The sequence below is a fragment of the Amycolatopsis solani genome, assembly GCF_033441515.1.
Taxonomy (GTDB): domain Bacteria; phylum Actinomycetota; class Actinomycetes; order Mycobacteriales; family Pseudonocardiaceae; genus Amycolatopsis; species Amycolatopsis solani.
Genome location: NZ_JAWQJT010000004.1, coordinates 225,208 through 451,649, shown reverse-complemented (window position 1 = coordinate 451,649; position 226,442 = coordinate 225,208). Strand labels below are relative to the sequence as shown.

214 protein-coding genes, 1 tRNA gene and 6 pseudogenes (2 of these 221 only partly in view) are annotated in these 226,442 nt (G+C 70.2%); 108 read left to right on the top strand and 113 right to left on the bottom strand.

The window, feature by feature from the left end; translation table 11 throughout:
• Window positions 1–890, top strand: the 3' portion of a protein-coding gene (locus tag SD460_RS46235; protein WP_318307780.1) for a DUF917 domain-containing protein. It extends 181 nt beyond the left edge of the window; 890 of the gene's 1,071 nt are visible here — the last part of the coding sequence; its start codon lies beyond the left edge, outside the window; its stop codon occupies window positions 888–890.
• 145 nt (window positions 891–1,035) lie between these two features.
• Window positions 1,036–2,517, top strand: coding sequence for a helix-turn-helix domain-containing protein (locus SD460_RS46230; protein ID WP_318307779.1), 1,482 nt, complete (start codon window positions 1,036–1,038; stop codon window positions 2,515–2,517).
• On the opposite strand, the gene SD460_RS46225 is transcribed toward SD460_RS46230, so the two are convergent.
• The 3 genes from SD460_RS46225 to SD460_RS46215 are packed head-to-tail and all read right to left on the bottom strand — an operon-like array spanning window position 2,518 to window position 5,017.
• Window positions 2,518–4,179 carry a hypothetical protein gene (locus tag SD460_RS46225; RefSeq protein WP_318307778.1) on the bottom strand — a complete coding sequence of 554 codons (1,662 nt, stop codon included), beginning with the start codon at window positions 4,177–4,179 and terminating at the stop codon, window positions 2,518–2,520.
• Entirely contained in the window at window positions 4,179–4,493 is a 315-nt protein-coding gene (locus SD460_RS46220; RefSeq protein WP_318307777.1) for a hypothetical protein, read from the bottom strand. Before SD460_RS46220 ends, SD460_RS46225 begins: the two co-directional genes overlap by 1 nt.
• On the bottom strand, window positions 4,490–5,017 hold the full coding sequence (locus SD460_RS46215) for a YbaB/EbfC family nucleoid-associated protein (protein WP_318307776.1): 528 nt from the start codon (window positions 5,015–5,017) through the stop codon (window positions 4,490–4,492). The genes SD460_RS46220 and SD460_RS46215 overlap by 4 nt, the downstream gene beginning before the upstream one ends.
• A gap of 176 nt (window positions 5,018–5,193) precedes the next feature.
• Between SD460_RS46215 and SD460_RS46210 the strand changes: the two genes are divergently transcribed.
• Entirely contained in the window at window positions 5,194–6,204 is a 1,011-nt protein-coding gene (locus SD460_RS46210) for an aldo/keto reductase (protein WP_290063176.1), read from the top strand.
• 147 nt (window positions 6,205–6,351) lie between these two features.
• On the opposite strand, the gene SD460_RS46205 is transcribed toward SD460_RS46210, so the two are convergent.
• The gene (locus SD460_RS46205) at window positions 6,352–6,813 is read right to left on the bottom strand and encodes a hypothetical protein (protein ID WP_290062812.1); all 462 of its coding nucleotides are present in this window, start codon (window positions 6,811–6,813) and stop codon (window positions 6,352–6,354) included.
• 101 nt (window positions 6,814–6,914) lie between these two features.
• On the opposite strand from SD460_RS46205, the gene SD460_RS46200 reads away from it, so the two are divergent.
• The 3 genes from SD460_RS46200 to SD460_RS46190 all read left to right on the top strand — a co-directional run bounded on the left by SD460_RS46200 (window position 6,915) and on the right by SD460_RS46190 (window position 9,286).
• Entirely contained in the window at window positions 6,915–7,604 is a 690-nt protein-coding gene (locus tag SD460_RS46200; RefSeq protein WP_290062813.1) for a response regulator transcription factor, read from the top strand.
• Window positions 7,601–8,872, top strand: coding sequence for a HAMP domain-containing sensor histidine kinase (locus SD460_RS46195; RefSeq protein WP_318307775.1), 1,272 nt, complete (start codon window positions 7,601–7,603; stop codon window positions 8,870–8,872). The genes SD460_RS46200 and SD460_RS46195 overlap by 4 nt, the downstream gene beginning before the upstream one ends.
• Before the next feature lie 72 nt (window positions 8,873–8,944).
• Window positions 8,945–9,286: a hypothetical protein gene (locus SD460_RS46190; RefSeq protein ID WP_290062815.1), complete on the top strand. Its 342-nt coding sequence runs from the start codon at window positions 8,945–8,947 to the stop codon at window positions 9,284–9,286.
• A gap of 98 nt (window positions 9,287–9,384) precedes the next feature.
• Here the strand turns inward: SD460_RS46190 and SD460_RS46185 are convergent, their stop codons facing one another.
• Window positions 9,385–12,651 carry a glucodextranase DOMON-like domain-containing protein gene (locus tag SD460_RS46185; protein WP_318307774.1) on the bottom strand — a complete coding sequence of 1,089 codons (3,267 nt, stop codon included), beginning with the start codon at window positions 12,649–12,651 and terminating at the stop codon, window positions 9,385–9,387.
• Between the two features lie 123 nt (window positions 12,652–12,774).
• Between SD460_RS46185 and SD460_RS46180 the strand changes: the two genes are divergently transcribed.
• Window positions 12,775–13,185, top strand: coding sequence for an ATP-binding protein (locus SD460_RS46180; protein ID WP_290055458.1), 411 nt, complete (start codon window positions 12,775–12,777; stop codon window positions 13,183–13,185).
• A 6-nt stretch (window positions 13,186–13,191) separates the two neighbouring features.
• Here SD460_RS46180 and SD460_RS46175 read toward each other — a convergent pair whose 3' ends face one another.
• The 6 genes from SD460_RS46175 to SD460_RS46150 form a co-directional block, all read right to left on the bottom strand.
• Window positions 13,192–13,914, bottom strand: coding sequence for a GAF and ANTAR domain-containing protein (locus SD460_RS46175; protein WP_290055457.1), 723 nt, complete (start codon window positions 13,912–13,914; stop codon window positions 13,192–13,194).
• A gap of 622 nt (window positions 13,915–14,536) precedes the next feature.
• Window positions 14,537–14,839 carry an STAS domain-containing protein gene (locus SD460_RS46170; RefSeq protein WP_290055456.1) on the bottom strand — a complete coding sequence of 101 codons (303 nt, stop codon included), beginning with the start codon at window positions 14,837–14,839 and terminating at the stop codon, window positions 14,537–14,539.
• Window positions 14,836–18,912: a SpoIIE family protein phosphatase gene (locus tag SD460_RS46165; protein ID WP_318307773.1), complete on the bottom strand. Its 4,077-nt coding sequence runs from the start codon at window positions 18,910–18,912 to the stop codon at window positions 14,836–14,838. The genes SD460_RS46170 and SD460_RS46165 overlap by 4 nt, the downstream gene beginning before the upstream one ends.
• A 270-nt stretch (window positions 18,913–19,182) precedes the next feature.
• A complete protein-coding gene (locus tag SD460_RS46160) occupies window positions 19,183–19,605 on the bottom strand; it encodes an ATP-binding protein (protein WP_290055454.1) in 423 nt (140 codons plus the stop codon).
• A complete protein-coding gene (locus SD460_RS46155) occupies window positions 19,602–21,164 on the bottom strand; it encodes a PP2C family protein-serine/threonine phosphatase (RefSeq protein ID WP_318307772.1) in 1,563 nt (520 codons plus the stop codon). The genes SD460_RS46160 and SD460_RS46155 overlap by 4 nt, the downstream gene beginning before the upstream one ends.
• A complete protein-coding gene (locus SD460_RS46150; protein ID WP_290055452.1) occupies window positions 21,164–21,544 on the bottom strand; it encodes an STAS domain-containing protein in 381 nt (126 codons plus the stop codon). Before SD460_RS46150 ends, SD460_RS46155 begins: the two co-directional genes overlap by 1 nt.
• Window positions 21,545–21,712: 168 nt before the next feature.
• On the opposite strand from SD460_RS46150, the gene SD460_RS46145 reads away from it, so the two are divergent.
• The gene (locus SD460_RS46145) at window positions 21,713–22,096 is read left to right on the top strand and encodes an STAS domain-containing protein (RefSeq protein ID WP_290055451.1); all 384 of its coding nucleotides are present in this window, start codon (window positions 21,713–21,715) and stop codon (window positions 22,094–22,096) included.
• A gap of 21 nt (window positions 22,097–22,117) precedes the next feature.
• Here the strand turns inward: SD460_RS46145 and SD460_RS46140 are convergent, their stop codons facing one another.
• The gene (locus SD460_RS46140) at window positions 22,118–23,338 is read right to left on the bottom strand and encodes a PP2C family protein-serine/threonine phosphatase (protein WP_290055450.1); all 1,221 of its coding nucleotides are present in this window, start codon (window positions 23,336–23,338) and stop codon (window positions 22,118–22,120) included.
• Between the two features lie 82 nt (window positions 23,339–23,420).
• On the opposite strand from SD460_RS46140, the gene SD460_RS46135 reads away from it, so the two are divergent.
• Both SD460_RS46135 and SD460_RS46130 read left to right on the top strand, forming a co-directional pair.
• Window positions 23,421–24,140: a histidine phosphatase family protein gene (locus tag SD460_RS46135; RefSeq protein ID WP_290055449.1), complete on the top strand. Its 720-nt coding sequence runs from the start codon at window positions 23,421–23,423 to the stop codon at window positions 24,138–24,140.
• Window positions 24,118–24,987: an NAD(P)H-hydrate dehydratase gene (locus SD460_RS46130; protein ID WP_318307771.1), complete on the top strand. Its 870-nt coding sequence runs from the start codon at window positions 24,118–24,120 to the stop codon at window positions 24,985–24,987. The genes SD460_RS46135 and SD460_RS46130 overlap by 23 nt, the downstream gene beginning before the upstream one ends.
• Window position 24,988: 1 nt before the next feature.
• Here the strand turns inward: SD460_RS46130 and SD460_RS46125 are convergent, their stop codons facing one another.
• Genes SD460_RS46125 through SD460_RS46110 form a run of 4 tightly spaced genes read right to left on the bottom strand, consistent with a single transcriptional unit; the run spans window position 24,989 to window position 29,031 of the window.
• Complete coding sequence (locus SD460_RS46125) at window positions 24,989–25,708, bottom strand: SDR family oxidoreductase (RefSeq protein WP_290055447.1); 720 nt, start codon at window positions 25,706–25,708, stop codon at window positions 24,989–24,991.
• Entirely contained in the window at window positions 25,705–26,556 is an 852-nt protein-coding gene (locus SD460_RS46120; protein ID WP_318307770.1) for an oxidoreductase, read from the bottom strand. The genes SD460_RS46125 and SD460_RS46120 overlap by 4 nt, the downstream gene beginning before the upstream one ends.
• Before the next feature lie 39 nt (window positions 26,557–26,595).
• Entirely contained in the window at window positions 26,596–27,414 is an 819-nt protein-coding gene (locus SD460_RS46115; RefSeq protein WP_290055445.1) for a helix-turn-helix transcriptional regulator, read from the bottom strand.
• A 54-nt stretch (window positions 27,415–27,468) separates the two neighbouring features.
• The gene (locus SD460_RS46110) at window positions 27,469–29,031 is read right to left on the bottom strand and encodes an alkaline phosphatase D family protein (RefSeq protein ID WP_290055444.1); all 1,563 of its coding nucleotides are present in this window, start codon (window positions 29,029–29,031) and stop codon (window positions 27,469–27,471) included.
• A 135-nt stretch (window positions 29,032–29,166) separates the two neighbouring features.
• Here SD460_RS46110 and SD460_RS46105 point away from each other — a divergent pair, with 135 nt between their 5' ends.
• Window positions 29,167–31,398 (top strand): extracellular catalytic domain type 1 short-chain-length polyhydroxyalkanoate depolymerase, encoded by a 2,232-nt coding sequence (locus SD460_RS46105; protein ID WP_290055443.1) that lies wholly within the window; start codon window positions 29,167–29,169, stop codon window positions 31,396–31,398.
• Here SD460_RS46105 and SD460_RS46100 read toward each other — a convergent pair.
• Both SD460_RS46100 and SD460_RS46095 read right to left on the bottom strand, forming a co-directional pair.
• Window positions 31,395–31,889 (bottom strand): methylated-DNA--[protein]-cysteine S-methyltransferase, encoded by a 495-nt coding sequence (locus SD460_RS46100; protein ID WP_318307769.1) that lies wholly within the window; start codon window positions 31,887–31,889, stop codon window positions 31,395–31,397. The two genes, SD460_RS46105 and SD460_RS46100, sit on opposite strands and share 4 nt — an antisense overlap.
• A 17-nt stretch (window positions 31,890–31,906) precedes the next feature.
• A complete protein-coding gene (locus SD460_RS46095; RefSeq protein WP_290055441.1) occupies window positions 31,907–32,803 on the bottom strand; it encodes a glycoside hydrolase family 16 protein in 897 nt (298 codons plus the stop codon).
• 325 nt (window positions 32,804–33,128) lie between these two features.
• Here SD460_RS46095 and SD460_RS46090 point away from each other — a divergent pair, with 325 nt between their 5' ends.
• Together SD460_RS46090 and SD460_RS46085 are read left to right on the top strand one after the other, a co-directional pair.
• Window positions 33,129–34,301 carry a glycoside hydrolase family 64 protein gene (locus SD460_RS46090; protein WP_290055440.1) on the top strand — a complete coding sequence of 391 codons (1,173 nt, stop codon included), beginning with the start codon at window positions 33,129–33,131 and terminating at the stop codon, window positions 34,299–34,301.
• Between the two features lie 42 nt (window positions 34,302–34,343).
• Window positions 34,344–34,556 carry a hypothetical protein gene (locus tag SD460_RS46085; protein WP_290055439.1) on the top strand — a complete coding sequence of 71 codons (213 nt, stop codon included), beginning with the start codon at window positions 34,344–34,346 and terminating at the stop codon, window positions 34,554–34,556.
• A 306-nt stretch (window positions 34,557–34,862) separates the two neighbouring features.
• Here SD460_RS46085 and SD460_RS46080 read toward each other — a convergent pair whose 3' ends face one another.
• Window positions 34,863–35,285: an ATP-binding protein gene (locus SD460_RS46080; RefSeq protein WP_290055438.1), complete on the bottom strand. Its 423-nt coding sequence runs from the start codon at window positions 35,283–35,285 to the stop codon at window positions 34,863–34,865.
• A gap of 344 nt (window positions 35,286–35,629) precedes the next feature.
• On the opposite strand from SD460_RS46080, the gene rho reads away from it, so the two are divergent.
• Window positions 35,630–36,691, top strand: a complete 1,062-nt coding sequence (rho, locus tag SD460_RS46075) for a transcription termination factor Rho (RefSeq protein WP_290055436.1) — start codon at window positions 35,630–35,632, stop codon at window positions 36,689–36,691.
• Between the two features lie 299 nt (window positions 36,692–36,990).
• On the opposite strand, the gene SD460_RS46070 is transcribed toward rho, so the two are convergent.
• From SD460_RS46070 to SD460_RS46060, 3 genes are all read right to left on the bottom strand, one after another.
• Complete coding sequence (locus tag SD460_RS46070) at window positions 36,991–37,191, bottom strand: DUF3072 domain-containing protein (RefSeq protein WP_290055434.1); 201 nt, start codon at window positions 37,189–37,191, stop codon at window positions 36,991–36,993.
• A complete protein-coding gene (locus SD460_RS46065) occupies window positions 37,188–37,670 on the bottom strand; it encodes a hypothetical protein (protein ID WP_438860597.1) in 483 nt (160 codons plus the stop codon). The genes SD460_RS46070 and SD460_RS46065 overlap by 4 nt, the downstream gene beginning before the upstream one ends.
• A gap of 62 nt (window positions 37,671–37,732) precedes the next feature.
• Window positions 37,733–38,785 (bottom strand): C40 family peptidase, encoded by a 1,053-nt coding sequence (locus SD460_RS46060; protein WP_290055431.1) that lies wholly within the window; start codon window positions 38,783–38,785, stop codon window positions 37,733–37,735.
• 419 nt (window positions 38,786–39,204) lie between these two features.
• Here SD460_RS46060 and SD460_RS46055 point away from each other — a divergent pair, with 419 nt between their 5' ends.
• Entirely contained in the window at window positions 39,205–40,035 is an 831-nt protein-coding gene (locus SD460_RS46055) for a peptidoglycan-binding domain-containing protein (RefSeq protein ID WP_318307768.1), read from the top strand.
• Window positions 40,036–40,112: 77 nt separating this feature from the next.
• Window positions 40,113–40,931 (top strand): LLM class flavin-dependent oxidoreductase, encoded by an 819-nt coding sequence (locus SD460_RS46050; RefSeq protein WP_290055427.1) that lies wholly within the window; start codon window positions 40,113–40,115, stop codon window positions 40,929–40,931.
• Here the strand turns inward: SD460_RS46050 and SD460_RS46045 are convergent.
• Window positions 40,885–41,829 carry a threonine/serine dehydratase gene (locus tag SD460_RS46045; protein WP_290055425.1) on the bottom strand — a complete coding sequence of 315 codons (945 nt, stop codon included), beginning with the start codon at window positions 41,827–41,829 and terminating at the stop codon, window positions 40,885–40,887. The genes SD460_RS46050 and SD460_RS46045 overlap by 47 nt on opposite strands.
• Before the next feature lie 87 nt (window positions 41,830–41,916).
• Here SD460_RS46045 and SD460_RS46040 point away from each other — a divergent pair, with 87 nt between their 5' ends.
• The gene (locus SD460_RS46040) at window positions 41,917–42,801 is read left to right on the top strand and encodes a LysR family transcriptional regulator (protein WP_290055424.1); all 885 of its coding nucleotides are present in this window, start codon (window positions 41,917–41,919) and stop codon (window positions 42,799–42,801) included.
• Between the two features lie 62 nt (window positions 42,802–42,863).
• On the opposite strand, the gene SD460_RS46035 is transcribed toward SD460_RS46040, so the two are convergent.
• Window positions 42,864–43,778 (bottom strand): LysR family transcriptional regulator, encoded by a 915-nt coding sequence (locus SD460_RS46035; protein WP_290055422.1) that lies wholly within the window; start codon window positions 43,776–43,778, stop codon window positions 42,864–42,866.
• 73 nt (window positions 43,779–43,851) lie between these two features.
• Here SD460_RS46035 and SD460_RS46030 point away from each other — a divergent pair, with 73 nt between their 5' ends.
• The 5 genes from SD460_RS46030 to SD460_RS46010 all read left to right on the top strand — a co-directional run bounded on the left by SD460_RS46030 (window position 43,852) and on the right by SD460_RS46010 (window position 48,777).
• Window positions 43,852–44,781 carry a DMT family transporter gene (locus tag SD460_RS46030; protein WP_290055420.1) on the top strand — a complete coding sequence of 310 codons (930 nt, stop codon included), beginning with the start codon at window positions 43,852–43,854 and terminating at the stop codon, window positions 44,779–44,781.
• 10 nt (window positions 44,782–44,791) lie between these two features.
• On the top strand, window positions 44,792–45,688 hold the full coding sequence (locus SD460_RS46025) for an NAD(P)H-binding protein (protein ID WP_290055418.1): 897 nt from the start codon (window positions 44,792–44,794) through the stop codon (window positions 45,686–45,688).
• Window positions 45,685–46,266 (top strand): CPBP family intramembrane glutamic endopeptidase, encoded by a 582-nt coding sequence (locus tag SD460_RS46020; RefSeq protein ID WP_318307767.1) that lies wholly within the window; start codon window positions 45,685–45,687, stop codon window positions 46,264–46,266. The genes SD460_RS46025 and SD460_RS46020 overlap by 4 nt, the downstream gene beginning before the upstream one ends.
• Window positions 46,267–46,369: 103 nt before the next feature.
• The gene (locus SD460_RS46015) at window positions 46,370–48,151 is read left to right on the top strand and encodes a glycoside hydrolase family 76 protein (protein ID WP_318307766.1); all 1,782 of its coding nucleotides are present in this window, start codon (window positions 46,370–46,372) and stop codon (window positions 48,149–48,151) included.
• 23 nt (window positions 48,152–48,174) lie between these two features.
• Entirely contained in the window at window positions 48,175–48,777 is a 603-nt protein-coding gene (locus SD460_RS46010; RefSeq protein WP_290055412.1) for a SecDF P1 head subdomain-containing protein, read from the top strand.
• A 4-nt stretch (window positions 48,778–48,781) separates the two neighbouring features.
• Here the strand turns inward: SD460_RS46010 and SD460_RS46005 are convergent, their stop codons facing one another.
• Complete coding sequence (locus tag SD460_RS46005) at window positions 48,782–49,255, bottom strand: MarR family winged helix-turn-helix transcriptional regulator (protein WP_290055410.1); 474 nt, start codon at window positions 49,253–49,255, stop codon at window positions 48,782–48,784.
• 82 nt (window positions 49,256–49,337) lie between these two features.
• Here SD460_RS46005 and SD460_RS46000 point away from each other — a divergent pair, with 82 nt between their 5' ends.
• The 3 genes from SD460_RS46000 to SD460_RS45990 all read left to right on the top strand — a co-directional run bounded on the left by SD460_RS46000 (window position 49,338) and on the right by SD460_RS45990 (window position 51,519).
• The gene (locus tag SD460_RS46000; protein WP_290055408.1) at window positions 49,338–49,979 is read left to right on the top strand and encodes an FMN-dependent NADH-azoreductase; all 642 of its coding nucleotides are present in this window, start codon (window positions 49,338–49,340) and stop codon (window positions 49,977–49,979) included.
• A 175-nt stretch (window positions 49,980–50,154) separates the two neighbouring features.
• The gene (locus SD460_RS45995) at window positions 50,155–50,661 is read left to right on the top strand and encodes an ATP-binding protein (protein ID WP_290055406.1); all 507 of its coding nucleotides are present in this window, start codon (window positions 50,155–50,157) and stop codon (window positions 50,659–50,661) included.
• A gap of 231 nt (window positions 50,662–50,892) precedes the next feature.
• A complete protein-coding gene (locus tag SD460_RS45990) occupies window positions 50,893–51,519 on the top strand; it encodes a response regulator (protein ID WP_318307765.1) in 627 nt (208 codons plus the stop codon).
• On the opposite strand, the gene SD460_RS45985 is transcribed toward SD460_RS45990, so the two are convergent.
• Window positions 51,500–54,892: an indolepyruvate ferredoxin oxidoreductase family protein gene (locus SD460_RS45985; RefSeq protein ID WP_318307764.1), complete on the bottom strand. Its 3,393-nt coding sequence runs from the start codon at window positions 54,890–54,892 to the stop codon at window positions 51,500–51,502. The genes SD460_RS45990 and SD460_RS45985 overlap by 20 nt on opposite strands.
• Before the next feature lie 151 nt (window positions 54,893–55,043).
• Between SD460_RS45985 and SD460_RS45980 the strand changes: the two genes are divergently transcribed.
• Together SD460_RS45980 and SD460_RS45975 are read left to right on the top strand one after the other, a co-directional pair.
• On the top strand, window positions 55,044–55,490 hold the full coding sequence (locus SD460_RS45980) for an Lrp/AsnC family transcriptional regulator (RefSeq protein ID WP_247021884.1): 447 nt from the start codon (window positions 55,044–55,046) through the stop codon (window positions 55,488–55,490).
• Window positions 55,480–56,229, top strand: a complete 750-nt coding sequence (locus tag SD460_RS45975; protein WP_318307763.1) for a GNAT family N-acetyltransferase — start codon at window positions 55,480–55,482, stop codon at window positions 56,227–56,229. The genes SD460_RS45980 and SD460_RS45975 overlap by 11 nt, the downstream gene beginning before the upstream one ends.
• Window positions 56,230–56,272: 43 nt before the next feature.
• Here the strand turns inward: SD460_RS45975 and SD460_RS45970 are convergent, their stop codons facing one another.
• From SD460_RS45970 to SD460_RS45960, 3 genes are all read right to left on the bottom strand, one after another.
• Window positions 56,273–57,262 carry a hypothetical protein gene (locus tag SD460_RS45970; protein WP_290050145.1) on the bottom strand — a complete coding sequence of 330 codons (990 nt, stop codon included), beginning with the start codon at window positions 57,260–57,262 and terminating at the stop codon, window positions 56,273–56,275.
• Between the two features lie 92 nt (window positions 57,263–57,354).
• Entirely contained in the window at window positions 57,355–58,974 is a 1,620-nt protein-coding gene (locus SD460_RS45965) for a thiamine pyrophosphate-binding protein (protein WP_318307762.1), read from the bottom strand.
• The gene (locus SD460_RS45960) at window positions 58,971–59,744 is read right to left on the bottom strand and encodes a cyclase family protein (protein WP_290050139.1); all 774 of its coding nucleotides are present in this window, start codon (window positions 59,742–59,744) and stop codon (window positions 58,971–58,973) included. The genes SD460_RS45965 and SD460_RS45960 overlap by 4 nt, the downstream gene beginning before the upstream one ends.
• Before the next feature lie 117 nt (window positions 59,745–59,861).
• On the opposite strand from SD460_RS45960, the gene SD460_RS45955 reads away from it, so the two are divergent.
• From SD460_RS45955 to SD460_RS45940, 4 genes are all read left to right on the top strand, one after another.
• Window positions 59,862–60,251 carry a GntR family transcriptional regulator gene (locus SD460_RS45955; RefSeq protein WP_290050138.1) on the top strand — a complete coding sequence of 130 codons (390 nt, stop codon included), beginning with the start codon at window positions 59,862–59,864 and terminating at the stop codon, window positions 60,249–60,251.
• A 196-nt stretch (window positions 60,252–60,447) separates the two neighbouring features.
• Entirely contained in the window at window positions 60,448–61,293 is an 846-nt protein-coding gene (locus SD460_RS45950) for an ABC transporter ATP-binding protein (protein WP_290050136.1), read from the top strand.
• Window positions 61,290–62,249, top strand: coding sequence for an ABC transporter permease (locus tag SD460_RS45945; RefSeq protein WP_290050134.1), 960 nt, complete (start codon window positions 61,290–61,292; stop codon window positions 62,247–62,249). The genes SD460_RS45950 and SD460_RS45945 overlap by 4 nt, the downstream gene beginning before the upstream one ends.
• A 94-nt stretch (window positions 62,250–62,343) precedes the next feature.
• On the top strand, window positions 62,344–65,196 hold the full coding sequence (locus SD460_RS45940; protein ID WP_318307761.1) for an RICIN domain-containing protein: 2,853 nt from the start codon (window positions 62,344–62,346) through the stop codon (window positions 65,194–65,196).
• Here the strand turns inward: SD460_RS45940 and SD460_RS45935 are convergent.
• Together SD460_RS45935 and SD460_RS45930 are read right to left on the bottom strand one after the other, a co-directional pair.
• Complete coding sequence (locus SD460_RS45935; RefSeq protein WP_290050129.1) at window positions 65,193–66,038, bottom strand: SAM-dependent methyltransferase; 846 nt, start codon at window positions 66,036–66,038, stop codon at window positions 65,193–65,195. The two genes, SD460_RS45940 and SD460_RS45935, sit on opposite strands and share 4 nt — an antisense overlap.
• A gap of 77 nt (window positions 66,039–66,115) precedes the next feature.
• The gene (locus SD460_RS45930) at window positions 66,116–66,310 is read right to left on the bottom strand and encodes a hypothetical protein (protein ID WP_290050128.1); all 195 of its coding nucleotides are present in this window, start codon (window positions 66,308–66,310) and stop codon (window positions 66,116–66,118) included.
• A gap of 198 nt (window positions 66,311–66,508) precedes the next feature.
• Between SD460_RS45930 and SD460_RS45925 the strand changes: the two genes are divergently transcribed.
• Window positions 66,509–67,237, top strand: a complete 729-nt coding sequence (locus SD460_RS45925; protein ID WP_290050127.1) for a sugar phosphate isomerase/epimerase family protein — start codon at window positions 66,509–66,511, stop codon at window positions 67,235–67,237.
• Window positions 67,234–68,334, top strand: coding sequence for a Gfo/Idh/MocA family protein (locus SD460_RS45920; protein ID WP_318307760.1), 1,101 nt, complete (start codon window positions 67,234–67,236; stop codon window positions 68,332–68,334). Before SD460_RS45925 ends, SD460_RS45920 begins: the two co-directional genes overlap by 4 nt.
• Here the strand turns inward: SD460_RS45920 and SD460_RS45915 are convergent.
• Window positions 68,331–68,918 (bottom strand): TetR/AcrR family transcriptional regulator, encoded by a 588-nt coding sequence (locus SD460_RS45915; protein WP_290050124.1) that lies wholly within the window; start codon window positions 68,916–68,918, stop codon window positions 68,331–68,333. The two genes, SD460_RS45920 and SD460_RS45915, sit on opposite strands and share 4 nt — an antisense overlap.
• A gap of 123 nt (window positions 68,919–69,041) precedes the next feature.
• On the opposite strand from SD460_RS45915, the gene SD460_RS45910 reads away from it, so the two are divergent.
• Together SD460_RS45910 and SD460_RS45905 are read left to right on the top strand one after the other, a co-directional pair.
• Window positions 69,042–69,824, top strand: a complete 783-nt coding sequence (locus tag SD460_RS45910) for a DeoR/GlpR family DNA-binding transcription regulator (RefSeq protein ID WP_290050122.1) — start codon at window positions 69,042–69,044, stop codon at window positions 69,822–69,824.
• Entirely contained in the window at window positions 69,821–71,014 is a 1,194-nt protein-coding gene (locus SD460_RS45905) for an MFS transporter (protein ID WP_290050121.1), read from the top strand. The genes SD460_RS45910 and SD460_RS45905 overlap by 4 nt, the downstream gene beginning before the upstream one ends.
• On the opposite strand, the gene SD460_RS45900 is transcribed toward SD460_RS45905, so the two are convergent.
• The gene (locus SD460_RS45900; RefSeq protein WP_318307759.1) at window positions 71,011–71,985 is read right to left on the bottom strand and encodes a cation diffusion facilitator family transporter; all 975 of its coding nucleotides are present in this window, start codon (window positions 71,983–71,985) and stop codon (window positions 71,011–71,013) included. The genes SD460_RS45905 and SD460_RS45900 overlap by 4 nt on opposite strands.
• A 54-nt stretch (window positions 71,986–72,039) precedes the next feature.
• Between SD460_RS45900 and SD460_RS45895 the strand changes: the two genes are divergently transcribed.
• The gene (locus SD460_RS45895) at window positions 72,040–72,396 is read left to right on the top strand and encodes an ArsR/SmtB family transcription factor (RefSeq protein ID WP_125313833.1); all 357 of its coding nucleotides are present in this window, start codon (window positions 72,040–72,042) and stop codon (window positions 72,394–72,396) included.
• On the opposite strand, the gene SD460_RS45890 is transcribed toward SD460_RS45895, so the two are convergent.
• Both SD460_RS45890 and SD460_RS45885 read right to left on the bottom strand, forming a co-directional pair.
• Window positions 72,393–73,184, bottom strand: a complete 792-nt coding sequence (locus SD460_RS45890; RefSeq protein ID WP_290050116.1) for a MerR family transcriptional regulator — start codon at window positions 73,182–73,184, stop codon at window positions 72,393–72,395. The two genes, SD460_RS45895 and SD460_RS45890, sit on opposite strands and share 4 nt — an antisense overlap.
• Window positions 73,185–73,191: 7 nt before the next feature.
• On the bottom strand, window positions 73,192–74,439 hold the full coding sequence (locus tag SD460_RS45885) for an amidase family protein (protein WP_290050115.1): 1,248 nt from the start codon (window positions 74,437–74,439) through the stop codon (window positions 73,192–73,194).
• A 104-nt stretch (window positions 74,440–74,543) separates the two neighbouring features.
• Here SD460_RS45885 and SD460_RS45880 point away from each other — a divergent pair, with 104 nt between their 5' ends.
• From SD460_RS45880 to SD460_RS45870, 3 genes are read left to right on the top strand one after another with little or no spacing between them, the layout of a single operon-like run.
• The gene (locus SD460_RS45880; protein ID WP_290050113.1) at window positions 74,544–74,696 is read left to right on the top strand and encodes a hypothetical protein; all 153 of its coding nucleotides are present in this window, start codon (window positions 74,544–74,546) and stop codon (window positions 74,694–74,696) included.
• Between the two features lie 46 nt (window positions 74,697–74,742).
• Window positions 74,743–75,189, top strand: a complete 447-nt coding sequence (locus SD460_RS45875; protein WP_290050112.1) for a nitroreductase family deazaflavin-dependent oxidoreductase — start codon at window positions 74,743–74,745, stop codon at window positions 75,187–75,189.
• A gap of 54 nt (window positions 75,190–75,243) precedes the next feature.
• Entirely contained in the window at window positions 75,244–75,414 is a 171-nt protein-coding gene (locus SD460_RS45870; protein WP_290050111.1) for a hypothetical protein, read from the top strand.
• Here SD460_RS45870 and SD460_RS45865 read toward each other — a convergent pair.
• The 3 genes from SD460_RS45865 to mdlC are packed head-to-tail and all read right to left on the bottom strand — an operon-like array spanning window position 75,411 to window position 79,635.
• A complete protein-coding gene (locus SD460_RS45865) occupies window positions 75,411–76,619 on the bottom strand; it encodes an MFS transporter (protein WP_290050109.1) in 1,209 nt (402 codons plus the stop codon). The two genes, SD460_RS45870 and SD460_RS45865, sit on opposite strands and share 4 nt — an antisense overlap.
• 11 nt (window positions 76,620–76,630) lie before the next feature.
• Window positions 76,631–78,058 carry a benzaldehyde dehydrogenase gene (locus tag SD460_RS45860; RefSeq protein ID WP_318307758.1) on the bottom strand — a complete coding sequence of 476 codons (1,428 nt, stop codon included), beginning with the start codon at window positions 78,056–78,058 and terminating at the stop codon, window positions 76,631–76,633.
• A gap of 2 nt (window positions 78,059–78,060) precedes the next feature.
• Complete coding sequence (gene mdlC, locus SD460_RS45855) at window positions 78,061–79,635, bottom strand: benzoylformate decarboxylase (protein WP_290050107.1); 1,575 nt, start codon at window positions 79,633–79,635, stop codon at window positions 78,061–78,063.
• 100 nt (window positions 79,636–79,735) lie between these two features.
• Between mdlC and SD460_RS45850 the strand changes: the two genes are divergently transcribed.
• The 3 genes from SD460_RS45850 to SD460_RS45845 all read left to right on the top strand — a co-directional run bounded on the left by SD460_RS45850 (window position 79,736) and on the right by SD460_RS45845 (window position 81,947).
• Window positions 79,736–80,626 (top strand): LysR family transcriptional regulator, encoded by an 891-nt coding sequence (locus SD460_RS45850; RefSeq protein WP_318307757.1) that lies wholly within the window; start codon window positions 79,736–79,738, stop codon window positions 80,624–80,626.
• A 133-nt stretch (window positions 80,627–80,759) separates the two neighbouring features.
• A complete protein-coding gene (locus SD460_RS46960; RefSeq protein WP_225440239.1) occupies window positions 80,760–80,837 on the top strand; it encodes a tryptorubin family RiPP precursor in 78 nt (25 codons plus the stop codon).
• A gap of 57 nt (window positions 80,838–80,894) precedes the next feature.
• Window positions 80,895–81,947, top strand: coding sequence for a cytochrome P450 (locus tag SD460_RS45845; RefSeq protein ID WP_290050149.1), 1,053 nt, complete (start codon window positions 80,895–80,897; stop codon window positions 81,945–81,947).
• On the opposite strand, the gene SD460_RS45840 is transcribed toward SD460_RS45845, so the two are convergent.
• Window positions 81,919–82,680, bottom strand: coding sequence for a cellulose-binding domain-containing protein (locus tag SD460_RS45840; RefSeq protein ID WP_290050105.1), 762 nt, complete (start codon window positions 82,678–82,680; stop codon window positions 81,919–81,921). The genes SD460_RS45845 and SD460_RS45840 overlap by 29 nt on opposite strands.
• A 157-nt stretch (window positions 82,681–82,837) precedes the next feature.
• Here SD460_RS45840 and SD460_RS45835 point away from each other — a divergent pair, with 157 nt between their 5' ends.
• The 4 genes from SD460_RS45835 to SD460_RS45820 all read left to right on the top strand — a co-directional run bounded on the left by SD460_RS45835 (window position 82,838) and on the right by SD460_RS45820 (window position 86,692).
• Window positions 82,838–83,782, top strand: coding sequence for an NmrA/HSCARG family protein (locus tag SD460_RS45835; protein WP_290050103.1), 945 nt, complete (start codon window positions 82,838–82,840; stop codon window positions 83,780–83,782).
• Window positions 83,782–84,798, top strand: coding sequence for a CE1758 family FMN-dependent luciferase-like monooxygenase (locus tag SD460_RS45830; protein ID WP_290050102.1), 1,017 nt, complete (start codon window positions 83,782–83,784; stop codon window positions 84,796–84,798). Before SD460_RS45835 ends, SD460_RS45830 begins: the two co-directional genes overlap by 1 nt.
• A gap of 39 nt (window positions 84,799–84,837) precedes the next feature.
• The gene (locus tag SD460_RS45825; RefSeq protein ID WP_290050101.1) at window positions 84,838–86,517 is read left to right on the top strand and encodes an AfsR/SARP family transcriptional regulator; all 1,680 of its coding nucleotides are present in this window, start codon (window positions 84,838–84,840) and stop codon (window positions 86,515–86,517) included.
• A gap of 91 nt (window positions 86,518–86,608) precedes the next feature.
• A tRNA-Leu gene (locus tag SD460_RS45820) sits at window positions 86,609–86,692 on the top strand.
• Here SD460_RS45820 and SD460_RS45815 read toward each other — a convergent pair.
• Genes SD460_RS45815 through SD460_RS45785 form a run of 7 tightly spaced genes read right to left on the bottom strand, consistent with a single transcriptional unit; the run spans window position 86,674 to window position 92,302 of the window.
• On the bottom strand, window positions 86,674–88,422 hold the full coding sequence (locus SD460_RS45815) for a recombinase family protein (RefSeq protein ID WP_290050100.1): 1,749 nt from the start codon (window positions 88,420–88,422) through the stop codon (window positions 86,674–86,676). The genes SD460_RS45820 and SD460_RS45815 overlap by 19 nt on opposite strands.
• Complete coding sequence (locus tag SD460_RS45810; RefSeq protein ID WP_290050098.1) at window positions 88,412–88,573, bottom strand: hypothetical protein; 162 nt, start codon at window positions 88,571–88,573, stop codon at window positions 88,412–88,414. Before SD460_RS45810 ends, SD460_RS45815 begins: the two co-directional genes overlap by 11 nt.
• On the bottom strand, window positions 88,570–90,741 hold the full coding sequence (locus SD460_RS45805; RefSeq protein WP_290050097.1) for an FtsK/SpoIIIE domain-containing protein: 2,172 nt from the start codon (window positions 90,739–90,741) through the stop codon (window positions 88,570–88,572). Before SD460_RS45805 ends, SD460_RS45810 begins: the two co-directional genes overlap by 4 nt.
• A complete protein-coding gene (locus SD460_RS45800; protein WP_290050096.1) occupies window positions 90,731–91,456 on the bottom strand; it encodes a hypothetical protein in 726 nt (241 codons plus the stop codon). Before SD460_RS45800 ends, SD460_RS45805 begins: the two co-directional genes overlap by 11 nt.
• Window positions 91,453–91,782, bottom strand: a complete 330-nt coding sequence (locus tag SD460_RS45795; protein ID WP_290050095.1) for a hypothetical protein — start codon at window positions 91,780–91,782, stop codon at window positions 91,453–91,455. The genes SD460_RS45800 and SD460_RS45795 overlap by 4 nt, the downstream gene beginning before the upstream one ends.
• The gene (locus SD460_RS45790; protein WP_290050093.1) at window positions 91,779–92,111 is read right to left on the bottom strand and encodes a WhiB family transcriptional regulator; all 333 of its coding nucleotides are present in this window, start codon (window positions 92,109–92,111) and stop codon (window positions 91,779–91,781) included. The genes SD460_RS45795 and SD460_RS45790 overlap by 4 nt, the downstream gene beginning before the upstream one ends.
• Complete coding sequence (locus tag SD460_RS45785) at window positions 92,108–92,302, bottom strand: helix-turn-helix domain-containing protein (RefSeq protein ID WP_290050092.1); 195 nt, start codon at window positions 92,300–92,302, stop codon at window positions 92,108–92,110. The genes SD460_RS45790 and SD460_RS45785 overlap by 4 nt, the downstream gene beginning before the upstream one ends.
• A gap of 165 nt (window positions 92,303–92,467) precedes the next feature.
• On the opposite strand from SD460_RS45785, the gene SD460_RS45780 reads away from it, so the two are divergent.
• Window positions 92,468–92,842, top strand: coding sequence for a helix-turn-helix domain-containing protein (locus tag SD460_RS45780; RefSeq protein ID WP_290050091.1), 375 nt, complete (start codon window positions 92,468–92,470; stop codon window positions 92,840–92,842).
• A 174-nt stretch (window positions 92,843–93,016) separates the two neighbouring features.
• Window positions 93,017–94,150 (top strand): NsdA family TPR-like regulatory protein, encoded by a 1,134-nt coding sequence (locus SD460_RS45775; RefSeq protein WP_290050090.1) that lies wholly within the window; start codon window positions 93,017–93,019, stop codon window positions 94,148–94,150.
• Here SD460_RS45775 and SD460_RS45770 read toward each other — a convergent pair.
• Window positions 94,136–94,684, bottom strand: a complete 549-nt coding sequence (locus tag SD460_RS45770; RefSeq protein WP_290050088.1) for an NUDIX hydrolase — start codon at window positions 94,682–94,684, stop codon at window positions 94,136–94,138. The genes SD460_RS45775 and SD460_RS45770 overlap by 15 nt on opposite strands.
• A 42-nt stretch (window positions 94,685–94,726) precedes the next feature.
• Entirely contained in the window at window positions 94,727–95,896 is a 1,170-nt protein-coding gene (locus tag SD460_RS45765) for an NsdA family TPR-like regulatory protein (protein ID WP_290050087.1), read from the bottom strand.
• Between the two features lie 144 nt (window positions 95,897–96,040).
• On the opposite strand from SD460_RS45765, the gene SD460_RS45760 reads away from it, so the two are divergent.
• The 3 genes from SD460_RS45760 to SD460_RS45750 are packed head-to-tail and all read left to right on the top strand — an operon-like array spanning window position 96,041 to window position 97,088.
• Entirely contained in the window at window positions 96,041–96,496 is a 456-nt protein-coding gene (locus tag SD460_RS45760; protein ID WP_290050085.1) for a hypothetical protein, read from the top strand.
• On the top strand, window positions 96,493–96,735 hold the full coding sequence (locus SD460_RS45755; RefSeq protein ID WP_290050083.1) for a hypothetical protein: 243 nt from the start codon (window positions 96,493–96,495) through the stop codon (window positions 96,733–96,735). Before SD460_RS45760 ends, SD460_RS45755 begins: the two co-directional genes overlap by 4 nt.
• Window positions 96,732–97,088 (top strand): transcriptional regulator, encoded by a 357-nt coding sequence (locus tag SD460_RS45750; RefSeq protein WP_290050082.1) that lies wholly within the window; start codon window positions 96,732–96,734, stop codon window positions 97,086–97,088. Before SD460_RS45755 ends, SD460_RS45750 begins: the two co-directional genes overlap by 4 nt.
• Before the next feature lie 559 nt (window positions 97,089–97,647).
• Here SD460_RS45750 and SD460_RS45745 read toward each other — a convergent pair.
• The 7 genes from SD460_RS45745 to SD460_RS45710 form a co-directional block, all read right to left on the bottom strand.
• Complete coding sequence (locus SD460_RS45745) at window positions 97,648–99,822, bottom strand: hypothetical protein (RefSeq protein WP_290050080.1); 2,175 nt, start codon at window positions 99,820–99,822, stop codon at window positions 97,648–97,650.
• 44 nt (window positions 99,823–99,866) lie between these two features.
• Window positions 99,867–100,388, bottom strand: a complete 522-nt coding sequence (locus tag SD460_RS46955) for a restriction endonuclease (protein ID WP_354670593.1) — start codon at window positions 100,386–100,388, stop codon at window positions 99,867–99,869.
• A gap of 43 nt (window positions 100,389–100,431) precedes the next feature.
• Window positions 100,432–101,379, bottom strand: coding sequence for a hypothetical protein (locus tag SD460_RS45740; RefSeq protein WP_290050079.1), 948 nt, complete (start codon window positions 101,377–101,379; stop codon window positions 100,432–100,434).
• Window positions 101,380–101,904: 525 nt separating this feature from the next.
• On the bottom strand, window positions 101,905–102,561 hold the full coding sequence (locus SD460_RS45735; RefSeq protein ID WP_290050077.1) for a hypothetical protein: 657 nt from the start codon (window positions 102,559–102,561) through the stop codon (window positions 101,905–101,907).
• 392 nt (window positions 102,562–102,953) lie between these two features.
• Window positions 102,954–104,054 carry a tetratricopeptide repeat protein gene (locus SD460_RS46950; protein ID WP_369077418.1) on the bottom strand — a complete coding sequence of 367 codons (1,101 nt, stop codon included), beginning with the start codon at window positions 104,052–104,054 and terminating at the stop codon, window positions 102,954–102,956.
• 535 nt (window positions 104,055–104,589) lie between these two features.
• Window positions 104,590–105,183, bottom strand: a complete 594-nt coding sequence (locus SD460_RS45715) for a hypothetical protein (RefSeq protein ID WP_290050073.1) — start codon at window positions 105,181–105,183, stop codon at window positions 104,590–104,592.
• A 257-nt stretch (window positions 105,184–105,440) separates the two neighbouring features.
• Window positions 105,441–105,806 carry a hypothetical protein gene (locus SD460_RS45710; protein ID WP_290050071.1) on the bottom strand — a complete coding sequence of 122 codons (366 nt, stop codon included), beginning with the start codon at window positions 105,804–105,806 and terminating at the stop codon, window positions 105,441–105,443.
• Between the two features lie 631 nt (window positions 105,807–106,437).
• Between SD460_RS45710 and SD460_RS45705 the strand changes: the two genes are divergently transcribed.
• From SD460_RS45705 to SD460_RS45695, 3 genes are all read left to right on the top strand, one after another.
• Entirely contained in the window at window positions 106,438–106,905 is a 468-nt protein-coding gene (locus SD460_RS45705; protein ID WP_290050070.1) for a hypothetical protein, read from the top strand.
• Between the two features lie 229 nt (window positions 106,906–107,134).
• Window positions 107,135–107,521, top strand: a complete 387-nt coding sequence (locus tag SD460_RS45700; RefSeq protein WP_290050069.1) for a site-specific integrase — start codon at window positions 107,135–107,137, stop codon at window positions 107,519–107,521.
• Window positions 107,522–107,694: 173 nt separating this feature from the next.
• Window positions 107,695–107,892: a hypothetical protein gene (locus tag SD460_RS45695; protein ID WP_290050068.1), complete on the top strand. Its 198-nt coding sequence runs from the start codon at window positions 107,695–107,697 to the stop codon at window positions 107,890–107,892.
• 79 nt (window positions 107,893–107,971) lie between these two features.
• Here SD460_RS45695 and SD460_RS45690 read toward each other — a convergent pair whose 3' ends face one another.
• From SD460_RS45690 to SD460_RS45675, 4 genes are all read right to left on the bottom strand, one after another.
• Window positions 107,972–108,526, bottom strand: coding sequence for a hypothetical protein (locus tag SD460_RS45690; RefSeq protein WP_290050067.1), 555 nt, complete (start codon window positions 108,524–108,526; stop codon window positions 107,972–107,974).
• Between the two features lie 795 nt (window positions 108,527–109,321).
• Window positions 109,322–109,672: a hypothetical protein gene (locus SD460_RS45685; protein WP_318307753.1), complete on the bottom strand. Its 351-nt coding sequence runs from the start codon at window positions 109,670–109,672 to the stop codon at window positions 109,322–109,324.
• A gap of 63 nt (window positions 109,673–109,735) precedes the next feature.
• A complete protein-coding gene (locus SD460_RS45680; protein ID WP_290050066.1) occupies window positions 109,736–110,464 on the bottom strand; it encodes a hypothetical protein in 729 nt (242 codons plus the stop codon).
• Window positions 110,465–111,488: 1,024 nt separating this feature from the next.
• Window positions 111,489–111,929, bottom strand: coding sequence for a hypothetical protein (locus SD460_RS45675; RefSeq protein WP_290050065.1), 441 nt, complete (start codon window positions 111,927–111,929; stop codon window positions 111,489–111,491).
• 1,341 nt (window positions 111,930–113,270) lie between these two features.
• On the opposite strand from SD460_RS45675, the gene SD460_RS45670 reads away from it, so the two are divergent.
• Together SD460_RS45670 and SD460_RS45665 are read left to right on the top strand one after the other, a co-directional pair.
• Window positions 113,271–113,843: a DUF4328 domain-containing protein gene (locus SD460_RS45670; RefSeq protein WP_290050064.1), complete on the top strand. Its 573-nt coding sequence runs from the start codon at window positions 113,271–113,273 to the stop codon at window positions 113,841–113,843.
• Window positions 113,844–113,895: 52 nt separating this feature from the next.
• Complete coding sequence (locus tag SD460_RS45665) at window positions 113,896–114,312, top strand: hypothetical protein (RefSeq protein ID WP_290050063.1); 417 nt, start codon at window positions 113,896–113,898, stop codon at window positions 114,310–114,312.
• Window positions 114,313–114,417: 105 nt separating this feature from the next.
• On the opposite strand, the gene SD460_RS45660 is transcribed toward SD460_RS45665, so the two are convergent.
• Window positions 114,418–116,367 carry an FG-GAP-like repeat-containing protein gene (locus SD460_RS45660; protein WP_318307752.1) on the bottom strand — a complete coding sequence of 650 codons (1,950 nt, stop codon included), beginning with the start codon at window positions 116,365–116,367 and terminating at the stop codon, window positions 114,418–114,420.
• 66 nt (window positions 116,368–116,433) lie between these two features.
• The gene (locus SD460_RS45655; RefSeq protein ID WP_290050061.1) at window positions 116,434–116,964 is read right to left on the bottom strand and encodes a hypothetical protein; all 531 of its coding nucleotides are present in this window, start codon (window positions 116,962–116,964) and stop codon (window positions 116,434–116,436) included.
• A gap of 270 nt (window positions 116,965–117,234) precedes the next feature.
• Between SD460_RS45655 and SD460_RS45650 the strand changes: the two genes are divergently transcribed.
• Together SD460_RS45650 and SD460_RS45645 are read left to right on the top strand one after the other, a co-directional pair.
• A complete protein-coding gene (locus SD460_RS45650) occupies window positions 117,235–121,476 on the top strand; it encodes a polymorphic toxin-type HINT domain-containing protein (RefSeq protein WP_290050060.1) in 4,242 nt (1,413 codons plus the stop codon).
• A 57-nt stretch (window positions 121,477–121,533) separates the two neighbouring features.
• Window positions 121,534–121,878, top strand: coding sequence for a hypothetical protein (locus SD460_RS45645; RefSeq protein ID WP_290050059.1), 345 nt, complete (start codon window positions 121,534–121,536; stop codon window positions 121,876–121,878).
• Between the two features lie 508 nt (window positions 121,879–122,386).
• Here SD460_RS45645 and SD460_RS46945 read toward each other — a convergent pair.
• Window positions 122,387–124,495: pseudogene (locus SD460_RS46945) on the bottom strand (Scr1 family TA system antitoxin-like transcriptional regulator).
• Here SD460_RS46945 and SD460_RS45630 point away from each other — a divergent pair.
• Window positions 124,473–124,865 (top strand): annotated as a pseudogene (locus SD460_RS45630) (transposase); the annotation flags it as partial. The pseudogenes SD460_RS46945 and SD460_RS45630 overlap by 23 nt on opposite strands.
• Before the next feature lie 407 nt (window positions 124,866–125,272).
• Here the strand turns inward: SD460_RS45630 and SD460_RS45625 are convergent.
• From SD460_RS45625 to SD460_RS45615, 3 genes are read right to left on the bottom strand one after another with little or no spacing between them, the layout of a single operon-like run.
• Window positions 125,273–126,382 (bottom strand): alpha/beta hydrolase, encoded by a 1,110-nt coding sequence (locus SD460_RS45625; protein ID WP_290050056.1) that lies wholly within the window; start codon window positions 126,380–126,382, stop codon window positions 125,273–125,275.
• A gap of 12 nt (window positions 126,383–126,394) precedes the next feature.
• A complete protein-coding gene (locus tag SD460_RS45620) occupies window positions 126,395–126,856 on the bottom strand; it encodes a DUF3237 domain-containing protein (protein ID WP_318307751.1) in 462 nt (153 codons plus the stop codon).
• Window positions 126,856–128,121: an MFS transporter gene (locus SD460_RS45615; protein WP_290050053.1), complete on the bottom strand. Its 1,266-nt coding sequence runs from the start codon at window positions 128,119–128,121 to the stop codon at window positions 126,856–126,858. Before SD460_RS45615 ends, SD460_RS45620 begins: the two co-directional genes overlap by 1 nt.
• A gap of 66 nt (window positions 128,122–128,187) precedes the next feature.
• Here SD460_RS45615 and SD460_RS45610 point away from each other — a divergent pair, with 66 nt between their 5' ends.
• From SD460_RS45610 to SD460_RS45600, 3 genes are read left to right on the top strand one after another with little or no spacing between them, the layout of a single operon-like run.
• A complete protein-coding gene (locus SD460_RS45610; protein ID WP_290050052.1) occupies window positions 128,188–128,964 on the top strand; it encodes an IclR family transcriptional regulator in 777 nt (258 codons plus the stop codon).
• Between the two features lie 60 nt (window positions 128,965–129,024).
• Window positions 129,025–130,785 carry a glycoside hydrolase family 3 protein gene (locus SD460_RS45605; RefSeq protein WP_290050051.1) on the top strand — a complete coding sequence of 587 codons (1,761 nt, stop codon included), beginning with the start codon at window positions 129,025–129,027 and terminating at the stop codon, window positions 130,783–130,785.
• Window positions 130,785–131,720, top strand: coding sequence for an alpha/beta hydrolase (locus SD460_RS45600; RefSeq protein ID WP_290050049.1), 936 nt, complete (start codon window positions 130,785–130,787; stop codon window positions 131,718–131,720). The genes SD460_RS45605 and SD460_RS45600 overlap by 1 nt, the downstream gene beginning before the upstream one ends.
• Here SD460_RS45600 and SD460_RS45595 read toward each other — a convergent pair.
• Genes SD460_RS45595 through SD460_RS45580 form a run of 4 tightly spaced genes read right to left on the bottom strand, consistent with a single transcriptional unit; the run spans window position 131,689 to window position 135,132 of the window.
• Complete coding sequence (locus tag SD460_RS45595; RefSeq protein WP_318307750.1) at window positions 131,689–132,387, bottom strand: alpha/beta hydrolase fold domain-containing protein; 699 nt, start codon at window positions 132,385–132,387, stop codon at window positions 131,689–131,691. The two genes, SD460_RS45600 and SD460_RS45595, sit on opposite strands and share 32 nt — an antisense overlap.
• A complete protein-coding gene (locus tag SD460_RS45590) occupies window positions 132,384–133,631 on the bottom strand; it encodes an amidohydrolase family protein (protein ID WP_290050046.1) in 1,248 nt (415 codons plus the stop codon). The genes SD460_RS45595 and SD460_RS45590 overlap by 4 nt, the downstream gene beginning before the upstream one ends.
• A complete protein-coding gene (locus SD460_RS45585) occupies window positions 133,628–134,392 on the bottom strand; it encodes an SDR family NAD(P)-dependent oxidoreductase (protein ID WP_318307749.1) in 765 nt (254 codons plus the stop codon). Before SD460_RS45585 ends, SD460_RS45590 begins: the two co-directional genes overlap by 4 nt.
• An 11-nt stretch (window positions 134,393–134,403) precedes the next feature.
• Complete coding sequence (locus SD460_RS45580) at window positions 134,404–135,132, bottom strand: SDR family NAD(P)-dependent oxidoreductase (RefSeq protein WP_290050044.1); 729 nt, start codon at window positions 135,130–135,132, stop codon at window positions 134,404–134,406.
• Window positions 135,133–135,253: 121 nt separating this feature from the next.
• On the opposite strand from SD460_RS45580, the gene SD460_RS45575 reads away from it, so the two are divergent.
• From SD460_RS45575 to SD460_RS45565, 3 genes are read left to right on the top strand one after another with little or no spacing between them, the layout of a single operon-like run.
• Entirely contained in the window at window positions 135,254–135,802 is a 549-nt protein-coding gene (locus SD460_RS45575) for a carboxymuconolactone decarboxylase family protein (protein WP_290050043.1), read from the top strand.
• The gene (locus SD460_RS45570; protein ID WP_290050042.1) at window positions 135,799–136,656 is read left to right on the top strand and encodes a fumarylacetoacetate hydrolase family protein; all 858 of its coding nucleotides are present in this window, start codon (window positions 135,799–135,801) and stop codon (window positions 136,654–136,656) included. Before SD460_RS45575 ends, SD460_RS45570 begins: the two co-directional genes overlap by 4 nt.
• Entirely contained in the window at window positions 136,620–137,519 is a 900-nt protein-coding gene (locus tag SD460_RS45565) for a fumarylacetoacetate hydrolase family protein (RefSeq protein ID WP_290050040.1), read from the top strand. The genes SD460_RS45570 and SD460_RS45565 overlap by 37 nt, the downstream gene beginning before the upstream one ends.
• Window positions 137,520–138,130: 611 nt before the next feature.
• On the opposite strand, the gene SD460_RS45555 is transcribed toward SD460_RS45565, so the two are convergent.
• Window positions 138,131–139,228 carry an alpha/beta hydrolase gene (locus tag SD460_RS45555; protein WP_290050038.1) on the bottom strand — a complete coding sequence of 366 codons (1,098 nt, stop codon included), beginning with the start codon at window positions 139,226–139,228 and terminating at the stop codon, window positions 138,131–138,133.
• 183 nt (window positions 139,229–139,411) lie between these two features.
• Here SD460_RS45555 and SD460_RS45550 point away from each other — a divergent pair, with 183 nt between their 5' ends.
• Window positions 139,412–139,918, top strand: coding sequence for a MarR family winged helix-turn-helix transcriptional regulator (locus SD460_RS45550; RefSeq protein ID WP_290050036.1), 507 nt, complete (start codon window positions 139,412–139,414; stop codon window positions 139,916–139,918).
• Window positions 139,919–140,483: 565 nt separating this feature from the next.
• On the opposite strand, the gene SD460_RS45545 is transcribed toward SD460_RS45550, so the two are convergent.
• The 4 genes from SD460_RS45545 to SD460_RS45530 all read right to left on the bottom strand — a co-directional run bounded on the left by SD460_RS45545 (window position 140,484) and on the right by SD460_RS45530 (window position 146,342).
• Window positions 140,484–141,359, bottom strand: coding sequence for an NADP-dependent oxidoreductase (locus tag SD460_RS45545; RefSeq protein ID WP_290050034.1), 876 nt, complete (start codon window positions 141,357–141,359; stop codon window positions 140,484–140,486).
• A 640-nt stretch (window positions 141,360–141,999) separates the two neighbouring features.
• Entirely contained in the window at window positions 142,000–145,659 is a 3,660-nt protein-coding gene (locus SD460_RS45540; protein WP_290050033.1) for a S1 family peptidase, read from the bottom strand.
• Between the two features lie 2 nt (window positions 145,660–145,661).
• Window positions 145,662–146,009: a CU044_2847 family protein gene (locus SD460_RS45535; protein WP_290050031.1), complete on the bottom strand. Its 348-nt coding sequence runs from the start codon at window positions 146,007–146,009 to the stop codon at window positions 145,662–145,664.
• 138 nt (window positions 146,010–146,147) lie between these two features.
• Window positions 146,148–146,342: a hypothetical protein gene (locus tag SD460_RS45530; protein WP_290050029.1), complete on the bottom strand. Its 195-nt coding sequence runs from the start codon at window positions 146,340–146,342 to the stop codon at window positions 146,148–146,150.
• 57 nt (window positions 146,343–146,399) lie between these two features.
• On the opposite strand from SD460_RS45530, the gene SD460_RS45525 reads away from it, so the two are divergent.
• The gene (locus SD460_RS45525; RefSeq protein ID WP_290050028.1) at window positions 146,400–146,966 is read left to right on the top strand and encodes a TetR/AcrR family transcriptional regulator; all 567 of its coding nucleotides are present in this window, start codon (window positions 146,400–146,402) and stop codon (window positions 146,964–146,966) included.
• Window positions 146,967–147,407: 441 nt separating this feature from the next.
• On the opposite strand, the gene SD460_RS45520 is transcribed toward SD460_RS45525, so the two are convergent.
• Window positions 147,408–147,893 carry a hypothetical protein gene (locus tag SD460_RS45520; protein ID WP_290050027.1) on the bottom strand — a complete coding sequence of 162 codons (486 nt, stop codon included), beginning with the start codon at window positions 147,891–147,893 and terminating at the stop codon, window positions 147,408–147,410.
• 112 nt (window positions 147,894–148,005) lie between these two features.
• Between SD460_RS45520 and SD460_RS45515 the strand changes: the two genes are divergently transcribed.
• Window positions 148,006–148,245 (top strand): hypothetical protein, encoded by a 240-nt coding sequence (locus SD460_RS45515; protein WP_290050026.1) that lies wholly within the window; start codon window positions 148,006–148,008, stop codon window positions 148,243–148,245.
• A gap of 185 nt (window positions 148,246–148,430) precedes the next feature.
• Entirely contained in the window at window positions 148,431–149,423 is a 993-nt protein-coding gene (locus SD460_RS45510) for a glycoside hydrolase family 26 protein (protein WP_290050024.1), read from the top strand.
• Between the two features lie 51 nt (window positions 149,424–149,474).
• Here the strand turns inward: SD460_RS45510 and SD460_RS45505 are convergent, their stop codons facing one another.
• From SD460_RS45505 to SD460_RS45480, 6 genes are read right to left on the bottom strand one after another with little or no spacing between them, the layout of a single operon-like run.
• A complete protein-coding gene (locus SD460_RS45505) occupies window positions 149,475–151,865 on the bottom strand; it encodes a glycoside hydrolase family 2 protein (RefSeq protein ID WP_290050022.1) in 2,391 nt (796 codons plus the stop codon).
• Window positions 151,866–151,891: 26 nt separating this feature from the next.
• A complete protein-coding gene (locus SD460_RS45500; protein WP_318307748.1) occupies window positions 151,892–152,644 on the bottom strand; it encodes an ABC transporter ATP-binding protein in 753 nt (250 codons plus the stop codon).
• Complete coding sequence (locus SD460_RS45495) at window positions 152,641–153,624, bottom strand: ABC transporter ATP-binding protein (protein WP_290050019.1); 984 nt, start codon at window positions 153,622–153,624, stop codon at window positions 152,641–152,643. The genes SD460_RS45500 and SD460_RS45495 overlap by 4 nt, the downstream gene beginning before the upstream one ends.
• Window positions 153,621–154,508: an ABC transporter permease gene (locus SD460_RS45490; RefSeq protein ID WP_290050017.1), complete on the bottom strand. Its 888-nt coding sequence runs from the start codon at window positions 154,506–154,508 to the stop codon at window positions 153,621–153,623. The genes SD460_RS45495 and SD460_RS45490 overlap by 4 nt, the downstream gene beginning before the upstream one ends.
• Window positions 154,505–155,503 carry an ABC transporter permease gene (locus SD460_RS45485; RefSeq protein ID WP_290050147.1) on the bottom strand — a complete coding sequence of 333 codons (999 nt, stop codon included), beginning with the start codon at window positions 155,501–155,503 and terminating at the stop codon, window positions 154,505–154,507. Before SD460_RS45485 ends, SD460_RS45490 begins: the two co-directional genes overlap by 4 nt.
• Window positions 155,503–157,143, bottom strand: a complete 1,641-nt coding sequence (locus SD460_RS45480) for an ABC transporter substrate-binding protein (RefSeq protein WP_290050015.1) — start codon at window positions 157,141–157,143, stop codon at window positions 155,503–155,505. Before SD460_RS45480 ends, SD460_RS45485 begins: the two co-directional genes overlap by 1 nt.
• 178 nt (window positions 157,144–157,321) lie before the next feature.
• Between SD460_RS45480 and SD460_RS45475 the strand changes: the two genes are divergently transcribed.
• Window positions 157,322–158,338 (top strand): LacI family DNA-binding transcriptional regulator, encoded by a 1,017-nt coding sequence (locus SD460_RS45475; RefSeq protein WP_290050014.1) that lies wholly within the window; start codon window positions 157,322–157,324, stop codon window positions 158,336–158,338.
• Window positions 158,339–158,342: 4 nt separating this feature from the next.
• Here SD460_RS45475 and SD460_RS45470 read toward each other — a convergent pair whose 3' ends face one another.
• Entirely contained in the window at window positions 158,343–158,465 is a 123-nt protein-coding gene (locus tag SD460_RS45470) for a hypothetical protein (protein ID WP_290050013.1), read from the bottom strand.
• A gap of 32 nt (window positions 158,466–158,497) precedes the next feature.
• Here SD460_RS45470 and SD460_RS45465 point away from each other — a divergent pair.
• Window positions 158,498–159,303 (top strand): annotated as a pseudogene (locus SD460_RS45465) (IS5 family transposase).
• Window positions 159,304–160,222: 919 nt separating this feature from the next.
• Window positions 160,223–162,787, top strand: a complete 2,565-nt coding sequence (locus tag SD460_RS45460; RefSeq protein WP_318307747.1) for a tetratricopeptide repeat protein — start codon at window positions 160,223–160,225, stop codon at window positions 162,785–162,787.
• A gap of 400 nt (window positions 162,788–163,187) precedes the next feature.
• Here SD460_RS45460 and SD460_RS45455 read toward each other — a convergent pair whose 3' ends face one another.
• Together SD460_RS45455 and SD460_RS45450 are read right to left on the bottom strand one after the other, a co-directional pair.
• Window positions 163,188–163,496, bottom strand: a complete 309-nt coding sequence (locus tag SD460_RS45455; RefSeq protein WP_290052612.1) for a MafI2 family immunity protein — start codon at window positions 163,494–163,496, stop codon at window positions 163,188–163,190.
• Window positions 163,497–163,498: 2 nt separating this feature from the next.
• Entirely contained in the window at window positions 163,499–165,547 is a 2,049-nt protein-coding gene (locus SD460_RS45450; RefSeq protein ID WP_290052610.1) for a polymorphic toxin-type HINT domain-containing protein, read from the bottom strand.
• A 332-nt stretch (window positions 165,548–165,879) separates the two neighbouring features.
• On the opposite strand from SD460_RS45450, the gene SD460_RS45445 reads away from it, so the two are divergent.
• Window positions 165,880–166,215 (top strand): FG-GAP repeat domain-containing protein, encoded by a 336-nt coding sequence (locus SD460_RS45445; protein ID WP_290052608.1) that lies wholly within the window; start codon window positions 165,880–165,882, stop codon window positions 166,213–166,215.
• Window positions 166,216–166,443: 228 nt separating this feature from the next.
• Complete coding sequence (locus SD460_RS45440) at window positions 166,444–167,184, top strand: zinc-binding dehydrogenase (RefSeq protein WP_290052607.1); 741 nt, start codon at window positions 166,444–166,446, stop codon at window positions 167,182–167,184.
• 184 nt (window positions 167,185–167,368) lie between these two features.
• On the opposite strand, the gene SD460_RS45435 is transcribed toward SD460_RS45440, so the two are convergent.
• Together SD460_RS45435 and SD460_RS45430 are read right to left on the bottom strand one after the other, a co-directional pair.
• Window positions 167,369–168,001, bottom strand: coding sequence for an RNA polymerase sigma factor (locus tag SD460_RS45435; protein ID WP_290052605.1), 633 nt, complete (start codon window positions 167,999–168,001; stop codon window positions 167,369–167,371).
• 6 nt (window positions 168,002–168,007) lie between these two features.
• Window positions 168,008–168,793, bottom strand: coding sequence for a Crp/Fnr family transcriptional regulator (locus tag SD460_RS45430; RefSeq protein ID WP_290052603.1), 786 nt, complete (start codon window positions 168,791–168,793; stop codon window positions 168,008–168,010).
• 916 nt (window positions 168,794–169,709) lie between these two features.
• On the opposite strand from SD460_RS45430, the gene SD460_RS45425 reads away from it, so the two are divergent.
• The gene (locus SD460_RS45425; protein WP_290052601.1) at window positions 169,710–170,597 is read left to right on the top strand and encodes an MEDS domain-containing protein; all 888 of its coding nucleotides are present in this window, start codon (window positions 169,710–169,712) and stop codon (window positions 170,595–170,597) included.
• A 5-nt stretch (window positions 170,598–170,602) separates the two neighbouring features.
• Here SD460_RS45425 and SD460_RS45420 read toward each other — a convergent pair whose 3' ends face one another.
• From SD460_RS45420 to SD460_RS46940, 3 genes are all read right to left on the bottom strand, one after another.
• Complete coding sequence (locus SD460_RS45420; protein ID WP_290052598.1) at window positions 170,603–171,307, bottom strand: Crp/Fnr family transcriptional regulator; 705 nt, start codon at window positions 171,305–171,307, stop codon at window positions 170,603–170,605.
• Between the two features lie 356 nt (window positions 171,308–171,663).
• Window positions 171,664–171,864, bottom strand: coding sequence for a hypothetical protein (locus SD460_RS45415; protein WP_290052596.1), 201 nt, complete (start codon window positions 171,862–171,864; stop codon window positions 171,664–171,666).
• A gap of 178 nt (window positions 171,865–172,042) precedes the next feature.
• Window positions 172,043–172,234: a hypothetical protein gene (locus tag SD460_RS46940; protein WP_369077416.1), complete on the bottom strand. Its 192-nt coding sequence runs from the start codon at window positions 172,232–172,234 to the stop codon at window positions 172,043–172,045.
• A 76-nt stretch (window positions 172,235–172,310) separates the two neighbouring features.
• On the opposite strand from SD460_RS46940, the pseudogene SD460_RS46935 reads away from it, so the two are divergent.
• The 3 genes and pseudogenes from SD460_RS46935 to SD460_RS45405 all read left to right on the top strand — a co-directional run.
• A pseudogene (locus tag SD460_RS46935) lies at window positions 172,311–172,406 on the top strand (hypothetical protein); the annotation flags it as partial.
• Window positions 172,407–172,410: 4 nt separating this feature from the next.
• The gene (locus tag SD460_RS46930; RefSeq protein WP_354670605.1) at window positions 172,411–172,683 is read left to right on the top strand and encodes a winged helix-turn-helix domain-containing protein; all 273 of its coding nucleotides are present in this window, start codon (window positions 172,411–172,413) and stop codon (window positions 172,681–172,683) included.
• A 197-nt stretch (window positions 172,684–172,880) separates the two neighbouring features.
• Window positions 172,881–173,162 (top strand): hypothetical protein, encoded by a 282-nt coding sequence (locus SD460_RS45405; protein ID WP_290052591.1) that lies wholly within the window; start codon window positions 172,881–172,883, stop codon window positions 173,160–173,162.
• Between the two features lie 175 nt (window positions 173,163–173,337).
• Here SD460_RS45405 and SD460_RS45400 read toward each other — a convergent pair whose 3' ends face one another.
• Complete coding sequence (locus tag SD460_RS45400) at window positions 173,338–173,925, bottom strand: hypothetical protein (protein WP_290052589.1); 588 nt, start codon at window positions 173,923–173,925, stop codon at window positions 173,338–173,340.
• A 395-nt stretch (window positions 173,926–174,320) separates the two neighbouring features.
• Here SD460_RS45400 and SD460_RS45395 point away from each other — a divergent pair, with 395 nt between their 5' ends.
• Entirely contained in the window at window positions 174,321–177,254 is a 2,934-nt protein-coding gene (locus SD460_RS45395) for an ATP-binding protein (RefSeq protein ID WP_290052587.1), read from the top strand.
• A 16-nt stretch (window positions 177,255–177,270) separates the two neighbouring features.
• Here the strand turns inward: SD460_RS45395 and SD460_RS45390 are convergent, their stop codons facing one another.
• Entirely contained in the window at window positions 177,271–177,579 is a 309-nt protein-coding gene (locus tag SD460_RS45390) for a hypothetical protein (protein ID WP_290052585.1), read from the bottom strand.
• Window positions 177,580–178,000: 421 nt separating this feature from the next.
• On the opposite strand from SD460_RS45390, the gene SD460_RS45385 reads away from it, so the two are divergent.
• The 3 genes from SD460_RS45385 (at window position 178,001) to SD460_RS45375 (ending at window position 180,662) form a co-directional block, all read left to right on the top strand.
• Window positions 178,001–178,459, top strand: coding sequence for a PAS domain-containing protein (locus tag SD460_RS45385; protein ID WP_290052583.1), 459 nt, complete (start codon window positions 178,001–178,003; stop codon window positions 178,457–178,459).
• 181 nt (window positions 178,460–178,640) lie between these two features.
• Window positions 178,641–179,471, top strand: a complete 831-nt coding sequence (locus SD460_RS45380; protein WP_318307745.1) for an MEDS domain-containing protein — start codon at window positions 178,641–178,643, stop codon at window positions 179,469–179,471.
• Between the two features lie 198 nt (window positions 179,472–179,669).
• Window positions 179,670–180,662: a helix-turn-helix transcriptional regulator gene (locus SD460_RS45375; protein ID WP_290052581.1), complete on the top strand. Its 993-nt coding sequence runs from the start codon at window positions 179,670–179,672 to the stop codon at window positions 180,660–180,662.
• An 82-nt stretch (window positions 180,663–180,744) separates the two neighbouring features.
• On the opposite strand, the gene SD460_RS45370 is transcribed toward SD460_RS45375, so the two are convergent.
• The gene (locus SD460_RS45370; RefSeq protein WP_290052580.1) at window positions 180,745–181,125 is read right to left on the bottom strand and encodes an STAS domain-containing protein; all 381 of its coding nucleotides are present in this window, start codon (window positions 181,123–181,125) and stop codon (window positions 180,745–180,747) included.
• Between the two features lie 495 nt (window positions 181,126–181,620).
• Here SD460_RS45370 and SD460_RS45365 point away from each other — a divergent pair, with 495 nt between their 5' ends.
• The 3 genes from SD460_RS45365 (at window position 181,621) to SD460_RS45355 (ending at window position 184,398) form a co-directional block, all read left to right on the top strand.
• Entirely contained in the window at window positions 181,621–182,076 is a 456-nt protein-coding gene (locus tag SD460_RS45365) for a DUF4383 domain-containing protein (RefSeq protein ID WP_318307744.1), read from the top strand.
• Between the two features lie 105 nt (window positions 182,077–182,181).
• The gene (locus SD460_RS45360) at window positions 182,182–182,868 is read left to right on the top strand and encodes an alpha/beta hydrolase (RefSeq protein ID WP_290052578.1); all 687 of its coding nucleotides are present in this window, start codon (window positions 182,182–182,184) and stop codon (window positions 182,866–182,868) included.
• A 72-nt stretch (window positions 182,869–182,940) separates the two neighbouring features.
• The gene (locus SD460_RS45355) at window positions 182,941–184,398 is read left to right on the top strand and encodes an aminotransferase class I/II-fold pyridoxal phosphate-dependent enzyme (protein ID WP_290052576.1); all 1,458 of its coding nucleotides are present in this window, start codon (window positions 182,941–182,943) and stop codon (window positions 184,396–184,398) included.
• 95 nt (window positions 184,399–184,493) lie between these two features.
• On the opposite strand, the gene SD460_RS45350 is transcribed toward SD460_RS45355, so the two are convergent.
• Window positions 184,494–185,612 (bottom strand): alpha/beta hydrolase, encoded by a 1,119-nt coding sequence (locus SD460_RS45350; RefSeq protein WP_290052575.1) that lies wholly within the window; start codon window positions 185,610–185,612, stop codon window positions 184,494–184,496.
• 239 nt (window positions 185,613–185,851) lie between these two features.
• Between SD460_RS45350 and SD460_RS45345 the strand changes: the two genes are divergently transcribed.
• On the top strand, window positions 185,852–186,643 hold the full coding sequence (locus SD460_RS45345) for an SDR family oxidoreductase (RefSeq protein WP_290052616.1): 792 nt from the start codon (window positions 185,852–185,854) through the stop codon (window positions 186,641–186,643).
• A 172-nt stretch (window positions 186,644–186,815) separates the two neighbouring features.
• Here SD460_RS45345 and SD460_RS45340 read toward each other — a convergent pair whose 3' ends face one another.
• Window positions 186,816–187,607: an MBL fold metallo-hydrolase gene (locus SD460_RS45340; protein WP_290052573.1), complete on the bottom strand. Its 792-nt coding sequence runs from the start codon at window positions 187,605–187,607 to the stop codon at window positions 186,816–186,818.
• Between the two features lie 229 nt (window positions 187,608–187,836).
• Between SD460_RS45340 and SD460_RS46925 the strand changes: the two are divergent.
• Both SD460_RS46925 and SD460_RS45335 read left to right on the top strand, forming a co-directional pair.
• Window positions 187,837–187,926: pseudogene (locus SD460_RS46925) on the top strand (DUF4383 domain-containing protein); the annotation flags it as partial.
• A gap of 267 nt (window positions 187,927–188,193) precedes the next feature.
• Entirely contained in the window at window positions 188,194–190,143 is a 1,950-nt protein-coding gene (locus SD460_RS45335; protein WP_290052571.1) for a SpoIIE family protein phosphatase, read from the top strand.
• Window positions 190,144–190,397: 254 nt separating this feature from the next.
• Here SD460_RS45335 and SD460_RS45330 read toward each other — a convergent pair whose 3' ends face one another.
• From SD460_RS45330 to SD460_RS45305, 6 genes are all read right to left on the bottom strand, one after another.
• Complete coding sequence (locus tag SD460_RS45330) at window positions 190,398–190,808, bottom strand: STAS domain-containing protein (protein WP_290052569.1); 411 nt, start codon at window positions 190,806–190,808, stop codon at window positions 190,398–190,400.
• An 84-nt stretch (window positions 190,809–190,892) separates the two neighbouring features.
• A complete protein-coding gene (locus tag SD460_RS45325) occupies window positions 190,893–191,987 on the bottom strand; it encodes an ANTAR domain-containing protein (protein WP_290052567.1) in 1,095 nt (364 codons plus the stop codon).
• The gene (locus SD460_RS45320) at window positions 191,977–192,735 is read right to left on the bottom strand and encodes an ATP-binding protein (RefSeq protein ID WP_290052565.1); all 759 of its coding nucleotides are present in this window, start codon (window positions 192,733–192,735) and stop codon (window positions 191,977–191,979) included. Before SD460_RS45320 ends, SD460_RS45325 begins: the two co-directional genes overlap by 11 nt.
• 29 nt (window positions 192,736–192,764) lie before the next feature.
• Window positions 192,765–193,052 (bottom strand): hypothetical protein, encoded by a 288-nt coding sequence (locus SD460_RS45315; RefSeq protein ID WP_290052564.1) that lies wholly within the window; start codon window positions 193,050–193,052, stop codon window positions 192,765–192,767.
• 561 nt (window positions 193,053–193,613) lie between these two features.
• Window positions 193,614–195,251: a hybrid sensor histidine kinase/response regulator gene (locus SD460_RS45310; RefSeq protein ID WP_290052562.1), complete on the bottom strand. Its 1,638-nt coding sequence runs from the start codon at window positions 195,249–195,251 to the stop codon at window positions 193,614–193,616.
• Window positions 195,248–195,967 carry a response regulator transcription factor gene (locus SD460_RS45305; protein ID WP_290052559.1) on the bottom strand — a complete coding sequence of 240 codons (720 nt, stop codon included), beginning with the start codon at window positions 195,965–195,967 and terminating at the stop codon, window positions 195,248–195,250. Before SD460_RS45305 ends, SD460_RS45310 begins: the two co-directional genes overlap by 4 nt.
• Before the next feature lie 86 nt (window positions 195,968–196,053).
• Between SD460_RS45305 and SD460_RS45300 the strand changes: the two genes are divergently transcribed.
• A complete protein-coding gene (locus SD460_RS45300) occupies window positions 196,054–196,236 on the top strand; it encodes a hypothetical protein (protein ID WP_290052557.1) in 183 nt (60 codons plus the stop codon).
• A 166-nt stretch (window positions 196,237–196,402) separates the two neighbouring features.
• Here the strand turns inward: SD460_RS45300 and SD460_RS45295 are convergent, their stop codons facing one another.
• The 8 genes and pseudogenes from SD460_RS45295 to SD460_RS45260 all read right to left on the bottom strand — a co-directional run bounded on the left by SD460_RS45295 (window position 196,403) and on the right by SD460_RS45260 (window position 201,875).
• Complete coding sequence (locus tag SD460_RS45295; RefSeq protein WP_290052555.1) at window positions 196,403–196,633, bottom strand: hypothetical protein; 231 nt, start codon at window positions 196,631–196,633, stop codon at window positions 196,403–196,405.
• Window positions 196,634–196,865: 232 nt separating this feature from the next.
• Window positions 196,866–198,032 (bottom strand): acyl-CoA dehydrogenase family protein, encoded by a 1,167-nt coding sequence (locus tag SD460_RS45290; RefSeq protein WP_290052552.1) that lies wholly within the window; start codon window positions 198,030–198,032, stop codon window positions 196,866–196,868.
• Between the two features lie 454 nt (window positions 198,033–198,486).
• Entirely contained in the window at window positions 198,487–198,741 is a 255-nt protein-coding gene (locus SD460_RS45285; RefSeq protein WP_290052550.1) for a hypothetical protein, read from the bottom strand.
• Window positions 198,742–199,086: 345 nt separating this feature from the next.
• Window positions 199,087–199,336 (bottom strand): annotated as a pseudogene (locus tag SD460_RS45280) (IS701 family transposase); the annotation flags it as partial.
• A gap of 123 nt (window positions 199,337–199,459) precedes the next feature.
• On the bottom strand, window positions 199,460–200,062 hold the full coding sequence (locus SD460_RS45275; RefSeq protein WP_290052548.1) for a hypothetical protein: 603 nt from the start codon (window positions 200,060–200,062) through the stop codon (window positions 199,460–199,462).
• Window positions 200,059–200,829, bottom strand: a complete 771-nt coding sequence (locus SD460_RS45270) for a hypothetical protein (protein WP_290052545.1) — start codon at window positions 200,827–200,829, stop codon at window positions 200,059–200,061. The genes SD460_RS45275 and SD460_RS45270 overlap by 4 nt, the downstream gene beginning before the upstream one ends.
• A 4-nt stretch (window positions 200,830–200,833) precedes the next feature.
• Entirely contained in the window at window positions 200,834–201,184 is a 351-nt protein-coding gene (locus SD460_RS45265; protein ID WP_290052543.1) for a hypothetical protein, read from the bottom strand.
• A gap of 16 nt (window positions 201,185–201,200) precedes the next feature.
• A complete protein-coding gene (locus SD460_RS45260; protein ID WP_290052541.1) occupies window positions 201,201–201,875 on the bottom strand; it encodes a hypothetical protein in 675 nt (224 codons plus the stop codon).
• Between the two features lie 257 nt (window positions 201,876–202,132).
• Between SD460_RS45260 and SD460_RS45255 the strand changes: the two genes are divergently transcribed.
• Complete coding sequence (locus SD460_RS45255; RefSeq protein ID WP_290052540.1) at window positions 202,133–202,507, top strand: hypothetical protein; 375 nt, start codon at window positions 202,133–202,135, stop codon at window positions 202,505–202,507.
• 88 nt (window positions 202,508–202,595) lie between these two features.
• On the opposite strand, the gene SD460_RS45250 is transcribed toward SD460_RS45255, so the two are convergent.
• Entirely contained in the window at window positions 202,596–203,021 is a 426-nt protein-coding gene (locus SD460_RS45250) for an NUDIX domain-containing protein (protein ID WP_290052615.1), read from the bottom strand.
• Window positions 203,022–203,211: 190 nt separating this feature from the next.
• Between SD460_RS45250 and SD460_RS45245 the strand changes: the two genes are divergently transcribed.
• Window positions 203,212–206,046 (top strand): type 1 periplasmic-binding domain-containing protein, encoded by a 2,835-nt coding sequence (locus SD460_RS45245; protein WP_290052539.1) that lies wholly within the window; start codon window positions 203,212–203,214, stop codon window positions 206,044–206,046.
• Between the two features lie 26 nt (window positions 206,047–206,072).
• Here the strand turns inward: SD460_RS45245 and SD460_RS45240 are convergent, their stop codons facing one another.
• Together SD460_RS45240 and SD460_RS45235 are read right to left on the bottom strand one after the other, a co-directional pair.
• The gene (locus SD460_RS45240) at window positions 206,073–207,491 is read right to left on the bottom strand and encodes an MFS transporter (protein ID WP_290052537.1); all 1,419 of its coding nucleotides are present in this window, start codon (window positions 207,489–207,491) and stop codon (window positions 206,073–206,075) included.
• A complete protein-coding gene (locus SD460_RS45235) occupies window positions 207,488–207,982 on the bottom strand; it encodes a MarR family winged helix-turn-helix transcriptional regulator (RefSeq protein ID WP_290052535.1) in 495 nt (164 codons plus the stop codon). The genes SD460_RS45240 and SD460_RS45235 overlap by 4 nt, the downstream gene beginning before the upstream one ends.
• A gap of 142 nt (window positions 207,983–208,124) precedes the next feature.
• Between SD460_RS45235 and SD460_RS45230 the strand changes: the two genes are divergently transcribed.
• Window positions 208,125–208,925, top strand: a complete 801-nt coding sequence (locus SD460_RS45230; RefSeq protein ID WP_318307743.1) for an SDR family NAD(P)-dependent oxidoreductase — start codon at window positions 208,125–208,127, stop codon at window positions 208,923–208,925.
• A 36-nt stretch (window positions 208,926–208,961) separates the two neighbouring features.
• On the opposite strand, the gene SD460_RS45225 is transcribed toward SD460_RS45230, so the two are convergent.
• Window positions 208,962–209,258, bottom strand: coding sequence for an enoyl-CoA hydratase/isomerase family protein (locus SD460_RS45225; protein WP_290052531.1), 297 nt, complete (start codon window positions 209,256–209,258; stop codon window positions 208,962–208,964).
• 265 nt (window positions 209,259–209,523) lie between these two features.
• Between SD460_RS45225 and SD460_RS45220 the strand changes: the two genes are divergently transcribed.
• The 13 genes from SD460_RS45220 (at window position 209,524) to SD460_RS45160 (ending at window position 222,173) form a co-directional block, all read left to right on the top strand.
• Entirely contained in the window at window positions 209,524–210,798 is a 1,275-nt protein-coding gene (locus tag SD460_RS45220; RefSeq protein ID WP_290052529.1) for an aromatic ring-hydroxylating dioxygenase subunit alpha, read from the top strand.
• A 19-nt stretch (window positions 210,799–210,817) separates the two neighbouring features.
• Entirely contained in the window at window positions 210,818–211,039 is a 222-nt protein-coding gene (locus SD460_RS45215) for a hypothetical protein (protein ID WP_290052527.1), read from the top strand.
• 48 nt (window positions 211,040–211,087) lie between these two features.
• Window positions 211,088–212,152: an amidohydrolase family protein gene (locus SD460_RS45210; protein WP_290052526.1), complete on the top strand. Its 1,065-nt coding sequence runs from the start codon at window positions 211,088–211,090 to the stop codon at window positions 212,150–212,152.
• A gap of 1 nt (window position 212,153) precedes the next feature.
• Window positions 212,154–213,323 (top strand): acyl-CoA dehydrogenase family protein, encoded by a 1,170-nt coding sequence (locus SD460_RS45205; protein ID WP_290052524.1) that lies wholly within the window; start codon window positions 212,154–212,156, stop codon window positions 213,321–213,323.
• The gene (locus tag SD460_RS45200) at window positions 213,320–215,431 is read left to right on the top strand and encodes an acetate--CoA ligase family protein (RefSeq protein ID WP_290052523.1); all 2,112 of its coding nucleotides are present in this window, start codon (window positions 213,320–213,322) and stop codon (window positions 215,429–215,431) included. The genes SD460_RS45205 and SD460_RS45200 overlap by 4 nt, the downstream gene beginning before the upstream one ends.
• A complete protein-coding gene (gene phtC / locus SD460_RS45195) occupies window positions 215,424–216,191 on the top strand; it encodes a 3,4-dihydroxyphthalate decarboxylase (protein ID WP_290052520.1) in 768 nt (255 codons plus the stop codon). Before SD460_RS45200 ends, phtC begins: the two co-directional genes overlap by 8 nt.
• A gap of 23 nt (window positions 216,192–216,214) precedes the next feature.
• Window positions 216,215–217,183, top strand: coding sequence for a DODA-type extradiol aromatic ring-opening family dioxygenase (locus tag SD460_RS45190; RefSeq protein WP_290052517.1), 969 nt, complete (start codon window positions 216,215–216,217; stop codon window positions 217,181–217,183).
• Complete coding sequence (locus SD460_RS45185) at window positions 217,180–217,836, top strand: RraA family protein (RefSeq protein WP_318307742.1); 657 nt, start codon at window positions 217,180–217,182, stop codon at window positions 217,834–217,836. Before SD460_RS45190 ends, SD460_RS45185 begins: the two co-directional genes overlap by 4 nt.
• Complete coding sequence (locus SD460_RS45180) at window positions 217,829–218,488, top strand: RraA family protein (protein ID WP_290052514.1); 660 nt, start codon at window positions 217,829–217,831, stop codon at window positions 218,486–218,488. Before SD460_RS45185 ends, SD460_RS45180 begins: the two co-directional genes overlap by 8 nt.
• A complete protein-coding gene (locus SD460_RS45175) occupies window positions 218,485–219,084 on the top strand; it encodes an RraA family protein (protein ID WP_290052513.1) in 600 nt (199 codons plus the stop codon). Before SD460_RS45180 ends, SD460_RS45175 begins: the two co-directional genes overlap by 4 nt.
• Entirely contained in the window at window positions 219,084–220,190 is a 1,107-nt protein-coding gene (locus SD460_RS45170; RefSeq protein ID WP_290052511.1) for a Gfo/Idh/MocA family protein, read from the top strand. The genes SD460_RS45175 and SD460_RS45170 overlap by 1 nt, the downstream gene beginning before the upstream one ends.
• Complete coding sequence (locus SD460_RS45165; RefSeq protein ID WP_290052509.1) at window positions 220,187–221,209, top strand: amidohydrolase family protein; 1,023 nt, start codon at window positions 220,187–220,189, stop codon at window positions 221,207–221,209. The genes SD460_RS45170 and SD460_RS45165 overlap by 4 nt, the downstream gene beginning before the upstream one ends.
• A 181-nt stretch (window positions 221,210–221,390) precedes the next feature.
• On the top strand, window positions 221,391–222,173 hold the full coding sequence (locus SD460_RS45160) for a FadR/GntR family transcriptional regulator (protein WP_318307741.1): 783 nt from the start codon (window positions 221,391–221,393) through the stop codon (window positions 222,171–222,173).
• A gap of 15 nt (window positions 222,174–222,188) precedes the next feature.
• On the opposite strand, the gene SD460_RS45155 is transcribed toward SD460_RS45160, so the two are convergent.
• The gene (locus SD460_RS45155) at window positions 222,189–222,974 is read right to left on the bottom strand and encodes a FadR/GntR family transcriptional regulator (RefSeq protein ID WP_290052504.1); all 786 of its coding nucleotides are present in this window, start codon (window positions 222,972–222,974) and stop codon (window positions 222,189–222,191) included.
• A gap of 140 nt (window positions 222,975–223,114) precedes the next feature.
• On the opposite strand from SD460_RS45155, the gene SD460_RS45150 reads away from it, so the two are divergent.
• The 3 genes from SD460_RS45150 to SD460_RS45140 form a co-directional block, all read left to right on the top strand.
• Entirely contained in the window at window positions 223,115–224,317 is a 1,203-nt protein-coding gene (locus tag SD460_RS45150) for a cytochrome P450 (protein ID WP_318307740.1), read from the top strand.
• A gap of 11 nt (window positions 224,318–224,328) precedes the next feature.
• A complete protein-coding gene (locus SD460_RS45145; RefSeq protein ID WP_290052501.1) occupies window positions 224,329–225,432 on the top strand; it encodes a zinc-dependent alcohol dehydrogenase in 1,104 nt (367 codons plus the stop codon).
• Window positions 225,433–225,612: 180 nt separating this feature from the next.
• Window positions 225,613–226,442: the 5' portion of an ABC transporter substrate-binding protein gene (locus tag SD460_RS45140; protein ID WP_290052499.1), read on the top strand. Its footprint extends 382 nt past the window's final position; only the first 830 of its 1,212 coding nucleotides appear in the window; its start codon is at window positions 225,613–225,615; its stop codon lies off the right edge, out of view.

Sequence of the window (226,442 nt, the reverse complement as noted above, 5' to 3'; positions counted from 1 at the left end):
GCGTGGTCGGCGCGACGGCGGCGTTCACCGAGAAGCTGCCGGGCGGGGACGAATTCGCGGCCGCGGTGGCCGCCGTCGAACGCTGGACCGGCGAGCGCGCCGACGCGCTGATGTCCATCGAGATCGGCGGCCTCAACGGGTTGCTGCCGCTGGTCGTGGCCGAGCAGCTCGGGCTGGGGTACGCCGACGCCGACCTCTCCGGCCGCGGGCTGCCGCGGCTCGACCAGTTCTCCGTCGCCGCGACCGGCCGCGGGGTGGCGCCGGCGGCACTGGCGGAGCCGGGTGGCCAGGTCGTCGTGCTGGCGGCCGGGTCCGACGCCGTCGTCGAGCGGGGCACGCGAGCGTTCCTGGCCGGCTCCGGCGGCTGGGCGGCGTTCGCGCTCGCGCCCATCCCGGCCGGGGAGCTGGCCGCGTGCGCGGTACCGGGGACGACGAGCGGCGCGCTGGCGCTCGGCCGCCGCGTGCTGGCCGCTGGGGAGAGCCCGGCGCGTGAGGCTCTCGAAGCGGCGCTGGACGGCTCGGTGCTGGCCCGCGGCCGGGTCCTCGAAGTGGCGCGGCACGTCGGGCCCGGGCAGCACGGCAGCCCGGGCTTCGGCCGCGGCAGCGTCACGCTGGCCGACCACCGCGACGGTGCGCTCCTGCGGCTGGAGATGGAGAACGAATACCTGCTCGCGCTGCGCGACGGGACCCCGGTGGCGTCCACCCCGGACGTGCTGTCGGTGCTCGACCACCGCACCGGCGTGCCGGTGTCGTGCGACGCGATCCGCGCGGGCGTGGAGGTCGACGTGGTCCGCCTGGCGGCGGCCCCGTTCTGGACCGACCCGCGGTGGCTCCCGGTGGTGCGCCCCCGCGCGTACGGCATCGACTGCGACCCGGTGGGCCTCCCGTGACCGCCCGGCCGACAACGCCCCAACGCCACATTGGGTGCGTTCAACGCACCCAATGTGGCGTTCGGTGCGTCCAGCGCACCCAATGTGGCGTTGGTTGCGTCCAGCGCACCGAACGCCACATTGGGGCGCTTGGGGGGAGGGGGTCGTGAGCCTGCGGCGGGTGCTCGCGTTGCCGGGCTGGGCGGCGCACGTCCGGCTGCTGGCCGGCGGGGCCGGGCTCGACCGTCCACTCGCGACGGTTCAGGCCACTTTGGACGCTTCGCGCACGCCGGTGGCGGGTGAACTGACCGTCGTCGTCCGGCCGGTCGCCGGGACGGACTGGCAGATCGACGCACTCCTGCGCCGCTGCGCCGACGCCGGGGCGACCGCGGTGTTGCTGCCCGGCGCCGAGCCGCTCGCCGCGTCGCGCCTGCTCGCCGACCGCCTGGCCGTGCCGCTGCTGGGCACCGGTGCGTCGCCGCTGGACCTGCTCGTCGAGGCCCGGCTGCTGCTCGCCGCTCCCGAAGTGGACCGCGCCGACCTGCTGCTGGCCACGCACCGCGCGCTCGGCGACCGGCTGCGCCCGCCCGAAGAGGTCGTCGCGGTGCTGCGGCGGCTGCTGCGCTCACCGGTCGCCGTGCTCGACGACCGCGGTGCGCCGCTGGCCGGTGAGGTCACCGGGCGCGTCCGGCTCGACGAGCCGGTCCCGCAGCGGACCGAGCTCGGCGACGGCGTGCTGGTGGCCCACCCCGTGCTGCTGCAGCGGCCGGCGCTGTGGGTGGCGGCCGAGCTGCGGGGGACGGAAGCCGCGCGCGCCGACGTCGTCCCGCCCGCGCTCGCGGTGGCTGCCGGGGTGCTCCAGCGCTGGCTGCTGGCCAACCGGCTGGAACTGGAACGGGACGCGCGCTCGCGCACGGCGTTGCTCGGCGACCTGCTGCGCCTGGACACCGAGCCCGGCGCGGACCTGCGCCGCCGCGTCGCGGACGCGGGCTGGCGGCTCGGCGGCTGGCACGTCGGGCTGCACATCGGCGTCCCGGCGGCGGTCGACACGGTGGCCCGCACCCAGGACGTGGTGCGGGCACTGCGCGCGGAGGACGTCGAGGCGGTGGTCGTCGAGCACGGCGACGGCTGGACCGGCTGGGTCACCTTCGACCACGAGCCGACCGCGGCCCGGGTGCGCTCGCTGGCGACCCGGCTGCAGGCGGCGCACCGCACGTTCCGCCTGGGCGCGCACATGGGCGTCGGACGGCCGCACGCGCGCCCGGAAGGCCTCGCGGCGACGGTCGCGGAAGCCCGCGACGCGGCCCGGCTCGCCGCGACCCGGCCGGAAACCGGGCACTTCCTGCACGTCGACCAGCTCGGCATGGCCCAGCTGCTGCTGGAGTGGACCCGCACGGACACGTTCGAGCCGGCCGCGCGGGCGCTGATCGCCCCGCTCCTGGACGCGCCCGGCGACCTGGTCCGCACCCTGGCGGCCTACCTGGACGCGGAGTCCTCGCTCGCCGAGACGGCCACGGTGCTGGGCGTGCACCGCAACACCGTGGCCGCGCGAGTGGCGCGGATTTCGCAGCTGCTCGGCGTGGACCTGTCCCGCCCGGACGAGAGGCTGGCCCTGCACCTCGCGTCCCGGGCGGTGACCCTCGAGTGACTACTTGTCGTCGTCCCCGCCGCCGGTGACGTTGCCGATGCTGGCGGGCACACCCTTGATCATGTCGACGACGGTCTTGCCGGCCAGGCCCGACTTGCCGAACCACGGGTCGGTCATGACCTTGATCGCCGACTCGAACTTTTCGGCGCCTTCCTTGCCGAAGACCTTGCCGAGCTCGTGCACGGAGAAGTTCGAGATCTTGTCGAACTTCTGCATGATTTCCGGCGTCACACCGTCCATTTGGGACAGCTTGTTCTTGATGACGTCGGTCATCTGATCGGTGAACGGCTTGTGCGGCTTGGGATCCGGAGTCGGCGCCGGAGTGGAGTCCGGCTTGGGCTCGGGAGTGGCGTCCGGCTTGGGTTCCGGGGTGGCCGACGATGATGAGGGCGCGGGTTCCGGCTTCGGTTCCGGGGTGGTGTCGGGCTTGGGCTCCGGCTTGGGTTCCGGGGTCGCCGACGACGAGGACGGCGCGGGCTCCGGTTTCGGCTCGGGCTTGGGCTCTGGTTTCGGGTCGGGCTTGGGCTCCGGCTTGGGTTCCGGCGTGGCCGAGGACGAAGACGGCGCGGGTTCCGGCTTGGGCTCTGGCTTCGGCTCGGGAGTGGTGTCGGGCTTCGGTTCCGGTTTGGGTTCCGGGGTCGTCGAGGAGGAGGACGGGGTGGTGTCAGGCTTCGGTTCCGGTTTGGGTTCCGGGGTCGCCGAGGACGACGACGGCGTCGTGTCCGGCTTCGGTTCCGGCTTGGGCTCGGGCGTAGTGTCCGGCTTGGGTTCCGGCTTCGGCTCCGGCGTCGCCGACGACGGCTTCGGCTCGGGCTTCGGGGCCGGGGCCGGGTCGGGCTTCGGGGTCGGTTTCGGTGTGGGCGTGGACGTGAGGCCGCCGGCCGGGGGCTTGACCGCCGCCAGGTCGTCGCCCGCCTTGCCCATCTTCGTCAGGGCCTGGAGCAGGTCGCCGAGCTTCTTCGCCAGCTGGGCCAGCTTCGCGCCGATCTTGCCCAGCGCGGTGGCCACCGTGCCGATCGTCGTGCCGATGAAGATGGCGATCGACGCGCCGAACGTCACCGGGGCCAGCGCTGCCGCGATCAGGGCGCCCTTGATGATCGTCGCGAGGAGCATCGCGATCAGGTCGCGGAGGATGCCGCGGAAGGCGCCGACGATGCCGCCCGCGATCTTCATGTTCTTGCCGGCCTGGTCGAGGTACCAGCCGAGCGAGCCCAGCTGCGCGGTGACCGCGTCCATGTCCTTCTTGAACTGGTCCGCGGCGTTGCCGCTCCACTCCTTCAGCAGCTTGTCGAGCGCCTGCTGGTGCTGCGTCGACCACTCCTCGAGCTTCTTCTTCTCCGCCGTCAGCGCTTCGCTGGCCGCCGCGATGCCGATCGGGTCGCCCATCAGGATGTCCAGCGGCCACCGCAGGATCGTGATGTGCTCGATGAGCCAGCCGATCCCGGCCGTGAGCAGGCTGCCGATCGGGTCGAGCACGAGACCGATCGTCTCCAGCGCCATGCCCGCCGAGCCGATGCCGATCGCGACCTTGTCGTTTTCCTTGACGGCTTTGTCGAGGCCGATCGCCGCTTCGAAGAAGCCCGCGCCGGCCGACGCGTTGTCGCTGTTGAACAGCTCCGAGCCGTGGAGGCTGACGTCCTTGCTCTTGTAGTCGTCGGCCACTAGTCGAACCTCACGATCGAGTTCACCGCATCCTGTTCACCCGACTGGTAGCGCTTCGCGGCCTCGGTGACCTTGTCGGCGAACTCGCCGATGGTCTTCGAGTAGGCGTCGAACTGGTGCCGTGCCTTGTCCGTCCAGGTGCTCGCGCCCGCGGCCATCAGCTGGCACGCCGGGTTGATCCCGAACATGCCCGGGTCGCAGACCATGCCGCCGACGAGGTCGGAGGTGCTCTTGAGGTTGCTCTGCAGCTCGTCGAGGTGCTTGCCGAAGGTGGCCAGGGGCTCCGAAGAGACCGTGAAGCCGCCGCCGCTCACCAGGGGTTCGATTCGTCGTCGAAGTGGTCGTCGGCCGGGGGACGGCGACGCGGGGCGGACGGCGGCGCGGCCGGCGGTCCGGCCGGGCGCGGCGGCGCGGGCGGGGCCGGCGGCGGGGTCCGCTCGGGCTCGGCGGCGGTCTCCGGCGACGCGAAGTCGCCGTCCGGCGGCGGATCCGGCGGGAGGAAGGACCGGACCATGTCGGTCGACTCGCCGTCGCCGTTGATGGTCGCGAAGGAGTCGGCGACGGCACGGGCGGTCTGGCGCTGGGCGTCGCGCACCGCACCCATGATCGTCGCGGTCAGCCGCGCCGGACCCAGTTCGCACGCGCGGTGGCCGAGCTCGAGGTTCGTCAGGGCGCCGTTCGGGGCGAGCGTCACGGTGACCGCGCCGTCGCGGGTGCGGACCGTGGCCCCGGCCGCGGAAATCGCTTCGTTCAGCGCCGCGGCCTTGGTCTGCATTTCCCGGACCTGCCGTTCGAGCAGCAGCTGGAAGTCTTCACCTGGCCCCAAGTTGGGTTGCACGAATTCGACTCCTCGTGACGGGGATCGGGCCGGCGCCCGTGATCCGGACAGGCTAGCGCACACCGGACGTTCATCCACTGCTATCCGGGGATATGCCTGGATGACTCCCCGAAGTTGCCCGCTAATGCCCTCGATCGGGTTGACCCGGACCGCGCTCCGGGTTGCACGATCGAGTCATGACCGAACTCGACGACTACCGGCCGCTGGGCCGATCCGGACTGCGCGTCTCGCCGCTGGCGCTCGGCGCGATGACCTTCGGAACCGGCCCCCTCTGCGCCGACGACGACACCGCCCGCAAGGTCTTCCGTGCCTACACCGAGCGCGGCGGCAACTTCGTCGACACCGCCGACAACTACAGCGCCGGCCGCAGCGAGGAGCTGGTCGGCGAATTCCTCCGCGACGTCGGCCGCGACGACGTCGTGCTCGCCACCAAGTACTCCGGGCCCGACTTCAGCGGCGGGAAACCGCTTTCGGACCCCCGCCACCGCAGCAACGGGCGCAAGAACATGGTCGCGTCGCTGGAAGCGTCGCTGCGCCGGCTGGGCGTCGACCACGTCGACCTGTACTGGCTGCACATCTGGGACGGCTTCACCCCGGCCGAGGAGGTGATGGCGGCGTTCGGCGACCTCGTGCGCGCGGGCAAGATCCGCGCGGTCGGCCTCAGCGACGTCCCGGCGTGGTACGCGACGAAGGCCGCGATGCTCGGCGGGCCGCCGGTGACGGCGCTGCAGCTGGAGTACTCCCTGATCGAGCGCGCGATCGAGGCCGAGTTCGTGCCGCTGGCGCGGGAGTTCGGCATCGCGGTCCAGCCGTGGGGCGCGATCGGCGGCGGCTTCCTCTCCGGCAAGTACACCCGCGACGGCGGCGGGGAAGGCCGGCTCGCCGGCGGCGCGCCCTACCGGTCCCTGCCGGAAACCCGCTGGGCCGTGCTGGACGCGGTCCGCGAGCTCGCGGCCGAGGTGGGCGCGACCCCGGCCCAGGTGGCACTGCACTGGGTGACGCGCCGCCCGTCGATGCCGGCCCCGCTGATCGGCGCGCGGTCACCCGAGCAGCTCGCCGAAACCCTGGGCGCGCTGACGCTCGAGGTGACCGACGCCCAGCTGGACCGGCTGACGGAGGTGAGTGCGCCGGAACTCCCGTTCCCGCACGGCATCCTGGCCCACCTCAACGCCGACCTGCCGGGCTAGCGGCCGCGCGTCGCAAGCCGGCTGACGTCCCGGGGCGAGCGCCCCAATGTGGCGTTCGGTGCGTCCAGCGCACCCAATGTGGCGTTCGGTGCGTCTGACGCACCCAATGCCACATTGGGGCGCTCGCCCGGGCTCGGACGCGCGACGCTAGCCGCGGCCGTGGTGGCCCTCGTCGGCCACGGTCTCCGCGTGTGGCTCGCCGTCGCGGCACGTCACGACCGACACGTTCTCGGTCCCGTCGTTCTTGAACTTCACCGACGCGGACGTGGCCGGGCCGCGGTCGACGTCGTCGGTGCGGAAGCCGGGGTCCGGGCTCCACGACACGAGCTCGACCCGGTCGCCGGTGCACTTCGCGACGAGGCTGCCGCCGGGGACGGTCAGGCCTCGCGGCGCCGGGGCGCTCGCCGAGGACGTCGTGGGCGAGGTCGGCGCGGGGGTGCTCGCGGGCAGCGTTTCCAGAGCGCGGGCCACGTCGCCGGCCGACAGCGGACGGCTCTGCGGGCCGAGGATGCCGGCGCCGACGACGTCGAGGGCCACCGTGCCGGCGCCCGCGGTCACGGCGGCGGCCAGCAGCCAGCCGCCTGCCATCAGCACCACGCGTCCGTTCACCCGTCCACTGTGCCATCCGGGCGGGTTAAAGCGCGGCTAAGGCGCTCCTAGCGTTCGGCAGGAGCCGGGCGAAGCGCATTCGCGTGTGTAGCCTCCCGGACATGGCGACCGTGCTGCTCGTCGAGGACGACCCGACCATCCGCACGGCCGTGCTGCGCGCGCTGACCGAGCGCGGGCACGCGGTGACGTCCGTGCCGACCGCGATGGCCGGGCTCCAGGCCGCCGTCACCGACCGGCCCGACGTCGTGCTGCTCGACCTCGGTCTGCCCGACCTCGACGGCCGCGAGGTGCTGCGGATGGTCCGTGCGGTCAGCGCCGTGCCGATCATCGTGGTCACCGCCCGCGACGCGGAGGAGGAGATCGTGCGGCTGCTCGACGCGGGCGCCGACGACTACGTGGTGAAGCCCTTCGGCGGCGCCCAGCTCGATGCCCGGATCCGCGCCGTGCTGCGGCGCAGCGAGCTGGAGGAGACGGTGGCGCCGGTGGTGGTCGGCGGCCTGACCGTGGACGCGCGGACTCGCCAGGCCTCGCTCGAAGGCGCGCCGCTGGACCTCACCCCGCGCGAGTTCGACCTCCTGCACTACCTGGCGAGCCGGGCGGGGACCGTGGTGAGCAAGCGCGAGCTGCTCGCCGACGTCTGGAAGCTGCCCTACGCCGGTGCCGACAAGACCGTCGACGTGCACCTGTCGTGGCTGCGGCGCAAGCTCGGCGAGACCGCGCAGGAGCCGCGTTACCTGCACACCGTGCGGCGGGTCGGCGTCCGGCTGGCCGAGCCGGGGGCCGGCGCGTGAGGAAGCGGCTCGCCGTCCTCGTCGCCGCCGCGATGAGCCTGGTGCTGGTGGCTTTCCTGGTGCCGCTGGCGATCCTGCTGAAGTCGGTCACGGCGGACCGCGCGGTCACCGCCGCCACGGCGAAGGCGCAGTCCCTCACGTCCTTGGTGGCGACGGCGGGCGCCGCGGCGCTGCGGCCGGCGGTCGACCAGCTCAACACCACCGCCGGCCACCCGGTGACCGTGTTCCTGCCGGACGGCACCGTGCTCGGCGCACCCGGTCCGCGCACCCCGGGGGTCACGCTGGCCGCGGCGCAGGGCAGCAGCCTGACCGTCGAGGACGACGACGGCCGGGAAATCCTCGTCGCCGTCCAAGGGCTGCCGGGCGGGACCGCCGTCGTGCGGGCCTTCGTCGACCGGGCGGAGCTGACCCGCGGGCTGGGTGCGGCCTGGCTGGTCCTGGCCGGGCTCGGGGTGCTGCTGCTGGCGCTCGGGGTGTTCGTCGCCGACCGGCTGGCCCGCTCGATCGTGCGGCCGGTCCACGAGCTTGCGGCCGTGTCGCGCCGGCTCGCCGACGGGGACCTCGACGCCCGGGCGCGTCCCGGCGGGCCCGCGGAGGTGCGGTCGGTCGCGTCCGCGCTCAACCTCCTGGCCGCGCGGATCCGCGACTTGGTCCGGCAGGAACGCGAGGCCGTGGCCGACATCTCGCACCGCCTGCGGACGCCGTTGACCGTGCTGCGCCTCGACGCCGAGGCACTGCGCGATCCCGCCGAGGCGGAGCGGATCACCGGCCACGCCGAAAGCCTGGAGCGCCAGGTCACCGCGCTCATCGACCAGGCACGGGCCCGGGACGCGGCGCCGGGCTCGTGCGACGCGGCCGTGGTCGCCGGTGAGCGGGCGGAGTTCTGGTCGGTGCTGGCCCAGGACCAGGACCGCGCGGTGACGCTGGCGATCGACCCGGGTCCGCTGCCGGTCGCGGTCGGTGAACCCGAGCTGGCGGCTTGCCTGGACGCTTTGCTGGGCAACGTCTTCGCGCACACACCCGAGGGAACGGCGTACGCGATCCGGCTGTCGGCGACGCCCGGCGGCGCCTGCCTGGAGGTCTCGGACGAGGGACCGGGCTTCGACGAGGTTCCGCGCGGCGAGAGCGGCGCCGGCTCGACCGGGCTCGGGCTCGACATCGCCCGCCAGACGGCGCGCGCGTCCGGCGGGACGTTCACCGTGACCCGCGCGCGGCCGCACGGCGCCCGGATCGTGCTGGAGCTCGGCGCGGCTTTAGGGATGCCTTAAGGTGCGGGCAGCGCGCCGCTAGCGTCGGGTGCGTGAAGCTCTTTTCGTTGACAGGAAACGAAAGGAACGCACATGCGCAAGATCCTGGTGATCGCCGCGGCCGGTGCCGCACTCGCGGTGGGCGGCACGACGGCGGCCCTCGCCCAGTCCGGCGCCGATGACGGCCGCCCGGCTCCCTCCTCGACGGCTCCGGTGACCTCGGCCGCCACCTGGCCCGCACCGAGCACGTACCCGACCCGCACCCACGACCTGGGCGACGACCACGGCGGCCGGACCGCGGAGCCGGGCGACGACCGCGGCGGCCGGACGTCGTCGAGCACGTACCCGACCCGCACGCACGACCTGGGCGACGATCACGGCGGCCGAGGCGCCGAGCCCGGCGATGACCACGGGCGCCACGGCCGGGACCACTGACCGCCCCTCGCCGAACGCCGTGAATGACTCATTCATGTCGTCAGACGACATGAATGAGTCATTCACGGCATCGTGGCCGCGACGCTCCACAGTGGACGTCAGCCCACTGGCACCCCGCGCACCTGGATCGGCCCGCGGGTCGGGTCCAGCTCCACCGCCTGCTCCACCCCGGCCGGCGTGAGCACGTCGAACGCCTTCGGCGCCGTCGCCGGGTCCACCGCGCACACCGGGGACGTGCCGCCCGCCGCGCACAGGCCGAACGTGTACTGCCCGGCCGTCGGCGTGAACGGCCGCGCCTGGTCCGGCGAGTTGCCGTCCTGGCCGGTGAGCACCACCGCGAACGTCCAGCCCGCGCCCGGCGTCCCGAACGCGGACTTCGCCACGCTGACCGTGATGTACCGCGTCGCCTGCGAAGCCTGCACCGACGGCGAAGCGAGCGAAGCACCCGAAGCGTCGACGAGCGCCGGTTCCGCGAAGCCCTGGACCTCGATGCGCCGGCTCCAGGCATCCGAAGCCGCGATCGCGTACGCCCGGCTCGGGAACGGCGCCGCGGTGGACGTCGCCGTCGCGGCCGGGTCGTGCGCGTAGATCGTCAGCAGCTGGGCGCCCAGCGGCGAGCCGAACGTCGGCGACAGGTCACGGAGCTGGGCGCGGAACACCAGGTTCGTCCCCGAGTCGATGACCTGGAAGCGCTGCAGGTCGAACGCGCCGGCGTGGAAGTCGCCCGCCGTCGGGTAGGTGTACGTGCCGGGGCCGTTGTCGTCGCCGTCCGGGTCGGTCGTGTCGAGCAGGACCGTGCCCGTGACGAAGTCCGAGCTGATCGTCTTCTGCGCGTACCCGGTGCCCGCGCCGGTCGCGGTGGCCGTGACGACGTTCGCGCCGAGCGGCGTCGGCACGGTCGCGGTGAACGTCCCCGCCGCCGAAGCCCGGGTCGACAGCACAGACGTCGTCCCGGCGTCGGTCGCCGACACGGCGAGGTCGACTCGGCTGCCCGCCGGCGCGGTGCCGGTGACCTGGGCCGTCGCGGTCGATACCGACGTGGGCGCGTCCAGCGTCACCGCCAGCGCCGCGGGTGGCGCGTGCGTGACGTACCGGGCGCGGACTTCGGCGGGCTGCTCGGGCAGCCGCCCGTCGTCGAGGGCCCTGGCCAGCCGCACGGACTGCGACTGTGCCCAGCTCAGCGGCGCCACCGAGCCGACGGACTGCCCCGGTGTGAAGCCGATCGACGCCGTCCGCGGGTCTGCGCCGTACGGGGACGCGGGCAGCGCCGGGTTCTCCCAGATCTGCTCGGGGATCAGCCCGGTGCCGCCGGTCTGCGCCCGCATCGCGCGCAGCAGCGCCGCCGCGCCCGCCCGGTCGCCGGTCTGCACGGCGTGCTCGCCGCGTTCGCCGGCGAGCACCGGCCACAGGTGCCCGGACCCGGTGTTCGTCGAGGGCCACGGCGCCCCGGTCGGGCCGCAGTTCGTCGGGTCCGGCTCGTAGCAGTCGCCGTAGCCGTCTTCGCTGCCCGCCGCCGAAGTGCCGTAGCGGTACCAGCCCGGCCCGGCCGGGGTGTCCCGCTTGATCACGCGGTCGACGACGGCGAGCGACGCGGCGACGTCCGGGTCGTTCGCGGGCAGCACGCCCAGGCGCGGCAGTTCGAGGAACCCCGCGTCGACGACCGCGCGCTGGTCGGCGTCGACCGAGCCGTTGCCGAGGTTGTAGATCCACTCCGAGTTCGGATCGCCGTTCTTGGTCAGCCGCAGGAAGTACCGGCCGCCGTACGGGCCGTTCGAGGTGACGGTCCAGCCCTTGATACTGCGCTGGAAGTGGTCGGCGGTGGCCCGGTAGACGTTCGCGCGCGCCGGGTCGCCGTTGTGGTCGGCGATCACGCCCGCGGCGACGAGCCCGGCGATCTCGGCGGCGATGGTCGAGGGGGAGTACCCGCCCTGTTCTTCCCAGCGTTCGGAACCGAACGCCGGCCCGTGCGCGACGACGAAGTCCGCCGCCGCGCGGATGTGTCCGGTGTAGAGGGTGCGGTCGCGGTCGAGCCCGGCCTGCAGCGCCATCAGGATCGGGTACGCGCTCTCGTCGAGCTGGTCGCCGCCGGAGTCCGGCGCTTTCTTGCCGTTGAGCATGGAGTTGCGCGGGAACCGGCCGTCCGGCTGCTGCTGGCGGGTGAACAACCAGCGCACGCTGGCCCGCGCCGTCTCGCGGTCGCCGGCCGCGAGCAGGCCGGAGAAGCTTTCGTAGAGGTCGCGGGCGAAGATCTCGCGGTAGGACCCGAAGTACACCGGTTTGCCGCCGGGCGCGTCGCCCGCGGAGACCGCCTGCCCCCACGGGCTGCCGAGCGACGCGACCACAGCGCCGGGGAACGTCTTGTCCTCACTGGCTTTCAGCACGTTGACCGACTGGAAGTACGCGTCGGAATCCCTGCCGCGCACCGGGATCAGCCCGTTGTCGTAGTCGCGCCATTCGCGCGCGTACTGGCGGAGGCTCTGGTCGAAGGGCGTGCGCAGGCTCGCCCCGGCCGTGGCGACGGCGGCGCGCGCGTCCGCGCCGAACCCGAGCGCGAGCACGGCGGGCCGGTGGGGCCGCAGGTCCAGCCGCGCGGTCTGCACCACGTTCCCGTCGACCGCGGACGGCGTCGTGTCCGTGAGCCGGTGGTCGCGATCCAGCTGCGCGAGCCCGTCACCCGCGGTGCCGGCGAAGCCGCTCGACGTCGCCAGGAACCGGCGGTCGGCGCGCAGCGCGGCGGCCAGCGGCGTGCCGTAGTCGCGGGCCGGCGCGCTGGAGACCGTGTTCGCGTCGGCGCTGACCAGCGCGCTCGTCGCCGCGTCGACGGTGGCGGTGTCCCCGCCGCCGTTGGCCGGGCCGCCCCCGCCGTTGCCGTTGATGCTCGCGTCGTACCGGACGTAGACCGCGAGGTCGTCGCCAGACCCCCGCAGCGGTTCCAGGCGGGTGCGGATCAGGAGGCCGGTGCGGGCCGGGTCGGCCAGGTACTCGGTGACCAGCCGGTACTTGCCGCTGCGCGGGGTCGACGTCACCTCGCAGGCCATCCCGCCCGCGCTCGTGCGGACCGTGTAGGTCATGTCGCGCGCCTGCAGGTCGGTGAAGCTGCGCCCGTCGGTGACGGCGAACTGCAGCGACTCGACGTTCGTGTTGTCGATCACCGGCGCGTAGACATCGGACAGCACGCCGCCCGCCACCGTGAACCACGCCTTGCTCGTCGTGTTCCGCGCGGTGCCGAGGCAGTCCTTGCGGGCCAGGCCGAAGTGCGAAACCGCACCCGGCCCGGGCGCCGGCGCCGCGGCGGCCACCGGAGCGGAGAGGAGGGGCGCGGCGAGCACCGCGCACAGCACCACGGACCACATCGACCGAGTCATCCGCCCATCCGATCACGCCGGGCGCACCACGCACCAGGGCCGAACGCAGCAGGAAAGTCGTTGCCGGCGATTGAGATACCGGACCGGTGGGTAGCAAACGAACAGTCCCCCGGGGAGGTGAACGTGGAAGAGCTGGGATCGGACGGCTGGCGGTACCGCGGCACGATTTCGCCGCGGACGTTGCCGAGCCTGCGCCGTCACCTGATTTCGTGGCTGCGGCGGCGGGCCGGCGACGAGGTCGGCAGGCAAGCCGACGACGTCGTGCTGGCGTGCTGGGAAGCCATGGCGAACGTGCTCGGCCACGCGTACGGCGGCCGGGCGGGGTTGATCGACGTCCGCGCCCGGATCGACGACGACGTGCTGATCATCACCGTCGCCGACCAGGGCCGCTGGGAGTCGGTCACCGAGCGCGCGGACGGCGGCCGCGGCCTGCGCCTGATCCAGGCGCTCGTCGACGGGCTCGACCTGCGCTCCACCGACGACGGGACGGTGATCACGCTGACCTGGCCGTTCCCGGTGCGCCGCACCGCCTGAGCGGGCTCAGCCGGCGGACAGGTCTTCCACGAACCGGGCGGCGACGTCCCGCAGCTTCACGTTGGTGCGCTGGGACTCCGCGATGAGCCGCTTCATGGCATCTTCGGCGCTGACCCGGTGCACGGCCATCAGGATGCCCTTGGCCTGCTCGATCACCGCCCGCGTGCGCATCGCCGCTTCGAGTTCGGTGGCCTGCCGCCGGGCCTGGCGGTACCGCCGGGTCGTGCGCAGCCCGAACGAGACGATCGTGGTGTAGAGGTGCAGCAACCGCGAGTCCGTCTCGGCGAACCCGTGATCGCCGTAGCCGAAGAGGTTGAGCGCGCCGGAGAGCGTCTCGTCCACGCGCAGCGGCGCGGCGAGGTAGCTGCCGACCCCGAGCCCGCGGGCGTGCGCGGTGAAGGAGGGCCACACGAGATCCGCGGCGGCCGTCGGCAGCCGCACGATCTCCCCGGTCGCCGCGGCCCGCAGGCACGGCCCCTCACCGGCGGCGTACTGGAACCGGTCGATCTCGACGGCCCGCTCGTCGGTGGACGCCGCGGTTTCCGCTTCCCCGTCCCGGATCGCGGTGATGCTGGCCATGTCGGCCCCGGGCACGGCGCGGACGGCTTCCGCGCACACGGCTTCGAGGATTTCCGCCTCGGCGGGTTCGGACTCCAGGACGTCGGTGAGCCCCGCCATCGCGGCGGTCAGCTCGTCGAGGTGCTCCGGCGGGATCGGTTCTCCGCTCACGCGATCATCTCCGTCCCGGATGGCGGTGGTCCAGCGCACCGCTGCTGCTTCAACGGAACGGCGAAACCTTACCCGCGGGTGGTGCGTCTTCCGCAACACCCCGCGCGGGACGGCGCCGGCCGGGGTCGCGAATGAGTCATTGGCGACTGTGCTCGGCCGGCTGGACTCTCATGCCGGGCGCCGGGAGGTCGCGAATGAGTCATTGGCGGCCTCGGTGGTCCCGAATGAGTCATTCGCGACCACGCTCGGTCGGCTGGACGCGAGCGGTCGGGCCTGGTGGCGGGCACCGGGTTCGGGTTCACCGGCCGGCGGTGGGTCGGCGGGCTGGGTGGGTTCCGGTTGGTTCGGCTGCAGTTGGCGGATGCCGGGCGCCGGGAGGTCGCGAATGAGTCATCGGCGGCCCCAGCGGTCCCGAATGAGTCATTCGCGACCACGCGCACCGACCGACCGCGAGACCGAGACCACGAGACCGGGACCGGGGGAGTAACGGTGGTTCCGGCCCGGCGCTCGCTGCTGAACGTCGTGGGTTGGCGCCGGGAACCACCTCGCGACGGCCGGCGGTACAACCCACCCCGCGACCGTCGCTTCGAGTGACGTACCCCGTGCGCAGCGAGTCAACCCTTCAACGGACGGTAACCTTCGCGACTTGGGCGAGACCGGACACCCGCAGCACGCGTTCGAGCAGCCGCGGGGCGATCAGTTGCAGGTCGTGCTCGCCGGCCCGGTCGAACAGCACCGCGATGCCCGCGCTGTCGAGGTAGGCCACGCCGGTGAGGTCCACGGTGACCGCGGTCCCCGCCGCCAGCTCGTGGTCCAGGGCCGCGCCGAATTCGCTGGCGTTGCTCATGTCGATCTCGCCGGTGACGCTCAAGGTCCGGTCGCCGTCGTCGCCCCGCCCGGCGACCAGTGTGAGAGGCGTTCTCACGAACCGATTCTCCATTCCAGCGTGACGGTGGTCCCGTGGGAATCGTGCCGGATGGTGACCGCGTCGGCCAGTGCTTCCATCATCGGCATGCCGCGGCCGCGCAGCACGTGGTTGTCCGGTGGGGGTTGCCGCCAGCGGCCGCCGTCGGTGACCACGACGACGATGTGGGAGCCGGTGAAGCGGGCGGACAGGTGCGCACTGCCGCCGGCCCCGCCGGGATAGGCGTGCTCGACGGCGTTGGCGCAGGCCTCGCCGGTCGCGACCAGGACGTCCTGCGCCAGGTCGGACTCGAGCTCCGCGTTGGCCAGCCACGCGCGCAGCCAGGTGCGGGTCGAGGCCAGACTGTTCGGGTGCGCCTCGAAGTCGAGCACCAGCGGGGGTACCGAACGGCGGTAGAGCAGCAGGGCGACGTCGTCCTCGTAGCCGTCGGCGGGCCGGAGCCGGCCCATCAGCGCGGCCGCGAGGTCGGTCAGCTCGGCCTCCCGGACGTCGTGCGCCACGGCGGTGGCGCGGGTGATGCCGTCGTCGAGCGACTCGCGGCGGCGTTCGACGAGCCCGTCGGTGTAGAGCATCAGCAGCGAGCCGACCGGCACGACCGTCGTCGCCTCCGGCCGGTCCACCTCGACGCGCACCGCGAGCGGCACACTGCCGCCCGCGTCGAGGAACTCCGAGGAGCCGTCGCTGTGCACGAGGGTGGCGGGCGGGTGCCCGGCGCTGCTGTAGGTCAGCGTGCCGGTGGCCGGGTCGAGGACCCCGCAGAAAACGGTGGTGCACAAGGCACCCGGCAGCCGGTCGGCGAAGCGGTCGAGGGTCTTCAGGGTGTGGGCCGGGCCGTTGGCCTCCAGCAGCAGCGCGCGGCAGGCACTGCGCAGCTGGCCCATCACCGCGGCCGCGTCGAGGCCCCGGCCGACGCAGTCACCGACGACGATGCCGATCCGGTCGCCCAGCACGATGACGTCGTACCAGTCGCCGCCGACCTCCAGGGGCGGGGTCGCCGGTTCGTAGCGCACCTCGAAGCCGTCGGGAAGCCGGGCCGGGCCGAGGATCGACCGCTGCAGCGCGAGCGCGACCTCCCGCTGGCGGTCCTCGCGGTGGGCGCGGAGCAGGGCGTGCGCGATCGTCCCGGCCTGCAGGGCCAGCAGCGTCCGGTCTTCGGTGCCCAGCGACCGGCCCGTCGCGGGCTCGACCCAGAGCGTCAGCCGGCCACCGGGGTGGTCGACGGAGGCGCCCGCCCCGCCGTCCGCCGCCGTGGTGTGCAGGGCCGGGAGCGAGCGGAGCCGGTCGAGGATCGCGCGCAGCGGTGCGGCCAGGCTGGTCCAGCCGTGGTCGCCGGGGTCGGTGGAGGTGAGCTCCGGCTCGCCGTCCGGCGGCCAGGTCACCGCGAGGACGCGCTCGGCTTCCCAGAGCTCGCGCAGCAGGTCGAGTGCGGTGTGGAGCACGTCCGGCACCCCGCTGACCCCGGCGAGGCGCTGGTTCATCGCGGCGAGCGCGGTCTCGCGCTGCCCGGCGTAGCGCTCGGCCGTGACGTCGCGGACCGTGCCGACCAGCCGGCGGCGGCCCTCCTCGTCGTGCAGCGCGTTGTAAGCGATCGCGGCCCACACCCGGTGCCCGTCCCGGTGCCGCAGCGGCACCACGAAGCTGCCGGCCGGCTCGTCCCGGATTCGGCCGAAGGCCTCGGCGACCTGCCGGTGGGCCACCGGATCCGCGTCGCGGTCCGGCCACCACGGGAACGGCTCGGCGTAGGGCAGCCCGTCCGGGCCGGCGCCCAGCACTTCGGTGAACGCCGCGTTGATCTCGACGACCCGGCCCTCGGTGTCGCTGACGAAGAAACCTTCCTGCAGCGACTCGATCAGGGCCGCGCGCCACCGGGAGTGCTGCGACCGCAGCCGGGCGAGCTGGATGGTCGTGCGGACCCGCGCGACCAGCTCCCGCGCCGAGAACGGCTTCACGAGGTAGTCGTCGGCCCCGGCGGCCAGCCCGTCGACGGCGGCCTCCTGCCCGGCCCTGGCCGAGAGCAGCAGCACGGGCACGGCGGCGGTGCGCGGGTCGCGGCGGAGCTCGGCGAGCAGCCCCAAGCCGTCCAGCCGGGGCATCATCACGTCGCTGATGATCAGCTCGGGTGGGTCGGCGGCCGCCGCGTCGAACGCCTCGACGCCGTCTCGCACCGTCGTGACCGCGTAGTCGTCTCGCAGCAACCGCACGAGGTAGTCGCGCATGTCGGCGTTGTCGTCGGCGACCAGCACGCGGGCCCCGGCGGCCGACGCGGGCGCGGGCGGCACCGGGTCGCCCTCCTCGGCAGGCAGCCAGCGCAGGGCTTCCTGCAGGTACGGCTCGGCGGTGTCCGTGGCGAACCCGCCCGGGGACGGCTCCGCGATGAGGTCGGCGGGCAGGTGCCGGGTGCCCAGCGGCAGCCGGATCCGGAACGTCGTCCCGGCGCCGGGCGTGCTCTCCGCGGCGATGGTCCCGCCGTGCATGCCGACGAGTTCGCGCACCAGCGCCAGCCCGATCCCGCTGCCCTCGTTCGAGCGGGCCCGCGCCGACGGGATCCGGTGGAACCGCTCGAACAGCCGCGGCAGCTCGGCGGCGTCGATGCCGATCCCGGTGTCGGACAGGGTGACCACCGCGTCCGGGCCGTCCCGGGCGGTCGTCACGTGGATCGCGCCGTCGAAGGTGAACTTGACCGCGTTGGACAGCAGGTTGAAGACGACCTTCTCCCACATCCCGCGGTCGACGTGCACCGGCTCGCCCAGCGGCGGGCAGTCGACCTCGAACGCCAGCCCGGCCCGTTCGACGGCGGCGCGGAAGACGCTGGCCAGCTCCGCGGTGAACGCGGCCAGGTCCACCGGCTCGAAGCGGGCCTGCATCCGGCCGGCCTCGATGCGGGAGAAGTCGAGCAGGTTGTTCACCAGCCGTCCCAGCCGCAGCGCGTTGCGGTGGATGACGGCGATCTCCTCGCGCACGCGCTCGTCGACGTCGCCGAGCGTCTGGTCCAGCTCGGCGACGGGGCCCAGGATCAGGGTGAGCGGGGTCCGGAACTCGTGGCTGATGTTCGCGAAGAACGTCGTCTTGGCCACGTCCAGCGCGGTCAGCTCCTCGGCGCGCTGCTGCTGGACCCGGTAGGCGATCGCGCCGTTGACCAGCGCCGTCGTCTGCTGGGCGACGAGGCCGAGGAACGTCCGGTACGACTCGTCGAGCGCGCGCCCGGCGCTCGCCGCGAGCACGATCACGCCGGTCGCGGCGGTCCCGGCGTCGCCGGGCAGCGGCAGCACCATGGCTTCGGTGGGCGGCGTGGACCAGCCACCCGGCGGCAGCTCGCCGAACGCCTGGCCCGACACCGTCCGCGGCAGGCCGTCGGCGAGCACTTCCGCCAGCGGCCAAGCGGCCGGTTCGCCCGCGCCCTCGCCGCCGGGGGTGACGGCGGCCGGCGTCAGCTCGCCGTCGTCGCCGCGGAGGTGGATCGCGCCGTACGGGACGTCGGACCCGGCGTTCGCCAGCACTTCGGCGACCAGCTCACAGGCCTCGCCGACGGTCCGGGCGACCCCGGCCTGGGCCCCGAGGTCGCGCAGCGTCGCCATCCGGCGCTCGCCGATCACGCGCTCGGTGGTGTCGGTGACCGCGGTGAAGACCGCGCGGACCGCGCCCGCGTCGTCGTGCACCGGGCTGTAGGAGTACGTCCAGTAGGTCTCTTCCCAGTAGCCGTGCCGGTTCATCGGCAGCAGCAGGTCTTCGGACCAGGTGGCCTCGCCGCTGGTCATCACGCTGTCGAGCATCGGGCCGATGATGTGCCAGATCTCGTCCCAGACCAGCGCACCCGGTTTGTCGAGCGCGGGGTGCTTGGTGCCGAGCAGCGGCAGGTAGGCGTCGTTGTAGAGGAAGCGCAGCTCCGGCCCCCACCAGACGATCATGGGGAAGCGGGAGGTGAGGCAGATGCGCACGGCCGTCGTCAGGCTCGCCGGCCAGCCCGCCGGGTCGCCCAGCGGGGAGGAAGCCCAGTCGAAGTCCCGCATCCGGGCGGCCATCCGGCTGGTCCCGGGAAACACGGCGCGGTGGCCGGACTCTTCCCCGACGCTCATCACACTCCCGGTTCGCGCGGCCCGGGGTGAGCCTACTCGACCCGGCAGGCTCCCGCCGCGTACGAGCGGTCGCGCGCGGATGCGGCCACCCGGGTGCTGCGGCGCTGGTGCGATGGTCGCGAATGAGTCATTGGCGGCGTCGGCGGTCGCGAATGGGTCATTGGCGGCGCCGGGCGTCCCGAATGAGTCATTGGCGACCTCAGCGGTCCCGAATGAGTCATTCGCGACCACGGCCGCCCGCCACCCGGAGTGCGGCGGGACCCGCGCCCGTCAGTTCCCGCTGAGCAGCCAGGTCATCGTGATCGTCGTACCGTCCTCGCGGTGCACCTTGGCGCTGTGGTCGGCGAGGGTGTCGATGAGCAGCAGGCCGCGGCCGCGCAGGCCGTTCGTCGACGCCGGTGGCAGCCAGGTGCCGAAGTCGGTGACCGTCACCGTGAGCCGGCCGCCCAGTGCTTCGGCGCGGACGTCGATCGAGCCCGGTTCGCGGTCGTGGTAGGCGTGTTCGGCCGAGTTGGCCATCGCTTCGTAGCCGGCCAGGACGATGTCCTCCTGCCGTTCCTCGCTCAGGCCGAGCGGGCGCAGCCAGTCGGCCAGTGCCTCGCGCAGGCGCGGCAGAAGGCCCGCGATCGCGGGGCTGCGCCGGTGGAACGACGCCGCGGGAGCGGGTGCTCCCGGGGGGAGGGGGTCCGTCATGGGGCGTCCTCTCCGCGGTGGCGCACGTGGATGACCGCGATGTCGTCGTCGTGCCGTCCGCGCGTCAGTTCCTGGACGAGCTTGTCCCACGCCGTCTCGAGGTCGGTCGCGGTCAGCAGCGCGGGGATACCCGCGAGCAGCCATTCGATGCCCAGCGTCAGGTCGCGGGTGCGGCTCTCGACCAGCCCGTCGGTGTAGAGCACCAGGTCCGAGCCGGGCGGGAACCCGGCGGAGCGCTGCGGGAAGGCCGAGCCGACGCCGAGGGGCTGCGCCAGCGCCTCGCCGATCTGCTCGGGCGGCTCGCCCGGGCGGACCAGGATCGCGGGCAGGTGGCCGGCGTTGGCGTAGGTCAGCGTGCCCTCGTCGGGCCGGTGGACCGCGTAGAAACAGGTGACGAAGCTCTCGCCGAACAGCCCGCCGGCCAGCTCGGAGACGTGGCGCAGGACCTCCGACGGCGGCAGGTCGAGCCGGGCGTAGCAGCGGATGGCCGTCCGGACCTGGCCCATCACCGTCGCGGCCGTGACGCCGTGGCCGACGACGTCGCCGATGACGAACGCCGTCCCGCCCGACGGCAGCCGGAGCACGTCGAACCAGTCGCCGCCGACCTTGCTGCCGGTGGCCGCCGGCAGGTACCGGGTGAAGACGTCGAGCCCCGGCGTGGCCGGGGCGACCGGCAGCATGCTGCGGGTCAGCTCCGTGGCGAGGGTGCGCTCGCGTTCGTAGAGGCGGGCGTTGTCGAGGGCGATGGCCGTGTACGCGGCGATGCCTTCGGCGAGGTACTCGTGCCGCGCGGTGAACCGGTCCGGCTCGGGGTGACCGAAGAAGAACCCGCCCAGCACCTCGCCGGTGGTCGGGCTGAGCACCGAAACGGCCAGGTAGCTGCACACGGGCAGGTGCCCGTCCGGCATCCCGTGGTACGGCGCGTTCTTCCCGAACCGCGCGTCCTTCGTGATGTCGGGGCTGCGCACGGTGCCCGCGCCGTCGAAGGTCGGCGCGAAGACTTCGGTGTTGCGCGGCATCGGGAACCGGGCGAACGCCTCCCGCGGCACGCCCGAGATCGTGTACAGCGTGTAGGACTCGCCGAATTCGTCGACCAGGTTGTAGAAGAACGCGCCGAAGCCGGCGCCGGTCGCCTTGGTGGCGGCGTCGGTCGCGTCCTGCACGATGCGGTCGATGTCGAGCTGGGCGGTCAGCTCGCGGCCGGTGGAGTGCAGCGCGTCGAGCACCACGGCTTCGCCCCGCAGGCGCCCGACGGTGGTGGCCAGGTCCGCGGTGGCGGCTTCGACGACGGCGGCGACGAGCGAGGGCAGCTCGCCCACGTCCTCTGTGGTGTAGACCACGCTGGCGTCGTCGCCGGAGGTGATCGCGATCGCGCCGGTGATCCGCTCGCCCGGCAGCAGCTCGGCCAGCACCGCGCGGTCGGTCACGGCCGCCGCGGCGCGCTCGCCCAGCACCGCGTCCGCTTCGGCGGGGGAGAGGGGCCGGATCCCGGTGGTGGCCGGGGAGAACGCCCGGCGCACGGCGTCGAGCACTTCGTCGGATCGCGGATCGGGCGGCATCAGGGCGCCAGTGCTTCGGACAGCGAAGGGTAGATGGCGAATTCGTCGGTCAGCCGGGTCAGTTCCAGCGGGCGCAAGGTGATCCGGCCGCTGGCGACCACCCGCAGCTGAGCGGGCGAGGTGAGCCCGCGGTGGGCCCGGACGAGTTCGGCCATGCCCGCCGACGCCAGGAAGGTGACGGCGGTGAGGTCGATGACGAGCAGCGCGGCCTCCGACCGGGCCGCGCGTTCGGCCAATCGGCGCAGTTTCGGTGCCAGCGCGAGGTCGAGCGCGCCGTCGACCCGGAGCACGGCCGCGCCGTCGCGGTCCTCCAAGGCGACCGATCCCGCCGGACCGGCTGTGCCGCCGAGTGCGTCCCCGGTCACGTCTCTTTCGGCCATGGCGCACATCCTGCCTGTTCGCGGGCGTCCCCGAAAGCCGAGTGGGTGCTGACGCGGCGGCGCGGCGTGCGGGCGGGCATGATTGACACCGGTTGAGCAGACAGCCTTCGTGATCAAGCACGCCCTCCGGAATCCGGTCGGCAGTGCCGAAGGCAGGAGCAGATGTCTATGACCGACCCCACCCATACTGAAAGCGCACCGGCCGCTGTGCCGTTCGGGGAGTTCCGGATCGCCCGTACGGAGGAGGGCGGCGCCGTCGTCGTCGAGGTCGCCGGGGACGTGGACACGACCACCGCGCCCACGCTCGTGCGGGCCGCCGACGAGGAGCTGGCGGCGCAGCCGCCGGTGCTCGTGGTCGACCTGACCCGCGTCGAATTCCTCGCCTCGCCGGGGCTGACCGCGCTGCTGACGATCCACCGCAACGCCGCCGCGGGCACCTCCGTGCGGATCGTCGCGAGCGGCCGGGCCACGCTGCGCCCGATCCAGCTGACCGGCCTCGAGGACAGCCTCTCGCTCTTCCCGACCCGGGAAGCGGCGCTGGCCGGGTCCTGACCCGCGTCGTCCCGGCCGTGCTCAGCCGGCCGGGACGGCCAGGCGTTCGATGGCCAGCAGCGCGACGTCGTCCTGGGCCGGCCGGCTGCCGATCAGCGCGGTCATGATCTGCGCGCAGAGCCGCTCGGGCTCGCCGGCGCGCAGGGTGTCCGCCAGGAGCCGCATGCCGACGTCCACCGGCCGGTCGCGCCGCTCGACCAGGCCGTCGGTGTAGAACGCCAGCACGCCGCCCGGCGGCAGGCCGACCACGGTCGTGCGGCGTTCCGGCGTGCCGATGGTCAGCCCGATCGGGGGATCCGGCGGCACGTCCACCAGCCGGCCCGCTTCACCCGGCACGGCCAGCGCCGGCGGCAGGTGCCCGGCCAGGGACAGCGTCACCGCTTCGCGGTCGGGGCCGATGATCCCGTAGGCCACCGTCGCCATCGCGCCGTGCTCGAAGTGGTTGGCCTTGCGGTCGAGCTTGGCGAGCACCTCGGCCGGGCTTTCGCTGTCGAGGGCGTAGGCGCGCAGGGCGCTGCGCAGCCGCCCCATGATCACGGCCGCGTCCAGGCCGTGGCCCGAGACGTCACCCATCACGACGCCGAGCCGGTCACCCGGCAAGGTGAACAGGTCGTACCAGTCGCCGCCGAGCCCGGTTTCCGCGCCGGGCACGTACCGGGCGCCGAACGCCAGGCCGGGCACCTCGGGCAGGCTGCTCGGCAGCAGGCTGCGCTGCAGCGCCATGGTGGCGGTGCGGTTCTCTTCCCTGGCCTCCACCTGGATCAGCGTCGCGAGGTGGTCGGCGAGCAGCTGCATCGTGGCGATTTCGGGCTCGCCGAACTTCCGGTGCTCGACCGAACCGACGTGCAGCACCCCGACGAGCTCGCTGCCGGCGAGCATCGGCACGCCGAGCATCGAGTGCAGTCCCCGCTCCCACAGCAGGGAGTTCACGACGGTGGTTTCGTCGACGTGGTCGAGGATCACCGGCACCCGTTCCAAGGCGACCCGGCCGGCGAACCCGCTGCCCACCGGCACCCGCACGCCCTGGTGGACCTCCTCCTCGATGCCGGCCGCCGCGAACGCCACGAGCTGGCGGCCGCTGGGCTGGTACCGCAGCACGGTCGCGGTGTCGACCGCCATGACCTCACGCAAGCGCTGCAACGTCTCGACGAGCGTCTCGGCCAGTCCGAGGTGACCGGCGGGGGCGCCGACGATCGTTTCCAGCTTCGGCAGCCGGTCGTGGGCGTCGAGACTTCGCGACATGTTCCGACCCTAGCCGCAAGCCGTTCGCCGCCCTAACCATCCCGGGTTTCGGCGGCGGGTTTCGCGGGGTAGTCATCCGGTCGTGAGCGTCGACTTGGACTGGGTGGCCGTATTGCGCCACGGGCAGAGCACCGGGAACGTGGCGCGCGAAGAAGCGGAGTCGGCCGGGGCGGATGTGATCGACATCGCGGAGCGCGACGCCGATGTCCCGCTGACGGAACTCGGACGAGAACAGGCCGGGGCCGCCGGTCAGCTCTTCGCCGAGCACCCGCCCGACCTCGTGGTCACGTCCACCTACCGCCGTGCCTGGGACACCGCCCGGCTGGCCGCGCCCAGCGGTGTCCCGATCGTTCCGGACGAACGGCTGCGCGACCGCGAGCTCGGCGTCCTGGACCTGCTGACCTCCCACGGCGTGAGTGAGCGGTGGCCCGACGAGCTGCGGCGCAAGCGGCGGCTGGGCAAGTTCTACTACCGCCCGCCGGGCGGCGAGTCCTGGGCGGATGTCGTGCTGCGGCTGCGTTCCCTGCTGAACGAGCTGAGCGCCGAGCACGCCGGGAAGCGCATTCTGCTGGCGGCCCACGAGATGACCGTCTTCGCGCTGCGCTACCTGCTCGAAGGCCTGCCGGAGCCCGACCTGCTCCGCGCCGCCGACGCGACCGAGGTGCCCAACGGCTCGGTGACGTCGTGGGAGCGCGACCGCGACGGCGGGTTCACCATGGTGCTCGCCCAGGAAGTCGGCCACCTGCGGGCCACCGGCACCCCACCGACGGCGGACGACGATGCCGCGCGCCAGCTCTCCTGAGCCGGCGCCGATCAGCCCGGCCCTGTTGCGGGACTGGCGGATCGGCACCGGTGACCGCGGCACCGTGCTCGTCATCGGCGGCGCCCGGACCGTGCCCGGCGCGCCCGCGTTGTCCGGCACCGCCGCCCTGCGCGCCGGTGCGGGCACGCTCCAGCTCGCCGTGGCCGACCGGCACGCCACGGCGATCGGGGTCTCGGTGCCCGAGTCGCTGGTCACCGGGCTGCCGGAAACCACGTCCGGCGCGATCGCCCCGGACGCCGTCGACCGGCTGGCCGACGTGCTGCCCGGGGCCGGCACCGTCGTGGTCGGGCCCGGCCTGACCGGCGCCGAAGAAACCGAAGACCTGCTGCGGCGGCTCGTGCCCGCCATCGCCCCGGACGCGAATGTCCTGCTCGACGCGTTCGCGCTCGGCGCGCTGAGCCGGGCGCCGGAGCTGGCCGAACCGCTGGCCGGCCGGCTCCTGCTCACCCCGAACCGGGTCGAAGCGGCTTTCCTCGACGGTTGTGAGGAGGAGGACGTCGACGACCTGGAGACGGCGGTGCGGATCGCCGGGCGCTACGGCGGCGTGGTGCAGCTCATGGGCGTGGTCGCCGAGCCGGGCGGCCGCACCTGGCGGGACGGCAGCGGCCACGTCGGGCTCGCGACGTCCGGCAGCGGTGACGTGCTGGCCGGGCTCACCGGTGGCTTCCTCGCCCGCGGCGCCCGGGCCGAGCAGGCCGCCTGCTGGGCCACGCACGTCCACGCCGTCGCGGGGCAGCGGCTGATCCCGGACACCGGCAGTACCGGGCTGCTGGCGCGCGAGCTCGTCGCGGAGATCCCGCGGGTCATCGCCGAACTGGAGCGCTGAGTCACCGCTGGGTGGTCGGCCGCACGACGATCTCGTTGACGTCGACGCCGTCCGGCTGCCCGATCGCGTAGGAGATCGCGCCGGCGATGGTGTCCGGCCCCAGCGTCACCGCGCGGTAGGCGCGCATCGCCTCCTGCGCGCCGGGGTCGGTGATGGTGTCGGCCAGTTCGGACTCGACGACGCCGGGCGAGACCGTCGTGACGCGGATGCCCGGGTCGGCTTCGAGGCGCAGGCCTTCGGTGATCGCCCGTGCGGCGTACTTGGTGCCGCAGTAGACCGCGGCCGTCGGCAGCACCTCGTGCGAGCCGGTGGAGGCGATCGTCACGAAGTGCCCGCCGCCCTGGCGCCGGAAGTGCGGCAGAGCCGCCGCGATCCCGTGCAGCAGGCCGCGGACGTTCACGTCGATCATCCGGTCCCACTCGTCGACGTGCAGGGAGTCCAACCGGGACAACGGCATCACGCCCGCGTTGGCGACGAAGACGTCGAGCCGCCCGTGCGCTTCGACGGCGGCGTCGGCGAAGGCGGCGACATCGGCGCGGTCGGTGACGTCCAGCCGGTGCACGTCGGCGGTGCCGCCGGCGTCGTGGATCTCCTTCGCCAGCGCGGTCAGCCGGTCTTCGCGCCGGGCGCCGAGCACGACGTGGTGGCCTTCGCGGGCCAGGCGCAGGGCGGTGGCGTGCCCGATGCCGCTGCTGGCGCCGGTGATGAGGACGGTCTTCACGGGGTTTCCTTTCCGGGGAAGTCGGCGCCGAGGGTGGTCTCGCGCCAGGTGTCGAAAGTGGACTTGAGGGTTTCGAGCCGGGCCGTCGCGATGGTGTAGGCGGCCTGGCCGAGCAGCAGCCGCAGCGGGGGTTCGGCGGCGCCGACGGCGGCGATGATCGCTTCCGCCGCGCGCACCGGGTCGCCGGGCTGGTGGCCGTAGGTCGCCGTGGTCGCTTCGCGGCGGGCGCCGGCCGTTTCGGCGTAGTCGTCGATGCGGATCGCCGAATGCCGCATCGAGGGGCCGGACCAGCCGGTGCGGAACGCGGCGGGTTCCACGATGGTCACCTTGATGCCCAGGGGCGCCACCTCCGCGGCCAGCGACTCCGAAAGCCCCTCCACGGCGAACTTCGTCGCGTGGTAGTAGCCGGTGGCGCCGAAGGCGGCGAGCCCGCCGAGCGACGACACGGTCACGACGTGCCCGCGGCGGCGGGCCCGCATGCCGGGCAGCACCGCGCGGGTGACGTCGGCGAGGCCGAACACGTTGGTGTCGAACAGTTTCCGGATCTCCTCGTCCTCGCCTTCTTCGATCGCGGCGAGGTAGCCGTAGCCGGCGTTGCCGACCAGGACGTCGATCCGGCCGAAGGCCGCTTCGGCCCGCTCGACGGCGGCGGTGACCTGGGCGTGGTCGGTGACGTCGAGCGGCAGCGCCAGCGCGCGGTCACCGTGCGGGGCGACGAGATCGGCGACCCGCGCCGGGTCGCGGGCGGTGACGGCGGCCGACCAGCCGCGGTCGAGCACGGCGGCGGCCAGTGCGCGGCCGAGGCCGCTGGAGCAGCCGGTGATGAACCAGACCGGTTTTTCGGGCACGACGAAGTACTCCGTCCATTGTGGATTGCGGAAAGGTGTTCAGGAAGCGGCGAGGCTGCCCAAGAGGGCGAGCGCCGCTTCCGACGGGCTGCCCGGCTCGGCCTGGTACACGACCAGCTGCTGGCCGGGCGCGCTGTTCACGGTCAGCGCCTCGTAGCTCAGCACGAGTTCGCCGACGAGCCGGTGGTGGAACCGCTTCGTTTCGCGTGTCTTCTGCCGGATGTCGTGGCGCGCCCACAAGCGGCGGAAGTCCGCGCTCTTGACCGACAGTTCGCCGACCGTCTCGATCAGCGCCGGGTCGTCCGGGTCGATCCCGGCGGCGACCCGCAGGCCGCCGACGGTGTTGACGGCGACGCGCTCCCAGTCCGGGTAGAACTCGCGCGCGTCCGGGTCGAGGAACACCAGCCGGACGAGGTCGTCGCTGTGCGCGTGCCCGCCGAACAACGCCTGGCCCAGCGCGTTGTGCGCGAGGACGTCGAGGCAGCGGCCGAGCACCAGCGCGGGCGTGTCCGGCCAGCCGTCCAGCAGGCGCAGCAGGTTCGGGCTGACCTGTTCCCGCCGCCGGGCTCGGCGCCGCCGTGGTGCCGGGCTGGCCAGCCGGTGCAGGTGGGCGGTGGCGTCCTCGTCGAGGGCGAGCCCCTGCGCGAGCGCGTCGACGACCTGGGCCGAGGGGTTCCGCTCCCGCCCCTGCTCGAGCCGGATGTAGTAGTCGGTGCTGACGCCGGCCAGCACCGCCACCTCCTCGCGGCGCAGCCCCGAGACGCGCCTCGGCCCGCCCGCGGGCAGGCCGAGTTCCTCCGGGCCCACCTGTTCGCGGCGGGCCCGGAGGAACTCACCAAGAGCGTTCTCCGAGACCATGATCCGAGGCTAACCCGGACACACGACACTTGGGTGGCCGCGCCGCACCCACCCTCAGGTGAGCCGGATCGGCTTCTCGTCCTGCTCGGGCTGCAGCAGCGTCGCGGTGGCTTCGCGGCCGTCGACGTCCAGCGTCATCACGGCGTTGCCGAAGTGCGGTCCGGAAACGCAGCTCCACGTCAGCGGCGCGGGCGGCACGCCGACCCGGCGGGCCAGCCCCTCGCTCAGCCGCGTGAGCCCCCGCGCCCAGCCGGCGCGGAACAGCCGGTTCATGTACCAGGGCACGGTGTTGTGCACCGGCGAGCAGGTGAGCTGGTGCACCGGCGCACCCGGGACGTCGGCCCGCGCGACGTACGCGTGGTGGACGTCGCCCGAGAGCACGTTCACCGACGCGACACCCCGGTCCGCGACGCCGGTGATGAGCTTCGCCAGCCGGTCGAAGGACTCGCGGAACGCCGGCCAGTGCTCCAGGTCGGCGAGCTGCCGGAACCACTCGCTGACCCGCCCGACCACCCCCGGCCGGGCGCAGAGCCGCTCGTTGACCGACTGCGCGGCCGACAGCGCGGTCGGCATCAGCCACGGCAGCGACGTGCCGATCAGCAGGTGGTCGAAGTCGCCGCCGGCCTGCTCCTCGATCCAGCGGAACTCGTCGTCACCGACCATCGAGCGGGTGCCGCCGGCGAGGATCCGGCCGGCCCGCGAGTCGATGACCAGCAGCCGGACCGGGCCGAAGTCACGCCGGTAGGACCACCGCGTGCCCTTGGCGCCGTCGGCTTCGGAGTCGGCGCGGTCGGCGAACTCGCGCAGCAGTTCGGCGTTGTCCACGCCCGACTTGATCACCTGCTGGTAGAGGTCGTCGCGGGCGAGCTCGTCGGGGCCGAGGTTGCCCAGGTGCTGGTAGACCCAGTACGAGACCAGCGCGCCCCGGATCCGCTCCGGCCACCACGACGTCCCGGCCATCTCCTCACGCCACGCCTGCGAGGTGTTCCAGTCGTCGCGGACGTCGTGGTCGTCGAAGATCATCGACGTCGGCACGGTCGACATCAGCCAGCGCACCGCCGGGTCGCACCAGGCTTCGGAGTACAGGTGGCAGTACTCCTCGAAGTCGGCGACCTCGACGCCCGGCGGCTGGCTCGTGTCCCGCCGCGTGGCCAGCCACTCCTGCGTCGCGTCGGTGGTCTCGTCGGCGTAGACCTGATCACCCAGCAGGAGCAGCGATTCCGGCCATTCGGCCTCGTCGAGCCCGGCGATCCGATGGGCGTACGCGGCGAGCGCGTCCGGGCCCAGCGCGTCCTGCTCCCGCGGTTTGCGGCACGAGCCGAACACCAGGCGGAACCGCGGGTCGCCGGGTCTCAGCGTCCGGATCCGGCTGGGCGGCAGGGCGCTGTCCGGTTCGGGCCAGACGACGTCGCCGTCGAGCCGCACCTCGTACGGCGTGCTCCGCCCCGGTTCCAGCCCGGTCAGCACGACGAGGGCGTAGTGGTGCCCGGCGACTTCGAAGGTCCGGGCGGTCGCGCCGGCGACGCCGACTTCGCACGGGCCGTCCGTCTCCACCCAGATCGTCGCCGAGTCGGCGTTCACGTGCCGCAGCAGCGGTCCCAGGAGCAACTCGGTCATGCCCGGAATCCTCGCAGCAGTCCGGCGCGTCGGCAGTTCGAAAGGTCGCGAAACTCTCCGAAAATCGTTGACGGGTCCCGGGTGGCGAACGAACGATCGGCACAGCTGCGCCCTCCCCTGGAAAGGACTGGTCGAGTGCGAAGACTCATCACCGCCCTCCTCGCCGCCGCGCTGTCGATCGCGGCCACCATCGTGCTGGTGATTTCGGCGCAGCCGGCCTCGGCGGCCACCTTGACGCGCGTGACCGATTTCGGCAGCAATCCCAGCAACCTGAACATGTACACCTACGTCCCGGACAAGGTGGCCGCGCGACCGGCGCTGCTGGTCGCGGTCCACTACTGCACCGGCTCGGCGTCCGCGGTGTTCAACGGCTACGCCCGCGACTACGTGACCGCGGCCGACCAGTACGGGTACGTCATCGTCTTCCCGGAGGCCACCCGCAGCGGCCAGTGCTTCGACGTCTCGTCGCCGCAGGCCCTGACCCGCGGCGGCGGCAGCGACCCGGTCGGCATCCTGTCGATGGTCAACTGGGCCAAGCAGCGCTACAACGTCGACCCGGCCCGCGTGTTCGTCACGGGGTTCTCCTCCGGCGCGATGATGACGAACGTGCTCGCCGCGGAGTACCCGGACGTGTTCGCGGCCGGCTCGGCGTTCATGGGTGTGCCCGCCGGCTGCTTCGCCACCACCGACGGGTCGAGCTGGAACAGCCAGTGCTCCGGCGGCCAGCTGATCAAGACCGCCCAGCAGTGGGGCGACCAGGCCCGCCAGATGAGCGGCGGGCGCAGCGGCCCGTACCCGCGGATGCAGCTGTGGCACGGCACCGCCGACGACACCCTGCGCTACCCGAACTTCGGCGAAGAGGTCAAGCAGTGGACCAATCTGCAGGGCGTGAGCCAGACGCCGTCGTCGAGTGACACCCCGCAGTCCGGGTGGACGCGCTCGCGCTACGGCGGCACCGGCGTCCAGGCGCCGGTCGAGGGCATCAGCGTCCAGGGTGCCGGGCATTCGCTGCCGCAGAACGGGATGGTGGGGTACGCGATCGCTTTCCTCGGCCTGGACACGGTCAGCCAGACCACGTCGCCGGCGCCGTCCGCCGGCACCACGCTCGGCAGCGCGGCGAGTGGGACCGGCCGCTACTTCGGCACCGCGGTCGCGGCGAGCAAGCTCTCGGACAGCGTCTACACCGGCATCCTGAGCCGCGAGTTCTCCATGATCACGCCGGAGAACGAGATGAAGATCGACGCGACCGAGCCGTCGCAGGGCCAGTTCTCCTACGGCAACGCCGACCGGATCGTCAGCCAGGCGACGAGCCAGGGCGCGCGGATGCGCGGGCACACACTGGCGTGGCACGGGCAGCAGCCCGGCTGGATGCAGGGCATGGAGGGCTCCGCGTTGCGGTCGGCGATCCTGAACCACATCACCCAGGTCGCCACCCACTACCGCGGGAAGATCTACGCCTGGGACGTCGTCAACGAGGCCTTCGCGGACGGCGGTTCGGGTGCCCGGCGGGATTCGAACCTGCAGCGCACCGGGAACGACTGGATCGAGGCGGCGTTCCGCGCCGCGCGGGCGGCCGATCCGGGCGCGAAGCTCTGCTACAACGACTACAACACCGACGACTGGAACCAGGCGAAGACCCAGGGCGTGTACCGGATGGTGCAGGACTTCAAGTCCCGCGGCGTCCCGATCGACTGCGTCGGCTTCCAGGCGCACTTCAACCCCAACAGCCCGGTGCCGTCGAACTACCAGACGACGCTGCAGAACTTCGCCAACCTCGGCGTGGACGTGCAGCTCACCGAGCTGGACATCGAAGGGTCGGGTACCGCGCAGGCGAACAACTTCCGCACGGTCACGAACGCCTGCCTCGCGGTGGCCCGCTGCACCGGCATCACGGTGTGGGGCATCCGCGACACGGATTCGTGGCGGGCGTCCGGCACGCCGCTGCTGTTCGACGGCAACGGCCAGAAGAAGGCCGCCTACACCGCGGTGCTCGACGCGCTGAACGGCGGCACCACCCCGACGCCGACCACCACGCCCACGACCCCGACCACACCCACGACACCGACCACGCCGACCACGACCACGACGCCGGCGCCGGGTGGCTGCACGGGGACGTACCTCAAGACGGCGGAGTGGAACGTCGGCTTCAACGGGCAAATCACGGTGACCGGGTCGAACAACTGGGTGCTCACGATCACCTTCCACGCGCCGCAGAAGGTGATCGGCAGCTGGAACTACACCGGGACGTACGACAGCACCGGGTACGTGCTGACCGCGCGGCCCAACGGGAGCGGCAACGTCATCGGGTTCACCGTGCAGCACGGCGGGAACCTGACCGACCCGACGGTGACCTGCTCAGGGGGCTAGAAGAGCCGGCCGACTTCGTCCGCGGGCGGTTCCTCCAGGCTGAGGAGGAACCGCTTGCGGGTGAGGCCGCCGGCGTACCCGGTCAGGCCGCCGCTGGTGCCGACCACACGGTGGCAGGGCACGACGACGCTGATCGGGTTCCAGCCGTTGGCGTTCCCGACGGCCTGCGCGGCGCCCGGGTCGCCCAGTTCGGCGGCCAGCTGCCCGTACGTGCGCGTTTCGCCGTACGGGATCTTCGTCAGGAGCGCCCAGACCTGCTTCTCGAAGGCGGAGCCGCGCGGCGCGAGTTCGAGGTCGAACTCGCGCCGCGTGCCCGCGAAGTACTCGCCCAGCTGCCGCCGGGCCGCTTCGAAGCCGTCGTCGTCCCGGGGCCCGAGGTCGGTGATCCGGGGTGTCCGCAGGTGGCCGTCGAAGTAGAGCCCGGCCAGTGCCTCGCCGTCACCGACGAGGGTCAGCGGTCCGATCGGGGACGCGACGACGGCGTGCTTCATGGCGCCCAGCCTACTGGTCAGCCCTGGCTGGTCCGGACCGACAGGGAGTCGACGCTCATCTCGGCGCCGGGCGTGATGTCGGCGGACGGGCTCGTGCAGCCGCAGACCTTGTTCGGGTAGGAGCCGCCGATGGCGACGTCGAAGATGACGAAGAACCCGTGGTCGACCGCGGCCTTCCAGGTCGCGTCGGACACCTGGTTCTGCTTCACCGCGAACGTCTGGTTGCCGTCGAGGTAGAAGCGGAGCTCTTCGGCGGCGGCGTTCCGGCGGTCGACGATCACGGAGTAGCTGTGGTAGCCCTCCTGGCAGCCGGCGCAGTCCTGCAGGTCGCTGGTGATGCCGTCGGGGTCGTGGCACTCGCCCTGCCATTGTCCACAGTGGAACGTGGTGGAGTGCTTGCTCAGCGCGTTGACGTCTTCCATGATGTCGAGCTCGCCGATGCTCGGCCAGTTCGTCGCGCCGACCGGGCGGGCGTCCGCGCCCATCGCCCAGAACGCCGGCCAGTAGCCGAGACCACTGGCGGGGGAGGGCTGCTTGAGCGTCGCGCTGATCTCCAGCTGGCCGCCTTCGGGGGCGGCGAAGTCGGTGCGCTGGGTTTCGATCCGGCCGGAGGTCCAGTTCCCGGCGGCGTCGCGCAGGGGCCTGATCGCCAGGTGGCCCTGGCCGTCGTGGTAGACGTTTTCGGTCGAGTCGGTGGCGGTCTCGATTTCGCCGGTGCCCCAGGCGGCCGCGCCACCGGGGTAGCCGGTTCCCTTGTCGTAGAGCCAGTCCTGGGTGTTCAGCCCGGTGCCCGAGGCGCCGTCGAAGTCGTCCTGGAAGACGGTGGTCCAGGTCTCGGCGGCGTGCGCCGGGGCGGCGGTCAGGACGAACGACACGGAGGCCAGCACGGCGGTGAGCCGCTTGACGGTGCGCATGGGGGGTCTCGCTTCCTGAGGGGAACGGGTCGTCCACGACCTGCGAGGCCGTCCACTGTCACCGCCGGTCCGCGTCGGCGTCAAGGGGTGTGCCCGGAAGTACCCGGCACCCGGTACCCGTGGGCACACCGGGCGGCGTCGCGTTTGGAAATCGCGGGGGCGGGGCATCGCGCGGGCCTGGTGAGACGGTGGTCTGGACCTTCTTTCGCAGGGTTGCCAGGTAACGAAACCGGAGTCATAGTTTGTTTACGTCCACAACGAATCCTGCGAACCGCCCTCGGTAGTCCTTTATGGACTCCGCCGTCTCCTCAACGTGGAGGACACCATGATCTCCCGGCGCTCGTTCCTCAGCCTGTCGGCGGCGACGCTCGCCACGGCCACGGTGCTGCCCCTCGCGCGGCCGGCCTACGCCGCGACGCCCGACACCTTCGGTCTCAAGCTCGTCAACAACTTCGGCTCCGGCACGGTGTACGCCTACGTCACGGGCACCACCCCGGACGGCAAACTGGTGCTGCTGCGCGCCGACGGCACACCGTACTACCCGGCTTCCCCGGGTGCGCCGACCACACCGCTGCCGGAAGACTGCGCGATCCCGATCGGCTCGGGCGCCCAGGTTTCGGTGCCCAAGATGGGCGGCGCGCGCATCTACGTCGTCACGGACGCGAAGCTGGACTTCTTCCTCGACCCGGGCCCGAACCTGGTCCACCCGAGCTTCCTCAACTCCGGGGATGCGAACTACGGCAAGAACTGGTCGTTCAGCGAGTTCACCTTCAACGACACGCAGCTGTTCGCCAACATCAGCTACGTCGACTTCGTGGGCATCCCGATCGGACTCTCGCTGACCACGTCGGGCTCCGGGACCTCGACGGTCCAGGGCCTGCCGGCGGGTTCGGTGGACCAGATCGCCTCGGCGCTGACGGCACTGGGCGGCGAGTGGCCGGGCCTGGTCCAGACCGGCGGCGGCGGCAACCTGCGCGTGCTGTCACCGCACCACCACGCGGCCCAGTTCGGCGGTTACCTCGACGGGTACATCGACCAAGTGTGGGCGAAGTACGAGGGCACGGACCTGATCGTGGACTCGCAGAACCCGGGCGTCGGCAAGTTCACCGGCCGCGTCTCGGGCGGCCAGCTGGTCTTCGGCACGGAGTCCTTCGCCAAACCGGCGACGGCGGACGTGTGGAGCTGCGACAGCGGCCCGTTCGCCTTGGCCGCGGGCGCGAGCGACGCACGCAAGGCCATCGTCCCCCGCCTGGCGGCGGCCCTGAACCGCACGACGTTGCTGGCCAACCCGAACCAGCCGACCGACGAGGACCCGGCCCGCTTCTACCAGGGCGAGACGACCAACCACTACGCGCGGATCGTCCACTCGAAACTGCCGGACAACCGGGGCTACGCGTTCCCGTACGACGACGTGAGCCCAGGCCCGGACTTCAGCGGAGCGGTCTTCGCGGGCGACCCGGACGTGCTGACGGTCACAGTGGGTGCCACGCACGGCTGAGGCAGTGCGAAAACTGTCGGTGGTGGCGGCTAGCCTCACTGCATGAACACGGACGACGCGACAGTCCCGGCGTACCAGCTCACCAAGGGCCAGTGGTTCTGGCACGAGCCGGCGCCGGGACTGCCCGCGTGGCAACTGCAGGTGACGTCGGCGGAGCTGGTGGAGGATTCCGTCGAGATCTTCACGACGGACGAAGAGCGAGAACTGGTGTCGTACCCGATGAACCGCCTGGTCCGGCTGGCCGGGGCGGCTTGAGGGGGATAGGGGGTTTGGGGGTCCGCTGTCAGGGGTGAGGGCGGGTTTCGGGGGAGTAGTACCTTCGCGCTGAGCTGTTCCGCGGCCAGGTGCTGGCGGGTCCGGTAGGCGAAGCCGTTGCGCTGCGCCGCGCCTTTGCGCTGAGCTGCGACGCCCTCCAGTCGGCTGCCGTGCGAGTTCGGCTGTCGGCTGAGTGTTCGCCGGCCAAGTCGTCGTGCTGAGCCGCTCGCCGGACGTGCGCTCGCCGGCCCGCTTCGGTGCTCGGGGTGTTCCCGCACCTCGGCGAGCCGGCGATGAGCGCTGGATCTAGTCCTGGCTCGCGTCGCGCAGGGAAACCGGGCGCCACGTCATCCGAACCGTGGTTCCGGTGTCGCTCGTCTCGACGTCCGCCTGGTCCGTCACCTTGTCGATCAGCACCAGCCCGCGGCCGCCCGAGGTGCGCAGGCCCGCTGTGCGCGGGCGGGTCGCCGCGATGCCGCAACCCGTGTCGGTGACCGTCACCGTCACCGTGTCGCCGGTGCGGGTGGCCTGGAGGCGGGCCCAGCCGTGGCCGTCCGGGTAGGCGTGGGCCGCCACGTTCGCCAGCGCTTCGTACGTGGCCAGCGTGATGTCGTGCGTGCTTTCCGGGTCGAGCGGGAGCTCGCCCAGCCAGCGGGTCAGCTGCCGGCGCAGGTCGGCCATCTCGTTCGGCTGCGCAGGCGCCAGTTCCTCGAAGGTCGAAGCGACCACGGCTTCGGTCCTGTCACGCGCCGGGGCCGTGGTCCCGGTTTGGTCGGCGTCGGTGCTCTCGCCCGTATCGACGCCAGTTTCCGGGGTATGTCGATACACGATCTGCTCCCATCGTCAGCCGCTGTTCCCCCGTTTCGGCGGGCTTCCCCTCTGAGCTACCCACCACGACGGTGTCCTACCCGTTGTGCTTTGTGAAATGTCTCGCTAGAGTGGAATCGCTCCTCGCGGATGTCGGCCCGAAGGCCGCCCGGAGGAAGCTCCCGGATCTTGGCCGCTCGGCCTCTTTCCGCATTCCCGGCCCGCGCCGTTCCGCGCGTGGCCCAGCACCTCATCAGGAGACACCCATGCCTTTTCACGGAATCCTCGACCTGTCCGGAAAAACCCCGTTCGTCCGGCACGGCTTCGGCCGTTCACCCGACGACGTCGCGGTCCCGATTTCGTTGGTGCGCAAGCACAAACTGCGCGCCGGCGACGAGATCACCGGTACCGCCGAAGAGATCATCAGCGTCGACGGCGCCGGCCCGGACGAGCCGCGCCCGCACTTCGCCGACCTCGTCCCGCTGCACCCGGATCAGCGGCTGCTGCTCGAAACCACGCCGTCACGGCTGCTGCCGCGCGTGATCGACCTCGTCACCCCGCTCGGCAAGGGGCAGCGCGCGCTCGTCGTTTCGCCGCCGAAAGCCGGGAAAACCACTGTGCTGCAAGAAATCGCGCACGGCATCGCGACCAACCACCCGGACTGCCGGCTGCTCGTCCTGCTCGCCGACGAACGCCCGGAGGAGGTCACCGAGCTGACCCGGACGGTGCGCGGCGAGGTGATCGCGTCCACTTTCGACCGTCCGCCCGCCGAACACGTCGCGGTGGCCGAACTCACCATCGAGCGCGCGAAACGCCTGGTGGAGCGCGGCGAAGACGTCGTGCTGCTGCTCGACTCCCTCACCCGCCTCGGCCGCGCGTACAACCTCTCGGCCCGCCCCTCCGGCCGCACGCTGTCCGGCGGCGTCGACGCGGCCGCGTTGCAGCCGATGAAGCGCCTCCTCGGCTCGGCCCGCAACATCGAAGGCGGCGGCTCCCTCACGATCGTCGCGACAGCCTTGGTGGAAACCGGTTCCCTGGCCGACACGGTCTTCTTCGAGGAGCTGAAGAGCACCGGCAACGCCGAACTCAAGCTCGACCGCAAGGCCGCCGAGCGCCGCGTCTTCCCGGCGGTCGACATCCCGGGCTCCAGCACCCGCCGCGAGGAACTCTTGGTCACCCCGGGCGAACTCGCCGCAATGCACGAAGTCCGGCGCGCATTGACGGGCCCGCACGCGATCGAGCAACTGCTGGACCAGCTCCGCAAGACGGGCTCCAACGCCGAGTTCCTGCTCCGCGTAATGGGCGCGGCAACGCCGAAAGCGGCCTGACAGCGCAAATCGCGCCGCCCGCCGGTCACCCGGACCGCCGCCCGCCTACCACCGCGCCGACCTGCCGCGCTAGCCGCGAGCAGTCCGCTGGCTCACGACCGCGCTGATCGCCGCCAGCCGTCGCGCCGGTCACAGCCCCGCAGCCCTGCAGGCCAGCCGCCGCGCTGACCGCCGCGCGCTCGCCGCGAGCAGTCTGCTGGCTCACGACCGCGCTGATCGCCGCCAGCTGCCGCGCCGGTCGCAACCCGCAGCCGAGCAGCCGAGCGGCCGCGCCGCCCGCCGCTGGCCGCGCCCCGCACTCAGTTGCCGCGGCCCGTGGCCTCCTGCAGCGCGTCGATCCGCTCCGAAGCCTCCGCCTTCGTCAGGCCCTCCGGTACCTCTTCCCCCGCCTCCTGCGCCAGCGTCTGCAGGTACGACTTCTGCGGCCCGGTCATCGGCTCGTCACCCGTCGTCCACTCGCTCGGGTCCTTCTCCGGGTTGGGCTCGACCTGATCCGTCATGACTCCTCCGATTCGAACACCTGTTCGCCTTGACTCGACTCTAGCGCAGGTGTCCGACGAGTGCCGCCCGGTGGGGTGCTCGGCCGGCCGGCCTCGTGGCCAGCTCGGCCTGGGGTGCGGCGGTCGGCCTTCATCTGCTGTTCCTGCAGGTGGCGGCGCCCGCCGGTCAGCGATTCCAGGAGGGAACGCACGAGGTCGCGGCACTCCCGGTAATACCCGTCGTCGTACTCCTCGACGACCTGGAATGTCCACCGATCGGGTAGCACGTTGAGCCCGATCAGCTCCTCGGAGATCCGCTCCGCCCAGTCCGCGTGACCCGCCGCCCTGAGCTGGGCCACGGCGTCGCCGAAGGCCAGGTCCGCGCTGCCCGTCAGCTGGTGGAACGAATACAGGTGCCCGCGGGCGCGCTCGACCGTCTCCAGTGCCTCGGTGACCTTACCGACGGCGTCGACCGTGGCGGCGTCAGGGTTTTCGACCATGACGCGAAAGTGCCCCGTTCCGGGATTTCTACACTTCCCGGAACGGGGCACCCCCCGAAAACTCACGCCGTCGGGCGCGTGGCTCCCGCGTACTGGCTCATCAGCGGCGAAATCTTCACGACGTCGCCGCTCGTCGGGGCGTGGACCATCTTGCCGTCGCCGATGTACATCCCGATGTGGGACACCGGGGAGTAGTACGCGACCAGGTCGCCCGGCTGCAGCTGGCTGCGCGACACCGAGGTGCCGAAGCCCGCCTGGGCCGACGACGTCCGGGGCAGGTTGATGCCGGCCTGCTTGTACGCCCACTGCATCAGGCCCGAGCAGTCGAACGTGCCCGGTCCGGTGGCGCCCCACACGTACGAGCTGCCGAGCTTGCTCAGCGCCGCGTTGACGGCCGTCTGCGCCGCCGCGGTGGGCGCCTTGACGTTCGGCGCCACGCCGCCGGTGTCCTTCTGGGCGGCCTTGTCGGCGCTGCTGAGGGACCGGCTCTGCGCCTCGATCTGGTCGAGCTGCGCCTGGAGGTTCTTCTTCTTGCCCTCGATGTCCGACGCCAGCTTGGCGGCGGCGTCACGGGCGTCCTGGGCGCGCTTCGCCGCGTCGGTCGCCGCCTTCTCGGCCGCCGTGGCCTTGTCCGCCGCGACGCTGAGGTTGTCCATCGCCGCGTTCTTGTCGGTCGCGATGACCTCGAGCGCCGCCGAGCGGTCCAGGAAGTCCTGGGTGGACGTGCCGGCCAGCAGCGCCGACAGCTTGTTCATCTGGGCGCCACTGGTGAACGACGCGCCGGCGAACTTGTCCACCTGGGTCTGGTACTTCTGCTTCGCCTCGATCGCCTGGGCGCCGGAGTTCTTCGCGGCGGTGACGTCGGCGTTGGCCTTGTCGAGCTGGCCCTGCTTGGCGGTCAGGTCGTCCTGGGCCTTGAGCAGGTCTTCGTTGAGCTTCTCGGCCTGTCCCGCGAGTTCGCGGTACTTGGCCAGCGCGTCCGAGCCCGCGGGCGGGGCCTGGAGGACGGGGATCGGGGCGGCGGTGGCCGCGGGCTGGGCCATGGTGACGAGGGTGATCACCGAGGCCGCGGCCAGGGCACCTGACACCACGCGCTTCACGGGATGCGAACGCATTCTCGCGCGGGTCTCCTTTGCTGTTCGGCCGCCGGCGGGTGCCGGACGGGCGAGTCGGGGGCCTCGCCCGGGGCGCGCTCCGCCGCAACAGGAAGAGCGCGCTGGGGGTGTCCGGTACCCGGCAGGGGGGTATCGGCGGCGATCTCGCGTCGCCGTCCATCGACGACCGGGGGCCGCGAGATCTCGAACAGGTTACGAAACGAACACGACGCCGTCCATAGGGACCCCCTCGAAACTCTCAGTGACCGCGAGAAACACGGCTGGACCAGTGGCAACGAGATCGGGTGTGACGGGGATTACGTACCGTCGCCGGCGAAAAGTACCCTACCCCCCAAGGGTATGAGGGTGGTTTGTACGTCCCTTGTACCGGCTGGGGTGATCCTCCTGGACGAAGAGATTCCGACCAGTGGAGGACAGGGATGTTCACGAAGGCCGCCGTGTTGACGGCGCTCACCGCCGCGGCGTTCGCCGTGGCCGCACCGGCTCAGGCCGAAACCGCGGTCACGGCGGCGCTGCCCACGGCGAACATGGAGGCCGTGCTCAAGGCGGCCCAGATCGACCCGCGCCGGGCCGACGACACCCAGACGCCGGGCGCGCACGACAGCGTCCTGCTCGTCGAACAGGCGCTGCAGGCGAAGGGGCTCCTGGCGAGCACCTACGTCGACGGCTACTTCGGCACCACCACGATCACGGCGTACTCGCAGTACCAGAAGTCGCTGGGCTACACCGGGATCGACGCCTCCGGCCTGCCGGGCAAGACGTCGCTGGAAAAGCTGGGCGAAGGCCGCTACACGGTCACCAGCCCGGTGTCCGCGGGCAGCCACGTGACCTACCACGGCGAAACGCTCAACACCCGCACCAAGGCGATGCTCGTGGCCGCCGAAGGCATCTTCGGTTCGTCGGTCAGCCTGACGCAGGGCTCGTACAACCCGGGCGGCGTCGACGCGTCGGCCGGGACCCACGACGGCGGTGGCGCGATGGACATCTCGGTGTCCAACCTGTCGTCGGCCAGCCGGACGAACCTGCTGAAGGCACTGCGCAAGGTCGGGTTCGCGGCCTGGCTGCGCACGCCGGCGCAGGGTTTCGCCTACCACATCCACGCGATGGCGATCTCCGACCCGGACCTGTCGTCGGGTGCCCAGCACCAGACCGGCGACTACTACCTGGGCATGAACGGCCTCGCCGGCCGCGGCGCCGACGACGGCCCGTCGGTCACCAAGGTGACGTGGGAGGAGTACCAGCGCGGCTGACGCCGAGCGCCCGGTCGTGGTGGCACGGCCGGGCGCAGCGGTGGTTTGATCGAAGGACCGACTCAGGGGGAGGTCCGATGGCGGGCAAGGCGTTCCGGTTCGGCGTGGTCGCGGCGGCCGGGGAGGGCGGCGCGAAGTGGCGCGAGACCGCTTTGCGCGCCGAAGCGCTCGGGTACTCGACGCTGCTTTCGCCGGACAACCTGAACCTGCCGACGCCGACCGCGGCGCTCGCGGCCGCCGCGGCGGTGACCACCGAGCTGCGCGTCGGCTCCTTCGTCCTGGCCAGCCCGCTGCGCACCGCGCGGGCGGCGGCCTGGGAAGCGCACAGCCTGACCGCCGTCACCGAAGGCCGGTTCGAGCTCGGCCTCGGCACCGGGCTGCCGTCGATGCGGCAGCAGGCCGGCGAACTCGGCCTGCCCTACGGCTCGGGCCAGGAGCGGCTCGACTCGATCTCCGAGACCGTCGACCACGTCCGGCGGCTCGACGGCGACGCGCACACGCCGGTGATGATCGCCGCGGGCGGCCCCAAGGCGCGGGCGCTCGCCGCGAAGAAGGCCGACATCGTCACGCTCGCCGGCGGCCCGCTGACCACCCGCGAAGAAACCGCGGGCCACCTGAGCGAAATCCGCGCCGAAGCCGGGTCGCGCGACCTCGAGTTCGCGATGAACATCTGGGTCGTCGGCGAGCGGGTGCCGCCGTGGATCCGCGGGTTCCTCGGGGTCGACGCCGAAACGCTGATCGAGCACGACTCGCTCGCCATGCTCCGCGGCGGCGCCGACGCCATGGCCGACGAACTCGAACGGCGCCGCGACGAGCTCGGCATCTCCTACTTCAGCGTCAACGGCGCCTTCATCGAGGAGTTCGCGCCGCTGGTGGCGCGGCTGACGGGGAAGTGAGCGTCGCGGGGTCGGTGTTGGCCCCGCAGAGCAGGACGGCGACCCGCTCGCCCGGCGCCGGCCGGTAGGCCCCGGTGCGCAGGGCGGCGAACGCTGTCGCCCCGCCGGGTTCGACGGCGAGGCGGTAGCGGTCCCACAACGCCGCGCGGGCGTCCAGGATGGCGGCGTCGTCGACCAGCACCGAGCCCACGTCCGCGCGGGTGGCGACCGCGAAGGCGATCTCGCCCAGCCGCGAAGCGCCCAAAGAATCGGCGGCGACCCCGGACACCTCGACCGGGACCGGTTCGCCCGCGGCCAGCGCCGAGTGAAGCGTCGGGGCCGTGCGCGGTTCGACGCCGACCACCCGCGCGCGGCCCTCGACCGCGGCGGCGATGCCCGCCAGCAGCCCGCCGCCGCCGACCGCGACCAGGATCGTGTCCAGGCCGTCGACCTGCTCCAGCAGCTCCAGGCCGATCGTGCCCTGCCCGGCGCAGATCTCCGGCTGGTCGTAGGCGTGGCAGAAGAGCGCGCCGGAATCCGCCGCGTGCTTCACGGCGGCGTCGTAGGCGTCGGCGTACTTGTCGCCGACCAGCTCGACGCCCGCGTCCAGCGCACGCAGTTTCGCGACCTTCACGGCGGGCGCGTTCGCGGGGACGAAAACCCGGGCGGCCAGCCCGAATTCGCGAGCGGCGTGGGCGACGGCGAGCCCGGCGTTGCCGCCCGAGGCGGCCACCACCCCGGCCGCCGAGAGCTCGCCCGCCGCGATGATCCGGTTGAAGGCGCCCCGGGCCTTGAACGACCCGGTGTGCTGCAACTGCTCCAGCTTGAACCACACGCCGTCGTCGGCGAGGACCGGCGTCCGGCGGACCCGGCCCCGGATCCGTTCGGCCGCCCGTTCGACATCCGCTGTGCTGATCATGCGGTCCAGCATGCGCGCCGTCCGGCCGTAAGCACCAGCGAGGTCTCCTATGCTGGCGTTAGCGGAGCTGATGGCCGGAGGTAGCCCGTGCTCGACGCCCACCGCCTCGCCGTGCTGGCCGAGGTCGCGCACGCCGGCTCGATCGCCCGGGCCGCCGAGCGGCTCTCCTTCACGCCCTCGGCCGTCTCGCAGCAATTGGCCAAGCTCGAGCGGGACGTCGGGGCCCGCCTGCTGCACCGGCACGCCCGCGGCGTCACGCTGACGCCGGTCGGGGTGGCGCTGCTCGGCCACGCGGAGACGGTCGTCGGCGAGCTGCGCACCGCCGAGCGGACGGTCCGCGCCCTGCTCGGCGCGGAACCCGCGCAGCTAACCGTGGGCACGTTCGCGAGCGCGGGCATGACGCTCGTGCCCGCCGCGCTGGCGGACTTCCGCCGCGACCACCCCGCGGTGGCGCTGCGGCTGCTGGACCTGGAGCCACCCGACGGCTACGGCCTGGTCAGCTCCCGCGACCTCGACCTGCTGATCACGCACCGCTACCCAGGGGCGCCGCTGCCCGACCCCCGTGGGCTCACGCGGACGCTGCTGCGCTCGGAGCGCTTCCGCCTGATCCTCCCGGCGGGTCACCCGAAGGCGCGCGTCCGCCGGCTCACCCTGCGCGCGCTCGCCGATGAGGACTGGATTTCCGGCAGCCCGGGCGTGCCCAACCGCGGCTGCCTCGACGAGCTGGCCGACGCTGCCGGGGTCGCGCTGCGGGTGGCCTACGAAACCCGGGACTACCAGGTGGTCCTGGCGCTGGTGGAGGCCGGGCTCGGGATCGCGTTCGTGCCGGAGGGCGTGCTCGGCCGGGTGGGCCCGGCACGGATCGAGGTCCGCGACGCGGCCGACGCCCGGCCGGCCCGCGAGATCTTCGTGGTCCACCACCGGCGGCCCGGCCCGCTGGTGACCGAGATGGTGGCGCTGCTCGGCCGTTAGAACTACGTTCGGGACAGGTCCTGGTCCGTTGCTGAGCGAGGTGGTCGCGCTGCGTGGCGCCGTCAGCGGCCGGCGGGCTCGAAGCGCGACGACGCCGCCCGGAGTGCGTCCAGGCACGCGCGTACCGCGCCGCGGTCCTCCTCGCCCGCCCGGCAGACGGCGAAGATCGTCCGGTCCAGCGCCGGGCGCGTGGTCAGGATGCGGACGCCGTCGGGCAGCCGGTCGCGGGCCAGCCGGGGCACCAGTGCCGCGCCGATGTTGCCCGCCACCAGGGCCAGCTGCGTCGGGTAACTGCCGACCGTGCAGCTGATCCGGGGCTCCAGCCGCTGCTCGCGCAGCACCTGCGTCAGCCACTCGTAGCAGCCGGACCCGGCGCTCCAGGCGATCCACGGCACGTCGTCCAGCTCGGCCAGGTCGACGGCCTTGCGGTGGGCCAGCCGGTGCCCGGCGGGCAGCGCGAGGTCGGCGACGTCGGCGAACAGCGGCAGCGCCGTCGCCGACGGCGGGATCTCCGTCGGGCGGTCCGCCCAGCTCTCCACCACGGCGACGTCGAGCTCACCCGACACCACCCGGGGGATCGTGTGCTCGGCCTCGCCTTCGTGCAGCGTCACCACCAGCCCTGGGTGCTGGGCGGACAGCGTGGTCAGCGCGGGCGGCAGCAGCGCGTGCACCGTCGTGGGGATCGCGCCGATCCGCAGCGGCCCGAAGACGTCCTCGCGCAGCAGCTCCAGATCCGCTTTCGCCTCCGCCACCTGCGCGAGGATCCGTTCGGCGTGCCCGGCCAGCACCTGGCCCGCCTTCGTCAGCCGGACGCCCCGGCCGTGGGGTTCCAGCAGGGTCTGGCCCGCCTCCCGCTCCAGCTTCGCCAGCTGCTGGGACACGCCGGAGGGCGTGACGTGCAACGTGGCGGCCGCGGCGGCGACCGAGCCCTGATTCGCGACCGCGTGCAGCGCCCGCATCCGCTCGAGTCCGAACACGGTAGCGATGCTACCGGGTTCCGCGAAGGAACATTCGCTTGTCCTTGACAGTTGCGACCCGCACGCTGGAGGGGTGACCACGACCGCGTCCCGCCCCACGACCACCGCACCGGCGTTCACCAGCCGGTTCGACCCGCGGCTGCTGGCCGCGCTCGGCAGCTTCTGCATCTCGCTGTCGTCGGTCTTCATCAAGGTCTCGCACACCAGCGGCAGCACGAGCGCGTTCTGGCGCTGCCTGCTCGCCCTGCCCGTGCTGCTGGTGCTCGCCGCGCGGGAACGGCGGACGGCCGGGCCGGTGCACCGCCGCGTGCTCTTCCCCCTGCTGGCCGGTGCCGGCCTCGGTGTCGACTTCGTGCTGTGGGGCGAGGCGATCCCACGGGTCGGCGCCGGGGTCGCCACCGTGCTGCTCGCCGTCCAGGTGGTCATCGTGCCGGTGCTGGCGTTCGCGTTCCTGCGCGAGCGGCCGTCGAAGCTCTTCCTGGTCGTCGCGCCCGTGCTGCTCGGCGGCATCGTGCTGGCCGGTGGCTTCGCCGGCACCGGCTCGTTCGGCCCGGACCCGGTGACGGGCGCGGTCGCCGCGTTGCTGGCCGGCGCCGGCTACGCGGTCTACCTGTTCCTGATCCGGCTCAGCGGTGGCCAGGGCACCCAGGCGCACTCGCTCGCACTGGCGACGATCTCGGCGGGCGTGGTGGCCTTCGTGGCCGGCGTCCCGACCGGCACGCTCGACCTGACCCCGCCCCCGGCGGCGTTCGGCTGGCTGGTCGCGCTCGCCCTCGTCGGTCAGCTGACCGGGTGGATCCTGATCTCGGCCGCGCTGCCCCGGATGTCGGCCACCACCGGCGCGACGCTGATGCTGCTGCAACCGGTCGGCGCGGTGCTCCTGGGCATCGTCCTGCTGGGGGAGGCTCCGAGCGTGCCGCAGCTGATCGGCTGCGCGGGCGTGGTCGCGGCGGTGTGCTTCGCCGGGGGCGGACGATCTGCGCGCGAACGACGTCCCGGCTAACGTCGCGGGCATGCGGGTACTGGTCGCCGGCGCGTCCGGCTTCGTCGGCAGCCGGTTGTGCCCGGCGTTGGAAGGGGCCGGGCACGACGTGCTCGCGATGACCCGCCACCCCGCGAAGTACCGCGGCGCCGGGAAAGCCGTGCGGGGCGACGTCGCCGACGCCGGTTCCCTGCGGGACGCGCTCGAGGGCGTCGAAGCCGCCTACTACCTGGTGCATTCACTCGACAGCGCGGACTTCAAGCGCCGGGACGCCGACGCCGCGCGCGAGTTCGCCCGCGCCGCGGCCGACGCGGGTGTGCGCCGGATCGTCTACCTCGGCGGGCTCGGCGATGACGACGACTCGCTGTCGGAGCACCTGGCCAGCCGCCGCGAGGTCGAACGGCTGCTGGGGGAGACCGGCGTGCCGGTCACCGTGCTGCGCGCCGGGATCGTGATCGGCCACGGCGGGACGTCGTGGGAGCTGACCCGCCAGCTGGTCGAGCACCTGCCGGCGATGGTCACCCCGCGCTGGGTCCGCACCCGCACCCAGCCGATCGCGATCGCCGACGTCGTGCGCTACCTGGCCGGCGTGCTCGACCACCCGGAGGCCGAGGGGAAGACGTTCGAGATCGGCGGCCCGGAAGTGCTGGCCTACCGGGACATGCTGCAGCGCGTCGCCGCGATCGAGGGCAGGCCGCTGCTGATCCTGCCGGTGCCGCTGCTGTCCCCGCGCCTGTCGTCGTACTGGCTTTCGCTGGTCACCGACATCGACGTCACGACCGGGCGGGCGCTGATCGACTCGATGACCAACGAGGTCGTCGTCCGCGACGACGCGATCCGCCGGATCGTCGAGTTCGAGCCGCTGGGCTACGACGACGCCGTGCTGCAGGCGCTGGGCGAACGCGCGAAGAGCAGGCGGACCGCGTGAGACGACGGGCGTACCTGGCCGCCGTCACGGCCGCCGGGTCCGGGCTGCTGGGCGCGTCCCTGGCCAGCCGTTCCGGGTCACGCCGGTTCCACACGCTCACGGCGTCGGTCGCCGCGACCTGGTTCGCCGGGGCGGGCCGGGTGCCGCGCGGTCGCCCCGACGTCGTCCAGCCGCTGGTGGTGGGCGCGGGCGCGTTCGGCGCGTTCTACGGCTGCGCGCTGGTGGCCCGGCACATCCCGCTGCTGCGGCGCGCTATCACCGGTGTGCTCGACCACGCCCACCGCGGTTCGACGGCGTCGGTGGCGGTGACGACGCTGGTCACCGGCGCGGCGGAGGAGGTCTTCTTCCGCGGTGCGCTCTACGACGCCTTCGGGCCGCGCGGCGCCACCGCGGCGTACGTCCTGTCGACCGCGGCGACGCGCAATCCCGCGCTGGTACTGGCCTCCGCGGTGATGGGGACGCTCTTCGCCGTGCAACGCCACCGCTCGGGCGGCGTGCAAGCCCCGGTGCTGACCCACGTCGCCTGGTCGGCGCTGATGCTCGCGGTCATGCCGCGGTTGTTCCCGCCGGAGGACTAGACCACCGTTGTCCGGAACGCGGCCCGACCGGACAGAATCCTTCGCTTATCCCGCCCGGTGTTCTTATGCTGGAAGGAACTCCGGTGCGTGGAGAGGGATGTCGATGCGGACATTGCTCGTGCTGCTGCTCGTGTTCGGTTCCCTGACCCCGATCCCCGCGACCGCGGCGACGACCGCCGCCGCGGTGTGCGTCACGTCGTGCGACACCCTCGACCCGTCGCGGGCCGCGCGCGAGAGCTTTCCCTTGCCCGACAAGGTGATCAACGGGCGCGTGCTGCGGCTGCACGCGTCCGACCCGGACGGCATGGCCTGGGCGAGCATCGACAACGGCGTCGCCGGCGACGCCGTCTGGCTCGACCGCTCCTGGGACGGCGGCGCCTCCTGGGAAGGCTTGCTGGGCAAGGCGAGCGTCCCCGGCTCGTGGACCGGCACCCGCACCCTGATGTACAACCTCACCGACCCGGCCCACCACCGCCGCGGCCTGGTCCGCGCCTGCGGGGACGCGCAAGGCGTCGGCTGCACCGCCTGGATCTACCCGGACGTCTGCGACAGCGCGTGCGACCGGAGCGCCCCGGGAGCCGGGGACAGCCAGCCGGTCGCGGCGACGACGTTGTTCGGCCGCACGATCCGGCTGCACTTCGACGGCCGCGGGATGGCGTGGGCCGGGATCGAAGCCGGCGGCGCCGGCGACGAGATCTGGCTCGACCGCTCGTGGGACGCCGGCGCGAGCTGGCCGGACGGTTCGTCGCTGGGCCGCACGAGCACCCCCGCGGGCGCGGTGGGCACGCGCACGACGGCGTTCGCCACGCGTGATCCCCGCGGCCGGCTCTACGGCGGCGCGGTCCGCGCGTGCGGCCGGGAAGCCACGCACGCCCAGGGCAGCTGCACGGCGTGGGCGCGCCCGGCGACGACCCGCGCGGCCGGCGCGCTCGACGCGCTGATGTGGTCCTACGAGCCCTACACCGCGTGGTGGCCGTCGAGCTGGTGGAACTCCGCCGTCGCGGTGACGGCGGTGGCCGACGCGGGCGGGTTCGACGCCGCGCTGGCCCGCACCTTCGACGTCAACCGGGTCGCTTTCCCCGCCGGGGTACGGAGTTCCGACCCGATCGACGGGCACTTCGTCAGCCGGGCGATCGACGACAGCGCGTGGTGGGGCCTGGCCTGGCTCGCCGTCTACGACCGCACCCACGACTCGCGGTACCTCACCGAAGCGACGACGATCGCGGACTACGTCCACGGGTTCTGGGACACCGGCACCTGCGGCGGCGGGGTGTGGTGGGACCGCGAGCGGACGTACAAGAACGCCGTCACCGCGGGGTTGTACCTGCGGCTGACCGCGTCGCTGCACCGGCGGATCGCCGGCGACACGGTGTGGGGCCAGCGGGCTCGCACGGCGGGGGACTGGTACCTGGGCAGCGGTCTGGTCAACGCCTCCGGTCTGGTGAACGACGGCTTGACGTCGTCGTGCGCGAACAACGGCCAGACGGTCTGGACGTACAACCAGGGCCTCGGCATCGGCGGGTTGCTGGAGCTGTGGCGCGGCACCGGCGTCCAGTCCTATTTGGACGCGGCGAAGCGGCTCGCGGACGCGGCGATGGCGCGGCTGACGTCGGGTGGCGTGCTCGTCGAGTCCTGCGAGACGGGTTCCTGCGACGACAACCAGAAGCAGTTCAAGGGCATCTTCACGCGCTACTTCGGAGACCTCGCCGCGGCGACGGGCTCGGCGACCTACCGCGCGTTCGCGCAGAAGCAGGCGGACGCGCTGTGGGCGGGCGACCGGGACTCGCTGAACCGGATCGGGCTGCGCTGGACCGGGGTCACGCCGAACGCGGCCGACTGGCGCACGCAGGCGTCCGGGCTGGAAGCGGTGCTGGCGGCCGGGTAGGCCGGCACGACAGAATGGGCGGCGTGCGGATCCTCCTGCTCGCGGCCGTCGCCGTGCTCGCCACCGGGTGCTCGCCCGAGATCGCCGGGCACGCCGTGCCGAAGGGGTTCGTCGTCAAGGACGGGACGGTGCTGCGGTTCCGGCCGGTCCTGCTCGAAGCGCCGCCCGGCCCGGCCACCGGGACGGCGGCTGAGCGGCAAAGCACCGATCTCGCCGCGCAGCAGGCCGCTGTGCAGGGATTCGACTGCGTCAAGGACCAGCCGGATCCCTTGGACGGCCGCGACGACCCGGCGTTGCCGCTGATCAGCTGCGACCGTGCGCAGGGCACGAAGTACGTCCTCGGCCCGGGCTTCCTCAGCGGCGCGGACGTGAGCCGGGTCGACGCCATCGCCGATCCGCGGACCGGGAGCCCGGTCATCACCCTCAGCTTCACCGCCAAGGGCACGAAGACCTGGGCCGAGTGGACCGGGCAGAACGTCGGCAAGCAGGTCGCGATGGTGCTCAAGAGCCGCGTCCTGACCGCGCCGTCCGTCCAGTCGGCCATCACCGGCGGCGAAACGCAGATCACGGGGAAGTTCACGCTGCCGGAAGCGCGGCAGCTGGCGAAGGACATCGCCGGGGGCTGAGGCCTCAGCAGTCCGCGACGGTCTCGGTGCAGGCCTGCGTCTCGGTCTTGTTGGTCGCCTGGTGGAGCAGTTCGTAAAGCTCCTCGCGCTGGTCGCCGCTCAGCGCGCTGAACACCTCGTCCTCGACGGCGGCGAGCGCGAACTCGGCCCGGGCGAGCAGCTTCGCGCCGACGTCGGTGAGCTCGACGACGTGCCGGCGCCGGTCGACGGGGGAGCGGCGGCGCTCGATCAGGTTCTCGGTTTCGAGGTCGTTGAGCAGCCCGACGACGTTCGTGCTGTCCATCTCCAGGGTCTTCGCCAGGTCCTGCTGCGAGCTGCCGCCCAGGTCGCGCAGGACGGTCAGGGCGATCAGGTGGCGCGGCCGCAGCCCGAGGGGCTTGAGCACCGAATCGCTGCGGGTCTGGAGCCTGCGCGTCAGCTGGCCGAGCAGCGCCCCGCAGCGGTGGGGCGGCTGGTTCACGACCGGCAGCGACGTCATCTGCCCAGTATATGAGCGACCCGATGGTCGATGTGCTATTAATGGTTTGTCTTACACCAACGATATACGGGCGGCTAACGACATGGCGCATCTCCTCCACATCGACTCGAGCATCCAGGGCGAGCGCTCGGTGAGCCGCCGGCTCAGCGCGCGGGCCGCGGCGGCGTGGCGCGCCGCGCACCCGGACGGCACGGTGACCTACCGCGACCTGGGTGCCGACCCGCTGCCCCACATCGACTCGGCGAGCGGCCTGGCCGGCACGGTGCCGCCGGAGCAGCACACGCCCGAGCAGGCGGCCGCGTGGGCGCGGACCACCGAACTGGTCGCCGAGATCAAGGCGGCCGACACCGTCCTGCTGGGCCTGCCGCTGTACAACTTCGGCGCACCGAGCAGCGTCAAGACGTGGGTCGACCACCTGATCGCCCCCGGCCTCTCGGTCGACCACGAAACGCAGTCCGGCCTGCTCGGCGGCCGCGAGTTCATCGTGCTGGCCTCCCGGGGCGGCGGGTACGGCGAAGGCACGCCCCGCGCGGGCTGGGACCACGCCGAGCAGTGGCTCCCGCACGGCGTCTCGCTGACCGGCCTCGAGCCGCGCTTCATCACGGCGGAGCTGACGCTCGCCCACGTCAACCCGGCGATGGCGGAGCTCATCCCGCTGGCCGACGCGAGCCTGGCCACGGCGGAGCGCGTCATCGACGAGCTCTGGCTCCCGGCGCGCGTCTGACTCGAACGTCTTGAATGAGTCATTCAGGACATCCGGTGACCTGAATGACTCATTCACGACGCTCACCCATGGCCCCGACGGCGGCGGCGCCGGGCGCGGGCGGTACCGTGCCGCCGCGGGCGGTTGGCATGTTGCGGTACCCGCGGAGGCCGCACCTGGGTGAGGAAGGTCAGGTTTGAGCGCGCACACCTCCCAGATGGACGACATCCGGCTCGTCGCGCAGCCCAGCGCGCTGCCGGTGACCGAGCTGTTCGTCCGCCTGATTCTCACCGACTGGTCCCTGCGGCCCATGCTGGAGCAGACGACCGCGGCCGCCAGACGGCTGGTCGAAGCCGTGATCGAGGCCGGCAACCCGAAGGCGCCGCCGTTCGTGACGTTGCGGCTGCGGCTGAGCGCCGCGGTCCTGGTGGTCGAGGTCGACGACGACGTCCCCGGCCTGCCGGAACCGAAGGCCGGGCCCGGCGAGCGGGTGGGCGTCGAACACGGCGCCGGCGGGGCCCGCACGACCTGGTGCGAGCTGGCGCTGCCCGGCGGCATGAACGCGAAGCAGGTGCGCCTGCCGCGCCGCCAGGACCGCCGGACCCTCGTCGACGAGCCGGTCTCCGGCGAGCCGGTGACCGCGGACCCGCAGGTGCTGGAGCGCCTGCTGACCCGGCTGAGCGGCTGGTCCGCCGACGGCTGACGCGCGCGCCCGGCCCCTCAGGGCTCCGCTTCCCGCGCACCGAGCGGCTTGCCGAAGGCGGTGTCGCGAATGACTCATTCGGGACCTCCCAAGCCGCCAATGACTCATTCGCGACCTCGCTCGAGCGGGGGCCGTCGACTTTGCCGGGACCCTGTCCGGCCCGTCCTCCACTGAACGCTTCCGCCCACGCGTCCGTGCATCAGGCAGGGGGACGACGAGGAGGAAGCCGCCGTGCGCATCGTGATCGCGGAGGACGACGCCCTGCTGCGGGAGGGGCTCGTGCTGCTCCTGCGCAGCGAGGGGTTCGACGTCGTCGAGGCCGTCGACCACCCGGGCGATCTGGTGTCGTCGGTCGTGGCGGCGGCGCCGGACCTGGCCGTCGTCGACGTCCGGCTGCCGCCGACGTTCACCGACGAAGGGCTGCGCGCCGCCCTCGAAGCGCGGCGCCGGGTGCCGGAGCTGGCGATCCTCGCGCTGTCCTCGTTCGTCGAAGACGGCTACGCGGGCGACCTGCTGGCCGCCGGCGGGGCCGGGGCCGGGTACCTGCTCAAGGAGCGCGTCGGCCGGCCCGACGAGTTCCTCGACGCACTCCGGCGCGTCGCGGCCGGCGGCACCGTGCTGGACCGGGACGTCGTGGCGGTCCAGCTGGCGAAGCGCCGTCCCGGCGATCCGGTGGCCGCGCTGACCGACCGCGAGTGCGAAGTCGTCGCGTTGCTGGCCGAGGGGCATTCGGTGCCGACGATCGGGCGGCTGCTCGGCATCGGCACCGCCGCCGCCCGGCAGCACGCCGGGGACGTCAGCGCGAAGCTGCGCGTCCCCGGCCAGGCCGGCGCGATGCTCAGCTATTTACGAGCGTGAGCAGTTCGGCCTGCTTCTGCCGGTACCGGGCCACGTTGGCCAGCTTGACGTCTTCGTAGCCGCGCACCAGGTCGGGCAGCTCGGCCAGCGCGAGCACCCGCGCCCGGTCGGCGTCGCCGCCGCTGAACGCCCGCAGGATCGTGGTGCGGTAGTCCTCGACCATCTTGCGTTCGACCCGCCGCACTTCGGCGCGGCCGAACGGGTCGAGCCGGGTGCCACGCAGCTTGCGCAACGCGTGCAGCAGCTTGAACGCGGGCCGGAACCACGGGCCCAGGCTGATCTTGCGCTTCATGCCGAGCGCGCGCAGCACCGGCGGGTGCAGCCGGTAGGCGTACTTCGTGCCTTCGCCGAACTGCTCCGAGAGGCCGTCGGTGAACGCCGGGTCCAGCGAGAGCCGGGCGACCTCGTACTCGTCCTTGTACGCCATCAGCTTGTACAGGTGTTTCGCGACGGCCTCGGTGATCTCCGTCGGCCCGTCCTCCAGCACCCGCACCCGCTCGACGAACTCGGCGTACGCGCGGGCGTACCGCTCGTCCTGGTAGGCGACCAGGTCCGGCAGCCGGACGTCCAGCAGCCGCGCCAGCTCGGAGCCGGACTCGGCGTGGACCAGCTTGCGCGCGGAGGGCTGCGCGACCCGGCGGGCCGGCGCGGGGGCCGAGGTGAGTGCCTCCGGCTCGGCCACGAGCTGACGGCCGCGGCGGAAGGCCTGCAGGTTCGCCGGCACCGCGGTGCCGTTCAGTTCGATCGCGCGCTCGATCGCCGCGGCGGGCAGCGGGATCGCGCCGGTCTGATAGGCGGCGCCGAGCTGGAGGACGTTGGCGAACTGGTCGTCGTCGAACAGCTCCTCGGCGAGACCGCGGGCGTCGAGCGAAACCGTGCGCGATGCGGCGGTGTCGATGGGCGCGAGGACGCTGCCGGGGTCCGGGAAGGACACCGTCGTGTCGACGACCATCCGGCCGGTCGGGACCTCGGTGGTCGACACGACCGCGGTGGTCCGCTCGGCGTCGGCCACGGCGAGGTTGGCTGCGTCCGCCCCGACGAGCGCGTCGCACGCCAGGTAGAGGTCGCACTCGCCGGTGGCGAGCTTGGGGGCCTGCTCGACCGGTTCCGCCGTCACCTTGAGGTCGGAGACGACGGCGCCGCCCTTCTGCGCCAGCCCGGTCTGGTCGAGCGTGCGGACGTGCCGCCCGTCGAGCACCGCCGCCGTGGCGAGGATCTGCGTCACGGTGACCACGCCGGTGCCGCCGATGCCGGTGATCCGCACGGTGAAGTCCGTCGTGGACGTCGCGGGCGCGGGAATCGCGTCGGCGGCCAGCTCACCGAGCTTGCGCCGCTGCTTCTTCCCGGTCGGCACGACGGTGACGAACGACGGGCAGTCCCCGGCCAGGCAGGAGTAGTCGACGTTGCACGACGACTGGTGGATCGCGGTCTTGCGGCCGAACTCGGTCGCCACCGGCTGCACGGACAGGCAGTTCGACTTCGTCCCGCAGTCGCCGCAGCCTTCGCAGACGCGCTCGTTGATCACCACGCGGGTGGCCGGCGCCGTCTGCTTGCCGCGGCGGCGTTTCCGGCGCTTCTCGGCCGCGCACTCCTGCTCGTGGATCAGCACGGTGACGCCCTTGACGCCGGCGAGTTCTTCTTGCACGGCCAGGAGTTCGGTGCGGTCGAGCACCTCGACGTCGGCGGGGAGCTTGCGGCGCCGCAGCTTCGCGGGCGCGTCACTGGTGATCACGACCCGCTTCGCGCCCTCGACGAGCAGCAGTTCGGCGACCTTCTCGACCGGCAGCCCGCCGACCGCGTCCTGGCCGCCGGTCATCGCCACCGCGGAGTTGTAGAGCAGCTTGTAGGTGATGTTGACGCCGGCCGCGACCGCCGCGCGGACCGCGAGGCTGCCGGAGTGGGTGAAGGTGCCGTCGCCGATGTTCTGCACGAAGTGCTCGGCGTCGACGAACGGTGCCATGCCGATCCACTGCGTGCCCTCGCCGCCCATCTGCGTCACACCGAGGACGGTGCCGACCTGGTCGGGCTCCATGAACAGGGCCATCGTGTGGCAGCCGATGCCACCGCCGACGAGCGTGCCTTCCGGGACCTTGGTGGAGGAGTTGTGGGGGCAGCCCGAGCAGAAGTACGGCGTCCGCGCGAGCAGCGGCACCGAGATGCGCTCGCGGCGGCGGCGGGCCTGGTGGGCTTCCACCGGCGGGATGCCCCCGGGCAGCCGCCGGGCCAGCCCGGCCGCGACGCCGTCCGGGTCCAGCTCGCCGAGCTCGGTGAACAGCGTGCGGCCGTCGCGGTCCTTCTTGCCGGTCACCGCGGGGGCGCCGGGCACGCCGTAGAGCACCTCCTTGAGGGCCGTCTCGACGAACGAGCGCTTCTCCTCGACGACGACGATCTCGTCGAGCCCTTCGGCGAATTCGCGGACGATCGCGGGCTCCAGCGGGTGGATCGCGCCGAGCTTGAGCACGCGGATGCCGTACTTCGCCAGGGCGCCCGCGTCGAGGCCGAGCGCGCGCAGCGCCTGCTGGAGGTCCAGGTAGGACTTGCCGGCGGAGACGATGCCGATCCGGTCGGCGGGCCCGCGCGCGGTGATGCGGTTGATCCCGCTCGCGCGCAGGTACTCCGTGACCAGCGGGAGCCGGACGGTGAAGAGGCTGCGCTCCAGCTCGGCGAGGCTGGTGCCGAGCAGCCGCGACGTCGGCGTGTGCCGGTACGCCCGCTCGAGTTCCGGCGCGGTCCACTGAGGACTGACGGTGGCGGTGCCGGACGCGTCGGCGACGTTCGCGACGATCTTGAGCGACGTCCACACGCCGGCCGCGCGGGACAGCTCGACCGCGTGCATGCCGAGGTCGAGGACGTCCTGGGAGTCGGTGGGGTAGAGGATCGGGATCGCCAGGTCGGCGAGGGCGAGCTCGGACGCGCAGGGCACGGTCGAGGACTTCGCGTTCGGGTCGTCGCCGACGAGCGCGACGGCGCCGCCACGCGGGTCGGTGCCGGCCAGGTTGGCGTGGCGGAGCGCGTCGGAGGCCCGGTCGAGGCCGGGGGCCTTGCCGTACCAGAAGCCGGTGACGCCCCGCTTCCCGCCGGCGCCCGCGACGAGCTGGCTGCCCATCACCGAGGTCGCGGCCAGCTCCTCGTTGAGCCCGGGCCGGTGCACGACGTCGTGCTTCTCCAGCAGCGTCGAGCGGCGGCCGAGCTCGAGGTCGTACCCGGCCAGCGGGGAGCCCTCGTAGCCCGAGACGAAGACGGCGGGGTCGCCCCCGCGGGCGCGGTCGTGCCGGACGCGGTCGAACAGCAGCCGGACCAGGGCTTGCACCCCGGTCAGGTGCACGGTCCCCGCCTCCCGCAGATAGCGGTCTTCGAGCGTGAACGTCTCCACGGCGAGGCTCCTCTCGATGTGCTTCCGGGCACAGTGCGACGCCGGCCACAGCGACGCAACAGGCGTTGGCGTTCCGGGACTCTATACGCAAACTTCGGAGGCCCCGCGCTCCGGTTGGCTCGGAATTTTGCGCGGAGTTACGCTCGCACGCATGCCCGAAGAGCTGCTCGACGCGACCGACCACGAGATCCTCGGCCTGCTGCGCGAGGACGCCCGCCGCACGCTGTCCGACATCGCCGGCCGCGTCACCCTCTCCACGGCCGCGGTCAAGCGCCGCATCGACCGGCTGCGTGAGACCGGCGTGATCACCGGCTTCACGGTCCAGGTCGACCACGCGAAGCTGGGCTGGGGCATCGAGGCGTTCACCGAGCTGCGTTTCGTCGGCAACACGAAGGTCGCGGAGATCCTGCGCACGACGACCCGGATGCCGGAGGCCCAGGCGGTCTTCACGATCGCGGGCGACCCGGACGCGCTGGTGTGGCTGAGGGTGCGCGACATGGCGCACCTGCAGAAGACGATCGACGAGATCCGGCGGCACCACCAGGTGACGGGGACGAAGACGCTGATCGCACTGGAATCGTGGTCCCGTGGCACCTGAGGTGCTGACGACCCTGGCGCGGCGGCCGGACCTGGCCGAGGCCGTCTACGCCATCCCGTACCCGCCGGGTTCGCCGTCGTTCATGGCGGGCAGCCTCACGAGCCTGCTGGTGCGCGGCCGCCGGGTGGCGCGCCGCTGGCCGCACCTCGTCGTCGCGTTGCTCGACGGCGACCAGCCGATCGCGCGCGGCATCATGGTGCCGTTCCGCGGTCGCGGAACGCTGCCCGCCCGCGGCTGGGACGAAGTGGCGGTGTGGGCCGCGGAGGACGCGCTCGACGACGTCGCGGCGGACACCGCGGGCGCGCTGGAGATCGCCGTGCACCCGGAGCACCAGGGCCGCGGCCACGCCGGCACGGTGCTGGCCGCGATGCGCGACGCCGCCGCGGCGGCCGGGCTGGGCTCGCTGGTGATCCCGGTCCGGCCGCCGGACAAGGCGGCGGTGCCGTCGAAGCCGATGCGCGAGTACGCCGCCGAGACCCGCGCGGACGGGCTGCCCGCGGACCGCTGGCTGCGCACCCACGTCCGCGCGGGCGGCCGCGTCGAGGCGATCGCCCCCTGTTCGGCGACGGTCCAGGCACCGCTCGCGGACTGGCGGCGCTGGACCGGCCTGCCGTTCGACCAAGACGGCGTCGCGACCGTCCCGGGCGCGCTCGCCCCGGTGTTCGTCTCGGTGGCCGAGGACTTCGCGGTCTACGTCGAGCCGAACGTCTGGGTCTCGCACCCGGTCGTGAGTGTTTAGTCGGGTTAGAACCCGAACAAACACTCACGAGCCCCGCGCGAGACTAGCCGTGCAGCAGGACTCCGGACGTGCGCTCCCGCTGGAAGAAGAACTCCGGCCACTCGATCCCGTCCGGCGGGGCCTGGATCGCGGCCGCCCGCCGGCGCAGTTCGGTGAGATAGTCGTTGTCCAGGATCGCGCGGGCCGACAGCGGTTCGCGCAGCAGCGTGTCCGCCGGGCCCTCGTACAGGTACGCGTCCACGCCGGGGTATCCCCGCGTGCCCGGCGGGTACTCCCGGTTCAGCGGGAAGTACGTCGTCTCGAGGCCGCCGAGCCAGGAACCCTGCACCGGTACCAAAGCGGGCCACGAACCCAGCCGCTGCTCGAGCCGGGCATTGTCCACAGTGAACCCGCGGTGATCCGCGACGACGTACGCCGCACCGGGGTGGGCGCGCTCCAGGCGGGCGACCGCGCCGCTGCCGCCGTCGTGCGTCAGGTGGCCGAGGCCGAACAGCATCAGGACCTTCCGGTGCTTCTGCAGCACCTGGGTCTCCACCACCGAGGCGATCGTCGTGTCGCGGTCCAGGAACGGCTCCAGGTCGGCCGGCGCCTGGACGCGGCTCCAGTCCACCGGTGGATCGCACGCCAGCACCCGGATCTTCCGCGCGGCGGGCAGCGTCGTGTTGACCTGCCGCACCAGCGCGAAAAGCTGCTCGTAGAACGTCGAGAACCCGCAGCTCGGCTGGGTCGTGTCGCGCCAGACGCGGCTGACGTCCGGGACGTCACCCCCGGCGATGTAGTCGTCCAGCAACGGCTGCAGCAGCGAATTCCCGCACTCCACGGCGATGTCGTTCACGCGGCCGGGGAAGCGCGGGTCGCGGACGAGGTCGAAGACGAACGGCCCGACGTCCGGGCTGGACTTCGCGACGATCGCGTGGTCGTCGAACGCGGCGAGCAACGCGCCCGCGGGATCGGCGGGCGGGCGGGACTGGCCCGCGTCCGCCGGCGCGGCGAACAGGGTGACGGCCGCCAGTACGGCCAGGAAGAGGCGCATCAAGGGCTCCATGACTAGTTCCCCCACTGTCTTACGACTGTAAGACAACTCGGCCAGCATTCAGGCCGGCCCTGGCACTTGTCAAGGCCGGGTCAGTGCCGGAACGCCTCCGCGAGCCACCACGAACCGCCGTCGTCGGCGATCTTCGCGTCGATCACCAGCGGCGTGGTCCGCGGCCCGTTCAGCCACTCGCGCACCGCGAACAGGTCCTCGGCCGACCGGACCGTCACGCCGGTGCAGCCGAAACCGCGGCCGATGGCGGCGACGTCGGAGTCGGGGAAGCGGACCGTCGTCATGTCGGCGTCGCCGAAGTGGTGGACCTCCGCGCCGTAGGCGGCGTCGTGGTAGACGATCACCACCAGCGGCAGCCCCAGCCGGACCGCGGTGTCCAGTTCGGACAGTGCCATGTGGAACCCGCCGTCGCCGGTGCCGAGCACCGGCAGGCGGTCCGGGCGGGCGAGCGCCGCGCCGATCGCGGTGCCCAAGCCGAGCCCGATGCTCTGGAACGCCTGCGTGAAGCAGAACCCCTGCTCGTCGGGCACCGAGAGGTACGCGCTCGGGTAACCCATGAAGTTGCCCGAATCGATCGAGACGATCCGCTCCGCGGGCAGCAGCTCGTCGAGCAGCTTGCTCAGCGTCCGCGCGTCGATGCGCCCGCCGTGGGACAGGTCCTCGTGCTCGACGTCGTTCCAGCGCCCGGTCGCGATCCGGGCGGCGACCTCTTCGGTGCGGTACCCCTGGCTCTCCTTCGCCACGGCCAGCACCTCCGCCGCGGTGCCCGCGACATCGCCGACGACGCCGAGGTCGACCGGCCGGTGCGCGCCGAGGGCCGCCTGCTCGACGTCGACCTGGACGAGCTTCGCGTGCGGGCTCAGCAGCTTGCCGTGCCGGGTGGTCCACGTGTTCAGCGCGCAGCCCCAGCCGACGACGAGGTCGGCGCCGAGGATCAGCTCGGCGGCCGTCGGCGACGCGAAGCCGCCCGAGATGCCCATCGCGAACGGGTCGCCGTGGAACAGCCCGTGCGCGACGGCGGACGTCGCCAGCAGCGCGCCGCACCGCGAAGCCAGTTCCCGCAACGGTTCCCGGCTGCCGCGGGCGCCGCGGCCGGCGATGAACACCGGGCGTTCGGCGGCCGCGAGCAGGTCCGCGAACGCGGCCACCGAAGCGGGATCGGGCCGCAGCGCCGCGGGACCCGGGATCGGCGGCAGCGCGGGCATCAAGGGCGCGGCCTCGGCCTGGACGTCGAGCGGGAGGTTCAGCACGACCGTCCGCCGCTGCTGGCGCGCGGTCCGGAAGGCGCGCACGGTGTCGGCGACCGCGCTCGCCGCCGAGTGCACGCGCTCCGGCACCGCGCCGACCGCCGCGGCGAGGCCGTCCTGGTCGACGCGGAAGTTGGACAGCACCGACGCACCCGCGGAGTCGGCGGTGAGCACGAGCATCGGCGTCCGGCTCTTGGCGGCTTCGGTGATGCCGGTCATGGCGTTGGTCAGCCCGCAGCCCTGGTGCAGCGACAGCACCGACACCTTCCCGCTCATCCGGGCGTAGGCGTCGGCCATGCTCGCCGCGCCGCCCTCGTGGCGGGCGGCGACGAACCGGACGCCGCCCGCGCGCAGCGCGTTGGTCACCTCGAAGTTGCCGCTGCCCACCACGCCGAACGCCGTGCCCACGCCGAGGCCGGCGAGGGTCCGGCCGACGAGTTCGGCGACGTTCACCGCTCCACCAGCGCGAGCACGCGGGCCGGGCTGCCGGAGCCGCCGACGATCGGCAGCGGCGAGACCACCAGCACCGTCCCGGTCGGCGGCAGCGCCGCCAGGTTCTGCAGCTGCGTCAGACCGTGCTTGCCCGCGCCGAGCAGGAGTTCGTGGCACGGGAACATCGGCTCTAGGGCGGGCGCCTGCCCGGCGTCGGTCCCGACGGTCTCGACGCCGAGCCCGGTGATCGGCGTCTCCTCGGCGAGCCACCGCGCGCACTCGGGCGAGACGCCGGGGGAGTGCGCGCCGGACTCGTCGGCGTTGAGGAACCGCTCCTGGTCGTCGCTTCGCGCGTCCCAGCCGGTGCGGTAGAGCAGCCAGCCGCCGTCGGGGAGCGGGCCGTGCTCGGCCGTCCAGGCGCGGACGTCGTCGATCGAGAGCAGGAAGTCCGGGTCCTGGGCCGCCCGCGCGGAGAAGTCGAGGACGACCGCGGGCGCGACGAGCGTCTTCAGCGGCACCCGCGAGACGTCGTGACCGTCCTTTCCGGACACCCAGTGCACGGGCGCGTCGAGGTGGGTGCCGGTGTGCTCGCCGGTGTGGATGTCGTTCCAGTACCAGCGCGGCCCGCGCTCGTCGTAGCGGCTGATCTCCTCGAGCCGGAACGGGATGGTGTTGGCGAACGGCTCCGGCAGCCGCAGGATCGGCGTGCTCGAGCTCAGGGGCGCGGTCAGGTCGACGATCTCGACCGCCCCCGAGGTGATCGCCTTGCTCAGCGCGTCCAACAACGCCATGCCTGCCTCCCGGTGCCGGTGTGCCTTCCGATCGAGACCCTATGCCCGCGGGCACCACCTTGACAGCGCCGCGCTTCCCGGTGTTGTCTTACTGGTGTAGGACAGTAGGAGGTCCCGGTGATCGAGTTCGTCCTGGACGGCCGTTCCCGGGTCGCCACGTACATGCAACTCGTCGTGCAGGTGAAGCAGGCGCTGCGGGTCGGCCTGCTGCGCCCCGGCGACCAGCTGCCGAAGGTCCGCGAGGTCGCGCAGGAGCTGGCGATCAACCCGAACACGGTGCTCAAGGCCTACCGCGAGCTGGTCCTGGAGGGCCTGGCCGAAGGACGGCCGGGGGTGGGCACGTTCGTCACCGGCGACCTGGCCGGCCCGTCGCTGGGCGCCCAGGCGAACCTGCGCGACGAGCTGCTGGCCTGGCTCGAGCGCGCCGACGCGGCGGGCATGACGCCGGACGACATCGCGGCGCTGATCGAGACGACCATGCGCGGAACAGCGGTACCGCGCGGGTAGCGGGGGATGAACTGGTGATCGCGACGACGGTGCGCGCCACGCCGGTTGCCGTGCGGGGCAAGCGCCCCAATGTGGCGTTGGGTGCGTCAGACGCACCGAACGCCACATTGGGTGCGCTGGACGCACCCAATGCCACATTGGGGCGCATTTCTGGCCGGCGATGAACACTGGACGCGCGAAACTAGGGGAGCCGGAGATGGAGCTGGCGGTCGAAACCCGCGGGCTGGGCAAGCGGTACCGCCGCACCTGGGCCCTGCGCGACTGCGACCTGGCCGTGCCGGCCGGGCGGATCGTCGCGCTCGTCGGGCCGAACGGTGCGGGCAAGACCACCCTCCTGCACCTGGCCGCCGGGCTGCTGCGGCCGGATTCGGGCGAGGTGCGCGTGTTCGGGCAGCCGCCCGCCGCCGCGCTCGCGGAAATCGGCTTCGTCGCCCAGGACACCCCGCTCTACCGGGACTTCACCGCGGCCGAGCTGATCACCATGGGCGGCAAGCTGAACCGCCGCTGGGACGCCGCGGCGGCGCGGGAGCGGCTCGGCAGCGTGCCGCTGGACCGCCCCGCAGGCAAGCTCTCTGGCGGGCAGCGCGCGCAGGTCGCGCTGGCGCTCGCACTGGCCAAACGGCCGCGGCTCCTGCTGCTCGACGAGCCCATCGCGAGCCTGGACCCGCTGGCCCGCCGCGAGTTCCTGCGGACGCTCATGGGCGCGGTGGCCGAGCACGGGACCACCGTGCTGCTCTCGTCGCACCTGCTGACCGACCTCGAACGCACCTGCGATCACCTGGTCGTCCTCCAGGACGCCCGCGTCCGGCTGGCCGGTCCGGTCGACGACCTGCTCGACGCGCACCGCACGGTCGTCGGCCCGCGGGCGGGCAGCGACGAGATCGCGGGCGTCGCGCAGGTCGTGCGCGCCCACCACACCGAACGCCAGGTGACGCTGCTGGTGCGCCGCACCGGCCCGATCGATCCACTGTGGACAGAACACGAAGTGGGACTGGAAGACCTGGTGCTCGGGCACCTCGGCGCGGCGGAGGTGCCCGCGTGATCTGGCTGACCTGGCGCCGCCACCGCAAGCCCGCGTTGTTCGCGGTCGCCGTGCTCGGCCTGCTCGCGGCGGTCATGGTGCCGACCGGGCTGGCGATGCGCGCGAAGTTCGGCGACTTCGGCCTCGGGACGTGCCGCGAGGCGCTCGGGACCGCGTCGATGATCACGCAGACCGAAGCGGTGGCGCGGTGCGAAAGCCTCGGCCACCAGTTCCAGCGGGAGTTCGGGAACCTGCAGTTCGTCGCCGTCCTCTTCGTGGTCCTGCCCGCGCTGGTCGGCGTGTTCTTCGGCGCGCCGCTGGTGGCCCGCGAGGTCGAGCAGGGCACCCACCGTCTGGTGTGGACACAGGGCGTGAGCCGGGTGCGGTGGGCGCTCACCACCTTCGGCATGACCGGCGCGATCACGGCGGTTTTGGCGACCGGGTACGCGCTGGGTGTGTCGTGGTGGTTCGAGCCGCTGGTCACCGCGAGCACCGGCCGGCTCGCGTTCCTCGCGTTCGACGTCCAGGGGATCGTGCCGGTCGCGTACACGCTTTTCGCGCTGGCACTGGGAATCTTCGCGGGGACGTACTGGCGGCGCGTGGTGCCGGCGATGGCGCTCGCGCTGGCCGGGTACGCGGTCGTCCGGATCGCGGTCGAGGTCCTCGCCCGGCCCGGCTACCTGCCTGCTCAGGTGCGGACGTTCTCCCCGACCGGCACGCAGACCCCGAACCCGGCGTCGGGCGACTGGATCCTGACGCAGAACGTCCGCGTCGACGGGCAGGTGGTGCTCCCGAAGGCCCAGCTCGGCCCGTGCCCGCCCGGGCAGTGCGCGGCCGAACCGGGCACGACCAACTGGCTGGAATTCCAGCCGGGCGACCGGTTCTGGACGTTCCAGGCCATCGAAACCGGCATTTTCGTGCTGCTGACGGCGGCACTGGTCTGTTTCGCGATCCGCCGCATCCGCACCATCGCCTGAGCCTCGGCACCGACGTTCGGCGGATTTACAACGTTGTATCAACCGGGTAAGACTGTTTTTACAACGTTGTAACGACGAGCGGAGGCTGGTACCCGTGTCGCTGAGCCGCAGGCAGTTCGTCACCGGAGCCGTCGCCGCGACCCTGCTGACCGGGGTGAACCCGCCGAACGCCGCCGCCGCGCTCCGCGTCCGGACGGTGGCACCCGCGCGGGGCGGCCTCTACGCGCCCAACGCGGCGCCCCTGCAGCCCACCGCCTTCCTCAAGCTGCCGCCCGGCGCGGTCACCGCCCGCGGCTGGCTCGCCGGGCAGCTGCGGCTCCAGCTCGACGGCCTCTGCGGGCACTACGCCGAGACCTCGCACTTCCTCGATTTCACGACCAGCGGCTGGGTTCACCCGGAGCGCGGCGGCTGGGAGGAGGTGCCCTACTGGCTGCGCGGCTACGTCGACCTCGCGGCCGTCACCGGGGACGCCACCGCGAAGGCCACCGCCGGCCAGTGGATCGACGCCATCCTCGCCACGCAGCAGTCCGACGGCTTCTTCGGCCCCACGGCGTTGCGCACCGCGCTCAACAACGGCCCCGACTTCTGGCCGTACCTGCCGTTGCTGCAGGCGCTGCGGTCCTGGCAGGAGTACACCGGCGACCCGCGGATCGTCCCCTTCCTCACCCGCTTCCTCCGCTACATGAACGCCCAGGGCAAGAGCGCGTTCGACTCCAGCTGGGTGTCCGTCCGCTGGGGCGACGGCCTGGACAGCGTGTTCTGGCTGTTCAACCGCACCGGCGACACCTTCCTGCTCGACCTCGCCGACAAGATCCACAGCTTCGGCGCGAGCTGGGTCGACAACCTTCCGAGCCTGCACAACGTCAACATCGCCCAGGGCTTCCGCGAACCCGCCCAGTACGCGCTGCGGTCCGGCAACGCGAGCCTGACCCAGGCCACCTACGCCGGCTACGACACCGTGATGGCCACCTACGGCCAGTTTCCGGGTGGCGGCTTCGCCGGCGACGAGAACGCCCGGCCCGGCTTCGGCGACCCGCGGCAGGGCTTCGAGACCTGCGGGATCGTCGAGTTCATGGCGAGCCACCAGCTGCTCACCCGGCTGACCGGCGACCCCGTGTGGGCCGACCGCTGCGAGGACCTGGCCTTCAACTCGCTGCCCGCGTCGCTCGACCCGGACGGGCGCGCGGTGCACTACATCACCAGCGCGAACAGCGTCGACCTCGACAACGTGCCCAAGAGCGAAGGCCAGTTCCAGAACGGCTTCGCGATGCAGGCCTACCTGCCGGGTGTCGACCAGTACCGCTGCTGCCCGCACAACTACGGCATGGGCTGGCCGTACTTCACCGAAGAACTCTGGCTCGCCACCCCGGACAACGGGCTGGCCGCGGCGATGTTCTCGGCCAGCAGCGTCACCGCGAAGGTCGGCGACGGCACCGCCGTGACGATCACCGAAGACACCACCTACCCGTTCTCCGAGCAGGTCACCTTCACGGTCCGGACGCCGAAGCGGCTGGCGTTCCCGCTCTACTTCCGGATCCCGGCCTGGTGCGCGGCGCCGCGGCTCACGGTCGCGGGCGCGGCGGTCACGGCCCCGGCCGGGCCGGCGTTCGCCAAGGTCGACCGCACCTGGGCGGACGGTGACGTCGTCACGCTCACGCTGCCGCAGCGCACGACCCTGCGGACGTGGCAGGCGAACCACGGTTCGGTGTCCGTCGACCACGGCCCGCTGACGTACTCGCTGAAGATCGGCGAAAGCTACGAGCGGCTGGGCGGCACCGCGCAGTTCCCCGAATACGCGGTGCACGCGACGACGCCGTGGAACTACGGGCTGGCCCCGGACGCGGCGCTGACGTTCGCCGCGACCGGCGGGACGCTGCCGTCGAACCCGTTCACGCCGGACACGGCACCGGTCAAGATCACCGCGTCCGCGCGGAAGATCGCCGAGTGGACCGCGGACGACCAGGACGTCGTCACGCCGCTGCAGGCGTCACCGGCTCGCAGCGCGGCCCCGGTGGAGACGGTCACGCTGATCCCGATGGGCGCGGCGCGGCTGCGGATCACGGCGTTCCCGACCGCCACGCCGGACGGGACCCCGTGGGTGGCCGGCGGCGGGGGAGCGGGGATCCGGATCGTGAACCGCAACTCCGGCAAGGTGCTCGGCGTCGATCAGATGTCCACTGCGGACAGTGCGCGGGTGGTGCAGTTCGCCGACAACGGCACCGACGACCACGTCTGGCACCTGGTGGCGAACGGCGACGGCTGGTACCGCATCCGCAACCACCACTCGGGCAAGGTGCTGGGCGTGGACCGGATGTCCACCGCGGACAGCGCGATCGTCGTGCAGTTCGCCGACAACGGCACCGCGGACCACCTCTGGCAGCTGGTGGACAACGGCGACGGCTGGTGGCGCCTGAAGAACCGCAACTCCGGCAAGGTGCTCGGCGTCGCGGGCATGTCGACCGCGGACAGCGCGCAGGTGGTGCAGTTCGCCGACTCCGGGACGGCCGATCACCTGTGGCGGCTGGTGCCCGACGGGCGGGTGCGGATCGAGAACCGCAATTCGGGCAAGGTGCTCGGCGTCGATCAGATGTCCACTGCGGACAGTGCGCGGGTGGTGCAGTTCGCCGACAACGGCACCGCGGATCACCTGTGGACGTTCGAACCCACGGCGGCCGGCTGGTACCTGATCCGCAACGTCAACTCGGGCAAGGTGCTGGGGGTCGACCGGATGTCCACCGCGGACAGCGCGATCGTCGTCCAGTTCACCGACAACGGCTCACCCGACCACGAGTGGCGCCTGCGCGACGACGGCAGCGGCTGGTTCCGGATCGTGAACCGCAACTCGGGCAAGGTGCTCGGCGTGGACCGGATGTCCACTGCGGACAGTGCGCAGGTGGTGCAGTTCGGCGACACCGGGACCGCCGATCACCGGTGGCGGCTGCGTTAGCGCTTGACGCCGACGATCCCGGCCACGCACTGCGCCGAACCGGACAGCGGCGTGAGGCGGGGGCCGTCCGGCCACCACTGGTCGCACACGGCCAGCCCCGGCTCCGAAGTCGCGTTGGGCTGGACGAACTCGAGCCCCGGCAGCATGGCTTCGATCTCGGCGCGGGTGCGGAACCGGCCGGCGCCGAGCGGGCCCTGGACCAGGATCTGCTCGATGCGCTTGGCGATCTCGGTCAGCTCCGGCACCTCGGGGTCGAAGAAGTGCGACAGCACGACGAACGAACCCGGGGCGAGCGCGTCGATGTACTCGCGCATGACGTCGACGGCGCCGTCGCCCTCGAAGTGGTGCATCGTGCCGACGTGCAGCAGCGCGACCGGCTCGGAGAAGTCGATGTACCGCAGCACGTCCTCGTTCGCGAGCACCGCTTCCGGCTTGAAGATGTCCGCGTCGACCATGTGCGTGAAGTCGTTCTCGACGAGCAGCGCGCGGCCGTGCGCGAGGACCACCGGGTCGTTGTCGACGTAGACGACCGTGTGGTCCTTGTCGATGCGCTGGACGATCTGGTGCGTGTTCTCCGCTGTCGGCAGGCCGGAGCCGCAGTCGAGGAACTGCCGGATCCCGGTCTGGTTCGCCAGCATCCGCAGCGCGCGGTTGTGGAACCCGCGGTTGCCGCGGGCGATGTCGACCGCTTCGGGGACCGCCGTGCGGATCTTCTCCATGACCACGCGGTCGACCTCGTAGTAGTTGTTGCCGCCGAGGAACCCGTCGTAGATCCGCGCGATGCTCGGCCGGTCGGGATCGACTCCCACCGGCTTCTGGCTCGGCGACAGGGTTTCGGACATGGCGACCTCGCAGGACTTCGGCCGGTGGCTGTGCGCCACCCAGCGTAGTAGGTCGCGTCCGGGCAGTGAAGCCGAGGTCAGCCGCTCGGGCGTAGCCGCTGGTCCGGGATGTCGTCGCGGGCGCGCTCGGTGCGTTCCCGGCGCAGCCGTTCGAGGTGCTGGTCGATCCGGCGGTCGAGGTCGAGCGCGGCCTCGGACAGTTCCGTCAGGTCGCGACGGGACCCCGGGTGGCCGATCGCCCCCGTGTCCACTTCGTCCCCTGCCCTGTCCACTGCCGGTACCTCCCGCGTCGGTTCGTTCCGCCCGCTCACCGGCGTTACTGCCCCAACGGCGGCTTGCCAAAACAAGGACTGTGGTGACGTCCGGCACGCCGTGCCGCCGTCCGGTGGACCGGGTGCCGATTTTCTGGTGTCAATTCTGACCAGGTGGTAGAAATTGAGCAGAGCCCACCGCGACTTCAGGAGCTGGGGATGAGCGACCTTTCCGTGCAGCTTTACTCGGTCCGCGACGCCTTCGCGGCCGATCCCGCCGACACCCTGCGGCGGCTCGCCGCGATCGGCTTCACGCAGGTGGAGCCCTACGGGGTCGTCGAAAACGCCGACGCGCTGCGGGCCGGGCTGCCCGCCAACGGCCTGACCGCGCCGACCGCGCACGCCCGCCTGCTCGGCGCCGACCAGGCGGCCGTCTTCGCCGCGGCCGCCGAGCTGGGCATCGGCCTGGTGATCGACCCGCTGGTCAAGCCCGAGCAGTGGCAGGACCCGGCCGACATCGCCGCGACGGCGGAGGCGCTCAACGCCGCCGCCAAGCTCGCGGCCGAGCACGGCGTCCGCGTCGGCTACCACAACCACTGGTGGGAGCTGGAGTCCCGGATCGGCGGCCGCAGCGCGTTCGAAGTCCTCGCCGACCAGCTCGACCCGGCCGTCGCGCTGGAGGTCGACACCTACTGGGCCACCGCGGGCGGCGAGGACGCCCCGGCCCTGCTGCGACGCCTCGGCGACCGGGTCCGCGCGATCCACGTCAAGGACGGCGGCCTCGCCACCGACGCCACCGGCCAGGTCCCCGCCGGCCAGGGCCGGGTGCCGATCGCCGAGGTGCTGGCCGCCGCGCCGGACGCCCTGCGCGTGATCGAGTTCGACGCCTACGACGGCGACCTCTTCGAGGCCGTCGCCGCCAGCCACGCGTTCCTGGCCGGCCGGTGACCGGCGGGCCGGTCGGCGTCGGGTTCGTCGGCGCCGGCGTCATCAGCGGCACCTACCTCGAAAACCTCACGAGCTTCCCGGACGTCCGCGTGCTGCGGATCGCCGACCTCGACACCGAGCGCGCGGCGGCCCGCGCGGCCGAGTACGGCGTGCCCCGGTCGGGCACGGTCGCGGAGCTGCTCGACGACCCGGACGTCGAGCTCGTGGTCAACCTGACCGTCCCGGTCGCGCACGTCGAGGTCGGGCTGGCCGCCCTCGAAGCGGGCAAGCACGTCTGGGCGGAGAAACCCCTCGCGCTGGACCGGCAGACCGGCCGCAAGCTCCTCGATCGCGCACGGGAGAAGAACCTGCGCGTCGCCAGCGCGCCCGACACCGTGCTCGGCGCCGGGCTGCAGACCGCGCGCCAGGCCCTCGACGGCGGCCGCATCGGCCGTCCCCTGACCGCGCTGGCGCTGTTCCAGGTGGCGGGCCCGGAACTGTGGCACCCGGCACCGGAGTTCTACTACCAGCCGGGCGGCGGGCCGCTGCTCGACATGGGCCCGTACTACCTGACGGCGCTGGTGCACCTGCTCGGCCCGGTCCGGCGCGTCACCGGCGCCGGCGGGCGGGCGCGCGACACCCGCGTCGTCGGGTCCGGGCCGCGCGCGGGGACGGAGTTCCCGGTGCTGGTGCCGACGACGGTCACCGCGCTCGTCGAGTTCGAGCGCGGGTCCGCCCAGCTGGTGCTGAGCTTCGACTCGGCGCTCAAGCGGGCCGGGGTGGTCGAGCTGACCGGCACGCTCGGCACCGCCGTCCTGCCCGACCCCAACCGGTTCGACGGCTCGACCGTGCTGCACCTGATCGGGCACGACGAACCCGAAGAGCTCGCGCCGTCCGGGCACCCGGCGTCACGCGGGACCGGGGCGCTGGAGCTGGCACGGGCGATCCGGGCCGGCGTCCCCGAACGCGCGTCCGGCGAGCTGGCCTACCACGTGCTCGACGCGATGCTGTCGATCGAGGAGTCCTTGACGCGCGGGCAGACCGTCGAAGTCGCGAGCACGGTCGAGGTCCCGCCGGCACTGCCACCGGGCTGGGACCCGTACGCGAAGACCCTCTAGAACGGGACGGTGAGCAGGTTCCGCAGGTAGAAGCGCAGCGAGCCGACCAGGTCCACGTCGCCGGGCACGGTCAGCCACTGCACCTGGAGGCCGTCCATCAGCGCGATGAACGTCAGCGCGGCCAGCGCGGGTTCGGCGCCCGCCCGCAGCTGGCCGCGCGCCGCGAGGACCTCGAACGACTCGTGCACGCTGGCGCGGGCGGCCCGGTAGTGGCGCTGGAAGTAGTCGTGCGCGGGGTGGTCCGGCGCGACCGCTTCGGCCGCCAGCCGGGAGTAGAGGTCGACGATCCCGGGGTGGCGGACGTTGTGCTCGGCGAGGGCGACGAAGTGGCGCAGGACTTCGAGCCCGGCCGGCACCTGCAGCTGCTCGCGCTCGGAGTCGTCGGCGTCCCGGCGTTCGAGCACGGCGGCGAGCAGGGCTTCCTTGGTGGGGAAGTGGTAGAGGAGGCCGGCGTGCGAGATGCCGACGCGCTTGGCGATCTCGCGCAGGGACGAGCCGTGGTAGCCGAGTTCGCCGTACGCCGCGGCGGCCGCCGTGATGATGTCCTCGCGGCGGATCCGGCCCTTCAGGTAGCCCCCGGTCACGGGGTCACGGTGGTCTCGGCGGCGTGCACGGCACCATCATGCCGCAGCGCTCTTTCGCACAAAAGACGTGAGCGTCCGAACAAATCGGTTGTGCGAATGCGCAGGGGTTGCGACCATCGCGGGGTGAAGAGCGCGGAACGGCAGCAGGTGATCGTGGCGCGGCTGCGCGACGCCGACCAGGTGGGTGTCGCCGAGCTGGCCGCGGCGACCGGCGCGTCGGAAATGACCGTGCGCCGTGACCTGGACAACTTGGCTTCGCGCGGCGTGCTGCGCCGGGTGCACGGCGGCGCGGTCCCGGCGTCGCCGTCCGGCGTCGAGCCGCCGTTCGCGGCCCGCGCCACGGCGGCCGTCGCGGCGAAGCGGGCCATCGCGGCCGCGGCGGCGGAGCTGATCCGCGACGGCGAGACGGTCGTCCTCGACAGCGGCACGACGGCGCTGGAACTGGCGCGCCTGCTGCGCGACCGGCCGGTGACGGTGATGCCGCTGTCCCTGCACGCGGCTCGCGAACTGGCCGACGCGCCCGACGTCCGTCTGCTGCTGCCCGGCGGCGAACCGCGGCCGGGGGAGCAGGCGCTGGTCGGCCCGCTGACGCTGGCTTCGCTGCGGGCGCTGCGGTTCGACGTGGCGGTGCTGAGCCCCTGCGCGTTCGGCCTCGACGAGGGGCTGACGGCCTTCGACCTCGCCGACGCGGAAGTCAAGCGGCAGGCACTGGCGGTGTCGGCGCGGGCGATCGTGCTCGCCGACGGCGCCAAGTGGGGCCGCGCCGCCCTCGCCCACGTCTGCCCCGCCGAGCGCCCGGACGTCGTGATCACCGACCCGGGCGCCCCCGAAGACCAGCGCGCGGCGCTGACCGAACGCGGCGTGCTGGTGCACGTCGCCGTCCCCACCACCACGGAGAGCCGATGACGACCGCCCCGCCCCGCCCGCGTGCCGCCCGGTTCGCGACCTTCATGTTCTTCGGCGTCAACGGGTTCGGGATGGGCATGTGGGTGGTGCACATCCCGAACGTCGAGCGCGCGACCGGCATCTCGCACAGCACCCTGGGCGCGCTGCTGCTGGTGCTCGGGGGCGCCGCCTTCGCCGGCATGCAGGTGGCCGGCCCGCTCGTCGACAAGCTCGGCCACCGGCGGCTCGTGCCGGCCGCGGGGGTGTTCCTCGGCCTCGCGCTCTGCGCGCCCGGGTTCGCGGACTCCTGGTGGACGCTCGGTCTCGGCCTCGCGCTGTTCGGGTTCGGCAACGGCGCCATCGACGTCGGGATGAACGCGCACGCGGTCGTGGTCGAGCGCGCCTACCCGCGTCCGATCATGGCGGCCTTCCACGCGATGTGGTCGATCGGCGGCGCGATCGCCGCGGTCATCGGCGCCGCGACGCTCGGCGCGGGCGTGCCCACCGGCGTCACGCTCACCGGCACCGGCCTGCTGTGCGTCGTGCTTTCCCTGGTGTCCGCGCGGTTCCTGATGGAGCCGTCCGACGCGCCCGCCGCCGTTTCGGCGGAGCCGGAAGCCGCGCCGGCCCGCCGCCGCACCCCGGGCCGCGTGGTCTGGCTGCTCGGCCTGCTGGCGCTCGCGCTGATGCTGTCCGAGGGCGTGGCGAACGACTGGGCCGCGCTGCACATGGAAAAGGTGCTCGGCACGTCGGCCTCGACGGCGGCGTTCGCGTACGGCGCCTTCGCGGTGGCGATGACGACCGGCCGGTTCCTCACCGACCGCGTCGCGGCCTGGGCGGGCCCGGCGGCGATCGTCCGCTACGGCGCCGCGCTCGCCGCGGTGGGCCTGACGATCGCCGCGGCGGCCCCGTGGGTGCCGGTGTCCCTGGTCGGCTGGGCGCTGTTCGGCCTCGGCCTCTCGGGCGGCGTCCCGCAGCTGTTCACGGCGGCGGGCAACCTCGACACCCGCGCGTCCGGCGCGCTGATGGCCCGGGTGGTCGGCCTCGGCTACGTCGGCCTCCTGGCCGGCCCGGCGGTGATCGGCGGCTTGACCCATTGGCTGCCGCTGAACGTGACGTTCGCGCTGCCGGTGATCCTGTGCGTGCTGGCGGCGTTGTTCGCCGGGGTACTCAGCCCGAAGCCCGAACCGGCGGAGCAGCCCGTCGCCTAGTGGGCGACGGCCTCGTGCGCCCGGTCCGCTCCCGCGCTCGGTTCGGTGTGGACGACCACCGCGGTCAGCCGCGGGATCGTGTGCACCAGCCGGTGTTCCACCCGGTGCGCGAGCGCGTGGGCGGCCTCGACGGTCAGGTCCGCCGCCACCGTCACCGCCAGTTCGGCGCGCAGGTGGTGGCCGATCCACCGCATCCGCAGGTCCCGGGCGCCGAGCACGCCCTCGACGTCGAGAGCGGTGCGTTCGGCCAGCTCGACCGACGCCGGGTCGACGGCGTCGAGCAGCCGCCGGAACACCTCCTTCGCCGCGTCGCGCAGGACGAACAGGATCGCGACGGTGATCCCGAGCCCGACGATCGGGTCCGCGATCGGGACCCCGAGCGCGACGCCGGCCGCGCCCGCGACGACCGCGAGCGAGGTGAAGCCGTCCGTGCGCGCGTGCAGCCCGTCGGCGACCAGTGCGGCGGACCCGATCTCGCGCCCGACCTTGATCCGGTAGCGCGCGACGAGCTCGTTGCCGGCGAACCCGACCACCCCGGCCGCGGCGACCACCCACGGGTGCGCGACCGGCGCGGGGTGCAGCAGCCGCACGACGGATTCGTACCCGGCGATGGCCGCGGAAGCGGCGACGACCAGCACGACCACTACGCCGGCCAGGTCCTCGGCCCGCCCGAGGCCGTAGGTGTAGCGCCGGGTCGCGGCCCGGCGCCCGAGCAGGAACGCGATGCCGAGCGGCACGGCGGTCAGCGCGTCGGCGAAGTTGTGGATGGTGTCGCCGAGCAGCGCCACCGACCCGGTGACCAGCACGAGCCCGAGCTGCGCGACGGCGGTGACGAACAGCGCGACGAAGGACCACACGAGCGTGCGCACCCCGCGCCGGCTCGTCTCGAGAGCGTGGTCGAGGCGGTCGGTGCTGTCGTGGCTGTGCGGGCGCCACCGCGAATGGCGGTGGCCGTGGCCATGTCCGGTCATGGTCTGAGTCTATCTGCGTAAGCACGCAGATACGCAAGTAGTAGGGTAAGCGCCATGCACGCGTCGCTGCCGGAGTTCGACATGCCCACCGAAGAGCAGGTCCACCTGGCCGCGGAGTCGTTCCGCCTGCTCGCCGACCCGACCCGCATCAAGGTGCTGTGGGCCCTGCTGCAGGGCGAGTCCTCGGTGGCCTGCCTGGCCGAACTGGCGGGCGCGGCCCCGACGGCGGTCAGCCAGCACCTGGCGAAGCTGCGCCTGGCGGGTCTGGTGAAGGGCCGCCGAGAGGGCACGTTCGTTTACTATTCGGCGGCGGACAACCACGTCCGCGGCCTGCTGGCCCAGGCACTGCACCACGCGGAGCACGTGGACCGCGAGATCCCGGCAGGCGACCACGCCCACCACCCGGCCTAGCCGACCGGCTCCTGCAGCTCCGTCACCCAGCCCGCCGGATCCGCCGGGCAGTCCAGGTACAGCTCCCGCTGCGCCCCCGCCGAAGTGAAACCGTGGTCGGCGATCCACCGCACCACCGCCTGCCAGCTCGGCAGCACCCCGTCGATCGCGCCGCGGTGGACGAGCGTCGCCGCGCGGGTGGCCGGGAGGTCCGCCACCGCCAGGCCGTTCAGGTCGCCCGGGCCGATCGACGCCGGGAGGGCCGCGTGGACCACGACCTCGTCCTCCGCGCGTTGCTCGTAGTAGCACGTCAGCCGGCCGGCCGGGGTGACGTCCGCAGTGGACAGCCGGCGGCCCAGCTCCGCGCACAGCGGGCGGACGACCGGGCCGATCGACTCCGGCGCGAACCCCGCCGCGAGCCCGGTCAGCTCGACCACCCGCATGGCCGGCAGCTGCTTGATCACGACGTCGGGCGCGTCGATCGTCCGCAGCCGGGCCTCGACCTGCGCGAGCCGTGCCGCGCCTTCCGCCAGCGACGCTTCCAGCTCCGCCCGGCGCAACGTGAGCATGCCGCGCACCTGCTCGGCCGTGATCTCGTCGGCCAGCAGCGTGGCCACCTGCTCCAGCGTGAAGCCGAGGTCCTTCAGCGCGACGATCCGGTTCAGCCGCGCCAGCTGGCCGGCGGTGTAGCTGCGGTAGCCGGTCGCGGGGTCGACGCGGGCCGGGCGCAGCAGCCCGAGCGCGTCGTAGTGGCGCAGCATCCGGACCGAAACCCGGCCGTGGCGGGCGAAGTCACCGATCGAGAACACCCGCCGATCATTCCCCAGGCGCGGTGAACCCGCCGACGACGGCCGCGGCGAGTTCGGCGAACGTGAGCGCCGTGTCGTCCTCGTGCGCGGGGCCGATGACCTGCAGCCCCACCGGCAGCGTGCCGCCCGCCGGCGCGCTCACCGCGGGCAGCCCGGGCAGCGACGCCTGCGCGATCCAGAACGCCTGGTCGGCGTAGCGGTCGCCGAGGTTTCGGAACGCCGTCGTGAAGACCGCCGGGCAGAGGAAGACGTCGACGTCCCGGAAGTACCGGTCCCAGGCCGCCGCGTACGCCAGCCGCCGCCGCTCCTGCTCTCCGGCGCCGTCGACGTCGCCGTTCGCGAAGAACCACTCGACCTGGAAGCCGAACGCTTCGGCCTGGCCGGCCGGGTCCACGCCGTCCGGCCAGCCTTCGCGGACCTCGACGCCGGCGCGGGCGAGCGCGTCGACGGCGTCCGAAAGGACCTCGCCCACCTCGGCCGTCACCGGGCAGGCCGGGTCGTCGAGGACCACGCCGGCGCGGAAGTCCGCGAGCCGGGACCGGCGGGACGGGTCGAGCCGCTCCCCGGTCACGCTCAGCGCGAGCCGCAGGTCCGCGGCCGAGCGCGCGAGCGGGCCGACGGCGGACGGGAACTCCCGCTTCGGCGGCGGCGCTCCCGGCGGCTGGAAGCCTTGCAGCGGAACGGTTCCCGCGGTCGGCTTGAGCCCGTAGACCCCGCAGTACGCCGCCGGGATCCGGATCGAGCCCGCCAGGTCCGAGCCGTAGTCCAGAAAGGACAGTCCGGCGGCCAGCGCGGCCGCCGCGCCGCCGCTGGAACCGCCGGGGGTCCGGGTGCGGTCCCGGGGGTTGAGCGTCCGCCCGTAGACCGGGTTGGCGGTCTGCCCGAAGTCGGCCAGCAGGTGGTGCGCGTTGGTCTTCCCGACGACGATCGCGCCCGCGGCCCGCAGCCGTTCGACGACCACGGCGTCCCGGTCCGCGATGTGACCGGCGAACGCGGGCTCGCCCCAGGTCGTCGGCAGCCCGGCCACGTCGAACGCCTCCTTGACGGTGATCGGCACGCCGTGCAGCGGCCCGGCGGTGGCAACCCGGTCGGCGGCCGCGGCCGCGGCCAGCGCGGTGTCCCGATCGGTGACGACGACGGCGTTGAGGTCGTCCGCGTCGATGCGTGCGAGCAGCCGTTCGGTGAGTTCGCGGGACGACAGCGTGCCGCGGCGGATGCCGGCGGCCACTTCGGTGGCGGTGCGGAAGAACGTCATGGGTCCGGGATAGGACCTGACACGGTGTCAGGGTCAAGGGTTCGGGGTAGTTCACCCGTGATCGCCGTCCGACCCGCGGACGGCGCGTGGCGGAGGGAAGCCCGATGCCGATCGCAGCCACCGCACCTCCGGTGACGCCCGAACCGGTCCGGCCCGACCCCGATCTCCCGGAGCCGGTGCCGCCCGTCCCGGAGCCCGGCGTCCCGGTGCCGGATCCGTTGCCGCCCGAGACGCAGCCCGAACCCGAGCGAACCTGAAACTCAGATCATATGAGTCTCGTATGAAATGGTGTACCGTCGGGGCATGACGACAGCGCAGAGCTACCGCCGGATGGTCAACGCCGGCAACAAGATCGTGGTCGGGCTGCAGCGGCTCGGCGTCGCCTTCGGCCCGATGCAGCTGCTCACCGTGCCCGGGCGGCGCACCGGCGTCCCGCGCACCTTCCCCATCGCGGTGCTGCCCATCGACGGGCACCGCTACATCGTGCAGGCCTACCCGAAGGCGGCCTGGGTGGCGAACGTCCGGGCGGCGGCGGAGGTCACGCTCACCCGGGGCCGCCGGGCGACCGCCGCGCGGCTGGCCGAACTGCCGGTCGAGGAGCGGCGTCCCGTCCTGCGGAAGCTGGTCGAGACGAGCCCGCCGAGCGTGGGCAAGCGGTTCGTGACGACCGGGCTCGCCGAAGCGTCCACACCGGACGGGGTCGCCGCGGCGGCGGACCGCATCGCGGTGTTCCGCGTCGAAGCGGCCTGACCCCACCCGGGCGCGGTCTGTCTGAGACCGCGCCCGAGCGGGTACCAGCGAGACATGGACGACACCCCCGACCGCACCGAAACCCGGGCCGAGCTGCTGCCCGAAGAGCAGGCCGTGGAGAGCGAGGACCCCGAAGGCCAGGCCCGCGAGGTCCTGCGCGACTCCGACCGGCGCACCGAGCGGCCCGAACCCACCATGCGGCGCCGTCCGGAAGAGACGGCCTAGGCCACCGCGACCGGCTCCTCCGCCGGCCGTGACTCGCGCAGCGCCAGCACCGCACCCAGGCCGAGCGCGGCCACGACGGCGAAGAAGTAGAAGCCCCACGGGTAGGCGACCCCCGCCGTGACCAGCGCACCGGTCACGAACGGGCCGAGGATCGAGCCGAGCCGCCCGACCGCCGACGTCAGCCCCAGCGCCGTGCCCCGCAGTCGGGCCGGGAACACCTGGGCGACGTACCCGTAGATCAGCACCTGCGCGGAGAACACGAACACGCCGGTCAGCAGCACGACCGTGTTCAGCAGGAACGCGTTGCCGATGCGCAGGCTCAGTGCCGCCAGCAGCACCGCGCCGGCGCCGAACCAGATGCGCGCGATCGGCCGGATGCCGAAGCGGTCGGCGATCGTGCCCGCCAGCACCAGGCCGAGCACCGCGCCGATGTTCAGCACCAGCAGCAGCGTGATCGACGTCGAGATCGGGTAGCCCGCGGTCCGCATCAGCTGCGGCAGCCACGTGTTGAGCCCGTACACCAGCAGCAGGCCCATGAACGACCCGGTCCACACCGCGATGCTGACCCGCCGGAACCGCGCGCCCAGCAGGTCGCGCACGCTGACCCGGTCCGCGTCCTCGCGAGCGGCCAGGTAAGCCGCCGACTCCGGGAGCTTCCACCACATCAGCGGCACGGCCACCAGGCCGGCGATCCCGCCGCCGTAGAACAGCAGGTGCCAGTCTTCCTTCGCGTACAGCGCGAGGATCGACGTCAGCACCGCGCCGACGTGGTAGCCGGTCATCGTGAACGTGCTCGCGCTGGCGCGCCGCCGGGCGGGCAGGTTCTCCGACATCACCGTCAGCGCCACCGGCATGCACGCGCCGAGGCCGAGCCCGGCAAGGAACCGGAAGATCCCGAACGTCGCCACGTTCGGCGCCAGCGGCGTCAGCAGCGTGAACACCGAAAACAGCAGCACCGAGCCGATGAGCATGCCGCGGCGGCCGAACCGGTCGGTGAGCGGGCCGAGGCAGGCCGCGCCGACGGCCACGCCGATCAGCGACACCGTGGCGACCAGGGTCGCGCCCGCCGCGGTGAAGCCGAGGTAGCCGCTCTTGAGCAGGGTCGGGATGGTGGCGCCGAGCGCGACCAGGTCGTAGCCCTCGAGCAGCACGGTCAGCCAGCAGAGGACCGCCGTCCACACGGGACGGACGGGAGACGTCGTCATTGCCGTTCTCCTTAGAAGGGGTAACCCGCGATGTCCGCGCGGACGGTCAGCCACTGCGTTTCGGTGAAGGCCTCGATGTTGGCTTTCGCCCCGCCGAAGCGGGAGCCGTTGCCGGAGTCGCCGACGCCGCCGAAGGGCGCGGTGGGCTCGTCGCCGACGGTCTGCTCGTTGATGTGCACCTTGCCCGAGCGGACCTCGTCGGCCAGGGTCATCGCCGTGCCGACGTCGCCGAGGATGCCGACCGACAGGCCGTACTCGGAGTCGTTGACGATCCGCGCGGCCTCGTCGAGGTCGCGGTAGGCGCGCACCGGGGCGACCGGGCCGAAGATCTCCTCGCGCCAGGCGGGGTTGTCACCGGACAGTCCGAAGAGGACGGTCGGCGGGTAGAACGGCGCGTCGGGCTTGCCGCCGGCCAGCACCCGGGCCCCCGCCGCGACGCTCCGGTCGACGACGTCGGTGATGTGCGCGAGCTGCCGGTCGTCGATGATCGGGCCCAGCGCGACATCGCCGGTGGCGGGGTTCCCGACCGGCAGCCGGCGCGCCTTCTCCGCCAGCGCCTCGACGTATTCGTCCACTTGGGACTCGTGGATGAGGTGCCGTCCGGTGGTCATGCAGATCTGGCCCTGGTGCAGGAACGAGCCGAACGCGCCGGCGGAGGCGGCCTTGGCGACGTCGGCGCCCGGCAGCACGACGAGCGCGTTGTTCCCGCCCAGCTCCAGGTGCACGCGCTTGAGCGAGCGCGCGGCGGCCTCGCCGACCTTCCGCCCGGCCGCGGTCGACCCGGTGAACGACACGACCGAGACCTCGGGCGCGTCGACGACCGCGGCCCCGACGGCGGCGTCACCCGGCAGGAGGTGCAGCAACCCGGCGGGCAGCCCGGCCTCCTCGAAGACGCGCAGGATGCTCACACCGCCGGACACCGCGGTCCGCAGGTCCGGCTTCAGCAGCACGGCGTTGCCGAGCGCCAGCGCGGGCGCGACCGAGCGGATGGCCAGGATCAGCGGGAAGTTGAACGGCGAGATCACCGAGACCACACCGCAGGGCTGGCGCCGCGCCAGCGACCAGCGGGGCTCGCCGGTGCTCAGCACCTCGCCGAGCGGGTGCGTCGGCAGGGCCGCGGCTTCGAAGCAGATCCCGGCCGCCATTTCCGTCTCGATCGCGGCTTTCGGCCGCGTCGAACCGGCTTCGCGGACGATCCAGTCCTGCACCTCGGCGGCGTGCGCCTCCCACAGCTCGCCGGCCCGGCGCAGCACGGCGGCGCGTTCGGCGGGCTTGCGCCGCGCCCAGTCGCGCTGGGCCGCCGCTGCCGCGGTGGCGGCTTCCGCGACGTCGGCCGGCGTGGCGATGCCCACGCCGCCCAGGGTCTCCCCGGTGGCCGGTTCGACGACCCGGTGGGTCCCGCCGCTTCCCTGCGAGAATTCGTCGTCGAGCAAGGTCATGATCACTCCGGTGTGGTCGGTTCGGTGTCGACCTGGATCAGCCGCGGGCCGTCCGGGGTCGACTTGAGCTGGTCGTGCAGGTCGCCGAGGTCGGTGACGGTGGTGGCGGGGACGCCGTAGCCGGCGGCGATCGCGGCGAAGTCGAGGCCGGGGATCTCGGTGCCGGGCACGTCCGGCGTCCCGAGCACCTCGCCGAACCACTGCAGTGCGCCGTAGACGCCGTTGCGCAGGATCACGAAGGTGACCGGGACGCGGTAGTGCGCCGCGCTCCACAACGCCGTGATGCCGTAGTTCGCCGAGCCGTCGCCGATGACGCCGACGACCGGGCGGTCCGGGCTGCCCATGGCGACGCCGACCGCGGCGGGCAGGCCGAACCCGAGCCCGCCGGCGGCCGGGAAGAAGTACGACCCCTCGCGGCGCAGGTCCATCTGCCGCCACCACGCCGAGTTCGTCGACGTCGACTCGACGACGTACCGGGTGTCGTCGGACTGGGTCTCGCGCAGCGCGGCGAAGACCTGTTCCGGGTGCAGGGCCTTCTCGCCGGTCTTGGGCTCCGGGGCCGGCACGAATTCGCCCGCGGAGGGCCGGGCGGGCACCTTCGCCAGCAGCGCCTCGAGCACCGGCGCCGGATCCGCCACCAGTGCCTCGCCCATCGGGGCGCGGGCGGCGGCGCCGAAGTCGTCGGTCACCTGGATCAGCCGCGTGCCCTCCGGCAGGTACGCGCCGGGCACGTGCTGGTGGTAGCGGAACACCGGCGCGCCGAGCACCAGCACGAGGTCGTGCCCGGTGAACGCGGCCGAGATCGGCGCGATGCCGGCGGGCAGCACGCCGCGGAACAGCGGGTGCCGGTTCGGGAAGGGCAGCCGGTGCGGCGACGGCGCCACCCAGGTCGGCAGCCCGAGGTGCTCGGCCAGTGCCACGGCCCGGTCGAACAGGCCGGTGGCGTCGAGGTCACCACCGAGCACGAGTGCGGGGTTCTTCGCCCCGGCCAGCGCCGCCGCGAGCTCGTCGAGCTGGGCCCCGCTGGGCGCGAGTCCTCTTTGGACGTTGCGGTCCAGCGTCACGGCGGCGTTCGCGGGCAGTTCGGCGGCCCAGTCGTCGTAGGGGACCGAGAGGTAGGTCGGGCGCCGGTGCAGCTCGGCCTCGAACACCGCCTGCGCGAGCGAGCGCGGGACGTCTTCCGCGCAGCTCGGCTCGCCGGCCCAGCCGACCAGCGGCCGCATCAGCTGCGTGGCCTCGACGTTGGCGAGCATCGCCTCCAGCCCGATGGCGGAGCGGACCTGCTGGCCCGCGGTCAGCACCAGCGGCGAGCGCGAGTAGACGGCGTTGGTCAGCGCGCCCATCGCGTTGCCCGAGCCGGCGGCCGCGTGCAGGTTGACCAGCACCGGGCGGCCGGTCGCCTGGGCGTAGCCGTCGGCCATCCCGACGACGGCGCCTTCGTGCAGGCCGAGCACGTACCGGAAGTGGTCCGGCAGCTCGGCGAGGAAGGGCAGCTCGTTGGAGCCGGGGTTGCCGAAGACCGTGGTCAGGCCACGGCGGTCCAGGAACTCGTGGGCGAGCCGGCGGGCGGTGGGCATGGCGCGGGTCCTCCTCGGGCGGGTTGGACCAGACCCTAAAGAGCCGACCGGGCTGTGCTCCAATAAATGTTGTCGGGTGACTTCATAGATGGGATCGATGATGCGCGACTTCGACCTCAACCTGGTCCGGACGTTCGTGCTGCTCTACGAGACTCGCAGCGTGACCGCGACGGCCGAATCGCTGCACGTCACGCAGCCGACGATCAGCTACAGCCTGCAGAAGCTGCGGCGCCGGTTCTCCGACGAGCTGTTCCGCCGCAGCGGCAGCGCCCTGGTGCCCACGACGACCGCCCGCGCGCTCTACGAGCCGCTGCACAGCGCGCTGTCCGGGATCGAAACGGCGGTCAGCGGCGCCTGGTCGTTCGACCCGGCGACCGCGCGGGCCGCGTTCACGCTCTGCCTGTCGGACCTGGGGGAGATCTCGCTGCTGCCGAAGCTGATGGCCGCGCTGCCCTCGCGCGCGCCCGGTGTGACGCTGACCGTCCGCCCCCTCGACGTCGAAGGCGCCGCGGACCAGCTCGGCCGCGGCGAAATCGACGCGTTCATCGCCTCCCCGCTGATCAGCTCCCAGCGCGTGGCGCGGCTCCCGCTGTTCTCCGAGGGCTACCTGGGGATGGTCGCGGCCGATCACTCGCGGCTCGGCGCGGAGGTCACCTTCGACCAGCTGGCGGCCGAACGGCACGTGACGGTGTTCGGCCCGACCGGCCACGACGGTCCCCGCCGGGCGCTGGAGGCGTGCGGGCTCCTGGACCGGGTGGTGCTGGAGGTGACCCGCTTCGCCCCGTTGCCCTACCTCGTCCAGGACGGCGAGCTGGTGGCGATGGTCCCGCGGCTGGTGGCGGAGGTGTTCGCGGCCGAGCACCGCGTCCGCCTGTTCGACCTCCCGCTGGACGTCGAGCCGGCGCAGGTTTCGGTGTACACGCGGCACACGCACGCGCGCAGCCCGGCCCAGCACTGGCTTGTGACATTCATGCGCGAAGTGCTCAGCTGATTTAACACGCATTTTTCTTCGCGCCCTTTTTCCGCCGAAAGATCTGGGCCGAACGTGTAGTGCTTGATGCGGAACCGATCCAGCGCTGTCTAGTGTCGATCACGGTCCTGGAACCGAACTAGGGAGGAATCCGGTGAAGCTCGTCCGGCTGGTCAAGAAAGCGCTTCCCAAGAAAAGCCTGAAGGCTTACGCCTGGTACGGCTGGATCTGATCACCCGGCCGGTCCCGGTCACCGGGACCGGCCCCTTTCCCGGAGGAGCCCCGGAACGTGGTCATCGCCCGCGCGTCCCGCACGGTCGTCTTCGCCCCTCGTCTCGAACAACTGCTCACCGCGCACACCGGCGACGGTGTCTTCCGGCTCGAGCCGGACACGATCGGGATCGCGGACCCGGAAACGATGGACCGGGTGCTCCGGGCCCGCCCGGCCAACGCCGAGGAACGGCCCACGTTCAAGCCGGTGCTGGGCCGCCGCGTCACGCGCACCGAGTCCGCCGCGCTGATGCAGGCGCTGGGCGCGGACGTCCGGGCGGCGCTCAAGCGCCCCGCCGACCGCCCCGATCTCACCGGCACCTGGCCGGCCGTCCCGCACGACTACCTGCGGCGCTTCGTCTTCGGGCCCGAAACCCGCCGCTTCCGCGTGCTCGTCGACCGCCGCCTGGAGCTGACGCCGAAACTGACGTGGTCGGCCGTCACCGCCGGCGCCGCGCTGGCCCGCCCGCCGGCCCCCGGTACGCGGCTGTCCACGCTCGCCCGGCAGGTCGTCGCCGCCGAAGACCTCGCCGAGCGGCGGTTCCGGATGTACCTCTACCGCCGCGTCGCCGCGCCGATCTGCTTCACGGTGGCGGCACTGGTCACCAACGCGATCTGGCTGGGTGCGCCGTTCGACGACGACGTCCCGAACGAGCACGTCATCCACGAGGCGCTGCGGCTGCTGCCGCCGTCGTGGAACATCCTGCGCGTCCGCTCGCCCGAGTTCACGGAGGTCGACCCGCGGATCGGGGCCGGCGACGACATCCTGCTGCTGCCGCTGCTGAGCCACCGGTCACCGGCGCTCTGGGAAGCTCCGGCCGAGTTCCGGCCCCGGCGCTGGGCCGCGCTCGACCCGGACAGCCACCCCGGCTACCTGCCGTTCGGGCACGCGAACGAACGCTGCTGGGGCCGGCACCTGGTGCTGCCGCTGGCGAGCAGGCTGCTCGACGTCGTCCGCGCCGAAGGCCTGGTGCCGGATCCGCGCCGGACCCGGGCCCGCGTCGAGCTCGACGGCCTGCTGGAGCTGGCCGACGTGCCGGTCGTCAGGTCGTCGAGCAGGGAGAACCGTTGAGGCTGAACGCGGTGGGCGCCGGGTTGCCGCGGCCGGAAGCGCCGTTGAAGCCGAAGCCGACGGTCGCGCCCGGGGCGAGGGTGGCGTTGTAGGACGCGGCGGTGATCGTGACCCGGTCGCCGTCCTGCCCGAAGTCGCCGTCCCAGCTGTGGGTGACCCGCTGGCCCGCGGTGAAGGTCCAGCTGAGCTGCCACGGCGAACGGGTCTCGCCCTTGTTGCTGATGGAGACGTCGGCGGTGAAGCCGTCGTTCCACTGGTCGCGCACGGAGTAGCGCACGGTGCACAGCACGGGCCGGGCGGTTTCGGACGTGGACGGCGGCGTCGTGGTGGCGGACGCCGTCTGCCGGAGCACGGTGGGGATCGGCGTCGGCGTGGGCTTCGGTGGGGTGGAGCGCGGGGTCGTCGTCGCGGGGGAGAGCGCGTCCGGTGCCGTCGCCGCCTGCCGGCCGGGGGAGCTTTCGGACGTCACCGCGATGAGCACCAGGCTGCCGAGCACCACCACGGCCCCGGCGAGCGCGGAGATCCACCGGATCCGCCGCCCGGCCCGCTGCTGGTGCGCCGCGGCCTCGCGCGCTCGCTGCTCGAGGCGTTCGCGGTAGCCGTCCCCGGTGTCTTCCTCGCGGACGGTCGAGGCATCGGGCGCCTCGCCGAGGGAGCGCGGCGTCGCCCCGGTCTCCCGGAGCAGCTCGGCGACCGAGATCTCCTCGTCCCGCCGACGGCCGGCGCGCGCCATACCCGGAACCTCCCGTTCTGCGGCCCGACCGGCGAATCCTAGGAAGCCGCGGCGGCCTTGTAAACCGCGTGCACGCCGCGTGCACGAGACGGTGACGCCGGGAGAGTTCCCTGGGGTCGTGGCCGGATCAGCCGGCCGGGATCCCAGGAGGTTTCCGATGACCGGGAAGAAGATCATCGCCGTCGTCGGCGCGACCGGGCAGCAGGGTGGCGGCCTGGCCCGCGCCATCCTCGACGACCCGGAGCAGCGGTTCGCGCTGCGCGCGCTCACCCGCAACCCGGACTCCGACGCCGCACGGGCGCTCGCCGCGCGCGGAGCCGAAGTCGTCGCCGCCGATCTCGACGACGAAGCGAACCTGGTGAAGGCGTTCGAAGGCGCGTACGGGGCTTACCTCGTCACCGCGTTCTGGGAGTACAACTCCGTGGAGCGCGAACAGCAGCAGGCCCGCGCGATGGCCGCGGCCGCGAAGGCGTCCGGGCTGCGGCACGTGATCTGGTCGACCCTGCCCGACACCCGGCCGCACCTGCGTGACGAGGACCGCACGCCGACGCTGCACGGGCGGTACAAGGTCCCGCACTTCGACAGCAAGGCCGAGGCCGAAGCGTTCTTCGTCGAAGCGGGCGTGCCCACGACGTTCCTCTCGACGACGTTCTACTTCGAGGCCTTCACGGACTTCTTCCGGCCGGTCCGCGACCCCGACGGCGTCGTCGCGCTGCACCTGCCGATGGCCGGCGGCCGGCTGCCGGGCATCGCGGCCGAGGACATCGGCCGGACGGCGTTCGGCGTCTTCGCCCGCGGCCCGGAGCTCGCGGGGGAGACGATCAGCATCTCCGGCGAGAACCTGACCGGCGAGGAGTACGCGGCGGCGTTCGCGAAGCAGCTCGGCACCGACGTGGCCTACCGGCCGATGGCCGTCGAAGACCTGCGGGCTTCGGGCGCTCCGGGCGCCGACGACCTGGCGAACATGTTCTTCTACTACGCCGAGCACGAGAACGTGTTCGCCGGCGCCCGCGACCCCGAGGCGGTGCGGCGGCTGAACCCGCGGCTGCAGGACTTCGCGACCTGGCTCGCCGGCCACCGCGACGCCTTCGGAGAGCTGTGATGGAGTTCGGGATCTTCGGGGTCGGGGACATCGCCCCCGACCCCGCGACCGGCCGCGCGCCGACCGAGCACGAGCGGATCAAGCGGATGGTCGAGCTGGCCGTCCGCGCCGAGGAAGCCGGCCTCGACGTCTACGCGACGGGGGAGCACCACAACCCGCCGTTCGTGCCGTCGTCGCCGACCACGCTGCTCGGCTTCATCGCGGCGCGCACCAGCCGGATCAAGCTGTCGACGTCGACGACGCTGATCACCACGAACGACCCGGTCAAGATCGCCGAGGACTACGCGATGCTGCAGCACCTCGCCGACGGGCGCCTCGACCTGATGCTCGGCCGCGGCAACACCGGCCCGGTGTACCCGTGGTTCGGCAAGGACATCCGCGACGGCATCGCACTGGCCGTGGAGAACTACGCGCTGCTGCGGCGGCTGTGGCGCGAGGAGGTGGTGGACTGGTCGGGGCGGTTCCGGACGCCGTTGCAGGGCTTCACGTCGACCCCGCGCCCGCTCGACGGTGTCCCGCCGTTCGTCTGGCACGGGTCGATCCGGAGTCCGCAGATCGCCGAGCAGGCCGCGTTCTACGGCGACGGTTTCTTCCACAACAACATCTTCTGGCCGGTCGACCACACCAAGCGGATGGTCTCGTTCTACCGCGAGCGCTTCGAGCACCACGGCCACGGCCCGGCCGAGCGGGCGATCGTCGGCCTCGGCGGCCAGGTGTTCATGCGCCGCCGCTCCCAGGACGCGATCGCGGAGTTCCGCCCGTACTTCGACCACTCGCCGATCTACGGCCACGGTCCGTCGCTCGAGGAGACGATGGCCCAGACACCCCTGGCCGTGGGCAGCCCGCAGCAGGTCATCGACCGGACCATGCGCTTCCGCGAGGACTTCGGGGATTATCGGCGTCAGCTGTTCAACATCGACGGCATGGGCCTGCCCCACGCGGCGGCGCTGGACCAGATCGACCTGCTGGGCGCGGAGGTGGTCCCGGCCCTGCGGACGCCGTCGCGCGCGGCCTGACGGGAATACCGTTCCGTCGCCACGGGTTCACCCGGCGTGATGCGCTACGAGCTGCTGGGCCCGGTCCGAGCGTGGCAGGACGACGTCGAGATCGAGCTGGGCCCACCCCAGCAACGGGCGGCCCTGGCGGTACTGCTCTTGCAGGATGGAACCCCGTTGTCCCCATCCCAGCTGGTCTCGGCCCTCTGGAGCGGCGCCGAGCCCCGCGCGGCGATCGGCATGGTCCGCTCCTACGTGTCCCGCCTGCGCCACGCGGGAGTCCCGATCGAGTCCTCAGCCGGCGGCTACGCACTCCGCGCGCCGGCCCTGGATTCGAAGGAGTTCCAGCGCTTGCTGGCGTCCGCCCGCGCGGGCGCACCGGCGTCGGCCTTGCGCGAGGCTTTGGCCCTCTGGCAAGGAACCCCGCTGTCCGGCCTGAACGGCGACTACGCGGAAGCGGAGCGCGTCCGCCTGGCAGAGCTGCGCCTGACGGCCCGCGAAGACCTGGCGGCAGCGGACATCGCCGAGGGCAGGCACGCGGAGGCGGCAGCGGACCTGGCTGATCTCATAGCGGAGCAGCCGTTGCGCGAGCGCCCCCGCGAGCTGCAGATGCTGGCGCTGTACCGCGCGGGTCGCCAGGCGGAGGCGCTGGCGGTGTTCACGCGCACGCAGCAGCTCCTGGAGTCGGAGCTGGGCCTGTACCCCGGGCCGCAGCTGAAGGAGATGCAGCGCCGCATCCTGGCGGCGGACCCTTCGCTGACGGCGGTCCAGCTCCCCGGCCCATCCCAGCTGCCCCCGCAACTCCCGGAGTTCACCGGCCGCACGTCGGAGCTCGCGACGCTGATCGAGGCCCTGAAGCCGTCACCGTCCTCGGTCCCGGTCCTCGGCATCGAGGGCCTGGCCGCGATCGGCAAGACGACGTTGGCGGTCCACGCGGCCCACCAGGTGGCAGCCGACTTCCCGGACGGCCGCCTGTTCGTGGACCTGTCGGCATCCCCGGATCCGTTGGCGGAGCTGCTGCGCGGCATCGGCGTGAAGGCGATGCCGCCGTCGTCCAGCGAGCGCGCGGCCCTGTGGCGAGCGAGGACAACAGGTCTGCGGATTTTGGTGGTCCTGGACGACGCGCGAGGCGAGGAGGAGCTCAACCCCCTCATCCCAGGCCCAGCAGGCCCCGCGGTGCTCATCACAGCCCGCCGTCGCCTGTACGGCCTGTCCCACGCCCACTGGACCAAACTGGGCGGCTTGGGTACGGAGGAGTCGTTGTCCCTGCTCTCGCGCTTGATCGGCCCTGCGCGTGTCGCCCAGGACCCAGCAGCGTCCCGCAAACTGGCGGCCCGGACGGCGGGCTTCCCCCAGGTGATCCAGGCGGTGGGAGCAAGACTGGCCGCCCGCCCGGCGTGGTCGATCCCGGAGGCATTGGTGCGACTGGGCCGCCCGGCCCCCGGAGCCCCGGTGACACCCCCGGAGTGCTGGGCGATCGAGAAGCCGTACGAGTCGGTGCTGGCCGGCCTGACCCCGGCCCAGGCAAGGGCGTTCAGCCTGCTGGCCTCCCCAACCCCGATCTCGATCCCGGCGGCGGCCTCGGCGTTGAACCTGCCGTTGCCGGATACGGCGGTGCTGCTGGAGTCCCTGGTGGACGCCCACTTGCTGGAGCCGTTCGGGGCCGACCGGTACCGGTACGAGGAGCCGCTGCTGATGTTCGCCCTGGGCCAGCGCGCTGAATCGATGCAGGTGTCGTGAAACCTGGTGATCTTGCCAGAGGGGGAGTGGCGGTGGATGTGCACCCCCCTGAACGAGGGGGCGGGGTGGCCGTATACTCTTTCTTCAGCAGGTCCGAGTGGCGGAATGGCAGACGCGCTAGCTTGAGGTGCTAGTGCCCTTAACGGGCGTGGGGGTTCAAGTCCCCCCTCGGACACACGCATTATTCACCCGCGGAGAGGCCGTCACATCGACGGTCTCTTTTTCGTGGTCGAACCGCAGGTCAAGCCGCAAGTCCCGGTAGAGCTGAGCCAGCCGGCCCGGCTGGCCGTCGGCCAGCGCCGCTCCGATGTTGCCGAGCGAGTCGATCATCGCGTAGACCTCAGCCTCGCCGAGCCCGGCAGGTTCGTTGGCCGCCATCAGTTCCGCCTGAGCGGCCGCACGATCGGCTTGCGCCCGGTTGATGCCCTCGACGACTGCTGACGGGTCCACGCCCGCGGAGATGGCGTTCTGGAACCGCTGCAGCCTCGCTTCCGCATCCTCCAGTAGCTTCCGTGCGGCGCCATCATCCGCCGTCTTCGGTGTCGGCTGAGCTTGGACCAGTTGCTCGACGGTCCGTGCGATGTTCTGCCGGTCGAACAGGCCGCCGATCCACTCGTTCAAAGCGTCCCGCAGCGGCTCTTCCTTGAGATAGATCGTCGGCGGATGCGTGAGCAAGGCTGGCGAACCTGGCGTGAGCGTCCGGGCCGGGCAGCGGTAGTACATGCCGTGCTTCCGCGGGCTGCCTTCCATCTTCCGTCCGCAGGCAGTACACCGAATAAGCCCACGGAACAGGTACGCGTGCTTGACCGTTCGTCCTGCGCGCTCGGTCTTACGCGCGGTCCGCAGACCACCCGCCGCTTTGGCTCGCCGCATCAACTGCGTTTGCGTGAAGTCCTGGACAGACACGATCTCGGGATGTGCAGGCTTACGGGAGCGAACCACCCGATCCGGCTTGGCGCGACGGAACCGGACGACGTTTCCGGCCGCGACGTCGTCAGGATCAAGCAGCATTTCCTGCCGCGCCCAACGCCCGAAGAACGCGAACCCTGTGTAACGCGGGTTCTCCAGAATCGACCGCACCGTGCTGCCCTGCCAGCCATCGGCAAGGCGGTGCCGGTTCTGGTCCGGCCGCCGCGCCGACGGGCAGGGGATGCCGTCGCGATTCAGCCCGTTCGCAATCGCCCGGTCTCCATTGCCGGCGAGGTATTCGGCGAAGATGCGGCGGACGACCTCGGCGGCCGACTCGTCGAGGGCGAGCAGACGCAACCGGAATCCCTCTGCTGCCTTTCGCGGGTTCGGATGCGGTCCGCCGTCTACGACGACGTACCCGTACGGCGCCCGGCCGCCCTGGTGGCGTCCTTCGTTGACTACCTGCGCGTCCATTGCGGCCCGCACGCGAGCCTGAACGTGCTGCCGTTCCGATTCGCTCATGCCGCCGAGCACGCTCATCAGCATCTTGTGTGACGGGTTCCGCGGATCGAACTTCCCTCCCAGTTCCGGGACCCAGAGGTCCACGCCGTAGGCAGCGAACCGCGGCGCGATGAGCGAGAACTGATTCCCGAACCAACACCGGGTACCTTCACCTACGACCAAGGCATTCCAGCCACGACGCGGATTCTTCAGTGCGGCCAGCAACTGCGACGCCTCGGTTCGCCGGTCCCACGGCACAGAACGCGACTGCCCGATGTCGAAAAACTCGGCCACGATCCGGCCGCCCAGCGGCTCGACGAACTTCCGCGCGTTTCCGAACTGCCAGCCGCGCGAGGTCTCCGGGTCTTGGTTGTCCTCCGTCGAGCACCGCCCGTAGACGGCCAAGGCGCCGATCCCTTCGTCCACGGGCTCGGCGACCTCCAGCCCAAGGATTTCGTCTAATTTCGACCACGGGTCGCTGATTTCAGCGGGCATCGGTCGCCTCCCTTGCCGGTCCGTCGAGCACCGGCACCTCGGTCAGTTCGATCAGCACGGCCAGCAGCGCACGCGCAGCCGCCGGCGTCAAATCTGGCAATCCCGCAGGTAGGATAACCCGATACGCCTGACCTTCCACCCGTGCACTCATGACGGATCACCGGCCCCGGCGGGTTCGCCGCCGTCTCGTACACGCTGGACAGCTCGGCGGATATCAGCGGTCAGGTAGCCGCGCACCTGCCGCGTCTCGCCGTCTTCGCTGGTCACGCGGTCACGCGTTGGCCGGCACTCCACCTCGCTCATCTGCTGGGAGAACGTCCGCCGGTCAGCGTCCAACGCCTCCAGCAGCTCGGCCGTCGGCACGAAGTCGCGACCGTCAGGCCCGAGGTCGTCACCCAGGTAGGTGACGAGCGACGCCAGCGGTTCGGGCAGCTCGGCCAGCGGCGCGGCCGTGCCCGCGCCGAGTGCGTGCGCCACGGCCGCATGATCGAGCGTCGGCATCGTGTCCTGTCCGGCCGCGTGCCCGGTGAGGGTTCCCGCGGCTTCCCGCAACGCGCGGCCTTGCTGGCAGATGGTCTGCCAGTCCTCGTTCGGCATGTAGTACGTCCGGACCGTCATTGCTAGAACATCGGCTCCGGCCGCCGTGTCGCCGTCCGGACGGAGGACACCGACGCCCTTGTGCGAGGCAAGCAACCGCGAGGAGTCGAATCCGCGCGTGTTCATCTGCTCGCCGAGCACGATGTTGGAGTCGCGCCAGTCCATCACCCGGAGTGCGAACCGCGACCCGAGCACCGCGCGGAGCCCGGACGGGATAGTTTTCGAGTCTGGTCGTTGCGTGGCCAGGACAAGCACGATCCCGGCTGCCGGCCCCTTCTTTGCGAGCCACGTCAGCAGTTCGCCGACGTACTCGCCCGCAGCAAGCTTCTTTCCTTGGACGTCAACGGGCGTGCGGTCTTCGAGCGGTACCTGAACCTCATCGATGAAGATCGCCGTGACCGGCATGTTCAGGGCCTTGTCCCGCGACATCTCCGGCGTCACCTTCGACTCCGGGCACACGATGTCATCGAGATCCCGCATTCGCCGGTACCTGCCCTGGACCTCGGCGACCAGCTCGACGAGCCAGTCGATGAGGGCCAGGACGTGCTCGGGTTCGTCACCCGCCATGAAGCGGTGGGCAACCTGCGAGGCCGCGATCCAGTCCTTTCCGGCCTTGAAATCCGCCACGTAGAGTCGCACCCACGCGTCCAAGATGAGCCCGCTCGCCGCGAGTCGAGCAGCGAACGTCTTACCCTGCCGAGGAATCGCGCCGATCAGCGACGACGTCCACACGAGTGGAAGGTCGATCCGCCGGTCTCGTGCATCGCGTCCGAATGGGACCGCCCGCCACGCGTCCCAACGCGTCACGCCGAGCAACGGCGTCTGGAGAGGCGGCCGGGCATACGGGTCCTCATCAGCGACCCACATCGAGATCCGCCCAGCGTGCCCGCCGTTGCCGCGCACGCGCTCGACGATGAGCTGAACTTCGTCGACCGCGAGCGCGGACGCCAGCGCATCCCGGTTCTTGACGACGTCCGCGGCCTTGCGCGTGGCCGGCAAGTCCACCGTGACAGCCCATCCGTCGCCAACGCGCGTCGCCCGCTCGACCAAGCGAAGCGTCTCATCTTTCCCGATCAGCTTCGCGTCTCGGTACGCGTGCACGAGAACCTGCGGGTCCATCGTCCACGTCAGCGTGCGTGGCCCCGCGAGCGCGGGCTTCCGTCCCGGACTGCCGTCCTTGCGGCGGCCCAGGATCGCGAGCGCCAGCGACGCGGCAGCACCGCCGATCCACAGCGGATCGGCGCCGTACAGCAGATTTACCACGGCGACCACCAACGCCGCGAAGGCGACCACGGCGCCGGTGACCTTCCAGCGGAACAAGGTGAGTTCACGAATCTCTGTGAACTTGTCGGCAAGCTTCTCCGACTCCTCGGCAGCCGTCCGGTAGTCGTTGACCTTGACCCACCCGCGCCACGACCGGACACCGACCACGATCCCGCGGACGACCGCGCCGACGTACCGGACCGGCGACTTGACCACACAGACGACGGCATCCTTCGCAGCCTGGATCGCTTGCGGCTTGCTCTTGAGCCACAACGGCACGCGCGGCGAGTGCTTCCACCACCGAGCGAACCGACGTCGGACAGTCCGGGCGCGCGGCTGAGGCAGGGTGTCGTCGATCAGCTCGCCGTCGAGCACCGGGCCGACGTGCTCGACGTCCCCCGAAGCCACCCGTGCGAGCCTGGCGCTGCCGTTGACCTCGGCATCCGATTCAGCGGTCATGATGCACCTCATCCGCAAGCGCGGTGGCCAGCCGAGACGACAACCCGCGCGAGCACCCGGTGACTTCCCGAACCCATGCCGGCGTCACTTTCACGTCGGGCGTCCACGCTTGACGCGCCTCGGCGAGGTAGTCGGCGAACAGCCGCCGCGTAGGCCGTTCACGGGTAGGCGCGGGCAGTTCATGAACGTTCGCGGCGTTCACGTGTGCCGCCTGAACGGCGTCGGTGAGTTTGTCGCGCAGGTCGGTGACGGCCTCGGCCGCGACGAACACGACCATCGGCGGCACCGAGTGCAGGACTACGCCGGCCGGCGACCCGGCCGCCCACGACGACCAGGTGTTCATGACGTACGTAGCTGCCAGCGTGAGCCACTTCGCCGCTCGGACCCACCGTCCGGTGTGGACCTGGTACCGGGCGGTCACCTGTTCGGCTCGCAGGATCGCGAGCAGCACCAGGCACACGGTCGGGTCCAGCAGCCACGCTGTCAGCCAGGGCAGCGACCCGAAGGCAGCTCCTGCGGCGGCGAACCACTGCACGTTGGCCGTCGTGAACGCCAGACCGAGGATGATCCCGGCCCAGCACAGCCGGTCGACCTGAGTGCGGATTCGCTCGACCTGGAGCGCGACCACGTCCGGGTGGGTTCGCCAGCGCCGGACGTCGGCCGCTTCGGCAGCATCCTTGGCGAGCTGCTGAGCGCGGGGAAGCTGCTCGCTCATCGGCGACCACCGCCCCGGCGCGTGGTGTCCAGCGACGTCACGGTGAGAGCGCGAGTCAGGACGTAGGCCGCGACCAGGTCTGGCGCGCCGAGCACTACGAGCAGCAGCGTCGGGTTCCCTGGGTGCGTGATCACGAGCCACTGAACGCCGACGAACGCCGAGCCCGTGAACAGCACCCGCCCGGCGAGCGAAACCACTCGGGCACCGGCCCGCGCGGTCTCGGCGGCACGGCGCGCCTTGCGTGCGCCGAACCGCCATACCGTGAACAGAGCAAACAGCACCGCGACGCCCGCGAGAACCTGCGTAGGCGAGAGGGTGAGCGTCATCGAGCCTCACCTCCACGTCGCCGCAGCCAGACGGGGTGCAGGGCGCGCCGGTCGATGTCCGGCAGCGCACCCCACACGCCGAGCGTGTCCGGCCCGGCGGTACGCAGGTCGAGTTCAAGGCACTCATCGATCACCGGGCAGCCGGCGCAGAGCCGAGCAGCCAGCTCCCTATCCGGCGGATCATCTCCGGTCAGCTCCGGCAGTTCGGCCCGCTCGAACGCCCAGAAGCACAGGCCGTCCCTGGCCACGACGTTCGTCAGCACGTCGTCGGGCACAGCGGCGTATCGGTCGAGGCGGGCAGCGATCGCCGCGTAGTCGTGATCGCTCATCGCGCACCACCGCCGAGCGCCCGCCGCAGCTCGGCGGCCGGAATGACGAGCCGGGAGGGGCGCCGCACTGCGCGCAGCTCGCCGACCCGGATAGCGCGATGGATCAAGTTGAGGTCGACGCCGAGAAGCCAGGCAGCTTCGGCCGGCGAGTAGAACGCCGGACCACCGGCGTTGGGCATTTTCTTCTGCATTGGGAAGTCCCTAAAGTCGTTACGCTGATTTAAGCGTAAAATTTGAGCTGATTTAGGCGAACGAAGACATGAGAATGGCCCGAATGCGCGACGCGGGGTGGATCTCGGCGCAGTCGAATCCGTCAAGCGCTAATGTCGGCGCTGAGGCGGACCACGGAGGAATAGGTGTCGGAAGACTGGGCGGCGGTCGCGAAGGCCATCAACGAGCGCGTGAACGAGCTCGGATGGAAACAGCGCGAGCTTGCCGAGCGCTCGCAGGTCTCCCAGGCGATCGTCCGCGAAATCCAGAACCACACCGTCGAGCGCAAGCGCAGCGACCGGACGCTCGAAGCGCTGGCCGTGGCGCTCGGGCTGCACCCGCAACACCTGCTCGCCGTCCTGCACGGCCGCATCCCGCCGACGCTGGGGCAGCCCCGCGAGAACATGGAAGACGCCGTGTCGGCGCGTCTCGCTGTCATCGAGCAGCGGCTGACTCAGATCACCGAGCACCTGGCCGATCTCACCGAGTTGCTTCGCCGCAATGGGACGTCCCGCGGCTAGCGCGAATCCCTTTCGGTGGGCGGCCGACTCGGCGGCCCACCGGTGTTTCTCGTCGTATGTCATGCCTCTAAGAAACGGCATTTCCGCGTTGGTCGGGAGCTGGCAGCGGATGACAAACCCGGTGTTATCTCTTGTTACCTGCGCAGGTCAGCGCACTTATCTGGCGGTCAGGTCATGACCTCGACAACCGCGCTGCAGGCGGCGCGCAATGCGCTCGGCTGGAGTCAGGAAAAGCTCGCGCGAGCCATCAACGCCCGCGCTGCAGCTCACGGACTGCCAGAGCGTTCGGTTCCGAGCCGAAAGACGGACATCTCCCGATGGGAGAACGGGCACGTGATGCCCGAACCCCCGATGCGGGCGGTCTTGCGCGAGATCTACGGCCGGACCGACGACGACCTCGGATTCCCGTCGGGAGACTTCGGCGGTCCGTCCGGCGACGAACTCGCCGAGCGGCTGATCATCGCCCGCAGGGTGGACGAGCAGACGATCGAGCTGTTCCGCGAAGAGGTGATCAGCGTCCGCCACGCCGACCGCCGGTTCGGGTCCGCGGCGCGGCTCGAACGGCTCCGTGGTCAGATCGCCGAGGTAGAGGCCCTGCTCAGGCACACGATCTTGCGCCGCGACCGCGCTCCGCTGGCCAGCGTGCTGGTCGAGGCATCGACGCTGGCCGGCTGGAACTCGCTCGACATCGGCGCGCTCGACCAGGCGTGGACGCACTACGAACGCGCGAAGTACGCCGCGATGGAGTCCGGCTCTGCAGCCTTGCTCGCGCACGCTACTGCTGAACAGGCGTTCGTCCTCATCGACGTGGGCAACGTCGACGATGCACTCGCGCTGTTCGCGGAAGCGCGGTCGATCGGTGAACATGCTCCTGAGCTGCTGCGAGCCTGGCTCGCTGCCGCCGAAGGGGAGGGCCACGCGATCGCCGGCCAGCGGGATGACGCCCTTCGCTCGTTCGACGAAGCCGACACGCTCTTGCCGAACGAAGTCGTGCACCCGGAGCTGCCGTTCGTCTTCCTCGGTGGCAGCCACCTCGACCGTTGGCGCGGAAACGCCCTGGTCCACCTCGGCGCGCCGGAAGCGATTGAGCACCTCGAGCGCGTTGTCGAGGGCATCGGATCGACGTCGTTCGTCCGGGCCGGAGCCGCGGTGTACGTGGATCTCGCCCACGCGTACAGCGCGGCGGGCGACCGGGAGGCCGCCAGGACCTACGCGCTGCAGGCCCGGCGGGTCATCTCCCAGGTTGGTTCCGTGCGATTGCGCCGCCGCCTCGAACGGCTCGTACTGCCCGGTTCACGCCCGGCGTGAGTTGAGGTAGTAGAGCAGCGACACCAGCGTGCCGGAGCCGAGCAGTTCCTGACGCTGCGCAAGCTCGTTGACCCGCGACAATGGCACCCACTCCACGCGGCCGACCTCTTCGGTGTCGGTCGGGTCGCCGATGTGCTCGGCCTGACGCCACAGGTACACGTCGACCGGCGCCGTGACCTGCCCGGGAAGCGGCTCGAAGCTCACCAGGTGCTCGGGCTCGCCCACGGGCTGCCAGCCGGACTCCTCGGCCGCCTCGCGAGCGGCGGTGCCGGCTGAGTCGTCGCCGTCGTCGACCATGCCGCCCAGCAGCTCGTAACCCCACTGCTCGGTGGCGAAGCGGTAGCGCCACAGCATCAGCGCCTCATCCTGGTCGTTCACGATCAGCGCTATGGCGATCCTGGCCAGGTGCACTACGTGGTAGTCCCAGCGTTCGCCGTTCGGCGCCTCGACGTCGGTCAGCCCGACCTTGACCCACTTGTTGTCGTAGACCAGCCGTTCACCGAATGTCTTCCACGACCCATGTTCGTCAGCCACGCCGCGAGCCTACGGGCCGGCGGCTGCCGCTCGTACCGCCCTTCAGTTCGCCGGCCCGACGAGCCGCGTGATCCGACGTTGCTGCCGGACAGAACCGATTTCGACGGCCAAAGTCCGAGCACGCTGAGCGTGCGCGCGTCCCTCAACGTGCTCACCCATCGCAAAGAACGCCGTCGCCAGGTCCACTCGCAAACCCGTCTCCGCGCGGGTGAACGTCGGATCGAGACGGCTCAACGCTGTGGAGAGCACGTCAACGGCGTCCGGCTCACCGACCCGGGCGAGCGCGTGTCCACGCCAGCGCGCCAGATGAACTGGATCGAGCACGACGTAAGGACCGTCCACCGCGGACACATCGGCTGGCAACAACCCCGCGGCGCGGTCGAAGGCACGCATGCTCGCCGAGCGCTGCCCGTCCGCTGCGAGGGCTTCGCCGTATGCGGCAGCGAGCCACGACCTCAGCAGGCGGCCAGCGACGCGCTGGGCCCGCCGCTCGGTGGCCTGCAGCAGCTCGACGGCTGATGCTGTCTCCTCGACGTCGATCAGCACGAAAGCTTGTTCAGCGGCCGTGTGCACCTCGAACGCCGCGTCACCGGACTCGCGGGCGGCCGCTTTGGCTCGCTCGTAGAACTGCCAGGAGTCGCCGACGAACCCCATGTCGAGCTGCTGCCAGCCGGCGAGCGTGCCGAACTCGGCGAGTAGGGCTCCGAGCTGGCTCCGAACCCCCGGAGTCAAGCTGTGCGAGCGCAGGCGCGTGATCTGCCGGACCTTTGTGGACACCTCTTCGTGCGCCGTCGAGGCACCCAGCTGCCGGTCAAGACGGCGCACCGCACTCAACTGGTCCTGAAGCAAGGCCAGGACGTCGGCGTTCACGCGTCGGGCAGCGCTGAGCCGCTGCCGCAACTCCTCTTCAGCCGCCTCGACCGGCCCGCGGACGGCGTCCGGTGACGACAGCAGGTCGTCAATCGGGACGCTAAGCATCCGTTCGAGCAGGCGGGCAGTGGCCGGCCGCGGACGCCCGACCGGAGACCCGTCCGGCTTGCGTCCCGAGATCAGGCGCTGGAGGTGCCGCACGCTGAGCGTGCCGGTCTCGCCGAACGTGCGCGCGAAGCGCTCGGCATCCTCGACGAACTCGGCGAGCGTCTGACTCCGCTCTCGGAGCTTCAGCTCTAGAACGGTGCGCGGCAGCTCGTCGGTCCCATCCTCGGCTGCCATCTCCGCCCTCCTGACGTGCCACTCGCGATATGTCCTCGCTAAGTCGTCCGCGTGACCTGGCGCCTATATGAGCGCACAATTCAGGCTGATTTCAGATCTTATAGCCCGTAGGGGCTGGTCAGCCGGTAGGTAGCGGAGGGGCACGTGAGCGACGTAGTACGGCAGGGGAGGGCCGCTGGGCTGTACGTGAGCTGGCACAGGAGCGACATCGACGGCCGCGACCACGCGGTGACCGACGAGGAGTTCTCCCGAGGCTGGCGCGACGCGCTCGGCCGATACGAGGGGCTGTGCGGGCACGTCGTGCTGCCAACGTCGATGCTCGTCGCGCCCGGCCGGCCGTGCGCCCGCTGCCGCGCGTTCCTGGCAGCTCGGAGGACGCTGCCGGCCGTCGAACGACGCCTTCACCCACCGCGGCACCGCAAGCCGTCGCGCTGGCGTCGCCTCTTCCAGCACGTCCCGCAGGTCAACGTGCCTGAACAGGCCCACTCGCAGAGCGCCCGAGCCTCTCGCGCTCGCGGGTTCCAGACTCCGGCGGGGGCGGGTAGCGCCCCGATCGCGCCCGTCTTCGCCGGACGCCACGAGCGGCGGAGCGAGCGATGACGACCCGGCTGATCATCGCGCGCCCGCTACCTGGCACGGTGGGTGAGAGTCGCCGCGTGGTCCACCTGGTCCCGCTGCCGGCTGACGCCGCAATGCCGGAGCGCTTGACGGCGTACTGCGACGCCACGTTCGGCCCCGGCGAACTGGAACTGCTGGAACGTCCGCTCGGGATGCCGTGCTTGGTTTGCCTCCAGCGCTCACCGGGCCCCACCAGCGAACTTCCGGCGGCGGAGTCGTGACGCCACCCGTACGAGCCGTTCTGCCGACGTTTCAGCAGGAGCTCGATCCGCTGCTGCTCATGCCAGTCCGGCTGTTCATTGCGTGCCTCCTTGCTGACGGCGAGTGGAGCGACGACATCGCTGTTCAGAGCGCCCTGCAGCTTGGTGAACGATCCTTCACGACGCATGTCGAGTACCTGCAGGCGGCGGGATACCTGGAGTTCCGCACGCAAGGGGGCCGTAAGAAGCTCCGGTTGACGCCTCTCGGCGGGGATAGGTTCGCCGAGCACGTCGGCGCGCTAAGCCGGGTCACATTCGCTGCGGTCAAACTCCTCCCGACCATGCGCTGCCCTCGGGGCGACGCCGGCGAGTGACAGGCACGCGCCAAGTCTCGGACTCTGGCCTGCGAGCCCCATAGAGGCCAAGCGTGACGGACGTTCAGGCGGCCGTCACAGCCGTCCCCAGCGCAGTTCTCGCAGGTCGACGGGTCTTTGCGCCGTCACGCCAGATCAGGACGGCATGACAAGTGCTCGGGAGGGCATGTGACGGCCGATCGTCTCCAGTACGTCTGCGGCCTCTGCCAGACGCATATCGAATCGAAGCGGCTCACGGCGATGGGGCTGCGTCTGCATCAGACTTCGGATTCGATCAGGTAGCGACAAGACCGGCGACTGCCTGCCGGTGCTTTGGCTTGGATTCCGGGAGACAGTCGAATGAGCAACGAACCTGTGAGCGGCCGTCGGACAGCTGGCAACGCCGACGACGACTCAGCTGAACGGCGTCTCCTACGGCAAGATCTACCGTTTGCTCCAGGGTGCCGGGATGCAGCTGCGCCCACGCGGCGTCATCCCGGCTGGTAGCCCTGGGACGTGGGCAGGAGATACGGGCAACGTGCCGAATATTGCACCGAAGCGAATTTACATATAATTTCGACTATTTCTCTGGCCGTAAGTCAGGGGCATCTTCGGCAAGGCTGGAGATGCCAATCCATCCAGAGTCGATGTAAATTCTTTCCGGGCTTCCCGAAAAAATGTAGAACAACGATTCAGGTAGATATCCGGGCTTGCGAAGCCACTGTCTAACTTTCGCGCCCATGCCTCGCTCATCTGCCATTTCGACCAGAATCTGCTCTGTGTCCTCATATATCGATCCGGCGCGTAGCCTGCCCATTGACCTGGAGAGCATGAACTCCTCCAGCACTGAGGGTTCCCCGGCCTCTCTACTAAGGAGCCATTCTCGAAGCCTGCTTCCGCTGTTCACTATGTCGTTGATGGCGTTCGACGATTGCACGTGTTTCCAGGCGTCGAGCAACGTTGTGTGTGGTTCCCTATTTGCCAGTGACTCTGCGATATAAATAAGCAAACGCGTTGTGATGACAGAATTATGAGTAACGTCCACGGGCACTAGTGTCCCCAAGATCGCCCTAGCTCCCTCCCGAATGAGCATGTCGGCAACGTTTACCGCTCCGGCTCCCTTTGGTGTCACGTGACACGCGCTCAGAATTACAACTGGCGGAAGCGGACCAAGTCCTGGACCAAGGGCTAGCTCATTGCCGACAACGAGGCCTGCCACGTTTGAAGCAGGATCATAGTACCCGTGTGCGCTCACGATCAGAACATCTGGTCTAGTTCGATCGACGGCGCTGCGGAATTCTGCAGTATTCTCAATCTCAACGAGATCTAGCTGTAGATTCTGCTGCCCGGACATGAGGTTTTCTTTCGCGTCTTGCCATGCAACTCTTGACATCTGTCCGACGACATCATCACGAGGGATACACTCTAGTACTACCACTCGAACGGTAGTGCTCATATTATATCCGGGAACATATTGGAGTTCATTTTGGATCGCCCGACCCAAAGGTAATACTGGCCTATAAGCGATTGTTGCCCTTGTGGAAACTGGAGAAGAATCTCCAGGCATCGTCAACAGTCCAATTGGAAAATTCGAGAATGTGGTAAGCATGCTTGCTCGCATGATTGCGGTCTGTAGTGCCTCTGTCCAGATCGACGCAGTTGCCGCATTAAGTCTCTTGAGGAATTTCCAAACGGTCGGACCGTCTGGATTGTCGATCCAATGTCGCTCAAGCTGTGCGAGGATAGTGAATGCCTCCTGTGGAACGCTGGGCAGCACTATCCCGATGCCATTCCGCGCAATGGCTCTATGGGTAACAAGAAACTCTATTGCGGATCGTTCCACGAGGTCGTCACGTCTTGTAGCCATATCAAGGCCCCAAGTGTCATCGCTATCAGTCGCAGGGAAACTCTTGATTCTGCGACGCAACGCGGGACTGTAGGCGCGACGTGCATAGGCGGCGGGAACTCCAGGCCAACCCAAGACGAATGGGACCTTCATACTTCTGTGCTCAGACATCAAAGTTGCTGGCATGGCCGCGTTGGCTTCTTCTGTGCCTAAGCCTTGGCGCTCAAGGTTGCTCAAGGCGGAGAGTACCAAGTGCATGTATAGAAGCTCGTGGATTGCCTCATGAATGTCCGTCTCTGGTTCAATGCGACGTTGGGCGCCCATCTGTCTTGCGAGCCATTGATATGGCAGGGTTGTCCCCGCTGTATCAAGTCGATTTGTTAGTTCAATCTCTCGGCCAAGATATTCAATTTCATGACCGAAATCGTTGTGAATCTTCTTCCACATGCGTGCGAGGTTCTGATTGGTAAGATCAGAGAATGTCAGAATTGATATATCAAGCCCTAAAGCGGATGCCCGTGATTGGACTTCTTCTAGTTCTTGATCCGGGCATATGATCAGTACTGGTATCGCGTAGTCGCGAGCCCGTCCGAACCATGCCTCATCAAACGCTACGGTAGGGGCGAACCATATCTGATGATCCAGGTGTAGCTCTCTGCTGACGTGAAATGCGGGAAACGGTAAATCTGCTAGAGTGCTGAAGGTGTTCGGTAGATGCAAGCAGTACCAGAGTGCCGGGAGGGCGGTTGACAGATCGACGGAAAGTCCGTGCGGTACCGTAATTGATGCCGTTTCCTCATATTGATGACTTAGAAAGACGTCGGCGTCAGAATCGATCAGATCGTCTGCTGAAAACAAGACGATGTACAAAGGCGAGAACGGGTGAATATTAACTCGCTCGCTGTTCACTGGTTGCCGCCTTCCGTCCAGTTTCGTCCGTTGCCAGACTTGTTTCAGTTTAATTTTGGAGAATCTCCAGTTGTAAGAAATTCGCGAAAGCTCTCCGCGTCGAGTTCTTCGATCCAATGTGGCGGAACATCCTGTACTAAAAGATCTGCGGGATAGCCGGGAGCGCCATGCAAATCCTTAACGATCTGAGGGGTCTCCAGAGAAACTGTCAGGATGCTCGGGTTTCTGCTGGCATATGCTCGCATATTTGCCCCATCGCTAAACCCGGAGGATGAGTAAATCAATCCTCGATCTGCGCCAATGTCTAACAGCTTTCCGATGAATCCGTCAACAATATTTACGTCGACCGGCCGTTGACGCAACTTGCATTCGACTGCAACAGAAATTCGTTGTCCAATTACAAGTCCTGTGGCCCAAACGTCGACTTGGCGAGCAATCTGGCTGAGTCGCCCTGGGACCTTTGCATCGTGGAGAACCGATGCGGAAGGATCGAGGGCAGAGAGTAATTCTTGGATCGATATCTCATATCTTCGCCAGAGTGGGTTGGATCGTGCTAATTTTCCCAATTTGGTTACTCGCTCGCTTATTGTTCCTGGGGTATTGGATGTTTCAACCGTTGATGGCCTGAATTGCTTCGTTGCCTGCGGCTAGCACCATTTTCTGGGCGACTGTTGCTCCGGCCGATCCTAGTGCTTCTAGGATTCCGTCGAGGAGTTGTCGCATCTTGCCGCGGTTGGGTGCGGCAGAGTTGGCTTCGTTATGCAATTCTTCGGCCTGGCCGTCCACGGTCCGCTGGGCGTCGTCGTCTAGTCCGAGAACTGGCAGGGTCTGGCGGACAGCGCCAGCGAACTCAAGCACCTTCGTGGTGTCCAGTCCTGAAATCGCGTTCTGCATGACATGGGAGCTTGCATTGGTAATGTTTCCGACGCTGTCAGCCATCGTGATTGTCGTAGTGTTGTGGGTCGTGTGCTGCGCAGAGGGACGCGCGCTACGGTTGAGATACTGGTTCACGTCGCCTTCGAAATGAATCAAACAGTCTCGGCCTTCGGCACTGATGGCTGGGGATATAGTACCGTCTTCAGCCTGATCAATAGTTGCGGCCGTGATTAGCCTGTGCCCGTACAGGTAGGCGGCCTCGCGTTCGATCTCAGCCCATGTGAAATCTGCATCGCCGAAACGAGCGGCTTCGCTGGCTGCGAAGTCACTCCAGTCTTGTGTGCCGCGGTTATGCTCAAGCCAGGTCAGCATGCGAGCCCGTAAGTTGCTTAGGCGATGGGCTGGGCTTCGTCGTTCGGTCCGCAGTCGTTGTGCGACAGCCAGGCCGCTGCCGGTTAGTGCGCAGTCCACCTCGCCGAAGGTCGAGTGATCCTTGGCCCAGCCTCGGTCGACAAGATAGTCTACCAGCATGGAGCCGGCCTGTATGTCGATTTGGTGTGCGGCTAGGTAGGTGGAGACGTCGGCGTCATCGCTTTCGCCGAGGTGCTCAAGGAATCCCTGTGCGTGTTCTTCGATGTTAATTCTCATGCAAGTTAAGCCTTCAGTACGTTCGTCGATCACGGGGACGAACTCGCCCGCGGGTTCAGGTTGCTGAGCCCTGGTTCGAGAGAGTATCGAACACTCGTTCCCATGTCGTGTCGGCACCCTCATGCGACCGTGAAAGTCACCGCTCTCTCGGGCCGGTTCCTGCCCGGGACATGCGGAATCCAAGGTGGGAGCGGTCTTCTTTCGCTGCAACGATCCACCTGCGGCCGGCATGAGCAACCAGAGTCGAGCCGTCCGGCCCCGTGAGACCAAGGTCGGACGGCTCCTCGCTATGTCGCCGCAAACCACCGGACGCGACGAATCCTTATCAGTCGGACCCGACGCAACACCACGGCTTCCGGTGCCCGCTCAAAGTGATCGCCGTGAGCGGTGCTGTTCGCAGCATGCCGGGGTGTCAAGGGACACCCCCGCCGCCGCAGCCGGTCGGGACGTGTCTCCGCTGTCGCGGGCGCGGCGCGATAGGCAAGGCGATACCCGCGTGGTCAACCGGTCCTGCCCGTGACCAATGCACCGCCTGATCTCCGCTGACGTGCGAGTTTGCTAAGCGCGGCGGCTCGGCGCCCCCGTGGTGCGGATGCCGCCATTGAGCAGCAGACCGACGAGCGCATCTTGCCGGGTGCGCCAGGGTCCGCCGGGGACTGTGAGTGACGTGGCTGCTGTCCTTGCTTCCCAGCGGCGTCGCCTGTCGCGTGCGAGGTAGCCAAGTAAGACCGAGTCACCGGCCAGCACGCGATACCCGCCCAAAGCCTCGAAGTCCTCGCCACGCTCGACCCGAACTGTGTCCACATCGATCATGTCTTCGCGCGTCACCGGACGTGCTCCCGTTACGACAGGTTCCGTGACGGATTGCGTGACAGCTGTCAGCTTCTCCGCTTGCGCGGACAGGTGTTCGGCCTTGGTGCGAGATGCAGGGCCAGCGTCGGTCGCGCAACCCGTTTTGGCCAACTCGACGACGACGGCCAACTCGGCGAGCGCGGCGTTGGGGTCGGCGCCGGACATCGCGGCGCGGCGCGCGGCGGCTACGGCGCGTCCAGCTCGGTCGAGTAAATCCAGCAGGTCGGCGCGACTGGGATCGGTGGCAAGCCGGGCACGGCGGGCGCGCTGGCGGCACGCGGGGCCATGGTAGGTCGCTGGACGGCCGCGTCCGCTAGGACGGGACAACGTCTTGCCGCAACCTGCGCAGACCGGACCGGTCATGTTGCACCTCCAATTTCTTCCGTGACATATTTCGTGACACCGACGCGGTCGAGCGTAGCAGAGTGTCACGAAAAATCTCCCGAAATTAGCCGTCACAACCCGTCCCGCGAGCCGTCACGCCGTCACATCGGCCGTGACGGCAAGCGGTACGGGCAACAACCGAGGTAGCGACCTATCGAAGAGTGGGGCAAACGTCCCGCCCCGCCCCGCCAGGGCGGCCCGCGTAACGACTTCGTCGAGCGTCACGCCTGGCCGTGTACCTGGCGGCGTGCAGTCGCTTGGCGCAGCGTCAACATCCTGGTCGATCGGTGGCTGCCTTCTTGAGGATCGTCACGGAGATGTCGTTGGTCCGGTCGGCGCAGTGAATCGAAGCATCTATAGATGAAACGAGTTCAGATTTTCCTTCGCAAAATCGCTATTTGCTTTTCGAGGCGTTCAGCGTGGAACGTGTCGCCGATATCGCGATTTAGCGCAAGGCTGCGTTGAAACAGGTTGAGCGCCTCGTCCTGCACGTCCGATTCTAACAACCTGCCCAGCGAGTACAAAATTTGAGCCTGGTGACGTTTGTTGCTGGTTTGTTCGCCGATGGCGAGGCTTTGGCGGAGGAGGTTCTCGGCTTCGCCGCTTCGCTGGCGGTCTCGGCCGATGAGCTGGCCGAGGGTATAAAGTACCCGAGCCTGGCCGGCCGTGTCCGCGAGACCCCGGAAATTGAGGCTTTGGCGGAGGAGGTTCTCGGCTTCATCGCTTCGCTGGCGGTCTCGGCCGATGAGCTGGCCGAGGGTATGTAGGACTTGCGCTTGGCCTGAGGTGTCCGCGAGTCGGCGCAGTAACTCGAGGCTTTGGCGGAGGAGGTTCTCGGCTTCGCCGCTTCGCTGGCGGTCTCGGCCGATGAGCTGGCCGAGGGTATGAAGTACCTTAGCCTGGCCGGCCGTGTCCGCGAGACCCCGGAAATTGAGGCTTTGGCGGAGGAGGTTCTCGGCTTCATCGCTTCGCTGGCGGTCTCGGCCGATGAGCTGGCCGAGGGTATGAAGTACCTGAGCCTGGCCAGCCGTGTCCGCGAGTCGACGTTCGGTGTCGAGGCTCTGGCGGAGGAGGCTCTCGGCTTCATCGCTTCGCTGGCGGTCTCGGCCGATGAGCTGGCCGAGGGTATGTAGGACTTGCGCTTGGCCTGAGGTGTCCGCGAGTCGGCGCAGTAACTCGAGGCTTTGGCGGAGGAGGTTCTCGGCTTCGCCGCTTCGCTGACGGTCTCGGCCGATGAGCTGGCCGAGGGTATGAAGTACCTGAGCGCGGTGGTGGTCGTTCGCAATACGCTCACCGATTGCGACGCTGCGTCGCAGCTTAGCCTCCGCAGCCGGCAATTTCCGTTGTCGAGCTTCGATCCGTCCTACGATGTGAAGGGCGACGGCGATCTCGATGCGATCGCCCTCTGTCGCGGCCACAGATCGCAAGAGCGGCTCGGCTTGCGAGGTCTTCCCTTCTCGGTAGAGCACCATTCCTTGTAGGAAGTCCACCTCGATCGACAACCTAGGGAGCACCCCGAACTCCTGCTGCTCCCTAGCCAAGTGCATTCCAAGCCACTGCTGTCCACGTGGAGCTGATGAAGATAAGCCCAGCTCGCTATAGATTTCTAGGCCATCCTGTGGGTTCAAGGCAGCCGAGTGGTAGGCCCGCCCAGTCGCTTCAGTCAGATAGACGGGCAGTCCTGAAAATTCGCTCCGTGATTCGCGGGAGTGAGAAAGGTCCCGCAAGCGTCGGTGCATTTCTTGTGCCAGATCTGTGTCCTCGAGAAGTCGGGCTAGCAGGTGGCTCCGTGCCCGTAACGTGAGATTCCACTCGTTGTTTCGGTCGGCTACAAAATCGCAGAGCCGCAGGCCGCGGACCAACGCTCTTGGGTCTTCGACGGCGGCTGCTTCGAGCAGATACACGGCAAGGTCATCGGTAAGACTCTCGGCAGCGGACAGCGCGATTAGTGCTCGTTCTATCTCCGAGTCTTCGCGGAGTAAGATGGCTACGTCGCTGGGTTCATAATCATCTCGGTGAGGCACTGCTGACCCCTTTTCGCGCAACTGCCAGACCTAGCCTAGCGTATACGTCTTGAATGCTGGAGGAAGTCTCAAGCAGGCCCTTGGCGTAGCCTCGGGCCTCTTCGGCTGTCTTGCTCCATGAGGCTTCGAGTGCGATCGCTATGAGGTCCTCTTCTGCGTGCGCGTACGCCGTGCCGGTGAACTGCTCGGGAAGTTGCAGTACCTGTGAAGGATCAGGTGGCCAAAAGGAAGATCGCTCTTCCATTAAGTATGGATCAAATATGTCGATCACGAGCAGGCCGTGATTCACCAGTTCGGCCAATGCTCCAGTCCAGAGGCGCTGTTCGAGAATGTCGAGGTCGATTTTATCCCACGTATGCGTATCGACGAAAATCAAGGTAAATCGCCGTGTTTTCAGCGCACTTTTCAGTTCTGAGCACAGTGATCGAATATTGTGGTAATCACGCGCAGAAGTGTCGTACGGATCTATTTCCGATGTTATGCTGACGTTGTTTATAGTGAAGTCGTGGCCGACCTCGGCGCTGTTGCCGATTGTGATCGGAGTACTCGTTGATCTATCGACGGTCGGTGCTGTCAATTTGAATCCGTTGAAGCATTGTCGGACTATGTCGGGGACATAGTGTGTGCCGGCATCCTCCGGGGACACGAGTAGCGCCAATTGTTCATATGGCGACTTCCTCGTTCTTAATTCAGCGCGGATGGCCTTTACAAACGCGCGCTTCGGCGCGTTTGTGCCGGCCGCGTGAACGTGGACGACGCCGCCCCTGCCTGCCAGGTATGGCTCGAGGGATTCGAACTGTGAGCGCCAATCTAGACGATGAGATGAAAAGCTTGTCACTTTTTTGACCTTTTGCGGCCGACTGTGATACGAGAGAGGGTTGCCTTGCCCTTGGAATTCACGTCGTTGCCGACGGCGATATTCGCGTCGCCTGGGGCGACGTCGATCTTGTCGATCAGGAGGTCGCCTTCTGTGGAGACACGATTGCCGATTTGAATTCCGTTGTCCTCGTTGGGGTCGCCTGGGTGGCTTTTGGATTCTTTTCGCGCCATTAACCAGGTCAGCGCGAAGACTGTCGCGGCGATTAGTATTACTAGGCCCCAGCGTGCGAACGAATTGAGTGTGCCGATAGCGGTCGATACTATGTAAGTGATGATCCCTGCCGCGGCCGCTGCTCCTACTTCAAAGACCGTCTTGCGCAATTCAGCACACCGTCCCGTCTGCGCGCCCAGTGGGCTTCTTGGCCATGCCGTAGTCTTGGATGACCGGTAATCGCATGTCCAAGACTTGACGCCTTCCGTATGGATGAGTTGTAAGTCGGTGTTGTACAACTGCACGTTACGCGGGGCAAAGTTCGACTCCGTGTCGTTGCTCAATTGAAACCTGACGTTCGGCGTGCGGGCGGTCGCGTCTGAACCCTTTACGGCGGGGTGAGAGGTCGCTCCGTGATGTCGCAAGGGTGGGCGAAGTCAACTCGCGGCCGCCGGGCAATCGGCAGAAAGAAAATATCACACCTTGTGTTCTATTGGAAACTAGTGACCAATAGATAAGCGGGTCGTGCGCATTCATCTTGAGAAGTGGGATCCAAATTATGGTGTTATATGCGAATGTTTCCCGAAGGCGATGCTGGCCTGCTGCTCAAGGTTAACCGATGGACATGCGTGTAGATAGTGAGCAAGATCGTCCTCGGACACAAAAACACGGGATATCTCCCGCACCGCAGAGTAACAGGCCCGCCACAGCGGGTCTTTCTGGCGTTCAGCCTCGGTCAACCTCAGCTACGCTGATCTTGACCGTGCCCTCCCCGCGCGACCGTTGTCGGGGAGGTGCGTCATGACCGGCATCCCGCCGCTCGCGCTCCAGCCTCGCACGGCCGGCCCCGAACCCGCTCCTGTACGAGCCGGAACCCTCGTACCGCTGCCGATACCGGCGCTGCCGGACCTGGCCACCGCCGGGCAGCGGCGATTCTCCACCGCGCTGCTGGATGCCTCAGGCCGGATCCAAGACCGCGGCATCGTGAACGTCCTGGATTGGAAACCCGGTGACCGTTTGCTGATCACGCAGGTCAGCTCGTCCGCGGTGATCTGCCGCCGCAGCGATGGCGTCTTCCGGATGACCACCAAACCCTATGTTGTGCTGCCCGCCCAGGTCCGGCACGGTTGCCGGGTCCTTGCTGGCAGCCGGGTCCTGCTCGTGGCCGACCTGGCTCAGGACGTCCTCGTCGTGCATCCCGAGCACGTGGTGCACGCGATGCTGCGCGACTTCCACACCACCCTTGCCGCTGGGGAGGCGGACCAATGACCGACATCACCACGAATCTCGCCGACCTCGAAGCCGCCCGCCTGCTGCTGTCCCGCCTGGGCGTCAACCCCGCTGACCTCCTCAACGACCGGCCGAAAACGGCGACCGTAAGCCCGTCCCGACGATCACCGAATGGATCCCCGTCGTTGCCGGGCTCGTCTCGCCCAGCACCGCCGCTTCGTACGGCTCCTACTGGAAGAAAGCCGAAGCCGCCTGGGATGGCCGCCGGATGGACACCATTACCGCCAGCGAGATCAAGACCCAGGCCGAGATCGTCCGCCGCACCGCCCGGGTCCGGCGCAACTCCCGCGGCGGACGCAACGCGGCCGAGAACTTCATCGCCGCCGTCCGCTGCCTCTACAAGCACCTGGTCAACGACCAACGCATCGACGACCGCAACAACCCGGCCATCCGGGTCACCAAACCACGCCGCAACCCCTCCACCCGCCGCGGCCTGGCCAACGACCGACTCATCGAGCTCTCCGACGTCGTGGCCAGCACCGGCAACGACCCGGAACTCGACGCGCTCATCTGCCGCCTGCACGTCGAGACCGCCTGCCGACGCGGCGGCGCACTGGCCCTACGGCCCCGCGACCTCGACGAAAGCAGTGCCTGATCCTGCTGCGCGAGAAGGGCGAGACCGAACGCTGGCAGCCCGTCTCGCTGACACTGATACGTCACAGCTGCTGCGTTACGCCAGCGGCATACCGATCACCGGCCGCCGCTACGACTACATCTTCAAACCGCGTCCAGAATACTCTCGACTGGGCCCGGGCCATGGGCGTATCCGTGCACTGGCTCCGCCACACCAGCCTGAAATGGGTCGAACGCCGCTTCGGCATCAGTGTCGCCTACGCCGGCCACGCCGAGAGCGGCAGCGATTCCAGCACTACCACCTACATCAAGGCCGATATCACTGAAGTCGCCGCTGCCCTGTCCGCCCTCACCGGCGAGCCACACCCACTCGCACTCGACACCGTAACCTGAGCAGTACTGCGGGGGTGTTCGCGCTGCCCTCGTGTGGCGCGAACACTCCCGCAACCCGGTTGGGCGGGGTCGGGTGCCGTCAGCGAAACGAGGCAGGCTCGGGCTGGAGGCTGGCGTGATAGGTGATGACCATGTCGTAGAGGCGCCGCTGGGGATAGATGACCAGCAGTTCGTGCTCGATCAGTGCCGCGAGGAGGACCTGGCCCTCGGCACGGACACGACATCGAGCACGAATCTGTGCCGGCAGAACCAGGTTCAGCTTCGCCGGCACTCGGTGTCGGGCGCCGGAATTCGCACACGTCACGATCAGGCCAGAGCGGACGTCGTAGCTGATAGGCGTAGCTCTCGACCATCCCAGGAGTGCCACGACCGACTTCGACGCGATAGCTCCTGAGGCGTCGACCCGCACCAGGGCAAAGCCCGCTGCTGCAGAGTCAACAAGCGGCTCAAGCTCAGGGACAGGCAACGGTGCTACCTGAGGGCCTGATCGCAGCAGTGGGGGCATTGCGAGGGTCTCGACGATCCGGTCCGTGAACCGGACCTTGCCCGGCGTCGGAGAGCAGTCGTTCGGCGACTTTCGGGTCGACGTGTCGCGCACGGCTGGGAGGTCGGGCTCGTTCGGCAGTTTGGACACGAAGCCTCCACGTGTACTGATGGGGGAGGGCCTCGACCATCCAAGCGGATGAGTAATACCAGGATGCCGCGCGGTGGGCCGGACCGTCAACGCCGCGCCAAATTCTGGGCTCAACGCGACAACTCATGTTGCTGCGTCGCTGCGGAGCGGCTCAACCTCTATTGGCTGCGGGCAAGGGTATTCGTCGGGACACCAGACAAGGCTGTGACCGGTGGTGCTCCTCTGGAGGCGGAGCACGATGCTGTCTGCCGCGGGAGCTAAGTGCCGATGGGAAGAAATTCGGTACGGCTTGGTCGCGTCCGTCGAGACGGCGGTCGCGACGTCGCTTACAGTTCACCAGGAGATTCGGACCAGGCTGCAGGAACAGGCTCGCACGTAGGTCTGTCCGCGGATTCAACCGTAGTCGCGTTGATTGTTGTCATCGCAAGCCGTGGGTGGCCGATGTCGGCGATCGCGTTGGTCGGAGTGACTTGGATGAGGAGCTGCCATCCGGCGAGGTGCCGGATCGGGCAGTCCTTTCTCGGTGATCGTCATGGCTGAATGAAAGGTCGCCGCGGGCGGGACGACGAGGTAGGCACGGTGGGCGCCGTTCCAGGTGGGGTCGTCCTCGACCGTGGCGTCCGGTTCGGCGCACCAGCGGGGGTCCTCCGGCATCCCGACCTTGGCGACGTCAACCGAAGTGCTCGGCGTCGCGCGACCACTCGGTCTCCGGAACGAGTGTGCAGCTCGCGGACACCACAAGCTCCAAAGGTCCGGGGTCTGCATTCGCGTCAAGCCTGCAAACCGAGCCGGCGATCAGGGCAGGACGCCAGGGGGTGCGAGTCGGGTCAGGTCGCCCGTGCGCTCGCGAAGGTAGACCTCAGCTGTCCTTGCAAAGGCCCACTCGACGACCTCGCGAAAAGTCTCAGCGTCGAGATACTCACCTGGCTCAACGTCGGGTCCTTTGCTCCAGGCGGCAGACCACGGGCGTCGATGTCCCGGCGCTATCAAAGTCACTCGGCCGGTGCCCTGCTCCGGCTTGAGCTGTTTCAGGGTCTCTTCCTGACGTTGGCGCCAGTCCGGCGGCAGCTGCCGCCGGACTGGCGCCATGATGTCTTCCGAGGTCTCCGTCAGGTGTAGGTGACCAGGCTTTCGCTCGTCGCTCATCTCGCTGAGTATAGCGACGATCACGCCGGAGGAACGAATCTCGGCGATTCAAGAGTCGAAGCTTCACCGGCCGCCGAAGAAGTCAGCTGGGAGATCGTTTGGTTGAGTGTTGTGGAACCGGTACAGAGGGTCGTCGTCGAGGCTCCACATCACGGGGCTCTTGGCGTAGAGGTAGTATGTTGTGTCGGGGTATTCGGGAAATATGAAGCTCCACTGAATCTCGATCGACTTGCAGTCGTGCTCGCCGTTGTAGTTCGTGTAGCCGTTGGGGTTCCAGAATGTCGAGGTGTTCGCTGGTACTGTGCCGACGTGACTAAACCCGTAGGCGTTCGGGATCGCGCTTCCTGTTTGGCCGCCGCATGCGTCGAGGGTGTTACCCTCGAACGTCACCCCCTGGGTGTCGAAAGTAGCATTGTAGGTTACCGGCCTCACATTCACCAGGCTGCCTACCAGTGCGTACTCAGCGGCGTAGGACACTTGGCCGTAGACCTCGTCGGCGGTGCCGAAATCGCTCCACATTTCGAAGTAGCCTTCGAAGTCATTGAGGACTGTCCAGCATGCCGAGCCGTGGACCTGGTCACCTGGCCAGCAGTATCGGTCTCTGTAGACCGGCGGGTCCTGCGGGCTGGACTTGGCCTCCTCGAATTTGCTCGGCAGAACCTTCTTCGCTGCCGGACACAGCCATATGCCTGTGCGTTCGGGCACAGGAAGAGCGCAAGTCTTCGGGTCGAGGATGTGGCGAGGCAACGCAGCGGCGTGTTGCTCCGAATTTCGAATCGAAGCGCTGGCCATGCCAGTGATTGTGGATGTCGCGGCGATCACTGTTGCGAAAACCGCGACCGACAGTCTTCGCAGGAGTTTTGGTCTGCGCACTTTGGACGAGTCCCCTCTTGCTCGTGAGCAACTCAGACTGGATCTGAAGTGTCAACCCGTAGGCAACTATGAGTGAAAAGTTCCAACAAGGGCAAGTTTACGTTAACTATGGGCTTCCGAAAGGTCAACGACCGTTCCCCGGAAGGCCTAGCCACGAGCTGTCTAGGCCTCCGGGCCCGTCGTCGCGGATCTCAGCGTGTGCAAAAGTGGAGGACATCGGTCGTTCTTGTTACAGGAATGGTCGACTGTCGCTCGGCCTGCACCCCGTCCCCGTCGCCTCTCCAGCGCCTGGCTCGGCCGGGAGGATCGCATGCAGGCTCGACGCAACGAGCATGTCTCCTCGTGTTAGGGCAAGCCGGGGAGATGGAAACGCATCAATCGACGTGAGAATTTACGAACGTTCGTTGGTGTGATGTTTGTGAAACACGCGCGTGTGCGAGTCGAATTCGAATCTTCGCAGATGAGGCTGCTGTTGAACCTGTCTTTGAGGTCAAGACAGAATTCGAGCCCCTGACACCTGCCTTAGGAGAGTGAGTGACGACAACGATTACTGTCGAGTTGGGTGTGTCTGCTACGGGCCACGTTGGCGCGGCGTCATCTTTCGTTGCGAGTCGCGCACCCGGGGAGCGGCCGTGCCCGTCTCCATGATGCCCGTCTCGATCTGAGATTCCTCGACGAAGCCATCCGTCGGCGGAGTCGTCCTCAGGTTCGACGTCGGCGACCTGACTGTCGCGTCCTCGGCGGACGAATGGCTGATCGCCCCCGGCAAGGTACCCCGATCCGCCGTCGTCCCGCACCACCGCATCGACACGGCCACTATCGCCGGTCGCGCGTGGCCCCCGCCAGTCACCGTGTCTTCGGATCCGGGCCATTGATCACTGCGGTCGCTCAACCGAGCAGGCTGCTGCGGCCACCGCCGAGCGTATTAGCCGCCAACGCACTCTCATGCCGCAGAGCATGGGCTCCAGTCAGTCCCAGTAGTTGAAGAGCACCTCGCCCAATCGGCGGGAGCCCAGTACTTCAGGTCGGCCGGGTCATACCCCGGCCACGTCCGCGCGTCGAACGGCCCGGCCAGATCGGCGGGCGTCAGCACCCGGAGCGCCGGGAATTCCGCCAGCACGGCGACCAGTTCAGGAGCGTCGACGAACGTCAGCGGCCCTGCGGCGACCACTGTCTCATCGATAGCCCGTGGTTCGGCAATCGCCACGACCGGCTCGGTCCGGTCCCTCGTGCACACGATCGACAGGCGGTGGCCGCCGTACTCGAGGACACCCTGGTGGAAGTTCGGCGTAACACCGTCGGCGATTCGGAACTCGACGATCTGGCCGCCGGTGCGGCGGGCCGCTTCGTGGCACGCTCTGCGGAACTTGCGGAGGCAGATCATCTCGCGACCGTACCGGCTCAACGCGGTAGCGATGTGCAGCTCGATCGAGCGCCAGGGGCGTCGGGGTTGGATTGCGATGCACCGTCGCGTGGGGGAGCCTGTAGCCGCTGGCATTCGGACCTCGGCGAGTGCCTGACCCGGCTGTGCCGTCGACCCAACTGCAGCTATGGAGTGGACCAGGGCCGGAATGCTTACGAGTCACACAGTCGATATTTCCCCATTCGGATTGGCATGTCGGTTCCTGCGCTCGTTGGGCGGCGGTGTCGGGATACTGGATGGGTGAGTCCCCGCCGCGTCGTGCCATCCGACGGTGATACGTCGAACCGCGTTGCCGGCGACGTGTCCGGGAGTCTGGTCCAGGTCGGTGTCGTCAAGGGCAGCGTGCATGTGCACCAGCAGTTCCACTCGGTGGTGTCCTTGCCGCACCGGGCGGGGTGGCACCATAGCTGGCCGCGGCATTCCAGGATCGTGTGGGGACGACGCACCTGCTGGTGCAAGCGTTGGAGAGCGGCAACGCCGCGGTGCTGACCGGCCAGCAGCAGGTGCATACCGGTGTGGTGTCGGGGCTGGGCGGCGTCGGCAAAACCGTTTCTTTGGACATGTGGATCGCCCTTTCGGTGTTGGCGCCGTCGGGCGGCGGGGTCGCGGGTGGATGGCCACGGCTCACCAGGCGGAGCGCCGGCGGTGCACCGGCCCGTGCTCTGCGGCGAGGCTGGCGTCTGAACTCGCGCGTGCGCACCGCCGGCGTTCGCCTGGTTCACGGGGACCGATCCGCACAGCGACGGCCGATCGCCCGGCGGGCTCTGGGCGATCTGCGGCGCAACGTAGCTACGAATCCGGTGAAGGGGTGATGGGGAGTTGACCGGCACCGTGTCGGCATGCTCGATGCCTGGCCGATCGAGCCGATGATCGTCTCGGACACTGCGCGATTGGTGCTTGCCACCGCCGAGGGAGCGGGTCACCCAGAGTCGGGGAAAGCGCCGAACTCGCCGACACCCTGCTCACCAGCCCGCAGGCCAGGGGCCTCGGCAGTTCGGTGATCACTGACAACCGCGTCATCGTGACCGTGGTCGGCTCCGGAGCGGCGATAGTCCACAACGGCAGTTGCATGTAGCGCAGGCTTCCGGCGCAGGCCGAGGCCGGGCGCAATTAACCTCGGCAACGGCCATGCGACATGATCCGAGGCACCACCGCCGTCTTCGGCTTGGCACCGACGGGGCGGGGGGCACCGGTGAGGGCCTCTTGACACACGGGGCCGCACTTGCTTTTCTTCGTGATTCACGCACTGGACTGGGGGGACCTATGCAGCCACAATTCTCCGCGCCCGTTCCGCAGAGACCGATGCCGCGGGTGAGGGCGCTCGCCGGGTGGCAGAGCGCGTCCGCGATCCTGATCATCGTGACCACCGCGGTCGGCGTCGCGGACGTCGCGGGCGAGTGGGGTGCCTTCCCCGTCTCCGTGTGGCTGGTCGTGGGCTGGACCTCCCTGGGGATCCAGGTCGTCACCGGGATCGTCTTCGTGCGATGGCTGTGGCTCGCCCGCGCCAATGCCGAGGTGATCGAACCCGCCCCGCACCGGCACTCGCCCGTCTGGGCGGTGCTCGGCTGGATCGTGCCGGTCGTCAGCTTCTGGTTCCCGCAGATGGTCGTCCGGGACATCTGGAACGCGAGCAACCCCCAGCGGCCGCGTGGTGCGGGGCGGCTGTTCCCGACGCCTGGCGCTGAGCTGGTCTCCTGGTGGTGGGCCGCCTTCCTTACGAGCCAGGTGCTGTCCACGATCGGCGGCCGCCTCACCGAGGACACGGTGACCGCGCGCGACCTCGACACCGTGGCGGCTGTCGCTCAGGTCGCGGCCGCTGCGCTGATCATCATGATCAGCGCCCGGGTCACCACTTGGCAGACAAATCCTCGCTGAGGATTTCAATGTCGCTCAACGTGCGGTTCCGTCGTCTCGTCCGTGTGCCACCATGCGGCACGTCATCGGCGTGGCGGTGGACCAGCTCGGCGATGGCGTCGAGCCGAGGCCGCCGGATCCTCGGATCACGTGCCACACGATGCCGCTCCCTCGAGGACCGGAAGGCCGCGGCGGCCAGCTTTCGTGCCTTGAGCAGGACGCCGCGGCCTGCGGTGGGTCAGGAGTGGGTGCGCGGCTGCGTGGCGACTCGTTCGGCGAGGTGCTCAAGTTCTTTATCGAGGGCTGTGCCGCTGGTGTGTTGCTGCAGCAGGATGCCGAGGGTGTTCGCGCCGGCGGTGCCACGGTCTACTTCCACGTCGGCCGCACGATGGTCCGGGTAAGCCTCACCTCTCATGAGATCACCGGACCGCTCGCGATGGCCAAAGTGGCCGAGGGCGCGCAGCGGATCTACACGCTCCTCAACCGCTGAGCCGCCCGCCAGGCACTTCCGGCACGGACTGCGTCGGACGTAACAGCAAGAGGACGCGGCAGAGGCCCGGGCCGGGAAACTTTCCGGCCCGGGCCCGTCGGGTTTCTACAGGATGGTGATGGCTCGTGGGGCTGGGACCTCGCTGTTGAAGGCGAAGTTGTCGTGCCATTTGATGCTGTCTCCGACGAATTTGGTGCCGTCGGAGGTGGCGACGTAGACGTCGCCGGTGGTGCTGCGGGTGAAGGTGGCGATGTCGTCTTTGCCGTCGCCGGTGAAGTCGCCGACCGCGGGTATTTCGTCGCCTGCCGCGAAGTGGTCGTGCCATTTGGCGCTGGTGCCGACGAATTTGGTGCCGTCGGAGGTGGCGACGAAGGCGTCGGAGGCGGAGCCGCGAGTGAAGACGACCAGGTCGTCCTTGCCGTCGCCGTTGAAGTCGCCGATGGAGGGAATTTCGCTGTTGAAGGCGAAGTTGTCGTGCCACTTCACGCTGGTGCCGTTGAACTTGGTGCCGTCGGAAGTAGCGATGTAGACGTCGCCGGTGGTGCTGCGGGTGAAGACGACGATGTCGTCTTTGCCGTCGCCGTTGAAATCGCCGACTGCGGGCAGTTCGTCGTTGATGCCGAAGAAGTCGTGCCACAGGGTGGGGGTGCCGAACTTGGTTCCGTCGGAGAGGGCGACGATGACGTCGCCGGTGCTGCCTCGCTTGAAGACGGCGATGTCGTCCTTGCCGTCGCCGTTGAAGTCGCCGACGGCCGGTAGCTCGTCACCGATGCCGAAGTAGTCGTGCCAGAGCACGCCGTTGCCGTTGAACTTCGTGCCGTCGGAGAGGGCGACGTAGACGTCGCCGCTGGTCCCCCGGGCGAAGGTCGCGACGTCGGCTTTGCCATCTCCGTTGAAGTCTCCGGACAGCGGGATTTCGGTGCCGATGGAGAACCGGTCGTGCCATAGCACGCTGTTGCCGACGAACTTCGTCCCGTCCGAACCCGCGACGTAGACGTGACCGGCTGCACCGCGGGTGAAGGTAGCGATGTCGGCTTTGCCGTCGCCGGTGAAGTCGACCGGGATGGCGAGCGGCGTGGAGGCCGACGCGACGGTGGATGCTGGTGTGGTTCGCCCGTCCGCTGTCGCGGCGATGACCTGGTAGTAGCGGGTTTGCTTGGCTGGGACCGACGTTTGGGTCAGCGTCGTGGTCTGAGTCGTCCCGGCCAGGTGCGCGGCGTCGATCGGGACGGGGGTGGTGGTCGAGCTGTACACGCGGTAGGAGGCGCTGTCCTGCGCGGCCAGGGCATTCCAGCTGACGGTGATCGAGTGACCGACGGCCTTGGCCGACGGTGCGAGAACCTGCTGGCGGATCCAGTCGACGAGGTCGTCGGTGCGGTCCGCGGTGGTGCCCTGCCGGGTCTCGGTCGTCACGAGGCAGCCGTGTCCCCAGGTCGTCGTCACCACACCCGCGAGGCTGGTGCGGCCGGCGTCTTCGCGGAAGACCGGGCCACCGGCGTCCCCTTTACAGGCATCGGCGCCCTGGTCCCCGGTCAGCGTCAGCTGCGTGGAGCCGGTCGAGGCTACGGTGAACGCGCCCGTCTGCAGCTGGTCCGGAGCCCACGTGGAAGTGGTGCGGCCGTAGCCGGCGACGCGCAGCACGTAGCCCGTTGCAGGAGCTGCGGTGCCGAGCGACACCGGGGCGATGTCGGTGATCGGGGTGTCGAGGCGCGCGAGCATCGTGCCGCGATCGGACCGGGCTACCAGGCTGGTGACCGTGGCGACATGACCGCCGGTGCTGCCGAGTTTCGTGCGGCCGACGGTTACTGTGGTTGGCTTGGCGGGTGCGCCGCCTTGCGGGTTCTGCGGGAAACAGCCCGCCGAGGTGATGATCCACTGCGGTGCGACCAGCGCGCCGGTGCAGGCCGCGGTCTCGTTCGACAGTTTCGCGGTGAACGCGTAGACGCCGTCTGCGGCACCAGCGGCGTTGGAGATCGCTTCGGCCGGGGACGCGGTCAGGATGCCGGTTGCGAGGCCGGCGAGGGGTACGAGTGCGAGCGTTCTCAGTTTGTGCACGGGAGTTCCTGCTTTCGAAAAACGAAGAGTGATGTGCTGTCGGCTGCGAAAACGTGTTGTGCCGCGTTAACGGGATGCGTCCAATTGCAGCAGTGCGGTCGGGTCACCGGGCGGCGTGGTGGCGATCCCGACTTCCGTGTCGGAATTCGGATCGACGTCCACCGTCGTGTGCACACCGGCGCCGGTGGTCAGTTCGGCTGTGAGCTTGTGGCCGGCGGTCGTGGTGGTGCCGTCGCCGCGGACGGCGTAGACGTTCGGGATTTTCAGCGTCAGATGCCCGGCAGCGGCGGTGACCTCGAAGCAGATCCTGCCGTTGCCGAGCGAGCCGATCGCGTCGCTGCTGCGCACGATGATCAGCCCTGGCGCCTCCGTTGCGGGGCAGGGCTTGTAGAGAATGTGGCCATCGCCGCTGATCAGCTGCACGTGGTCATTGGCCAGGATGGCATCCGCTCCCGGGTAGGCGTAGTCCTCCACCGCGGATGGCTGCTCGTCCGCCGCGGAGGCCGTTCCGCCGGACGGGGCGACGATGATGCTCACGGTGGTAGCGGCGACCGCCGCTATCACCGTGCCGAGAAATGTCCGGTTCAACCGGCGCATGACTCCCCCTTCAAGAACCTAAGATTCCGACATATCGCCCAATGTGGATTGCAGTGCCGAAACACTGGCGGGCAGGGCGAGGTTAAGCAGCCCCTCCAGGAAAGGGCAGTGTGATCCCGATCACGACTCAACGGCGGTTGACGGTTTTCGGTGCACCCGGTAGATGTTCTTGTGCGCGATTTGCATCGGGGTGAAATTGTCGCGCCGGTCGATCGAGGGGGAACTCAGATGCGTGCGGCAAGACCCGGGTTTCGTGCTGCCCTGACAATTGTGCTGACCGCAGCGCTGACCGCCAATGCGATCGCCGCACCCCCGGCCGTCGCGGCCGAGCCGAAGACAGCGAGCGCAGCAGTCACGACGAACGCCACCCCCGACTCGGACCGAGCAAAGGTGCTGCGGTTGTGGCAGTTCGGTGGTCCGGCGACCCGGCGGGATGCCGCTGCAGCCTTGACCGGAACGGACGCAGACGTAACCCGGTTCTTGACCACCCTGAAAGACCCCGACGCCTCAATCGACCGCACAGTCCAGGTCAGCCGGATGATGTCGGCCGGTGGCGTGGCGACCCGGTCGGCCGGCCAGCAAGCCTTGGACGCGGGCACCGACGACGCGCTGACTGCGTTCCTGGACACCGGCTGGGAAACACCGCACGGGATCGACCTCAGCATCCGCGTCAGCCAGATCATGTCGGCCGGTGGCGCAGAGGTGAGAAAAGCCGGCCAGAAGGCACTCGACGCCGGTACCGAGGACGCGCTGAAGACGTTCCTCGATTCCGGGTGGCAGGTCCCGTTCGGGATCGACCAGACCGTGAAGGTCAGCCGCGCGAGGTCCGCCGGTGGCCCCGAGGTGAAGCGGGTGGGTCAGCAGGCGCTGGATGCGGGGACCCTCGATGCGCTGAACCAGTTCCTGCTCATCGATCTGCCGGTCGCCCAGGCACGGGACGCGGAAACCGCGTCGATCACCCAGCTCGTGGCCACGGCCAAAGCTGCTTCTGAGCAGGCAGCGGCTCAGACCCAGCAGGCGAAGGACGAATCGGACCGGGCCGTTACCGAGGCCGCTGCCGCGCAGAAGGCCGCCCAGGAAGCGAAGGACGCGGCCGCGGCGGCGCAGGGAAACGCCAGTGAGGCAACGGACGCCGCGAACCGGGCCGCCTACGCCGCCGATCAGGCTGCGATCACCGCGCGCCGGGCGATCGGTGCGGCCAATGCCGCCACGGCTGCCGCGCACACCGCTGCGGTCGCCGCGTCGCGTGCCGCGACCGCCGCCTCCCAAGCCGGCAAGGCCGCCTCCCACGCTTACGACGCGGCTGCGGCGGCGCTGGGCGACAAGACCAAAGCAGCGGATGCCAACGCGGCAGCCCAGACCGCCCGCGATGCCGCTGTGAGCGCGACGACAGCCGCGAATGCCGCACGATCCGCCCGCACGGCATCGCAACAGGCCAAGATCGCCGGGCAAGCGGCGACGGATGCGGCAAATCAGTCACGCACAGCCGCACAGGCGGCCACCGATGCGGCGAACGCCTCCGCGGCCGCCGGCGCCGACGCCCGGCAAGCGCAGGCCGCAGCGGCCAGGGCGCGGGCCCAGGCTGCGCACGCCGTCGCGGCGGCTCAGGCCAGTCAGTCGTGGGCCGACCAGGCCGGTACCGCTGCCGGTCAGGCTGCGGACGCCGCGGATGCCGCTGCGGCCAACGCGACGGCGGCCGCCAACGCCGCCGCCGCAGCGGCGGTCTTCGCGGGGAATGCGGCGGAAGCGGCTCAGAAGGCAACCGACCACGCCAACGCCGCGACAGCAGCGGCGAACACCGCGGTCACGGCAGCCCAGCAGGCATCACAGATCGCCCAGGTGGCACGCAAAGCCGACGACGACCGGATCGCGCTGGCCGGGCAGCAAGCCGACGACGCGGCCCAGGCCGCCGCGGCCGCGTACGCAACCCGGACGGTTCCGCCACGATGGGACCTGGACCAGGCCAGCACCTGGGACGCGGACACCAACCACCTGATCGCCGAAGCGACCACCTCAGGTACCGCTCGCGCCACCGTCATCAGTGATGCGCGCAAAGTCGCCCTGAAGCTGGCCGACACCGGTGGTAGCTGGGTCAAGGCGGCGTCGCTCACCGCGATCGCCGCCAGCGACGACGAAGCCATCGACTTCATCACCACCGGCCTCACCGCGGCCGCAGGACAGGACGACCGCGTCATCCTCGCCCAGCTCGCCGATGCCGGAACGGCCGGCTTCAAAACGGCTGCGGCCGCCGCGCTGGCCGGCTCGGACGTCGACGTGCGAAACTTCCTGCGCAGCCGTGACTACCCGGGCCGGCTGCAGGACGACACCCTGCAAGTCAGCCAGATCATGTCCGCCGCCAGGACAGCCGGTCGCACCGTGGTCGTCCAGCACGGCCAGAACGCGCTGGACGCCGGAACCGACAAGGCCTTGCGGGACTTCATCGACACCGGCCAATACGTCGCCCTGCAGATCGACGACCAGGTCAAGGTAGCCCAGGTCCAGTCCGCCGCCCGCGCCGCCGGGTCCCGCGAGGTCGTCGCCGGCGCCCAGGCCGCGCTGGACGGACCACCCACGCTGGCGCACGAATTCCTGACCGTCGGCCAGTTCACCGCTGCCCGCCGCGACCAGAACACCGCCGCCCACAACGCCGCCGTCGACAGCCTCCTCGCCCAGGCTGCCAGCGCCGCGGCCACCGCCACCCACGACGCCAACGAAGCCCAGGCCGCTGCCGCGCGGGCCCGCAATGCCGCCGACGAGGCAGCGCACTACGCCGACCAAGCCGCCACCGCAGCCGCTCAAGCCGCCGACGCCGCCAACCAGGCCCAAGACGCCGCCAACCGCGCCGCCGGCTCCGCCCAGCAAGCCCAGGCCTCGGCGAACACCGCCGCCGCAGCCGCGGCGACCGCGACCGTCGCCGCTGACAAGGCCGGCCGCTCCGCGGCCTGGGCCGCCAAATCCGCCGTGGATGCCGCGGGCTACGCGCGGGACGCGGCGACCTCCGCGCACAATGCCTACAACGACGCCCTTAGCGCCGGCAAGAGCGCCAAAGAAGCGGCCGACGCCGCACACACCGCTTGGGATGCGGTCGCAAAGAAGGTCGAGACCGAGAAACAACAGGTCATCGAACAGCGCAAGCAATCGTGCCAGCCCGCCATGCGAACCGCATCTTCGTTAGCTGGCTACAGCACCGAAGACTGCATCCTCCTGATCACCGGAACCCAGGCCGATAAGGACCGGATCCTGCATCACCTGCAGGACCTCTGCCGCCAGCTCAACCCCCAAGGCAGCCTCAAAACCAACCTCTGCCTCGACCCGCACAACCTGCTCAACCCCAACTTCCAGGCCCGCTACCCCGACCAAGCCCTGACCAACAGCGGAGCCGACCCGGTCGACGACATCTTCGTCTTCATCGGCATCAGTCTGCTCACCGCCGCCTGCGAGGGCGTCTGCGACGTTCTGGCTCTGCTGCGCGGGGCGTCAGCCGACCTCGGCGCGATCGACGGCCTCGAGACACTCGCCGGTATGGCCGACGTCACGGCCGGCGGCCGCAGCTTCCTCGACGTCATCGGCGCCGAAGCCAACGCCGAACTGGGCCAAGCCGCAGAACTCGCAACCGAGGCGACAGCGCGACAGAAGCAGCTGACAGAATTCGCCAACAAGCTCTCCGAAAACCCGATCGCTTGCCTACCGAACAGCTTCGTTGCCGGTACGCAGGTATTGATGGCCGACCGGACCACCAAGTCCATCGAGGACGTCAAGCCTGGCGAAGAAGTCCTCAACGGTTCGCCGGGCGATGCGAAGGTCCAGTCGCACGCAGTCGAGGCCGTTCATGTCACGGACGACGATTCAGACTTCATCGACGTTACGATCTCCACTCGCTCATCGTCGGAGACGATTACTGCCACGGCTCACCACCTGTTCTGGAACTCCACAACGCGCGCGTGGACGGCTGCCGCCGATCTTCATCGTGGCCAACAACTCGACATGCCAGGCGAGGGTCGCGCGACGATCGCAAATCTGCGTCGCCACGCCGCGCATGCGAGAACGTACAATCTCACCATCGCCAACATTCATACATTCTATGTGGTCGCCGGGTCAGTCGCCCTTCTGGTGCACAATGGTGCACGCTGCATTGAAGACCTTGGTAACGGCCTCTACCGATACGACGACGGTTCAATTCGTACGGCCGACGGAAAATGGGCTGGTACAACCGGGGCAAACGTTGGCGCCGATGTTGAAAAAGCCGTCTGGGACGAGTTTCAATCCCGCGGGTACAACGTCGTGCGGGGGCGCGTTTACTGCGTTGGAAATGGCGTTCAGATACGCGTCTATGATGGCGCTCTCGACATTGGAAATGGAAAGTACATCGGCATCGAGGTAAAAAGTGGCTCCGCAGTTCCGAGTCGCGATCAAAAAATGTTCGACGCTTGGGTGCAGTCCGGTAATACGGCCAAGGGTGTCGGTCAGGCTTCGGGGTTCGATATCGTTGATGTTGTACAAATCAACCGGTGAGGTAGGATCTTGCCGGTACCGCCTTGCAAGGCGGCAGCATCACGGGTGGAGGTTACGATGGCGGCTGATGTGGTCATGCGAACATTTGGTGGCATGACGATCCACAACTTGACCAAGTTGAATATCGGCGTGTTTGTTGATGCGCTTCTCATTGACGAGCACGTCATCCTTGAGCACGAAAATGAAGCTGGCGCGAATGTGCATTATATTCAGGTGCGCCATCGGTCAGAGGGCGACTATCAACTCGAGTACCGGGCTGGAAGCCCTGCGGAGCATTACCAGACGCACACGGATTCGCGCGCAAAAGTGGTCGATGCACTATTTGCCTGGAGCAAAGGGGAGGTCGCATGGCGCGACGAATTTGCATGGAAGTCCATTGGCGATTGGTTCACCGAACAATGACTGTTTTCTGACTCGAATGCAGGTTGCGGGCGAGTTGGATGATCAAAGTGGTTGCCTGTTGGTTTCTTGCGCGTGGTCTTGGAGATAGTATATTTGCGAAGGTTGCACCAAATAAATTCCGTCGGGCATCGAGGGTAGCCAAGTTCTCGACGTAGCCGGCTGCTCGTCTGCACGCTTTTCTGCTCTTCGCAGAATGGCGCCCAACGGCCTCCTCTGGCTTGACCTTGTGGCCGCAGGATTACTCCGGCGTACAGGAGCAGGTTGCGTGCCCGGTTGTAGCTGAGCCTGTATCGCTGTGCGACCTGGCGGATGGAAGCGCCGTTCTCGTACATGGCGACCATGCCCGGCGGGCACGGCGGGACGTGTCGTCTCGCCGGTCGCAGGGTGACCCTGGCAGCCAGCAGGGTTTCGCGTACGCATCGGTAACTGTGGCCGGTGTCCGCGGCGAGTTCTTCGAGGGTAGCGCCGGTCTCGTACCGGAAACGCAGGTCTGCGGCGTCACCCCGTGTCATGGGGACCTCGGAGCACTCCAATCCACCGTGGACTGCGCGTCGGGTTCCTGGGCTCCCGCGGCGTCGCCGGGCACGACACGGCTTGATCGGTGTGGTGTCTCCGGCGGCTGGTCGAGGTGCGGGCGCGGCGGGACGCTGGCGACGGCGGCGATGATCAGCGCCGACCGGGACATGCTGAAGGCGTCCGCGAGCGCGACGATGGGGGCGACGAAATCCGGGAGATCGTTGTTTTCGATCTCCCGGATCGTGTCTTGTGGCAGTAGCGACAGGTAGTGCAGGTCGGTGACGGTGAGCCCGCGTGCGTGACGTTCGGTCCTGATCCAGTCGCCGAAGGGCTGGGTTGCCAGGGCGTCGATCGGAGTCATGAGCATGTCGTAGAGCCGTTTGGGTGGCTGCCTGTAGTGGATCTGGTAGTCGTGCAGCAGCGACACTGCGAGGTCGGCGCGGGGTATGGCGAGGGCGTCGGCCACGGCCGCGGTGTCCGACAGCGACGTCCACCGGGCCTGCTGGCGCTCCAGTCTCTCGATGCGGGATGCCGGAATACCGGCCGCGGTGGCCAGCCGGCGACGCGAGAGGTGTCGCTCGGTGCGCAGTCGCCGAAGGTGGTCTCCGAGGATCGGCTCGCCGGGCCCGGCATCCGGCACCACCGACGCAACCGCTGGCGGCGACACGGGCGCGCCCGGCGGGGCTGGGACTCGGTGTTGTGTCGCCGAACCCGATGGCGCTCGGTCCGGGCTGGGGTGAGGGAGGTCCGGTCCCGGCAGTGGCGTCTGGCCGGCCCCAGGGTGTGGCGCCGGAGGGGCGGACTGGTCGAGGGTGTCGGGGATCGTGCTGGTGCCGAGTTTGCTCAGCTTCCGGGCGAGCTGGCGGGTGCGTGCGAGGGTGGCGGGGCCGGTGATGTAGGTGCTGGCGCCGTGGTGATGGCTCGCCGTCGCGATCGGGTGTGTGGTGCTCTGGTAGAGGGTGAAGGGGCCGATCAGGCCGGGTGGGCAGTGGGCGGCGGGCACGATCCGGATGGTGATGTTGCGCTGTCGGGCCAGGGACCGCAGGTGAGCGAGCTATTCCTGGCGCTGTGATGCGGGGCAAGTGTCCAGCGCGGTGTCGCCGATAAGGAAGGTGTAGTGGCGGCGCGAGCCGTCGAGGTCGGTGCGGCGCTGGGGCAGGGCTTCGGCGCGGGCGTCGTTGAGGTCGGTGTCGGCGAGCGGGCGGGTGATCAGCGCAAGATCGTGGCTGGGGGTGCGTAGCAGGTCGGGGATGAGGGTGGGCGCCCAGACGGTGACGCGGTCGGCGCGGTGTTCGTAGCGCCAGGCGATGGCGGCGTGATCGCGGTGGTCGATGTCGACGAACTCGGGTGCAGCGGCGTGCTGGGCCTGGATGACGACGCGGCGGGTGGTGGCGTAGTCGGCGCCAAGCGCGCCGAGGATGAACGCGGTGGGGACCGGGTCCGGCAGGGTGCGGGCGAGTTCGAGCTCCCAGAGGCGGGAGGCAGGGATGCTGAGCCTGCGGGCGAAGGCACGCAGGCTCAGCCCGCGGGTTTCGCGGGCCCGGCGGAGCTGGAGACCGATACCGATGGCCGCCGGGGTGCGGGTGGGTCGTCCGGTGTGCTGGCTGACGGTGCCCGGGGGTATCGATGGAGCCGCCGGGGCGTGGCCCGCGACGTCGTCGGCCAGGTCGCCGGTCGCGGGGAGGCTGTCGCCACAGCGTGAGCAGCCCTCGCCGAGCTCGCCGAGCTCGCCGCAGGATGACGACGGCGGTGGTGGCGGATGCTGATCGGGGCGTGCCAGCGCGGCGGTGGTGGCGACGGGATCGCGGGTGTTGGCGGCGAGCCAGGTCGTGGTGGCGGCGTAGCGGGCCAGGATGCTGCGGGCGGAGGTGTAGGTGCCGGCGTGCTGGTGGTGGAGGGCGACGGCGATGGCGGTGTCGTCGAGGTGGTAGAGGGTGAACGGGGTGTTCAGGCCGGTGGGGCACCGGTCGGCGGGCACGAGGTGGATGGTGATGTCCGGGTGGCCCGACAGCTCCTCGAGCAGGTCGAGCTGCCGTGCGCGTGCGGGGGCGGGGCAGGCGCGCAGGGCGGTGTCGTCGGTCGACGAGCGGCAGGTGCTCATGGCGATCTGTGACCACGAACCCCGCCTGCTCACCGACCGCCCAGGGTTGTTGATCATCGCCGACAAAGGTTACGTCTCCCGCGAACTGGACCACTACCTCACCGAACGCGGGGTCCGGCTGATCCGGCCGTCCTACCGCAACCGCCGGCCCCATCCCGGTGAGCCGCTGCTCAAGTCCATCCGCCAGCTCATCGAGTCGGTCAACGACACTCTCAAAGGCCAGCTGAACCTGGAACAGCACGGTGGGCGCACCGTCGAGGGTGTCGGCGTCCGCATCGCCCAACGCCTCCTGGCCCTCACCGCCGCCATCTGGCACAACCGCGCCACCGGCCAGCCCATCACCCGGTCCCTGACCGCCTACGACCACTGACCGAGTTACGCATTAATCGTCTAGACCTCGGTATGTTCTGCGCGCGGGCCCGGTCGTTACCTCCCCCCCTCGATGACCGGGCCCGCCTGCATGACACGGGCTGGTGGTGGACCACGACTGTGGCGCCGCCGGCGGTGCGGGTGAGGTCGGACTCGGCCGGGAACGCGACCGGCGGAGCCGGGCGCAGCCCTTCGCCGGCGGCGAGCCCACCGACGGTGGTGGGCTCGCCTTCGCGGGTGCGGCGGCCGCCGTCGAGCTTGGCGGCGAGCTGGTCGAATCCGGCCTGGGCCTGATCGAGCGTGGTGCACCAAGCGCCCATACACGGGTCCGCCGAGGTCGCTCTCCGCTTAGCGTGTCGGCTACGGCACGTCGGCGAACTCGCACCGCTGCCCGAACGAACCGGTGGCTCACCGGAAGAGCTGTGGCGCGAAGTCGTGCAGGTTGTCCCGCCAGGTCTGCCACGTGTGGGCGCCGGCGGCGAATTGCGAGTACCGGTAACGGATTCCGTAGGTGTCGAACATCGCGCGGGTGGCGACGTTGTTGGCGTGGGCGATGTCGTCGGGGTTGCCGCAGTAGATGTGGTGCAGCCTCGTACCGGCGTTGATCCGGTGGTCGCGCAGCAGATCGGGGTGCTGGGTGGTGAGGGCCTCGAGCACGTCGGGGAAGTAGCCGGAGCTGAAGTCGCCGATCGAACCGAAGAGGCCGGGGTGGCCGAGGAGCACGTTCCACGTCTGCAACCCGCCGAGGGACAGCCCGGCCAGCGCCCGGCCGCCGGGGTCGCGCCGGACGCGGTACGCGCGCTCGACCGCGGGCACGAGGTTGTCGATCAGCTCGGCGGGAAAGCTGTCGTCACCGGGAAGACCGGTGGCGCCGGGAACATTGCCGTCCGCGAACACGACCACCATGGGGCGGATGCGCCTCGCGGCGAGGAGGTTGTCGAGGATGACCGGGGCGCGGCCGGGCTCGACCCAGTCGAGGTGATCGCCGCCCCCGCCGTGCAGGAGGTAGAACGTCGGGAGCACGCCGTGGTGGCCGGGTGGGGTCCACACCGTGGCTTCCCGGCGGGTGCCGGTGACGGCGCTGGCGTAGGTCAGGCGGGCGACCCGGCCGTGCGGGACGTGGTTTTCGGTGAGGAATTCGGTGCCGGGACCGGGCAGGAGGAACAGCGACAGCGCGGGGCTGGAGTGCACCGCCGTGGGGTTGGCCGGGTCCTTCGTCTCGACGCCGTCGACGAAGAAGCTGTACTGGTAGTAGCTCGGCGCCAGTGGGCCGGTGGTGAGCTGCCAGACGCCGTCGCGACCACGGGTGAGGGCTTGTTCGGTGTAGTCGAACGAGCGGCCCCATCCGCCGCGGACGGTGACCGTGGTGGCGGTGGGTGCGCTCAGCCGGAACGTCACCGTGCGGTCGGGATGGACGACCGGACTGCGGGTGGCCGCTCCGGCGGCCGGGGCTGAGTGGAGCAGCAGGGGTGCGGCCGCGCCGGCGGCCAGGACGGTGCGGCGGGAAATGGCGGACACGGAGCCTCCGGTTCAGAGCAGGCGGTAGAGGTCGTAACGGACTTGGTGGGCGGTCCGCTCGGCCCGGCCGAGCAGGACGCTGGTGGCGAGCCACTGGTACCGCGGATCGGCCGTGGTGGCGCGCAGCACGAGCCGGAAGTAGTAGTCCGCGGGGTCGACGTCCTCCCCGCGAGCCAGCGCCGCGAGCACCCCGGGCGGCCCGGTGCGGACGCCGGTGCTGGTCAGCCCCACGAGTGCGGAGGAAAGTTCGAGGGTGTAGCGGGCCTCGACGAACACGGTGCCGTCGGGCAGGACGCGTTGCCAGTCCGCCCCGCCGGGCCGGACGCGGCCGGACAGCGCCGGACCGTCGAGGGTGCCGCCGGTGATCGGCACCGTGCGGTGGTGGCTGTCGGGGCCCGGGCCGAAGTCCAGCGGGGGTGCCAGGTTGACGGCGACCGTCGCGAGCGCCTCCAGGCCGGGCGGGGCGAACCGCATCAGGCGACCTTGCGGATCGGCAGGATCAGCACCGCGCCGAGCAGCCCGGCCACCGCGCCGAACACGAAGAGCGCCGCGAAGTTCTGGGGGGCCTCCGGCGTCGCACCGATCGCGAGGACCGCGGGGGCCACCGCGGGCACCAGCGAGGTGGGCAGGGTGTTGGCGATGTTCATCAGACCGAGGTCCTTCGCCGGGTTCGCCGGGTCGGGGACGAGCTCGGTGACGAGCGCGATGTCGACCGCCAGGTAGACGCCCTGGCCGAGGCCGACCACGCCGACCGCGACCAGGAACGCCGGGTAGGAGTGGGCGAACGCGGCCAGCAGCAGCCCGGCGGCGAAGATCAGCGCGGCGGCGATCACGAACGGCTTGCGGCGGCGGAGCCGGTCGGACAGCTTGCCCGCGAGCGGCGCGAACAGCGTGGCCGCGGCGGTCAAGACCAAAGTGGACAGGAACACCGCGCTCGCCACCTGCTCGGGCGGGAAGTGCAGCACCAGGATGAGGTAGAAGGTCTGGTACGCCTGGATCGCCGCGACGCCGAGGAAGACCAGCAGGCGGCTGGCCCAGGCCCACGCGAAGTCGGGGCGGCGGCGGGGGTTCACCCAGAACGTGCGCAGCAGCTCGCGGGTGTCGAACGGCGGACGCTCCGAGATCGGCGTGTCCCTCAGGAACGCGAAGAGCAGGAGCGTGCCCGCGATCGCTGCGGCGGCGGGCAGGAGGATCATCGCGGCGAGGTTCGGGGCCACCAGCTGCGCGCCGAAGAGGCCGATCACCGCGCCGAGGGGCAAGCTCAGTCCGAGCACGGCGGAGGCGGGCCCGCGCCGGTGCGGCTCGAGCTGGTCGGCGAGCACGGCGGTGCAGGCCACGGTCACCGAGCTGAACCCGGCGAACGTGGCTACCGCGGACAGGGTCAGCACCAGGGTGCTGCCGGCGACGAGCATGACGAGGGCGCCGACGGCGAACAGCGCCGCGCCGAGCAGGAGGAATGGCCGGCGCCGGCCCAGCCGGCTGGTCGTGCGGTCGCTGAGGCGGCCCAGGAGCGGGAACGCGACCAGCGACGCCAGCGCCCCGACTCCGGCGACGACCGAGACGATGGTGGTCGCGCGGGCCGCGTCGAGCTCGGTGGCCTTCAGCGAGAGGGTCAGGACGGCGGGGACGAGGTTGGCCATCGCGGCGCCGACCGACGCGAGGCCGAGGAAGAGCAGGAAGCCCCGGCGGGGGAGCGCCGAGCCCGGTCTGGCCGGGGTGGTTTCGAGGGAAGCACTCATCGTTGGGCACCTTTCGCCACGGTTGCCCGGAAGGATGACCAGCGACTTCGGGTACGGTCATCGGCTGTGCCAACCAATGGAAAGCGGGGCCGTCGCCCGCCGCACGGGGAGCCGGTGGTCGACCGCGCGCTGGCGCTGCTGGCCGCGTTCGACGCCGAACACCGCACGCTGTCGCTGGCCGAGCTGAGCCGCCGCTGTGAAATGCCGCCGAGCTCGGCGCTGCGGCTGGCGAACCGGTTACGGGAGTGGGGCGCCCTCGAGCGTGACGACGCCGGCCGGTTCTGCGTCGGCCTGCGCCTGCTGGAGGTGGCGACGCTCGCCCCGCGCGGGCACGGGCTGCGGCAGGTCGCGTTGCCGTTCATGAACGACCTGGCCGAGGTCACCCACCAGCACGTCCAGCTGGCTGTCCGCGACGGCATGCAGGCCCTGCTGGTGGAACGGCTGTCCGGGCACCAGGCGGCGCCGGTCGACTACCGCACCGGCGGGCGGCTTCCGCTGCACTCCACCGGCGTCGGCCTGGCGCTGCTGGCGTTCGCGCCCCGGGAGCTCCAGGAGGAGCTGCTCGCCAAGCCGGTCTACGGCGAGCCGGACCACCGGCTGATCCCGGCCGACAAGCTGCGCCGCACCCTGGCCGAGGTCCGGCGGGAGCGGCTGGCGATCTTCCGCCGCCAGGACGAGACGGAGTCGATCGTGTCGGTGGCCGCGCCGATCTTCGGGCGCGACGAAGGCCTGGCCGGCGTCCTCGGCGTGCTCGTGCCCAAGCGGGTCGCCCGGCCGCGGCACCTGGGCTTGGCCGTGCAGACGGCGGCACGGGGCATCTCCCGGGAGCTGGGCGCGCGCTGATGTGCCATTGAATGGCACGCCGATGGGGTTCGCCGCCGGCCGCCGGTCATGATCGGCCGCATGCATCCCTACCAGGACCCGGGACGGCCGCCCGGGGAGCGCGTCCATGACCTGCTCGGCCGGATGACCGTGCCGGAGAAGGCCGGGCTGCTCTTCCATGCCCCGGTCGCCGTGACGCCCGACGGCGGGTTCGTCGAGGCATCGGCCGGGCCGTTGCCCACCGCACCGACGACGGAAGTCGTGCGGCACCGGCACGTCCGCTGCCTGTCGCTGATGGCGCCGGTCTCGGCGGGGCCTCTTGCCCGCTGGCACAACGACGTCCAGGGACTCGCGGCGGGCAGCCGGCTGGGGATCCCGGTGCTGGTGTCGTCCGATCCGCGGCACTCGGCGAACGAGAACCCGCTGACGTCGGTGCCGTCGGGCGGCTGTTCGCGCTGGCCCGAACCGCTCGGTTTCGGGGCGCTGGCCGACGAAGCCGCTGTCCGCGCGTTCGCCGAGGTCGTCCGCGCCGAGTACACCGCGGTCGGGATCCGGCTGGCGTTGCACCCGATGGCCGACCTCGCGACCGAACCGCGGTGGTGCCGCACCTCCGGGACGTTCGGCGCGAACCCGGCGCTCGTGGCCCGGCTGGCGGCCGCCTACGTCGAGGGGCTGCAAGGGACGGACCTCGGGCCGGACTCGGTCGCGGCCATGGTCAAGCACTGGCCGGGCGCGGGTCCGCAGGCCGGCGGCGAGGATGCCCACTTCGCGTCCGGCAAGGACCAGGTCTACCCGGACGGGCGCTACGAGGAGCACCGTGCGGTGTTCCGCCCGGCGCTGCGGGCCGGGGCGGCGGCGGTGATGCCGTACTACGGCCGCCCGGTCGGTGTCCCGGGGCTGGCCGAGGTCGGGTTCGCCTTCGATCGCGAGGTCATCGCCGGCCAGCTCCGGCGTGACGAAGGCTTCGACGGCCTGGTGTGCACGGACTTCGGGCTGCTCACCGACGCGACCTTGCCGGACGGTTCCGTCTGGCCCGCCCGTGCCTGGGGCGCCGAGGACCTGACCGTCGAGGAGCGCGTGCTGCGGCTGCTCGACGCGGGGGTCGACCAGTTCGGCGGCGAGTGGTGCCCGGACGTCGTCGTCGGGCTGGTCGAGGCGGGCCGGCTGCCGGAGGCGCGGCTCGACGAGTCCGCCGGCCGGGTGCTGGCGTTGATGGTCCGGCTCGGGTTGTTCGAAAATCCGTATGTCGACGAAGACCACGCGGTGACCACCGTGGGCCGGGCCGATTTCGCCGCCGCCGGAGCCGAGGCGCAACGCCGGTCGATGGTCCTGCTCGCCGGGGCACTGCCGCTCGAGCCCGGGATCCGGCTGTACGTCGAAGGGATCGATCCCGGGGTGGCCGGTCGCTACGGGTCCGTTGTGGACAGTGTGGCCGAGGCCGATGCCGCGGTGGTGCGGATCGGCACCCCGTACGAGCCTCGGTCGCGCCTGCCCGAAGCGTTCTTCCACCAGGGCCGGCTCGACCTGCCGGACGACCGCCGCGAGCACCTGCTCGCGCTGGCCGACGCGGTGCCGACCGTGGTGGACGTCTTCCTCGACCGGGCCGCCGTCGTGCCCGAGCTCGCCGGACGGGCCGCCGCGCTGCTGGCCGACTTCGGGGCGGCCGACGACGCCGTTCTCGACGTCGTCTTCGGCCACGCGCGGGCCGAGGGACGGCTGCCGATCGAGCTGCCGTCGTCGATGACCGCGGTCGAAGCCCACCCGGAGGACCGGCCGGGCGGCACCGCAGACCCGCTGTTCCCGATCGGGCACACCGCCCGCGTCCCCGAAAGGCACGTCTGATGCCCGTCCACCCGTTGCTGGCGGCCAAGTTCCCGCTGCTGGAGGGTTTTTCTTCGTTCGGCGAGCTGCTCGCCGACCCGGCCTTCGCGGAGTTCGAGCGGCCGCCGGTGCCCGACGTCGTCCCCGAAGTGTCCACCGTGGACGCGCAGGTGCCCGGGCCGCACGGTCCGGTGCCGGTGCGGATCTACCGCAGTGGCGATCAGGAGAGCGCGCCGTGCCTGGTGTGGCTGCACGGCGGCGCGTTCCGGATGGGCGACCTGGACATGCGGGAAGCCGACCGGGTGGCCCGTGAACTCGCCCACCGCGCCGGGATCGTGGTGGTCAGCGTCGACTACCGGCTGGCCGTGGGGCCGGTCTCCTACCCGGTGCCGCACGACGACGTCGTCGCGGCCCTGCGGTGGGTGCGCGACCACGCCGGCGACCTGGGTGTCGGCCGGATCAGTGCGGGCGGCGCGAGCGCGGGCGGCAACCTGTCGGCCGGCGCGGCGCTGCGCCTGCGTGACGACGACGGCTGGCTGCCCGCGGCGCTGGCGCTGGTCTACCCGGTGCTGCACCCGCAGTTGCCGTCGCTGCCGGCGTCGCTGGTCGCCCGGATGACGGAGGTGCCCCCGATCCTGCACTTCCCGCCGGCCGCGGTGCGGGCCACGACCGAGAACTACCTCGGCGGGCCGGTGAGCCGCGCGGACGGCTACGCGATGCCGGGGCTGGCGATGCTGGAGGGCCTGTGCCCGACGCTGGTGCTGACCGCGGAGTACGACGACCTGCGTGTCTCCGGGCAGGTGTTCGCCGGGCAGCTGGCCGGAGCCGGGGTGGACGTGCGGCACGTCGTGGTGCCGTCGTTGCTGCACGGGTTCCTCAACCTGCCGCCCGCGATCGACGAGGTGGGGCGGGCGCTGGACCTGATCATCGAGTCGGTGCGTCCCGCAGGAACCTGACCGACGTGGCCACGACGGCCGCGGGATCGGCGCCCGCCCAGCGGTGGCGGGCGCCGGGGACCAGGTGCAGCTCGACCGGCGCGCCCGCCTCGCGCAAGGCTTCCGCGAGCCGGACGCTCTGCGAGGCGGGCACGAGGTCGTCGTCCTCGCCGTGCACCAGCAGGATCGGCGGCGCGCCGGCGTGGGCGTGCGTCAGCGGGCTCGCCGCGCGCGCCAGGTCCGGCACCGACTCCGGCGGCGCCCCCAGCAGGGCCGCTTCGCGGGAGACGTCACCGGTCAGGCCGAGCAGGTCGGTCGGCGGGAACCACGCCACCACGGCGTCCACTGCAGACCCGGTGAGGGCCGCGAGCACGCCGAGGTGCGCGCCCGCCGACTCGCCCCAGACGAACAGCGGCTTTTCGTCACGGACGAACTCGATGGCGGCCCGCACGTCCTCCAGCGGCGCGGGGAAGGTCGCTTCTCCGCTGAGCCGGTAGTCGGCCGCGGCGACCCGGAAGCCCTGGTTCACCAGCTCCTCGGTGAGATGCTCGAACCCGGGCAGCGGGGTCAGCCGGGACCCGCGCCGCCAGCCGCCGCCGTGCAGGGAGAGGATCGTCGCGACCGGGTCGTCCGGCTCGGACACGTCCAGCTCCAGAGGCCGGAAGCCCGGGACTTCGCGGTAGATCACGCGCCGGCCTTGTGGAAGCGGCCGCCCTGCATGATCACCTCGAGGTTGGCCGGGTCCTGCAGCAGCGTGACGTCCGACGTCGGGTCGCCGCGGACCACGAGGACGTCGGCGAGGTAGCCCTCGGTCAGCAGCCCCACCGGCAGGTCCATCACCTGGCCGCCGTGGAAAGTGGTGGCTCGCAACGCTTCGGCGGGGGAGTAGCCGAAGAGCCGGACGAACAGGTCCAGGTCGCGGGCGTTGCGGCCGATGGGGTTGTTCGGGAAACCGTAGTCGCCGCCGGGCAGCACCCGCAGACCGCGTTTACGCAGTTCCGGGTAGAGCTGCTCCATCGCCGCCAGTGACTTCACCGAGCCGGTCTTCTCGGCGTCGATGCCGAATTCGGCGCCTTCGTGGACGTTGGCCCACATGATGCCGACGGCGGGGGAGAGGAAGATCGAGTCCTTGTGCTCCTCCAGCAGGTCGATGGCTTCGGGGTCGGCGTAGGAGCAGTGGTAGATCGAGCGGAACCCGGCCCGCACGGCCAGCTTGATCGACTCGGGTGCCTGGGCGTGGCAGTTGAGCCACACACCGGACTCGCGCGCCTGCTCGCCGGCCGCGTTCGCCTCCTCCGCGCTGTACTGCGTGACCATCGAGCCGCCCTCGAAGAAGACGTCGTCGTTGCTCATCAGCAGCTTCACGCTGTCGAAGCCGAGCTCGGCCTGTTCTCGGATGAACGCGCGGACGGCGTCGGGCCCGGTTTCCTGCGGGGTGGGCCCGTCCGGACCCATCCGGACGGGGTTGTTGTCGCGTTCGAAGGAGGCGGCCCGCATCCGCGGCCCGGCCGCCAGCCCGGCGGCGATCCGGTCGCGCAGCCGCACTTCGGTGGGCACCGGCGTCAACGACCCCGCCGAGTAGGCGCTGGTGAACCCGTGGTCGAGGAGGATCCGGGCATTGCGTTCGGCGAGCGCGAGGTGCTCGTCCGGGGTCGGCAGGTGGTGGAAGAAGCTGACGTCGACCGGCGGGTTGAACGACGGGTCGAGGTGCCCGACCGCCGACGGGAACGTCAGGTGGCAGTGCGACTCGACCAGGCCCGGCATGACCGTCGCTCCTCGGCAGTCGACCACGCGGTCGTCCGGCGCCGGTTCGGCGCCGGGGCCCACGTGCTCGATCCGGTCGCCGCGGACGACGACGTCGTCGGGGACCGCCGGGGAACCGCTGCCGTCGAAGACGCGGCCGCCCGTGAAGAACACTCGGGAAGTCATCATGCCCCCAGCATGGTGTAACCGCCGTCGGCGACCAGGAAACCGCCGGTGATGTGCCCGGCGTCCGCGGTGGCCAGGAACAACGCGGCTCCGGCCAGCTCTTCGGGTTTCGGGATCCGCCCCATCGGGGTCGCGTCGCGCAGCTTCTCCGCGCGGCCGGTGCGCCAGTCCTCCCGGCCGAGCGTGGCTTCGGTTTCGATGAAGCCGGGGGCGAAGACGTTCACCCGCACGGTGGGGGCGAAAGCGTGCGCGTAGGACTTGGTCAGGCCGATGATCCCGGCCTTCGCCGCCGCGTACTGCGGGGCACGGGCGCTGCCCCGGGCGACGACGGTCGAGCCGATGTTCACGATCGCGCCGCCGCCCTGGGCCAGCATGCGGTCGCCGAACTCGTGCGTGCACAGCAGCGTGCCCTTGATGTCGACGGCCAGGACGTGGTCGACGGACTCCTCGGTGAGGTCCCGCCACGACATCTGTTCGCGGGCGACGTCGCCGACGTTGTTGATCGCGACGTCGACCCGGCCGAAATGGCTCCACGCCTCGTCGGCCATCCGCCGGATCTGCGTGTGTTCCGAGATGTCGGCCTGGACGAGGAACGCCTTGCGGCCCAGCTCTTCGACGCGCGCCGCGGTGCGTTCGGCACCCGCGCGCGAGCCGCGGTAGTGCACGGCTACGTCGGCGCCCTCGGCGGCGGCGCGCACGGCGATCTCGGCGCCGAACCCGGTGCCGGCGCCGGTGACGAGGACGGTCTTGCCGGTGAAGCGCACGAAGTTCTCCTTCAGACGAGGGTGCGGCCGCCGTCGGCGTACAGGACGTGTCCCGTGACGAAGGCGGCTTGGCCGGAGCAGAGGAACAGGATCGGGCCGGTCAGGTCGGCCGGGGTGCCGAGCCGCCCGGTGGGCACCAACGCGGTGAGGCCGTCGCGGACGCCGGGCTTTTCGAGGTGGTCGTGGGTCAGGCCGGTCTCGGTGTAGCCGGGCGCGACGGCGTTGACCGTGACGCCGGACGCGGCCCACTCGCGCGCCATCACCCTGGCGAGCTGGTTGACCGCGCCCTTCGTGGCCGCGTAGGGCGCGTGGTGCGGGTGGGCGAGCAGGCCGGACACCGAGGACAGGTAGACGATCCGGCCGTACCCGCGGGCGACCATCAGCTCGCCCGCGGCCCGGCCGGTCCAGAACGCGCTGTCGAGGTTGACCGAGGTGATCGCGCGCCAGACGTCGTCCGGGGTGCCGAGGACCGGACGCCGGTCGTTGACGCCGACCGCGTGGACGAACACGTCGAGGCCGCCGAGCAGTTCGTCGGCGCGGGTGACGCAGTCCCGGGCGCCGTCGGCGTCGGTCAAGTCGGCTTCGAGGGTGCGCAGGCCCAGTTCGCCGAGCCGCCGGGGGTCGCGGTCGGCGACGACCACGTCGGCTCCGGCATCGGCCAGCGCGAGGGCGGCCGCGGCGCCGATCCCGCCCGCCCCGGCCACCAGCGCACGCTTGCCCCGCAGACCCAGCCAGTCCACTCCCGCTCCTCGCTCTCGACCTGACGGCGACGCTAAGCGCGTCCGCTGCCGATCAGGAACGGACGTTCCATTCAATGGCAGGTCCACGCTTGCTTGCGGGCCGCGCTGCTGCAATCGGGGCATGACACGACTGCCCCGGCTGACCCCGGCCGACCTGTCCGCCGACCAGCGCGAGCTGTACGAGGCCATCGCCGGTGGCCCCCGGACGGGCGGCCCGTTCCCGCTCATCGACGCCGACGATTCGCTGACCGGGCCGTTCAACGCCATGCTGTTCTCCCCGCCGGTCGGCGAGGCGCTGCAGCGGCTGGGCGCGGCCGTGCGGTACGAAACCGCGCTGACCGATCGGGTGCGCGAGCTGGCGATCCTGGCCGTCGCGGCGCGCTGGGACTGCGCGTTCGAGCGGTACGCGCACGAGCCCGCCGCCCGCGCCGCCGGGGTCACCGAGGCCCACCTCGACGGTCTCGACGGTCTCGATCCCGCGGAGACGGCGGCCCTGCGGTTCGTGATGGCTCTGCTGGACGGCGACGTCGACGACGTGACCTACGCCGAGACCGTGCCGACCATTGGCAACGGCGTGGCCGTCGAGCTGACCACGCTGGTGGGCTACTACGCGACGCTGGCGCTGCAGCTGCGCGTCTTCCGAGTCACCGTCCCCGTGGAGCAGCCGTGAAGCTCGTGACCTTCGACGACGGCCTGGTCGGCCGTCTCGCCGACGACCTCGTCCTGGAACTCGACACCGCCTCGGCGCGCGAGTTCTTCGAACGCGGCGGGAGCGTGCCCGAGACCGGGCGCCGCTTCCGCACGTCCGAGGTGCGCCTGCGCGCCCCGATCGTGCCGAAGAAGTTCTTCCACACGGCCGGGAACTTCCGCGAGCACCACGACGACCTCGCGCGCGTCAACTGGTCGCACCCGGTCAACAAGGGCATCGTGTTCTTCCAGAACGTCGACGCGATCATCGGACCCGGTGATCCGGTCGTGTACCCGTCGCACCTGACGAACGAGCTGGACTACGAGCTGGAAATGGCCGTGGTGATCGGGAAGCCCGGCAAGTTCTTCACCGCCGAGCAGGCGGCCGAGCACATCGCCGGGTACCTGGTCTTCAACGACATCACCGCCCGTGACATCCAGCGCCGTGAGATGGAGTCGGGCGTCTTCTCCTTTTCCAAGGCGATCGACACGTTCTGCCCGATCGGCCCGTACATCGTCACCGCCGACGAGGTCGGCGACCCGCACGACCTGGACATGGAGCTGCGGGTGAACGGCCAGGTGCGACAGAAGTCGAACACCGGCCGGATGTCTCTCACGATCCCGGAGCTGGTCGCGTACCACTCACCGCAGGTCTACAGCGCGGGCGACCTGATCACGACCGGCACGGTCGCCGGGGTCGCCGCGAGCACCGAGGACCCGTTCGCGAACTACCTCAAGCCGGGCGACGTCGTCGAGGCCGAGATCGAGAAGCTCGGCGTGCTGCGCAACCGGGTCGTCTCGTGGGAAGACGCGTACGGCACGCCGTGGGCGCGGTGATGCGCCTGGCCAACCTCGGCGGCCGCGCCGTCCTGATCACCGGCGACCGGGCACTGGACGTCTTCGACGCCGGTGGCTTCGGCCCCGACCCGATGGCCGTCCTGGAGAACTGGGCGGCCTTCACGGCGTGGGCGCGGTCCGCGCCGGCCGGAAGCCCCTTCGATCCCGCGTTGCTGGGCCCGCCGGTCCCGCGGCCCCGCCAGGTCTTCGCCGTGGCACTCAACTACCCGCCGCACGCGGCCGAAGCCGGGTTCGAGCCACCGGCCGACCCGTTGGTCTTCACCAAGTTCCCGACCTGCATCGCCGGTCCACAGGAGACCATCGAGCTGCCCGGCGACCGCGTCGACTGGGAAGTCGAGCTGGTCGCGGTGATCGGGCGGGGCGGGCACCGGATCGCCGAGACACGCGCGCTCGACCACGTCGCCGGGTACACGGTGGGTCAGGACCTGTCGGAGCGGCGGGTCCAGGCGCTCGGGAAGCCGCCGCAGTTCTCGCTGGCCAAGTCGTTTCCCGGCTTCGGCCCGATCGGTCCGAAGCTGGTCACCGAGGTCGCCCCCGATGCCGCGATCACGTGCCTGCTCAACGACGAGGTGGTCCAGCAGGCCTCGCTCGCGGACATGATCTTCGGCGTCCCGGAGCTGGTCGCCCGGCTGTCGGCGGTGTGCCCGCTCCTGCCGGGGGACCTGATCTTCACCGGCACCCCGGCGGGGGTCGGCAACCGCCGCACGCCGCCGCGTTACCTCACCGCGGCCGATGTACTGACCAGTCGCATCGACGGCCTGGGTGAGCTGCGCACCCGCTTCCGGGCGACGCCGCCGTGGACCGGAGCCGGCCGAGAGTCGACCAGCCGCAGCGTTTCGTAGCTGAACGTGCTGTAGGTGGTGAGCACGCCGCAGAGCCCGGTGCCGGCCAGGTCGACGGTGAAGGTGCCCCACGGGAACAGGCTGTCGTGGCGCCTCTGCACGAGCCGGTCGGTGAGGTAGCGGGCCGACGATGGCGCCGAGGAAGACGAGGGCCGTGGTCGTGCTGGTCAAGGAGGGACCGTTGGCGGGCGGGCCGCGGTTTCCGGTGCTCCGGCGCGGCGAGCCCCACCGCCGCTACGCCGAGTGTGGATCGGGTACCGGCAGCGTCGGGAGCCAGGTGACCGTGGACCGGCGTGGCACTCGTAGAGGGTTTGTGCACCCATCGGTCCCACCTGCTGCTGGGCTTGCCCGCCGTAGGCAGCCGGGTCGACCTCGGTGCAGTGCTGTCCGATCCATTGCTGCCGCTGCCGGCCGGCCCCGCCGTTCATTGCCGCCGATGTCGGTTTCGCGACGGCCACGTCGCTGCGCCAGCACCTCAACGCCGAACTGGGTGTCTCCCCGCAGGCGTACCGGCGCACCTTCCGCAGCGAAGACGTCCACTCCTGAAGAAACCTCGCCGCCCTTCTCGGAGGGCGGCGAGGCGCTGGTCAGCTGCCCGGTGTCACGAGCGTTCACTTCCTCAGGGTGGCGTTCAGGAAGCCGATCAGCGGGTCGGCGACCGTGGTGGTGGTCCAGACCGCCGCGGCCTTGGTGTCCCCGGTGAAGGCGAGGTCGCCGTGGCCGCCGCCGTCGACGACGTAGCGCGTGCTGGGCACACCCGCGGCGCGCAAGGCGTTGTGCAGCAGGAGAGTCTGGCTGGGGGAGATCAGCGTGTCGGCGTTGCCGTGGAAGAGGACGAACGGCGGAGCGCCGGCCTTGATATGGGTGACCGGGTTCGCCGCGGCCACGCCGGCCGGGTTGTCGGCGAGCGACTGGGAGCTGTCCGGCCCGCTCACGTACTTAGCCGCGATGGCCAGCATCCCGGCCATCGCCTGCTGGGAAGCCGCGTCGAAGTCGGAGGCCAGCCGGGACAGATCGGAAGCGCCGAATTTGTCCACGATGGCCTGGACGTCACTGGTCTGGTCGAGGTTCTCGCCGACGTCGTAGCTCCGGTTGCCGGTGGTCACGCCGACCATCGCCGCCAGGTAGCCGCCCGCCGAGTCGCCCCAGACTCCGACCTGGCCGGGGGCGATCCCGTAGGTCGAAGCGTGGGCCTCGAGGTAGCGGATCGCGGACTTCACGTCGGCGATGCTGTCGGCGTAGGTCGCGCCGTCGGGCTGGGTCCGGTACTGGATGCTCGCCACCACGTACCCGGCCTCCGCCGCGTAGGTGCGCAGCAGGAGGTTGCCCTCCTTGGCCGACTGCACGAACCCGCCGCCGGGCACGTACACGACAAGGGGCTTCGGTCCCGGCGTCCGCGGCGTCTGGACGTCCATTGCCAGCTGCTTGTTCCGGCCGTCGGGCAGCGCCGGGGCCGCGTAGACGATGTCGGTCTTCGTGTCGACCTGCACCCGGCCGCACCGGATCTGCGGCGCGGTGGCCGCGTCGAGCACGGTGCTGGTGCTGGTGTCCACAGGCACGACGAGCTTCCCGGAGGGCAGCGACGCGCCCGCAGGCGGGCCACCGCCGACGCCGGGGCCGACCGGGCACGCTGCCGGGGTCGAGGTGGCGGTCATGGTGGTCGAGCTATCCGAACACGCGGTCAGCGCCAGCGTGCCCGCGATGGCCACCGTCGCCAAGCTTGGTCGAGCTGATTTCATGCGGTGCCTCCACGGACGATCGCGCCATTTGGAACTCGGTTGTCAACCGGTTGACTATCTGACCGTAGCACGACTGCGCGGGCACGCTCGGGCATCCTCGTTTCGCAAGCGATACGGTGAGGCGTAGTACACCGGTTGACGAAGTGAGGGAACATGGCCAACGGCGAGGGTGTCGCGGTCGCCTGGGACCAGTGGCGCACCGAACGTCCGGACCTCGACCTGGCTTCGATGGCGCTCTTCGGCGGGCTCAAGCACGCCCACGCCATGCTGGAACTGCTGCTCGAACCGGTCTTCGAGACTTCGTCGATCAACTCCGCCGAGTTCGACGTCCTGTTCCACCTCAGGCACGCGCCGGAGCCGGTCATCGCCCGCAGGCTGGCCCAGACCATGGGAAAGTCCGCAGCGGCATTGAGCAAGGCGTTGACGAAACTGGAACGCCGGGGCCTGGTGGTCCGCGCGGCGAACCCGGTGGACAAACGGAGCTTCCTCGTCACGATCAGCGACGCCGGCGCGGCCGCTGTCGACCAGGCCATGCCGCGGCGCCTGGCCCTCGAATCGGAAGTCGTCGAGGCGCTGACGGGCCGGCAGCGCGCGGACATCGCCCGGGCCTTCCGCGTCATCGGCGACGTGCTGGAGACGACCGCCCGCCGTCGCACCTGACCGTCCGACGGGCAAGCAGCGCGAGCGACTCGATGGCTCGTGACGGCGCCCGAGTGCAGGCGAGACCTTGCCGGTGCCGACACCAGGTCCAGCGCGGCCTGCGACCTCCGCACGGCACCGCTGTAAAGGTTGGTGACGTCATTTGCGCTCGTGTGCGTGGGATCGAAGTCGCTTGAGCCGTCGTCCGGGCAGCGGGTCGGTCAGTAATTCCGTGTAGTTCGGCCGGCCCCCTGTAGGTCCGATGATGGTGATGGGGTGCTGATGCACCCGGGCGACCGATGGAGTCCATCGACGCCGACCAATCTGGCTGCGTCCGCAGTCGGATTCGCGGCAATCCCGCCGGGCATCGACGTGACCGGGGGGCTTGGCCGCAACTGACGGATGGCCTTCAGCTCGACATGGCGGAGCCCGTATCGTCCGGATTGATCTCGTTGCGTCCCGCGATCCGCACGAGCTCGTTGTGGGTGACCGGATCGGCGTCCCTGTGAAGGTCGCAGTCCCTTGGCACCAGCCGTGGACCGGGTCGCGACGTGTGGCGACCCGGTCGGCGCTTCCGTGGCTGCGCCTAGGACCCGTCGACCACGACGATCGGTTTCCCGCCACCCTGCCGTCCGGTGCTGAATGCCTTCGGCGTCTCCTCCAGCGAATGGCGTGACCCGATCAGTACGCGCAGGCTGCCTTCGCGGACGAGCGCGGCGAGCTGGGCGAGGCCGGCCCGGTCCGGTTCCACGACGAAGAAGACCGATCGTCCGAATCGCGGCTCGAAGTCCGGCGGGGCGGCGATGGTGACCAGCGTGCCACCCGCGCGCACCAGGCCGGCGGATCGCTTGCCGATCTCCTCGCCGAACACGTAGAGCACCACGTCGACTTCGCCGACGTCTTCCAGCTTGTCGTTTTCCAGGTCCACGAACGCGGCGGCGCCCAGGTCGAGGGCGACGTCGCGGTGGCGGGCGCGGCCAGTGCCGATCACCGTCGCGCCGGCCCGTTTCGCCAGCTGCACCGCGATCGAGCCGACTGCGCCTGCCGCGCCGTGGATCAGCACCGTCTGCCCGGCCTGAAGGCGGCCGTGGTCGAACAACGCCTGCCACGCCGTCAACCCGGAGATCGGCAGCGCGGCGCCGACGGCGTGGTCGACGTCGGCTGGCAGTGGCGCGAGGTTGCGAGCCTCGACGGCCGTGAACTCGGCGAGCGAGCCGTCGCGGGCCCAGTCGGCGAGCCCGAAGACGCGCTGCCCGACCGTGAGACCGGTGGTGCCGTAGCCGAGCTCGGTGACGACGCCCGACAGCTCGTGCCCGGGCACGCTGGGTGTCCGATCGCGGCCCGCCCGGTCGGTCCAGGTACCTGGCCACTCCAGCTCGCCGGGCGTGAAACCGGCTGCGTGCACCCGCACGATGACGTCGTTCTCCGCGGCGTGCGGGGCCGGGCGGTCGGACAGGGTCAAGCCTTCGATTCCGGCGTCCGGGTCCTTGACGCTTCTGTTGCCCGAGAGGTTGCGGGTGCAGCATTTGCCAATTCTTCTGACTCGCTTCGAAAATTCGTCGATAAGATTAGTAAAGAATACCTTGTAAGCCGAGAAGTGGTGGCGTGGCAGGTCAGTAACTCGTCGGTAGCAATTCCTTCTGCTGATCGCGCAAAATTGCGCAGCTATGTGACTAGACCTGATTTATATTGGCTTCCATATTGGAAGGAAGGTTGGATCGCGATCTAGGGTTCGACTCCAGGTGCTGGTGCCGACGGTGAAACATGACTGCCTAAATATCCCGGTTTGCCTGAGTGTCGCCGCTGTTGGCTCTCTAATCTGAGGTCCAGCGATCTGCTTCCTGGAGGTCGGCCCCGTGTGGGACGTCATTTCTACTCAAGACCCCCTGAAAGCGGCCATAGTTGTGACGGGGCCGAGATGGGCCGTGATGGGTAGCAAAGAGGGTCCCTTGGTTCGGTCTGTCACCTGGATAGTCCATTGCTGCAATAACAAGTGTTGTGGTTGGCGATGCAAGGTCGGCCAGGTACTTGTAAGTGCACGGCAGGAGCGCGGCAATGATTCCGCATGGCCGCGATGTTCGATGGCGACTCGCCCAGTCGACCTAAGCGAACAGTTCTTTAACGATTGAGTCAATTTCTATCGCCACGCCCTGGTGAGTCAGAGCCTGTCGGATCACGTTGCGCTGCGTCTCGAACCGCTTCGCGGGGAGGGGGACATCGGCGGAGATTCTCTCCGCCTGTTCGGCCAGTTCCACAAGCCGACGGTGCACCTCGTCGGTGGGGTCGTACAAAGGTATGGGTAGCTGAAACACGGATTTGTCGAAGTGTCGTGGATTGTGCTCTCCGCGTGGTTGTAGCGGTCGAACAGCCGTCGTGAGGGTTTCCGAATTGAGAAATGCGGTCAGGAAGCGGGCTTCGTCGATATCCGCGGCCGAACCCCAGTACAACTGGTGCTCGATAATGACCTTATCGTCAGTTACCACTGCGGCGGCGGAATACATGCCACTGGCGGCATAGACCACCCGATACTTTGTCGCCGGTAACTGGTGTGACAGTTTGTTTCGATAGTCGAGCTGTTCCGCGAGGCTCAGTCGGTTGCTTTTTCGGTGCCGTTCCCAAATTTTCTCGGCCGCTCGCCACCACTGGGCAAGTCCTGGATAGGTGTCGAGCTGATCATCGTTACCGTCGAGAAGCCGATTGCCACTCCAGGGGATCACTGCGCTGACGCTCGACGCGCCGCGGAATGGTAGAATGCTGTCGCCTCGGTATAGGGGCCGAACGAAATCCTGCTCAACGACACCGGTCATTGCAGGAAGGTGTTTCCATGGCGGTTTCTCGTTCGGGCTGCGACGGCTTCGAACCGTTATGCGGCCGGCGCCGGAGCCGAGTGGTCCGCTGTCCATCTCTTCGACGAGGAACAACATGTTGGGCACCACGGTGGCTCCCTGTGCGAACCGGCCCATGTATGGAGAGGCAGTCGTCGTACGCACCGGTTCGCCGACGTAGCGCGAGATACCGGCTAGGACCTCGTCGCGAGATGCCCCGTTTAGGCTCAGGCGTCCGGCCCACACTTGCGGTTTCTGGATGAGCGGGACATTGTTCGCCGCGTTCCGGCGCGTGCCGAACGCAACACATGCAGGAACGGGGAAGAACGAGGGCTTAACGAGGTGTAAGTCCCATGGGCGTTCGAAGGCGACCGTCACGCCTTCGGTCGGCGCGGAATAGTTCCCTTTGCGGAACCCTTCGTAGGCGCTACGGCTATGGATTTTCCGTGGCAGGACATCCCACGGCATAACGTACCCGAAGCGGCCTCCGGGCCGGAGGTATTGCTCGATACACCGCGCGACAAATAGCGCGGAGAGATCTTGGTTGGTGGCATGGCTTCCTCCCACCCACAACGATCGATCGACGCTCATGGCGCGAAACGTGGCTTTCTGAGGTCCGGTCATGTGCCGGTAGGACAACCACGGCGGATTGCCGACGAGCACGTCCACCCGGTTGTCCGGGCGCTTCAGCCAATCAGGCCGGGCAACGTTGCGGATGTAATAGCCCCAGATGTGGTCCAGCTTCTCGTCGTGCAGTTCGCACATGACTCGGAAGGTCTGCTTCAGCATCGCGCGCTCGTCGATGTCGTCGATATCGAGTCGCCGGAAAAGTCCAGCGAGCGACGGCACTGGTGCCCCGCGTACCCGGTCGGTGGCGCGATCGGCCAGCTCGGCGACAAGGCGGTCGAACAGGTCCGCACTCGCGACGATCCGGTCAGGGAAACTGAACATCCGAACCGCAGGATCAGCAAAAGTAGCGTCCGAGACAAATGTCGAATGGTCAAGTTCAGCGGGAATGGTGAGGTTGTCGTCCGACCACAACGAGGTCTCCTGTCCCCACCGCAGTGAGTCCGCAAGGTACACCGGCACGGCGAACGCGGGGCGCCCCCCGTGCTGCAGGCGGCGGGGTCCGATCGCGAGGAGGTAGGTGACGCGCGCGAGCGTCACCGCGACCGGATGCACATCGAAGCCCACGACGTGCTCGGTCACCGCACGGACAACAGCAGGTCCACCGGTGCCGGCAGCCTCCGCAGCTGAGATATAGTGGCGGACGGCATGGAATAGGAAGGTGCCGCTGCCGCAGCTCGCGTCGAGCACGCGCTCGTCGAGCGGGTGCTGCACGCATTCGTCAACGATGCTTTCGGCGAGCCAATCCGGGGTGTAGTACTCACCGAGCAGGTGCCGAACGTCCGCGGGAATGATCGACTCGTACAGAACCTTCATCACGTCGTGCTCGACATGCTGCCATGAGAAGCGGGTCAGTCGACGCGCCAGGTCCTTGACGAACCGGCTGCCACCGGGCACCTCGACCACCCAGTCGAAGAAGTCAGCCTCGATCACACCCCCGATCTGTGCTTGGGTGAAGAGCTCACCGGAGGTGATCGCCGCGGCGGTGAGCGCGGGATCCATCGGGTCGAAGCCCACCACGGCGTGACCGATGACCTCCGCCATCAGAACCAAAAGTGTGTGATCGATAAAGAGTGCGTCGTCGTCACTGAAGTGAGTGCCGGAAGCCGTAGTGAGCAGTTTAGCCCACAACGCTCGCTTCACCCTGACTTCGGGCATGTTTCGATGTCGTGCGTAGATCGCGCGCAGTTCCGTGGAGTCGATGGCATATGAAGGGCTGTCGGCTCCCAGCCTCCGAACGATCTCCCTGGGCGTCGGTTCTACCTCGTTCCCGCTGGCAAGTATGGATTCGAGCCATGCCAGTACCTTGTCGACGTCCGGTTTGCCGTAACTAACCTCCATGGTGGCCTGGACGGCATGGAGCTTGCCGCCGAGACGGCGGTAGACTCGCCATTCGAAGCCATCGGTCATCACTCCAATCCATCGACGTTCGGCTTCATCGTCGTGCGCGGCGAGAGACTTGGCAAGCTGCCGCCTCGCAGCGTTTTCCGCGGCGTCATCCCGCAGGTCCCGCCGCACAACGAAGACGGCAGTGCCCGTCGCGGTCTCGATCGGCCCCTTCGCCCCGCCGAACTCGTGCGCAGGAAGTCCCAGGCTGCTCGCCCGCAGCAACCGCGTGACATCGCCGCGGACCTGCGCATCGGTTCGGTCATCGTCGCGGGTGGCGAGGCGCCTGACCAACGCGAGCAGGCTCGTCGGGTCGTCGCCGTCGGCCGAGGGCAGCGACGGCCAGCGGCGCAGCACCTGAGTGGCCGGTGTGGCGAAGACGGCGGCACCAGCGGCGAGCTCTGGCTGGTCCACACGAGGAACGTTGAACCGGACTACGCCCGCCGCACACGCCGGCTGTCCGATCAGCACTGGCGCGCCACTCACTCCGGCCAGTGGTAACGCTGCTGCGGACTCCCGGCACGCCAGCTGCATGACGGGAGCACCGTCGGGAAGCTCCCCCGAAACCCAGGTGATCTCGCCGGACACAGCGAAACCAGGCATTGCACGTACAGCCGCTGGCCTCCCCGGTGCGACGAACGGCGTGTGTTCTACGGCATCGAGGGCCAGCTGAATCGGTTCGAGACCCTCAGGCAGAGCGCGCCCGAGGCGAAGCAGGGCGACATCGAGATGGTGATCGCCATCATCGACAGTGGCGTCACTGACGTGCCCGGTCCACACGCATCGCAGCCGTGAGAATGCAATCTCGCCGGTCTCCCTGTCACCGATGCAGTGAAAGGCGGTCAAGGCGAGACGGTCTGTGACCGCGAAGACGGTGCCGCGCTCATCGCCGGTTGCAGCATCCAGCAACCGGCCGACCGCCATAGTCACCTCTCGCTCTGCCGGGACTTCAATATCAACTTTGCGGACAGCGTCGCTCCAGTCGATGCCTTTGCGATCACCACGCCGGCTTCGGCCTGCACAGCGATGTCGAACCCGACTTCGATGGTGTCAACTGCCCACGGACTCTCGTTGTCGGAGGTTAGGACGCGCACGAGCCGAGCTCGGAACCGGTCCGCTACCTGCGCCACGCTGTCGGCGATTTCGGAGGCACGCCGGCGAAAGTCTTCCGGCACCGCCACCCTCGGAGAAAGATCACCGGAAACCGAGCTAGGACGAACTTCCAGCAGTATCTCCACTGGTTGGTCGTCCTCACGCTCACCAGATCTGGCCATCGTGTCCCTCCCTGACGGCGAGTTATCGACAACAATCATCATCACGAGCCTTAGGCGCCGGACTAGCGGCCGATCAGGTATTTCTGCACGTCACTCGGCCGTCAGAACGGCGGTTACGAGCGATGTGGACCCCGGTCCTCATGCGCGCTGGACGGGCAGGGGACACCGCGCTCGTTGAGGTGCCGGGCACTCCCACTTCCGGCGCCAGTCGGCCCGGGTGACGCGGTGGCCGTGGTCCTGCGATTCGGCCGCGATGTAGATCAACGCGGTGTCGAAGTCGCGAGCGGCCAGGATCGCCCTGCTCACCTCGGCCGGGCTCGACGGTCGGGTCACGGTGTCTCCTCGGAGGGACGGAACGGTGACTGTCCCTGTATCGGCAAGAGGTGCCCGATGCCCGAACCGTGGCCGCGTGCCGACGTCCTGCGCAACCGCCGGAACCTGCTGGCGGCCGCCGAAGAGGCGTTCAACGCCGGAGGCGCCGGGGCATCCCTGGATGACATCGCTCGCGCGGCCGGGGTGGGCAACGCCACCCTGTACCGGCACTTCCCGACCCGGCAGCAGCTCATCGACGCGGTGTACGCGGAGCGCATCCAGGCGCTTTGCGACCTGGCCGCGCGGGTGCGGGTCACCGAACCGCCCGGTGTGGCGCTGCTTACATGGCTGCGCGCCGTGGTCGACCACATCAGCCGGAGCCGCGGGCTGCGCGACGCGTTCGTCGACGCCCACCACCTCGGCGGCGACGGGGCTCCCCGGGTGGCCGAATGGCACCGCAAAACCGACGATGCCGTCGTTCCCCTGCTCCAGGACGCGCAGGCGGCGGGAGCCGCGCACCCGGACCTGCGCGCGGGCGAGTTGATGGCTCTCGTCGCGTCGATCGCGCACGCGGGCGGGGGCGACCCGGCCGGGGCGCACCGGCTGCTCGAGTTCGCCTGGGAGGGCGTTTCCCCGCGACGGTGACCGCCGGATCCAGGTCCACGTGGGATGCGGCGTCGAACGGAATCTTCAGGCGGACCCCAGACGCCGCCCGACGATCCACTGTGGCCGGAGCCGGTGAACCCCGATGGACCCCTGTCTCCGGGGCTTTTGATTGAGCGACGGCGAAACGTGCCTCCAGGATCTGGCTGTTCACCACCTCTGGAGGGATCCGCTCATGCCCAACCGTCGTCAGTTCCTCACGAGATCCGCGCTCGGCGTGGGGCTCGCCGCCGTCCCCGTCACCTTGCTCGCCGGCGGGGCCGGGCGGTCCGGCGCCGCCACCGATCTGGCCAAGTTCGCCGATCCGCTGCCGATTCCGCCCGTGCTCAAGCCCGGTGCCACGCTGTCGATCCGGCAGGTCGCCGGCACCATCCGGGCGCACTCGCAGCTGACACCCACTCCCGTGTGGACGTACGAGGGTTCCTACCCCGGGCCGGTCATCGACGTGCGGCGGCCCCAGCGGGCGTCGGCGGGGTTGGGGTGCGGGCCGGCGTCGGCGAGTTGGTAGTCGTAGGGTGGTCGGCCGCCGAGGTAGCGGCCCTGCTGGGTGGCCTGGTTGTGCATCGCGGCCAGGACGCGGTGGCGAGCGCGGAGCACTTCGCGTTGTGATTGAGTGGCCGGCAGCGACATCAGCGCGCGGTGGTCGCGGTTGCCGAGATCGACCGGACCTCCTGTTTCCGGCAGCCACAGCTGGACGCACCAGGCGTGCAAGGTGGTGAACTGGGAGCCGGTGAAAGCGCGTTCGTACTCGCCGACCACGATTGCGTCGATTGGCTTGTCTGATCCGGCAATCTCGGCCATGAGGCGTGCGGCGTGCGTTCGTTGTGGCCATGGGACGCGGCGTGAGGTGCCGGCGTCGAAGTATGCGGCGATGATTCGCCCGTGGCCCGCGATGAGGTCGTTGGCCATGTCCCGTTGCCAGCCTTGCGATGACACGCGGTCTTGATGGCGGGTGGTCGAGCTTCGGCCGTAGAAGGCGAACCGGAGTCCGCCGCGGGTGTCGGATGGGGGAGAAGTGCGGATGCTTCTTCGGAAGGCGTATGACGGTGAGTTCGGAAGCATTCGCTCAATCAGCGCATCGGCCCGCTCGCGCAGCGAGCAGCGTATAACGTCCTATGCGCTGGCGCGTAAGGACGTGACCCTCGGCTTCCGCGGTTTCGCCGCTGAGGCCGCGGAACGTCCCGAGCCCGGTGGCGTTGACGGCGAACGGCTCGCTGCCGAACGGCAGGTTCATCGAGCCGATGAAGGTGACGGTGTGTAGTGCGTGGGCCTGGCCGCCTGGGCCGGAGGCGAGAACCGGGATAGGCCACGCGGTTACGCGGTGAATCGCTTAATTGTCAGCGAGCCGGACAGATATCCACGGTAGAAGGCAGATCCCTTGACAGCTCTCAGAGACCCGCGCATCCTCGCTTAAGCGTTTAACCCTCAACGGAGAGGAGCTGACCCGTGTCCCCGAGTTCACGTCGATTCCTGGCCCCGGTGCTGGCCGCCGTCACCGCCGCGGCCCTGATGGCGGCGCCCGCCGCGGCCGTCGCCACCCCGCAGGCCGGCGGCACCCTCAACTACCTGAAACAGATCTCCGGCCAGTACACGATCGCCGGGCAGCACAACAAGGAGCCCGCGAGCCAGCCCGCGTACTACACCGGGAAGGTCCACGACATCACCGGCCAGTACCCCGGCCTGTGGGGCGGCGACTTCTTCTTCGGCGCGTCCGACGTCGCCAATCGCCAGGCGGTGGTCAACCAGGCCAAGCTCGAATGGAGCAACGGCGCGATCGTCACGCTGACCTGGCACATGTGCCCGCCGACGCAGGGCAGTTCGTGCGACTGGAGCTCCGGGGTGATGAGCAAGCTCAGCGACGCCCAGTGGAGTGAGCTGATGACGAACGGCTCGAACCTCAACAACCGCTACAAGGCCCGGCTGGCCGAGGTGGTGCCGTACCTGCGGCAACTCCAGGACGCGGGTGTCCAGGTGCTGTTCCGCCCGCTGCACGAGCTCAACGACAGCTGGGCCTGGTGGGGCGGCCGCCCCGGCTTGGGCGGCAGCGCCGGGCTTTACCGGATCACCCATGACTACTTCGTCGGCCAGGGGCTGACCAGCATCGTGTGGAACTGGGCGGTCAAGGACGTCAACATGGGGTCGATCGCGAGCTTCTACCCCGGCGACAACTACGTCGACGTGGCCGCGCTGGACGTGTGGATGAAAGCGAACTCGTCGGCGTCGGACTACCAGGCGATGCTGAACGTCTCCCACGGCAAGCCGATCGCCCTGGGCGAGACGGGCACCATCCCGTCCCCGGAGCTGCTGGCGTCGCAGCCGAAGTGGACGTACTTCATGGAGTGGTCGGAGTACCTGCAGGGCAGCAACACGAACGCGGCCATCCAGCGCACGTACTTCGACGGGCGCGTGCTGGTGCTCGCGGAGATGCAGCGCGGCTGAACCCGGCCGGGAAGGCGGTCGCGGGCGAGCTGCCCGCGACCGCTTTCGTCGTCAGCCGACGTCGTTGAGGCAGCGCAGCACCGGCCGCGTCACGAGCTGCTCCGGGTCGAGCGCGTACCGCGTGGTGACTCGGATGGTGGCGTGGTCCCCCGGCAGCAACGTCAGCAGGCACTGGTCGGCCTCCGCGTCCGGAGCCAGCCGGTCGGGGAAGACCGCCAGATCGCGGAGCACCGAGCGCGCGGTGACCGTGATGGCGTAGCCGGTCGCCGTGCGCTCGACCCGCGTCTCGAACCGCGGCTCCGGGTAGTCGATGTCGAGGTCGTCGGCGAGGAACCGGATGGCCCGCTCGGCGCCCGTGTCCGCGACGAGCAGCTCGCGACGCGCGTCCGAAGCAACTCCGACGTCTCCCACGGGCAGCACCACCGCGGCCCGCGGCGGAACCCGCACGCTTTGGCTGGTCTTCGCGAGGATCTCCCCGTCCACGGTCATCCGCCGCAGCTCCACCGTTGTCTCCCACGGTGACGCCGAGTCGTTGACCAGGACGGCTCCCCGCTCCTGCAGGGTGATCAGCCGATCCGCATACGCGTCCCGCAACGCGTACCACAGCGGCTTGCGGCGTTCGGCGCCGTCGATCGCGCTCCAGGACGTCACCGGCCAGCAGTCGTTGAGCTGCCAGACGATCGTGCCCGTGCACCGCGGCCGGTGGCTGCGGAAGTGCTCGATGCCCGTGCGGATCGCGCGGGCCTGCGTCACCTGCGTGAGGTAGTGCCAGTCCGCCACCGATTCCGGCGCCGGGAAGTGGTGCGCGAGCCCGCGGGCGAGCTTTCCGTTGCCGTCGGCCGCTTTCTGGTGGTGCAGGATGCCCGGCGACTCCGGAGTCAGCGGGACGTCGTGGACGGCCGCGGTGAGCGTGGCCCACGTGGGCGGCGCCTGCCAGCCGAACTCGGACACGAACCGCGGGACGCGCTCGAGGTAGGCGCTGTAGTCCCGCTCGTTCCAGACGTCCCAGATGTGCACGCAGCCGTGGTCGTCGTCCAGGGCGTCGCGCTCCGGATCGCCCGACCACGGGCTGCCGGGAACGTAAGGCCGGGACGGGTCCAGTTCGGACACGATCGACGGCAGCAGGTCCTCGTAGTAGCCCGCACCCCACTCACGGCCGGCGAGGCTTTCCCGCCAGCCCCAGTGGAACCAGCCGAGGTAGTTCTCGTTGTTGCCGCACCACAGCGCCAGCGACGGGTGCGGCGCGAGCCGGACGACGGCCTCCCGCGCCTCGGCTTCCACCTCGCGCCGCAGCGGCTCTTCCTCCGGGTAGCCGGCGCAGGCGAACAGGAAGTCCTGCCACACCAGCACTCCCTGCCGGTCGCACGCGGCGTAGAAGTCGTCGCTCTCGTAGATCCCGCCGCCCCACACGCGCAGCAGGTCGATGTTCGCTTCGACGGCCTGGCGGACCCGCCGGTCGTAACGAGCCGCGTCGACGCGGTGCGGGAAGCAGTCGTCGGGGATCCAGTTGGCGCCGCGGACGAACAGTGGAACGCCGTTGACGCGGAAGGTGAACGCGCCGCCGTCGGTGTCGAGTTCGACGGTCCGGAAGCCGATCTCGCGCGCCCAGGTGTCCACTATGGACCCGTCCGCGGTTTCCAAGGTGACGGTGAGCGGGTAGAGCGGCTGGTCACCCAGGCTGTGCGGCCACCACAGCCGCGGATCCGGGACCCCCGCCCGGAGCGGGGCCGACGCCGGGCCGGACACCTCGACGTCGGCGACGCGCGCCCGCAGCACGAGATCGTCCCGGCCTTCGACTTCGGCGTGCACGACCACGACGCCGTCGCCGCCGGCGGCCACCCGCACCTGCCGCAGCCGACCGACGTCCCAGACCTCGATCGACGCCGTCTTCCACAGCCCCGCGGTGACCAGCTTCGGCCCCCAGTCCCACCCGAAGTTGCAGGCCATCTTGCGGATGAAGTTGGCGGGCTCGTCGTTGCCCAGGTTGGGCAGGTCGCCCAGCCGCGCCCGTTCGGCCCGCGCGTAGCGGACCGCCGAGCTGAACGTGACGGCGAGGGTGTTGCCGTCGGCGAGCAGGTCGGTCACCGGGATGCGGTACGAGCGGTGCATGTTGCGGGTTTCGGCGAGTACGCGGTGGTTGAGCTCGATCTCGGCGATCGTGTCGAGGCCGTCGAAGACCAGCTCGGCCGTGCCCAGGGCCGCGGGGCGGTCGAACGTCGTTTCGTAACGCCAGCCGGTGAGCCCGATCCACTGCAGGTCCGCCTCGTTGCGGTCGAGGTAGGGGTCGGGGATCAGCCCGGCCGCGAGCAGGTCGGTGTGCACGGTGCCCGGCACCGAGGCCGGGATCCCCTCGGCCAGCCGCCGGGCCAGCTCGATGGGGACGTGGTTGAGGGGGCCGCAGGCGCGCAGGGTCCAGTCGTGGGCGCCGAGGTCGATCCGCACGGGCGGGTCCTTTCCGGGATAGCCGCTCAGCGCCAGGGGTCGGGCGCGGCGGCGGCCAGCTTGCGGGTGTATTCGTGCGTAGGGCGGAGGATGACGTCGTCGGCGTCCCCCGCTTCGACGATCCGGCCGGCGTTCATCACCATGACCGCGGTGGAGAAGTGCCGCGCGGTCGCCAGGTCGTGGGTGATGTAGAGGACGGCGAGGTCGTGGTCGCGCTTGAGGTCTTCGAGCAGGTTGAGGATGTCCAGGCGCACCGAAACGTCCAACATGGACACCGGTTCGTCGGCCAGCAGCACCCGCGGCCGCGGCGCCAGCGCCCGCGCGATCGCGACGCGCTGGCGTTGCCCGCCGGACAGCTCGTGGGGCAGCTTCCCCGCGAACTGGTCGGCCGGCCGCAGGTGGACGCGGTCGAGCAGGTCGAGCACGGCCCGCCGGTCGCCGGGCAAGCCGTGGATCCGCAGCGGCCGGGCCAGCTGGTGGTGCACCGGCTTGACCGGGTTGAGCGAGGCGAACGGGTCCTGAAAGACCATCTGGACGTGCCGGCGGTACTCCCGCAGCGCACGGTGCCCCGGCCGGCGGGGCTCGCCGTCGAGGGTGATGGCGCCGCTGGTCGGCTGGTCGAGCCCGCACAGCATCCGGGCGACGGTCGACTTCCCGCTGCCGCTGGCCCCGACGAGGGCGAGGGTCTGCCCGGAGGTGACGGTGAAGCCGACCCCGTCCACCGCGCGCACCCCGCCGGGGAACTCGCGGACGAGGTCGTGGGCGCTCAGCTGGGTCATCGGAGCACCTCCGCGCGCAGGCAGGCGACGTCCGAGCCGTCGACGGGCCGCAACCGGACGTCCGTGGTCGTGCATTCGGGCACGACGAGCCCGCAGCGGCCGGCGAACGCGCACCCGGCTACCGGCCGGGAGAGGTCGGGCGGGTGCCCCGGGATCCCGTGCCGGTCCTGGCGGGCCGAGCGCAATGTCGGGAACGCCGTGAGCAGGCCGGCGCTGTAGGGGTGGCGGGGTTCCTCGCGGAGCCGTTTGCTGTCGGCAAGTTCGACGACGCGCCCGGCGTACATCACCGCGATGCGGTCGCTGATCTCCAGCAGCAGGGACAGGTCGTGGGTGATGAACACGACCGCGAACCCCAGCCGTTCCCGCAGTTCCGCGACGGCGTCGAGGATCTCCCGCTGCACGAGGACGTCGAGGGCGGTGGTGGGCTCGTCCATCACCACGACGTCGGGCTCGAGGGCCAGCGCCATCGCGATCATCACGCGCTGGCGCATGCCCCCGGAGAGCTGGTGCGGGTACGCGCGGGCGACGCGCCCGGGCAGCCCGACCAGCTCCAGCAGCTCGTCGATCCGGGTCCGGCGCTCGGCCTTCGTCATGCCGGGCCGGTGGGCGCGGAAGACGTCGTGCAGCTGCGCGGCGACCCGCTGCACGGGGTTGAGGGCGTTCATCGCGCCCTGGAACACCATGGACATCCGCTCCCACCGGAACCGCCGCAGCGCGCGGCCGGTCAATCCGGTCACCGCAACCGGGCCGTCGGTTCCGTGGAACGTCACCGTGCCCTCGGTGAGGTGCGCGGGCGCGCGCAGCAGCCGCGTGATCGCGTAGGCCAAAGTGGACTTCCCGCACCCGCTCTCGCCGACGATGCCCACGAGTTCGCCGCGGTGGACGTCGAGGTCGACGCCGCGCACGGCGTGCACCGGCCCGGCCGGGGTCGCGTAGTCGACGTGCAGGTTCCGCACCTGCAGCACCGGCGTGTCGCTCACCGGATGTCTCCCTGGGTGCCGCGCACCCGCAGCCGCGGGTTGATCAGTTCGTCGACGCCGGTGTTGAGCAGGGTCAGGGCCGCGCCGAGGACGGCGATGCACAGCCCGGGCGGGAGGAACCACCACCAGGCGCCCTGGGAAAGCGCTTCACCGTTCTGGGCGAAGAACAGCATGGTGCCCCAGGTGACCGAGTCGAGGTCGCCGAGCCCGAGGAACGACAGCCCGGCCTCGCCGAGGATCGCGCCGATCATCGCGAACACGAACTGCGAAATGAGGATCGGGTACAGGTTGGGCAGGATCTCGACCACGACGATCCGCCACGCGCGTTCGCCGGACGCGCGGACGGCGTCGACGTAGTCGCGGTGGGCCAGCGACGCCGTCTGGGCGCGCAGCACCCGCGCGGACGCGGCCCAGCTCGTCACCGCGATCAGCAGGGCGATCACGGCGAGGCCGCTGGAGTGCAGGTAGCTGGCCGCGACGACGATCAGCGGCAGCGCCGGGATGACGAGGAAGACGTTGCCGATCAGGTTGAGCAGCTCGTCGGCCCAGCCGCCCGCGTACCCGCCGACGACGCCGACCAGCGCCGCCAGCACCATCGTGACCACCCCGGCGAGCAGCCCGACCAGCAGCGACGAGCGGAACCCGGTGATCAGCTGCGCGAAGACGTCCTGCCCGTTGTTCGTCGTGCCCAGCGGGTGCTGCGCCGACGGCGGGGCGAGCAGGTCCGGGCCCGCCGCGTGCGGGTCGCCGACGAGCAGCGGCCCGAGCACCGCGACGAGTGCGTAGAGCGCCACGACCCCGGCGCCCAGCACGAACTTCGGGCGCTTGACCAGCGCGGACAACTGCCCACCGGCGCGGACGGGCGTGATGACGGCCTGGGTCACCGGGCACCTGCCTTCGCCGTCGTGCGCACGCGCGGGTCGATGACCGCGTACAGCAGGTCGACCAGCAGGTTCGCGCCGAGCACCGCGAGGGTGATGACGAGGAAGATGCCCTGCATCAGCGGGTAGTCGCTGTTGCGGACCGCCTGCAGCAGCGTGAACCCGATGCCGGGGTAGGAGAACACGGCTTCGGTGACGATCGCGCCGCCGACGACGAACCCGAGCGACACCGCGACCCCGGACACGCTGGGCAGGACGGCGTTGCGGGCGGCGTAGGTGACCATGACCCGGCGCAGGCTGAGGCCCTTCGCCTGCGCCGTGACGACGTAGTCCTCCGAAAGCGTGGACACCATCATGTTGCGCATCCCCAGCAGCCACCCCGCCAGCGAGCTGACCACGATCGTGAGCGCCGGCAGCAGCGCGTGGTACACGACGTCGCCGACGAACTCGCCGGACCAACCCGGCTCGACCTCGACGTCGTAGCCGAGGCCGAGCGGGAACCAGCCGAGGCCGGCGGCGAGGAAGAACACCGCCGCCAGCGCCAGCCAGAAGTACGGGACGGCCGCCAGCATCGTCGACCCCGCGACCAGCGAGTCGACGAACCCGCGGCGGAACCAGCCGGCCAGCGCGCCGAGGGAGATGCCGAGCGTGAACGACACGACCGTGGCCACCCCGACCAGGCCCAGCGTCCAGGGCAGGGCCTGGCCGATGATGTCGCCGACCGGGGCCGGGAAGAACGTCACCGACCGGCCGAGGTCGCCGGTGACGAGCTGGCCGAGGTAGGAGAAGTACTGCTGCCACATCGGCCGGTCGCCGACGCCCAGCAGCAGCTCCAGGGAGTGCCGGGCCTCCGGGGAGACCGGCGCCATCGAGGACTGCCGCGCGAGCACCGCGTCGACCGGGTTGCCCGGCGCGAGCCGCGGGATCAGGAAGTTCAGCGACAGCGCGGCCAGCAACGCCACCGCGTAGAAGAGGAGTTTCTTGCCCAGGAACCGCATCACTTGACCGGCTTCAGGTTCTTGGCGACGAAACCGGTGTCCGGGAAGATGTCCGAACGCGACAGTGCGTAGAGGTTGTCGTCGGTGGGCCAGCCGGTGACCTTCGTGGCCAGGAATGTCGCGTTGGGACTGTTCTGGAACACCGGGATGTACGGCAGCCGGTCGACCAGGACCCGCCCGATCTCCCGGGTGCGCTGCTTGAGCACGACCTGGTCGTCGGTGCCGGCCATCGCGGCTAGTGCGGCGTCGACCTGCGGGTCGGAGAAGCGCGACCAGTTGGACACTGCTTTTTGCCCGATCGGCGCGGTGGTGGCCGAGGACAGCACCTGGTTGTAGAGCTGGTAGGGGTCGGGCTTGCCGCCCAGGCCGTCGATGAGCAGCTGGAAGGTGCCGGTCGAGCGGTCGGAGTTGAACTGGGCGCTCGACACCTGCTGCACGGTCAGCGCGATGCCCACCTCGGCGAACTGCTGCTGGATCAGCTGCAGGGCCTGGATGTAGTCGGTGTACCCGGTGACGACCTTGAGGGAGACCTCGAGCCGCTGGCCGTCCTTGTCGAGGTAGACGCCGTCGGCGCCGCGCGTGTAGCCGGCCTTTTCGAGCGCGGCGCGGGCGGCGGCGGGGTCGCGGGGGATCGGGCCGGTGCTGCGGAACTCGTCGTCGCGGGGCGTCTGGAGCAGTTCGGGGCTGGGCACCTTCGCGACTCCGAAGTAGACGGTGTCGACGATCCGCTTGCGGTCCAGCGCGAGGTTCATCGCCTGCCGCACGGCCAGGTCGTTCGTCGGCCGGCTCGTCAGGTTGGGCACGAGACTGGTCTGGTAGATGCCGGCCGACGGGATCAGGTGGGTTTTCGGGTCCTTGGCGACCCAGTTCTTCGCCGGGTCGGGGACGAAGGTGTTGCCCCAGTCGATCTTGCCGGCGAGCAGCGACTGGTTCGCGCTCGTGTTGTCGCTGAAGGAGATGAACCGCAGGCCGTCGATGGCCGGCTTGTCCTTCTCCCAGTAGTTCGGGTTCTTCTTCAGCAGGAACGTCTGCGGCGAGAAGGAGTCGAGGGTGAACGGCCCGGTGCCGACGGGGTTCGGGTTCGGTTCGGTGGCCGGGTCGGCGATCTTCTCCCAGACGTGCTTGGGCACGATCAAGGTGCGGCCCGCCGCGCCCCACAGCTGGTTGAACGCGGGCTGGGCGAAGGTGATCTTCGCGGTGTGGTCATCGGGCGCGCTGGCCGCGGCCAGCGTCAGCCCGTTCGTGTTGAGCTCGGGGTGCTTGATCATGGCGTCGAAGGTGAAGGCGACGTCCTGGGCGGTGAACGGCTGCCCGTCGTGCCACCGGACGCCGTCCCGGGTGGTGACGGTGAGAGTCCTGCCGTCCGGGGAGAAGGTCGCGGCCGTGGCCAGCTGCGGGACCGGGGGCCGCCGATCGGCCATGTCGAAGAAGAGCAGCGACTCGTAGATCGTGCCGCCGTAGCCGGCCTGGGCCTGGTTGGGCAGGAACGGGTTGAAGTTGCGGACGAACGCGCCCGAGGCGCCGGTGTTGGCCGTGACGATGGTGCCGCCGTCACCGCTCGTGCCTCCGCTGGAGCACGAGGTCAGGGCGAGCACGGCGGCGACGGCGGGGACGAGCAGGCGGCGGTGCCTTCCGGCCATGAGGACTCCTGAGGAATACTTAATCGGTTAACTAGGCGAGGTGCGGCGTTGTGGTGTCGTCACGCATCCTCGACGGGGAGCTGTAGTTAAGCGCTTCACATCATGTAACCTCGCTCACGTCGTGTCAATGCGCGGGCGTAGCCTTCGGGCGGGGTGAAGCGTTTGAGCGAGGAGGGGCATGAAGCGGCTGACCATCGCGGACATCGCGGACGCGGCCGGCGTTTCGACGGGCGCGGTCTCGTACGCGCTCAACGGCAAGCCGGGCGTGTCCGCGGCGACGCGCGAGCGGGTGCTGCAGATCGCGGACAGCATGGGCTGGCGGCCGAGCACGGCCGCGCGGGCCTTGACGAGGGCGCGCACGGGGACGATCGGCCTGATCGTGGACCGGCCGGCCCAGGTGCTGGGGATCGAGCCGTTCTTCATGCAGCTGGTGTCGGGCATCGAAGCGGCGCTGAAAGCGGACCCGTCGACGGCGTTGATGCTGGCGGTGACCGACGACCGCGACACGGAGGTCGAGACGTACCGCAGGTGGTGGGCCGAGCGCCGCGTGGACGGGGTGATCGTGGTCGACCTGAACGACAACGACCTCCGCACCGGGCTGCTGGCCGAAATCGGCTTGCCGGCGGTGGCGCTGGGCTACCCGCAGTCCCGCGACCTGCCCTGCGTGTGGAGCGACGACGGCCCGCCGACGGAGGAGGTGGTGGGCTACCTGGCGGCCCTCGGGCACCGGAGGATCGCCCGGGTCGCGGGCCCGGTGGCCCTGTCCCACACGCTACGCCGAGACGAGGCGTTCACCCGGGCGGCGCAGACCCACCAGCTGGAGTGGTCGAAGACACTGCACGCGGACTATTCGGGAGACAGCGGAGCCCGGGCGGCCCGCAGATTGCTGTCGGAGCGCAACAGGGCCACGGCGATCATCTTCGACAACGACGTGATGGCGTTGGCGGCCATGGCAGCGGCGCAGGAGATGGGGATCTCGGTGCCGGAGGAGCTGTCGATCCTGTCTTGGGACGATTCGGCCCTGTGCCAGTTGGTCCGTCCGGCGGTGACGGCGTTGGACCGGCACATCACCCAGCACGGGGTGTTGTCCATCGAGACGTTGAACGACGTGCTCGAGACGGGGACGGCGGAGCATCGGCAGGCTCCGCCGCCGGTCCTGATGCCGCGGGCCAGTACGAGCCGGGCGCCGCGCTGACCGCTCACCGATACGGCGGCCGCAGCGCGACGTGCAGCAGCAGCCCGATCAGGATGAACGAGAGCGCGGCAAAGATCACCACCAGGTCCAGTTCGTTCCCATCCTCAAGCAGTCCTGCCCAGGGCACTTGGAGCGTGTCTCCCGTGGTGATCAGTCGCGATGATCTTGGCTGTGGTCGATCGGTTGTCGCTGCGGTTGGTGCCGGATGAACTGCGGGCGCCGGCGGAGCCGTTGGTCCCGGTGTTCGTGCCGGGTCCGCAGGGCGGTGCACTGCGCCGGTGGACGCTCGTGCGGTGTTCACCGGCATCGTGTACGTGCTGACCAGCGGATGCGCATGGCGGGATCTGCCGCCCTCGTTCGGGTGCCGTTCCATACCGCGCACCGCCGCTTCAGTCAGTGGACCAAAGCCGGGCTGTGGCGAGGACTGGAGCCGCGCGGTAGTCGATGGTGCCTGCGTCAGGGCCAAAAAAGGGGATCTCTGACCGGCCGCAGTCCGGTCGACCGCGGCAAGCCCGGCTCGAAGATCCACGCCCTGTCCGACCGTGCCGGGCTGCCCCTGCCGGTTGCGGTCTCCGCCGCGAACACGCACGACTCGGCCGCGTTGAAGCCGCTGGTGATGGCGATCCGCTCCCGCCGTGGCCCGCAGCGTCGCAAGCCGGCCAAACTGCACGCCGACAAGGCCTACGACCACCCCGACCTGCGACGCTGGGTCCGCGACCGCGGGCGTCAAGGTTCGCATCGCCCGCATAGGAATCGAAGCCAAGGACAGACTCGGCGAGCACCGCTGGGTGATCGAACGAACTATGGCCTGGTTCACTGGATACCGCCGTCTGACTCTGCGCTGCGAACGCAAAGCCGAGCACTTCCTCGCCTTCCTCGTACTCGGCGCCACGGCGAGTAACGCGCCCAGTGCGATGACGCTGGCAGTCGGCGCGGCAGCTGCACCGGAGGTGGTGACTTCGTGACGGTGGCAAGCGCGGATGCTGCGCGCAGCCGGGCCGTGCAGCGTTCGACCTGCCTACGCACGGTTCCTCGACCTGCCCGGAATGCGATACGTCGCACCGCTCCCGCCGACGGCAGACCAGCTCGAGAACTTCAGAACACAATGCCAGGTCACCGCGGTCGAAGCACTGATGTGGGCACGTAGCTCAGACGATGCATCGACCGGCTGCGAGAAGGAGCTCGGCGACCAGCGCCTCGTCGGCTACCCCGCTGCCGACACCGTGCCGCTCCTGCAAGCCGCGCGATTCGCGGTCAACAAAGGCCTGCACGTCCTCAGCGAATTCACCGAGGTCGCCATGCGTCCCAGCTTCGCTGGCTACGGTATGCGGGCCTTTGGCGGCAGAGGACAGCGTCCCGAGTTCCGCTGGCGCGCAGAGGTACCCCCTGCAACGGGAAGACCCGCGCTCAGGGAAGCTTTCATCGATGTCTGGGCGGGGTGGTCAGCGAGTGAGACCCTCGCCGAGGTTCATGCGTGGGTTCATGGCGGATACGCCGGCAGCTGGGGCAGCCGGAGCGCAGGGACTGCATCGTTGACGAGCGGGTCGCGGCGTCGAACGCATCAGCCACCGCTTCCAGGCCGTCCACCACCGTGTCGGTAATGCCCGCTTCGTCAGCTGCGGGATAGGCGGTAGCGATGTGCAGCTCGATCGAGCGCCAGGGGTCGTCGGGGCTGGATTGCGGTGCACCGTCGGGTGGCGAGCTTGTAGCCGCTGGCATTCGGACCTCGGCGAGTGCCTGACCCGGCTGTGCCGTCGACCCAACTGCAGCTATGGAGTGGACTGGGGTCGGAATGCTCACGGCTCACACACTCGACATTCCCCCATTCGGTTTGGCATGCCGGTTCCTGCGCTCGATCGAGGGCGGCGTCGGGATACTGGATCGGTGAGTCCCCGCCGTGACGTGCCATCCGACGGTGACACGTCCAACCGCGTAGTCGGCGACGTGTCCGGGCGCCTGGTCCAAGTCGGGGTCGTCAAGGGCAACGTGCACGTGCACCAGCAGCCCCACTCCGTCGTGTCCCTGCCGCACCGAGCGGGGGTGGCACCACAGCCGGCCGCGGCATTCCAGGATCGCGCAGAGACGACGCACCTGCTGGTGCAGGCGTTGGAGAGCGGCAACGCCGCGGTGCTGACCGGCCAGCCGCAGGTGCACACCGGAGTGGTTTCAGGATTAGGCGGTGTCGGCAAAACGCAGATCGCGCTGAACTACGCCCAGCGGCTCTGGACCTCCGGTGACCTCGACGTCTGGGCGTGGGTGACCGCCGGGTCGCGGGAAGCGATCGTGTCCAGCTACGCCCGCCTGGCCACCGACCTGACCGGCATCGAAGACACCGACCTCGAGCACGGCGCGCAGCGGCTGCTGGAATGGCTGAGCTCCAGTTCGGCCCGGTGGCTGATCGTGCTCGACGACGTGCAGAACCCCGCCGACCTGCGCGGCCTGTGGCCACCGGCTGCGCCTGGTGGGCGGGTGGTGGTGACCACCCGCCGCCGCGATGCCGCGCTGCGCGGACACGGCCGCCAGCTGGTCGAGGTCGACGTGTTCACCCCGGGAGAGGCGCAGGCGTATCTGCAGGCTGCGCTGGCCGACCAGCCGGATTTAGCCGAGGGCGCGGCTGAGCTGGCGGTCGAGCTGGGGTGCCTGCCGTTGGCCTTGGCCCAGGCCGCCGCGTACATGCTGGACCGGGACCTGTCGTGCACCGCCTACCGGGCGCGGTGGACCAGCCGCCGGCGGAGCCTGGCGTCGCTGCTGCCCGAACCGGACGGGCTGCCCGATGAGCACCGCGCGACCGTGGCCACGACCTGGTCGTTGTCGGTGGAGCAGGCCAACCGGCTGGAACCGGCCGGGATCGCGGGCGCGTTGCTGGAGGTGGCCAGCGTGCTGGACCCCAACGGCATCCCCGCCGCGGTGTTCACCGACCCGCTAGTGACCGGCCTGCTCGCGAGTCATTGCGGGCGTGAGGTCGATGCCGAGCAGGCCCGCGATGGGCTGGGGTGCCTGCACCGGCTCAATCTGATCGCCCTCGACCGGAGCTCGGAAGCGCGAACGGTGCGGGTGCACGCGTTGGTGCAGCGCGCTACCCGCGAAGCCCTGGCAGCCCCACGGCTCGTGGTGGTGGCGTATGCGGCGGCGGGCGCGCTGCTGCACATCTGGCCGGACCTGGAACGCGACGCCGCGCTGGGACAGGTGCTGCGGGCCAACACCGAGATACTGGCCGAGGCGGCCGGCGAGAGCCTTTGGGAACTGGGCGGGCATGCCGTCCTGTTTCGCACGGGTGACAGCCTTGGCGCAATAGGGTTGGTTGCCGAGGCCAGAAGTTACTTTGACCGGCTTCACACCACCGCCGCAGAGCGCCTGGGTCCGGACCATCCCGACACCTTGAGCACCCGCGGCCACCTCGCCCGTTGGCGAGGTGAGGCCGGTGATCCGGTGGGTGCCGTTGCCGCGTTCGAGGAGGTGCTCGCCGACTGCCTACGGGTGTTGGGTCCAGACCATCCTGATACCTTGACCACCCGCGGCAACGTCGCCCGTTGGCGGGGTAAGGCCGGTGATCCGGTGGGTGCCGTTGCCGCGTTCGAGGAGGTGCTCGCCGACTGCCTGCGGGTGTTGGGTCCAGACCATCCCAGCACCTTGATCATCCGCGGTAACTTCGCCCACTGGCGAGGTGAGGTCGGTGATCCGGTGGGTGCCGTTGCCGCGTTCGAGGAGGTGCTCACCGACCGCCTGCGGGTGTTGGGCCCAGACCAGCCCGACACTTTGGCCATCCGCGGTAACCTCGCCTATTGGCGAGGTGAGGTCGGTGATCCGGCTGGCGCTGTGACCGCGTTCGAGTTGCTACTCACCGACATGCTGCGGGTGCTCGGTGCAGACCATCCCGACACTTTGACCACCCGCGGCCGCCTCGCCGACCAGCGAGGTGAGGCCGGTGATCCGGCTGGCGCTGTGACCGCGTTCGAGTTGCTACTCACCGACATGCTGCGGGTGCTCGGTGCAGACCACCCCCAAACCTTGACCGCCCGCGGTAACCTCGCCTATTGGCGAGGTGAGGCCGGTGATCCGGTCGGCGCCGCAGCCGCGTACGAGGAGTTGCTCGCCGACCGCCTGCAGGTGTTGGGTCCAGACCATCCCGACACCTTGAGCACCCGCGGCCACCTCGCCCGTTGGCGAGGTGAGGCCGGTGATCCGATGGGTGCCGTTGCCGCGTTCGAGGAGGTGCTCGCCGACTGCCTACGGGTGTTGGGTCCAGACCATCCTGATACCTTGATCACCTGCGGCCACCACGCTGACTGGCTGGGGCTGGCAGGCGATGCGGCCGGCGCCGCGGCCACCTACAAACAGCTACTCACCGACGTGCTTCGGGTGCTGGGCGCGGAGCATCCCCGCACCGCGGCCGCTCGCCACAACCTTGTCTACTGGCGGATTCGATCGTTTGGAAGTCCGCCTTCATAAGCAGCTCAGTCGATACCCCGTACCGCTCAGATCCTGCCCAGCCAAACGTTCGCTTGTGCCGCTGATCGAGCGCTCACCTCGGAGGCCGACCAGTGCGCGTCTATCCCGTCATCTAGGGGCGCACCGGCGGCTGCCAGGGAGACCCCGTTCACTCTCCTACCTCCATCCAGCGCGCTGCGCGGACACCTCGCACGCCATAGCCGAACGGCTGCACCTGGTGCGGGAAAACCACGTTGCCGATCGTTGTATCACCGACGACGGCTGATCCGGCGGGACAATGTGTACCGGATCCGCGGTGCGAACCGACTAAGGCTGCTGCGATCGAACGTCTGCTCATGCCACTTATCGGTCGTTTGGGAATAAATACAACTTACGCGCCCGAGACGCGGTCCATGTCTGCTCAGTCGAAGCTGGCAGATTTCCTCATGTAAACCATGCGGTACTGACGTCCAGTCCAATGGGAGTCTGGCATTCCCTGATGGATCAACGCCTTGGAAGTCATCGATCCGGGTATGAGGGCGTCGAGTTCGAAGATGATGTCGTCGACGTCCTCCCGCAGTGCGCTCGTGACCTTTTGTACTGCGAAGTGAACGGTGACATGACTATCTTGAAGTTGGATCGAGATGGCGTAAATTTCGGGAGAGATCAAGCCGATCGAGGCCTGGACAAGCTGCAGTACGAGGATATTCTCGCGTTCGAGTTCGGTCATGGTCACGGCTTCCAGTTCGGGTCGATCGGGACTATGCTCACGCTTCTCGTGCCTTTGATCATGAATACGTTTGTCGGTTGGTCCAGGTGGTTGTTCGCCGGGTTGTTATTATATCCGATAACTGTCGGGCAGTGAACGATGATTTGCCCTTTTTCTGGAATTGCACCCAGTATGGTTACTTTATTTGCGTGGTAGGCGTCCAGGACCTTCTGGGCTTCGGTGATGTTCTTGAAGTAGCCACCGTCGGCGTAGAGGGGGTGCCCTTGCAGATGCCGCCCCTGCTTTTGGGCACTGATCTTGGTGCCGATCGGGCACGGCTCGGTGTTGTGCACCAATGCCGGCGTGTCGCCGGCCAGTACGTAGAAGGTGTGGGTGCCCGCGACGCTGAGGTTGTGGACAGTCTGTTTCGCTCGGTAGGCGCGGTTGGCGGTGACGTGGATCGAGTCGCTGGGGGAGGGGCCGGTCAGGGGTTCGCCGGGGAAAAGGTTTGCGGCGTCGACCCAGGAGCGACGGGCGGGATCCCAGAACGGGTGGTTACCGGTCGCCGTGAGAGTGCCGGTGCGTCGGCCGTCGGAGATGGTGAGCTCATCGAGGGTCTTCTGTCCGGTGCCGGTGATCAGGGCTGCGACGGATTCGGTGCTGGTGTGACCGGTGGCGGGATCGGCGGTGCGAACCTGGTCCCCGGCGACGATTTTCTCGATCGGGCGGGTGCTGCCGTCGGCGAGCAGGACGCGGGTGCCTGACGTGAAGCTGTTGGGCGCAGGACAGGCGTCGCGTTCCTGCTGTTGCTGAGTGAGCAGCTGGTCCACTTCGACTTGGGCGAGAGCCAGAGCGTCGATTTCGGCGTCAGCGAAGTCCGACCACCTCAAGGTGACGCGGCCGCCGCTGGCATTGGCCTGAGCTTGCGCGCGCTGCGCGTACTCCGCCTCGACCGCGGCGAACACAGGGCCGGCTTCCAGGTCATTACACGACAACTGGCCGGTGGTGCTGTCGCCGATGATCGGGATCGTGGTCGGAGGGCTGACGCAGCCACCTGCTGGACGCCCGTCGATGGTCACGTTGGTCACGGTCAGCTTGGCGGTGACCTGGCCGCCTGTGACGCGGCCCTTGGCCTTGGCGCTCACGTTTGCTTGGTATGACTCGGTGACGAGGCAGCCTGCTGCACTGCAGGTGAACGTGCCGGCTGCGGTGAGGGCGAAAGTGATACCGCTGTCGACGGCGTTCGCCAGGCCTTTGGTGTCCTCGGCGAGGGTGTCGTACATCTGGTCGGCCTGGTCGTCCTCGAGCACGGACAGGTCCATGCCCTGCGATTCCTTGCCGAGCGACTCCATGCCCGGCCGCGCGGACGGCAGGTCTGGAAGGGTCGGTTGTCCGGTCAGCTCGGGGAGACGGGACGGGGACAACATGCCCTGCGGTTCGAGCCGTAACACGCGATGTGGCGCGTCTCTGGCCACGTATAGCGAGCCGGCCGAAGTCTCTGCGCGCAGCGCGGGCACCCCGGCGACGGAGAGCGCAGGCAGGCCGGGATCGGCCGGTGACGGCAGGTCCCGGACATCGGCCAGTGCGGTAGTGAGTGTGGCGGCCAGCTCCTGGGGAGGCGGGAACTCCTTGATCAAATCGCCGTACATGTATTCGTCGCCGGGGTCGCCGGTCTTCCACTTGCTCAGGCGTCCGGAGTTGTCTCGCTGGAACTTGGTGTAGAGCTTGCCGCCGACCCGGAGCACTCCCTGGTCGAGCTGCTCCAGGCCTGGGCTACCGGTAACGCCGAATTGCTCTCCGAACCGGGTCGTGGTGATGTCCCGTTTCGCGCCGTAGATCGCCCGATCTGTGTACTGAACGCCCTCTGCTGTCGCCAGTCTGGCCAAAGCCTGGTCGAACGGCGTCCGGTCCTTCGGAGGCGAGGGCCAGGCCAGCCAGGTCGCCAGCCCGGCAACGAGCACCACGACCAGGCTGATGGCCCCGAGCAAAGCCGGCTTGCGGTGTTTCCGAAGCAAGCCCACTCCTGGCGAGCGCCCGGTACGCGGATGCTGCAGGGACCCCGGCTCGGTCATGACTCCTCCAACGACGGCATGGCGGATCAAACGCACCCAACGTAGGGACCTCCGATGAAATCTCGATGACACCCGGAGCGTCGCTCGGATGGCCTACCCGAGCCACCGGAGTGATCGACTCTGTGTGTTTGCTGAGGTGCACCTGACACTCCACTGCGTTGTCCCGCGCGCCGGGCTGTTGCTTGTCGCCTTGAACGGGTCGCCTGGTTCGCCATTCCTGCTGCCGCAGGGTTCATCGTGGAATGGGTACCTCATGGTGGGGAAAACACATTGCGGCACGCCGGCATGTGCCACTGTTGCGCCGCGCTACGCCGGTGAGAGGTGTGACGCCAATGCGCTGGAAGACATGGCGGATCGGCGTCGTAGTCACGGTTTTCGCTGCGGTGGCGATCCAGCCGGGCGCGGCCGTGGCCGCTTCACCGGCTCCCCGGGAGCCGGCCAGCACAGCCGCAGCGGACTACACCCAGCGGTCCTCGGCTCGGTCACGGGACCTCACCGGTGACGGGCTTCCCGATATCCTGACCCGGCAGCCCGGACTGGACAGCGGTGCTCTGTGGGGCTATCCGAACTCCGGCACCCTGAATGGAACGAAGACGCTGGCGCCGCGGGTCGAGATCGGGCGAGGCTGGAACATCTACAACGGTCGGCGCCGCGGAAATCACCGGTGACACCCAGGACCCGGAAACGGTGCCGGAGATGCCCGCGGACGTCTTGGCCAGCCGCGCCTCCGATCGGGCGCTGCTGGTGTACCCGACAGCGGACCTCAACGACAATCTCTGGCTCTACCCCCACACCCGCGTCTTCAACGGCACGAGCACGTTCGGCGCCCGGGCGCCTGCTTCGGCTACTCCCACGCCCTGGGCGGCCTGGCCGGCAGCCACGCCGAGTACATCCGGGTGCCCTTCGCCGACCACGGCAGCTTCCCGGTACCCGAGGGCCTGGACGACGACTTGGCCGCCGTGTTCGCCTCCGACGCCGGCCCGACCGGGTGGATGGGCGCCGACCTCGGCGGGGTCAAGCCGGGTGACGTCGTCGCGGTGTGGGGGGCGGGGGCCGTCGGGCAGGTCGCCGCGCGCGCCTCGGCGCTGCTCGGCGCCGAGCGGGTGATCGTCATCGATCGCATTCCCGAACGGCTGCGCCAGGCTCGTGAGCACATGGGGGCCGAAACCCTCGACTACACCAAGACCGACGTCGGCGCCGAGCTGCGCGAGCTCAGCGGCGGCCGCGGACCCGACGTGTGCATTGAGGCCGTGGGGATGGAGGCCCACAGCCCCGGCCCCGAGTACGCCTACGACCAGATCAAGCAGCAGCTGCGGCTGCAGAGCGACCGGCCCGCCGCCCTGCGCGAGGCCATTCACGCGTGCCGCAAGGGCGGATCGGTCTTCTGCCTGGGCGTGTTCGCCGGTGTGGTGGACAAGTTCCCGCTCGGGGCGCTGATGAACAAGGGGCTGGTCTTCCGCGGCGCCCAGCAGCACGGGCAGCGCTACATCCCCGAGCTGCTCGACCGGATCGCCGGCGGCGACCTGCCGACCCGGCACTTCGCCACCCACCCGATGACACTGGACGAGGGACCGAAGGGCTACGAGATGTTCAAGCACAAGCAGGACGGGTGCGTGCGACCGGTCTTCCGGTTCTGACCGGACGCCACCGGCCCCGGCGCCGAGCCCGCCCCTGGCGACCGACCGGCCTCCCCGCGAAGCGGGGAACACCACGGTCGGCCGCGATCGGCGCCGGATCGGAGGAGGTGCGCATCCGGTAGACCGCGGCGACGTGGTAGCCGGCCGGACGGTCACCGGGGGTGGACGCACCGGCAACCGGTGATCAGCGCGGGCCGGCCGTGCTGCCGGAGTGCGCCTGGTGCTGGGCGGCAAGCCGGTGAAGGGCGTCGCGCAGGTTGTTGCGGGCACGGTAGGCGAGGGCGGCGAGCTGATTCGGCGTCTTGTTGAGCGCCATGGCCACGACGGACGGCTGGACGCCGTCGACAGCGGTCAGCAGCAGCACCAGTCTGTGCCGGGCCGACAGTTCGCCGAACGCCTGTACCAGCAGGCTTTGCCGATCGGCGGCCGCTTGCCGGTCGCCGAGGCCGTCCAGGCCGTCCAGGCCGTCCGGGCCGGTCAGGCCGGTGAGCACCGCGCCGTCTGCCAGGTACTCCCGTTCGCGTTTCTTGATGTGTGAGACGGCACACGACCGCACCGTGTGCCGGAGGTAGGTCTTGAACCCGTCGGTACCGGGTCCGAGACCGCGCTGGATCAGTGCGAGTATCCGGGCGAACGCCTCGGCGGTGATGTCTTCGGCATCCGCGTTGTTGTACGTGAACTGCCTCGCGTAGGCGCGTGCGGACGCGAAGTGGCGTAGATACATCTCACCACAGTCCGGCGGATGACCGGGATGGTTCGCGACGTCGATTCCGTGGGTGGTGGCCGGGCGTCGATCAGTGCTCGCTGGGTCGGTCATCTCCGGTCAGCTCCTCTCGTGGGTGTGGAGCGCGACGGCGGCGTCAGGTGTGTGGTGCGTGGACGGCCATCGGTCGGCCGTCGCTGCGGCTCTGAGGAGCGACTCGTCGAGAATCCGGATCCGGCGGTACTGGAGCCGAACGGCGTTCCGGTCGCTCAGCGCCTTCAGCGCCCGGTTGAGACTGGGGCGTGAAACACCGGCCATGGCAGCGAGCGCGGACTGGGAAATCACCAGGACGCCGTTGCGTTGCTCCAAGAGCAGCATGCGCGCGGTGCGCTGCTCGACGTCGCCTTCCAGCACTGTGGCGAGCCGTCCCGACGTGGTGACCAGGCGGTCGGCCAAGCCGGACATCAGGTGCGGTGCGGCGCCGGGGCGGGACAGGAAAGCGTTGAGCAGGGGGTCGGGTGGAAGGAACAAGTACGAAACGTGACTCGCCGTGCGAGCGAGCCGCGGAGCCGTTCTTCCGCTGAGCAGTTCTTCGAGTCCCAGTACGCCTCCGCGGCAGAGCGTCTGCGTCACCACGTCGCGAGGGCCCGTCACCAGTTCGACGATGCCGTCCTGGATGAACGCGACACCATCGGGCCGGTGGTCGCGCCGGCACAGCACCGTGCGCGGCGGGCAGTGAACGGGAACGAGCTCTTGCGCGAGGCTGTCGAGCAGATCGTCCTGGGCGCCGAAGTCGGGTGGATCGCCCGGCAAGAGGCAATCGAGCGCGAATCTCGCGTTGCGGCGAGCGGAGTAGGGGGGTGCTCCGGCCGAATCGGAGGCTGGGCAGTCATCGATGTGCGTCATGGTTTCTCACTGGTGCGGTCGTCGAATACTGGACTTCGCGTAGCGCTGTCCCCGCGGATCGGTAACGTGCAGCCGGCCAGGCGTCGCGGGCTCCGTGCGGCTACCCCCGGAACTGACCGGCCAGACACCCTTGCCGGAGCATCACTCGGCTGGTCGAGTAAACCGTCAGGCAGATGACTTTTCAAAGAGCAAAAAGCAGGTTCGGGTCTTCTCGCGCGTGTTCGCGGAACCGGTAACGGTCAAATTCGAACAAACTTTACACCTGCCCGGGTGGTACATCTTCGCAACGCTCTTCGCTGGGTGGTCACCGGTGGCGCGTGCGGTAGTGTTCCTCGCGTCGGAGGACGTGCTTGGCAAATAGGGATGAGACGGGGCTTTGGTCCTGTGGCGCGGTCCTGAAAGCGCGACCATGTGCGAGACCCGATGAATTCATCGGGTCGTACAAAGCGAGTGAGGAATAGACGATGAACCTTTTGGTGAAGGGTATGACCGTGGTCGGGATTTCCGTTCCGCTGCTGGCGGCGGGGTGGGGCGTGGCGTCCGCGCAGAGCGGTGGTGGGCCGGGCTGCGCCTCCTACCAGGCTGGTTCGGTCGCAGCCGGGCCGGACGGGGCCACCGCGACCACGACCGGCACCGGCGTCGGTGGGTGTTCAGGGGATGGTGGGAGCGGCCGCGGTCCGGGCTGTGCCCACTACCAGGCCTGGCAAGTCAGCGCCGGCCCGAACGGGGCCGTCGGGAAGCTGGTGACCTCAAGCACCGGACAGTGTGCCGTCGCCTGAGGGAACCGCTGAGGGCAGGTGCCGGCCGGTCGGCACCTGCCCCGTCCACACCAGGGTGTGCAGAACCCCGCTCGTACCCCGTCGCCCGTCGCCCTGGCGAAGGACGAGCGCACGTTAACGGAAAGGTCTGACGAGGGATGACAGGTCCGCTGGACGTCCACCGGTCGAAGCCGAACACCGGCGGGGGTGCCGTCCGGTACCAGCACGCCGGTGCCGTGTTCGGTACCGAGGCGGAGTACCGCAGCTTGCTCTATTTCTTCATCACCGCCGGTGTCCAGCTCGGCGAGCGCATCTGTTGCCTGGTACCGGGCGGGGAACGGTTGCGGGCGCTCGACCGGCTCGCGGCGGCGGGGCTGAACGTCGGTCGCTTGACCGGCCGAGGTCAGCTGCTGGTCATGTCGGTCCGTGACCACCACGTCCGGCTGCCTCTCGGCGAACCGGGGGGAATGCTCGCCTGGCTCGCCCGGTACGCCGACAACACGAGAGCCGAAGGGTTCTCCGGACTCCGGATCATGGTGGAAGCCAACTGGATCCGGGAGAACCTGCGCCCGCCCGACGCCGATGGGTTCGAGGCGTACATCGACCGGCTGACCGGTGACCGGCCGGGTGCGTTCCTTTGCGCCTACGATCGGCGCCGGTGCGGTACGGAGGCGCACCTCTGGGCGGCGGCGCACCGTGACCGGATCGATCCCGCACTGTCCTATCGCGACGAAAGCCTGCAGATCGTGCCCGTCGGCAGCGGAATTCGCGTCATCGGCCGAGTCGACATGCGGAACCGGGCGGTGTTCACCCGGGTGTTGACGGCCGCGGTCGACCGCGCTTTGAGCACTCGGACCGATGTGCAGCTCCACGTCCACCACTTGAGCGATCCCGACGGGCCGGCGGTCGCCGCTCTCGCTCGGACGGCCCGTCAGCTCAGCGCGATCGGTCTCAGTCTCGTCTTGCGGGCGCCGTCGACCAGCCTGCTCCGCATCGCGAGCGTGCTGTGGGACGAGTTGCCGGCCGGGCTGATGATCCTGCCCTGACCTGGTCAGCGCAGGTCCGTGGCGGGGTCGACGATCGAGGGTATCCGTGCCGCCGACTCGAGACCGTCGTGGTCGAGGATCAGAATCCTCCGGTAGCGGAGTTCGATGAAGCCGGCATCCCGGAGACTTCCCAGCGCCACGTTGAGCCCCGGCCGTGACACGCCCAGGAGATTGGCGAGAGTCACCTGCGGCAAGGGCACAACGCCCTCTCGCTCTTCGGCCAGGAGAATCCGCGCCGCTTTGGTGCTCAGGTCGTCGGCCAGCACGGCCGCCAGGTGATCCCACGCCCGTACCAGCCGGCGGGTCAGACCGGCGACCACCAGTTCCATGAACGATGGTTGCCGGCGCAGTTGCGGGAACTTCGTGACGGGCAGGAGCAGCGCGGTGACCGCGGTGCGCGCGCGGACCGCATATGGAAGTGATTGCCCGTCCAGGAGCTGGACCAGGCCGAACGCCTCGCCGCGGCACACCGTCTGCAGGACCAGATGATCGTGTTCGTTCGCCATGGTCAGTTCGACGGTTCCGGCTTGGATGATCCAGATGCCGGAGCACCAGCCGTCCAGGTTGCACAGTTCGTCGCCGGCGGAGATCTTCTGCTGGATGAGGTTTTCGGCGAGCAAGGCGAGCAGGCCGGCCTCGGCGTCCGCGCTGTAACCCGGACGCCCGGCGATGCTGTCCGCCGCGAACCGGACCCTGGCGAGTTCCGGCACCGAAAGTGGCCTGATCGGCCGTGGGGGTGCGCCCACCTGGGGACTCGGTCCGGTCATCGTTCCTTCTCGGTTCACGGTCGCGCAGCGGTGCCGAAGTCCCCGCTGATGAGCGAGGCGTGTCGAACGGCGGCATTCGCGCTGTTGTCGACGGCGGTAACCGGCGATCATCCGTGGTGCGGGACTATATGGCGGAGGACGAGCGGTTGTCCAGTGTTCAATAAACGAAAGCGCGATTCCGGTAGTCCTGGTCGGCTCCACCGGTCTCGCTGCCGCCGCCTTCCCGGACGCGCCGGACGGCGAGTGATCGCGCGAGGTCGTTTCTGTTGTCTTCGGACAACTGTTTCCGGTGCGCATGGTCAGCGCAGCGCGATCGTGGCGATCAACGTGGCCGTCGTCGCCAGGCCGCCCAGGAGCAGTCCCGCGCACAGCACTTCGAGGGCGAGCCGCGCCAGGCTGTTCGATCTGTGCAGCCGGTGCCGAGGGACGGTGTTCCGTGGTTTCGTGGACCATCGAGAGCGAGCGAAGCCCGCTCGGTGGAGCGCGCGGTGGGTCATCATGATTCCCATCTGGGATTTCGGCACCCGAGAAAGCCCCTTTACCCTTCCTGGCACTCGTTAATCGGCGCAGGAATCGATTGTGCGCCGGCACTCGTGCAGATGCTGTCGAATTGAACAGTCGGGACACTCGTTCGCGTTGCGGCACTGCCGTCCTGCGCTTCTGTGGAATACCTTGTGATCACGTGGTGGCGAAGTTCGCGCTGCCACGGACGGTGGATGCCCCGACATCGCCGCCGGCCGGTAGGCCGCCGCACGCCGCCGGCGGCCTACCGTTGCCGTTGCCGTTGCCGTTGCCGTTGCCGTTGCCGTTGCCGTTGCCGTTGCCGTTGCCGTTCCGGCGGCCGCGGACCCTGGAGTCGTGAACCAGCAATGATCCGAACGGTGTTCGTCGACGGTCGCTCGTCGACGTCGTGCTGGTGGACTTCGGATTGCCCGGCGTGGACGGTGTGACCCTCTGCCGGGCCGTCCGGCGCCGGAGCGAAGCGCCGATCGTCGTCATCCTGCACCGGCCGACCGTCGCGGAAGCCGTGGCGGCTCTCGGCGCCGGTGCCGATCAGTGCGTGGTGGAACCGTTGGCGGCGGCGGAGTTCGCCGCGAGCATCCGGGCCTTGCTCCGGCGAGCTTGCCGCGGCAGCGCCCGTAGCGGTGAGCCGCAGCGAGCTCATCCGCCGTGTGTGGGGGTTCTCGCGCTCGGCGGACACCAGGCTGCTCGACATCCACGTGTGCCGGCTCCGCAACAAAATCGAACCCGACCCTCGGCGGCCCCGTCTGGTCCGGACCGTGCGAGGCGTCGGGTATCAGGCCGTTCCCGCGTGGTGACGCCGGGCGGGAAGCCGCTGGTTCGCCGTGCCCGCAACCGCGAAAAGCGAACAATTCAGTACCCTGATCGAATCACTTGTCGATCTTGTCCGTCCTATCGCGCATATCCGCTGCCGGTTCGGCTATCTGCACGTCGTCCCTCCGGAACTCCTGGCGGGACGTTCGCAACGACAAGAAGAACGAGAAAGGAACTCACCATGCGGAAGACTTTGCGGCTCGGCGTCGCGGGTGCTGCCTTGGCGGCGCCCCTCATCCTGGGTGTGGCCGGAGTCGCGTCGGCGGAGACCGGTGGCGCGACCGTTCCCTGCGCCGGTTACCACGAGTCGAACGTCCAGGCGGGACCGGACGGGGCCGGCGGAACCGAGGTGAACAGCAGCGTCGGCTGCGACGGCACCGAAAACGTCGACGGCGGCACCGACGGCGGCACCAGCGACAGCGACGGTGGCGGTCTCCTGGACTCGGTTTTCGGCCTGCTGTGAAACAACCGTTCATGATGTTCTGGTGATCGGTTCCGGCCGCCGAGGTCGATAGCCGATCGCTCCGCCGGTAGGTCACCAGGAGCGTCTGGTGACCTACCGGTGTCGGCCGGCGCTGGGCGCGCCCGGTACTTCGCCGAAGTAGGGCGAGAACGCCTGCTTCCAAAATCCGGGCTGGTCAGCCGGGCAGTACTCGCCATCCGGTGTACACCGTGGGTGCGACGGTCGTGCCCGGAGCAGAACTTGTGCGGGAGCAGTTCTCGCCCGGGGTGGAGCTCCAGGACTCGTAGGTGTTCAAGGTGTAGTTCACGTTGTACGCCTCGACGCCGTACTGGCCGATCACCCGGCCGTGCGCGGGAACGGATGCGCTGGCCGAGACACCGGTCGTGGTCGTCGTGCTCGTCGTGATGCTCGCGCTGACGGTGGTGGTCAGTTTCTCCAACAGGGTGTAGCTGACGCCGACGGTGACGGTGAGGCTGTAGGTCCTCGACACCGAGGAGGTGAAGGTGGCCGTGGCCACGGTGTCCGTGCCGTTGCCGACCGAGCGCTCCTCGGCCACCAGGAAGGTGGGCTGTGACGAGTTCACCACGTACTCGTCCGCCGCCCAGTAGCTCAGATTCCATTCGGGCCAGCTGTACTGGATCCACTTCAGCCCGGGCGGGCAGCTCGTGTCGCCGGCCTGGGCCGCCGCCGACGTGCCCGCGGTCAGTGCCGAGACCAGGGCGGCCAGTACCGCCCCGGCCGCTGCCCGGGATCTCCAGCGCACCAAGCGGCGCGTGCCGCTCCTGGGCCCCGCATGATGATCGGTCATCGTGTCTCCTCGTCGAAGAACGGAACTCTCAGGAACGCGCCGATCATCGGAGAGGCGGCGGCCGGGAGGTGCCGGGACCGGACGGCGGCGGCCGTGGCACGGGTCTCAGCCGGCTGCGGGGGGCGGTGGTGTCCGGCGTGCCGGACGCCACCGGACAGCCGGACACCTGCGGAGGTAGCGAGGCACGGCTCTCCGCGGGGACGGATGAGGGTTGTGAGGTGCTCGATTCCGTTATCCTCGGCACGTTCCGGCGCATGCTCTGTGTGATTGCTCTGTGCGGTGCCCCGGCGCGGGTGGGTGTCCGCGCCGAACAAGAGCAAAGAGGGGGAAGGCGCGTGGCGGAGGCGGACATGTCCGGCGTGCTCCTGCGGGAGTTGTGCCGTGATCTGCGCTTGCTGTGGACCCAGGCGGGCGGGCCGAGCCTGCGCGTCCTCGGCCCGCAGGTGGGGCTGGGCAAGACCCAGGTGGGCGCCATCCTCAGCGGTGACGTCCGGCGGCTGCCGGACTGGGACGTGGTGCGGGGACTGCTCGAGGGCTTCCAGCGGTTCGCACACGCCCACGGACGGACGGCTCAGCTGTCTTTGCACACGGGTGTGGACCAGTACTGGCGGCCTCGCTACACCGTCGTGGAACACGCTTTCCGGCAACGCGGGCGGCGTCCCGCCGAGGCGCGGGCGGCCGGTGCTCCGGCCGGTACGCGCCGGCTGCCCGGTCCGGTGCCCGTCCCCGCCGAGCTGCCCCACGCCGTCGCCGGCTTCAGCGGCCGAACGACCGAACTCGCCGCGCTGGACGCCCTCGTGCCGCCGGGTGGTCACGGGCAGCCCGCGCCGGCCGTGGTGATCTCCGCGATCGGCGGCAGCGCCGGCGTCGGCAAGACCGCCCTGGCGGTGCACTGGGCTCACCGGGTGCGCGAGCGCTTCCCGGACGGCCAGTTGTTCGTGGATCTGCGTGGCTTCGACCGCCACCGAGCACCGATGGTCCCGGAGACCGCGCTGGGCCACCTGCTGCGCGGCCTCGGCGTTGCGCCCACGGAGATCCCCGCTGACCTGGACGGGCTGACGCGCGCCTACCGTTCCCGCGTGGCCGATCGGCGGCTGTTGGTGGTGCTGGACAACGCGGTCTCCGCCGAGCAGGTGCGCCCCTTGCTACCCGGCAGCCCGTCCTGTCACACCCTCGTCACCAGCCGGAAGCGCCTGGGCGGCCTCGTCGCCCGCGACGGGGCCGTCCCCTTGACCGTGGACGTCCTCGATCCCGGTGAAGCCGATGCGCTGCTGGCGGCGCTCCTCGGCCGGGAGCGGGTCGGCGCCGAACCCGGCGCGGCCGCGGAACTGGTCCTCTTGTGCGGATGCCTGCCGCTGGCGCTGAGGGTGGCCGCGGCCTGCCTCCTGCTCAGTCCCGGTCGCCGCATCGCCGACCTCGTGGCCGAGCTCGCGGAAGGGGACCGGCTGGCCGCGCTGGAGCTCGACGACGACCCCTCCTGCGCTCCGCGCTCCGCGTTCGCCCTGTCGTACCGGGCGCTGGACGAGGGGGCGCGACAGCTGTTCCGCCGGCTGAGCCTGATACCCGGCCCGGACTTCACCTCCCCGGCCGCGGCCGCGCTGCTGGGGGTGGCCCAACCGCGGGCCCGGCTGCTGCTGGAGACCCTGGCCACCGCCCACCTGGTCGAGAACCACCTCCCCGGCCGCTACCGCTTCCACGACCTGCTGCACGAGTACGCCCGCGAACGGGCCAGGCACGAGGAGACGCCGGCCGAGCGCGCGGAAGCGTTCCAGCGCCTGGCCGCGTGGTACCTGCGCACGGCCCGGGCCGCGGCAGGACCGTGGTTGTTCCCGGATTCACCGCCGGAACCCGGCAACCCGGCCGAAGCACCGTCCGAACCGGCCGCGGATGGGCGAACAGCCGACGCCACCGCGGTGGACGACCCCACGCCACACGATCGGGAGGCGACCGGGCCGCACGACCTCGAACAGCTGGAAGGCGAGCGCGCGAACCTGCTCGCCGCCATCGATCACGCCGCCCGCCACGACTGCCGTGCGTTCTCCTGGCACCTCACCGACGCGATGTACCGGTACTTCTGGTTCTGCCTGCCCCGGTCGGTGTGGCAGACCGCCGCACGCACCGCCCTGGACGCCGCCGCCGCGGAGGGCGACCGACGTGGTCAGGCCGCCATGCACACGGCCCTCGGCCTGGCGTCCTGGGACATGGCCCGGTACCAGGAATCGCGAGACCACTACGCCCGGTCGCTGGAGCTGAGCCGGGAGGCGGACTGGCCCACCGGCGAGGGCTGGGCCCACGGTGGCCTGGGCCTGTGGAGCTGGAGCACCGGGCGGCTGGACGAGGCCCTGCGGCACTACACCGTCATGCTGCGCATCACCCGTACGCACCGCGACGCTCCCGCCGAGTCGACCGTCCTGGCCGCCATCGGCAAGGTCTACCGGGACATGGGCAGGCTGGCCGAGGCAGCCGGCCTGCTGGAACTGGCGCTGCGGATGAACCCGCGCTTCGAATGGCGCCGGGAGCCCCCGACGCTGCCGCGCCAGGCCCTCGGCGTGGTCCGTTGGGAAATGGGCCTGCTGCGGGAAGGCCTGGAAGTCCTCGAACGGGCGCTGACGGCCGAGGCCCCGGCAGGATCGCGGGTCGGCCACGCGATGACACTGGCGACCATCGCGATGATCCAGCGGGACCTCGGGAACCACCACATCGCACTGGAACTCGGGGAACGCGCCGACGAACTCATCGACGCCACCGGACGGCTCTCGGTCCGTGCCACCATCGTCAACGGACTCGCCGCGGCCCACCACGGGTTGGGTGAGGACCAGCGGGCGGCCGACCTCCAGCACCACGCGGTGCTGCTGGCCCGGCAGTCGGGCTACACCCGTGTCCAGGCCGACACCCTCCTCGGTCTCGCCGCCGTCCTGCGCGCACAGCACCGCCACACCGAGGCCCGCGCGCATGCCGCCCAAGCGCTCGATCTGGCCCGGCGCAGCGGATTCCGGGTCGTGGAAGGACAGGCCCTGACCGAGCTCGCCGAGATCGCCGCAGCCGAGGGCGAACATCCCAGGGCGCTCACCCACGCCCGCGAGGCACTGACCAGTCACGGCCACACCGGCCACCGCCTGGGCGAGGCCCGCGCCCTGGCCGTGTGCGGCCGAGCCCTGCACGCCCTCGGCGACTCCGCCGCCCGGCCCGTTCAGGACCGGGCCCTGGCCCTCTTCGCCGACACCGGCGCACCGGCACCCGATGACCTGCGCACCGCCATGGCCGATCACGTCGATCACCAGTAGAGCGCGGACCTCGCGTTCAGCCGGCAGCGGCGATCATTTCGAGGGCGGACGAAAACTCGATGGACAGATGCACTTGGTGGCCGTCGACGATCTCCATCGGCGTTGCCGCGGGGAACAGCGCGCAGAGCTTGCCGACAAGACCGTCCGGCAGGGACTTGAACTGGTGATAGGCGACGAGGTCGACGGGCGTTGCATCGCCGGCGAGTTTCGTGTGCCCGGGCAGGAGCAACTGGAAACCGTCCTCGATCTCGATCGGTCCGGTCATGTCCGGATCGGTCGTGACCAGAACTTCCGTCGGCACCCCGTACATGCCGAACGTCTCCATGGCTCGGGGTCGACGGCCGCACTAGTTCTGGCTGTCAGCGCGGATCCTGAGTCGTGCCGGCAGCTGCACTTGTTGTGTGAGCAGCTCTCGTAGGTCGGCCGAGCCCTCGATTCACGTCGCCGACGGTCACCGTGGTCGCGGTGTCCGGAGCGTCGCAGCTCGGTCGGCTAAACGCCTTGCACCGGCATCCGGGCGAGCGCCGCCTGGGTGGACAGATGGCCCCCGGTACTTCTACGGCTGGTCGTCAGGATCGCTGCCACGCGGCCGCGGTCGCCTGCGTCGGTTCGGCGGTCCTTCGTCCGATTGTTCACTGTTCAGGCGCGGCTTGCTGATCGGTACGGCGAGCGTCGGCCGGTATGCCGCTCGCGGTGAGTGCTGGTAGACCATGAGTGTCCGGGGGCGAGTGGCACGGAGGACGTCGATGGCAGCGGAGCAGGAGGGCGAGGACGCGATCCTCGACCGGCAGATCGGCGAGCCGCGGCTGGTGCGTCAGGTGTTCGACCAGATGCCCGTGCTGGTGCTGGGTCTCGACGGACCGGACATGCGGCTCGCCGCGGCCAGTGCGGCCTACCGGGCGTACGCGGGCCGGTCGGAGGTGATCGGGCTGCCGATCCGCGAAGTGTTCGCCGACCTCGAAGAGCAGCAGATCATGCAGATCTTCGAACGCGTCTACGCCACCGGCGAGCCGGTCGACATCCGGGAAATGCGGGCCGAGAACGGCACCGAGCTGCGGCTGCTCGCCCCGCGCGGCACGACGGCGGACATGGTGCTGTCACTGGTCGAGCTCGACCACCTCACGAACGACCCCGACTACCCCGAGACCGCGAGCAGCCACGAGCGGTTCGGCCCGGACGATCCGCCTGCCCAGGACGGGGCTTGACGACGTCTCACGGCCCAGCCGTCCTCCGGCCCGGAACCTGGCGCTGTCGGATGAGGGCCGACGCCGTGGTTCGTTTTCTGTCCCGGACCGCTTCGTTCGGTGTGGTGCGGGCGGCAGTTCGAGCGGGGCACGGTGGTGATTCGAAGTCCGGTTCGACGGTTCGCCGCGGGAGGTCCGGGCGATGGGAATGGATGCCGAGCAGTCCACGTGCGACAGTCCGCCGGCGATGTCCCCCGAGGGGCATTCGATGCTCGTCTACTCCTCGCCACGGGTCGAGCGAGATCGGACCGGAGCGTGGATCGGCGCGGCCCTCGATCGGGGCTTTCGGGTCCTTTACAAGCACACCGGCCCAGTCCGGCCCATGGCCGAGCTCCTCGGATCCGCCGAGCTCGATCCTGACGGTGTCGCACTGGTCGACGCGGCGGAGGTGCGTGCCGATACCGGCGGGCATCCCGCTGTCCTGCGCGCGTGGCACGAAGACCGGCTCGGGCGCGCTCGCGCCGACGGCTACGCGGGACTGGCGCTGGCCTGTGACGGACCCGCGCTGCGGGTGATCGCCCCGGAGCGGGCGGCCAGGATGGCGCACGAACGCGATCTGACCGAGCTGGCGGACGCGACGGCGGTGGCCGTGCTGTGCCGCTACCACCTCGCCACCGAGACGGGCGACGACCTCGACGCGCTGCTTCGGATCCATGCGCCGGAGGTCGAAGACGTCGTCTTCGCCGCCTACCGGCACCCGGACCGGCTGGTCTTGACCGGAGACATCGACCGCAGCAACGCCGCCCGCTTCGCCGCCGTGCTGAGCGCGGCTATCCAGGCGGGCGTTCGCGAGGTCGACGTCGCGGAGCTAGGGATTTTCTCGGCGGCCGGGCTGCACGCGTTGGCGGTGGTCACGGAGCCGCTCAGCCGGCGTGGAGAGCAGGTGCGTTTCCGCGGCGCCGGGGCGCTGATCCAGCGCGGGCTGCACGTGTCCGGATTGCTCGCCTCCCGCTCTGTCGCCTTGGAAAGCTGACGGGAAGAGATCGCTGAGTTGGCGAGCTCGTCACCGAATTTCCAGCGCCGCGGACTCCGTTCCGGCTGACGCGCGGCTGCACTGGTGATGCGCTCGCCATACCTTGACAAAGGTGTGCGCGAGAGGAAAATGCTTCGTTTCACCGGCCCTCGGCCGGTACCCCACCACGGCGGATCGAGGCTCGGAAGGGGACGGAACGTGGCCGAGCAACCAGCGACGGAACCCGACAGCGGCCGGCAGCGTTTCCAGTTCGCCACCACCGATCCGGACGAGGCGCAGGACTTCATCGGCCAGATGTACCGCGCCCAACCCCCGAAGGCGGGCCGGCTGGCCCGGGTATCGCCGGTGTCCATCTCCCAGGTCAGCGCGGGCGGACTGAGCTACGTGGACTTCACCATGCCCCCGGACCTGACCTTGCACCTCGACGGCACCGACGACCTTTCGGTGACCACGCTCGTCACCGGTGGCACACAAGCGGAACTGGGCAAGAACACCGAACGCTATGTCCCCGGTGACGCGTTCCTGGGCAGCTTCCCGCACGGGGACTACCAGGTCCGCTGCCTCGACTTCCGGGCCACGATCCTCACCGTGCCCGCCCACGCCCTCTCCGAAGCCGTCGGGACGCTCCCCGGCCGGCCCCCGCCCGACCTGAGGTTCGACACTTTGCGTCCGGTCTCCCCGGCCGCCGCGGAGCTCTGGAAGCGCACCGCCGCCTACGCGCGTGATCTGCTGGAGAACGAGCTGGCCGCCGCCAGCCCGCTGATCATGGGCAGCGCCGCCCGGCACCTGGCCGCCACCATCTTCGAAGTCTTCCCCGCCGGCGTCCCGAAACACCCCACCGGTCAGGACAGCCGCGACGCCCGCCCCGACACCCTCCGCCGCGCCATCGCGTTCATCGACGACAACGCCCACACCGACATCACGGTCGCCGACATCGCCACCGCCGCGTTCGTCACCCCCCGCGCCGTCCAGCTCGCCTTCCGCCGTCACCTCGACACGACCCCGATGGCCTACCTGCGCCGGGTTCGCCTCGACCGCGCCCACCACGAACTGCTCGCCGCGGACCGGGCGCACGACTCGGTCACCGCCACCGCCTACCGGTGGGGGTTCTCCAACCCGGGCCGGTTCGCCACCGGTTACAGGCATGCTTATGGAGTGCCACCCAGCCAAACCTTGGACCACGACGGCTAGGTCCCGGATAGCCGGTCGCCGATTGTGTCTCGGTGTGAAGGCGTTTGCCGAGCCGACGATCGAGTACCCGGAGCGGCCTGTCTTACGTACGGCGGGGCTGGTCGCGGATCCATGTGCGAGCCTGGGCGACGCTGCCGGTGATCGTGACGACCTCGGTGAGGCGCCCGATGCTCAGTGCGCGCAGCACGTTCGCGGAGGCGGTGGCGACCGCGAACGGGATGTCCAGGTCGAAGGTGAGGGTGGCGGCTTCGGCGACGACCTGCAGTCCGGCTGAGGCGCAGAAGGAGACGTCGAGTTCGAGGATGAGCCCGCGGGGGCGGCGTTCGAGCTGCTCGTGCAGTTGGGTGCGCAGGGCTGGTGCGTTGACCATGTCCAGTTCACCGGTGATCATGACGACGACGGCTTCGCCGGTGTCGAGCACTGCGATGCCGTCGTCTCCTGGCCGAGGCGGGGAAGCCGACACGGGAAAACGGTAGCGTTGATCGGACGGGGCCGCTCGTCATGACCCGTTCAGTGCGAGTCGTGCGCCCACCGAGCGGGTTGCGGCTCGGCGAGCCGAGCATGATCAGCCGCTCGTTGCCCCGCCGAAGAAGCCGGGAACCAGCACCACTCCACGGCCCCGCCCGGTGTGGCGGGCGCTGCGCCACACCGGATGCCGCAGCAGGTGAGGGAGTCGCCGCGGAACCGCTTGACGGGGTTGGTACGCCAGTGGAGCAAACGTAACCCGCCGCGGGCGCGGATGACGGTCCGGTAGTTCTCCGAATGCCGTGCGCATCGGTTTGTTGTCGCTTTGGCCGGGTATGCGAGCGGTTCGGCGATCCGAACCGATGCAAAGGAGGTCACCGATGTCGGGGCAGATCGGTGTTCTCGGTGCTGCGTCAGAGGTGCTCACGCCACCCGGCCGGCCACCGGACGTCAGCTTCGCTGCCGTTCACCGAACCGACCAGAAGGGCTCGCCATGACCAGTACCCGCGCCACCACTTCGACCCGTTCTCCCACGCAGCTCGTCGCCGCCGTCGTCGCAGTCGTGTTCCTGCTGGTCGGGCTCGCCGGGTTCGTCCCCGGCCTGACGACGAACTACGACCAGCTCACCTTCGCCGGCCACGACTCGATGGCCATGCTGCTCGGGTTGTTCATGGTGTCGGTCCTGCACAACATCGTGCACCTGCTCTTCGGCGTCGCCGGGCTCGCCCTGGCCCGGACCGCGCGCGGTGCGCGCGGCTTCCTGATCGGCGGCGGGGTGATCTACCTCGTGCTGTGGCTGTACGGACTGCTGGTCGACCACAGTTCGGCTGCCAACTTCGTCCCGGTCAACACCGCCGACGACTGGCTGCACCTCGGCCTCGGTGTCGGCATGATCGCTCTCGGCCTGATCACCGCCGCCACTCGGCCTCGGACCTCGCCGCGCGCCTGACCCACAGGCAGACGTGACGGCCGCATACCGTGCGGGCGCGGCGCGCTCCCGAACCCCGCGCCCGCACGGCCACCCAGACGGCACAATTCATCGAGGACGTATCGGATGCAGGTCTCCGCCCGTCTCCTTCCCACGCGCATTCCGCGGTCCGCCACCGCAGCCGTCGTGGTGCTGCACGGCGGTGGCAGTCGCGGCGGCGCGATGCCGGTGAGCCCGACGCAGCTGTCGGTCGTACGGATGATCCCGATCGCGCACCGGGTCGCCCACGCCGGCCGCGGACGCCTGGCGGTGTGGCGCCTGCTGAACTCGGTACGCGGCTGGGACGGCAAGCACACGCCGGTCGACGACGTGCGCTGGGCCTTGGACCGGATCCGGGAACAGGTGCCGTCCGGTACCCCGATCGGCCTGATCGGACACTCCCTCGGCGGACGAGCGGCGATCCTGAGCGCCGGCGCCGACGATGTGCGCAGCGTCGTCGCACTGGCTCCGTGGGTCCATCCGCAAGACGGTGACGTCGACGCGCCCGGTCGCAAGGTTCTCTTCGTGCACGGCTCGGCCGATCGCGTGGCCAGCCCGCAGCGGGCACACGCCGCAGCCGAACGTCTCGCGCACACCGCACAGGTCGGTGTCATCCAGGTGCGCAACGGCGGCCATGCGATGCTACGACGCCATCGGACCTTCGACGGGCTGGCCGCCGACTTCGCAGTCGCGACCCTGCTCGGCAAAGCTGCGGCTGATCCGCGCGGTCCGCTGGGACGAATCCTGGGCGGCGCGGCCTCCGCGGTTGCTTGAGCTCGTCGGCTTCCAGGCTCGGGCCGCTTCGATCGAGGTGTCGTGCCCGTGGAAGCGGGTAACCGGCTCAGCATGGACCAGAGCAAAGCCCCGGTACTGGACGCGTTGCGGGATTACCGCGACGCGGGTTTCGTGCCGTTCAACGCGCCCGGTCACAAGCAGGGCCGCGGCGTCGACCAGCGGGTGCTGAACGTCGTCGGCGCGGACGTGTTCGCCTCCGACGTCATCGCGCTCAACGGCCTCGACGACCGGCTGATGCGCCACGGTGTCCTCGCCGAAGCGCAGAAGCTGATGGCCGACGCCGTCGGCGCCGACCACACGTTCTTCTCCACCTGCGGCAGCTCCCTGTCGGTCAAGAGCGCGGTCCTCGCCGTCGCCGGCCCGCACGAGAAGCTGCTGATCCCGCGGCACGTCCACAAGTCGGTCGTTTCGGGGCTGATCGTGAGCGGGGTCGAACCGGTCTGGGTCCGGCCGCGCTGGGACGCCGAGCAGCGCATGACCCATCCGCCCGGCCCCCGCGAATACCTCGAAGCCTACGAGCGTGCTCCGGACGTCAAGGGCGCGCTCATGGTGACGCCCACCGATTACGGCACCTGCGGCGACATCCGAGCGGTGGCCGATGCCTGCCACGAGCGCGGGATTCCGCTGATCGTCGACGAAGCGTGGGGCGCGCACCTGCCGTTCCACGACGACCTGCCGCCGTGGGGCATGTTCGCCGGCGCGGACGTGTGCGTGACGAGCGTGCACAAGATGGGTGCGGCGGTGGAGCAGAGCTCGGTGTTCCACCTGCAGGGTGATCTCGTCGACCCGAACGTGCTCAAGGCGCGGGAAGACCTGCTGGGCACGACCAGTCCGAGCTCGCTGGTGTACGCGGCCTTGGACGGCTGGCGGCGACAGATGGCCGAGCAGGGCCGCGAGCTGCTGACCGCCGCGCTCGAGCTCGTCGGTTCGGTGCGGGCCCGGCTGACCGGGATGGGCCTGACGGTGCTGCACGACGAGTTCCTCGGCCCGGAGCTGGCGGCGTCGGTCGACCCGTTCAAGGTGGTCGTCGACCTGCGGCCGCTGGGGATCAGCGGCTACCAGGCCGCGGATTGGCTGAGGGACCACCGGAAGGTCACCGTCGGTTTGTCCGACCACCGCCGGATCGTGGCGCTGTTCAACCATTCCGACGACGAGCAGACCGCGGAGGTCTTGATCAGCGCGCTGGACGCACTGCTCGAAGCCGCACCGGAATTCCCGGCACCCCCGGTGATCGAGATTCCGCCGCCGGAGGAGTTCGAGCTGCGTACTGCGATGCTTCCGCGTGACGCTTTCTTCGGCCGCGTCGAGCAGGTTCCCGTGGACGAAGCGCCGGGCCGGGTCGCCGCCGAGATGATCACGCCGTACCCGCCGGGCGCGCCGGCCGTTCTGCCCGGCGAAGTGCTGACCAAGCCGATCCTCGACTACCTGCGCAGCGGGCTGGACGCCGGAATGGAACTGCCCGACCCGGCCGACTCCGAACTGAAAACCGTCCGGGTGGTCGCCGAGTAGAGCAGGGGATCCGCCCGGACGCCACGCGGTATCGGCCATCCCCCGTCCTCGCACGCGACCTTCGGCGCAGCAGAGTGGAGTTTCGCTTTGCCCGATCACCTGTTTTCCCGACTGATCCCGGCCACCCTCGAACGGCGGGAATCGGTGCTCCGTCCCGTTGTCCGGGTGTTTCGTCCCGAAGGCGGCCGGTTGACGCGCAACCAGTCGACGATCGTTCGGTAGACCGCGTCGGCGTGGAGCAGGGCGAAGTGGTTGAGCCCGCCGAGCCACACGACCTCGGCGTCCTCTTCCAGGTCTGCTGCGGTGACCGGCGCCACGAGGAGGTCCCCGAGTACGCGCCCCCACCTGCTTCCCTCGGTGCGTGAGAGGGTGGCGGACACGAACAGGCGTCGAAGGCGTGCCGGGGGAGCCGGTCGTACCGGATTTGGTGGGTCGTGGTCCGCTGGCTGGTGGTGGACGTGGCCGTGGGCGAGGTCTTTGATCCCGTTGCTGCGCATCGCGAGCAGCCGGGTCAGCGGGGCAGTCAGTGGTGATCGGCTCAGGAGGCCGGCGAGCCGGGCGACGTTTCGCTCCAGGGGAGCGCCGACGTGCGGGGTGCCGAGGCACACCAGGCGCGTCACGCGGGAAAGCCACGGCACGCGACGGGTGGGCGCTTGGTGGAGGGCGCTGCGGGCGACCAGTCCGCCCATGGAGTGGCCGACGAGGATGATGTCGGCGACCGGTACCGGCCATGCGTCGACCAGCTGCGAGATCAGTGTGACGAGGTCGTCGCCGTTCTCGGCGACGTGCCGGCCCGAGTTGTAGCGCACGTAGACCGGGGTGACGTCGAGGTCTTCGACGAGCCGTGTCCCGAAGTCGGCCGGCGAGCCGGAACCGCGGAACCAGCTGCGCTCGGTCTCGACGAGTCCGTGCAGGAAGACGACCAGCGTGCCGGTCGCCCGCGGGAACGCCGCGGCGAGGGATCGCCGGTCCGGAGCGACTGTTCGCCGCCCGGCTCGGATGGTCATTCCGCCACGGTCGTCCTGGCCGAGGATGGACAGGTGGGCTCCGAACATCCCGTCGGCGACGCCGGTCACGCTGTGTCCGGCGGCGGACTCGAGCACCGTGCCGGTCCAGCACTTCCGGATGAATCGCGTGGGGACCTGCGAGGCGGTCAGTGCCAGAGCAACCACTTCGCTCGCCGTCTCGCCCACTATCGCGGTTGCCGTCTTCATCGTTCTTCTCTCTCGGTGGCGACGGAACAGGATTTCCTCCGCGATGGCTGATGGAGTCCGAGGCTCTGGAATGCGTTCCCGGTTGGCGGGCGGTTAACCGTCCGGGGTGAATGCGGTCGCACGTCGTGTGAAAGGAGGGGCCGGGGGTACCAGGGAAGCGTTCGCGCATCCGTCGACCGAGGAGCCGGCTCGTGTCCCAGCCCGCCCAGCAGCAAAGCCCGCCCGGAACCACCGCCGCGATGACCCCGCACCCCGACCACGGGGAGCGCACCTACCGCGGTTCCGGGAAGCTGACCGGGAAGGCCGCGCTGATCACCGGAGCGGACAGCGGGATCGGCCGTGCTGTGGCGATCGCCTACGCGCGCGAAGGCGCCGACGTGCTGATCTCCTACCTGAACGAGCACGACGACGCGGAGGAGACGCGGCGCTGGGTCGAAGAGGCCGGGCGCAAGGCCGTCGTGGTACCCGGGGACGTCGCCGATCCGGCGCACTGCCGCGCTCTGGTCGACCGGGCGGTCGAGGAGTTCGGCCGGCTCGACGTCCTGGTGAACAACGCCGCTTTCCAGATGACGCACGAGACGTTGGAAGAAATCCCGGACGAAGAGTGGGACCACACGCTCGCGACGAACCTCAGCGCGTTCTTCCACCTCGCGAAGGCCGCCGTGCCGCACCTGAAGCCGGGGGCGTCGATCATCGGCAGCTCGTCGGTGAACTCCGACAACCCGACTCCGCAGTTGCTGCCCTACGACGTGACGAAAGCGGGTGTGGCCAACATGTGCGCCGCGCTGGCGCAGCTGCTCGGCCCGAAGGGGATCCGGGTGAACAGTGTGGCGCCGGGGCCGATCTGGACGCCGCTGATCCCGTCGACGATGCCCGCGGAACAGGTCGAATCGTTCGGGCAGCAGGTGCCGTTGGGCCGGGCGGGACAGCCGGCGGAGCTGGCGCCGGTGTACGTGTTGCTGGCCTCCGACGACGGTAGCTACGTGTCAGGCGCGCGCATCGCGGTCACCGGTGGGAAGCCGATTCTGTGACGTCGAGCCGCGGCAGCGTCCGGATCGACGGGCGCGGCTGGTGGCCCACCGTCTGCGACATGGGCTGGTGCGGGCGCTCGCCGCAGGAGCCGTAGCCCGATCGTGCTCTTGCCCGGCCTCGGTGCGCCGGGGGCTCGACCGCCATGCGGCCGCTGTCTTCGGGAACCCGCCTTCAGAGTGGCAGGGACTCGCCGCGCTGCAGGAGGTGGATTCGGGTGGCTGGTTTGCGGATCCGGACCTCTTCGAGGAAGTTCGAGATCGGGGAGTGGAAGAGGCCGTAGTCGTCGAAGTGGACCGGGACGGCGTGGTGGGGTTCGAGGAGGTTCAGCAGATCGACGCCGCCGCGGTGGTCGAGGGTGACCAGGACGCCGAACGCTCGGGTGCCGCCGAGGTGGACGACGGCGAGGTCGAGGTCGGGGAAGTGCTGGCGGATGGTGCGCAGTTCGTCGTGCAGCACGGTGTCGCCGCTGATGTAGATGCGCAGCGGGTCGGTGTCCGGGCCGGCGTGGTATTCGATGACGCTGCCCATGACCGGCGGGAGGATGCGCTGCATGAGGCCGGGGGCGTGCCGGGCGGGTACGGAGGTGATCGTGACGTGGGCGTCGCCGTCGGTGAAGGTTTCGCTCATCCAGGTCGCGAGGGGGAGTGGGGCGTGGAAGCCGCGGCGGAGCAGCCGGGTGGCGGCGTGGTTCGTGGTGAGGATGGGGACGTCGCGGGGTAGTTCGCGGGCGGCGATGCGGTCGAAGTGGTCGCCGTGGAGGTGGGAGAGCAGTACGGCGGTCAGGGGTGGCAGTTCGGCCGGTTGGAGTGCGGGTTCGGTGCGGCGGCGGGAGAACAGGCCCTGGCCGAAGTAGGACCATTGGCCGCGGTGGAGGAAGTTGGGGTCGGTCAGGAACGTGAACGGGCCCAGGCGGAGCACCGTCGTCGCGGTCCCGACGAACATCAGGGAGTCACCGCCGGACATTGGTGGTCCTTTCACATCGAGGAGGGTTGAGGAAATGGTGCTGAGCCGGCGTCGGAGTTCCGGCATGAACGCCGGATCCGCGCGGGCGAGCGTGGCCGGATCGGTTTCCGGTGGCAGCGCGAGACCGGTGCGCAGCACGTCGTCGACTGTCGCACCTGCCAGACCGTGCACGCCGTGCTGAGGGTCATGACCTCCCCGTACCCGGCGCGGTGGTGGACAAACGGCGGTTCTGCCAGTCGACCACGGCAGCTACGCCAACTTCGTGCCGGTCAACACCGCGGACAACTGGCTGCACCTGGGGCTGGGCGTCGGCATGATCGCCCTCGGCCTGTTCACCGCCCGCGCCGGGGCGAACCCTCGTGCGGCCCGCGGTCCCGGTGCAAGCCGGCGAGACGCCCCTCGTGGTGTCCGGCAGCGCCGGGCTGGTTTGAACGTCTCCTGCACTCGGGCCGAGCTGCGCTCACTCCATCGCCGAAGTCCAGGCGATCTCGATTCGGTGGCATTGTCGCTCCGGTCGCGGGTACCTCGACGGAGGACGGCAGGCGTCGGGCACGGCCGCGCCGAGGTGCGCAGAGGTGAGGAAGCTATGGACGAGCTGGACCAGCGGGTGGGCCCGGCGGCGGTCGTGCGGGAGCGGTTCGACGCGATGGGCATGCTCGTGGCCTTCTACCAGGGCCCCGAGTTGCGGACCGTGGGGGCGAACGCGGCGTTCCGGGCCTTCGCCGGCCGAGACGACGTGATCGGCCGGACCTTCGACGAACTGCTCCCGGAGCTGACCGCTCAGCGGATCAGCCCGTTGGTGCACCGGGTGTTCACCACCGGCGAGGTGCAGATCGGCCGCGAATGGCGCTTCCAGGTCGACGGCGACGAGCCCGAAGCGCGCCGGGAGTTCTTCCTGGACTTCATCGCCGAGCCCTACCGCGACGCCGGCGGCACCGTCGTCGGTGTCACCGGCATCGCCACCGACGTCACCGAACAGGTCCGGCTCAGGCAGGCCGAACAGCAACGTACTCTCGACGCGGAGCGCCGCTACGACAACGCGCGTGACACGATCACCGCGCTGCAGCGACAGCTGCTGCCCCCGGGACTGCCGGTGCTGCCGTCGGTTCACATCGCCGGTAGCTACCTGCTCGCCGACGCCGCGGACGCCGCGGGCGGTGACTGGTTCGACGCCATCTCGTTGTCCGGCGGCCGGGTCGCGCTCGTCGTGGGCGACGTGGTCGGGCACGGTGTCGCGGCGTCGGCGGCGATGGGGCAGCTGCGCGCGGTCTTGCAGGACCGGCTCGACGAGTCCGGGGACGCGCTGGTCGCACTGGCCGCGGTCGACCGGATGGCCACCCGCGTGCCCGAAGCACGGGCGGCGACCGTCTGCATCGTCGTGCTGGACCCGGCCGACGGCACCTTCTCCTGGTGTTCGGCGGGGCACCCGCCGCCGCTGATCATCGCCGGGGCGAAGACCCGCTTCCTGCCCGCGGCCGGGACTCGCCCGCTGGGCACCGGCGCGGTCTACGCGACCTCGACCGACCGGCTCGACCCCGGTGATCTGGTGCTGCTCTACAGCGACGGGATCATCGAGCGCCCCGGCCGGGAACCGGCCGCCGCGATGGTCGAGCTGGCCCAGGTGGCCGCCGACGCCGTGGCCGGGCACACGTTCAGCGACAGCGAGCAGCTCACCGCGGAGCGGGCGTGCACGCACATCCTCGAGCTGCTGGTGCGCGACACCGGGCACACCGACGACATCACCCTCCTCGCCGCCCAGTGCCACGCGGCCCAGGCGCCGCTGCGGCTGAAGCTCGATTTCGCCGACGGCGACAACCCGATCACCGCTGTCCGCAAGGCCCTCACCGTGTGGCTGACCAGGCTGGGGACCGGACCGGAGGACATCCTGACGCTCACCCACGCCGCCGTCGAGCTGGTCACCAACGCCGCCGACCACGCCCACCCCGACATTCCTGGCGGCACCGCGACCCTCACCGCCGAACTGACGACCGACGGGCGCGTGCGCATGCGAGTGTCCGACGAAGGGAAGTGGCGCGAACGAGCGCGCCCCGGCAGCGAAGGCTTCCGCGAGCACGGCGGCCTCGGCCTGGCGATGACCCGCCAGTTCGTCGACCAGCTGGACATCGACCCCGGGCCGGCCGGCACGACCGCGACCGTGCACCACCGCCTGTCCCGGCCGTCGCGGCTGCTGACCGCCGAGCAGCTCACCGGCACCACCCCGGCCACGGCTCCGGAAGAGCTGACGCTCCTGCTCGACCAGCCGCACGCACCCAGCAACCGGGTCGCGGTCCACGGTCCGCTCGACGGCACCACCGCGGACAAGTTCGCCGCCGAACTCGACCGGTACACCCTCGGCGGCACCCACACGGTGACCGTCGACCTCATCGGCGTGTCCCACCTCGCCAGCGCCGCGATCGCCGTGCTGCTCGCGCGCCGTGCGTCGCTGCGGCTGTACGCGCCGCCGGAGACCGTCGCCCACCACGTCCTGAGCGTGGTGGGGCTGGAGCACCACTCCGGCGATCCCGACGTCGCCTGAAGGGGGCCGTCAGGTCCCGTTCGGCTGCGGGAACGAGCAGGGGGATCAGGCGTCTTCCAGGCCCAGGCGTCGCAACGCGACGTGCGGAAGCTCGCCATAGGACTCGCGGTAGTCGGCAGCGAAGCGGCTGAGATCGACGTTGCCCCGGTGCATCGCGATCTCGGTGACCGTTCCGCCTCCGCTGCCGGCGGCCCGGGCGATGTCGGCGACCCCGAGGTCCAGATCCGGGTTGGCCTCGATGCAGGCGCAACCGGTCAGGGGCCGACGTTCCAGCTGGCTTTGGCCTGATTGACGAACGACCTGCGGCTGCCGGCGGACAGCGCCGCGGAACGGCTGGGGTAGCAGTCGAGCACGGCCGCGAACCCGGTGACCCGGAGCACGTGCTCCGCTGGGCGGCTGCCGCCGGTCACGACGCGGAGCCGGGTGGCGCCGGCCGTGTCGTGGGTGAGGCGGATCGAGCGCGCACCGGCAACGGACATGAAAGTCACCCGTGACAGATCCAGCACGAGGACTTCGGGCTCTTCGCTGAGGACCTGGACGACAGTGCTGGCGAGCTTCGGCGTCGTTCCGGCGTCCAGTTCGCCCGACAACGCCAGAGCCACGATGCCCCTGCTGGTTTGCAGGCGGATGACGCCCAAGCGCTCCGGTTCGAACGAGATGCCCACCGCCGCCACCTCCCGGTATCGGCTTTCCCCTGTCCTCGCCCCGCAACTCGGCGTGTCTACCCCATAGAGCGAGCGGCGAAACCGTCAGCCGTGGTCGGGCGGAGCCAGCGCGGTGTGGTTGCCGATCAGGCCGGCGGCGATGTCGGTCAGTTTGACGTTCAGGTCCTGGGACGTGCGTCGCAGGAGATTGAACGCGGCGTCGGCGTCGAGTCCCTGGCGGGCCATGAGGATGCCTTTCGCCTGACCGATGACGTCGCGTGAGGCGATCGCGCGGCGCAGGTCGGCGCGTTCGAGTTCGGCGATTTCGGTGCTGCGGGCGTGTTGCAGGGCCAGCGAGGCGTGGGTGGCCAGCAGCAGCGCGCGGTGGCGGTCGGTGTCGGTGATGCCGTCGCGGTGGGCGTAGATGTTGAGGGCGCCGCTGATGGTGGCCGGGCCGGACGGCGGCACGATCGCGGTCGAGAGTACGGCGCCGAGGCCGTGCGCGGTGGCCACGGCGGCGAACTGCGGCCACGAGGTGGTCCGGGCCAGGTCCTGCTCGAGGGCGTAGGCCGGTCCGTCCGGAGTGGCCGCGTCCAGACACGGACCTTGCCCGGTGCGGTACTGCACGTCGTCGAGGTCGGCGGCGACGTCGGGCGCGTCGACCGGGGTGAAGAACCGCCCGCCCGGATCGCGCAGGGTGATGCTGACCAGCCGTGCGTGCGGGACGATCACGGTCGTGGCGGCCACGACTTGGGTGAGGGCCTGCCCGACGCTGGTGGCGTCCAGCAGGACGCGGGTCAGCGCGGCCAGCTGGTCGCCGAGCCGCTCGAACTCGGGCTCACCGAGGGGCGTCGCGTTGACGGCCTCGTCCACGCTGGTGTGCATCGGCAGCGTCGCCGCCGGCACCGCGCCGCGCAGGATCCGGGCGTTGAGGCTCGCCAGGTCGAGCAGCACCGCCGAACGGACACCGTGATCCGCGCGCTCGGTCGCGAACCTGACCAACGCCCGCACCCCGGCCGCGGACAGCAGTTCCAGATCACGCAGGTCGAGCACGACCAGCCAGGGCGGGGGTAGCACCGCTGTCGCGTCGGTCAGCTTTCGCAGGACGGTCTCGGCCGTGCCCGCGTTGAGCGTCCCCGACACGCGCAGCAGGAAGGCCTGCTCGGCGGTCACCGGAACGACGTCGACTTCACTGACCATGGCTACCTTTCGTTGACGGATCGGGGGACCGCAGGACCGCCCAGACGACCTTGCCACCCAGCCAGGAGCGGCTGCAGCCCCAGGTCCGCGCGGTCTGCGCCACCAGCTGCAGGCCCAGGCCCGGCTCGACCGGCGTCAGGCGTTCGCGCCGCACGGCGGGCCGTGGATCGTCGTCCGCCACCGCCACCCGCATCAGCGCGCGGCGCAGCTCCAGCCGCACCCGGGCCGGCGAAGTCGTGTGCTCGACGGTGTTCTCGACCAGCTCGGTCGCGATCAGCTGCGCGTCTTCGGTGTACTCCGGAACCGCCCACCGCGTGCAGGTCTCGGCGACGAACCGCCGCGCCAGGGCCGAGGCCGACACCGTCGGCGCCAGCTCCCGGACGGCCCGCCGGCGTGGAGCCTCGTCCCGCGCCTGCTCGGCGGTGACCACGTCCGGGTGCACGGCGACGAACTCGCCGATCGACCGGGCCCGCAAACCCGCGACGTGCTCGGGCCGGTCCGCGACCAACGCGAACGACACGCCCGGCCAGTCGTCGATCCGCGCGGCGATCACCGCGAACACGCTGAGCAGCCGTTCGTGCTCGACGGTGAGGTCGCGGATGTCGACGACGACGCAGTCCGGCGCGTCCGTCGCGAACTTGAGGACCCCATCACGCAACCGGGACGCGGTCGCCGGGGTCAGCGCTCCGCCGGCGGTCACCACCGTGGACCGGGAGCGGAACTCCGGTTCGAGATGCAGGTCGGTCACGAGTTGTCATCCTCGGTTCGATCAGCGCTCTACCAGGTCGGCAAAGCCCTGCCTCGTGTTCGTCGTACGGTAGCGCCGAATGCCGGCGGTCCGCATTCGACGGCAGCCGCGTCACGTGATGATCGAGACACCGATCCGCCGGGCGATCTCGCTTTGAGTGAACTCGTCGACCGGGCGTACCCGGTTTCGTCGTCGGCGAGCTGGTCGGCGATCGTGAGACCGTCGTCGGCGGCGGCGGCGGAGACGGGCACGTCGATCGACCACTTGCTCAACCGCCGCGCGATGTTTTCGGCCACAGCGAGGTGTTCGGTGATCAACCGCTCTCGTACCGCGGGGCGGCGGGGGTGTTCGCGGTCCAGAGCGCCGTACTGCTGGAACAGTGGCGTGCAGTGGGCGTACTCATCGGAGTGTCGTGGTGCCGGCACAGTGGCTGACGTTCGTTCGGACGCTCGGACCATGGTGTCGGATACCCGCGATCGTCCACTTCACACTATCGCGGGGCTGCCATCGAACGATGCTCAGAAAATCAGCTCGTCGAAATTGAGGCGGCCCCAGGCGACCTTGCCGCCGTCGTGATGGTGCCCGCATCCGGGGTTTTGCGCCGGCGCCGTCGGTGACGGCGACTGTCACCTCGTACCGCTCCGGCGAGAAGGTGATCTTGCTCCGCTGCTTCCCAGGTCACCCGCACGGTGCTCCGCCGATCGCCGACCACCGGCGCACCCGTCGGTGTCACCGGCATCGCCACCGACGTCACCGAACAGGTCCGCCGCGCGACTACGTCATGGCCAAGATCGCTCATACCTCAGGAGTCCGTGCGAACAGGCCGCGGGCGTGCGCTCGGGTTGTCGTGCGTGTTCAGCCACTCGCGAGTGGGCCTGTCACTCCTGTGGGCGGTCACCGGCGCGCTGCGCCAGCAGGAGTTCCAGCTCGGTGAGGTCGAGCGGTTTGGCGAAGTGGGCGTCGAACCCGGCGGCTCGGCCGCGGTCGACGTCGACGTCCTGGCTGAACCCGGAGACCGCCACCAGCAGGGCGTCCCGGTGGCGGGCGCTCCGGCGCAGCGTCCGGGCGATCTCGTAGCCGTCGGTGTCCTCGCCGAGTGCGAGGTCGCACAGGACGACGTCGAACGTGGTGGAACCGGCGGTCGCCAGTGCGTCGCCGGCGTTGGTGGCCACCGTGACGGCGTTCCCGCGGCGGCGCAGCATGATCGCGGTCATCTCGGCCAAGTCGGCGTTGTCGTCCACGAGGAGCATCCGCAATGCCGGGTAGGCGGCGTGCTTCTCGGCCGGCGGAGCGGTCTTGGCGGTGAGCGGGATGCGGACGGTGAAGGTCGCTCCGGTCCCCGGGCCGGCGCTGTGGGCCTCGACGTCGCCGTCGTGGAGTTCGGCGATGCCGCGGACGATGGCGAGCCCGAGGCCGAGGCCGCTCGACGCGCGGGTGCCGGTGGTGGCCCGCGTGAACGGGTCGAAGAGGGTGCCGGCGACCGCGGGGTCGAAGCCGGGCCCGGTGTCGCGGACGCGCAGTTCCGCGTGGCCGTCGCGCACCCGCAGCTGCACGGTGACATCGGTGGTGTCGTCGGTGTGCTTGCGCGCGTTGTCCAGCAGGTTGGTCAGCAGCTGGCCGAGGCGGACGGGGTCGCCGTCGATCGGCACCGGTTCGCCGGGGAGGGTGACTTCGGGGCGGGGGAGGGACGCGGGCAGGTCGTCGAGCGCCGCGTGGACGAGGGCGCGGAGGTCCAGCGGGGTGCGGGTGGCGCGGAGGTTGCCGGTCACGACGCGGGCGGCGTCGAGCAGGTCACCGGTGAGCCGGCTGAGGGCGGTGAGCTGGCGCTCCAGGACCGCCTGGGCCGGGTGGCCGGTGACGTCGAGCCCGAGCACGTCCAGCGCGGCGGTCGCGGACGCGAGCGGGTTGCGCAGTTCGTGCGACAAGGTGGCGATGAACCGGTCCTTGGCCCGCTGCTGGGCCCGCAGCTCCGCGGTGACGACGGCGAGGGCGGCGTTCGCGTCGCGCAGCTGCTGGTTGGCTTCCTGCAGGTCGCGGGCGCGGGAGAACAGGTCCGCCTCCATCTGCTCGACCTGGGCCGCGGCGCGTTCCCGGTCCTGCTCCCGCAGGGTGACCAGCTCCGTGACGTCCTGCACGCGGTGCACGATGAGGGTCACCCGCCCGGCGTCGTCGAGGACCGGGCTGTTGATCGGGCTCCAGTACCGCACGACGAACCGGCCGTCCGGCTGGCGGATGTCGTAGCGCTGCAGGGCCATCGCGTCCGCCCGCCCCGTCTCTACGACCGTCTGCAGCGACCGCCGCAGGTTGCCGACGCCGTCGGCGTCCGGGTCGTCGGGGTTGTCCGGGAACACCTCGAACATCGGTTTCCCGGCGACCTCGGCCGGGTCGATCATGGTGGCCCGCGCGTAGGCGTCGTTGATGGTGACGATCGTGAAATCGGCCGTCATCACCAGGTACGGCGAGGGCAGGTGCTCGAACAGCAGGCGGTAGTCGAGCCCCGCGGCTCCGGGGGTCACGGGTCCAGCCGGTAGCCGGTGCCGCGCACGGTGACGATGCGGGGCCGGTCCACCCCGGCGTCGGTGAGCTTGCGACGCAGCCGGTAGACGTGTTCGACGACCGACGGGTTCTGGCGCTCGCTCGCCCACCCCCAGCCCGCGGACCGCAGCTGCGCGGTCGTGAAGACGCGGCGTGGCTCGGCGGCGAGGAAGGCCAGCAGCGCGTACTCCAGCGGGGTGAGGGCAAGCCGCTCGCCGTCGGCGGTAACCTCGTGGGAGGCGGTGTCGATCGTGAGCGTGCCGTGGCGGAGCACCGGGTCGGCCTCCGGACGGCGGCTGCGGCGCAGGACCGCCCGGATCCGGGCGGCCAGTTCCGGGAGGGAGAACGGTTTGACCACGTAGTCGTCGGCGCCCAGCTCCAGGCCGACGACCCGCTCGCGTTCGCTGCCCCAGCCGGTCAGGATGATCACCGGCAGGTGCCGGCCGGCGCGGACCCCGCGCAGCAGGTCCAGCCCATTGCCGTCGGGCAGCCCGAGATCGAGCACCATCAGGTCGGCGTGGTGCTCGCGCAGTGCCGCGGCAGCCGACCGCGTGTCGCTCGCCGTCACGACCTGGAAGCCGTCGCGGCGCAGGTAGTCCCCGGCCATCGCGACGAGGTCCGCTTCGTCTTCGACGAACACCACGACCGGTCTGGCGAGGTCCGTGCCGAGCGGCTCGTAAGCCCGGCTGTCGTCCATCGGACGCCCATCCGGCGGTGATCCCGCGTCCATGTTCGGAAAGTACCACTGAGGGTCGGCTTTCCACTTCGGCGAAGGGAGCGGGCTTGTCCAGTCCGCGAGGCGACGACGAAACCCGGTGCGACGAGGCGTCGCGGGTGACCGAGGTGACCAGCCGGGTCCGCGGGCTCCTGGACGGGTCCGACCGGCGCCTCGGCCGGGCCGAGGAACTGCTTGCCGGCTCGGCGCGCCGCATCGAGCTCTCGCAGTCGCGGCTGGTGTCCGAGTAGGACGACGTCGCGAGGAGCGGGATGGCAGGACCAGCGAAGTAGCGGAGGTCGCGCTCGAATGGGGCGAGCTGCCGGTGGCGGGGACGCTTTCCGTGCTCGGATCGAATGGATCTTGGGCACCCTTCGTCCGTCTCCGGTCAGCACCCCGGAGTCACGCATTACTCGCCTAGGTGGCCCTGAGGTGTTCGGGGAGTTCGCCTCGGTTCCAGTGCACCGCCGTGTGCAGCGCGGAGATCAGGGCTTCGTCGTCGGCGAGGGTCGGCGTCTCGCCCATCGGGAGCCACACCGCGCGGTCGACGACGTCGTCCTGCAGGTAGGTCAGCAGGACGCCGGCGTAGGACAGCTGATCCTCGGGCTCGCCGCGTTGATGGCCCGTCCGAGGGTCACCGGCAGACATTCTGTGCCGGTCGAGGGTGACCGTGCGGTGTTCGACCTGAACCAGTACTCGGCGTGAACGACCGCTCACGGTGCGCCTCCCGCGTGGTGCCAACGAATGCCATCTGCGTGCGGCGGGCTGTTTCACCGTTGTGTGGGAAATCGCTGGGACACTTCCACGGGTTACACCGGTTTGCTGTGAGCCGTGGCGCAGCGAGACTCCCGGTTGGGCATCCGATCTCGATGTCGAACGCTCAGCCCATGAGGAGCGGTCCACCCGCCCCGGTCACCAGCAGGCCGTGGTTCTCGATGGTGAGGTAGGACGTGACCTGGGCGTGGCGGGCGCCGACGTTGATGTCCCGCCAGAACCGTTGCAACGGGTTGCCGAGGGCGAAGGCGCTGGAGCCGTGGAGATCCAGCAGCAGGTCGACCGCCCGCAGGAACTGCTGGAGAACGGAGACCAGCTCCATCCGCAAAGCGGACCGCTGCACGTCGGTGACCTCTTCACCGGGGGCCTGGTCGGCGATCCGGTCCGCCAGGCTGAGCAACCGGTCGCAACCGCTGGTCACCATGTGCTTGGCGGTGGCGAACACATGCCTCGCCGAGGCCGACTCGGCGAGGCTGTCGTACGGCGACATCGGAGGCTTGCGTGTACCGACCACGGCCTCTACGACGTCCAGTGCGCCGCGCGCCGCCCCGGCCAGCACCCCCACGACCGCGACCGACTGGGAGACGATGCTCAGCGGCTCTCCGAGCGTGACGTCGGGGGCGCCACCGGGGCCGAGCGGGAACTGGACCGTTCGCTCCGCGGGTACGAAAACATCGTCGGCGACCACCGTGTGGCTGCCCGTGCCCTGCAAACCGGCCACCCGCCAGGTCCGGTCGATGGCCAGTTCGGACATCGGCACGAGTGCACCGCCCACCTGAGGCACACCGTCGGCCACGGACACCACGGACAACAACGCCCAGTGAGCGTCCTCGGCCCCGGAGGCGTAAGCCCACCGCCCGCTGACCCGCACCCCGCCCGGGGCCGCCACGGCCTCGCCGGGCGTCGCACCGCCGCACCACCGCACGTCGGGCTGGGGGTAGACGTCCGCGAGCACCTCCTTGGGGAACAGCTTGGAAAAATGCTCCTTCGTTCCCGCCGAGATCGTCACCAGCCATGCCGAGGACGGACAGCCCCGCGCCAATTCGGACAGCACTCGCACCTGCGTGGGCAGATCGACGTCCGTGCCGCCGAACTCGACCGGCGTGCCCAGCGCGAACAGGCCGGCCGCACGCAACACCTCGAGGCTTTCCGGGGCAACGCGGCCCTGCTGGTCGGTGGCACCAGCGTGCGCGGCCAGCACCGGCACCGCCGCACGTGCGCGCGCAACCAGGGCCTCGGCCGCCTCCGACGTGTCTCGAGCCGTCTTCGTCATGTGGTGTCTCTTTCCTCGAAAGGCTCGCCGCGCCGAGTGGCGTCGGACAAGGTAGAACGTTCTGTCTACCGTCAAGGTAGCAGCGCCGCGAGACGGCGGTCAAGGCGGTGCCAGCTCCACGATGCGGCTATGGCCGGCCACCTTGTTCAATCCGCCGCCGCCGGAGTTGTACGCGCTCGTGACCGGGACGCCCGCCGTCATGTGCCGCTGCGGGCTCAACGCATTTCTGTTGATGACCGGCCTGTTGTCGGCCAAGCATTCGCAGCAGCCCTATTGCGGCAGGGGCCGGTTTCCTGTCGCTCGTGCTAGAGCTCCATGCGGCGCTATCGGCGGGCGAAGGGTCGTGGTGCCGCAACGGTATCTGGTCGGTGCGCTTCTGAATCGTTCTCGTAATCGTGACCGAAACCGCTGCTTGCTCGCCTTGGCGCGAATCGAACACTGTGAGACCGTCGTTTCATCGAATCGGTCCAGTGCCTGCGGCGAAAAATTTCGTTGTTGTGGAGGGGTTTTCATGCGTTTTCGCGATCATCGTGTGCGCGGTTCTGTCGATCGCCTGCCCGAAGTTGACGAGCCCGTGTCGCTGCCGGCCCGGGTCGCTCTGCTGCTGGCCGACCGCGACGCTGGTGACCTCGTCTATCGCCTTGCCCGGCTGCTCGTCTTTGGTGCGGTTCTGATCGGCGCCATGACCTGTACGGTTCTGATCGTCCATCCGGAAGTGGTGACAGCGCTGGTCAGGTCGCGGTAGCGCAGGGGCCTGATGGCCCCGATCCGGCTACCGCAGTCGTAGAGTTTGGGGTCGGCCAGGTCGGGTTTCGCGATGTCCACTGTGGCGTCGTGGTGCTCGGGCGACGAGGTCGATCGTGTGGTGCAGCGCGGAAAGCATGCCGAGGCCGAGCAGATCGAACTCGACCAGCCCGAGGGTGGCGCAGTCGTCCTTGTCCCCGATGCGTCAAGACGCCCATATGGATGACCGACGCCCACGTGCTCGGCGTGTGCGACTTTTGCCGACTGCTCGGGCCTGAACCGGCCGGTGCGGGTGAGCTCGTGGTACACCCGGGTCGCCAGTGCGGACGACGTAGTCGCGCACGTCGTTGCGGACCCCGTCGATGTCCCAGTCCGCCCAGCGCAGCAGCCGCTGCATCCCGTCCGGCGAGACCTCGCCCGGACCGCTCGGCCAGCGTCCATCCGTTCTTCCGCCCCAACCCGGCGACCAGCCCGGACACATATTCCCGCGCCCGACCTCGAGGCTCAGACCGCGTGAACCGGCCCGCGATCCGCTCATGCACCCTGTCCAGCTGCTCCATCACCACATCGACGATCTACCAAAACCCTGCTAACCGCCGTTGCAGTACTAGCTGTGATGTCCAGGGAGGCCTCCGGGCAGACCCGCCGTGCACGCATCGGATGGGCTGATCTCCTGTGCGGGGTTATCGGGGCTGCAGCAGGTCGTAGAGGGTCCGGGCGATGGCCGTGGCACGGTCCTTGCAGGTTTGGGTGTCGCTGCGGGTGGCGTCGGGGGTGTCGACGCCGACCTTGAACGTGGCGTTGCTGTCCAGGACGACGAGTTCGCACATCTGCCCGCTGGGCGCGAGACCCCAGGCCGCTTTCTCACCCAGCTGCAGGGCCGGGTCGAGTTCGTAGGCGCCCGTCGAGGCGACGGTGTCGAATGCGGTGCGCTGCCGTGCGACGGTGCTGATCTCCAGGTCGAGACGCACTGACGTGCCGGCCGTCGCGTCGGTGAAGGTGCACAGCCGGCCGGGGCTGCCCTCGAGTTTCGTGTCGGAGCTCTTCGGCGGGAGGTCTCCGACGCGGGCGGCGACGTCGTCGCAGGTGGGCAGTGCCGTGGCCGCGTATTTGCCGTCGACGTCACTGGGGCTGCCGCTGCTGCTGAACAGGACGATCGCGCCCACGGCGATGCCGGCCAGGACGAGGACGCCGACGACGACGATCGCGATGATCGGGCCGGGGCCGAGCCCGCGTTTCGGTGGCTGGGGCGCCCCGTTGTAGGGCGGGTAGCCGGGGGTCGTCACAGGTCGACCGCCTGCGGCCATTGCCCGCCGGGCAGCCGGGAGTCGACCATCAGGCTCTTGGCGTCGCGGATGCTGGAGAGGGTGTCCATGACCTGGTTGGCGATGGCGCCGAGCCGGTTGATGCCGTCGGTGACCAGTCCGCCGATCGCGCCGGCGAGGTCTTTGACCGCGAAGGGGAGGTTGATGACGGTCGCGCCGTCGAGCGCGGCCTCGGCCAGGGCGCCGAGGAACTTGGCGACCACGTCCAGCAGGCCGGTCATGAAGGTGACGTTGAGCTTGGCGATGTTCATCAGCCAGCTGCTGATCGCATCCGCTTTGCCGCCCTGGGCGCCGATGGCCTCGACGGCTTCCCGCTGCTTCACCGCCCGGTTCCGGTACTCGGTCGCGCCCCCGCCTTCCCAGTAGCCGAGGTTCGGATCGGCTGGTTTCTCCACCGAGCCGACCATCTTCGACATGTCCTTCTGGACGTGGTTCTGCCAGTTGAAGCTCTGCACGATCAGCGACACCACCGGTGTGTGGTGCTCGACCGCGTATTGCACCAGCTTCACGACTTTGTCCAGGCCCTCACGGATCTTCTGCAGCCCGTCGGAGATCCAGATCATGGCCGGACCGAGGACGTACTTCCAGTCGTTGATGTGGTGCACGGCCGCGTTGTACTTGTCGATGATCTCCTTGATCTTGGCCTGGACCTTGCGGAACAGGTCGTCGAGGGGACCGGTGAGCTCTTCGGGCCCGGCGGGGCCCAACGGGTCGAACGGGGTGTCCATCTGGTTACCTCGGCGGCGTTCCGTAGATCTGCGTGAGATCGATTTCGGTGATCTCTTCGGCCTGGTCGTACAGCTGCGCGGTCTTCTGCAGTGCTCCGTCGATCTGGTCGAACTCGGTGGCCGCGCCTTTGAGGGCACCTTCGACGTAGGAGCGCAGGGTTTCGTAGGTGTCGCTGAGCGCGGCCGCGTTGAAGACGCTGGCGACGAGGGTGATGGGGTCGCCGACGAAGAACGCGGTCTGGCCCAGTGTCGCGTTGGTGACGACGGGGGTCACCTTGTTCACGGTGTCGGCGAACCCGCGCCATTTCGTTCCCTCGGCGCGCACCGCCGAGGTGATCACCTTGTAGCCGACCATTCTCTGCTGCCCCCTTCTACTCGTCGTACCGGAACTCGAAGGGTTCCTCGTCGTCCCCTTCGCCAGCGGGGGAGTGTGGCGCCGGCTGGCTGAGCGCCGCGGTCGGTGCGGCCAGTCCGGCGGCGGCGAACATCTCGAGGAAGTCCTGTCGCAGCCGGTCCGCGCCGGCCCTGGCCAGGATGTTGGCCGAGCCGCTCACGCCGGTGGGATCGCCGCCGCGCAGGTGGAGCAGGAAGAACCCGAGCGGGCTGCGGACGTCGGTCGCCTCCGGGGCGCTCCGGCCGGCCTCGGCCCGCTCGATGGCTTCCAGTCGCGTGTCGATGTCGCTGATGCGCGCCCGGATACCGGCGATCCACTCGTCGAACGACTTTCCGGTGACGTCATCGACGGGGATGTCGGCCGAGAGGTGAGCGGGTTGCGGGTCGGCGGCGTTGGCGAGCTCGACGACCATCGCGCGCTGGATGGCCTGGATGTAGGTGTCGAACAGGACACCGGCGAGCTGGTCGGCGGGGACGCGCGAGCTCCATCGGAGCTGGATGTCGACGTCGGACAGTCGGCGCTGGGCGTCGACGGTGACCTTGATGGTGTGGCTGGCGTCACGCGCTTCGTATTCGGCTGCCGGTTCGACGCGTTCGTCGCCCGGCTGCAAGAGGTTGTCCAGTTGCGCGTTCACCGCCGATACGTCCGGCATGTCCAGTTCTGCGAACGTGACATCGTCGCGATTGAACCCCAACGGTCCTCCCCTTTGCGCCCGGCCGGGCTACACCGCCGCGACGATAGTACAGATGGTCCGATATTCGGCGCGATTCCGCTGGTGGAGTGACTCAGCTGACGATGGCCGTGGCTGTCGAAGACGAATTTTCATTCTCGGCTAAACCGGTGTGGGTCTTCGTGCGTGTTCGGACGTCGGCCCCAACCGGGGCCGGCTCAAGGAAAGAGGGAGGGACCATGCGGAAGACCAGGGTGTGGGTCGGTCCGGCGGCGGTGCTGCTGGCGATCGGGACGGCGGTGGCGGTTGCGCCGGCGGCGTCGGCGCAGGACTACATCGGCTCGATCAACAACTGCAACGGTCGGTGCGGGTACGGGGGTGTCACCAACAACCTGACGCGGGTCTACGCGTGCGACACGAAGAGCGACGGCTACGGTTTCCGCACCTCCTACGTTCTCCGCAACGGGGCGAGCGGCTACGTCGACGACGCCAATGGCAGCGATTCCGGTTGTAGTGCGGTGATCCCGGGAACAGCGTCCAACCCGGTCGTGCGCTTCGGCGTGACGTGGAAGCGCACGGGTGATCCCGTTTCCGCGTGGTTCAACCTGACCTGACCGCGAGCCGTGCCCGCCGGCAGCACATGGTGCGAGGTCTGAATTCGGGTTCTGGAATCGCCGCTTCGAACTGCGGAGAATGGCGCTTTCAGGCGATGAGTGCGAGGGGCGCAGTCGGGAATCGGCCGTTGAGGAGCGTTTCAAACAGCTCTGGCAGCTCGGCGGGCAGCAGCTTGTCCGCGCACTCGGCCAGTGCGGTGGCCGGCCACCAGCGTCGTTCGACGAGGCCGGCGCGCTCGTTGGGGGAGTGCCGGAGAGCCATCTGCGGGACGGTGTCGTCGATGCGGGCGAGGAAGACGTGGTCGAGGCGGTGGTGTTTGCGGCCGCGGTAGGTGAAGCGGCTTTCGCGGGGCCAGAGCTTGCGCCCGATCTCTGCGAGGACGAGCCCGGTCTCTTCGGCGATCTCGCGGCGGGCGGTGTCCTCGATCTTCTCCCCGGCGTCCTGGCCGCCACCCGCCAGTTCCCACCAGTGGTGGCCGGGGTCGTCAGGGTCTCGTGCGTGGCAGGGGGGCAGGGTGGTGGATCGTCGACCGTCGTGATGTCACCTGACCGTACGTCGGCGCCGACGCCGCGACATAGGGCGTCACCGCGTGGAGTATGCCGGGCCGTGGGCTCGGCCCAGCGGTGCTCCCTACCCGAGTGATTCACTGGCGGGACGGCAAAAATGCGGGACCCCTCTCCGCGGCCCCGTGTGACCATGGGTCATGGCACAGACCACTTCCGTCACCCAAGAGCACCAGCGGGATCCGCTCGCCTTCCCCGGGAGCGAGAAGCTGGTGAAGCTCATCGGCGCGCTCTACCAGCGGCCGCGGATAGGGGATCTGCCTCGGTCGCTGCACCAGGCGAACGTCGAGTGGGAGCCGGGGTACCAGGATCGGCAGGAACGCGCCGGGCGTCGTGGGCTGCCGATGGTCTGCCTCGTTCGGTCGGACTACTGCGAGGGCCTCCTCGAGGAATTCAGCTCACGGCTTCGCAGCGCCCGGCCCAGTGGCAGTGTGCGATACGCCTACCTCCCGCTCGGCGAGCGCGAAGCGACCGACACCGAGGGGGCCGCGACCGTCGCCAGCGTCAAGGCCGTCCGGGACATCCTCTGGAAGGCGCGTACCGAACTGCTCCGCAGCCCGCGCTCCCGCGGTACCGGCCTGCGCTTCGGGCTGTTCACCCTTGCTGTACAGCTGATGGGGGAGCAGTTGTCCGGGCAGGACTCCGCGCCCGAACGGACGTTGCTGCGGCGGTTGCAGGAGAACGGCCTGATGGTGCGGTTCCGCTCGGCGATCGAGAACGTCGGGCAGGAGCTCGTGCCGCAGAACGTCGCGTGGCGGATCCCGTTGCTGCTGCTGCGGCTGCTGACCATGGCCACGTTCCGGATCGCCGTCACCGGGCGCGTGCCGGGGCTTTCCGGCCGGTACCGCTGGTTTCTGCGCCAGCCGCACCTCGCGCCGGAGATGTCGGGCAGCTTCGTGCGGTTCGCGCTGCGCCTGACCGACGGTGAGTGGCAGCGGGAGTCGCCGGAGTTCGTCGGGCGGCTGCTGGTGAACGCGTTCCTCGAAGACCTCCGCCGCGGGTACCGGCTGCGCCCGGCCGGGTTCTGGCGCCGCCGGCGGATGACCTACCCCGTGCTCCTGCTGGACCACGTGAGCACCGTCAACGGCGGTTACCGGCTGCTGAAGCTGATCAACGACGTGCGGAACCAGACCGGCCTGTTCGACCCGTTGCTCGTGGTCAGCACGAGCAACGCGCCGCCGCCGGACGCGACGGTGAGTGAAGAGCGGCCCAACCACACCGCTACCGAAGCCGGTGGCGCCTACCGCGCCTGGCAGCACGAGCTGCTCAAGGACCGCCGCGCCCGCGACGCCGCCGCGTGGTACCTGCCGATCCGGCTGGCCCCCGCCGGTTCCCCCGACCAGCGGCGCGGGACGCGCAAGGAGCTGCGGTCCCTCGGCGACACCTACGTGTTGCGCCGCCGCCAGTCCAGTCCGCCGTGGTGGGCCACGCGATGGATGCGGATGGGTGTTCCCCTGGTGGTCCTCGGCCTCGTCGCGAGCGTCGTCCTCCTGCGGCACGAGGACTTCCGTGCGAGCCACTGCGGCACCTCCAGCGAGCTGCTCACCTGGACCGGCAGCGAGTGCGTCGGGATCTCCGACGGCTCGTTCACGCTGTTCGACCCGGCCGACGGCACCATCCGCCAGGTCGAACAGGTGATCGTCGACCAGAACCGGCGCGCCGAAAAGCTGCACGAAGAGCACGGCGAACGGCCGTACATCACGCTGGTCGACTTCGAGGCACTGACCTCGTCCAACGACACCGCCGAGGGGCTGACCGCCGAGCGGGAGTCGCTGGAGGGGTTCGCCGTCGCGCAGCTGCGGCAGCTCAACGCGACCGCGACGTCCGAGCCGATCGTGCGGATGCTGATCGCGAACGGCGGCCGCGGGATGCGCGAGGGCGTGCGCGTCGCCGGACAGCTGAAGCAGCTGGCGGAGCAGGACAAGAGCGTCGTCGGTGTGGTCGGGCTGGACATGAGCAGCGAGCCGACGCGGGAGACCATCCGCGCGCTGGGCAACGCCGGCATCCCGGTGGTCGCCTCTACGCTGTCCGCCGACGACCTCGCCGACCAGAACCCCATCTACTTCCAGGTGGCGCCGCAGAACCGGCGCGAGGCAGCCGTCGCCGCGGCGTTCGCGCACCAGCAGCCGGGCCCGCGCACGCTGCGCGTCTACTACTCCGACGACGACGCCGACAGCTACAGCACCAACCTGCGCGACGACGTGGTGAAGTCGTTCAAGGACCAGGGTTTCTCGGTCGAAGCCCGCGCGTTCGCGCCGGACGGTGGGCAATTCGCGCCGCAGTCGCACGAGCGGTACGGCGACCGGCTGGTGGGCAACGCCGCGTCGGCCGGCCGGGACACCTGCTCGTACGACGGCTTCGTCTTCTTCGCCGGCCGCGGGGTCCCGGACTTCGGCGACTTCGCCGGTGGCGCCGCGCAGTGCGGCAGCAGGGCGACGGTGATCGGCGACGACGACGTCAGCCGCTACGTCGCCGACCAGGTCGCCCGCGAGCAGAACCGGGCGCTGCCGTACTACTACCTGTCGTTCGCGAACGAGCCGGCGACCGATCCGCAGGGCTTGGCGCGAGACTTCTACACCACGCTGAACAAGACGTTGTTCCCGTTCGAGCAGACCGAGCGCGGCCGTTCCTTCGACGGCCACGCCGGGCTGTCCTACGACGCCGCGCTGGTGATGATCACCGCCACCGCGTACCTGCGCGAGACGTCGGCGAACATCCCGGTGACGCCGGGTGCGGTCTGGCGCGAGATCACCGCCATCCACACGTCGCGTCCGGACGCGCAGCAGACGAACAAGTACATCGAGGGCGTCACCGGGACCATCGACTACGGCGGGGACATCGGCCGGAACGTGCCGGAGGACAAGCCGGTCGCCGTCCTGCGCGTCGAGGGTGGCGAGGTGAACCGGACGCCGAAGGCCTTCTGCGGGCTCGCCATCGGCCACAGCTCGGACCCGTGGTGCCCGACGGATCGCTGAGTCCGGATTGCCGAAGTCGGGGAGTGTCAAGGCTTTTCGGGGCGACCGGTCTTCTTGTCTCCGGCGGCGTCGCTTCGAGGCAGCCCCCGGATGGCGAGGACGGTCAGCACCAGGAGAACCGCGCCGAGCACGGTGAGCACGAGGGCCACCGTGTGGAGGCCCTCGTCGGAGGCGCGTTCGCCGTAGGCGACGCCGATCAAGCTGGACGACAGGATCGCGCCCAGGTAGGTGAACGTCCGGAGGAGGCCGGCGGCGACGCCGATCGTCTCGGTGGGGGCCTGGTGGTAGAGGGCCGCCTGGTTGCCGATGACCCCGAGGCCCGAGATCACCGCGAACGCCATCGTGACCGCGATCAGCAGCCACACCGGGGTCGTCGCGTGGAACGCGAGCAGGCAGGCCGGTCCGACGACCGCGGCGATGCCCGTGGCCAGCAGGCAGGTGCGGATCCGGTTCCCCCGTGAGAAGGGGATGGCCAGCAGCGCCGCGACCACGGACATCGGCACCATCACGTAGCCGGCCGTGGACGCGGTGAGGTGGCGTCCTTGCTCCAGCCACTGCGTGAACCCGTAGAGGACGCAGTAGCTCAGCAGGAACATGATCGCGACGCGGACGTAGGTGGCCGACAACGCGCGGTTGCGCACCAGCATCCTGACGTCGATGAACGGGTGCCCGGCCCGCGTTTCCCACCAGAGCAGCGAGGCGCCGAGGACCACCACGAGCGCCGCGAAGATCCAGCGTGGGTGGTGCAGGTCCTGGAAGAACACGATCAGGCTCGCGGTGGCCGCGGCGAACAACGCCATGCCGATCAGGTCGAGTGCGCGGGCCAGGGGGACCTTCGACTCGCGCTCGCGGGAGCGGCGAGGCAGCCAGCGCAGGGCCGCGGCCAAGGTCAGCAGCGCCAAGGGCACGTTGATCAGGAAGGTCGCGCGCCAGCCGCCGAGCGCGACGAGCAGGCCGCCCAGGGGGAGGCCGATGGTGGCGCTCGTCTGCCCGGCGATCGCGAGGGCGCCGATCGCGCCTTCGGCGCGGCCGCCCGGGTTTTCGGCCGCCCAGCGGCGGACCAGCATCATCGCCGTCGGGTAGCCCGCGGCCGTGCCGATCCCGAGTACCGCCCGTGCGACGAGCAAGGTGGTGAAGTCGGGAGCCAGCACGCCGAGGAGCCCGCCGAGCGCGACCAGGACGAGGCCGCACAGGAACGTGTTCCGCGCGCCGAACCGTTCGGCCAGCTTGCCCATCGCCGGCTGGCCGATCGCGCTGGCGAGGTAGAGCGCCGCGACCAGTCCCGCCGCCGATGCCGCGCTGACGCGGAAGGCCTGCCCGATGGCGACCAGCGCGGTGGCGAGCACGGAACTGTTGATCGGGTTGAGCGCCGAGCCGAGGACGAGGGGCGTGAGGTACCGCCACCCGGGAGCGATCCGGCCGGGGGCGGCGGCGACGGTCTTCACCGGTCCGCCGGAGGCCAGGGCGCCGCGGGGCGCGAGCGGACGGTCCGCGTCCCGGAGAGCCGGTCGAGGAGCTCGATCAGCTTCGGCACGAGGTCGCGTTCTTCGTCGGTCAGCTCCTGGTCCAGGGCATCGGCGAGCCACGTGTTCCGCAGGGCGGACGCGGTCCGGACCGTTTCGCGCCCCTTGGCGGTCGGCTCGATCAGCATGCGGCGCGCGTCCGCGGGGTCGGGACGGCGTTCGATCAGGTCGTCGCGCTCCAGCGCGGTGACGATCTGGGCCATCGACTGCGGGCGCATGTGCTCCGCCGCGGCGAGCTCACTCGTCGTGACGGCGGTAGCGCGGACGATGCGGTCCAGGGTGACGAGCTGACTCCTGGTCCAGGGGACGGGCAGCCGGAGCCCTTCGGTGCGGAGCCGTCCGCGAAAGCGCTGGACGGCCAGGTCCAGACCTGCGGCGAGGGTCGCCGAAGGGTCCGAGTCGTCTTCGTTCATGCGACCGAGAGTACAGGCAACCTGAACAGGTAGCCTGTCTAATTGGTCACGGTATACACCCGTAGACAAGTTACCCAGTGAAGTCTACAGTCGTATACATCGGCGGAGCCGCCGCCGGTGGAGAACGACATCGAGGCGAACAATGGATCTTCAACTGACAGGCAAGCGCGCGCTGGTGACCGGGTCGAGCTCGGGTCTCGGCGAAGCCATCGCCGGGCGCCTCGCCGCGGAGGGGGTCGAGGTCGTGGTGCACGGCCGCGACGTCGCACGGACCGAAAAGGTCGCCGCGGCGATCCGGGACCAGGGCGGGCGGAGCGCGGTGGCCATCGGTGACCTCACCACGGACGAGGGTGCCGCCGCCGTCGCGACCGCCGCGCTGGCCGGCGGCCCGATCGACATCCTGGTCAACAACGCGGGCGCGTACGAGCACCTGTCCTGGACCGACGCCACTCCCGAGGACTGGCGCGACACCTACGAGGGCAACGTGATCTCCGGGGTCCGGATGATCCGGCACCTGGTGCCGCGGATGCGCGACCGGCGGTGGGGCCGGGTGGTCACCATCGGCGGCGGGCTGGCGACCCAGCCGATGCAGTCGCACCCCCAGTACAACGCGACGCTGGCGGCCCGGCACAACCTCACCGTGTCCCTCGCCCGCGAGTTGAAGGACACCGGCGTGACGTCCAATGTGGTCGCGCCCGGCGCCATTCTGGTGGAGTCGGTGAAGGAGCTCCTCACTGGCATCGCCCCTGCCCGCGGGTGGGGCGAGACGTGGGAGGAGATCGAGCGCGGCGCCGTGCGGGACCTCATCCCGAACGACACCGGCCGGTTCGGCAAGCCGGAGGAGATCGCGGCGGCGGTCGCCTACATCTGCAGCCCGCTGGCCGATTACGTCAGCGGCGCCAACCTGCGGGTCGACGGCGGACTGATCCGCAACGTCACCTGACCGGTGGGCACCCGCACCCGCCACGCCGTCGCGGGGTCAGCGCCGGGCGAACTCCGAGATCGCCTGCCGGGCGGTGCCGGTGGCGGCCGGCGCGGTGATGGCTTCGGCCTCCTCGTCGAGCTGCTCGTCCCGGCTCCGGCTCGTCGCGGACCGGACGAGGCGCTTGGTCGCCGCCGGCGCGCCGGGCGCCATCCCGGCGAGCCGGCCGGCCAGCCCGCGCGCTTCGTCCAGGAGGACGGAGTCGTCGACCATCGCGGTCGCGAGTCCCCAGTCGCGGGCCTCGTCCGCGGTCAGCGTCCGGTTGGTGAGCGCCAGTTCGAGCGCGCGGCGCAAGGGGTGCCGCGAAGGGGATGAGGTCGATGGCGGAGGTTCCTCTGGGTGGTCTGCCCTGTGCGTGGTGCGGGCATCCGGCGGTCGCGTTCGTGCCCGCGGTCGGCACGCGGCATCGCGGCTCGGTGTGCCGGCTCGGCGACCGAAGCCCTGGTGAGACCATCTTGACGACTAATGCTCCTATGATTAACCTACATGAGCGATCGGACGAAGGAGTCCGTCGCCTGCCGGACCGCGATCGCCTGGTCCGGGGCAAGGGAGGACGCTGATGCTGCAACCAGACGTCAACGAGCGCTACAGCCGCGTCGGCCGTGACACCCCCGCCGGCGCGCTGTACCGGCGTTACTGGCTTCCGGTGGCGACCGAGACGGATCTCGACACCAATCCGGTGAAGCGGGTCCGGCTGCTCGGGGAAGACCTCGTGCTGTTCCGCGCCGAGACGGGCGAACTGGGCTTGGTGGCGGAGCGGTGCCCGCACCGCGGGGCTTCGCTCGGCTACGGGTTCCCGGACGGGTCCGGGCTGCGATGTCCTTACCACGGCTGGAAGTTCTCCCCGCAGGGCGAATGCCTGGAACAACCGAACCAGATGCCGCCGTCGGCTCAACTGCAGGCGCGGGCGCGCACCACGAGCTACCCGGTCCGGGCGCTCGGCGGGCTGGTCTTCGCCTACCTCGGGGAGTCGCCGGCACCGGCCCTGCCGCGGCTGGACCTGTTCGCGCTGGAGGAGAGCCCGACGCGCTTCCGGGACATCGGCTACGCGGTGATCCCCTGCAACTGGCTGCAGATCATGGAGAACTCGTTCGACCCGACCCACGTCGAGTGGCTGCACGGGCGGTTGTTCAACTACCACCTCGAGCGGGCAGGCGAAGAGCCGACCGTCCTCGGTGGACACCACATCAAGATCGGCTTCGACCTCGTCGACTACGGCATCATCAAGCGCCGCCTGCGCGAAGGCCAGACCGAGGACGACGAGGACTGGAAGGTCGGCCACCCGGTCTACTTCCCGAACATCCTCAAGGTGGGTGGCCACGGGCTGAGCTCCTTCCAGATCCGCGTGCCCATCGACGACCACCACACGCTGCACTTCTGGTACTGCTACTACGACGTGCCCGACGAGTACGCGAACCTCGTCGAGGAGGTCCGCGCGCTGCCCGACACCTACGAGGTGAAGCTTCAGGACGCCGACGGCACCTTCCTGATGGACACCATCGACTCGCAGGACGCGATGGTGTGGGTGACGCAAGGCGCGTTGACCACCCGCGACGACGAACACCTCAGCTCGTCCGACCAGGGCATCGCGCTCTACCGCAACCTGCTCCGCAGCCAGCTGCAGGCCAACGAGACCGGCAGCGCCGTGATGAACGTGCACGACGCGGCGACCGGGGACGAGCTGATCCAGCTGCCCCAGGAGAAGAAGGAGCTCGGCATCGGCGGTGGCGGCGCCAACCCGATGGCGTCGTTCCTGCGGACGCAGGGTGTCCACAGCCCGCGGCTGAGCACGCTCACGGAGCGGATCGACGCCGTGGTGCGGAAGGCCGGCTGAGCGAGCCGTGGGAAGCCCCGTGGATTCCACCGCCCCGAACTCCGCACCCGACGGCGGGTGCCGCGACGGCCGCCACCGGACCGGGACCGGCATCTGCCCGGCCTGCGGCGAGTGGCTGCCGACCGCCTGGTGCCGGGCCGCCGGGTGCGGCTGGCGGGAGGCGATCGGCGAGCCGACGATCGCGGCCGCCGTCCGCCACCACACCGAGACCGGCCACCCCATCCGGGTGCTGATCGACTGACGCGCCCGGACGTCCCCGTCCCGAACCACCTGAAGAGGAGCGCATTCCATGCCCCGAAAGATCGTCGACGTGCACGGTCACCTCGTCGCCCCCGCCGAGCTCTACGCCTACCGCGAGTTCCTGATCGGCAGCCGCGGGCACTACGGCCGCCGGCTGAAGGGGTTCTCCGAGTCGCGGGAGGGCCTCGGGCACGGCCGCACCGGCGTGATCCCGCCGGAGGAGCTCAAGCACTTCGCCGAGGAGCACATCGCCTGGCTGGACAAGGTCGGCACCGACGTCCAGCTGGTCTCCGCGCGGCCCTACAGCCTGATGCACTCGGAGAAGCCCGCGCGGATCGTGCACTGGTGGGCCCAGGCGGTCAACGACGCGATCGCGACCCAGGTGCAGTTCTACCCGCAGCGGCTGCAGGGCATCTGCAACCTCCCGCTGGTCTGGAACGAGCCGGTCTCCGTCGCGTTCGAAGAGCTCGAGCGCTGCGTCGAACTGGGCTTCGTCGGCGTGCTCGTCAACCCGGACCCGAGCGAGGGCCGGGCGCCGATGGAGGTGCCCGGGCTCGGCGACGAGTACTGGTACCCGCTCTACGAAAAGCTGGTGGAGTACGAGCTGCCGATGCTGGTGCACTCCTGCGGCTGCGTGTCCCTGCGCGAAAACCAGAGCCTGCACTTCATCTCCGAAGAGAGCACCGCGGTGATGTCACTGGTGCAGTCGGACGTCTTCGACGTCTTCCCGGACCTGAAGGTCGTCGTGCCGCACGGCGGCGGCGCTATCCCTTACCAGGTGGGCCGGTTCCGCGGCACGTACTGGCAGGGCACCGAGCGCGGCGGGACGTTCGACGAGGCGATCCGGAAGCTCTACTACGACACCTGCCTCTACAGCGAGGAAGCGCTTGCTCTCCTGGTCAAGGTGATCGGCAGCGACCGCGTGGTGTTCGGCACCGAGCGGCCCGGCGACGGCTCGCACAAGAAGACGCCGACGGCCGGCTGGGCCGACGACATCGCCGGCGTCCTGCGCGGCATCCCCGCGCACTCCGAGCAGGACCTGGACCTGATGCTCGGCGACACCGCGCTGGACATCTACCCGCGGCTGCGCAAGAACCTGGAAGCGGCGGGCTGAGATGACCTCCGAACTGCTCGAACCGACGCAGACCGAGGCCGAACGGGACGCCATCGTCGGCCTGGTCCGCGAGTTCGTCCAGGAGCGGGTGGCGCCACGGGTCGCCGAGTACGACGCGGCCGAGGAACTGCCCGCCGACCTGCTCGAGGACATGGCGCGGCTGGGCTTCTTCGGCGGTGTCGTGCCGCCCGAGTGGGGTGGCCTCGGCCTGGACCACGTCACGTTCACCCGCGTCATCGAAGAGGTTTCGCGCGTCGACCACTGCCTGGGCGTGCTGATGAGCATGCCCTCGGCGCTCGTCGGCTCCGGCCTGCTGGAGTTCGGCACCACCGAGCAGAAGCAGCGGTGGCTGGTGCCGCTCGCGGAGGGCAAGCTGTTCGGCGGCGCCGGCGTCACCGAGCCGCGGTCCGGCAGCGACGTGGCCGGCACGCGGACCCGCTACACCCGCGAGGGCGGCGGCTACGTGCTGAACGGCGCGAAGGCCTGGATCACCAACCTGGACCGGGCGTCGTTCTTCGTCACGTTCGCCACGCGGGATCCGGCACTGGGCCGTCGCGGCCTGTCGGCGTTCATCGTGCCCGCGGACACCCCCGGCGTGCTCAAGAATCCGGTGCGCAACAAGCTGGGCTTCCGCCCGCTGTGCAGCGGCGACCTCGTCTTCGACGACGTCCGCCTCGGCCCGGACGCGATGCTCGGTGCCGAAGGCGACGGCTTCGCGGTCGCGATGAACGCCGTGGAGCGTGGTCGCCTGTCGGTCGCGTCCCGCGCCGTGGGGCTCGCCCAGTCCTGTTTGGACGCGTCGGTGCGCTACGCGCGGGACCGCGTCGTGTTCGGCAAGCCGATCACGGACTTCCAGATGGTGCAGCGGAAGATCGCGGACATGGCCGTCTCGGTGCAGGCCGCGCGGCTGCTCACCGAGCGGTGCGCCCAGGCCATGCAGCGGGGTGAACGCGCCCGGGTCGAGGCCAGCATGGCGAAGATGTACGCCAGCGACGTCGCGCAGGCCGTCGCCACCGACGCGGTCCAGATCCACGGGGCCTACGGCGTGTCCGAGGAGTACCCCGTGGCGCGGGCCTACCGGGACGCGAAGGTGTTCCAGATCGTCGAAGGCGCGAACGACATCCACCGCGTGCTGATCGCCAAGGACGCCATCCGCGGGGAGTCTCGATGACCGCCACCGACGTCCGTGTCGCAGCTCGGCGGCTGGCGCCGGGCGGGCTCGGCGAGGCCTCGGCGCGGGAACTGCTCGCGCCGCTGGACCTCCCGTTCATCCCGGCCACGCCGGTGGGTTCGGCGGACGAGGCCGTGTCCGTCGCGCGCGGCTTCGGGTTGCCAGTGGTGCTGAAGGCGCTTACCGACGAGGTGCTGCACAAGTCCGACGCGGGTCTGGTCGAACTCGGCCTCGCCACGCCGGAGGCGGTGTCGGCGGCCCATGACCGGCTCCTCGAGCGGGTCGCGGCCCTGGGCGCGACCGACGCGCGCGTCGTCGTGCAGCCGATGGCTCCGCCGGGCACGGACCTCATCCTGGGCTGGGTGCGGGACCCGACGTTCGGCCCGGTGGTCGTGGCCGGCCTCGGCGGCGTGACCGTCGAGCTGTTCCGCGACGTCGCCCGCCGCGTCGCCCCGGTGACCGCCGAGGACGCGGAAGAGATGCTGGCGTCGCTGCGGTGCGCGCCGCTGCTGACCGGGTTCCGGGGCGCACCGCCCGTTGCCACGAAACAGTTTTGCGAACTGGTGGCCCGGGTTTCCGAGCTGGCCGTAGCCGTGCCGGAACTGTCCGAACTGGACCTCAACCCGGTGCGGGTGTTCGCCGACGGCACGTGTGCCGTGCTGGACGCCCGCGTGGTGCTCGAGCCGGTCACCGCCGACGAGCCGCGGGGAAGCACCCCCGACCTGACCGCTCTGGTCCGGCCGCGGAGCATCGCGGTCGTGGGCGCTTCCCGGGACGCCACCCGGCCCGGCGCCCGCGTCCTGGCGGCGCTGCGCGAGCACGGGTTCGCGGGCGACCTCCACCCGGTCAACCCGGCCGGCGGGGTCGTCGGCGGGCTGCCCGCCGTGGCGTCTCTGGGCGAGCTGCCCGGGGTGCCGGACCTCGTTTGCGTCGCCTTGCCCGCCGAGGCCGCCGTCGAATCGGTCCGCGAATGCGTCCGGCTCGGCGTACCGGCGGTCATCGTGTTCGCTTCCGGATTCGGGGAAGCGGGCCCGGAAGGGCAGCTGCTCGACGCCGAGCTGCGCGCCGCGGTGGCCGGGTCCACTACCGTCCTGTGTGGACCCAACACGATCGGCATCGTGAGCGCGCGCCACCGGATGGCCGCGACGTTCAGCCAGGCGGTCAACGGGTTCGCGCTGCGTGAGTCGGGCACCTGCCTGATCGCCCAGAGCGGCGCCGTCGCGGGCAGCCTCGTGTCGAGGGAATTGGCCGACGGCTACGGCATCGGCGACTGGGTGACGGTCGGCAACCAGTCCCAAGTGGACGTCGCCGACTACCTCGAGCACTTCGCCACGCTCGGCACGACCCGGTCGATCGCGGTGTTCCTCGAAGGCGTGCCCGACGGCGGCCGTTTCCGCCGCGCCCTGGCGGCCGCGCGGGCCCGCGCGGTGCCGGTGGCGGTGTTCAAGACCGGCGTGACCGAAGCGGGCCGCCGCGCGGTGTCCTCGCACTCGGGCGCGCTCGCCGGGAGCGGCGCGGCCTACCGCGCGGTGCTGGCGCAGGAGGGCGCGGTGCAGGTCACCGAGCTGACCGGCCTGCTCGAAGTCGCCTGGACGCTCGGCAACACGCCGCGGCCGGCCGGCGGCCGCGTCGCGGTGGTCACCACCTCGGGCGGCGCGGGCAGCGCCACCGCGGACCTGGTCGACCAGCACGGGCTGGAACTGGCGGCGTTCGACGGGCGGACCGCGGCCGAGCTGACCGCCGTGCTGCCGGCGTTCGCCCACGTCGACGACCCGCTCGACATCACGGCGGAAGGGACCTTCGCCGAGGGCACCGTGCGCCGCGTCGTCGAGTCGGTGGCCGGTGATCCCGGCGTCGACCTCGTCTGCGTGGTGCTCACCAGCATCGCGGGGGAAGACGCCGTCCGGGTCGCGCGGCAGATCGCCGACGCGGCGGACGGCGGCACCAAGCCCGTGCTCGTGTCCTGGCTCGTGACCCGGTCGCTGGCCGCCGACGGCATGGCGCTGCTGGCCGACCGCGGCATCCGGGTGTTCACCGAACCGGCCCGCATGGTCGCCGCGGCGGCCGCTCTCGTTTCCCCGTCGCACCTCAGGAGTTCCCGTGTCTGACACCGATGCCCTCGAAGACCTGCGGGCGCTGGTCGCGTTGTCGTGCCGCATCCTCGCGGCCACGGGCTGCGTCCGCGAGATCACCGGCCACGTCAGCGCCCGGGTGCCGGGCACCGACCAGGTCCTCGTGCGCTGCCGTCCGCCGCAGGACCCCGGCGTGCGGTTCACCATCGCCGGGGACGTCCACCTCGTCGGCCTGGACGCGACGAACGCCGACCTCCCGGACGGCTACGCGCTGCCGGGGGAGTGGCCGATCCACACCGAGCTGTACCGGCGGCGCCCGGACGTCGGCTCGGTGGTGCACGGCCACCCGGAGGCTTCGCTCAAGTGCGGCGTTCTCGGGCTGCCGATGCAGCCGGTGATCGGTGCCTACGACCCGGGCGCGATGGAGCTGGCCGTGCGCGGGGTGCCGACGTACCCGCGGGCCGTGCTCATCAGCGACCGCCGGCTCGGCGGCGAGGTCGCCGAGACGATGGACACCGCCGACGCCTGCCTGCTGCGCGGGCACGGCGTGGTCGCGGTCGGCGCCGACCTGCAGCAGGCGACGGTCCGCGCGATCAAGCTCGAAACGCTCGCCGAGCTGACGCTGAGCCTGCACTCGGTGCCGGGCGCCCAGCCGCAGGAACTGTCCGAAGAGGACATCGCCGAAGTGTCGGGTTTTGTGAACAGCCGCAATGCCGCGAAGACCTACGCCCACTGGACGTGGGACTACTACCGCCACACGCTCGGCGACACCGCCGACGTGACCCGGCGCGGCTGAGCCATCGGTCGAAGGAGGAACACATGGCACACGTAGTGGGCGGCGCCGCGGTGTCGCACAGTCCGCAGCTCTCCATGGAATCGGGTGGGTGGCGCGCGCACGGGGACCTCGAACTGCCCCGGCTCGGCGCGCTCGGCTTGACGCCGACCGGCCGCACCGAGGAGGAGCTGGAGGACGAGCTGGACCCGGCCCTGCTGACCGAGCGGTACGAGGCTTGCCAGCGCGCTCTGGAGCGGACGCGGGACGAGCTGCTCGCCCAGCGGCCGGACGTGCTGGTGGTGATCGGCGACGACCAGCGCGAGCTGTTCCTCGACGACATCATGCCCGCGGTCTCGATCTTCTGGGGAGACTCCCTCGAGGACCGGCCGCCGGGCGCCGAAGCGTATCCGTCCACCATGGAAACGGCGTACAAGTACTACCACGCCGACGAAGTGGACGTGTACGAAACCCAGGCCGGACTGGGCCTGCACCTGGTCGAGCAGCTCGTGCGGGACGGCTTCGACGTCGCGCAGTTCACCGAGCAGCCGAAGGACCGCTCGCTCGGTCACGCGTTCACCTTCGTCTACCGCCGGCTGCTGGAAGGCCTGCCCCGCATCCCGCTGGTGCCGATCTTCCTCAACACCTACTACCCGCCGAACCAGCCGACGCCGGGCCGCTGCGTCGCGTTCGGCGAGGCGTTGCGCGAAGCGATCGACAGCTGGCCTTCGGACCTGCGGGTGGCGCTGATCGCCTCGGGTGGCCTGACCCACCCGATCATCGACGAGAAATTGGATCGCGGCTTGCTCGAGGCGCTGGAGGCGCACGACCACGAGGCCCTGTCCCGGATCCCCGTCGACGGCCTGCGCGAAGGCAGCTCCGAGATCCGCAACTGGATCGCCGTCGGCGCGGCCCTGCGCGACGCCCCGGGCCGGGTCGTCGACTACATCCCGGCGTACCGCTCGAAGGCGGGCTCGGGCTGCGGCATGGGGTTCTTCACCTGGACCCGCGCATGACCACCCTCCAGGACCGGCTGCTCGCCCTCGACACGTGCCTGCTGTCCGACGCGCTCGACGCTCGTGGCCTGCCCGGCGCGGTCGCCGGCGTCCTGCCGGTCTGGGAAGGGGCGCGCGCGGCCGGGAAGGTCGTCACGGTGCGCACGGTGCCCGCCGACGGCCGGACCAGCCGCAGCCACCTCGGCACCGCGGCGATCGAGCGGGCCGCCGCGGGCGAGGTGGTGGTCGTGCAGCAGGACACCGGCCGTCCGTTCCGGTCGGCGACTTGGGGTGGCCTGCTGGCGCGTGCGGCGTCGCTCAAGGGACTCGGCGGCGTCGTCATCGACGGCGCGTGCCGGGACGTCGACGAGATCCGCGAACTCGGCCTGCCGGTGTCCGCGCGGGAAGCCATCCCCTTCACCGCCCGTGGCCGGATCGTCGAAGACGCGGTCGGGGTCCCGGTGCGGATCGGCGGCGTGGACGTGCACGACGGCGACTACGTGCTCGCCGACGGCAGCGGCGTGGTGTTCGTCCGCGCCGGCGACGTCGAGGACGTGCTCGCGGCCGCGGAGCGGCTCCTCGCCCGCGAGCGGTTGATGGCCGAAGACCTGCGGGCGGGGCGACTCCCGTCGCAGGTGCTCGGCACGGACTACGAGGAGATGCTCAATGCCTGATCAGACGGTCGACCGGGCGCGGGCGATCGGCACCGCCGGGCTGTCCGACGCGCTGGACAAGCTCGGCCTGCCCGGCGCCGTGCCCGGGATCGTGCCCTTCGACCCGCGGTTCGCGATCTGCGGCCGGGCGTTCACCGGGCAGTACGAACCGGTGGACGCGCTCGGCGGCACGGTCGGCGACTACATCGACGACGTCGAGCCCGGGCAGGTCGTGGTGCTGAGCAACGACGGCAGGCAGGACTGCACGGTGTGGGGCGACATCCTCACCGCGGTCGCGAGCGCGCGGGGCATCGGCGGCACCGTGATCGAGGGGGTCTGCCGGGACGTCGCCGACAGCCTGTCCATCGGCTACCCGGTGTTCGCCCGCGGGCGCAGCATGCAGACCGGCAAGGACCGGGTGCGCCTCGCGCACACCGGCCGTCCGGTGCGGCTGGGCTCGGTGCTGGTGCACCCCGGTGACGTCGTCCGCGGGGACGCCGACGGAGTCGTGGTGCTCGCCGCGGACCGGGCCGGCGAGGTGCTCGACGTCGCGGAAGCCATCGAGCGCGCCGAGGACGGCATCCGCATGGCGGTCGCGGCGGGGCAGCGGCTCGACGAAGCGCGGGCCGCGATGGGGTACCACTCGCTGCAGACGAAGGCCGGTGCGCGATGACCGCGCAGGCGACCCGGCTCGGCGAGTTCGGCACCGCCACCCTGCACGAATCCGGGGCGACGCCGCTGCCGCCGCAGCTGCGGCCGCTCGACCCCGCGTGGCGGATCTGCGGGTACGCGTTCACCGTCCGGCTGACGCCGGGCAACAACATCTGGCTGCACCGCGCGCTTTACGCGGCCGCGCCGGGCGACGTGCTGGTCGCCTCGACCGGCGGCGCCTTCGAGTTCGGTTACTGGGGCGACATCCTGACGAGCGCGGCCCTCGCCCGCCGGCTCGGCGGCCTGGTGCTCGACGGCTGCGTGCGCGACTCGGCCGAGCTGCTGCAGCTGGGTTTTCCGGTCTTCTCGCGCGGGTTGTGCGTCCGCGGCACCGGCAAGGACACGACCGGCGGTGACCTCGACGCCGACATCACCCTCGGCTCGGTGGTCGTGCGGCCCGGCGACCTGGTCGTGGGCGACGCCGACGGTGTCGTCGTCTCGCCGCGGGAGGACGCCGCCGTGGTGGGCGAGCGCGCGGCGCGGCGGGAGGACAAGGAAGCCTCGGTGCGCCGCCGGATCGCCGCCGGCGACTCCACCCTCGACATCTACGGGTTCTGATGAGCACGCACGGGGTGGGCATCGCCGGCTGGGGTGCGGCCGGGCGCCTGATGGCCGCCGCACTCGCGAACTCGGCGCGGTTCCGGCTGGCGGGGGTCGCGGACACCGACGCCGCGGCCCGCGAACGCGCCGCGGCGGAGACCGGCTGCCGGGTGCACCCGGAGGTGGCTTCGCTGGCCGCGTCGGCGGACGTCGACGTCGTGTACGTCGCGACCCCGACGGCCACGCACCTGCCCGCGATCCGCGCCGCCGCCGCGCAGGGCAAGCACGTCATCTCGGAGAAGCCCCTGACCACGACGCTGGAGGACGCGCGGCTCGCCGTCGAGGCCGCCGACCATGCCGGTGTCGTCCTGCTCGTCGGCGCGACGCACAGCTACCACGCGCCGGTCCGCGTCCTGCGGCGGCTCGTCGAGGACGGGACGCTCGGCCCGCTGCTGTCGGTGTCCGCGAACTGCCACACCGACTGGCACCGCCGTCCGCGCTCCGCCGCCGACCTCGACGCGGCGCAGGGCAACGGGCTGGTGCTGCGCCAAGGCGCCCACCAGATCGACGTCCTGCGGTACGTGTGCGGCGGGCTGACCGAGTCCGTGACCGGCACGACGTTCGGCGGTGCGGACGGGACCGAGCTCGGGTTCTCGGCCCAGCTCGCGTTCCCCGGCGGCGTCCACGCGAGTGCCTACTACATCGGGACGGGCGGGTTCGACAGCCGGTTCCAGACCTGGGGCGTCGGCGAGCTGGGCACCTTCGACGTCGCTCCCACCCCGGCGGCGGCGCGGTTCTTCGCCCTGCCGGGCGAGGGGGCGGTGTCGCCGGTCTTCGGCACCCTGGCGGCGACGTTCGCGGACGGCGGCGCCTGGGTCACCCCCACCGGCGCGCTGGTGTTCGCGGGCGGCGACGTCACCGAGATCAGCGCCGAGGACCGGGCGTCCGGCTGGCAGGCGCTGCTGGCCGAGCTGGCCGAGGCGCTCGACGGCCACCCGGCCGTCCACACCGGACGCTGGGGGCTGGCAACGCTCGAAGTGGCGCTCGCCCTGCACGAGTCCGCCCGCACCGGCCGGCGTGTCGGCCTGCACCACCAAGTCCCCGTCTCGAGGAGCGAAGAATGATCATCGACGCGCACGCGCACGTCAACGCACCACCGGAGCTGTACGCCTACCAGGCGGCCCTCATGTCGTCACGCGGGGCGCACGGACAGGGGAGCGCGGGCGTCTCCGACGCGGCGCTCAAGGAGTGGGGCGAACGCACCCTCGCCACCATGGACGGCGTCGGCACCGACCTGCAGCTGATCTCGCCGCGGCCGTTCCACTGCGGGCATTCGATGCGCCCGTCGAAGACCGTGCACTGGTGGACCAGCGCGGTCAACGACGTCATCGCCCGCCAGGCCGCGTTGTTCCCGGGCCGGCTGGCCGGGGTGGCGGGGCTGCCGCAGGCGTACGGCGAAAGCGCGGCCGAGTGGGTGGACGCGCTCGAAACGGCCGTCACCCAGCTCGGGATGGTGGGCTGCGTGCTCAACCCCGACCCGGCCGAGGGCACCGGGCACGTCCCGCCGCTGGGCGACCCGTTCTGGTACCCGCTGTACGAAAAGCTGGTCGAACTCGACGTCCCGGCGCTGATCCACTCGGGCAGCTGCCTCAACGACCGGGAGACCTACAGCGAGCACTTCGTCACCGAGGAAAGCATCGCGATCCTCACGCTGCTGAACTCCGAGGTGTTCCTGCGCTACCCGACGCTCAAGATCATCGTCGCGCACGGCGGCGGCTCGGTGCCGTACCAGATCGGGCGGTGGCGGGCGGCCCGCGCGCACCCGAAGCTGCGGCTGGGCCACGTGCTGAAGGACGAGTCGTTCGACGACAGCCTGCGGCGGCTCTGGTTCGACACGGTCCTGCACAACCCTGGTTCACTCGAACTGCTGATCAAGACGGTCGGCGCGGACCGGTGCCTGTTCGGCACCGAGCGGCCGGGCAGCGGCACCGCTCCCGATCCCGGGACGGGCCACGACTTCGACGACATCCGCCCGGTCGTCGAAGGCTTCGATTTCCTCAGCGAGGCCGAGAAGTCCGCGATCCTGGCGGGCAACGCGCAGGCGCTGTTCCGCTTGCCCGAGGTGGCTCGTCAGGCGGGCTGACGGGGTGGCGAAGGAGCCCTTCGGCGTGGCGGTTCGTCGCGCCGGAGGGCTTCGCGCGTTCGGGGACTCCGGCAGGCTTACGCGATAGGCTGACGCTGTTCAGCGTTCATAACTCACAGTAGTGTACTATCATTAGCCTTGAGCCTGGGCCGTGGGTCGGCCGGCGGGGAGTGGGTACATCGTGGTTGCCGAACCTGCGAACGGCGGGCGCGTCGCCCGGCGCCGTCCCGATGCCCGCCGTCCGCAGAAGGTTTCGCTGGCGATCGCCCAGCGGATCGTCGACGACATCACCGACGACCACCTCGCGCCGGGCACCAAGCTGGCCAGCGAACGCGACATGATGGCGCGCTTCGAGACCGGGCGCGGAACCCTGCGGGAAGCGTTGCGGTTCCTCGAGATGAACGGCGTCATCCGCGTCAAGGCGGGCCCGCAGGGCGGCCCGATCGTCTCCGAGCCGGACGCCCACGACCTGGCCGGCGTGCTGGGATTGTTCCTGCAGCTCAAGGGAATGCCGTTCAAGGCGCTGGTCGCGGCGCGCGAAGTGCTCGAACCGGAGCTGGCGGCGCAGGCCGCCGAAGCCGCGGACGCGAAGCTGATCGCGGAGATCTCGGACTCGATCGACGGCATGCGCGAGTTCCTCGACGACGAGCAGAACTTCCTGGCCGAGAACGACCGCTTCCACGCGGCCGTGGCCGCGGCGGCGGGCAACGAGCTGTTCGCCCTGCTGATCACGTCCTTGCACCTCATCACCGACGGCATGCCCCTGGGCGTCAGCTACCCGCCGCCCCGGCGGAAAGCGGTCCTGCAGGCGCACGAAGCGGTGTGCGACGCGATCAAGAACGGCGACGCCGAGGGCGCCCGCTGGGCGATGCGCCGCCACATGCGCGAGTTCCGCCGGTACATCGTCGAGAAGTTCCCGATGGTCTACGAACGCCCGGTCCGCTGGCGCGATGTGGCGCCCTGAGCCCGGCGAAACGGGTCAGGGGACGATGTCGCGCCAGCGCAGCTGCTTGTCCATGACCGTGGGGAAGTCGGCCTCGATCCGGGTGCGGAACGGGCGAAGGTGCTTGCGCATCGCCCAGCGGGCGCCTTCGGCGTCACCGGCCTCGATGGCCTCGGCGATCGCGGTGTGGGACTTCACCACGTTCTCCCGGCGCGGCCGGGAGTAGTCGAGCCCCAGCGGCACGCCGTCGGTGATCGTGTGCAGCGACGAGATCACCAGCGCGAAGAGGTCGTTGCCCGACGCGGCGGCGACCGCCGAATGGAAGCGGTCGTTCTCGGCCAGGAAGTTCTGCTCGTCGTCGAGGAAGGCGCGCATGCCGTCGATGGTGTCCCGGATGCGTGCGTGGTCCTCCGCGGTCGCCCGCTCGGCGGCGAGCCCGGCCAGCTCGGGTTCGAGGGTCTCCCGCGCGGCGACGACCGCCCCGAACGGGACTCCGCGCAGCTGCATGAACAACCCGAGCACCCAGGCCAGGTCCTGGCCGTCCTGTTCCGCGACGACCGGGCCGCCGCGCGGGCCGGGTTTCAAGGTGATCGCCCCGGTCATCTCGAGGAACCGCAGCGACTCCCGCAGGGTGCCCCGGCCCGCCCCGAACCGCTCGAGCATCTCCCGCTCACCGGGCAGCATCGAGCCCGGCTCGAGGTCGTCGCGTGTGATGTCGTCGACGATGTCCTGCGCGATCGTGAGGGCGGCCTTGTGGGACCGGCGGGGGTCCGGCCGGCGTCGTGGCCGGCGCCCGGCGCCCTCGGTTTCTTCGCTTGCCACGTCGTGCACCCCCGCCTCGAAGTCTGATTGATCCTACCATTGCCCCTATCTCGGCTCCGGCGGTTGACGGACCACGGGCGGCTGCCTAGCCTGCTATTGCTCCTATAATTAACCTAGTGGGGGTCACCTCAGGAGGTTCAGTGTCGAACACCTGTCCCGCGAACGTCCCGCTTCCCCTCGACCCGGCGCTCCCGCGCACGGAGAACTACGAGGACGGCGCCTCGGTGCTGCGCTCGGCGTCGTTCAGCGTCGACGTCTACCACGAGAACGCGGTGCTGCTGGCCGGCACGCTGCTCGGCTCGGACGGCGACCGCCACCGCCACCTCAAGCGCCTCGAAGGCGGCCTGTTCAACCCGGCCCACCTGGCGCACTACGAGAAAACGGTGCTGGCCGAGGTGGTGGACGAGGAGCTGGCGGCGCTCGCGGCGAACGGCGACGGCGTTCCCCGCGGCGACCTGATCCCGCTGGTGCGCCGGATGGCCCTGCGGATCTCCGCGGAGGTGGTCGGGCTCGACGACATCGACGACGCCCGGCTGTCGCACCTGACGAGGCTCGTCGCCCGGCTCGGCGACGGAATCCTGATCCAGTGGGCGACCCGCGACCACGCCGAGGTCATGCGGGACGCGCTGGCCGGCAAAGAGGAGTTCTGGGCGGAGTTCGTGCGCCCGGCGCTGGAAAAGCGCCGCGGGCAGGCGAGGCCAGGCAAGGACCTCATCTCGGTGCTCCTCGCCGACACCACGCTGAGCTGGTCGGACGACGACATCCTCAAGGAAGCCCTGCTGTTCATGGCCGCCGCGGCGTTCACCACGGCGACGGCCGTGACGCACGCCGTCGCCGAGCTGACGAACTGGCTGCCGGGCCACCCCGAGGCCCGCGAGAAGCTCGCCGATCCCGAGTTCCTGCGCGTCGCCGGCATGGAGTCGCTGCGCGTGCACCCCGGGCGGCACGTGCTGTTCCGGGCAGCGGCCGAGCGCACGACCATGCCGGACGGGACGCCGGTGGAGCCGGGTCAGCTGGTGCTCGTCGACAAGTTCCACGCGAACATGGACGAAGAGGCCTACGGCGGCGCGGCCGGCGAGTTCGACCCGTACCGCACGATCGCCGAGGGCACCGCGCCCTACGGCCTGAGCTTCGGGGCCGGCCCCCACCAGTGCCTCGGCAAGCCGCTGGTGCTGGGCACCGCGGCCGGGCGCCGCGCCGAGCCGCGCGACGGGACGCTCGCCCTGCTGCTCGGGGCGTTGTTCCGGGCGGGGGTGGAGCGCGATCCGGACCACCCGCCGGTGCGCCCGGACAGCGTCCACGACCGCTACGAGTCCTTTCCCGTCCGGTTCACCGCGCTCTGAGGAGGATGGCGATGCGAGCACGGGCGATGGTCCAGCCGGGGCCGGGTGTGCTGGAAGAGCGGGAGTTCGAGGTCCCCGTCATCGGAGACGGCGAGGCGCTGCTGAAGATCGAAGCCACCGGCATCTGCGGAAGTGACAAGACGCAGCTCGACGGCGGCTTGGCGAAGAGCGGCTGGTCCGCCTACCCGGTGATCCCCGGGCACGAGCCGGTCGGCCGGGTGGTCGAGATCGGCGCCGAAGCGCGTCGGCTCTGGGGCGTCGGGGAGGGACAGCTCGTCGCGGTGGAGTCGGTGGTGCCGTGCCAGGTGTGCGACCGCTGCACCGGCGGGCTGGTGAAGTTCTGCCGCAACCGCTTCTCCTACGGCTTCACGCCGACGACGTTCGGCAGCGGGCTGTGGGGCGGCTTCGCCGAATACCTCGTGCTGCGCCCGAACACCCGGGTGCACCCGGTGCCCGACGGTGTCGAAGCCGAGGTGGCGACGCTGTTCAACCCGCTCGGCGCCGGGTTCGACTGGACGGTCCGGCGGGGCGGGACCACCGCCGGCGACGCCGTGGTGGTTCTCGGGTGCGGGCAGCGCGGCCTGGCCTGCGCGGTCGCCGCCCGGGCCGCGGGCGCGGACCGGGTCGTCGTCACCGGGCTCGCCAAGGACCGGCACAAGCTCGAGATCGCGAGCCGGCTCGGCGTCGACGCCACCGTCGAGGTGGACAACCTCCCCGACGGCTGCCCCGACGTCGTCACCGCGGTCCGCGCGGCGCTCGGCGGGGACGCCGACCGGGTGGTGGACACGACGCCGCACGCGGTCTCGGCGATCGGCGACGCGATCGCGCTCGTGCGGCCCGGGGGAGTGGTGGTGGTCGCCGGGCTGAAGGGCGGCGCCGATCTGTCCGGAGTGGACGCCGACGCGATGGTGCTCAAGGCGATCGACCTCCGGGGCGTGGTCAGCGTGGAACCGTGGGGCTACCGCCAGGCCCTGCGGCTGCTCGGGTCGGGCCGGTTGCCGGTCGAGCTGCTGCACTCCCACACCGTGCCGCTGGCGGCGGTCCGCGAGGGCATCGAACTGCTCAGCCGGTCCGACGCCGTGCACGTGTCCGTCGTCCCCGAGGTGGCGAGCTAAGGCCGGGCGAACCCGGCGAGAGCGGCGGGCGTGACCCCACGCCCGCCGCTCGGTCCTGCCCTTTTCCTTGTGCGGCAATGCCGGCGCTGATCAACAACTGTCCACAGTGCACAGCTCTTGTGTGCCGGAGTTATTGCTCCTATGGTTATCAGGAATGTCATCCGGCCCAAAGGAGGGACCGTGCAACTCGGCTACGGAAGCGGGGGACGCAAGGGGCGGATGGCCGCCGTGCTGTCGCTCTCGCTCGCGCTCACCGCCACCGCGTGCAGCGGCGGAGTCGGCGGGGACCCCGGCGGCGACTCGATCAAGGTGGGCGCGGTGTTCGCCCTCAGCGGCGTGTACGGCGCGATCGGCGGCGAAATGCTCGACGGCGTCCGCTTCGCCGTCGACGAAGTGAACGCCGCGGGCGGGATCGGCGGCAAGAAGCTCGACCTCGAGGTCAAGGACTACCGGTCCGACCAGAGCCTGCTGCCCGGGCTCGCCAACGAACTGCTGCAGGACGGCGTCGTGGCCGTGGTCGGGCCGGAGACGAGCACCTCCTCGGTCGTGCTGGACCCGACGATGGCCTCGGCCAAGGTCCCGATGATCACCGCCGCCGGGCTGAACCCGAAGGGCGCCTACAGCTTCAGCGTGCAGCCGCTCAGCGGGTACTTCGACCTCGCGGCCGAATTCGCGAAGAGCCGGGGCGCCAGGGCGTTGTGCGACCTGGGCGTCAGCGGCGCCTCCTTCGAGTCGCTGCAGCAGGTCCTGGAACCGGCGGCCGCGAAAGCCGGGCTGCCGATGGGCACGCGCATCCCGTTCGACGCCGCGGCGAGCTCGCTGACCCCGCAGGTCACCCAGCTGAAGAGCGACGGGTGCACGGCGGTCTTCGCCGGTGGCACCGGCCCGTCCGTGCTGGTGGTCGCCCGGGCGATGGTCGACCTCGGGATGACCGACGCCATCCTGATGTCCCAGCCCACCAACGCGACCGCCGCGACGCTGGCCCAGCTCGGCGCGGCGGCGCCGTTCAC

Excerpts from the sequence above, each read along its gene's own strand:
- SD460_RS46210 (WP_290063176.1), top strand. The coding sequence starts at position 5,194 with ATGACCGAACTCGACGACTACCGGCCGCTGGGCCGATCCGGACTGCGC.
- SD460_RS46200 (WP_290062813.1), top strand. The coding sequence starts at position 6,915 with ATGGCGACCGTGCTGCTCGTCGAGGACGACCCGACCATCCGCACGGCC.
- SD460_RS46190 (WP_290062815.1), top strand. The coding sequence starts at position 8,945 with ATGCGCAAGATCCTGGTGATCGCCGCGGCCGGTGCCGCACTCGCGGTG.
- SD460_RS46185 (WP_318307774.1), bottom strand. The coding sequence starts at position 12,651 with ATGACTCGGTCGATGTGGTCCGTGGTGCTGTGCGCGGTGCTCGCCGCG.
- SD460_RS46165 (WP_318307773.1), bottom strand. The coding sequence starts at position 18,912 with ATGAGCGTCGGGGAAGAGTCCGGCCACCGCGCCGTGTTTCCCGGGACC.
- SD460_RS46160 (WP_290055454.1), bottom strand. The coding sequence starts at position 19,605 with ATGACGGACCCCCTCCCCCCGGGAGCACCCGCTCCCGCGGCGTCGTTC.
- SD460_RS46155 (WP_318307772.1), bottom strand. The coding sequence starts at position 21,164 with ATGCCGCCCGATCCGCGATCCGACGAAGTGCTCGACGCCGTGCGCCGG.
- SD460_RS46150 (WP_290055452.1), bottom strand. The coding sequence starts at position 21,544 with ATGGCCGAAAGAGACGTGACCGGGGACGCACTCGGCGGCACAGCCGGT.
- SD460_RS46145 (WP_290055451.1), top strand. The coding sequence starts at position 21,713 with ATGACCGACCCCACCCATACTGAAAGCGCACCGGCCGCTGTGCCGTTC.
- SD460_RS46140 (WP_290055450.1), bottom strand. The coding sequence starts at position 23,338 with ATGTCGCGAAGTCTCGACGCCCACGACCGGCTGCCGAAGCTGGAAACG.
- SD460_RS46130 (WP_318307771.1), top strand. The coding sequence starts at position 24,118 with ATGCCGCGCGCCAGCTCTCCTGAGCCGGCGCCGATCAGCCCGGCCCTG.
- SD460_RS46115 (WP_290055445.1), bottom strand. The coding sequence starts at position 27,414 with ATGGTCTCGGAGAACGCTCTTGGTGAGTTCCTCCGGGCCCGCCGCGAA.
- SD460_RS46110 (WP_290055444.1), bottom strand. The coding sequence starts at position 29,031 with ATGACCGAGTTGCTCCTGGGACCGCTGCTGCGGCACGTGAACGCCGAC.
- SD460_RS46100 (WP_318307769.1), bottom strand. The coding sequence starts at position 31,889 with ATGAAGCACGCCGTCGTCGCGTCCCCGATCGGACCGCTGACCCTCGTC.
- SD460_RS46095 (WP_290055441.1), bottom strand. The coding sequence starts at position 32,803 with ATGCGCACCGTCAAGCGGCTCACCGCCGTGCTGGCCTCCGTGTCGTTC.
- SD460_RS46090 (WP_290055440.1), top strand. The coding sequence starts at position 33,129 with ATGATCTCCCGGCGCTCGTTCCTCAGCCTGTCGGCGGCGACGCTCGCC.
- SD460_RS46085 (WP_290055439.1), top strand. The coding sequence starts at position 34,344 with ATGAACACGGACGACGCGACAGTCCCGGCGTACCAGCTCACCAAGGGC.
- rho (WP_290055436.1), top strand. The coding sequence starts at position 35,630 with ATGCCTTTTCACGGAATCCTCGACCTGTCCGGAAAAACCCCGTTCGTC.
- SD460_RS46070 (WP_290055434.1), bottom strand. The coding sequence starts at position 37,191 with ATGACGGATCAGGTCGAGCCCAACCCGGAGAAGGACCCGAGCGAGTGG.
- SD460_RS46065 (WP_438860597.1), bottom strand. The coding sequence starts at position 37,670 with ATGGTCGAAAACCCTGACGCCGCCACGGTCGACGCCGTCGGTAAGGTC.
- SD460_RS46060 (WP_290055431.1), bottom strand. The coding sequence starts at position 38,785 with ATGCGTTCGCATCCCGTGAAGCGCGTGGTGTCAGGTGCCCTGGCCGCG.
- SD460_RS46055 (WP_318307768.1), top strand. The coding sequence starts at position 39,205 with ATGTTCACGAAGGCCGCCGTGTTGACGGCGCTCACCGCCGCGGCGTTC.
- SD460_RS46050 (WP_290055427.1), top strand. The coding sequence starts at position 40,113 with ATGGCGGGCAAGGCGTTCCGGTTCGGCGTGGTCGCGGCGGCCGGGGAG.
- SD460_RS46045 (WP_290055425.1), bottom strand. The coding sequence starts at position 41,829 with ATGATCAGCACAGCGGATGTCGAACGGGCGGCCGAACGGATCCGGGGC.
- SD460_RS46025 (WP_290055418.1), top strand. The coding sequence starts at position 44,792 with ATGCGGGTACTGGTCGCCGGCGCGTCCGGCTTCGTCGGCAGCCGGTTG.
- SD460_RS46015 (WP_318307766.1), top strand. The coding sequence starts at position 46,370 with ATGCGGACATTGCTCGTGCTGCTGCTCGTGTTCGGTTCCCTGACCCCG.
- SD460_RS46005 (WP_290055410.1), bottom strand. The coding sequence starts at position 49,255 with ATGACGTCGCTGCCGGTCGTGAACCAGCCGCCCCACCGCTGCGGGGCG.
- SD460_RS46000 (WP_290055408.1), top strand. The coding sequence starts at position 49,338 with ATGGCGCATCTCCTCCACATCGACTCGAGCATCCAGGGCGAGCGCTCG.
- SD460_RS45980 (WP_247021884.1), top strand. The coding sequence starts at position 55,044 with ATGCCCGAAGAGCTGCTCGACGCGACCGACCACGAGATCCTCGGCCTG.
- SD460_RS45970 (WP_290050145.1), bottom strand. The coding sequence starts at position 57,262 with ATGCGCCTCTTCCTGGCCGTACTGGCGGCCGTCACCCTGTTCGCCGCG.
- SD460_RS45960 (WP_290050139.1), bottom strand. The coding sequence starts at position 59,744 with ATGGCGTTGTTGGACGCGCTGAGCAAGGCGATCACCTCGGGGGCGGTC.
- SD460_RS45950 (WP_290050136.1), top strand. The coding sequence starts at position 60,448 with ATGGAGCTGGCGGTCGAAACCCGCGGGCTGGGCAAGCGGTACCGCCGC.
- SD460_RS45935 (WP_290050129.1), bottom strand. The coding sequence starts at position 66,038 with ATGTCCGAAACCCTGTCGCCGAGCCAGAAGCCGGTGGGAGTCGATCCC.
- SD460_RS45925 (WP_290050127.1), top strand. The coding sequence starts at position 66,509 with ATGAGCGACCTTTCCGTGCAGCTTTACTCGGTCCGCGACGCCTTCGCG.
- SD460_RS45905 (WP_290050121.1), top strand. The coding sequence starts at position 69,821 with ATGACGACCGCCCCGCCCCGCCCGCGTGCCGCCCGGTTCGCGACCTTC.
- SD460_RS45900 (WP_318307759.1), bottom strand. The coding sequence starts at position 71,985 with ATGACCGGACATGGCCACGGCCACCGCCATTCGCGGTGGCGCCCGCAC.
- SD460_RS45895 (WP_125313833.1), top strand. The coding sequence starts at position 72,040 with ATGCACGCGTCGCTGCCGGAGTTCGACATGCCCACCGAAGAGCAGGTC.
- SD460_RS45885 (WP_290050115.1), bottom strand. The coding sequence starts at position 74,439 with ATGACGTTCTTCCGCACCGCCACCGAAGTGGCCGCCGGCATCCGCCGC.
- SD460_RS45880 (WP_290050113.1), top strand. The coding sequence starts at position 74,544 with ATGCCGATCGCAGCCACCGCACCTCCGGTGACGCCCGAACCGGTCCGG.
- SD460_RS45875 (WP_290050112.1), top strand. The coding sequence starts at position 74,743 with ATGACGACAGCGCAGAGCTACCGCCGGATGGTCAACGCCGGCAACAAG.
- SD460_RS45870 (WP_290050111.1), top strand. The coding sequence starts at position 75,244 with ATGGACGACACCCCCGACCGCACCGAAACCCGGGCCGAGCTGCTGCCC.
- SD460_RS45865 (WP_290050109.1), bottom strand. The coding sequence starts at position 76,619 with ATGACGACGTCTCCCGTCCGTCCCGTGTGGACGGCGGTCCTCTGCTGG.
- SD460_RS45860 (WP_318307758.1), bottom strand. The coding sequence starts at position 78,058 with ATGACCTTGCTCGACGACGAATTCTCGCAGGGAAGCGGCGGGACCCAC.
- mdlC (WP_290050107.1), bottom strand. The coding sequence starts at position 79,635 with ATGCCCACCGCCCGCCGGCTCGCCCACGAGTTCCTGGACCGCCGTGGC.
- SD460_RS45850 (WP_318307757.1), top strand. The coding sequence starts at position 79,736 with ATGCGCGACTTCGACCTCAACCTGGTCCGGACGTTCGTGCTGCTCTAC.
- SD460_RS45840 (WP_290050105.1), bottom strand. The coding sequence starts at position 82,680 with ATGGCGCGCGCCGGCCGTCGGCGGGACGAGGAGATCTCGGTCGCCGAG.
- SD460_RS45835 (WP_290050103.1), top strand. The coding sequence starts at position 82,838 with ATGACCGGGAAGAAGATCATCGCCGTCGTCGGCGCGACCGGGCAGCAG.
- SD460_RS45830 (WP_290050102.1), top strand. The coding sequence starts at position 83,782 with ATGGAGTTCGGGATCTTCGGGGTCGGGGACATCGCCCCCGACCCCGCG.
- SD460_RS45825 (WP_290050101.1), top strand. The coding sequence starts at position 84,838 with ATGCGCTACGAGCTGCTGGGCCCGGTCCGAGCGTGGCAGGACGACGTC.
- SD460_RS45815 (WP_290050100.1), bottom strand. The coding sequence starts at position 88,422 with ATGCCCGCTGAAATCAGCGACCCGTGGTCGAAATTAGACGAAATCCTT.
- SD460_RS45810 (WP_290050098.1), bottom strand. The coding sequence starts at position 88,573 with ATGAGTGCACGGGTGGAAGGTCAGGCGTATCGGGTTATCCTACCTGCG.
- SD460_RS45805 (WP_290050097.1), bottom strand. The coding sequence starts at position 90,741 with ATGACCGCTGAATCGGATGCCGAGGTCAACGGCAGCGCCAGGCTCGCA.
- SD460_RS45800 (WP_290050096.1), bottom strand. The coding sequence starts at position 91,456 with ATGAGCGAGCAGCTTCCCCGCGCTCAGCAGCTCGCCAAGGATGCTGCC.
- SD460_RS45795 (WP_290050095.1), bottom strand. The coding sequence starts at position 91,782 with ATGACGCTCACCCTCTCGCCTACGCAGGTTCTCGCGGGCGTCGCGGTG.
- SD460_RS45790 (WP_290050093.1), bottom strand. The coding sequence starts at position 92,111 with ATGAGCGATCACGACTACGCGGCGATCGCTGCCCGCCTCGACCGATAC.
- SD460_RS45785 (WP_290050092.1), bottom strand. The coding sequence starts at position 92,302 with ATGCAGAAGAAAATGCCCAACGCCGGTGGTCCGGCGTTCTACTCGCCG.
- SD460_RS45775 (WP_290050090.1), top strand. The coding sequence starts at position 93,017 with ATGACCTCGACAACCGCGCTGCAGGCGGCGCGCAATGCGCTCGGCTGG.
- SD460_RS45765 (WP_290050087.1), bottom strand. The coding sequence starts at position 95,896 with ATGGCAGCCGAGGATGGGACCGACGAGCTGCCGCGCACCGTTCTAGAG.
- SD460_RS45755 (WP_290050083.1), top strand. The coding sequence starts at position 96,493 with ATGACGACCCGGCTGATCATCGCGCGCCCGCTACCTGGCACGGTGGGT.
- SD460_RS45735 (WP_290050077.1), bottom strand. The coding sequence starts at position 102,561 with ATGACCGGTCCGGTCTGCGCAGGTTGCGGCAAGACGTTGTCCCGTCCT.
- SD460_RS46950 (WP_369077418.1), bottom strand. The coding sequence starts at position 104,054 with ATGGTGCTCTACCGAGAAGGGAAGACCTCGCAAGCCGAGCCGCTCTTG.
- SD460_RS45705 (WP_290050070.1), top strand. The coding sequence starts at position 106,438 with ATGACCGGCATCCCGCCGCTCGCGCTCCAGCCTCGCACGGCCGGCCCC.
- SD460_RS45700 (WP_290050069.1), top strand. The coding sequence starts at position 107,135 with ATGGACACCATTACCGCCAGCGAGATCAAGACCCAGGCCGAGATCGTC.
- SD460_RS45685 (WP_318307753.1), bottom strand. The coding sequence starts at position 109,672 with ATGAGCGACGAGCGAAAGCCTGGTCACCTACACCTGACGGAGACCTCG.
- SD460_RS45680 (WP_290050066.1), bottom strand. The coding sequence starts at position 110,464 with ATGGCCAGCGCTTCGATTCGAAATTCGGAGCAACACGCCGCTGCGTTG.
- SD460_RS45675 (WP_290050065.1), bottom strand. The coding sequence starts at position 111,929 with ATGATCTGCCTCCGCAAGTTCCGCAGAGCGTGCCACGAAGCGGCCCGC.
- SD460_RS45670 (WP_290050064.1), top strand. The coding sequence starts at position 113,271 with ATGCCGCGGGTGAGGGCGCTCGCCGGGTGGCAGAGCGCGTCCGCGATC.
- SD460_RS45665 (WP_290050063.1), top strand. The coding sequence starts at position 113,896 with ATGCGGCACGTCATCGGCGTGGCGGTGGACCAGCTCGGCGATGGCGTC.
- SD460_RS45655 (WP_290050061.1), bottom strand. The coding sequence starts at position 116,964 with ATGCGCCGGTTGAACCGGACATTTCTCGGCACGGTGATAGCGGCGGTC.
- SD460_RS45645 (WP_290050059.1), top strand. The coding sequence starts at position 121,534 with ATGGCGGCTGATGTGGTCATGCGAACATTTGGTGGCATGACGATCCAC.
- SD460_RS45620 (WP_318307751.1), bottom strand. The coding sequence starts at position 126,856 with ATGCGGTTCGCCCCGCCCGGCCTGGAGGCGCTCGCGACGGTCGCCGTC.
- SD460_RS45615 (WP_290050053.1), bottom strand. The coding sequence starts at position 128,121 with ATGAGTGCTTCCCTCGAAACCACCCCGGCCAGACCGGGCTCGGCGCTC.
- SD460_RS45605 (WP_290050051.1), top strand. The coding sequence starts at position 129,025 with ATGCATCCCTACCAGGACCCGGGACGGCCGCCCGGGGAGCGCGTCCAT.
- SD460_RS45600 (WP_290050049.1), top strand. The coding sequence starts at position 130,785 with ATGCCCGTCCACCCGTTGCTGGCGGCCAAGTTCCCGCTGCTGGAGGGT.
- SD460_RS45590 (WP_290050046.1), bottom strand. The coding sequence starts at position 133,631 with ATGATGACTTCCCGAGTGTTCTTCACGGGCGGCCGCGTCTTCGACGGC.
- SD460_RS45575 (WP_290050043.1), top strand. The coding sequence starts at position 135,254 with ATGACACGACTGCCCCGGCTGACCCCGGCCGACCTGTCCGCCGACCAG.
- SD460_RS45550 (WP_290050036.1), top strand. The coding sequence starts at position 139,412 with ATGGCCAACGGCGAGGGTGTCGCGGTCGCCTGGGACCAGTGGCGCACC.
- SD460_RS45540 (WP_290050033.1), bottom strand. The coding sequence starts at position 145,659 with ATGGCGGTCGGCCGGTTGCTGGATGCTGCAACCGGCGATGAGCGCGGC.
- SD460_RS45535 (WP_290050031.1), bottom strand. The coding sequence starts at position 146,009 with ATGGCCAGATCTGGTGAGCGTGAGGACGACCAACCAGTGGAGATACTG.
- SD460_RS45525 (WP_290050028.1), top strand. The coding sequence starts at position 146,400 with ATGCCCGAACCGTGGCCGCGTGCCGACGTCCTGCGCAACCGCCGGAAC.
- SD460_RS45520 (WP_290050027.1), bottom strand. The coding sequence starts at position 147,893 with ATGGCCAACGACCTCATCGCGGGCCACGGGCGAATCATCGCCGCATAC.
- SD460_RS45515 (WP_290050026.1), top strand. The coding sequence starts at position 148,006 with ATGCTTCTTCGGAAGGCGTATGACGGTGAGTTCGGAAGCATTCGCTCA.
- SD460_RS45500 (WP_318307748.1), bottom strand. The coding sequence starts at position 152,644 with ATGACCCAGCTGAGCGCCCACGACCTCGTCCGCGAGTTCCCCGGCGGG.
- SD460_RS45485 (WP_290050147.1), bottom strand. The coding sequence starts at position 155,503 with ATGCGGTTCCTGGGCAAGAAACTCCTCTTCTACGCGGTGGCGTTGCTG.
- SD460_RS45480 (WP_290050015.1), bottom strand. The coding sequence starts at position 157,143 with ATGGCCGGAAGGCACCGCCGCCTGCTCGTCCCCGCCGTCGCCGCCGTG.
- SD460_RS45475 (WP_290050014.1), top strand. The coding sequence starts at position 157,322 with ATGAAGCGGCTGACCATCGCGGACATCGCGGACGCGGCCGGCGTTTCG.
- SD460_RS45455 (WP_290052612.1), bottom strand. The coding sequence starts at position 163,496 with ATGACCGAACTCGAACGCGAGAATATCCTCGTACTGCAGCTTGTCCAG.
- SD460_RS45450 (WP_290052610.1), bottom strand. The coding sequence starts at position 165,547 with ATGACCGAGCCGGGGTCCCTGCAGCATCCGCGTACCGGGCGCTCGCCA.
- SD460_RS45445 (WP_290052608.1), top strand. The coding sequence starts at position 165,880 with ATGCGCTGGAAGACATGGCGGATCGGCGTCGTAGTCACGGTTTTCGCT.
- SD460_RS45435 (WP_290052605.1), bottom strand. The coding sequence starts at position 168,001 with ATGACCGACCCAGCGAGCACTGATCGACGCCCGGCCACCACCCACGGA.
- SD460_RS45430 (WP_290052603.1), bottom strand. The coding sequence starts at position 168,793 with ATGACGCACATCGATGACTGCCCAGCCTCCGATTCGGCCGGAGCACCC.
- SD460_RS45425 (WP_290052601.1), top strand. The coding sequence starts at position 169,710 with ATGACAGGTCCGCTGGACGTCCACCGGTCGAAGCCGAACACCGGCGGG.
- SD460_RS45415 (WP_290052596.1), bottom strand. The coding sequence starts at position 171,864 with ATGATGACCCACCGCGCGCTCCACCGAGCGGGCTTCGCTCGCTCTCGA.
- SD460_RS45405 (WP_290052591.1), top strand. The coding sequence starts at position 172,881 with ATGCGGAAGACTTTGCGGCTCGGCGTCGCGGGTGCTGCCTTGGCGGCG.
- SD460_RS45395 (WP_290052587.1), top strand. The coding sequence starts at position 174,321 with ATGTCCGGCGTGCTCCTGCGGGAGTTGTGCCGTGATCTGCGCTTGCTG.
- SD460_RS45390 (WP_290052585.1), bottom strand. The coding sequence starts at position 177,579 with ATGGAGACGTTCGGCATGTACGGGGTGCCGACGGAAGTTCTGGTCACG.
- SD460_RS45385 (WP_290052583.1), top strand. The coding sequence starts at position 178,001 with ATGGCAGCGGAGCAGGAGGGCGAGGACGCGATCCTCGACCGGCAGATC.
- SD460_RS45380 (WP_318307745.1), top strand. The coding sequence starts at position 178,641 with ATGGGAATGGATGCCGAGCAGTCCACGTGCGACAGTCCGCCGGCGATG.
- SD460_RS45365 (WP_318307744.1), top strand. The coding sequence starts at position 181,621 with ATGACCAGTACCCGCGCCACCACTTCGACCCGTTCTCCCACGCAGCTC.
- SD460_RS45360 (WP_290052578.1), top strand. The coding sequence starts at position 182,182 with ATGCAGGTCTCCGCCCGTCTCCTTCCCACGCGCATTCCGCGGTCCGCC.
- SD460_RS45355 (WP_290052576.1), top strand. The coding sequence starts at position 182,941 with ATGGACCAGAGCAAAGCCCCGGTACTGGACGCGTTGCGGGATTACCGC.
- SD460_RS45350 (WP_290052575.1), bottom strand. The coding sequence starts at position 185,612 with ATGAAGACGGCAACCGCGATAGTGGGCGAGACGGCGAGCGAAGTGGTT.
- SD460_RS45345 (WP_290052616.1), top strand. The coding sequence starts at position 185,852 with ATGACCCCGCACCCCGACCACGGGGAGCGCACCTACCGCGGTTCCGGG.
- SD460_RS45340 (WP_290052573.1), bottom strand. The coding sequence starts at position 187,607 with ATGTCCGGCGGTGACTCCCTGATGTTCGTCGGGACCGCGACGACGGTG.
- SD460_RS45335 (WP_290052571.1), top strand. The coding sequence starts at position 188,194 with ATGGACGAGCTGGACCAGCGGGTGGGCCCGGCGGCGGTCGTGCGGGAG.
- SD460_RS45325 (WP_290052567.1), bottom strand. The coding sequence starts at position 191,987 with ATGGTCAGTGAAGTCGACGTCGTTCCGGTGACCGCCGAGCAGGCCTTC.
- SD460_RS45305 (WP_290052559.1), bottom strand. The coding sequence starts at position 195,967 with ATGGACGACAGCCGGGCTTACGAGCCGCTCGGCACGGACCTCGCCAGA.
- SD460_RS45295 (WP_290052555.1), bottom strand. The coding sequence starts at position 196,633 with ATGTCTGCCGGTGACCCTCGGACGGGCCATCAACGCGGCGAGCCCGAG.
- SD460_RS45290 (WP_290052552.1), bottom strand. The coding sequence starts at position 198,032 with ATGACGAAGACGGCTCGAGACACGTCGGAGGCGGCCGAGGCCCTGGTT.
- SD460_RS45285 (WP_290052550.1), bottom strand. The coding sequence starts at position 198,741 with ATGGACGATCAGAACCGTACAGGTCATGGCGCCGATCAGAACCGCACC.
- SD460_RS45270 (WP_290052545.1), bottom strand. The coding sequence starts at position 200,829 with ATGGACACCCCGTTCGACCCGTTGGGCCCCGCCGGGCCCGAAGAGCTC.
- SD460_RS45265 (WP_290052543.1), bottom strand. The coding sequence starts at position 201,184 with ATGGTCGGCTACAAGGTGATCACCTCGGCGGTGCGCGCCGAGGGAACG.
- SD460_RS45260 (WP_290052541.1), bottom strand. The coding sequence starts at position 201,875 with ATGCCGGACGTATCGGCGGTGAACGCGCAACTGGACAACCTCTTGCAG.
- SD460_RS45255 (WP_290052540.1), top strand. The coding sequence starts at position 202,133 with ATGCGGAAGACCAGGGTGTGGGTCGGTCCGGCGGCGGTGCTGCTGGCG.
- SD460_RS45245 (WP_290052539.1), top strand. The coding sequence starts at position 203,212 with ATGGCACAGACCACTTCCGTCACCCAAGAGCACCAGCGGGATCCGCTC.
- SD460_RS45235 (WP_290052535.1), bottom strand. The coding sequence starts at position 207,982 with ATGAACGAAGACGACTCGGACCCTTCGGCGACCCTCGCCGCAGGTCTG.
- SD460_RS45230 (WP_318307743.1), top strand. The coding sequence starts at position 208,125 with ATGGATCTTCAACTGACAGGCAAGCGCGCGCTGGTGACCGGGTCGAGC.
- SD460_RS45220 (WP_290052529.1), top strand. The coding sequence starts at position 209,524 with ATGCTGCAACCAGACGTCAACGAGCGCTACAGCCGCGTCGGCCGTGAC.
- SD460_RS45210 (WP_290052526.1), top strand. The coding sequence starts at position 211,088 with ATGCCCCGAAAGATCGTCGACGTGCACGGTCACCTCGTCGCCCCCGCC.
- SD460_RS45205 (WP_290052524.1), top strand. The coding sequence starts at position 212,154 with ATGACCTCCGAACTGCTCGAACCGACGCAGACCGAGGCCGAACGGGAC.
- SD460_RS45200 (WP_290052523.1), top strand. The coding sequence starts at position 213,320 with ATGACCGCCACCGACGTCCGTGTCGCAGCTCGGCGGCTGGCGCCGGGC.
- SD460_RS45190 (WP_290052517.1), top strand. The coding sequence starts at position 216,215 with ATGGCACACGTAGTGGGCGGCGCCGCGGTGTCGCACAGTCCGCAGCTC.
- SD460_RS45185 (WP_318307742.1), top strand. The coding sequence starts at position 217,180 with ATGACCACCCTCCAGGACCGGCTGCTCGCCCTCGACACGTGCCTGCTG.
- SD460_RS45180 (WP_290052514.1), top strand. The coding sequence starts at position 217,829 with ATGCCTGATCAGACGGTCGACCGGGCGCGGGCGATCGGCACCGCCGGG.
- SD460_RS45175 (WP_290052513.1), top strand. The coding sequence starts at position 218,485 with ATGACCGCGCAGGCGACCCGGCTCGGCGAGTTCGGCACCGCCACCCTG.
- SD460_RS45170 (WP_290052511.1), top strand. The coding sequence starts at position 219,084 with ATGAGCACGCACGGGGTGGGCATCGCCGGCTGGGGTGCGGCCGGGCGC.
- SD460_RS45165 (WP_290052509.1), top strand. The coding sequence starts at position 220,187 with ATGATCATCGACGCGCACGCGCACGTCAACGCACCACCGGAGCTGTAC.
- SD460_RS45145 (WP_290052501.1), top strand. The coding sequence starts at position 224,329 with ATGCGAGCACGGGCGATGGTCCAGCCGGGGCCGGGTGTGCTGGAAGAG.